This is a genomic window from Sphingomonas sp. PR090111-T3T-6A, from assembly GCF_000383095.1.
GTDB lineage: Bacteria > Pseudomonadota > Alphaproteobacteria > Sphingomonadales > Sphingomonadaceae > Solisphingomonas.
This window is the reverse complement of sequence record NZ_AORL01000021.1, coordinates 339,887-565,085: the sequence shown is the minus strand read 5'-3', so window position 1 is coordinate 565,085 and position 225,199 is coordinate 339,887. Positions and strand designations below refer to the sequence as shown.

Annotated in this window: 213 protein-coding genes, 4 tRNA genes and 3 pseudogenes (2 of these 220 cut by a window edge); 116 read left to right on the top strand and 104 right to left on the bottom strand. The window is 66.6% G+C overall.

The window, feature by feature from the left end:
* The 4 genes from recA to alaS form a co-directional block, all read left to right on the top strand.
* Positions 1–905: the 3' portion of a recombinase RecA gene (gene recA / locus ST3T6A_RS0112785; protein ID WP_019833330.1), read on the top strand. 181 nt of this gene lie to the left of the window's left edge; the window shows 905 of its 1,086 coding nt (coding positions 182–1,086); its start codon lies off the left edge, out of view; the stop codon is at positions 903–905.
* 136 nt (positions 906–1,041) lie between these two features.
* A complete protein-coding gene (locus ST3T6A_RS0112780) occupies positions 1,042–1,665 on the top strand; it encodes a glutathione S-transferase family protein (RefSeq protein WP_019833329.1) in 624 nt (207 codons plus the stop codon).
* Complete coding sequence (locus tag ST3T6A_RS0112775) at positions 1,658–2,920, top strand: M24 family metallopeptidase (RefSeq protein WP_019833328.1); 1,263 nt, start codon at positions 1,658–1,660, stop codon at positions 2,918–2,920. The genes ST3T6A_RS0112780 and ST3T6A_RS0112775 overlap by 8 nt, the downstream gene beginning before the upstream one ends.
* Before the next feature lie 41 nt (positions 2,921–2,961).
* Positions 2,962–5,622: an alanine--tRNA ligase gene (gene alaS, locus ST3T6A_RS0112770; RefSeq protein WP_019833327.1), complete on the top strand. Its 2,661-nt coding sequence runs from the start codon at positions 2,962–2,964 to the stop codon at positions 5,620–5,622.
* Positions 5,623–5,746: 124 nt separating this feature from the next.
* Here the strand turns inward: alaS and ST3T6A_RS0112765 are convergent, their stop codons facing one another.
* On the bottom strand, positions 5,747–7,516 hold the full coding sequence (locus ST3T6A_RS0112765; RefSeq protein WP_019833326.1) for a cation:proton antiporter domain-containing protein: 1,770 nt from the start codon (positions 7,514–7,516) through the stop codon (positions 5,747–5,749).
* A 73-nt stretch (positions 7,517–7,589) separates the two neighbouring features.
* Positions 7,590–8,810, bottom strand: coding sequence for an NADP-dependent isocitrate dehydrogenase (locus tag ST3T6A_RS0112760; RefSeq protein WP_019833325.1), 1,221 nt, complete (start codon positions 8,808–8,810; stop codon positions 7,590–7,592).
* A gap of 116 nt (positions 8,811–8,926) precedes the next feature.
* Here ST3T6A_RS0112760 and ST3T6A_RS0112755 point away from each other — a divergent pair, with 116 nt between their 5' ends.
* Together ST3T6A_RS0112755 and ST3T6A_RS0112750 are read left to right on the top strand one after the other, a co-directional pair.
* On the top strand, positions 8,927–9,661 hold the full coding sequence (locus tag ST3T6A_RS0112755) for a phosphatidylserine decarboxylase (protein ID WP_019833324.1): 735 nt from the start codon (positions 8,927–8,929) through the stop codon (positions 9,659–9,661).
* A 35-nt stretch (positions 9,662–9,696) separates the two neighbouring features.
* Positions 9,697–10,509 (top strand): CDP-alcohol phosphatidyltransferase family protein, encoded by an 813-nt coding sequence (locus tag ST3T6A_RS0112750; protein WP_019833323.1) that lies wholly within the window; start codon positions 9,697–9,699, stop codon positions 10,507–10,509.
* Here ST3T6A_RS0112750 and ST3T6A_RS0112745 read toward each other — a convergent pair.
* Positions 10,448–10,666: a hypothetical protein gene (locus tag ST3T6A_RS0112745; RefSeq protein WP_026359678.1), complete on the bottom strand. Its 219-nt coding sequence runs from the start codon at positions 10,664–10,666 to the stop codon at positions 10,448–10,450. The genes ST3T6A_RS0112750 and ST3T6A_RS0112745 overlap by 62 nt on opposite strands.
* 262 nt (positions 10,667–10,928) lie before the next feature.
* On the opposite strand from ST3T6A_RS0112745, the gene rpsB reads away from it, so the two are divergent.
* From rpsB to fabZ, 11 genes are all read left to right on the top strand, one after another.
* Positions 10,929–11,681, top strand: coding sequence for a 30S ribosomal protein S2 (gene rpsB, locus ST3T6A_RS0112740; protein ID WP_026359677.1), 753 nt, complete (start codon positions 10,929–10,931; stop codon positions 11,679–11,681).
* 110 nt (positions 11,682–11,791) lie between these two features.
* Complete coding sequence (gene tsf, locus ST3T6A_RS0112735; RefSeq protein WP_019833320.1) at positions 11,792–12,721, top strand: translation elongation factor Ts; 930 nt, start codon at positions 11,792–11,794, stop codon at positions 12,719–12,721.
* A gap of 167 nt (positions 12,722–12,888) precedes the next feature.
* A complete protein-coding gene (gene pyrH, locus ST3T6A_RS0112730; RefSeq protein WP_019833319.1) occupies positions 12,889–13,611 on the top strand; it encodes a UMP kinase in 723 nt (240 codons plus the stop codon).
* 2 nt (positions 13,612–13,613) lie between these two features.
* Entirely contained in the window at positions 13,614–14,177 is a 564-nt protein-coding gene (gene frr / locus ST3T6A_RS0112725) for a ribosome recycling factor (protein ID WP_019833318.1), read from the top strand.
* Positions 14,174–14,926, top strand: coding sequence for an isoprenyl transferase (locus ST3T6A_RS0112720; RefSeq protein ID WP_019833317.1), 753 nt, complete (start codon positions 14,174–14,176; stop codon positions 14,924–14,926). The genes frr and ST3T6A_RS0112720 overlap by 4 nt, the downstream gene beginning before the upstream one ends.
* Positions 14,923–15,711, top strand: coding sequence for a phosphatidate cytidylyltransferase (locus ST3T6A_RS0112715; RefSeq protein ID WP_019833316.1), 789 nt, complete (start codon positions 14,923–14,925; stop codon positions 15,709–15,711). The genes ST3T6A_RS0112720 and ST3T6A_RS0112715 overlap by 4 nt, the downstream gene beginning before the upstream one ends.
* A gap of 4 nt (positions 15,712–15,715) precedes the next feature.
* A complete protein-coding gene (locus tag ST3T6A_RS0112710; RefSeq protein ID WP_019833315.1) occupies positions 15,716–16,870 on the top strand; it encodes a 1-deoxy-D-xylulose-5-phosphate reductoisomerase in 1,155 nt (384 codons plus the stop codon).
* On the top strand, positions 16,867–18,000 hold the full coding sequence (locus ST3T6A_RS0112705) for a M50 family metallopeptidase (RefSeq protein ID WP_019833314.1): 1,134 nt from the start codon (positions 16,867–16,869) through the stop codon (positions 17,998–18,000). Before ST3T6A_RS0112710 ends, ST3T6A_RS0112705 begins: the two co-directional genes overlap by 4 nt.
* Positions 18,001–18,141: 141 nt before the next feature.
* A complete protein-coding gene (gene bamA, locus ST3T6A_RS0112700) occupies positions 18,142–20,856 on the top strand; it encodes an outer membrane protein assembly factor BamA (RefSeq protein ID WP_019833313.1) in 2,715 nt (904 codons plus the stop codon).
* Positions 20,856–21,473, top strand: a complete 618-nt coding sequence (locus ST3T6A_RS0112695) for an OmpH family outer membrane protein (protein WP_019833312.1) — start codon at positions 20,856–20,858, stop codon at positions 21,471–21,473. Before bamA ends, ST3T6A_RS0112695 begins: the two co-directional genes overlap by 1 nt.
* Positions 21,470–21,952: a 3-hydroxyacyl-ACP dehydratase FabZ gene (gene fabZ, locus ST3T6A_RS0112690; protein WP_019833311.1), complete on the top strand. Its 483-nt coding sequence runs from the start codon at positions 21,470–21,472 to the stop codon at positions 21,950–21,952. The genes ST3T6A_RS0112695 and fabZ overlap by 4 nt, the downstream gene beginning before the upstream one ends.
* A 36-nt stretch (positions 21,953–21,988) precedes the next feature.
* On the opposite strand, the gene mobA is transcribed toward fabZ, so the two are convergent.
* Positions 21,989–22,513, bottom strand: coding sequence for a molybdenum cofactor guanylyltransferase (mobA, locus tag ST3T6A_RS0112685; protein ID WP_019833310.1), 525 nt, complete (start codon positions 22,511–22,513; stop codon positions 21,989–21,991).
* Between the two features lie 98 nt (positions 22,514–22,611).
* Here mobA and rpmE point away from each other — a divergent pair, with 98 nt between their 5' ends.
* A complete protein-coding gene (rpmE, locus tag ST3T6A_RS0112680; RefSeq protein WP_019833309.1) occupies positions 22,612–22,842 on the top strand; it encodes a 50S ribosomal protein L31 in 231 nt (76 codons plus the stop codon).
* A 14-nt stretch (positions 22,843–22,856) separates the two neighbouring features.
* Here the strand turns inward: rpmE and ST3T6A_RS20155 are convergent, their stop codons facing one another.
* The gene (locus ST3T6A_RS20155; RefSeq protein WP_235785793.1) at positions 22,857–24,041 is read right to left on the bottom strand and encodes a CaiB/BaiF CoA transferase family protein; all 1,185 of its coding nucleotides are present in this window, start codon (positions 24,039–24,041) and stop codon (positions 22,857–22,859) included.
* Between the two features lies 1 nt (position 24,042).
* Positions 24,043–25,233, bottom strand: coding sequence for an acyl-CoA dehydrogenase (locus ST3T6A_RS0112670; protein WP_019833307.1), 1,191 nt, complete (start codon positions 25,231–25,233; stop codon positions 24,043–24,045).
* A gap of 294 nt (positions 25,234–25,527) precedes the next feature.
* Here ST3T6A_RS0112670 and ST3T6A_RS0112665 point away from each other — a divergent pair, with 294 nt between their 5' ends.
* The 3 genes from ST3T6A_RS0112665 to ST3T6A_RS20150 are packed head-to-tail and all read left to right on the top strand — an operon-like array spanning position 25,528 to position 29,520.
* Entirely contained in the window at positions 25,528–27,897 is a 2,370-nt protein-coding gene (locus ST3T6A_RS0112665; RefSeq protein WP_019833306.1) for a TonB-dependent receptor, read from the top strand.
* 53 nt (positions 27,898–27,950) lie between these two features.
* Entirely contained in the window at positions 27,951–28,676 is a 726-nt protein-coding gene (locus ST3T6A_RS0112660) for a tetratricopeptide repeat protein (RefSeq protein ID WP_019833305.1), read from the top strand.
* Positions 28,677–28,692: 16 nt separating this feature from the next.
* Positions 28,693–29,520 (top strand): energy transducer TonB, encoded by an 828-nt coding sequence (locus tag ST3T6A_RS20150; RefSeq protein ID WP_157602821.1) that lies wholly within the window; start codon positions 28,693–28,695, stop codon positions 29,518–29,520.
* 8 nt (positions 29,521–29,528) lie between these two features.
* Here the strand turns inward: ST3T6A_RS20150 and ST3T6A_RS0112650 are convergent, their stop codons facing one another.
* Complete coding sequence (locus ST3T6A_RS0112650; protein ID WP_037538403.1) at positions 29,529–30,509, bottom strand: GlxA family transcriptional regulator; 981 nt, start codon at positions 30,507–30,509, stop codon at positions 29,529–29,531.
* A 111-nt stretch (positions 30,510–30,620) separates the two neighbouring features.
* Between ST3T6A_RS0112650 and ST3T6A_RS0112645 the strand changes: the two genes are divergently transcribed.
* A complete protein-coding gene (locus tag ST3T6A_RS0112645; protein WP_019833302.1) occupies positions 30,621–31,262 on the top strand; it encodes an HD domain-containing protein in 642 nt (213 codons plus the stop codon).
* A 66-nt stretch (positions 31,263–31,328) separates the two neighbouring features.
* Here the strand turns inward: ST3T6A_RS0112645 and ST3T6A_RS20145 are convergent, their stop codons facing one another.
* From ST3T6A_RS20145 to ST3T6A_RS0112620, 5 genes are all read right to left on the bottom strand, one after another.
* A complete protein-coding gene (locus tag ST3T6A_RS20145; protein WP_019833301.1) occupies positions 31,329–32,351 on the bottom strand; it encodes a glycosyltransferase in 1,023 nt (340 codons plus the stop codon).
* A gap of 61 nt (positions 32,352–32,412) precedes the next feature.
* Positions 32,413–33,351, bottom strand: coding sequence for an NAD-dependent epimerase/dehydratase family protein (locus tag ST3T6A_RS20140; protein WP_019833300.1), 939 nt, complete (start codon positions 33,349–33,351; stop codon positions 32,413–32,415).
* Between the two features lie 6 nt (positions 33,352–33,357).
* Complete coding sequence (locus ST3T6A_RS0112630) at positions 33,358–34,614, bottom strand: class I SAM-dependent methyltransferase (protein ID WP_019833299.1); 1,257 nt, start codon at positions 34,612–34,614, stop codon at positions 33,358–33,360.
* Positions 34,615–34,921: 307 nt separating this feature from the next.
* Positions 34,922–35,581 carry a response regulator gene (locus ST3T6A_RS20135; protein WP_019833298.1) on the bottom strand — a complete coding sequence of 220 codons (660 nt, stop codon included), beginning with the start codon at positions 35,579–35,581 and terminating at the stop codon, positions 34,922–34,924.
* Positions 35,578–37,293 (bottom strand): sensor histidine kinase, encoded by a 1,716-nt coding sequence (locus ST3T6A_RS0112620; RefSeq protein ID WP_019833297.1) that lies wholly within the window; start codon positions 37,291–37,293, stop codon positions 35,578–35,580. Before ST3T6A_RS0112620 ends, ST3T6A_RS20135 begins: the two co-directional genes overlap by 4 nt.
* A 350-nt stretch (positions 37,294–37,643) precedes the next feature.
* Here ST3T6A_RS0112620 and ST3T6A_RS21535 point away from each other — a divergent pair, with 350 nt between their 5' ends.
* Genes ST3T6A_RS21535 through ST3T6A_RS0112605 form a run of 3 tightly spaced genes read left to right on the top strand, consistent with a single transcriptional unit; the run spans position 37,644 to position 39,363 of the window.
* Positions 37,644–38,018: a hypothetical protein gene (locus ST3T6A_RS21535; RefSeq protein ID WP_157602819.1), complete on the top strand. Its 375-nt coding sequence runs from the start codon at positions 37,644–37,646 to the stop codon at positions 38,016–38,018.
* 60 nt (positions 38,019–38,078) lie between these two features.
* Positions 38,079–38,879 (top strand): exosortase/archaeosortase family protein, encoded by an 801-nt coding sequence (locus ST3T6A_RS0112610; RefSeq protein WP_019833295.1) that lies wholly within the window; start codon positions 38,079–38,081, stop codon positions 38,877–38,879.
* Positions 38,860–39,363, top strand: coding sequence for a hypothetical protein (locus tag ST3T6A_RS0112605; protein ID WP_019833294.1), 504 nt, complete (start codon positions 38,860–38,862; stop codon positions 39,361–39,363). The genes ST3T6A_RS0112610 and ST3T6A_RS0112605 overlap by 20 nt, the downstream gene beginning before the upstream one ends.
* Before the next feature lie 70 nt (positions 39,364–39,433).
* On the opposite strand, the gene ST3T6A_RS20130 is transcribed toward ST3T6A_RS0112605, so the two are convergent.
* The 3 genes from ST3T6A_RS20130 to ST3T6A_RS0112590 form a co-directional block, all read right to left on the bottom strand.
* On the bottom strand, positions 39,434–39,775 hold the full coding sequence (locus ST3T6A_RS20130; protein ID WP_019833293.1) for a UrcA family protein: 342 nt from the start codon (positions 39,773–39,775) through the stop codon (positions 39,434–39,436).
* A gap of 262 nt (positions 39,776–40,037) precedes the next feature.
* Positions 40,038–41,996 (bottom strand): CocE/NonD family hydrolase, encoded by a 1,959-nt coding sequence (locus ST3T6A_RS20125; protein WP_051103472.1) that lies wholly within the window; start codon positions 41,994–41,996, stop codon positions 40,038–40,040.
* A gap of 44 nt (positions 41,997–42,040) precedes the next feature.
* On the bottom strand, positions 42,041–43,240 hold the full coding sequence (locus tag ST3T6A_RS0112590; protein WP_019833291.1) for a GGDEF domain-containing protein: 1,200 nt from the start codon (positions 43,238–43,240) through the stop codon (positions 42,041–42,043).
* A 354-nt stretch (positions 43,241–43,594) separates the two neighbouring features.
* Between ST3T6A_RS0112590 and ST3T6A_RS20120 the strand changes: the two genes are divergently transcribed.
* The 4 genes from ST3T6A_RS20120 to ST3T6A_RS0112570 all read left to right on the top strand — a co-directional run bounded on the left by ST3T6A_RS20120 (position 43,595) and on the right by ST3T6A_RS0112570 (position 47,034).
* Positions 43,595–43,933, top strand: a complete 339-nt coding sequence (locus ST3T6A_RS20120) for a helix-turn-helix transcriptional regulator (protein ID WP_162140536.1) — start codon at positions 43,595–43,597, stop codon at positions 43,931–43,933.
* A gap of 244 nt (positions 43,934–44,177) precedes the next feature.
* Positions 44,178–45,059: a helix-turn-helix domain-containing protein gene (locus ST3T6A_RS0112580; RefSeq protein WP_019833289.1), complete on the top strand. Its 882-nt coding sequence runs from the start codon at positions 44,178–44,180 to the stop codon at positions 45,057–45,059.
* Positions 45,060–45,068: 9 nt separating this feature from the next.
* On the top strand, positions 45,069–45,986 hold the full coding sequence (locus tag ST3T6A_RS20115; RefSeq protein WP_019833288.1) for a helix-turn-helix domain-containing protein: 918 nt from the start codon (positions 45,069–45,071) through the stop codon (positions 45,984–45,986).
* Positions 45,987–45,990: 4 nt separating this feature from the next.
* Positions 45,991–47,034: an aldo/keto reductase gene (locus ST3T6A_RS0112570; RefSeq protein WP_019833287.1), complete on the top strand. Its 1,044-nt coding sequence runs from the start codon at positions 45,991–45,993 to the stop codon at positions 47,032–47,034.
* 6 nt (positions 47,035–47,040) lie between these two features.
* Here the strand turns inward: ST3T6A_RS0112570 and ST3T6A_RS0112565 are convergent, their stop codons facing one another.
* Together ST3T6A_RS0112565 and ST3T6A_RS0112560 are read right to left on the bottom strand one after the other, a co-directional pair.
* The gene (locus ST3T6A_RS0112565; protein ID WP_162140535.1) at positions 47,041–49,449 is read right to left on the bottom strand and encodes a TonB-dependent receptor; all 2,409 of its coding nucleotides are present in this window, start codon (positions 49,447–49,449) and stop codon (positions 47,041–47,043) included.
* Between the two features lie 159 nt (positions 49,450–49,608).
* Positions 49,609–49,698: transfer RNA gene (locus tag ST3T6A_RS0112560), tRNA-Ser, on the bottom strand.
* A 195-nt stretch (positions 49,699–49,893) separates the two neighbouring features.
* On the opposite strand from ST3T6A_RS0112560, the gene ST3T6A_RS0112555 reads away from it, so the two are divergent.
* From ST3T6A_RS0112555 to gmk, 11 genes are all read left to right on the top strand, one after another.
* Entirely contained in the window at positions 49,894–50,961 is a 1,068-nt protein-coding gene (locus tag ST3T6A_RS0112555) for a lytic murein transglycosylase (protein WP_019833285.1), read from the top strand.
* Positions 50,945–51,817, top strand: a complete 873-nt coding sequence (locus ST3T6A_RS21200) for a septal ring lytic transglycosylase RlpA family protein (protein ID WP_019833284.1) — start codon at positions 50,945–50,947, stop codon at positions 51,815–51,817. The genes ST3T6A_RS0112555 and ST3T6A_RS21200 overlap by 17 nt, the downstream gene beginning before the upstream one ends.
* A complete protein-coding gene (locus ST3T6A_RS0112545) occupies positions 51,814–53,010 on the top strand; it encodes a D-alanyl-D-alanine carboxypeptidase family protein (protein ID WP_019833283.1) in 1,197 nt (398 codons plus the stop codon). Before ST3T6A_RS21200 ends, ST3T6A_RS0112545 begins: the two co-directional genes overlap by 4 nt.
* Positions 53,011–53,032: 22 nt before the next feature.
* Complete coding sequence (gene tmk / locus ST3T6A_RS0112540; RefSeq protein WP_019833282.1) at positions 53,033–53,656, top strand: dTMP kinase; 624 nt, start codon at positions 53,033–53,035, stop codon at positions 53,654–53,656.
* A gap of 6 nt (positions 53,657–53,662) precedes the next feature.
* A complete protein-coding gene (locus ST3T6A_RS0112535; protein WP_019833281.1) occupies positions 53,663–54,652 on the top strand; it encodes a DNA polymerase III subunit delta' in 990 nt (329 codons plus the stop codon).
* On the top strand, positions 54,649–56,163 hold the full coding sequence (gene metG, locus ST3T6A_RS0112530; protein ID WP_019833280.1) for a methionine--tRNA ligase: 1,515 nt from the start codon (positions 54,649–54,651) through the stop codon (positions 56,161–56,163). Before ST3T6A_RS0112535 ends, metG begins: the two co-directional genes overlap by 4 nt.
* Before the next feature lie 101 nt (positions 56,164–56,264).
* On the top strand, positions 56,265–57,041 hold the full coding sequence (locus ST3T6A_RS0112525) for a TatD family hydrolase (protein WP_019833279.1): 777 nt from the start codon (positions 56,265–56,267) through the stop codon (positions 57,039–57,041).
* Positions 57,038–57,805: an MBL fold metallo-hydrolase gene (locus ST3T6A_RS0112520; protein WP_019833278.1), complete on the top strand. Its 768-nt coding sequence runs from the start codon at positions 57,038–57,040 to the stop codon at positions 57,803–57,805. Before ST3T6A_RS0112525 ends, ST3T6A_RS0112520 begins: the two co-directional genes overlap by 4 nt.
* On the top strand, positions 57,802–57,981 hold the full coding sequence (locus tag ST3T6A_RS0112515; RefSeq protein ID WP_019833277.1) for a hypothetical protein: 180 nt from the start codon (positions 57,802–57,804) through the stop codon (positions 57,979–57,981). Before ST3T6A_RS0112520 ends, ST3T6A_RS0112515 begins: the two co-directional genes overlap by 4 nt.
* A 153-nt stretch (positions 57,982–58,134) precedes the next feature.
* On the top strand, positions 58,135–58,866 hold the full coding sequence (mazG, locus tag ST3T6A_RS0112510) for a nucleoside triphosphate pyrophosphohydrolase (RefSeq protein WP_019833276.1): 732 nt from the start codon (positions 58,135–58,137) through the stop codon (positions 58,864–58,866).
* A gap of 74 nt (positions 58,867–58,940) precedes the next feature.
* Positions 58,941–59,600, top strand: coding sequence for a guanylate kinase (gene gmk, locus ST3T6A_RS0112505; RefSeq protein WP_443024277.1), 660 nt, complete (start codon positions 58,941–58,943; stop codon positions 59,598–59,600).
* Between the two features lie 44 nt (positions 59,601–59,644).
* On the opposite strand, the gene hflX is transcribed toward gmk, so the two are convergent.
* From hflX to dusB, 8 genes and pseudogenes are all read right to left on the bottom strand, one after another.
* Positions 59,645–60,940 (bottom strand): GTPase HflX, encoded by a 1,296-nt coding sequence (gene hflX, locus ST3T6A_RS0112500; RefSeq protein WP_019833274.1) that lies wholly within the window; start codon positions 60,938–60,940, stop codon positions 59,645–59,647.
* Positions 60,937–61,425, bottom strand: a complete 489-nt coding sequence (hfq, locus tag ST3T6A_RS0112495; RefSeq protein ID WP_019833273.1) for an RNA chaperone Hfq — start codon at positions 61,423–61,425, stop codon at positions 60,937–60,939. Before hfq ends, hflX begins: the two co-directional genes overlap by 4 nt.
* A 190-nt stretch (positions 61,426–61,615) precedes the next feature.
* Positions 61,616–63,001, bottom strand: a complete 1,386-nt coding sequence (gene ntrX, locus ST3T6A_RS0112490) for a nitrogen assimilation response regulator NtrX (RefSeq protein WP_026359672.1) — start codon at positions 62,999–63,001, stop codon at positions 61,616–61,618.
* 1 nt (position 63,002) lies between these two features.
* Entirely contained in the window at positions 63,003–64,148 is a 1,146-nt protein-coding gene (locus ST3T6A_RS22250; RefSeq protein WP_443024276.1) for a sensor histidine kinase, read from the bottom strand.
* A 39-nt stretch (positions 64,149–64,187) separates the two neighbouring features.
* Positions 64,188–65,182 (bottom strand): annotated as a pseudogene (locus ST3T6A_RS22245) (PAS domain-containing sensor histidine kinase); the annotation flags it as partial.
* Between the two features lie 173 nt (positions 65,183–65,355).
* Positions 65,356–66,804: a nitrogen regulation protein NR(I) gene (gene ntrC / locus ST3T6A_RS0112480; RefSeq protein ID WP_026359671.1), complete on the bottom strand. Its 1,449-nt coding sequence runs from the start codon at positions 66,802–66,804 to the stop codon at positions 65,356–65,358.
* 5 nt (positions 66,805–66,809) lie between these two features.
* Positions 66,810–67,937, bottom strand: a complete 1,128-nt coding sequence (locus ST3T6A_RS0112475; protein WP_019833268.1) for a two-component system sensor histidine kinase NtrB — start codon at positions 67,935–67,937, stop codon at positions 66,810–66,812.
* Positions 67,913–68,920 carry a tRNA dihydrouridine synthase DusB gene (dusB, locus tag ST3T6A_RS0112470; protein ID WP_019833267.1) on the bottom strand — a complete coding sequence of 336 codons (1,008 nt, stop codon included), beginning with the start codon at positions 68,918–68,920 and terminating at the stop codon, positions 67,913–67,915. Before dusB ends, ST3T6A_RS0112475 begins: the two co-directional genes overlap by 25 nt.
* Before the next feature lie 111 nt (positions 68,921–69,031).
* Between dusB and ST3T6A_RS0112465 the strand changes: the two genes are divergently transcribed.
* The 3 genes from ST3T6A_RS0112465 to ST3T6A_RS0112455 are packed head-to-tail and all read left to right on the top strand — an operon-like array spanning position 69,032 to position 71,270.
* Positions 69,032–70,207, top strand: coding sequence for a bifunctional 2-C-methyl-D-erythritol 4-phosphate cytidylyltransferase/2-C-methyl-D-erythritol 2,4-cyclodiphosphate synthase (locus tag ST3T6A_RS0112465; RefSeq protein ID WP_026359670.1), 1,176 nt, complete (start codon positions 69,032–69,034; stop codon positions 70,205–70,207).
* On the top strand, positions 70,204–70,725 hold the full coding sequence (locus ST3T6A_RS20875) for a hypothetical protein (RefSeq protein WP_019833265.1): 522 nt from the start codon (positions 70,204–70,206) through the stop codon (positions 70,723–70,725). Before ST3T6A_RS0112465 ends, ST3T6A_RS20875 begins: the two co-directional genes overlap by 4 nt.
* Entirely contained in the window at positions 70,722–71,270 is a 549-nt protein-coding gene (locus ST3T6A_RS0112455) for a CinA family protein (RefSeq protein WP_019833264.1), read from the top strand. Before ST3T6A_RS20875 ends, ST3T6A_RS0112455 begins: the two co-directional genes overlap by 4 nt.
* Here the strand turns inward: ST3T6A_RS0112455 and ST3T6A_RS0112450 are convergent.
* Both ST3T6A_RS0112450 and lipA read right to left on the bottom strand, forming a co-directional pair.
* Positions 71,186–71,692 carry a type II toxin-antitoxin system RatA family toxin gene (locus ST3T6A_RS0112450; protein ID WP_019833263.1) on the bottom strand — a complete coding sequence of 169 codons (507 nt, stop codon included), beginning with the start codon at positions 71,690–71,692 and terminating at the stop codon, positions 71,186–71,188. The two genes, ST3T6A_RS0112455 and ST3T6A_RS0112450, sit on opposite strands and share 85 nt — an antisense overlap.
* A gap of 19 nt (positions 71,693–71,711) precedes the next feature.
* Complete coding sequence (lipA, locus tag ST3T6A_RS0112445; protein ID WP_026359669.1) at positions 71,712–72,632, bottom strand: lipoyl synthase; 921 nt, start codon at positions 72,630–72,632, stop codon at positions 71,712–71,714.
* 66 nt (positions 72,633–72,698) lie between these two features.
* On the opposite strand from lipA, the gene ST3T6A_RS0112440 reads away from it, so the two are divergent.
* Together ST3T6A_RS0112440 and ST3T6A_RS0112435 are read left to right on the top strand one after the other, a co-directional pair.
* Positions 72,699–73,331, top strand: a complete 633-nt coding sequence (locus tag ST3T6A_RS0112440; protein ID WP_019833261.1) for a carbonic anhydrase — start codon at positions 72,699–72,701, stop codon at positions 73,329–73,331.
* 1 nt (position 73,332) lies between these two features.
* The gene (locus tag ST3T6A_RS0112435; RefSeq protein ID WP_019833260.1) at positions 73,333–74,202 is read left to right on the top strand and encodes a DMT family transporter; all 870 of its coding nucleotides are present in this window, start codon (positions 73,333–73,335) and stop codon (positions 74,200–74,202) included.
* A 7-nt stretch (positions 74,203–74,209) separates the two neighbouring features.
* Here ST3T6A_RS0112435 and mutL read toward each other — a convergent pair whose 3' ends face one another.
* Positions 74,210–75,994 (bottom strand): DNA mismatch repair endonuclease MutL, encoded by a 1,785-nt coding sequence (mutL, locus tag ST3T6A_RS0112430; protein ID WP_019833259.1) that lies wholly within the window; start codon positions 75,992–75,994, stop codon positions 74,210–74,212.
* 148 nt (positions 75,995–76,142) lie between these two features.
* Between mutL and ST3T6A_RS0112425 the strand changes: the two genes are divergently transcribed.
* The 6 genes from ST3T6A_RS0112425 to ST3T6A_RS0112400 all read left to right on the top strand — a co-directional run bounded on the left by ST3T6A_RS0112425 (position 76,143) and on the right by ST3T6A_RS0112400 (position 81,987).
* Positions 76,143–77,183, top strand: coding sequence for a rod shape-determining protein (locus tag ST3T6A_RS0112425; RefSeq protein ID WP_019833258.1), 1,041 nt, complete (start codon positions 76,143–76,145; stop codon positions 77,181–77,183).
* Positions 77,184–77,197: 14 nt separating this feature from the next.
* Positions 77,198–78,082 carry a rod shape-determining protein MreC gene (gene mreC / locus ST3T6A_RS0112420; RefSeq protein WP_019833257.1) on the top strand — a complete coding sequence of 295 codons (885 nt, stop codon included), beginning with the start codon at positions 77,198–77,200 and terminating at the stop codon, positions 78,080–78,082.
* The gene (mreD, locus tag ST3T6A_RS0112415; protein ID WP_019833256.1) at positions 78,082–78,618 is read left to right on the top strand and encodes a rod shape-determining protein MreD; all 537 of its coding nucleotides are present in this window, start codon (positions 78,082–78,084) and stop codon (positions 78,616–78,618) included. Before mreC ends, mreD begins: the two co-directional genes overlap by 1 nt.
* 10 nt (positions 78,619–78,628) lie before the next feature.
* The gene (gene mrdA / locus ST3T6A_RS0112410; protein ID WP_019833255.1) at positions 78,629–80,707 is read left to right on the top strand and encodes a penicillin-binding protein 2; all 2,079 of its coding nucleotides are present in this window, start codon (positions 78,629–78,631) and stop codon (positions 80,705–80,707) included.
* A complete protein-coding gene (gene rodA, locus ST3T6A_RS0112405) occupies positions 80,704–81,819 on the top strand; it encodes a rod shape-determining protein RodA (protein ID WP_019833254.1) in 1,116 nt (371 codons plus the stop codon). Before mrdA ends, rodA begins: the two co-directional genes overlap by 4 nt.
* Positions 81,820–81,911: 92 nt before the next feature.
* A tRNA-Lys gene (locus ST3T6A_RS0112400) sits at positions 81,912–81,987 on the top strand.
* Positions 81,988–82,004: 17 nt separating this feature from the next.
* On the opposite strand, the gene ST3T6A_RS0112395 is transcribed toward ST3T6A_RS0112400, so the two are convergent.
* The gene (locus ST3T6A_RS0112395) at positions 82,005–82,895 is read right to left on the bottom strand and encodes a PAS domain-containing protein (protein WP_083937487.1); all 891 of its coding nucleotides are present in this window, start codon (positions 82,893–82,895) and stop codon (positions 82,005–82,007) included.
* A gap of 122 nt (positions 82,896–83,017) precedes the next feature.
* On the opposite strand from ST3T6A_RS0112395, the gene ST3T6A_RS0112390 reads away from it, so the two are divergent.
* Genes ST3T6A_RS0112390 through ST3T6A_RS0112380 form a run of 3 tightly spaced genes read left to right on the top strand, consistent with a single transcriptional unit; the run spans position 83,018 to position 85,802 of the window.
* Positions 83,018–83,461, top strand: coding sequence for a TadE/TadG family type IV pilus assembly protein (locus ST3T6A_RS0112390; protein ID WP_026359668.1), 444 nt, complete (start codon positions 83,018–83,020; stop codon positions 83,459–83,461).
* Positions 83,458–85,113: a TadG family pilus assembly protein gene (locus tag ST3T6A_RS0112385; RefSeq protein WP_083937485.1), complete on the top strand. Its 1,656-nt coding sequence runs from the start codon at positions 83,458–83,460 to the stop codon at positions 85,111–85,113. Before ST3T6A_RS0112390 ends, ST3T6A_RS0112385 begins: the two co-directional genes overlap by 4 nt.
* Positions 85,113–85,802 (top strand): hypothetical protein, encoded by a 690-nt coding sequence (locus ST3T6A_RS0112380; protein ID WP_019833250.1) that lies wholly within the window; start codon positions 85,113–85,115, stop codon positions 85,800–85,802. Before ST3T6A_RS0112385 ends, ST3T6A_RS0112380 begins: the two co-directional genes overlap by 1 nt.
* 11 nt (positions 85,803–85,813) lie before the next feature.
* Here ST3T6A_RS0112380 and ST3T6A_RS0112375 read toward each other — a convergent pair whose 3' ends face one another.
* Entirely contained in the window at positions 85,814–85,996 is a 183-nt protein-coding gene (locus tag ST3T6A_RS0112375) for a hypothetical protein (protein WP_019833249.1), read from the bottom strand.
* A 242-nt stretch (positions 85,997–86,238) separates the two neighbouring features.
* Between ST3T6A_RS0112375 and ST3T6A_RS0112370 the strand changes: the two genes are divergently transcribed.
* The gene (locus ST3T6A_RS0112370) at positions 86,239–88,617 is read left to right on the top strand and encodes a DUF3772 domain-containing protein (protein ID WP_019833248.1); all 2,379 of its coding nucleotides are present in this window, start codon (positions 86,239–86,241) and stop codon (positions 88,615–88,617) included.
* Here the strand turns inward: ST3T6A_RS0112370 and ST3T6A_RS0112365 are convergent.
* Positions 88,614–89,798: an NAD(P)/FAD-dependent oxidoreductase gene (locus tag ST3T6A_RS0112365; RefSeq protein ID WP_019833247.1), complete on the bottom strand. Its 1,185-nt coding sequence runs from the start codon at positions 89,796–89,798 to the stop codon at positions 88,614–88,616. The genes ST3T6A_RS0112370 and ST3T6A_RS0112365 overlap by 4 nt on opposite strands.
* A gap of 92 nt (positions 89,799–89,890) precedes the next feature.
* Here ST3T6A_RS0112365 and ppk2 point away from each other — a divergent pair, with 92 nt between their 5' ends.
* Positions 89,891–90,796, top strand: coding sequence for a polyphosphate kinase 2 (ppk2, locus tag ST3T6A_RS0112360; RefSeq protein ID WP_019833246.1), 906 nt, complete (start codon positions 89,891–89,893; stop codon positions 90,794–90,796).
* 11 nt (positions 90,797–90,807) lie between these two features.
* Here the strand turns inward: ppk2 and ST3T6A_RS20090 are convergent, their stop codons facing one another.
* The 4 genes from ST3T6A_RS20090 to ST3T6A_RS0112340 all read right to left on the bottom strand — a co-directional run bounded on the left by ST3T6A_RS20090 (position 90,808) and on the right by ST3T6A_RS0112340 (position 97,639).
* The gene (locus ST3T6A_RS20090; RefSeq protein WP_019833245.1) at positions 90,808–91,812 is read right to left on the bottom strand and encodes a CorA family divalent cation transporter; all 1,005 of its coding nucleotides are present in this window, start codon (positions 91,810–91,812) and stop codon (positions 90,808–90,810) included.
* A gap of 77 nt (positions 91,813–91,889) precedes the next feature.
* Complete coding sequence (locus ST3T6A_RS0112350) at positions 91,890–93,302, bottom strand: efflux transporter outer membrane subunit (protein ID WP_019833244.1); 1,413 nt, start codon at positions 93,300–93,302, stop codon at positions 91,890–91,892.
* On the bottom strand, positions 93,289–94,470 hold the full coding sequence (locus tag ST3T6A_RS0112345) for an efflux RND transporter periplasmic adaptor subunit (RefSeq protein WP_019833243.1): 1,182 nt from the start codon (positions 94,468–94,470) through the stop codon (positions 93,289–93,291). Before ST3T6A_RS0112345 ends, ST3T6A_RS0112350 begins: the two co-directional genes overlap by 14 nt.
* On the bottom strand, positions 94,463–97,639 hold the full coding sequence (locus tag ST3T6A_RS0112340; RefSeq protein ID WP_019833242.1) for an efflux RND transporter permease subunit: 3,177 nt from the start codon (positions 97,637–97,639) through the stop codon (positions 94,463–94,465). The genes ST3T6A_RS0112345 and ST3T6A_RS0112340 overlap by 8 nt, the downstream gene beginning before the upstream one ends.
* A 182-nt stretch (positions 97,640–97,821) precedes the next feature.
* On the opposite strand from ST3T6A_RS0112340, the gene ST3T6A_RS0112335 reads away from it, so the two are divergent.
* A complete protein-coding gene (locus ST3T6A_RS0112335) occupies positions 97,822–98,751 on the top strand; it encodes a LysR substrate-binding domain-containing protein (protein WP_019833241.1) in 930 nt (309 codons plus the stop codon).
* Here ST3T6A_RS0112335 and fghA read toward each other — a convergent pair.
* Genes fghA through ST3T6A_RS0112320 form a run of 3 tightly spaced genes read right to left on the bottom strand, consistent with a single transcriptional unit; the run spans position 98,748 to position 101,564 of the window.
* Positions 98,748–99,584, bottom strand: coding sequence for an S-formylglutathione hydrolase (gene fghA, locus ST3T6A_RS0112330; RefSeq protein ID WP_019833240.1), 837 nt, complete (start codon positions 99,582–99,584; stop codon positions 98,748–98,750). The genes ST3T6A_RS0112335 and fghA overlap by 4 nt on opposite strands.
* An 8-nt stretch (positions 99,585–99,592) precedes the next feature.
* The gene (gene purU, locus ST3T6A_RS0112325) at positions 99,593–100,438 is read right to left on the bottom strand and encodes a formyltetrahydrofolate deformylase (RefSeq protein ID WP_026359665.1); all 846 of its coding nucleotides are present in this window, start codon (positions 100,436–100,438) and stop codon (positions 99,593–99,595) included.
* 16 nt (positions 100,439–100,454) lie between these two features.
* Positions 100,455–101,564 carry an S-(hydroxymethyl)glutathione dehydrogenase/class III alcohol dehydrogenase gene (locus tag ST3T6A_RS0112320; protein WP_019833238.1) on the bottom strand — a complete coding sequence of 370 codons (1,110 nt, stop codon included), beginning with the start codon at positions 101,562–101,564 and terminating at the stop codon, positions 100,455–100,457.
* Here ST3T6A_RS0112320 and ST3T6A_RS21530 point away from each other — a divergent pair.
* Positions 101,540–102,769, top strand: coding sequence for a glycosyltransferase (locus ST3T6A_RS21530; RefSeq protein ID WP_157602817.1), 1,230 nt, complete (start codon positions 101,540–101,542; stop codon positions 102,767–102,769). The two genes, ST3T6A_RS0112320 and ST3T6A_RS21530, sit on opposite strands and share 25 nt — an antisense overlap.
* Complete coding sequence (locus ST3T6A_RS0112310; protein ID WP_019833236.1) at positions 102,769–103,839, top strand: glycosyltransferase; 1,071 nt, start codon at positions 102,769–102,771, stop codon at positions 103,837–103,839. Before ST3T6A_RS21530 ends, ST3T6A_RS0112310 begins: the two co-directional genes overlap by 1 nt.
* 4 nt (positions 103,840–103,843) lie before the next feature.
* On the opposite strand, the gene ST3T6A_RS20080 is transcribed toward ST3T6A_RS0112310, so the two are convergent.
* Complete coding sequence (locus ST3T6A_RS20080; protein ID WP_019833235.1) at positions 103,844–105,070, bottom strand: hypothetical protein; 1,227 nt, start codon at positions 105,068–105,070, stop codon at positions 103,844–103,846.
* 235 nt (positions 105,071–105,305) lie between these two features.
* On the opposite strand from ST3T6A_RS20080, the gene ST3T6A_RS0112300 reads away from it, so the two are divergent.
* Complete coding sequence (locus ST3T6A_RS0112300; RefSeq protein ID WP_019833234.1) at positions 105,306–106,592, top strand: lipopolysaccharide biosynthesis protein; 1,287 nt, start codon at positions 105,306–105,308, stop codon at positions 106,590–106,592.
* On the opposite strand, the gene ST3T6A_RS0112295 is transcribed toward ST3T6A_RS0112300, so the two are convergent.
* Positions 106,587–107,615: a LacI family DNA-binding transcriptional regulator gene (locus tag ST3T6A_RS0112295; RefSeq protein WP_019833233.1), complete on the bottom strand. Its 1,029-nt coding sequence runs from the start codon at positions 107,613–107,615 to the stop codon at positions 106,587–106,589. The genes ST3T6A_RS0112300 and ST3T6A_RS0112295 overlap by 6 nt on opposite strands.
* A complete protein-coding gene (locus ST3T6A_RS0112290; RefSeq protein WP_019833232.1) occupies positions 107,612–108,832 on the bottom strand; it encodes an MFS transporter in 1,221 nt (406 codons plus the stop codon). Before ST3T6A_RS0112290 ends, ST3T6A_RS0112295 begins: the two co-directional genes overlap by 4 nt.
* A 154-nt stretch (positions 108,833–108,986) precedes the next feature.
* Here ST3T6A_RS0112290 and ST3T6A_RS0112285 point away from each other — a divergent pair, with 154 nt between their 5' ends.
* The 6 genes from ST3T6A_RS0112285 to ST3T6A_RS0112260 all read left to right on the top strand — a co-directional run bounded on the left by ST3T6A_RS0112285 (position 108,987) and on the right by ST3T6A_RS0112260 (position 118,809).
* A complete protein-coding gene (locus ST3T6A_RS0112285) occupies positions 108,987–111,488 on the top strand; it encodes a TonB-dependent receptor (RefSeq protein ID WP_019833231.1) in 2,502 nt (833 codons plus the stop codon).
* Between the two features lie 121 nt (positions 111,489–111,609).
* Positions 111,610–113,172 carry a tryptophan halogenase family protein gene (locus ST3T6A_RS0112280; protein ID WP_019833230.1) on the top strand — a complete coding sequence of 521 codons (1,563 nt, stop codon included), beginning with the start codon at positions 111,610–111,612 and terminating at the stop codon, positions 113,170–113,172.
* 11 nt (positions 113,173–113,183) lie between these two features.
* Entirely contained in the window at positions 113,184–115,445 is a 2,262-nt protein-coding gene (locus ST3T6A_RS0112275; RefSeq protein ID WP_019833229.1) for a beta-glucosidase family protein, read from the top strand.
* Between the two features lie 123 nt (positions 115,446–115,568).
* Positions 115,569–115,868 carry a hypothetical protein gene (locus ST3T6A_RS0112270; RefSeq protein ID WP_019833228.1) on the top strand — a complete coding sequence of 100 codons (300 nt, stop codon included), beginning with the start codon at positions 115,569–115,571 and terminating at the stop codon, positions 115,866–115,868.
* A 152-nt stretch (positions 115,869–116,020) separates the two neighbouring features.
* The gene (locus tag ST3T6A_RS0112265; protein ID WP_019833227.1) at positions 116,021–117,748 is read left to right on the top strand and encodes a copper resistance system multicopper oxidase; all 1,728 of its coding nucleotides are present in this window, start codon (positions 116,021–116,023) and stop codon (positions 117,746–117,748) included.
* The gene (locus tag ST3T6A_RS0112260; RefSeq protein ID WP_019833226.1) at positions 117,745–118,809 is read left to right on the top strand and encodes a copper resistance protein B; all 1,065 of its coding nucleotides are present in this window, start codon (positions 117,745–117,747) and stop codon (positions 118,807–118,809) included. The genes ST3T6A_RS0112265 and ST3T6A_RS0112260 overlap by 4 nt, the downstream gene beginning before the upstream one ends.
* Here the strand turns inward: ST3T6A_RS0112260 and ST3T6A_RS0112255 are convergent.
* Both ST3T6A_RS0112255 and ST3T6A_RS0112250 read right to left on the bottom strand, forming a co-directional pair.
* Positions 118,740–119,276: a glycosyltransferase gene (locus tag ST3T6A_RS0112255; RefSeq protein ID WP_268869719.1), complete on the bottom strand. Its 537-nt coding sequence runs from the start codon at positions 119,274–119,276 to the stop codon at positions 118,740–118,742. The genes ST3T6A_RS0112260 and ST3T6A_RS0112255 overlap by 70 nt on opposite strands.
* A 105-nt stretch (positions 119,277–119,381) precedes the next feature.
* Positions 119,382–119,458 (bottom strand) — tRNA-Arg (locus ST3T6A_RS0112250).
* Between the two features lie 82 nt (positions 119,459–119,540).
* On the opposite strand from ST3T6A_RS0112250, the gene ST3T6A_RS20075 reads away from it, so the two are divergent.
* Both ST3T6A_RS20075 and ST3T6A_RS0112240 read left to right on the top strand, forming a co-directional pair.
* Positions 119,541–120,059 (top strand): hypothetical protein, encoded by a 519-nt coding sequence (locus tag ST3T6A_RS20075; protein WP_019833225.1) that lies wholly within the window; start codon positions 119,541–119,543, stop codon positions 120,057–120,059.
* Positions 120,060–120,155: 96 nt separating this feature from the next.
* Complete coding sequence (locus ST3T6A_RS0112240) at positions 120,156–121,316, top strand: acyl-CoA desaturase (protein ID WP_026359662.1); 1,161 nt, start codon at positions 120,156–120,158, stop codon at positions 121,314–121,316.
* Positions 121,317–121,354: 38 nt separating this feature from the next.
* On the opposite strand, the gene ST3T6A_RS0112235 is transcribed toward ST3T6A_RS0112240, so the two are convergent.
* Entirely contained in the window at positions 121,355–121,948 is a 594-nt protein-coding gene (locus tag ST3T6A_RS0112235) for a peptidylprolyl isomerase (RefSeq protein WP_019833223.1), read from the bottom strand.
* Positions 121,949–122,039: 91 nt separating this feature from the next.
* On the opposite strand from ST3T6A_RS0112235, the gene ST3T6A_RS0112230 reads away from it, so the two are divergent.
* From ST3T6A_RS0112230 to ST3T6A_RS0112210, 5 genes and pseudogenes are all read left to right on the top strand, one after another.
* Entirely contained in the window at positions 122,040–123,056 is a 1,017-nt protein-coding gene (locus tag ST3T6A_RS0112230) for an adenosine deaminase (RefSeq protein ID WP_019833222.1), read from the top strand.
* Positions 123,057–123,068: 12 nt separating this feature from the next.
* The gene (locus tag ST3T6A_RS0112225) at positions 123,069–123,590 is read left to right on the top strand and encodes a phosphoribosyltransferase (RefSeq protein ID WP_019833221.1); all 522 of its coding nucleotides are present in this window, start codon (positions 123,069–123,071) and stop codon (positions 123,588–123,590) included.
* 58 nt (positions 123,591–123,648) lie between these two features.
* The gene (locus tag ST3T6A_RS0112220) at positions 123,649–124,659 is read left to right on the top strand and encodes a fumarylacetoacetate hydrolase family protein (protein ID WP_019833220.1); all 1,011 of its coding nucleotides are present in this window, start codon (positions 123,649–123,651) and stop codon (positions 124,657–124,659) included.
* A 44-nt stretch (positions 124,660–124,703) separates the two neighbouring features.
* Positions 124,704–125,009 (top strand): annotated as a pseudogene (locus ST3T6A_RS0112215) (4a-hydroxytetrahydrobiopterin dehydratase); the annotation flags it as partial.
* A complete protein-coding gene (locus tag ST3T6A_RS0112210; RefSeq protein ID WP_019833218.1) occupies positions 125,006–125,965 on the top strand; it encodes an NAD(P)H-dependent flavin oxidoreductase in 960 nt (319 codons plus the stop codon). The pseudogene ST3T6A_RS0112215 and the gene ST3T6A_RS0112210, both read left to right, overlap by 4 nt.
* Before the next feature lie 4 nt (positions 125,966–125,969).
* Here ST3T6A_RS0112210 and ST3T6A_RS20070 read toward each other — a convergent pair whose 3' ends face one another.
* Positions 125,970–126,605 carry a DUF1465 family protein gene (locus ST3T6A_RS20070; RefSeq protein ID WP_235785789.1) on the bottom strand — a complete coding sequence of 212 codons (636 nt, stop codon included), beginning with the start codon at positions 126,603–126,605 and terminating at the stop codon, positions 125,970–125,972.
* Between the two features lie 102 nt (positions 126,606–126,707).
* Here ST3T6A_RS20070 and ST3T6A_RS0112200 point away from each other — a divergent pair, with 102 nt between their 5' ends.
* Positions 126,708–127,166, top strand: a complete 459-nt coding sequence (locus ST3T6A_RS0112200; protein ID WP_019833216.1) for an Hsp20 family protein — start codon at positions 126,708–126,710, stop codon at positions 127,164–127,166.
* Between the two features lie 59 nt (positions 127,167–127,225).
* Here ST3T6A_RS0112200 and ST3T6A_RS0112195 read toward each other — a convergent pair whose 3' ends face one another.
* The gene (locus ST3T6A_RS0112195; RefSeq protein WP_019833215.1) at positions 127,226–127,426 is read right to left on the bottom strand and encodes a YdcH family protein; all 201 of its coding nucleotides are present in this window, start codon (positions 127,424–127,426) and stop codon (positions 127,226–127,228) included.
* Positions 127,427–127,654: 228 nt separating this feature from the next.
* Between ST3T6A_RS0112195 and ST3T6A_RS21185 the strand changes: the two genes are divergently transcribed.
* On the top strand, positions 127,655–127,810 hold the full coding sequence (locus ST3T6A_RS21185; protein WP_019833214.1) for a YdcH family protein: 156 nt from the start codon (positions 127,655–127,657) through the stop codon (positions 127,808–127,810).
* A gap of 99 nt (positions 127,811–127,909) precedes the next feature.
* On the opposite strand, the gene ST3T6A_RS20065 is transcribed toward ST3T6A_RS21185, so the two are convergent.
* From ST3T6A_RS20065 to ST3T6A_RS0112165, 5 genes are all read right to left on the bottom strand, one after another.
* Positions 127,910–128,305, bottom strand: coding sequence for a PilZ domain-containing protein (locus ST3T6A_RS20065; protein ID WP_083937481.1), 396 nt, complete (start codon positions 128,303–128,305; stop codon positions 127,910–127,912).
* A 110-nt stretch (positions 128,306–128,415) separates the two neighbouring features.
* Entirely contained in the window at positions 128,416–128,868 is a 453-nt protein-coding gene (dksA, locus tag ST3T6A_RS0112180; protein ID WP_019833212.1) for an RNA polymerase-binding protein DksA, read from the bottom strand.
* A gap of 627 nt (positions 128,869–129,495) precedes the next feature.
* Entirely contained in the window at positions 129,496–129,933 is a 438-nt protein-coding gene (locus ST3T6A_RS21525; RefSeq protein ID WP_157602811.1) for a hypothetical protein, read from the bottom strand.
* A gap of 186 nt (positions 129,934–130,119) precedes the next feature.
* Positions 130,120–130,737, bottom strand: a complete 618-nt coding sequence (locus tag ST3T6A_RS0112170; protein WP_019833210.1) for a hypothetical protein — start codon at positions 130,735–130,737, stop codon at positions 130,120–130,122.
* Positions 130,738–130,852: 115 nt separating this feature from the next.
* Positions 130,853–131,293 carry a host attachment family protein gene (locus tag ST3T6A_RS0112165; RefSeq protein ID WP_019833209.1) on the bottom strand — a complete coding sequence of 147 codons (441 nt, stop codon included), beginning with the start codon at positions 131,291–131,293 and terminating at the stop codon, positions 130,853–130,855.
* A 90-nt stretch (positions 131,294–131,383) separates the two neighbouring features.
* On the opposite strand from ST3T6A_RS0112165, the gene serS reads away from it, so the two are divergent.
* The 9 genes from serS to argC all read left to right on the top strand — a co-directional run bounded on the left by serS (position 131,384) and on the right by argC (position 140,956).
* Entirely contained in the window at positions 131,384–132,664 is a 1,281-nt protein-coding gene (serS, locus tag ST3T6A_RS0112160) for a serine--tRNA ligase (RefSeq protein ID WP_019833208.1), read from the top strand.
* 2 nt (positions 132,665–132,666) lie between these two features.
* Positions 132,667–133,425, top strand: coding sequence for a 5'/3'-nucleotidase SurE (gene surE / locus ST3T6A_RS0112155; RefSeq protein WP_019833207.1), 759 nt, complete (start codon positions 132,667–132,669; stop codon positions 133,423–133,425).
* A gap of 96 nt (positions 133,426–133,521) precedes the next feature.
* Positions 133,522–134,604 carry a peptidoglycan DD-metalloendopeptidase family protein gene (locus tag ST3T6A_RS0112150; protein WP_019833206.1) on the top strand — a complete coding sequence of 361 codons (1,083 nt, stop codon included), beginning with the start codon at positions 133,522–133,524 and terminating at the stop codon, positions 134,602–134,604.
* Between the two features lie 9 nt (positions 134,605–134,613).
* On the top strand, positions 134,614–135,804 hold the full coding sequence (locus ST3T6A_RS20870) for a GGDEF domain-containing protein (protein WP_019833205.1): 1,191 nt from the start codon (positions 134,614–134,616) through the stop codon (positions 135,802–135,804).
* 39 nt (positions 135,805–135,843) lie between these two features.
* Positions 135,844–137,175, top strand: a complete 1,332-nt coding sequence (gene rimO, locus ST3T6A_RS0112140) for a 30S ribosomal protein S12 methylthiotransferase RimO (protein WP_026359660.1) — start codon at positions 135,844–135,846, stop codon at positions 137,173–137,175.
* A gap of 116 nt (positions 137,176–137,291) precedes the next feature.
* A complete protein-coding gene (locus tag ST3T6A_RS0112135; RefSeq protein WP_019833203.1) occupies positions 137,292–138,692 on the top strand; it encodes a leucyl aminopeptidase family protein in 1,401 nt (466 codons plus the stop codon).
* Between the two features lie 137 nt (positions 138,693–138,829).
* The gene (locus ST3T6A_RS0112130; protein ID WP_019833202.1) at positions 138,830–139,162 is read left to right on the top strand and encodes a MarR family winged helix-turn-helix transcriptional regulator; all 333 of its coding nucleotides are present in this window, start codon (positions 138,830–138,832) and stop codon (positions 139,160–139,162) included.
* Between the two features lie 52 nt (positions 139,163–139,214).
* Positions 139,215–140,018: a C40 family peptidase gene (locus ST3T6A_RS0112125; RefSeq protein ID WP_019833201.1), complete on the top strand. Its 804-nt coding sequence runs from the start codon at positions 139,215–139,217 to the stop codon at positions 140,016–140,018.
* Complete coding sequence (gene argC / locus ST3T6A_RS0112120; RefSeq protein ID WP_019833200.1) at positions 140,015–140,956, top strand: N-acetyl-gamma-glutamyl-phosphate reductase; 942 nt, start codon at positions 140,015–140,017, stop codon at positions 140,954–140,956. Before ST3T6A_RS0112125 ends, argC begins: the two co-directional genes overlap by 4 nt.
* 34 nt (positions 140,957–140,990) lie before the next feature.
* Here argC and ST3T6A_RS0112115 read toward each other — a convergent pair whose 3' ends face one another.
* The 9 genes from ST3T6A_RS0112115 to ST3T6A_RS0112075 all read right to left on the bottom strand — a co-directional run bounded on the left by ST3T6A_RS0112115 (position 140,991) and on the right by ST3T6A_RS0112075 (position 150,291).
* Entirely contained in the window at positions 140,991–141,383 is a 393-nt protein-coding gene (locus tag ST3T6A_RS0112115) for a GtrA family protein (RefSeq protein WP_019833199.1), read from the bottom strand.
* The gene (locus ST3T6A_RS0112110; protein ID WP_019833198.1) at positions 141,380–142,372 is read right to left on the bottom strand and encodes a glycosyltransferase family 2 protein; all 993 of its coding nucleotides are present in this window, start codon (positions 142,370–142,372) and stop codon (positions 141,380–141,382) included. The genes ST3T6A_RS0112115 and ST3T6A_RS0112110 overlap by 4 nt, the downstream gene beginning before the upstream one ends.
* Complete coding sequence (locus tag ST3T6A_RS0112105) at positions 142,369–143,343, bottom strand: NAD-dependent epimerase/dehydratase family protein (RefSeq protein ID WP_019833197.1); 975 nt, start codon at positions 143,341–143,343, stop codon at positions 142,369–142,371. The genes ST3T6A_RS0112110 and ST3T6A_RS0112105 overlap by 4 nt, the downstream gene beginning before the upstream one ends.
* Positions 143,324–144,547, bottom strand: a complete 1,224-nt coding sequence (locus ST3T6A_RS0112100) for a DegT/DnrJ/EryC1/StrS family aminotransferase (RefSeq protein ID WP_019833196.1) — start codon at positions 144,545–144,547, stop codon at positions 143,324–143,326. Before ST3T6A_RS0112100 ends, ST3T6A_RS0112105 begins: the two co-directional genes overlap by 20 nt.
* Positions 144,538–145,671, bottom strand: coding sequence for a CDP-glucose 4,6-dehydratase (rfbG, locus tag ST3T6A_RS0112095; protein WP_019833195.1), 1,134 nt, complete (start codon positions 145,669–145,671; stop codon positions 144,538–144,540). The genes ST3T6A_RS0112100 and rfbG overlap by 10 nt, the downstream gene beginning before the upstream one ends.
* On the bottom strand, positions 145,664–146,476 hold the full coding sequence (rfbF, locus tag ST3T6A_RS0112090) for a glucose-1-phosphate cytidylyltransferase (RefSeq protein ID WP_026359658.1): 813 nt from the start codon (positions 146,474–146,476) through the stop codon (positions 145,664–145,666). Before rfbF ends, rfbG begins: the two co-directional genes overlap by 8 nt.
* Positions 146,477–146,618: 142 nt before the next feature.
* Positions 146,619–148,163: a glycosyltransferase family 39 protein gene (locus tag ST3T6A_RS0112085; protein WP_019833193.1), complete on the bottom strand. Its 1,545-nt coding sequence runs from the start codon at positions 148,161–148,163 to the stop codon at positions 146,619–146,621.
* Between the two features lie 56 nt (positions 148,164–148,219).
* Positions 148,220–149,416: a glycosyltransferase family 4 protein gene (locus ST3T6A_RS0112080; RefSeq protein WP_019833192.1), complete on the bottom strand. Its 1,197-nt coding sequence runs from the start codon at positions 149,414–149,416 to the stop codon at positions 148,220–148,222.
* A complete protein-coding gene (locus ST3T6A_RS0112075) occupies positions 149,413–150,291 on the bottom strand; it encodes a hypothetical protein (RefSeq protein ID WP_019833191.1) in 879 nt (292 codons plus the stop codon). Before ST3T6A_RS0112075 ends, ST3T6A_RS0112080 begins: the two co-directional genes overlap by 4 nt.
* 131 nt (positions 150,292–150,422) lie before the next feature.
* Between ST3T6A_RS0112075 and ST3T6A_RS0112070 the strand changes: the two genes are divergently transcribed.
* The gene (locus tag ST3T6A_RS0112070; protein WP_019833190.1) at positions 150,423–151,808 is read left to right on the top strand and encodes a lipopolysaccharide biosynthesis protein; all 1,386 of its coding nucleotides are present in this window, start codon (positions 150,423–150,425) and stop codon (positions 151,806–151,808) included.
* Positions 151,809–151,862: 54 nt separating this feature from the next.
* Here ST3T6A_RS0112070 and ST3T6A_RS0112065 read toward each other — a convergent pair whose 3' ends face one another.
* The 9 genes from ST3T6A_RS0112065 to ST3T6A_RS20045 form a co-directional block, all read right to left on the bottom strand.
* Entirely contained in the window at positions 151,863–154,184 is a 2,322-nt protein-coding gene (locus tag ST3T6A_RS0112065; protein WP_019833189.1) for a GumC family protein, read from the bottom strand.
* A 38-nt stretch (positions 154,185–154,222) separates the two neighbouring features.
* Entirely contained in the window at positions 154,223–154,975 is a 753-nt protein-coding gene (locus ST3T6A_RS0112060; protein ID WP_019833188.1) for a LuxR C-terminal-related transcriptional regulator, read from the bottom strand.
* Between the two features lie 325 nt (positions 154,976–155,300).
* A complete protein-coding gene (locus ST3T6A_RS0112055; protein ID WP_019833187.1) occupies positions 155,301–155,978 on the bottom strand; it encodes an HAD family hydrolase in 678 nt (225 codons plus the stop codon).
* Positions 155,975–156,931 carry an ATP-grasp domain-containing protein gene (locus ST3T6A_RS0112050; protein ID WP_019833186.1) on the bottom strand — a complete coding sequence of 319 codons (957 nt, stop codon included), beginning with the start codon at positions 156,929–156,931 and terminating at the stop codon, positions 155,975–155,977. The genes ST3T6A_RS0112055 and ST3T6A_RS0112050 overlap by 4 nt, the downstream gene beginning before the upstream one ends.
* 67 nt (positions 156,932–156,998) lie before the next feature.
* Positions 156,999–157,682, bottom strand: coding sequence for a PIG-L deacetylase family protein (locus ST3T6A_RS0112045; RefSeq protein ID WP_026359657.1), 684 nt, complete (start codon positions 157,680–157,682; stop codon positions 156,999–157,001).
* Positions 157,679–158,584 carry a methionyl-tRNA formyltransferase gene (locus ST3T6A_RS0112040; protein ID WP_019833184.1) on the bottom strand — a complete coding sequence of 302 codons (906 nt, stop codon included), beginning with the start codon at positions 158,582–158,584 and terminating at the stop codon, positions 157,679–157,681. Before ST3T6A_RS0112040 ends, ST3T6A_RS0112045 begins: the two co-directional genes overlap by 4 nt.
* On the bottom strand, positions 158,556–159,158 hold the full coding sequence (locus ST3T6A_RS20050; RefSeq protein WP_037538383.1) for a sugar transferase: 603 nt from the start codon (positions 159,156–159,158) through the stop codon (positions 158,556–158,558). The genes ST3T6A_RS0112040 and ST3T6A_RS20050 overlap by 29 nt, the downstream gene beginning before the upstream one ends.
* Positions 159,155–160,330 carry a glycosyltransferase family 4 protein gene (locus ST3T6A_RS0112030; protein WP_037538619.1) on the bottom strand — a complete coding sequence of 392 codons (1,176 nt, stop codon included), beginning with the start codon at positions 160,328–160,330 and terminating at the stop codon, positions 159,155–159,157. The genes ST3T6A_RS20050 and ST3T6A_RS0112030 overlap by 4 nt, the downstream gene beginning before the upstream one ends.
* On the bottom strand, positions 160,327–161,505 hold the full coding sequence (locus ST3T6A_RS20045) for a glycosyltransferase (protein WP_019833181.1): 1,179 nt from the start codon (positions 161,503–161,505) through the stop codon (positions 160,327–160,329). Before ST3T6A_RS20045 ends, ST3T6A_RS0112030 begins: the two co-directional genes overlap by 4 nt.
* Before the next feature lie 366 nt (positions 161,506–161,871).
* On the opposite strand from ST3T6A_RS20045, the gene ST3T6A_RS20040 reads away from it, so the two are divergent.
* From ST3T6A_RS20040 to ST3T6A_RS0111995, 6 genes are all read left to right on the top strand, one after another.
* On the top strand, positions 161,872–163,881 hold the full coding sequence (locus ST3T6A_RS20040; protein ID WP_019833180.1) for a polysaccharide biosynthesis protein: 2,010 nt from the start codon (positions 161,872–161,874) through the stop codon (positions 163,879–163,881).
* 7 nt (positions 163,882–163,888) lie between these two features.
* Positions 163,889–165,127, top strand: coding sequence for a DegT/DnrJ/EryC1/StrS family aminotransferase (locus ST3T6A_RS0112015; RefSeq protein ID WP_019833179.1), 1,239 nt, complete (start codon positions 163,889–163,891; stop codon positions 165,125–165,127).
* A gap of 1 nt (position 165,128) precedes the next feature.
* A complete protein-coding gene (locus ST3T6A_RS0112010; protein WP_019833178.1) occupies positions 165,129–165,971 on the top strand; it encodes a sulfotransferase family protein in 843 nt (280 codons plus the stop codon).
* 135 nt (positions 165,972–166,106) lie between these two features.
* Positions 166,107–166,661, top strand: a complete 555-nt coding sequence (locus ST3T6A_RS0112005; RefSeq protein WP_019833177.1) for a polysaccharide biosynthesis/export family protein — start codon at positions 166,107–166,109, stop codon at positions 166,659–166,661.
* A gap of 58 nt (positions 166,662–166,719) precedes the next feature.
* Positions 166,720–167,928: an outer membrane beta-barrel protein gene (locus tag ST3T6A_RS0112000; RefSeq protein WP_019833176.1), complete on the top strand. Its 1,209-nt coding sequence runs from the start codon at positions 166,720–166,722 to the stop codon at positions 167,926–167,928.
* Between the two features lie 11 nt (positions 167,929–167,939).
* On the top strand, positions 167,940–169,262 hold the full coding sequence (locus ST3T6A_RS0111995) for a pectate lyase family protein (RefSeq protein ID WP_019833175.1): 1,323 nt from the start codon (positions 167,940–167,942) through the stop codon (positions 169,260–169,262).
* Here the strand turns inward: ST3T6A_RS0111995 and ST3T6A_RS0111990 are convergent, their stop codons facing one another.
* Positions 169,263–170,411, bottom strand: coding sequence for a glycosyltransferase family 4 protein (locus ST3T6A_RS0111990; RefSeq protein ID WP_019833174.1), 1,149 nt, complete (start codon positions 170,409–170,411; stop codon positions 169,263–169,265).
* Entirely contained in the window at positions 170,411–171,712 is a 1,302-nt protein-coding gene (locus ST3T6A_RS0111985) for an O-antigen ligase family protein (protein WP_157602802.1), read from the bottom strand. The genes ST3T6A_RS0111990 and ST3T6A_RS0111985 overlap by 1 nt, the downstream gene beginning before the upstream one ends.
* A gap of 422 nt (positions 171,713–172,134) precedes the next feature.
* Between ST3T6A_RS0111985 and ST3T6A_RS20865 the strand changes: the two genes are divergently transcribed.
* Positions 172,135–172,497 (top strand): UrcA family protein, encoded by a 363-nt coding sequence (locus tag ST3T6A_RS20865; RefSeq protein WP_019833172.1) that lies wholly within the window; start codon positions 172,135–172,137, stop codon positions 172,495–172,497.
* Between the two features lie 48 nt (positions 172,498–172,545).
* Here ST3T6A_RS20865 and ST3T6A_RS0111975 read toward each other — a convergent pair whose 3' ends face one another.
* Positions 172,546–173,286 carry a LytR/AlgR family response regulator transcription factor gene (locus tag ST3T6A_RS0111975; RefSeq protein ID WP_019833171.1) on the bottom strand — a complete coding sequence of 247 codons (741 nt, stop codon included), beginning with the start codon at positions 173,284–173,286 and terminating at the stop codon, positions 172,546–172,548.
* The gene (locus ST3T6A_RS0111970; protein ID WP_019833170.1) at positions 173,279–174,523 is read right to left on the bottom strand and encodes a sensor histidine kinase; all 1,245 of its coding nucleotides are present in this window, start codon (positions 174,521–174,523) and stop codon (positions 173,279–173,281) included. Before ST3T6A_RS0111970 ends, ST3T6A_RS0111975 begins: the two co-directional genes overlap by 8 nt.
* 207 nt (positions 174,524–174,730) lie before the next feature.
* On the opposite strand from ST3T6A_RS0111970, the gene ST3T6A_RS0111965 reads away from it, so the two are divergent.
* The 5 genes from ST3T6A_RS0111965 (at position 174,731) to ST3T6A_RS0111945 (ending at position 179,647) form a co-directional block, all read left to right on the top strand.
* Positions 174,731–176,137 carry an amidohydrolase gene (locus ST3T6A_RS0111965; protein ID WP_019833169.1) on the top strand — a complete coding sequence of 469 codons (1,407 nt, stop codon included), beginning with the start codon at positions 174,731–174,733 and terminating at the stop codon, positions 176,135–176,137.
* Positions 176,134–177,432, top strand: a complete 1,299-nt coding sequence (locus ST3T6A_RS0111960; RefSeq protein ID WP_019833168.1) for an amidohydrolase family protein — start codon at positions 176,134–176,136, stop codon at positions 177,430–177,432. Before ST3T6A_RS0111965 ends, ST3T6A_RS0111960 begins: the two co-directional genes overlap by 4 nt.
* Before the next feature lie 124 nt (positions 177,433–177,556).
* Positions 177,557–178,243 (top strand): DUF1223 domain-containing protein, encoded by a 687-nt coding sequence (locus tag ST3T6A_RS0111955; protein ID WP_019833167.1) that lies wholly within the window; start codon positions 177,557–177,559, stop codon positions 178,241–178,243.
* 233 nt (positions 178,244–178,476) lie between these two features.
* Positions 178,477–179,016, top strand: coding sequence for a sigma-70 family RNA polymerase sigma factor (locus ST3T6A_RS0111950; protein WP_019833166.1), 540 nt, complete (start codon positions 178,477–178,479; stop codon positions 179,014–179,016).
* Positions 179,006–179,647, top strand: coding sequence for an NrsF family protein (locus ST3T6A_RS0111945; protein WP_019833165.1), 642 nt, complete (start codon positions 179,006–179,008; stop codon positions 179,645–179,647). The genes ST3T6A_RS0111950 and ST3T6A_RS0111945 overlap by 11 nt, the downstream gene beginning before the upstream one ends.
* A 58-nt stretch (positions 179,648–179,705) precedes the next feature.
* On the opposite strand, the gene rclC is transcribed toward ST3T6A_RS0111945, so the two are convergent.
* From rclC to ST3T6A_RS0111905, 7 genes are all read right to left on the bottom strand, one after another.
* A complete protein-coding gene (gene rclC, locus ST3T6A_RS20030) occupies positions 179,706–180,320 on the bottom strand; it encodes a reactive chlorine resistance membrane protein RclC (protein ID WP_019833164.1) in 615 nt (204 codons plus the stop codon).
* A 26-nt stretch (positions 180,321–180,346) separates the two neighbouring features.
* Positions 180,347–180,697, bottom strand: coding sequence for a carboxymuconolactone decarboxylase family protein (locus tag ST3T6A_RS0111935; RefSeq protein ID WP_019833163.1), 351 nt, complete (start codon positions 180,695–180,697; stop codon positions 180,347–180,349).
* Between the two features lie 98 nt (positions 180,698–180,795).
* Positions 180,796–181,074: a hypothetical protein gene (locus ST3T6A_RS21715; RefSeq protein WP_019833162.1), complete on the bottom strand. Its 279-nt coding sequence runs from the start codon at positions 181,072–181,074 to the stop codon at positions 180,796–180,798.
* 123 nt (positions 181,075–181,197) lie between these two features.
* Positions 181,198–183,717: a M1 family metallopeptidase gene (locus ST3T6A_RS0111920; RefSeq protein ID WP_019833160.1), complete on the bottom strand. Its 2,520-nt coding sequence runs from the start codon at positions 183,715–183,717 to the stop codon at positions 181,198–181,200.
* A gap of 173 nt (positions 183,718–183,890) precedes the next feature.
* Positions 183,891–184,850, bottom strand: a complete 960-nt coding sequence (gene mltG, locus ST3T6A_RS0111915) for an endolytic transglycosylase MltG (protein ID WP_019833159.1) — start codon at positions 184,848–184,850, stop codon at positions 183,891–183,893.
* 8 nt (positions 184,851–184,858) lie between these two features.
* Positions 184,859–186,115, bottom strand: coding sequence for a beta-ketoacyl-ACP synthase II (fabF, locus tag ST3T6A_RS0111910; RefSeq protein WP_019833158.1), 1,257 nt, complete (start codon positions 186,113–186,115; stop codon positions 184,859–184,861).
* A gap of 147 nt (positions 186,116–186,262) precedes the next feature.
* Positions 186,263–186,499, bottom strand: coding sequence for an acyl carrier protein (locus tag ST3T6A_RS0111905; protein ID WP_019833157.1), 237 nt, complete (start codon positions 186,497–186,499; stop codon positions 186,263–186,265).
* A 115-nt stretch (positions 186,500–186,614) separates the two neighbouring features.
* Between ST3T6A_RS0111905 and ST3T6A_RS0111900 the strand changes: the two genes are divergently transcribed.
* Entirely contained in the window at positions 186,615–187,850 is a 1,236-nt protein-coding gene (locus tag ST3T6A_RS0111900; protein WP_235785786.1) for a glycosyltransferase family 87 protein, read from the top strand.
* Between the two features lie 3 nt (positions 187,851–187,853).
* Here the strand turns inward: ST3T6A_RS0111900 and fabG are convergent, their stop codons facing one another.
* Positions 187,854–188,594 carry a 3-oxoacyl-[acyl-carrier-protein] reductase gene (fabG, locus tag ST3T6A_RS0111895; protein WP_019833155.1) on the bottom strand — a complete coding sequence of 247 codons (741 nt, stop codon included), beginning with the start codon at positions 188,592–188,594 and terminating at the stop codon, positions 187,854–187,856.
* 20 nt (positions 188,595–188,614) lie between these two features.
* The gene (fabD, locus tag ST3T6A_RS0111890; RefSeq protein ID WP_019833154.1) at positions 188,615–189,550 is read right to left on the bottom strand and encodes an ACP S-malonyltransferase; all 936 of its coding nucleotides are present in this window, start codon (positions 189,548–189,550) and stop codon (positions 188,615–188,617) included.
* Positions 189,551–189,675: 125 nt separating this feature from the next.
* Between fabD and ST3T6A_RS0111885 the strand changes: the two genes are divergently transcribed.
* From ST3T6A_RS0111885 to rplI, 4 genes are all read left to right on the top strand, one after another.
* Complete coding sequence (locus tag ST3T6A_RS0111885) at positions 189,676–190,803, top strand: acyltransferase family protein (protein WP_019833153.1); 1,128 nt, start codon at positions 189,676–189,678, stop codon at positions 190,801–190,803.
* A 152-nt stretch (positions 190,804–190,955) separates the two neighbouring features.
* On the top strand, positions 190,956–191,378 hold the full coding sequence (gene rpsF, locus ST3T6A_RS0111880; protein WP_019833152.1) for a 30S ribosomal protein S6: 423 nt from the start codon (positions 190,956–190,958) through the stop codon (positions 191,376–191,378).
* A 27-nt stretch (positions 191,379–191,405) separates the two neighbouring features.
* On the top strand, positions 191,406–191,630 hold the full coding sequence (gene rpsR / locus ST3T6A_RS0111875) for a 30S ribosomal protein S18 (RefSeq protein WP_019833151.1): 225 nt from the start codon (positions 191,406–191,408) through the stop codon (positions 191,628–191,630).
* A 12-nt stretch (positions 191,631–191,642) separates the two neighbouring features.
* Positions 191,643–192,242, top strand: coding sequence for a 50S ribosomal protein L9 (gene rplI / locus ST3T6A_RS0111870; RefSeq protein WP_019833150.1), 600 nt, complete (start codon positions 191,643–191,645; stop codon positions 192,240–192,242).
* A gap of 115 nt (positions 192,243–192,357) precedes the next feature.
* Here rplI and folE read toward each other — a convergent pair whose 3' ends face one another.
* Together folE and wrbA are read right to left on the bottom strand one after the other, a co-directional pair.
* A complete protein-coding gene (gene folE / locus ST3T6A_RS0111865; protein WP_019833149.1) occupies positions 192,358–192,969 on the bottom strand; it encodes a GTP cyclohydrolase I FolE in 612 nt (203 codons plus the stop codon).
* A 96-nt stretch (positions 192,970–193,065) separates the two neighbouring features.
* Positions 193,066–193,665 (bottom strand): NAD(P)H:quinone oxidoreductase, encoded by a 600-nt coding sequence (gene wrbA, locus ST3T6A_RS0111860; RefSeq protein ID WP_019833148.1) that lies wholly within the window; start codon positions 193,663–193,665, stop codon positions 193,066–193,068.
* 282 nt (positions 193,666–193,947) lie between these two features.
* On the opposite strand from wrbA, the gene ST3T6A_RS0111855 reads away from it, so the two are divergent.
* Complete coding sequence (locus ST3T6A_RS0111855; protein ID WP_019833147.1) at positions 193,948–195,021, top strand: redoxin domain-containing protein; 1,074 nt, start codon at positions 193,948–193,950, stop codon at positions 195,019–195,021.
* Between the two features lie 9 nt (positions 195,022–195,030).
* Here ST3T6A_RS0111855 and ST3T6A_RS20025 read toward each other — a convergent pair whose 3' ends face one another.
* The 8 genes and pseudogenes from ST3T6A_RS20025 to ST3T6A_RS22205 all read right to left on the bottom strand — a co-directional run.
* A complete protein-coding gene (locus ST3T6A_RS20025) occupies positions 195,031–197,541 on the bottom strand; it encodes a sensor domain-containing protein (RefSeq protein ID WP_162140532.1) in 2,511 nt (836 codons plus the stop codon).
* A 430-nt stretch (positions 197,542–197,971) separates the two neighbouring features.
* A complete protein-coding gene (locus ST3T6A_RS0111845; protein WP_019833145.1) occupies positions 197,972–199,972 on the bottom strand; it encodes a TonB-dependent receptor plug domain-containing protein in 2,001 nt (666 codons plus the stop codon).
* Between the two features lie 655 nt (positions 199,973–200,627).
* A tRNA-Arg gene (locus ST3T6A_RS0111840) sits at positions 200,628–200,704 on the bottom strand.
* 35 nt (positions 200,705–200,739) lie between these two features.
* Entirely contained in the window at positions 200,740–201,156 is a 417-nt protein-coding gene (locus ST3T6A_RS0111835; protein WP_019833144.1) for a DUF1178 family protein, read from the bottom strand.
* Complete coding sequence (locus ST3T6A_RS0111830; protein WP_019833143.1) at positions 201,153–201,983, bottom strand: carbon-nitrogen hydrolase family protein; 831 nt, start codon at positions 201,981–201,983, stop codon at positions 201,153–201,155. Before ST3T6A_RS0111830 ends, ST3T6A_RS0111835 begins: the two co-directional genes overlap by 4 nt.
* An 8-nt stretch (positions 201,984–201,991) precedes the next feature.
* Positions 201,992–202,249 carry a glutaredoxin 3 gene (grxC, locus tag ST3T6A_RS0111825; RefSeq protein ID WP_019833142.1) on the bottom strand — a complete coding sequence of 86 codons (258 nt, stop codon included), beginning with the start codon at positions 202,247–202,249 and terminating at the stop codon, positions 201,992–201,994.
* A 53-nt stretch (positions 202,250–202,302) separates the two neighbouring features.
* Entirely contained in the window at positions 202,303–202,800 is a 498-nt protein-coding gene (locus ST3T6A_RS0111820; RefSeq protein WP_328285303.1) for a ComF family protein, read from the bottom strand.
* 99 nt (positions 202,801–202,899) lie between these two features.
* Positions 202,900–203,064: pseudogene (locus ST3T6A_RS22205) on the bottom strand (double zinc ribbon domain-containing protein); the annotation flags it as partial.
* Positions 203,065–203,107: 43 nt separating this feature from the next.
* Between ST3T6A_RS22205 and ST3T6A_RS0111815 the strand changes: the two are divergent.
* A complete protein-coding gene (locus ST3T6A_RS0111815; protein ID WP_019833140.1) occupies positions 203,108–203,980 on the top strand; it encodes a class I SAM-dependent methyltransferase in 873 nt (290 codons plus the stop codon).
* Here ST3T6A_RS0111815 and ST3T6A_RS0111810 read toward each other — a convergent pair.
* Positions 203,977–204,393, bottom strand: a complete 417-nt coding sequence (locus ST3T6A_RS0111810; protein WP_019833139.1) for a (deoxy)nucleoside triphosphate pyrophosphohydrolase — start codon at positions 204,391–204,393, stop codon at positions 203,977–203,979. The genes ST3T6A_RS0111815 and ST3T6A_RS0111810 overlap by 4 nt on opposite strands.
* Positions 204,394–204,426: 33 nt before the next feature.
* Here ST3T6A_RS0111810 and ST3T6A_RS20020 point away from each other — a divergent pair, with 33 nt between their 5' ends.
* Together ST3T6A_RS20020 and ST3T6A_RS0111800 are read left to right on the top strand one after the other, a co-directional pair.
* Positions 204,427–204,633: a Flp family type IVb pilin gene (locus tag ST3T6A_RS20020; protein ID WP_037538377.1), complete on the top strand. Its 207-nt coding sequence runs from the start codon at positions 204,427–204,429 to the stop codon at positions 204,631–204,633.
* Between the two features lie 128 nt (positions 204,634–204,761).
* Positions 204,762–204,935 carry a Flp family type IVb pilin gene (locus tag ST3T6A_RS0111800; protein WP_019833137.1) on the top strand — a complete coding sequence of 58 codons (174 nt, stop codon included), beginning with the start codon at positions 204,762–204,764 and terminating at the stop codon, positions 204,933–204,935.
* Positions 204,936–205,031: 96 nt separating this feature from the next.
* Here the strand turns inward: ST3T6A_RS0111800 and ST3T6A_RS0111795 are convergent, their stop codons facing one another.
* From ST3T6A_RS0111795 to ST3T6A_RS21515, 4 genes are read right to left on the bottom strand one after another with little or no spacing between them, the layout of a single operon-like run.
* Positions 205,032–205,970, bottom strand: a complete 939-nt coding sequence (locus ST3T6A_RS0111795; RefSeq protein WP_019833136.1) for an acetyl-CoA carboxylase carboxyltransferase subunit alpha — start codon at positions 205,968–205,970, stop codon at positions 205,032–205,034.
* Positions 205,971–205,980: 10 nt separating this feature from the next.
* A complete protein-coding gene (locus tag ST3T6A_RS0111790) occupies positions 205,981–206,916 on the bottom strand; it encodes a tyrosine-type recombinase/integrase (protein WP_019833135.1) in 936 nt (311 codons plus the stop codon).
* Positions 206,913–208,769, bottom strand: a complete 1,857-nt coding sequence (locus tag ST3T6A_RS0111785) for a hypothetical protein (protein WP_019833134.1) — start codon at positions 208,767–208,769, stop codon at positions 206,913–206,915. The genes ST3T6A_RS0111790 and ST3T6A_RS0111785 overlap by 4 nt, the downstream gene beginning before the upstream one ends.
* On the bottom strand, positions 208,756–208,899 hold the full coding sequence (locus ST3T6A_RS21515; RefSeq protein WP_019833133.1) for a hypothetical protein: 144 nt from the start codon (positions 208,897–208,899) through the stop codon (positions 208,756–208,758). The genes ST3T6A_RS0111785 and ST3T6A_RS21515 overlap by 14 nt, the downstream gene beginning before the upstream one ends.
* Before the next feature lie 89 nt (positions 208,900–208,988).
* Here ST3T6A_RS21515 and ST3T6A_RS0111775 point away from each other — a divergent pair, with 89 nt between their 5' ends.
* Together ST3T6A_RS0111775 and aroB are read left to right on the top strand one after the other, a co-directional pair.
* Positions 208,989–209,543, top strand: a complete 555-nt coding sequence (locus tag ST3T6A_RS0111775; RefSeq protein ID WP_026359651.1) for a shikimate kinase — start codon at positions 208,989–208,991, stop codon at positions 209,541–209,543.
* Positions 209,540–210,652 carry a 3-dehydroquinate synthase gene (aroB, locus tag ST3T6A_RS0111770; protein ID WP_019833131.1) on the top strand — a complete coding sequence of 371 codons (1,113 nt, stop codon included), beginning with the start codon at positions 209,540–209,542 and terminating at the stop codon, positions 210,650–210,652. Before ST3T6A_RS0111775 ends, aroB begins: the two co-directional genes overlap by 4 nt.
* A 3-nt stretch (positions 210,653–210,655) precedes the next feature.
* Here the strand turns inward: aroB and ST3T6A_RS0111765 are convergent, their stop codons facing one another.
* The 5 genes from ST3T6A_RS0111765 to radA all read right to left on the bottom strand — a co-directional run bounded on the left by ST3T6A_RS0111765 (position 210,656) and on the right by radA (position 215,364).
* A complete protein-coding gene (locus ST3T6A_RS0111765; RefSeq protein ID WP_019833130.1) occupies positions 210,656–211,003 on the bottom strand; it encodes a DUF423 domain-containing protein in 348 nt (115 codons plus the stop codon).
* The gene (locus ST3T6A_RS0111760; RefSeq protein WP_051103470.1) at positions 211,000–212,751 is read right to left on the bottom strand and encodes a cation:proton antiporter domain-containing protein; all 1,752 of its coding nucleotides are present in this window, start codon (positions 212,749–212,751) and stop codon (positions 211,000–211,002) included. The genes ST3T6A_RS0111765 and ST3T6A_RS0111760 overlap by 4 nt, the downstream gene beginning before the upstream one ends.
* 44 nt (positions 212,752–212,795) lie before the next feature.
* Entirely contained in the window at positions 212,796–213,263 is a 468-nt protein-coding gene (locus ST3T6A_RS0111755; protein ID WP_019833128.1) for an iron-sulfur cluster assembly scaffold protein, read from the bottom strand.
* A gap of 175 nt (positions 213,264–213,438) precedes the next feature.
* Entirely contained in the window at positions 213,439–213,981 is a 543-nt protein-coding gene (locus tag ST3T6A_RS0111750; protein WP_019833127.1) for a CvpA family protein, read from the bottom strand.
* 9 nt (positions 213,982–213,990) lie between these two features.
* Positions 213,991–215,364, bottom strand: coding sequence for a DNA repair protein RadA (gene radA, locus ST3T6A_RS0111745; protein ID WP_026359649.1), 1,374 nt, complete (start codon positions 215,362–215,364; stop codon positions 213,991–213,993).
* Positions 215,365–215,474: 110 nt separating this feature from the next.
* Between radA and ST3T6A_RS0111740 the strand changes: the two genes are divergently transcribed.
* From ST3T6A_RS0111740 to ST3T6A_RS0111705, 8 genes are all read left to right on the top strand, one after another.
* Complete coding sequence (locus ST3T6A_RS0111740) at positions 215,475–217,790, top strand: patatin-like protein (RefSeq protein ID WP_019833125.1); 2,316 nt, start codon at positions 215,475–215,477, stop codon at positions 217,788–217,790.
* A gap of 51 nt (positions 217,791–217,841) precedes the next feature.
* The gene (locus ST3T6A_RS20015; protein WP_019833124.1) at positions 217,842–218,168 is read left to right on the top strand and encodes a lipopolysaccharide assembly protein LapA domain-containing protein; all 327 of its coding nucleotides are present in this window, start codon (positions 217,842–217,844) and stop codon (positions 218,166–218,168) included.
* Complete coding sequence (gene pyrF, locus ST3T6A_RS0111730; RefSeq protein WP_019833123.1) at positions 218,165–218,845, top strand: orotidine-5'-phosphate decarboxylase; 681 nt, start codon at positions 218,165–218,167, stop codon at positions 218,843–218,845. Before ST3T6A_RS20015 ends, pyrF begins: the two co-directional genes overlap by 4 nt.
* A 64-nt stretch (positions 218,846–218,909) precedes the next feature.
* Entirely contained in the window at positions 218,910–219,542 is a 633-nt protein-coding gene (locus tag ST3T6A_RS0111725) for a phosphoribosylanthranilate isomerase (RefSeq protein WP_019833122.1), read from the top strand.
* On the top strand, positions 219,539–220,771 hold the full coding sequence (gene trpB / locus ST3T6A_RS0111720) for a tryptophan synthase subunit beta (protein WP_019833121.1): 1,233 nt from the start codon (positions 219,539–219,541) through the stop codon (positions 220,769–220,771). Before ST3T6A_RS0111725 ends, trpB begins: the two co-directional genes overlap by 4 nt.
* Complete coding sequence (trpA, locus tag ST3T6A_RS0111715; RefSeq protein ID WP_019833120.1) at positions 220,768–221,580, top strand: tryptophan synthase subunit alpha; 813 nt, start codon at positions 220,768–220,770, stop codon at positions 221,578–221,580. Before trpB ends, trpA begins: the two co-directional genes overlap by 4 nt.
* On the top strand, positions 221,577–222,431 hold the full coding sequence (gene accD / locus ST3T6A_RS0111710) for an acetyl-CoA carboxylase, carboxyltransferase subunit beta (RefSeq protein WP_019833119.1): 855 nt from the start codon (positions 221,577–221,579) through the stop codon (positions 222,429–222,431). Before trpA ends, accD begins: the two co-directional genes overlap by 4 nt.
* A 7-nt stretch (positions 222,432–222,438) precedes the next feature.
* Positions 222,439–223,767: a bifunctional folylpolyglutamate synthase/dihydrofolate synthase gene (locus tag ST3T6A_RS0111705; RefSeq protein ID WP_019833118.1), complete on the top strand. Its 1,329-nt coding sequence runs from the start codon at positions 222,439–222,441 to the stop codon at positions 223,765–223,767.
* Between the two features lies 1 nt (position 223,768).
* Here the strand turns inward: ST3T6A_RS0111705 and ST3T6A_RS20010 are convergent, their stop codons facing one another.
* A complete protein-coding gene (locus tag ST3T6A_RS20010) occupies positions 223,769–225,088 on the bottom strand; it encodes an AmpG family muropeptide MFS transporter (RefSeq protein WP_235785785.1) in 1,320 nt (439 codons plus the stop codon).
* Positions 225,089–225,135: 47 nt separating this feature from the next.
* Positions 225,136–225,199: the end of a response regulator gene (locus ST3T6A_RS22240; RefSeq protein WP_019833116.1), read on the bottom strand. 368 nt of this gene lie beyond the right edge of the window; only the last 64 of its 432 coding nucleotides appear in the window; its start codon lies off the right edge, out of view; it ends in the stop codon at positions 225,136–225,138.

Genomic DNA, 225,199 nt, shown 5'->3' with positions numbered 1-225,199 from the left:
CTCTCGGGCTGGACATCGCGCTTGGCGTCGGCGGCCTGCCGCGCGGGCGCGTGATCGAGGTCTATGGCCCGGAAAGCTCGGGGAAGACGACGCTCGCGCTCCATGTGATCGCGGAAGCGCAGAAGAATGGCGGCACGGCGGCCTTCGTCGATGCCGAGCATGCGCTCGACCCGGTCTATGCCAAGAAGCTGGGCGTCAACATCGACGAGCTGATCGTCTCGCAGCCGGATACCGGCGAGCAGGCGCTGGAAATCACCGACACGCTGGTCCGCTCGAACGCGATCGACGTGCTGGTGGTCGATTCGGTCGCCGCGCTGGTGCCGAGGGCGGAAATCGAGGGCGAGATGGGCGACAGCCATGTCGGCCTTCAGGCGCGCCTGATGTCGCAGTCGCTGCGCAAGCTCACCGGCTCGATCAGCCGCTCGCGCTGCATGGTGATCTTCATCAACCAGCTCCGCATGAAGATCGGCGTGATGTACGGCAACCCGGAGACGACGACGGGCGGCAACGCGCTGAAATTCTACGCCTCGGTCCGCCTCGACATCCGCCGCACCGGTCAGATCAAGGACAAGGACGACATCATCGGCAGCTCCACCCGCGTGAAGGTGGTGAAGAACAAGGTCGCCCCGCCGTTCAAGCAGGTCGAGTTCGACATCATGTATGGCGAGGGCATCTCGAAGATCGGCGAACTGCTCGACATCGGGGTGAAGGCCGGGCTGGTCGAGAAGTCGGGCGCGTGGTTCTCCTACGATTCGATCCGCATCGGCCAGGGCCGCGAGAACGCCAAGACCTATCTCAAGGAAAATCCCGAGCTGGCGGCCAAGCTGGAAAAGGCGATCCGGTCGAAGACCGACGATGTCGCCGAAACCATGATGACGGGTCCGGAGCCTGACGACGACCTCTGACCACGAACGACCGCGCACCTCTTGGCGGGGTGCGCGGCCGTTGACGATTTCCCGTTCTCAATCCTCTCGCGCTCGTCCATGAAATTTGTCGGCCGGAGGTCTTCCGGCTTCCCCAGCCGGGGTCGGGAGCCGCGCCATGATCTTCGTCCATCATCTCCAGAACAGCCGGTCGCAGAGGGTGCTGTGGCTGCTGGAGGAGTTGGGCCTTCCATTCGAGATCCGGCGTTACGAGCGCGATCCGAAGACGCTGCTGGCGCCTCCCGAGCTTCGCCGCATCCATCCACTCGGCAAGGCGCCAATCGTCGAGGTGGACGGGCTGGCGCTGGTCGAAACCGGCGCGATCGTCGAATATCTGGTGGCGCGGGCGGATGGCCGCCTCGGCCCTCCGGCCGATCCGATCGCGGCGCAGCGCTGGCGGCAATATCTCCATTATGCGGAAGGCTCGATGATGCCGCCGCTGCTCGCGCTTCTGGTGGTGCGCCGTCTGGGGTTGCTCGGCCGGCCGGCGCGCGGGCCGCTCCTCAGGATGTTCGCGACCCATCTGCGTTGGCTCGAAGCCGAATTGGCCGGGCGCGACTGGTTCGCCGGGGACGCCTTCACCGCCGCGGACGTGATGATGAGTTTCCCGCTCGAAGCAGCTACCCAGCGGGCCGGCCTCGACCGGCAATATCCGCGCCTGCTAGCATGGCTGGAGCGGATCCATGCGCGTCCGGCCTATCGCACCGCCCTGAATCGAGGAGGTCCCTATGTCTATGCGTGAACCGGTCGGGCGGAGAAGCGTCCTCGGCGGCATGGTTCTCGTCGGCGCGGCGTTGACGCTGCCTGGCGCCGGATGGGCCGGAAAGGCGACCGGCCTGACCGGGCTGGCCCCGCTTGCCGGCGGTCCCGCCCCGATCTCGAAGGAAGAACGCGAGGCACGGATCGAGAAGGCGCGCCGCCTCATGCGGGCTCAGGGGATCTCGGCGCTGCTCGTGGAGCCTGGGGCGTCCCTGATCTATTTCATGGGCATCGAATGGCATCGAAGCGAGCGTCTGACGGCGGCTGTCATCCCTGTCGACGGGGAGATCGCGATCGTAACGCCTTTCTTCGAGGAGCCTTCGGTTCGCCAGACGCTCGCGGTGCCCGCCGAAGTCCGCGTGTGGGAAGAGGATGAAAATCCGCTCGCTCTGGTCGCGGCCATATTGACCGATCGCAAGCTGGCCGGCGGGGCCATCGCGATCGAGGAGACGGTTCGCTATTTCGCGGTGGACGGGCTGATGAAGGCCTTGCCCCAGGCGCGCATCGTCTCCGGCGCTCCGGTGGTGCGCGGATGCCGCATGATGAAATCGTCCGCCGAGATCGCGCTGATGCAGCGTGCCACGGACGTCACCATCGCCGCCTATCGCTATGTGATTCCGCGTGTGAAGCCCGGCATGACGCCGGCCGACGTCTCCCGGATGATGGACGAGGCGACGGTCGCGCTGGGCGGATCGCCTGAATTTTCGCTGGTGCTGATGGACGCTGCGGCGGCCCTCCCGCACGGGTCGCACGAGCGGCAGATGGCGCGCGATGGCGGTATCGTTCTCATGGACTGCGGTTGCACGGTGCAGGGCTATCAGTCCGACGTGTCGCGCACCTTCGTGCTCGGCAGGCCGAGCGCGCGGCAGCGGCAAGTGTGGGAACAGGTCCATCGCGGCCAGCAAGTCGCCTTCGAGGCAGCGAAGATCGGCACGCCGGCGGGCGAGGTCGACGACGCGGTACGGCGCTATTACGAGAGCCTCGGCTATGGCCCGCGCTACGCCTTGCCGGGGCTCTCGCATCGCACAGGCCATGGCATCGGGCTCGACGGGCATGAGCCGGTCAACCTCGTCCATGGTGAGCAGACGCGATTGGCGGCGGGCATGTGCTTTTCGGACGAACCGGGCCTCTACATCCCCGGCGAATTCGGCGTCCGGCTGGAGGATTGCTTCCATATGACCGAGGCTGGCCCGCGCTGGTTTTCGACGCCGCCGGCCTCGATCGATCAACCCGTGTAAGCTTGCTTGTGCCGCCGCACGCCCTCGCTTAAATCGCGCGCATGACATCGACGAACGACATCCGCCGCTCCTTCCTCGACTTCTTCGGCCGTGAGGGGCACCAGATCGTGCCTTCGGCGCCGCTGGTGCCGCATAACGATCCGACGCTGATGTTCGTCAACGCGGGCATGGTGCCGTTCAAGAACGTCTTCACCGGGCTGGAGACGCGCCCCTATTCGACGGCGACCTCGTCGCAGAAGTGCGTGCGCGCGGGCGGCAAGCATAACGACCTCGACAATGTCGGCTACACCGCGCGGCATCACACCTTCTTCGAGATGCTCGGCAATTTCTCGTTCGGCGATTATTTCAAGGAACAGGCGATCCTGAACGCCTGGACCCTCATCAACAAGGAATGGGGCCTCGACAGGGATCGGCTGACCGTCACCGTCTATCACACGGACGACGAAGCCTTCGATCTGTGGAAGAAGATCGCGGGCCTGCCCGACAGCCGCATCATCCGCATCCCGACCAGCGACAATTTCTGGTCGATGGGCGACACCGGCCCGTGCGGCCCCTGCTCGGAGATATTCTGGGACCATGGCGATCACATCCCCGGCGGCCCTCCCGGCAGCCCGGACGAGGATGGCGACCGATTCGTCGAGATCTGGAACCTCGTGTTCATGCAATATGAGCAGGTCGACGCCGAGACGCGGCTCGCCTTGCCGCGCCCGTCGATCGACACCGGCATGGGGCTGGAGCGCGCCGCCGCCGTGCTCCAGGGCGTCCACGACAATTATGACACCGACACGTTCCGCGCGCTGATCGCTGCCTCGGGCGAGCTGACCAAGACACGTACCGATGGCGCACAGAAGGCGTCGCACCGCGTGATCGCCGACCATCTGCGGGCCTCGGGTTTCCTCGTGGCAGACGGCGTGCTGCCGGCGAACGAAGGCCGCGGCTATGTGCTGCGCCGGATCATGCGCCGCGCGATGCGCCACGCGCATCTGCTGGGCGCAGCCGAGCCGCTGATGCACCGCCTCGTGCCGTCGCTGGTGGCCGAGATGGGCGCCGCCTATCCGGAACTGGTCCGCGCGCAGCCGCTGATCGAGGAGACGCTGAAGCTGGAGGAGACCCGCTTCCGCCAGACGCTCGCCAACGGCCTGCGCCTGCTCGACGAGGCGACCGCCGGCATGGGCGAGGGCGCGACGCTGCCGGGGTCGGTCGCGTTCAAGCTCTACGACACCTATGGCTTCCCCTATGATCTGACCGAGGACGCGCTCCGGGCGCAGGGCCTTGAGGTCGACCGTGCCGGCTTCGACGCTGCGATGGCCGAGCAGAAGGCGGCGGCCCGCGCGGCCTGGAAGGGCTCGGGCGAGAAGGCGTCGGACGAGGTGTGGTTCGACATCGCCGAGGAACTCGGCGGCACCGAGTTCGTCGGTTACTCGACCACCGAGGGCGAGGGCAGCGTCGTCGCCCTCGTGCGCGACGGCGAGCGCGTGAAGGCCGCGCAGACCGGCGACGAGGTGTTCATCCTCACCAACCAGACGCCCTTCTATGGCGAGAGCGGCGGCCAGGTCGGCGACGTTGGCGTCATCACCGGCGATGCGGGCTTCGAAGCCGAAGTGACCGATACGCCGAAGCCGCTCGGCCGCCTCCACGCGCACCGTGCCGTGATCGAGGGCGGCGAGGTGAAGGTGGGCGATGCCGTCCATCTCAAGGTGGATGTCGAGCATCGCAACGAGGTCCGCGCCAATCACTCGGCGACGCACCTGCTGCATGCGGCGCTGCGTAACCATCTCGGCAAGCATGTGTCGCAGAAGGGCAGCCTCGTGGCCGCCGATCGCCTGCGTTTCGACTTCGCGCACCAGAAGGCGATGACCGTGCAGGAGATCGCCGCGGTCGAGGCCGAGGTGAACCGGCAGGTCCGCGAGAACGCGCAGGTCGGCACGCGGCTGATGACGCCCGACGACGCGATCGCGGCGGGTGCCATGGCGTTGTTCGGCGAAAAATATGGCGACGAGGTCCGCGTGCTCTCGATGGGCCATGTCGGCGAGCACGGCACCTATTCGGTCGAGCTGTGCGGCGGCACGCATGTGTCGGCGCTGGGCGACATCGCGCTGTTCAAGATCGTGTCGGAGAGCGCCGTCTCGTCGGGCGTCCGTCGTATCGAGGCGCTGACCGGTGAGGCCGCGCGCCAGTGGCTGACCGGTCGTGAGGATCGTCTGAAGGAAGCCGCCGCGACGCTGAAGGCTTCGCCCGAGGAGGTGCCCGCGCGCATCGCCGCGCTGGTCGAGGAGCGCCGCCGTCTGGAGCGTGAACTGGCCGACGCGAAGAAGGCGCTGGCGCTGGGCGGCGGCGGTTCGGCCAAGGCCGAGCAGGCGGTCGAGCAGGTCGGCGGCCATGGCTTCCTGGGTCAGGTGATCGAGGGGCTCGACCCCAAGAGCCTGCGCGGGCTGGTCGACGAGGCCAAGCAGAAGCTGGGTTCGGGCGTGGCCGTGCTGGTCGCGGTGAACGAAGGGCGCGGCTCGGTCGCGGTCGGCGTCACCGACGATCTGAAGGACAGCCGCAGCGCGGTCGATCTCGTTAAGGCCGCAGTCGCGGCGCTCGGCGGGCAGGGCGGCGGCGGCCGTCCGGACATGGCGCAGGGCGGCGGCCCGGATGGCGACAAGGCGGCCGATGCTGTCGCCGCTGTTCGCGCCGCGCTGGAGACGGTCGCGGCTTGATATAAGGGCCACGGGGCGCAGGCATTCCGCAACCCGTGGCCATCACAATGCAGAGCGGATGATTACGACCGGTTCTCGCAGCGCTCGGGAAGGTCGACGCCTGACCTAAAGCGAACGCCTCCGCTCAGGCCTCCGGCATCCGGCGACCGCGTTCTTTCGGGGCCTCGCTCAGGCCTCCCATCTCCATGATCGACGCGCGCTGCTCGGCGCGCTTCTCGTGGATGGAGGCGATCACCGGGCCGACGGCCACGCCGATCTCGGTCAGCACCGCTTCGGAGAGCTGGAACGAGCTTTCGAGCTGCTCGGGCACCGCGTCGGTCGCGCCGGCGCGGTAGAGCTGGGCGGCGTGGCCCGCATCGCGGGCGCGGACGATGATCGGCAGGTCGCGATGGGCATCGCGGATGCGACGGGTAAGGCGGAGCTGCTGCACCGGATCGTCCATCGTCAGCACCACGGCGGCGGCACGGTTGAGGCCCAGACGGTCGATCATCTCGGCGCGGCTGGCGTCGCCGAACAGCACCGCGAACCCTTCCTTCCGCGCGGCCGAAACGGCGTCGATGTCAGCATCGACCGCCAGATAGGGCCGGTCATGCGCGGTGAGCATCGAGGCGACGAGCCGCCCGACGCGGCCAAAGCCGACGATCAGCACGCGCGCGGCGGGGCCGGGCTCGGGGATGGTCGCGGTCTCGCGGGTCTGGCGGCGCTCGACGCGGCGCGCGACATCGCGGCCGAGACGGGCGAGCAGCGGCGTGATGGTGAGGCCGATGGCGGTCACCGTCTGCCAGAAGGCGGCAGCGTCGGGCTGGACGAGGCCTCCGGCCTGCGCGCCGCCGAGCACGATCAGCGTGGTCTCCGACGGTGAGGCCATCAGCAGCCCGGTCTCGACCGCGACGCCCGGCCGCGTGCCCGAGAGCCGGAGCAGCAGCGCCGTCACCACCGACTTGGCGAGCACCACGCCGGCCACCGCGAGCGCCAGCGTCCCCCATTGCGCGGTGAGCGCGGCGATGTCGATGCTCATGCCGACCGTGATGAGGAACACGCCGAGCGCGAGGCCCCGGAAGGGCGCGGTGATGACCTCGACCTCGGTGTGATACTCGGTCTCGGCGATGAGCAGGCCGGCGAGCAGCGCGCCGACAATGGGCGAAAGCCCCGCGGCGGTCGTCGCGATCGAGGCGAGGATGACGACGAGCAGGCTGATCGCGAGGAACAGTTCGGGGCTCTTGGTTCGCGCGGCCTGCGCGAAGAGCGGGGGCAGGGCGAAGCGCCCGGCCACGAGCAACAGCAGGACGGTGAGGCCGCCGGAGAGCAGCGTCGACGCCAGCTCGCTCCAGCCGCCACCCGTATTCGGCCCCAGAGCCGCGAGCGCGAAGAGGATCGGCACCAGTGCCAGATCCTCGAACAGCAGCATCGCGAACGCCCCGCTGCCGACTTCGCCCGATGTGCCCGTCATCGGCAGCACGAGCGCGGTCGAAGAGAGAGCGAGTGCGAGGCCGAGGCCGAGAGCGCCTGCCGGAGCCTCGCCGAACAGCATCAGCGTGCCCCCGATGACGGCAGCGGAGAGGATCAGCTCGGCCGAGCCAACGCCGAACACCTTGGTCCGCATCGACCAGAGGCGGCGGAAGGACAACTCCAGCCCGATCGCGAACAAGAGCAGCACGATGCCGAATTCCGCGAAGGGCTCGATCGCGTGCGGATCGGTGATGGTGACATGATAGAGCCACGGCCAGCGCGGCTGGAGCGCGCCCAGTCCATGCGGCCCGAGGGCGAGGCCCACGAGGATGAAGCCGATCACCGGGTTCACGCGGAAGCGCGCGAAAGCGGGGATCACGATGCCGGCGGCGCCGAGGATGACGAGCGCGTCGGAGAATCCGGTCGATTGTGTCGGAAAGGCCATGGCCCTTCTATGGCAAGAGCGCGGGCAGACTGGCTAGCCCACCCGCGCTCCCGATGCATTTATCCCGGAAGGATCAGGCCCAGTCGGCCATCGCCGTTTCGAGATTGGTGACGATCGCGTCGAAGAACTGCTCGGTCGTCATCCAGTTCTGGTCCGGGCCGACGAGGATCGCGAGATCCTTGGTCATCTGTCCGCCCTGGACGGTATCGATGCAGACCTTCTCCAGCGTCTCGGCGAAGCGCACGACGTCCGGCGTGTTGTCGAACTTGCCGCGGAACTTCAGGCCGCCCGTCCACGCGAAGATCGATGCGATCGGGTTGGTCGAGGTCTGCTTGCCCTGCTGGTGCATGCGATAATGGCGGGTGACGGTGCCGTGCGCCGCCTCGGCCTCGATCGTGCGGCCGTCCGGTGACATCAGCACCGAGGTCATCAGGCCGAGCGAGCCAAAGCCCTGCGCCACCTGATCCGACTGCACGTCGCCGTCATAATTCTTGCAGGCCCAGACGAACTTGCCGCTCCACTTGAGCGCGGAGGCGACCATGTCGTCGATCAGGCGATGCTCGTAGACGATGCCCGCGGCGGCGAACTTGTCCTTGAACTCGGCCGCGAAAACTTCCGCGAACAGATCCTTGAAGCGGCCGTCATAAGCCTTGAGGATGGTGTTCTTGGTGGAGAGATAGAGCGGCCACTTGCGATCCAGCGCGTAGTTCATGCTGGCGCGAGCGAAGTCACGGATCGAATCGTCGAGGTTGTACATGCCCATCGCCACGCCGGCGGACGGGAACTGGAACACCTCATGCTCGATGACCTGGCCGTCTTCCCCGGTGAAGGTCATCTTGAGGGTGCCGGGGCCGGGCACCTTGAAATCGGTCGCGCGATACTGGTCGCCGAAGGCGTGACGGCCGACGACGATCGGGTCGGTCCAGCCCGGCACGAGGCGGGGCACGTTGCGCATCACGATCGGCTCACGGAAGATCGTGCCGCCCAGGATGTTGCGGATCGTGCCGTTGGGCGACTTCCACATCTTCTTGAGGTTGAATTCCTCGACGCGCGCCTCGTCGGGCGTGATCGTGGCGCACTTCACGCCGACGCCGTGCTTCTGGATCGCCTTGGCACTGTCGATCGTGACCTGGTCGTTGGTCGCGTCGCGGTTCTCGACCGAGAGGTCGTAATATTCGAGGTCGATGTCGAGATAGGGCTTGATCAGCCGCTCGCGAATCCATTCCCAGATGATCCGCGTCATCTCGTCGCCGTCGAGTTCGACGACCGGGGTCTGCACCTTGATCTTGGCCATGGGGGCTCCGCTGATGCACCGGCGAATGCGCCGGCTGAGGTTTGCCCTGCCGCTTAGGCTTGTGCGAGGCACGGATCAACCGTGACAGAGGATGGGAGACGCCTTAGGTAGACGCGATGACATCCCTTGAAAAACCCGACACCGGCACCAGCACTGTCCGCTGGCGCTTTCCCGCCGTCCACCCCGAGGGCTACAAGTTCGCGGCGATCGCCGGCGCGATCACGGTCGGCCTGTTCCTGCTGCTGCCGCAGGCGTTCGGCTGGCTGGGCGTTGGCATCACGATCTGGGTGCTGGCCTTCTTCCGCGATCCGGTCCGCACGACGCCCAAGGCGCCGGGCATGATCGTCGCCCCGGCGGATGGGCTCGTCACCCTCATCACGACCATGCCGCCGCCGCGCGAGCTGGTGGGCGAGGGCGCGCTGTCGCCGGAGCCGGTGGTGCGCGTGTCGATCTTCATGTCGGTGTTCGACGTGCACATCAATCGCTCGCCGATCGGCGGCACGATCAGCCGCGTCGTCTATATCTCGGGCAAGTTCCTCAATGCCGATCTCGACAAGGCGAGCGAGGAGAATGAGCGCCAGCACATCCTCGTCGAGGATCGCGACGGGCTGAAGATCGGCTTCACCCAGATCGCCGGCCTCGTCGCGCGGCGCATCGTGCCGTTCGTGAAGCCGGGCGACATCATCGCCGCCGGCCAGCGCGTCGGCCTGATCCGCTTCGGCAGCCGCGTCGACGTGTATCTCCCGGCCGGCACCGGCTCGCAGGTGCTGCTCGGCCAGCGCACCATCGCGGGCGAGACCGTGCTCGGCGTCGTCGGCCGCGACGATCGGATCGACGGTATCGCGCAGTGAGCGACGCGGACCGCGATCCGAGGATGGGCCCCCGCATGGCGTCGCTCAACGCGCGCTTCCGCGATCGTCCGCGCCGGGGCATCCCGCTGCGCGCGGTTGCCCCCAATGCGGTGACGGCACTGGCGCTGTGCTTCGGCCTGTCAGCCGTGCGCTTCGCAATCGGCAACCAGTGGGAGCAGGCGATCGGCGCCGTGATCGTCGCGGGCGTCCTCGACGGCCTTGACGGTCGCATCGCCCGTCTGCTCAAGGGCGAAAGCCGTTTCGGTGCCGAGCTCGATTCGCTCTCCGACGTGATCGCCTTCGGTGTCTCGCCGGCGGTGGTGCTCTATCTCTGGTCGCTCCAATATATGCCGCAGTTCGGCTGGACGATCGCGCTCGCCCATGCGGTATGCTGCGCGCTGCGCCTCGCCCGCTTCAACGCCCAGATCGACGCGACCGAACAGCCCCGCAAGGCAGCCGGCTTCCTGACCGGCATTCCGGCACCCGGCGGCGCGGGTCTCGCCTTCGTTCCCATCTATCTCTGGCTGGCGACGGGGCAGCTCGATCTGTTCCGGTCGGCCTATTTCGTGGCGCCCTGGACGGCGATGGTCGCCCTCCTGATGGTGTCGAGCGTGCCTACCTATGGCTGGAGTTCGATGCGGCTTCGGCGGGGCATCCGCTTCGGTGCGCTGGTCGTGATCGGATTGCTGGGCGGCGCGCTTGTCAGCGCACCCTGGCCGACCCTGTCGATCGTCGCACTGCTCTATCTGGCGTCCATTCCCCTCGGCATCCGCGCCTATGCCCGTGTCAGGCGGCGCAAATCTGCCGAGCGGGCAGTGCCGCCGGCAGCGGGCGCACCGTTGCCCTGATGCTGACAGGCCGGGCCTCGATCTTCGGAGGCGTGGCCACCGTGATGCGCAGCGCCAGCCGGATCTTGTCGGCACTCTCCGACAGCGTGTGGAGGATCACCGCCAGCGCGCCAAGCGCGATCAGCAGGGAGGCGAGCGAAGCGATAACGTGGACCATGACCTGACCCCTTCATCGTTCTGCCGTCGGTCCGTTCCGACACTCGGCAGCGGCTTGTTCCTGACTTGATCTCTTATGTTCCATGTATGTTCTGTTGTCAAGCGCGGCGGAACATGCGTGTTCGGGTTGATTTCCGGCTCCGAGGGGGTTAAGGGGCCGCCCATTCCACATGCGGGGCGCTCATAACCGGTGCCTGCGGTCGTCTTTGAGGCGGCCTTAGGGTTCCTGCCCCGCAGAGGTTCAACCGGAAGGAGATATCCCCATGGCGGCACCGTCCGTTTCCATGCATCAGTTGCTCGACGTCGGCGCACACTTCGGCCACCAGACCCACCGCTGGAACCCGAAGATGAAGCCCTACATTTTCGGCGATCGCAACGGCGTCCACATCATCGACCTGTCGCAGACCGTTCCGCTCTTCGCGCGCGCTCTGGACTTCATCAACCAGACCGTCGCCCATGGCGGCAAGGTCCTGTTCGTCGGCACCAAGCGCCAGGCGCAGGAGCCGATCGCCGAGGCCGCTCGCGCGTCGGGTCAGCACTTCGTCAACCACCGCTGGCTGGGCGGCATGCTCACCAACTGGAAGACCATCTCGGGCTCGATCAAGCGCTTCAAGGCGCTCGAGGAGCAGCTCGCCGGCGACACCGCGGGCCTCACCAAGAAGGAAGTCCTCCAGCTCACCCGTGAGCGCGACAAGTTCGAGCTCTCGCTCGGCGGCATCCGCGACATGGGCGGCATCCCGGACGTGATGTTCGTGATCGACGCCAACAAGGAAGAGCTGGCGATCAAGGAAGCCAACACGCTCGGCATCCCGGTCGTTGCGATCCTCGACTCGAACGTCTCGCCCGACGGCATCGCCTTCCCGATCCCGGCGAACGACGACGCGAGCCGCGCCATCCGCCTCTACTGCGAGCTGATCGCCGAGGCCGCGACCCGTGGCAACCACGGCGCGCAGGCTGCCCGCGGCGCCGACTTCGGCTCGATGGACGAGCCGCCGGCCGAAGCCGCGCTCGCCTGAACTGATGTCACGCGATCGTAAGATCGCGTCCCTAGCGGCGGGACCATTCCCGCACCCCGTCACCCCGGTTTCGGCCGGGGTGACGATGCACATCTGAAAGGATTACAGACATGGCGGAAATCACCGCTGCCACCGTCAAGGAACTGCGCGATCGCTCGGGCGCCGGCATGATGGACTGCAAGAAGGCGCTGGCCGAGACTGCGGGCGACATGGAAGCCGCCGTTGACTGGCTGCGCTCCAAGGGCCTCGCGGCTGCCGCCAAGAAGTCCAGCCGTACTGCGGCCGAGGGCCTCGTGGGCGTCACTGTCGCCGGCACCAAGGGCGCCGCTGTCGAGGTGAACTCCGAGACCGACTTCGTCGCCAAGAACGACCAGTTCCAGGCGTTCGTCCGCAACGTCGCCGGCATCGCGCTGGAGACGGGCGAGGATATTGAGGCGCTCAAGGCGGCTTCCTATCCGGGCGGCGGCACTGTCGCCGACGCGCTCACCGCCAACGTTGCCACCATCGGCGAGAACCAGACGCTGCGTCGCGCCAAGGTTCTGACCGTTGAGCAGGGCGCGGTCGTTCCCTACGTACACAACCAGGCCGTTCCGGGCATGGGCAAGATCGGCGTGCTCGTCGCGCTCGAGTCCGACGCCGGCGTGGACGTGCTGGAGCCGCTCGGCAAGCAGCTCGCGATGCACATCGCCGCCGCTTTCCCGCAGGCGCTGCACGCCGACCAGCTCGATCAGGACATGATCGAGCGCGAGCGTGGCATCGCCCGTGAAAAGGCGGTCGAGAGCGGCAAGCCGGAGAACATCATCGAGAAGATGGTCGAGGGCGCCGTCCAGAAGTTCAAGAAGGAAGCCGCGCTCCTGTCGCAGCTCTTCGTCATGGACAACAAGACCCCGATCGAAGAGGTCGTGGCGCAGGCGGGCAAGGCCGCCGGCGCCAAGATCGTCCTCAAGGACTATGTCCGCTTCCAGCTCGGCGAAGGCATCGAGAAGGAAGAGAGCGACTTCGCGGCCGAGGTGGCTGCTGCGGCCGGCGTCAAGGCCTAAGCTGCAAACGGATTGCGCCCGTCGGCGCGCGCGTTACCGGAAACGGGCGCGCGGGCCGGCGGGCGTTTTCTTTTCGTGGTGGATGGTGCGTCACGCTGCTTGGCAGGGGCGGGGGGCATCACTAAGGTGCCGCGACTTTCTGTGATCCGATCGGATATATTCCCTGCATGACCCGTCCGCGTTTTCAACGAATCCTGCTCAAGCTCTCGGGCGAGGTGCTGATGGGCTCCGGCCAGTTCGGCATCGACCCGGACACCGTCGCCCGCGTCGCCCGCGAGATCGCCGCCGCCCGTGAAGCCGGGCATGAGCTGTGCGTCGTCGTCGGTGGTGGCAACATCTTCCGCGGCCTCGCCGCCGCCGAGGTCGGCTTCGAGCGCGCGACCGCCGACTATATGGGCATGCTCGCGACCGTGATGAACGCGCTCGCGGTGCAGAACGCGCTGGAGCAGATCGGCGTCGACACCCGCGTGCAGTCGGCCATTCCGATGGCCTCGGTCTGCGAGCCCTTCATCCGCCGCCGCGCCGAGCGTCATCTCGAGAAGGGCCGCGTGGTGATCTTCGCGGCCGGCGTCGGTAGCCCCTTCTTCACCACCGACAGCGGCGCTGCGCTCCGCGCCGCCGAAATGAAGTGTGATGCCATCTTCAAGGGCACCTCGGTCGACGGCGTCTATGATGCCGATCCCAAGAAGGTGCCGGGCGCCAAGCGCTACGATGAAATCGATTTTGGCACCGTGCTGAGCCGCGATCTCAAGATCATGGACGCCAGCGCCATCGCGTTGTGCCGCGACAACAATATCCCGATCGTCGTCTTCAACATCCGCGAGCAGGGCAATCTCGCCCGCGTCCTCGCCGGTGAGGGGACGGCGACGATCGTCCGCAACGGAGAATAAAAATGGCCGGACCCGCATACGACAAGGCTGACCTCGAGCGCCGCATGGCCGGCGCCGTGGAGTCGCTGAAGCATGACCTCCAGGGCCTGCGCACCGGCCGCGCATCGGTTGCGCTGCTCGATCCGGTCACGGTCGAGGTCTATGGCGCGCACATGCCGATCAACCAGGTCGCGACCGTGTCGGCGCCCGAGCCGCGGATGCTCTCGGTGCAGGTGTGGGACAAGTCCAATGTCGGGCCGACCGACAAGGCGATCCGCTCGGCCGGCCTCGGCCTCAACCCGATCGTCGACGGCCAGACGCTGCGCCTGCCGATCCCGGACCTGACCGAGGAGCGCCGCAAGGAACTGGCCAAGCTCTGCGGCCAGTACGCCGAGAAGGCGCGCATCGCGGTCCGCAACGTCCGCCGCGACGGCATGGATAACCTCAAGACCGACGAGAAGAAGAACGGCCTGTCGGAAGACGAGCGCAAGCGCCACGAAGGCGATGTGCAAAAGCTGACCGACAGCACCATCGCCGACATCGACGCGGCGACCGCGGCGAAGGAAAAGGAAATCCTCGGCAAGTGAAGCCGGCCTTTCCCAGCGCCGCCTCCGCCGCGCCGGCGGGGGGCTCGATCGGCCCGGTGCCGCGCCATGTCGCGATCATCATGGACGGCAACGGGCGCTGGGCGAAGGCTCGGCGCCTGCCGCGCGTGGCCGGTCACCGCCAGGGCATCGAGGCGGTGCGCCGGACGATCCGCGCCGCTGGCGATCTCGGCATCGAGGCGCTGACTCTCTACGCCTTCTCTTCCGAGAACTGGCGGCGACCGGCGGCGGAGATCGCGGACCTGATGGGTCTGCTGCGCCACTACATCAAGTCCGAGCTGAACGAGCTGGCGCGCGAAGGCGTGCGGCTGCGCATCATCGGCGACTATCGCAAGCTGGAGCCCGATCTCGTCCAGATGCTGGACGACGCTGTGGAGCGCACGGCGGGCAATACGCGCCTCACGCTCGCCATCGCGCTCAACTATGGCGCGCAGGACGAGCTTCTGCGCGCGACGCGCCGGTTGATGCGCGAGGCGCGGGCAGGGGAGATCGATCCCGACATGCTCGACGACGCGGCCTTCGAGGCGCGTCTCGACACGATCGGCCTGCCGCGGCTGGATCTGCTGATCCGCACGTCGGGCGAGCAGCGTTTGTCCAACTTCCTGCTCTGGCAGGCGGCCTATGCGGAGCTGATCTTCACCGACACGCTCTGGCCGGATTTCGACCGGGATCATCTCGCCGCTGCGATCGAGATGTTCGGCCGGCGCGAGCGGCGGTACGGAGGCCTATGACCGCCGCTGCCGCGTCGGGCCGCCGCTCCGATCTCGCCGTTCGCTCCGTTACCGGCGTCATCCTGATCCTGATTGCCGTCGCCTGCCTGATCTATGGCAGCGATCCGTTCTGGATATTGGCCTCGGCCGCCGGGCTCATCATGGTGGCCGAATGGGCCGGCCTGATCCGTGCGGAGCGCTGGCAGATGTGGCTGACCTTCCTGGGCCTCATGCTGCCGCTCGTTCTCGAACAGCCGCATATCAACGTGCCCGCCCCGGCCAGCTTCTACGGGCTGATCGCTGCGACGGTCGCGGTTGCCGCCACGACGCGGAACCTGCGGCTTGCGGCGGGCATGATCTATGCCGGCCTCCCTGTTCTGTGCCTGTTCTATATCCATGACCAGTATGATGGCGTAGATTTGAGCTTCTGGACGCTGGCCGTGGTGTGGGCGACCGACATCGGTGCCTATTTCGCGGGCCGGTCGATCGGCGGGCCGAAGCTGGCGCCGGTCTGGAGCCCGAACAAGACGTGGGCCGGCCTCATCGGAGGGATGGTGGCGGCAACGGTCGTCGGGCTCGGGCTGGTGGCGGTGCTTCATGTGCAGGTGCGGCTGGCGGCGTTCAGCGGCCTGCTCGCGGTCGCCGCGCAGATGGGCGACCTGTACGAGAGCATGATGAAGCGTCGCGCGGGCGTGAAGGATTCGGGCCGGCTGCTGCCCGGCCATGGCGGCGTGATGGACAGGCTGGACGGCGTGGTGCCGGTGCTCTGCATCGTCGCGCTGATCGTTGCATCAGGGATATTGTGAAACCATGCGGACTGTTACCATCCTCGGGGCAACGGGCTCGGTCGGAGGGTCGACCCTCGATCTCGTCGAGCGCGAGCCCGAGCGTTTCCGGATCGAGGCGCTGACGGCGCACAGCGACGTCGAAGGGCTGGCGGCGATCGCGAAGCGGACCAATGCGAAGATCGCAGTGATCGGCGACGCCAGCCGCTACCAGGCGCTGAAGGATGCGCTCGCGGGTAGCGGTGTCGAGGCGGCGGGCGGGCCGGAGGCGATCGTCGACGCGGCGCGTCGAGGCGCGGACTGGACCATGGCCTCGATCGTCGGTCTCGCGGGTCTGGAGCCGACCATGGCGGCGCTTTCCTGCGGTAAGTCCGTGGCGTTGGCGAACAAGGAGTCGCTGGTTTCGGCGGGTTCGATCATGATTCGGGCGGCCGAATCGGCTGGAGCACGCCTGCTGCCGGTGGATTCCGAGCATAATGCGGTCTTCCAGTGCTACGATCCCGAGCCCGGCCGGGTCAGCCGCATCATCCTGACCGCGAGCGGCGGCCCGTTCCGCACCTGGACGCGCGAGCAGATGCGCGGCGTCACCCCTGCGCAGGCGGTGAAGCATCCCAACTGGTCGATGGGCGCGAAGATCTCGATCGATTCGGCGACGCTTATGAACAAGGGCCTCGAACTCATTGAGGCGCATCATCTTTTCCCGATCGGCGCCGACAAGCTGGATGCGATCATCCATCCGCAGTCGGTGATCCACTCGATGGTGGAATATATCGACGGCTCGGTGCTGGCGCAGCTCGGCGCGCCGGACATGCGCGTGCCCATTGCTCATGCGCTGGCATGGCCGAAGCGCATGGCGACGCCATGCGCGCGCCTTGATCTCGCGGCGGTCGGCAAGCTGGAGTTCGAGGCGCCCGACGAGGAGCGCTTCCCGGCACTCGGGCTCGCCAAGGCGGCGCTGGCCGCCGGCGGCGCGCGCCCGGCCATCCTGAACGCCGCCAACGAGGCGGCGGTCGCCGCATTCCTCAACGGGGCGATCGGTTTTCTGGACATTGCGTCCGTCGTTGCCGAAGTTCTGGCGCAATATGAGCCATCTGCGCCCACGACGCTCGCCGAGGTCGTGGCCATCGACGCCGAGGCCCGCCAAAAGGCGGCAGGCGTGATGCGAAGGATGGCGGCATGACACAGGTCGGTGGGTTCGTCTGGGCGGTGGCATGTTTCCTGCTCGTGATTGGACCCCTGATCTTCATCCATGAGCTTGGCCATTATTTCGTCGGCCGCTGGTTCGGCGTGAAGGCGGACGCCTTCTCGATCGGCTTCGGCAAGGAAATCGTCGGCTGGACCGACAAGCGTGGCACCCGCTGGAAGGTCGCGTGGCTGCCGCTCGGTGGTTATGTCCGCTTCGCGGGCGACATGAACCCGGCGAGCAAGCCGAGCCCGGAGTGGCTCGCTTTGCCGCCGGTCGAGCGAGCCAAGACTTTCCAGGCGAAGCCTGTTTGGCAGCGTTTCCTGATCGTGCTGGCTGGGCCGGCCGTGAACTTCCTGTTCGCCTTCCTCGTGATCGCCGGGATCCTGATGAGCTATGGCGAGCCGGTCACCCAGCCCGTGGTGGCGTTCGTTCAGCCGGGCTCCGGTGCGGCCGCGGCAGGCCTTGTCGCGGGCGATCGCATCGAGCGGGTCGACGGCCAGCATATCCGCCGTTTCGAGGATATCGCGTCCTACACCTTCCTCCATCCCGATGCCGAGCTGCGCATCGATCTCATCCGTAACGGCAGGCCCCTGACAGTGCGGGCGCACACCCATGCGACGATCGAGGAGGACCGCTTCGGCAATCGCGCGCGCAAGGGTGTTCTGGGCATTGCGCCGCATGCCGGGACGGTCCAGCCGGTTCCTCTGCGCGACGTGCCGCAGAGGGCAGCGGGCTATGTCGTGGGCGCCGTCGATACGACGGTGACGGCGATCAAGCAGATCATCCTGGGCACGCGGCCTGCCTCCGAGCTTTCCGGCCCGGTCGGCGTGGCGCGGGCGGCGGGCGAGCAGGCGACGCTCGGCTGGTTTGCGATCGTCCTGCTGATGGCGGGTATTTCGATCAATCTGGGGTTCATCAATCTGCTGCCAATCCCGATGCTCGATGGCGGCCATCTCCTCTTCTATGTGGTCGAGGCAGTGCGCAGGCGGCCTGTCGCGCCGGAGGTTCAGGAGTGGGCGTTTCGATCTGGGCTTGCGCTCCTGCTCGGGCTCATGCTGTTCGTGACGTTCAACGATCTGGGGACGGCGGGGCTGTGGCACAGGTTGGCGAGCCTGATCGGTTGAGGGTGATCGACGGCAAGCAGGATCGAGCCGGGTTGATCGGCCGCGCCTGATCGGGCAGGGGCATAAGACTGGGAGCAGCAGCGGGCATGGCGCATGTGTCATGTCCGTCTTGCAAGCGCGAGGGCGGGTACAAGCGTGAGAATGGAAGGCAAGCACAGCCGGATCGGGTCCGCGCTGCTGATCGGAACGATCCTCGGCACGGGTTATGTGGTTCCGGCTCAGGCCAAGCATGAGGCGCGCCAGCCGCACGGCGTGCCGGTGCCGCTGACGGCAGGCGCTCCGACCGTCGCGGCCCCTGCGCCGGCGACGGCGCAGGAAGTGATCCGCTCGATCAAGGTGACGGGCAACCAGCGCCTCGAATCCGAGACGGTTCTTTCGTACATCAAGCTGCACGTCGGCGACGTCTATACCCGCGAGGACGGCGATACGGCGCTCAAGACGCTGTACGGCACCGAATTGTTCGCGGACGTCACCATTCGCGATGAGAATGCCGGCGATATCGTGATCGCCGTACGCGAGAATCCGGTCGTCAACCGCATCGTGCTGGAAGGCAACAAGCGGCTGAAGTCCGACAAGATCATGCCGGAGATCAAGCTCTCCGCGCGCGAGATCTTCACGCGCTCCAAGGTGCGTGCGGACGTTGGCCGCATCATCGAGCTCTATCGCCGTCAGGGTCGATACGCTGCGACCGTCGAGCCGCAGATGGTGCTGCTCGACCAGAACCGCGTCGACGTGGTGTTCGAGATCCACGAGGGCGACAAGTCCAAGGTCCGCCGGATCAACATCATCGGCAACGAGCATTTCTCGGACAGCCAGATCAAGGCGCAGATGGCGACGAAGGAAGCGACGCTCACGCACTTCCTGTCGTCCGGCACCAGCTATGACCCGGACCGTCTGGCCTATGACCAGCAGAAGCTCCGCCAGTTCTACCTGACGCAGGGCTATGCCGATTTCCGCGTCGTCTCGGCGGTTGCGGAGCTGACGCCCGACAAGAAGGACTTCATCCTCACCTACGTGGTCGAGGAAGGGAAGCGCTACAAATTCGGCAAGCTCGACGTCGAGAGCGACATCCGCGATCTCAATCCGGCGACGCTGCGCTCGCTGATCCGCGTGAAGCCGGGCGACTGGTACAACGCGAAGACGGTGGAAGACACGGTCGATTCGATGACCGAGACGGCCGGCCTGCTCGGCTATGCCTTCGCCAGCATCGAGCCGAACTTCGATCGCGACGGCGACAAGCTGACCATGGGGGTGACCTTCCATGCGAATCAGACGCCGCGCGTCTATGTCGAGCGCATCGACATCAACGGCAACACGCTGACGCAGGACAAGGTCGTCCGCCGCGAGTTCCGTCTGGCGGAGGGCGATGCCTTCAACGGCTTCCAAGTGAAGCGCTCGCGCGATCGCATCCGTTCGCTGGGCTATTTCCAGGAGAAGCTGGAGATCGACCAGAAGCCGGGCTCCGCGCCGGACAAGGTCGTCCTCGAAGCGAACGTGCAGGAGAAGTCGACCGGCCAGCTCCAGGTCTCGGCCGGCTATTCGAGCCTCGAGAAGTTCATCGTCAACCTGTCGATCGAACAGGCCAATTTCCGCGGCAAGGGCCAGACGGTCCGTGCCAGCGCGGACTGGTCGGCCTACTCGAAGTCGGTCAGCCTGGGCTTCACTGAGCCCTATCTGTTCGACAAGAACGTCTCGATCGGCGGCGACGTGTTCCGGCGCGACTATCGCTCGTTCGACTACACGTCCGACAACGACCGCAACACGACCTATAACCAGACGACGACCGGCTTCCAGATTCGCATGGGCATCCCGCTCACGGAATTCTGGTCGATGGCGACGCGCTACGGCCTCAGCCAGGACAAGGTGTCGCTCGACAAGGGCACCTACTACACCGACATCAACGGCGACGGTAAGCTGGAGTGCGATCCCGTGCTGGCGGGCCGCTATCTTTGCGACGCCGTGGGCAACCGGACGACGTCGTCGGTCGGCTACTCGATCGTCTACGACAATCTGAACAACCGCATCCGGCCGACGGCGGGCAACCGCTTCATCTTCAGCCAGGATTTCGCGGGCCTTGGCGGCAGCGTGAAATATGTCCGCACCAACGTGCAGGACGACAAATATCACAACCTCGGCGCGGGCTTCATCCTGAACATCCACGGCGAGGCGGGCTACATCCTGCCTTATGGCTCGAAGCGCTTCGACGACGAGGGCAACGAGGTGGATCGCGTCCGCCTGACGGACCGCTTCTACCTCGGCGAGCCGCAGATTCGGGGCTTTGACATCCGCGGCGTCGGCCCGCGCGTGGTGCGTTATATCTATAATAGCGACGGCACGCTCAACATGACCAAGGACGGCAGGATCCAGGACGACGCGCTCGGTGGGCGCGCTTCCTATCTCGGCCATCTCGAGGTCGAGATCCCGCTCGGCTCGGGCGCGAAGGAAGCCGGGTTCAAGCCCTCGATCTTCGTGGACGCGGGCTCGGTCTTCGGCCTGAAGCATCCGATCACGGAGGACATTCCGGACTCCGCCGATCCGCGCCTCCAGCGTCCGCAGCTCGACGCCAACGGCAACAAGCAGTGCGTCACGCGCGATACCTCGGGCAACGTCACTTCGACTGTTGTCCAACCCGCAGGCGGTTGCGCTGCCGGAAGTTCGCTCTACACTTTCCAGGTGGCCTCGCCGTTCAAGGAAATTTATTACGGCAACAGCTGGAAGCCGCGCGTTTCGGTCGGTTTCGGCGTTTCGTGGAATTCGCCTTTCGGTCCGCTGCGGATTGACATCGCCAAGGCGCTGGTCAAGCAAAAGGGCGACGACACCAAGCTCTTCTCCTTCAACGTGGGAACTCAGTTCTGATGACCAAGATCTTCAAGTCGGCTCTGCTTGTCGCGACCGCGGCTGCTTCGTTCGCCGCCATCCCGGCGCTGGCGGATTCGTCGGTGCTCGTCGTCGATTTCGACCAGGTGTTCCAGAACTCGGCGGCCGCCAAGAGCGGCACGCAGCAGCTTCGCACCAAGTATGACGGCCAGCTCAGCTCGCGCCGCACGGCGTTCCAGTCGGCTGCACAAGCCTACAACACGCAGGTCGAGAGCGCAAAGAAGGTCGCCAAGCCGGGCACGCCGATCCCCGCCGCGACGCAGAGCGCCCTCCAGCAGGCCGGCGAGCGCGCTCAGGCCGCCGAGCAGTCCCTCCAGGAAATCCAGCAGGAAGTGAACCAGGCGGCGGCTTATGTCCGTCAGCAGATCATCGAGCATGCCGGCCCGGTGGCTGAGCAGATCCGCGCCGAGCGCAAGGCCGCGATCGTGATGAGCAAGGACGCGACCCTCGCGTCGGACCCGGCCGCTGACGTGACCACCACGCTGGTGCAGCGTCTTGACGCGTCCTTCCCGACGCCGAGCATCGTCGTGCCGCAGCAGGGCGCTGCCCCGGCCACCACGCCGACCCCGGCCACGAAGGCGACGCAGGGCCGGTGAGCGAAGCCACCGTCTCCGAGGGCGCAGCCATCGGCCCGCTGGATATCCGGCGGGTGATGGCGGCGCTCCCGCACCGTTACCCGATGCTGCTGGTCGACCGGGTCGAGGAGATCATCCCCGGCAAGTCGATCCGCGCGGTCAAGGCCGTGACGTTCAACGAAGGCTTCTTCCAGGGGCACTTCCCGGGGCGTCCGATCATGCCGGGCGTGCTGATCGTCGAGGCTCTGGCTCAGGCGGCGGGCGTACTCGCCGTCGAGAGCCTCGGCCTCGCCGACAGCGGCAAGCTCGTCTATTTCATGGGAATCGAGAACGCCAAGTTCCGCACCCCCGTCGAGCCGGGCGTGCTGCTGACGCTCGAGGTCGAAGTCGTGCAGATGCGCGGCAAGGTCTCGAAGTTCACCGGCAAGGCCTCGATCGAAGGCAAGCTCGCCACCGAGGTGAGCTTCACCGCCATGATCGCGGACCCGCCCGCGGCGTGACGCCACAGCATCCGGCCATCCGGACCTCCTCGTGGGTCAGGATGGCCGGAAAGCGGCCAGATCGGCCGGCGTGTTGATATTGGGAATCGCTTCTTCAATCGCGATCCAGCGGGCATCCATGGACAGCGCCCATGCGCGAACCGACAGGTCCGTCGCGTTTTCCAGATAGCCGGCAAGCCGCGTCGCCAGCCCGCTCTCCCATAGCCCGATAGTCGGCTGTCCGCGCACCAGGGCATTGGGCGTTTTCAGCCGATCCCGGAGATCGACCGGCAGGCCGGGCAGATCGCATCCACTCGTGAGGACGGCGTCGAACCCGTTGCGCTCCGCATAAGCCAGCGCGCCGGCGAGACCTCCCAAGGGCCCGAGCCCCGGAGCCGGCAGATCGGACACCCGTTCCAGCCCCGGCCAGTCGCGCCCCACCACGACCAGCGCGTCACACTGCATGTTCAGCCGCCCCGCGACATGGTCCAGCATCGGACGGCCGTCGATCAACGCCAGGGCCTTGTCCCGCCCGAAGCGACGGGAGGCGCCGCCTGCCAAAATCGCGCCCAATAGCTTCATAGCCGGTATCCCGGCGGGTTGCGTGCAAGGCTCGCTTCGACTATCGGGACCGCCTGCCGGTGCTGGTCGGGAACCAGCGCCTTAATGGAGATTATCCGGTGAAGAAGAACACCCACCCCGATTACCACATGATCAAGGTGCAGATGACCGACGGCACCGTGTTCGAGACCCGCTCCACCTGGGGCGCCGAGGGTGAGACGCTCCTCCTCGACATCGATCCGCTGTCGCACCCGGCCTGGACGGGCGGCCGCGGCCAGCTCCTGGACGCCGGTGGTCAGGTTGCGCGCTTCAACAAGCGCTTCGGCAGCATCAGCCTCACCAAGAAGTAAGCGGGGCGGGGGCCTCACCGGCCCCCTTCCAGTTCGCGTCTTATCGCCGCGCCGTCCGCGTCCAGTCGCGGAGCGGCGCGGTTTGCGTTCTGGCGCTCGCCATCGATCACGATCGGGCTGGCGAGACCGGGAAGCAGGCCATCCGGCCCCGGCGAGGCAATGGCCATGCCACGCGCCACGACCTGCGGGTCAGCGAACACTGCATCCAGAGGGTTGATCGGCCCGCCGGGCACGCCCTCGGCCTCCAGCCGCGCCGCCAGCGTCGCGCGCGTCCAGACCGCCGTTGCGTCCGCCAGCATCGGGATCAGCACGGCCCGGTTGGTCACACGGCCAGCGTTGGTGCGGAAGCGCTCATCCGTTGCCAGGGCGTCGAGCCCGAGGATCGTGCAGAACTTCGCGAACTGGCGGTCGTTGCCCACGGCGACGATGATGTCGCCGTCCGCCGTGCGGAAGCTCTGATAGGGCACGAGGTTCGGATGCGCGTTGCCCATGCGGTTGGGCGCGACACCGCTCGCCATGAAGTTGAGCGCCTGATTGGCCAGCACGCCTACCTGCGAATCCAGCAATGCCATGTCGATGTGCGCGCCCTGTCCGGTGTCGTCGCACCGGCGCAGCGCCGCGAGGATGGCGACGGTCGCATAAAGGCCGGTGAAGATATCGGCATAGGCGACGCCGGCCTTCTGGGGGGCGCCGTCAGGCTCGCCGGTGAGCGACATGGCGCCGCCCATCGCCTGCACGATGAAGTCATAGCCCGCGCGGCTCGCATAGGGGCCGGTCTGGCCGAAGCCGGTGATCGAACAGGTGATGATGCGCGGATTGACCGCCGACAGGCCGGCATGGTCGAGGCCGTATTTCGCCAGTGCGCCGACCTTGAAATTCTCGATCACCACGTCGGCGCGCGCGGCCAGCGCACGGACTTCCGCCTGTCCCTCGGGTGAGGCGATGTCGATCGCGATCGATCGCTTGCCCCGGTTGGTCGCATGGAAATAGGCGGCATCGAGCGAACCGCCCGATGGATCGGTGAGGAAGGGCGGCCCCCAGTGGCGGGTATCGTCCCCCTCCACCGGGCGCTCGACCTTGATGACCTCGGCGCCGAGGTCGGCGAGCAATTGCCCCGACCATGGCCCGGCGAGGATACGCGCCAGTTCGAGGACGCGCACGCCCTCCAATGGCTTGGGGGCGTGCGGTTCGATCGTCACCTCAGAACGCCGCGAGCCCGGTGATCGCACGGCCGAGGATCAGGCCGTGGATGTCGTGCGTGCCCTCGTAGGTGTTCACCGTTTCGAGGTTGGCGGCATGACGGATGACATGGAACTCGGCCGAAATGCCGTTGCCGCCATGCATGTCGCGCGCGACGCGTGCAATGGCGAGCGCCTTGCCGCAATTGTTGCGCTTGGCGAGCGAGATGAGGTCGGGCTGGAGCACGCCCGCTTCCATCCGGCGGCCGATGCGGAGCGAGGCCTGGAGGCCGAGGCCGATCTCGGTCATCATATCGGCAAGCTTGAGCTGCACGAGCTGGCGCCCCGCGAGCGGCGTGCCGAACTGCTTGCGATCGAGCGTGTAGGAGCGGGCGGCCGCATAGCAGGCCTCGGCCGCCCCCATCGCGCCCCAGCCGATGCCGTAGCGCGCGCGGTTGAGACAGCCAAACGGGCCCTTCAGGCCTTCGACGTTCGGGAGCAGCGCATCCTCACCCACCTCGACGCCGTCGAGCACGATCTCGCCGGTGATCGATGCCCGCAGCGACAACTTGCCCTCGATCTTGGGCGTGGAGAAGCCCTTGGCGCCGCGCTCGACGATGAAGCCGCGGATCTTGCCGCCATGCGCGTCGGATTTCGCCCACACCACCGCGAGATCGGCGATCGGCGAATTGGTGATCCACATCTTCGTGCCGTCGAGGCGATAGCCGCCATCGATCCTGGTGGCACGGGTGCGCATTCCGGCAGGGTCGGAGCCGGCATCCGGCTCGGTCAGGCCGAAGCAGCCGATCCACTCGCCGGTCGCGAGTTTCGGCAGATATTTCTTCCGCTGCTCCTCGGAGCCATAGGCATAGATCGGGTGCATCACGAGCGACGACTGCACCGACATCGCAGAGCGGTAGCCGCTGTCCACGCGCTCCACTTCGCGCGCGATCAGACCATAGGCGACATAGCCAAGCTCCGCCCCACCATATTCGTGCGGGATCGTTGCGCCGAGCAGGCCAAGCTCGCCCATCTCGCTCATGATCTCCCGATCGAAGCGCTCGTCGAGGTAGGCCGACGTCACGCGCGGGAGCAGCTTGTCCTGCGCATAGCCATAAGCGGTGTCGCGGACGAGGCGCTCCTCGTCGGTGAGCTGGTCGGAAAGGTCGAAGGGGTCCGCCCAGTCGAGCGGGGTGATGGTGGGTTCGGCCATGGCATCCTCTATTGATTGCCATAGGCCAAAGCGCGTTCCGGGTCGCTTGGCAACCCCCGAGGGTGGTCGTGCAGGGCAAGCCGATGCTGCGGGTCCGCGGGAAGCTGCCCGCTGGGCAACGCCCGCAAAAAATCCGTGCGATCGGAGATGAACGAGAGTTGACTAATGCGAGCCATTTTCAATAAGAGCAGCCCTGCTATTGAAAATTGAATGCAACAAGGGGCTCTCATGTCGTCATCCGCTCTCCGATCCCGCACCTCCGGAGCCAGTTATCTGGCGCTCGGCTGCGTCGGCATGATTTCGTCGGCATTCCCGGCCCATGCGCAATCCGCCCAGGCGGAAGGGGACAAGTCGACCAATCTCGGCGGTGTCACTGTCACCGATACGGCGATCAACGAGGGCAGCTACAAAACTGACCGGCTGGATTCGCCGAAGGCGACGGCGCCGCTGGTCGATACGCCGCGCTCGATCACGGTCATTCCCGCGCAGGTGCTGAAGGACACGGCATCGACCACGTTGACCGAGGCGCTTCGCACCATCCCCGGCATCACCATGGGTGCCGGCGAGGGCGGCAATCCGCTCGGCGATCGCCCCTTCATCCGCGGCTTCGACAGCCAGAACTCGCTCTATCTCGACGGCGTGCGCGATATCGGAGCCTCGACCCGCGAGACTTTCGATGTCGCCTCGATCGAGGTGGTGAAGGGCTCGGACGGCGTCACCAACGGCAGCGGCAATGCCGGCGGTTCGATCAACATCATCAGCAAGCGCCCGACGTCCGAACGCTTCATCCAGGCGGAGGGCAGCTACGGCAGCGATGACTACAAGCGCGCGACCATCGATATCAATCAGCCGCTCAACGACTTCATCGGCGTGCGCCTCAACGCGATGTATCACGATCAGGGTGTCGCGGGACGCGGGCCGATCTATCAGAAGCGCTGGGGCGTGGCGCCGTCGGTGACCTTCGGGTTGAACGGCCCGACGAGCCTCACCTTCGACTATTACCATCTCCACACCAGCGAGCTGCCCGATTCCGGCATCCCCTTCACCTATACGATCGGCAACGAGCCTGCCGGCGTGACGCAGGTCCGTCCCGTGTCGCATTATACCACGATCGACGGACAGACCATCGACGTGCCGCGCAACGCCTTCTACGGCCTCGTCGACCGCGACTTCCGCAAGACCAACGTCAACGAAGCCACGATGCGTTTCCAGCATGAGTTCGGCAACGGCTTCGTCATCCGCAATACCTCGCGTTATTCGCACACCTATCAGGGCTATGTCTGGACACTGCCGGACGATTCCCAGGGCAATGTCGGCAATACCGGCCAGGTCTGGCGCCGTGCCAACACGCGCTATGGCTATTATGAGGGGCTGACCAACCAGACCGATCTCAGCGGCAAGTTCGAGACCGGCGGCATCAAGCACAGCATCACCGGCAGCCTCGAATATAACTGGCAGCAGTCAGCCTATGGCGCGTTCGTGTCGAACGCCGCGACCGGCACGGCCATCGCCACCGGCTCGACGATCAATCCGCGCTGCAATGCCGATACCGTCGCGCGCTATTATTGCACCTCGGTCGGCAATCCCAATCCCTATGATCCGTGGGTCAGCTACACGTCGGACACGTCGACCACCCCGACGCCGATCGTGAAGAGCCTGCCCAAGACCCAGACGCTGTCGCACGCGAGCAACTACTCCGCCTCGCTGTTCGACACGATCACGGTCACCGACTGGCTGCTGTTCAATCTGGGCGGCCGTTACGATCGCTTCTCGACGAGCGCCAGCGCCGGCCTCACCGCGACGGCGACCACGCGGCGGACGTGGATCAACAAGAAAAACAATCTGTGGACCTATCAGGCGGGCGTCGTCGTCAAGCCGATGTCCAACGGCAGCATCTACTTCTCGACGTCGCGTTCGGCGATCCCGCCGGGGTCCTTCCTGTCGCAGGGCTCGGAAGATAATGCCCTCACCACGGCCAACATCGATCCCAACACCTTCAAGGTGCAGAAGACGACGTCTTACGAGGTCGGCACCAAGTGGGATCTGTTCGACAACAACCTCGCGCTGACGCTCGATCTGTTTCAGACCCGGACCGCCAACGCCCGAACCACCAATCCGGACGGCACGCTCTCCTATCTCGGCACCAAGCGCATCCGGGGCGTGGAGCTTTCCTACAACGGCAACATCACGCCGGAATGGAACGTCTTCGGCGGCTACGTCTATATGCCGTCAAAGGTGCTCGATGCCGGCCTGACGGCGACGACCGTGAACGGCGTCACGCTGACGGCGCCGGCCGCGGCCACGGGACATCCGTTCCCGAACACGCCCAAGCATAGCTTCACGACCTTCACCAACTACAACGTGACGCACAAGCTGACCGTCGGCGGTGGCGTGATCTATATGGCAAAGGTCTATGGCAGCTTCACGGATCAGCGCACCATCCAGAACGGTGCGGTGGTCATCACCAAGACGCGCGCCACCTATGTGCCCGACTACTGGCGTTTCGACGCCAACGCCTCCTACCAGCTCACCGATCAGATCGGCCTGCGTCTGAATGCGCTCAATCTCACCAACAAGCGCTATTTCGATCAGACCTATCCGACCCATTATGCCCACCAGGCGGCGGGGCGGACCGTGATCGGCACGCTCAGCGTCCGTTACTGAGGCACATCGAGCGGGGTGGCGCACGCCAGCGTGTCGCCCCGCAGGACCAGACCATGACCGATCTCGAAACGCTCAATCGCATGAACGCGGATGCGCTCCGGACCGCGCTTTCCGGGCCGCCCGAGGAGCTTGCACCTCTGCTGCGCACGGCGGCCGAAGGCGGCGCGGTCGAAGCCCAGCTCCTGCTTGGGCAAATGCTGCTCGACGGCCGAGGGGTGTCCCATCGCCCGGAGGAGGCGCTGCGCTGGTTCGGCGAGGCGGCCAAGGCCGGGCATCCCATGGGCATGAACATGGTGGGCCGTTGCCTGGAGCATGGCTGGGGCACCTCGGTCGATAAGGCGAAGGCGGCTCAATGGTATGAGGCCGCGGCTGATCGCGGTCTCGATTGGGGGCTCTACAATCTCGCGACCCTGCTGTCGTTGGGGGAGGGCGTCGCACAGGATCTGCCGCGCGCGCTGGGGCTTTTCCGGGACGCTGCGGCAAAGGGCCATGCCAAGTCGATGAACATGGTCGGCAGCTTCCATGAAGATGGCTGGGTGGCTCCGGCAGATCGCACGATGGCGGCTCGCCATTATGCGCGAGCGGCGGAAGGGGGCGATTTCCGTGGCCGGTTCAATCATGCCCGGATGCTGATCGAGGATGGCCGGATCGAGGAAGCGCTCGTCTGGCTCCGGCGCGTGCCCGAGACCGCCACGCCTCGCTTCATGGCGCAGATGGATCAGTGGTTGTCCCAACAATCCGATCCGCGTCTTCGCGAACTTGCACTCGACGGAAGGTGATCGACGGAGTATGCGAATGGATCGCATTAGCGTCACGGGTCAAGCTGGGGAGCTGGCCCTGAGTTCAGGGGAAGCGGCTATTCTCGATATCAGGCCAGCATCGCCGCCATTCGACGCGGAAGAGGCTCGAAAGGCCCCGGCCGACGTGCGATCGCTGGCCGACCCGCATGGCTTCACGGCGCCGCAGCCCCGCTCGACCTATCAGCCTTCCGCGCGGGCGTTCGGTCCGGCGGCGATCGGTTCGCTGCTGATGGTGGGCGGGCTGGTTTCGGCTTTGCTCTACATGAATGTCGGTGTGGTACCGAGGAAGGCTGAAAAGCTCCTCATGATCACGCTGCCCACGACGCCACCGCCACCGCCGCACCGGCAGAGCGTTCAGCCGCGCGTCGAGCCGACGCCGGTTCATCCGCAGATCGTCGTGCCACCCCCGATCGTGGCCGTTTCCGCGCCGCCGCCTACGCTTGCGACGGCACCGGTTGCCGCTCCTCCGGTGGTCGTGCCGCCGCCCGCTGCACCGGCAGGGCCTCCGGCACCGATCCCGGCCCCAGCGCCAGCCGTCGCCGATGGGGGCGATCTTTCATCGAGGATGATCTTCGCCAAGCCGCCGAGCTATCCCCTGGAATCCCGGCGGCGGCATGAACAGGGCACCGTGGTGCTCGCCCTGATCCTCTCGACCGACGGCTCGGTGTCGACGATCTCCGTGGCGGAAAGCAGCGGCTCGGACCGGCTCGATCAGGCCGCGCTGGCCGCCGTCCGCAAGTGGCGCTGGGCCCCGATCGTCCGTAATGGCGAGCCGGTCATGGTGCAGGGCAAGGTCCGCATTCCCTTCGTCCTGACGCACTGACGGGCAGGCTAGCTGGCTATCGCCGGCGCTGGATTCGCAGCATGTCCGTTGCGATAGGTGGCCGGAGACACGCCCAGCCGGCGCTGGAACGCCCGTCGGAAGGTTTCCACGTCGCGAAAGCCGGATTGCGATCCTGCGAGCTTCGGCGGATGCCCGGCTTCGAGCAATCGGCGCGCGGCCTCCACTCTCACGCTCTCAACCCAGGCCGAGGGCGTGGCGCCAACCTCGCTGCGGAACAGGCGCGCGAAATGGCGCGGGCTCATGCCGGCCCGTTCCGCCAGTTCAGGAACGCCGTGATCGGCTTCGGGATGGGCGATCACCCAGCGCTGCACGTCTTGCAGCGCCGATCGTCCGGCAGGCGCGGCGTGTCGTTCCCGGCTATATTGAAGCTGCCCGCCCGGACGACGGAAATACATGACGAGCTGGCTCGCCACCTGTCGCGCCAGATCAGGCCCCAGATCCTCTTCGACAAGCGCCAGCGCCAGATCGAGGCCCGCCGTCACGCCGGCGGCCGTTCGGGCGGGTCCGTCGCGGACATGGATGGCGTCTGCTTCCAGCATGACCGCCGGAAAGGCCTGTGCGAATCGATCGGCGATCGCCCAGTGCGTCGTCACCCGCCGGCCATCGAGCAAGCCGGTTTCTGCCAGAAGGAAAGCCCCGGTGCAGACCGAACCGAAACGCCGTGCCGCTATGGCCTCGATGCGCAAGCGATCGAGCAGACGCTCGTCCCGTGCCCGTCGATCGAGATGAGGCGCACCTGCGACAAGCAAGGTGTCGAAGGGAGGATGTCCCTGCCCGAGGACATCGTCCGGCGTCAGACGCATACCCGATGAGGCGCGGATCGTTCCCGGCGTCGCTGCGAGCACCCGCACTTCATATTCCGCCCGCCCGGCCCGGACATTGGCTTCCGCGAACACATCAGCGGGGCCCGCTACATCGAGGAGCTGGACGCCTTCGATCGCCAAAATCCCGATCCGCCGAGCTTTCATCGCTTGAGTCCGTATCTGAAGTGATTTGGCAGAAAATGATGTTGTGCATCATAAAATGCCACATCCGATCCGCGATAGAAAGAGCCTCGCAACATCGTTGGAGGACTAGCCATGTCGAAGATCGATTCAGCCGCCGCCATCCCCGACAGCAAGCTCGCACGGGCGATCACCGAGTTCGTCCGCGACACCGAGACCGAGCTTCTCTTCAACCATTCCAGCCGCGTCTACCATTTCGGTGCACTGGCGGGGCTGCGCCGCGGCCTCACCTTCGATCGGGAACTGCTCTATGCAGGCGCGATGTTCCATGACGTCGGGCTGATGCCGAGCCATTCCAGCGCGCATGAGCGGTTCGAAGTCGACGGTGCCCATGCCGCGCGCGACTTCCTGCGCAGTCAGGGGATTTCGGAAGCGGACGCCTACACCGTCTGGACGGCGATCGCCCTGCACACCACGCCGGGGGTTCCGGTCCACATGCATCCCGTCGTGTCCCTTCTGACGGCCGGCGTGGAGATGGATGTGCTCGGTCTGGCCTATGCCGAATATTCGGATGCGGAACGGGATGCCGTGGTCCACGCCTTCCCGCGTACGCCGGCATTCAAGGAGGACATCATCCAGGCCTTCTACGACGGCATCAAGCATAAGCCGGATACGACGTTCGGCAACGTGAAGGCGGATGTCATCGCCGACAAGGAGCCGCACTTCCATCGCGGCAATTTCTGCCACGTCATCCGCAGTTCGCCCTGGCACGGTTAAGCGCGAGTCCGCACCGGCCCGGCCTCACAGAGGCGGGAGGCGGTGGCCGTCTTGTCTGGCCGAGCGCTATCGGCTCGGCCAGCGGGCGTTGGAGGTCTTTCTCGCTTCCGTCAGGCCGGTCACTTCGATCTGCCCAAGCGGCGTTGGCTCGTCCGCGATATTGATCCGCTCCTGTTCGACGACGGCCGGACCACGGCGGACCTGCGCATGGATCGCGGTCACATATTCGCCGAGCATTCCCGTGAAGGCGATCTGCACCCCCGACAGGAAGAGCACCGCCACGAGCAGGGTGGTGGTTCCGCGCGGCACATGCACCGGCGAGATGAAATAAGCGGCGAAGATCATCAGGGCATAGAGGATGCACAGGCCGGAAAGGGTGAAGCCCACCAGCGTCGCCGCGCGCATCGGGGCGCTGGAGAAGGCGAAGATCCCGTTGAGCGCCTGATCCATCAGCGACAGCAGCCGGAGCTTCGAGCGTCCCCGTTCCCGCTTTGCCCAGCGATAGGGGACGATGATCCGCCGAAAGCCGACAGCGGCGACGATACCGCGAATATAAGGATATTGATCGTGGTGAGCGAGAACCGCGGCCAGAACCCGGCGGTCGACGAGTTGGAACTCACCGACATTTTCGGGAATTTCGAAATCCGCCAGCCGGTTCACGATGCCATAGAACAGCCCGCGGACAGCGCGCATGACCGCGCCTTCCTCGCGATCTCCGCGAGAGCCCGCCACCACCTGATATCCTTGCTCCCACAGGCGGACGAATTCGGGGATCAGTTCCGGCGGGTCCTGGAGATCGACGGGCAGCATCAGCAGGATCGCATCGCCGCTGGCATATTTGAGGGCGTTGAAGGTCGAACGAAAGAGCCCGAAGTTCCGGGCATTGACGATCACCTTGACCGCCGGATCGCGTTCCGCGATGCCGCGCAGGATGGTGACGGTCGCGTCGGTCGATGCATTGTCGGCGAAGATATGCTCGCGCTGATAGCCGGGAAGGGCCTCCTCGAAGAGGCACCTTACGGTTTCGTAGCACCGCTCGACATTATCCTCCTCCTGATAGCAGGGCGAGACGATGGTGATGACGGGCATCGCGCTTCTTCCTCGATCAGCCACGGGTAAACTACGGCAGACGGACGCGATCGACGGCAGGCTATTGCGTATAGCAGGGGACGGCGATGTGGCCGGGTAGCGGACGATGATGCACGTGCATCATCCTCTCGCTCACCGTCCTGTGAACTCCTTCGGCAATGGAATATCGCGGGAGGAAGCCGACTTCCCTCCGAAGGCGGTCGACGGAAGCGCGCAGCTCGTCCGGCTCGCCCTGCCGCATCTCCCGCTCGCCGAAGCTGATCGATTGGGGGGCGCCGAGATATCGGGCGGCCGTCATCGCGACCGTCTGGATCGACGCCACCTCTTCCAGCGCGATGTTCACGGCCCCTTCGACACGCGAAAACAACAGCGCGATCAACGCACGGGCCGCATCCTCGATATAGATGAACGGCCGGACTTGGTGGCCTGCCGTGCAACGGACCGGTCGCCCCTCAGCTAGCGCATCGATGACGTGGCACAGCAACTTGTCCGCCTTGTCGCCGGGGCCGAAGAGCCAGAAGAGCCGTCCCCAACCGATCGACAGACCGGAAAATTCGCCGCCTGAGATAGCAAGGAACAGGTCCCGCTTGGCTTGGCCATAGGCCGTGACGGGCTCCAGAGGGGTGCATTGTTCATCAAGATAAGGTTGTCGCCAGCTATATTCGGCTGCGCTGCCCGCCAGGACGGCGCGCCTTCCGCCGCTTCGCGCGAAAGCCCGGAGCAGGCGCAGCGTCGCATCGATCCAGAGCGTATTCTCCGGGGCGTTCCAGATCGACGCCCGATCGCCATGCCAGGCGGCGTGGAGCAGATGCGTCGGCGCGATCGCCCGGAGATGGTCCATCGGGTCTTCGGTGAGCAGGTCGAGCGGATGGAAAAGGATATCCGGCGCGTCCGGCATGGTGCGGCCGATGCAATGGATTTCGCAGCCCAGTGCGCGGAGAGGGGCGATGGTCGCCGATCCGACGAAGCCGTTTGCTCCGGTGACGAGCACCCGGTTCATGTCGACCTAGAAGATTTCGATGGCCGGGATGGCCGTCACGAACCGACCGCCCCAGCTACGGATGAAGCCGAGTTCGCCGACGATTTCCTGCCGGAGATTCCACGGCAGGATGAGGACGTAATCGGGGCGTGTCCGTTCGATCTCGCTGATCTGCGCGATCCTGATCCCGCTTCCCGGCATGAAATGCCCGATCTTCGACGGGCTTCGGTCGGCGATATAAGCGAGCGTCTCCGGACCCGCGCCGCAATAGTTGAGGAAGGTATTGGCCTTGGCCGCAGCGCCATAGCCGATGATCGTCTTCCCCGACACGCGCAGCGATGCGATGAAGTCCAGAAAGTCCTGCCGGACGCGCTTCAGATTCCTCTCGAAGCCCAGATAGGCTTCTTCCCGATGAAGACCGGCTTCCTGTTCGGCATGGAGGAGTTGCGCCACCCGTTCCGTCTCGGCGTGGGCTGCCCCCCTGTGGCAGGCATAGACACGGAGCGAGCCACCATGCGTGAGAAGCTGCTCCACGTCGAAGATGCGCAGCCCCTGATCCTCGAAGATACGCTTGACCGCGATCAGCGACAGGTAGCTGAAATGCTCGTGATAGATCTGGTCGAACTGAAGCCCCAGCATCGTGCGCAGAAGATGGGGAAATTCGACCGTGAAAACCGCCTGGTCCTTCAGGAGGATGGCGATGCCGCGCACGAAATCGGCAATGTCTGGCACATGAGCGAGCACATTCTTGGCGGAGATGTGATCGGCCCTGATCCCGCGGCGCGTCAGGTCGGCGGCGGTCTCCGCGCCGAAGAAGGCGACCTCGGTGGGGATGCCGGCGGCAATGGCGACACGGGCGATGTTCTCGGCCGGATCGATCCCCAGCACAGGAATGCCCGCCCGCGCGAAATATTGGAGAAGATATCCATCGTTGCTGGCGATCTCGACGACAAGGCTGGACGGTCCCAGCCCGAAGCGCGCGATCATCGCTTCCGCATAACGGGCGCAATGCTCCAGCCAGCTCGCGGAATAGGAGGAAAAATAGGCATAATCGGAGAATATTGCCTCCTTCGGCACCGCCGAACCTACCTGCACGAGGTAGCAGGACGTGCAGAAGCGTGCGTGGAGCGGGAACACCGGCTCGCGCCGGGCAGCGGTGGCATCCGGGCGATAATCGTTGGCGAGCGGCTGGAGCCCGAGGTCCGCCCAGGTGACATGGAGCGTGTCGCCGCAATACTGGCATGTCTGCTGCTGATGCGACTGAACCGCCAAGTCGGCCGACATGGTTCCCCACGCAGGGGGTGTTACCGGAGCCTCGATCGACAGGTTATGCGTCACGGCGTGCCCCCCATCCGGGTCGTTCGCGGAACGTCGCTGATCTCTCTTCGGAGCGGCGCGCAGCTTCCCATGCGGATGCCCCCGCCTTGCCAATCGCGCCGCTCCGATCCTGCCGGCCCCCCGTCTGCCCGCCCGCCCAGCGCGGACTGCGCTATCGCGTGACCATGCGCGAACCCTAGATCGGAACCGCACCCCGGAAATCTATCCCGCGATATAACCCTAAGGAGGCATCCGGAATGGTAGGGACGGCGGATCATAGCGCGATCCGTTCGACGATCGCTTTCCTCGGCTCCCGCCGCATGAGCATGACGGCGACTGCCGTGCGATTGTCGACGCCGAGCTTCGAATAGATCGCGTGGAGGTGGATCTTCACCGTGCCTTCGGAAATGCCCAAGGCTGAGGCGATGTCGCGATTGGAACGACCCTCGACGATATGCCGGGCGACATCGGCTTCCCGTCGGGTGAGCTGGTCGTAGGGCGATGCGTCCCGGCCGACCGAACGGCTCCGTGCGATGGCCGGCTGCACAAGGTCCGGCGGCAGCCAGCGCCGCCCCCTGGCCACCGTGTCGAGGCAGTGGATCAGCGTCTCGAACGCGCTCTCCTTGAGCAGGATGCCGGCAACGTTGGCGGCGATGACATCGATGATCTCCGCATCCGAGATGCTCGCCGTCAACAGGACGACCTTCACGGGCAAGCGCTCGCGATTAATCCATTTCAGCAGGTCGATGCCTGTGATCTCCGGCATCAATATGTCGAGAAGGGCGATGTCGGGCGGCTGTCGGGCGAGGAGACGCCGGGCCTCCTCGCCCGAGCAGGTGGTGCCCACGATCTCATAGTTCGGATGACCTCCGATCAGCGCGCGCAGCCCGCCGACGATCAGCGGATGATCGTCGCAGAGGAGCAGCGAGGTCATCGCCGTGGCCTGTCCATGGGAATCGTCATCTTCAGCGAGAAACCGCTGCTCCGATCGGCGATGGCGATGACACCGCCCATCTCCTCAACCCGCCGGCCGAGCGAGGTCGATTTCGGATAGGAGGCGCAAGGCGCGCCGTCGTTGGAAATCTCGACGAGCAATTCCTGCCCTTGCTGCATCACCGTGATGATCACCGTGTCGGCTGCGCCATGCTTGGCCGCGTTGGCCGTCGCCTCCGATAGCGCGAGGCACAACTCGGTCGCGATGTCGTCGGCGACATCGAGATCGGGAGGGCTCACGTCGATGCGCATGTTGCAGTTCCACTGGCTGCCAAGGGGTTCGACGAAGGCCTGAAGCTGCTCGGCCAGACCGTGGCTCGGCGGACGCTGACGGCGGCTGTCGTTCACGAAATGCCGCAGGCGCCGCTGCTGCGCCTGAAGCAGCCCCTGTATCCTCATGAGCGTGCCGCTCGCTTCCGCCGGTGGGATCTTCACCGCCGCCTCTAGCTGGAGGACCGCCGCCGTCAGATCCTGAAGCACGCTGTCGTGCAGATCGCGCGCCAGACGCATCCGTTCGCGCAGACCCGCCGCGGAAGCCAGTTCGCCAATCAGCGAAAACTGCTCCAGCATCAGCGCGATGCGCGACGCGATGATCTTGGTCAGGGCGCCGATATTCTCGTCCCGGAACGCCGGATTGATGACGATCACGCTGCCGCAGTAACGGATGCTGCGGAACGTCGCGAAGTGGATGGTCTGATCGCCGTCGACATGCAGCAGGTCCCGCAGATCGTCCGATATCCGGGGAAGCGCCGCGTTGAGCAGCTCCAGCCGATCGCGATATTCGCGATCCTTGATGTCGGTGGGCAGCGCGTCCTCGGACGGACGGAGGATGCCCGGGGGAAGCGTGATCCCCTCCGCGAAGCGGCACTCCGTTCCCGTCCACCACGCCAGTTCAGCGGTCTGCTGGTCATGATCCTGCCAAATGACGACGATCCGGTGCGTGCCGAGCACATTGGAAGCATGTTGCAGGGAGGCGGACAGCCAGGGCCGATTGTCTTCGGTGATGATGTCGTGCGGCCAGGCGGCGAGCTTGCTCAGTCGATATTCGCTGCGGGCGCGATAGCTCCCGAAATAGCCGAGCATCAGCATCGTGACCCAGCAGAACACCGAGCGCATGATGAGGACGTTGAGCGCCGAAGGGCCGCCATCCTGAAGATCGGGAATGCCGACGATGAGCAGCAGGCATTGCAGGGCGCAGGCCGTGGCCAGCACGCCGCGCCATCCCCATCGGATCGCGGCCGTCACCAGCGTGAAGGTGAAGAAAGCGAAATAGGGGCTTTCCAGCTCTTCGGAATAATGTGCCAGCAGTCCCAGTATGATGACGTCCACCGAGGTGGTGGCAATATGGAGCAGATGCTGCCCTGGCCGCCGGTTCAGGAAGAGAGCGGCTCCGATCGAGAAGAGCACATAGGCGATCAGGATCGTGTAGCTTTCCTCGACATCCATCGTCGGGGTGGTTGGATCGAGATACACCGCGATCAGCGCGAAGGATGACGTGAGAAGGCGAGAGACGTTGATCAGGTCTTCCGGCTGGGCATCGTAGAAGATGTCCGCGAGGGCTGCCCTGAGCCGCTGGACCGGGCGCCAGATCGCGATGCGCGAAGCCCGGCCCATCGGGTTGCGCCGCGCACGGAAGGAGGGCGTTGCGCGCATGTCGCCCGTGGATGGGAGCGTGCGTTCCGTGGTGACCCCGCCTCGATATGTCGGATGCCGATCTTAAGGGCGGCACATCCGCGCGTAATCGCTCCGTCGGGGCTAATACCAACGCGTTATCTGGTCGGAGCATGGTCGGGTTCCGATCGTTCCGGAGCCGAAAAGTGCGGATTCGCAAGCATCGCGAGAGTGGGAAGATCGTCGGCGGGGGGCGGGAAAGCCGGTTATCCCTCCGGCGTATATCGCCCGATAGATCACCGGCACGTCCCTCTATCCTACAGTCCTGAATGAGAGGTCTCATCGGCGGGAGCACCTCCCCTGTCCGCACTCCGCCAATGGGTGAGGTCGCCATGAACAGAGGTTTTAGCCGTGCACTTGCGCTGTCGTTCCTGACGGTGGTGCTGACTGCCACTCCCGCGCTGGCCGACAAGGATACTGGCCGCGACGGCGGAGGTGACTATTTCGGCGGGCGAGATCGCGGCGCCGAACATGCAGGCAAGGAAGACCGCGATCGCGGGGGTGATCGTGGCCATGAAAGTGGCGGGGGTTACGAAGGCGGTGGCCATCACGAAGGCGGGGGAGGCCGCGACGGGGGCGGCGGCGGCCATGAAGGAGGGGGGCATGGTGGCGGAGGCGGCTCCCGCGGCACGCCCGCGCCGATCGCCGGACTTGGGCTGCTGGCGTTTGGAGCAATCGGATACGGCTTGCGCAAGCTCCGCAAGTAAGCGGAAATGAGCCCGCCGTCTGCGATCGGCCAGGCGCGAACTCCTTTGCGATGGATGAGGGTGCCGGCTCTATCGAGGCCGGCACTCTTCGCGATCAGCGCCGGCGTGGCCGCGATCAACGGCTTTGCCGGCAAGATCGCGACCGCTTTCAGCACCAAGCCAGTAATTGAGGCTCTTCTCGATCTCGGCGGCGTCAGCGCGATCGTGTGGTTCGCCGTCTACGGCCTGTTCGTCATCGCACAGGAAGGCGAGCCGGCGGAACCGAGGCGCATGGATCGGACGGTCTGCACGCTCGTGCTGGCTCTGAGCTTCATTCCCTTCAACTTCGCTGCCGCCATCGGGCTGCTGCTCAATGGCGTCTATCTGGCTTTCACGTCGCCCGACCGAAGTGCAGCGCGCCGCATGGCGATCGTGATGCTGGCCCTGACAGGTCCCCTCATCTGGGGCCGTTTCCTGCTGGCGTTGATGGGGCCGGAACTGCTCGGGCTGGATGCGCGGCTGGCGGGGCTGGTCGCCGGGACGCCGGTGCAGGGCAATGTTGTGGAGTTGCACGGCGGAGGCCGCCTCTATGTCGCGCTCGGCTGCTCTTCGGTGCACAACATGTCGCTGGCGGTGTTGCTGTTCATCACCCTGACGCAGATGCTGCGCCTCCGCTACACGCGCCGAATGGTGATGACTGGCGTGATGGCCGCGCTCGCCATGGCGATGGTGAACGTGTTGCGCCTGGCAGCACTGGCCCGCTTTCCCCAATATTTCGACCTGCTCCATACGGGCTGGGGAGGGGCCTTGTTCGGCGTATTGAGCTTCGTGGCCGCCGGCGCGATCATCTTCGGAGGAATCCGTGCCGAACTGGCTCGGTAACGCGCTGCTGGCGACCGCGCTGGTGGTGATGTCCGTCTCGCCCAAGATCTGGTTGCAGCGTCATTCCGCACAGGTGGATGGCGAGCGGCTGAACGGTGACATCGCCGACCGGCTGACGGCGATAGGATTTCGCGTCACGCTGGATCGCGATCTGTCGGTGCCCGCGGTACGAGCCGAGCGCGCCGACTGCCGCCTCGTCGCGCGAAACGGGGATCGGGGGCGCGAGTTGCACGATCTCTTCAACCTCGAACAAGGCGGCCATAGCCCGGTCTATTTCGGCTATCGAGGCAAATGGGCTCCGCATCCCGCCGGTGCGCGCGCCGTGCTGGAGCGCTTCGGTCAGAACGGGCTGGCGCGGGTCGGCATCGACATGGCGCGCCCCGCTGTGATCGCCCTTGCCGCTGCCGGTCCTTGCGCGGGAACGCGGGAGGCACTGGCGACACTCCACGCCCATGCCTACCGCAAGGCCTCCGGCGCTGACTGATCGGAAGGCTTCGGAAAGGATTCCGTTGCAGACCCACAGGCCACCGGAGCAGTCCGATCGCCTCTGCCTCTCAGCGGACGAATGCTATCTGGTTTTCCACAGCCATCACGGCCTGCAACTGTTCATTCAGCCGAGTCTTGGTCGCCGCGCGGCATTGCGTGATCTCATCATTCTCATCCGCCATGGCGTCACTTTCCGTACCGGCATAAGAGCCGCACACGGCTTCCACTGCGGCGGCGATCCGGTGATGTAGCGTCCTGAGGCCCGCGGCGGTCGAGAGATCAAGGTCTGCATAGCGCACGGAGCGCAAGTTGCTCTCCGGGGTCGTCGCACGCGTGGGTGCGCTCGCGAGAGCAACGGCGGCGAAAGCGATGGCGACAAACATGGTGACCTTATGGATAAGCATGTCCATGTCTCCTGTCCCGGCGGCACGATCGACGTGCCGGCCACCTTTTGCGCCGTTGCCGGCTCTGTCCGGGAGGATGAAGACCTGATGGTTAGCTGATGATCGGCCGATTTGAGGCCGATCGAATACGATCGACGATTACCCATCGTCGGCAGCGTGGCTTTGGCGGCTGGCCTCAAGTGACGTTATGAGCGCCGGGCCCGGCCCACCACCGTGCGCCAGGCTATGGCGCGTGGGATGATCTCTATCGAGCCGCTCTGCTGCCGCATCAGCGTGCGGCGGCGGCCGTCGCCTTGCTCTCCTCGTCGCTCACGATCGGGAGAAGGATAGAGCTGGCCCGCGCGCCGCCATGATAGATACTCTGCGTGGCGGCCCGATAATCCTGCGGTTTCGCGTTGAAGATATTGTCCACATAAGTCTGCGGATTGCGATCATAGAGCGGGAAGAGGCTCGACTGAACCTGCACCATGATGCGGTGGCCTGGCAGGAACACATGGTCCACATTGGGCAGGCTGAAGCGATAATTCTCCGCTTGCCCCGGTGTCAGCGCGGCCGGCTGGGACAGGCTGTGAACATAGCGGCCACGGAAGATCTCGATGCCGACCGGCAGCTCGTAGCCCGGACGGGCCGGCTTCGATCCCTGATCCTCGCCTTCGGGCGTGGTGTTCGGCGCGACGTCGATCAGCTTCACCACCCAGTCGCTGTCCGTGCCCGAGGTAGCCGCGAACAGATTGACCTGCGGCGCGCCCATGATGTGCACCGGCCTCGCGAGCGGTTCGGTCTGATAGGAAAGCACGTCCGGTCGGCCGTCCACGAAGCGCTGATCGTGCACTAGCCAGGTCTTCCACTGATCGCCCGCCGCCATGTTCACCGGGCGGGGTAGGAAGGGGACCGGCTTGGACGGGTCGGATACATAATCGTCATGCCCCTCCGCACCCGGCGCCCCGAAGCCGGCGCGGAAATCCGCGTCCAGATAGAGCGGCGTCGCGGCGCCCATCGGCCATTTGGGCGACACGTCCCAATGATTCTCGCCGGTGGCATAGGTGAGCACCGGCGGGGTATGCGGGTCGGGCGCACCCTTCAGATAATGATCGAAGAAGGGCTTGAGATATTTGACGCGGAACTCGCGTGCGGTGTCGCCGGTGAAGGTCAGCGCGCCCAAGTCATAGCCATAATGGTTCACGCCCGAATGGCGCCACGGCCCGATGACCAGCGACACCATATCGTTGTTCTTGTCCTTGGGCTCCAGCGCGCGATAGACGGCGGGCGCGCCATAGCTGTCCTCCTGATCCCACTGCCCGACGACCAGCATGGTCGGCACCGTGAGCGGACGCGCGGCCATCCACTTGTCCACCGCCTGGAGCGACCAGAAGTCGGTATAGGCCGGGTTCTCCATCACTTTGCGGACGGAGGGGTAATTCTCGATCCCCCATTTGCGGGCGAAGTCGCCGACCGAGCCTGCCTCCAGATAGGCGCTGTAATCGTCGCCCGCGCCGCGCGGGATGCTGGCGCCGCTTTCCGCCTTGCCGGTGCTCTGCTCGACGAAATAGTCGAGGCTGCCGACGCGGAAGGCGCCGTTGTGGAAATCGTCGTCGCCGATCCAGGTGTCGACCATCGGGCTCTGCGGCACGGCGGCCTTGAGCGCGGGATGCGGGTTGATCTCCGCCATCAACGTCGTGAAACCGAGATAGGAGCTGCCGATCACGCCCACCTTGCCGTTGCTTTCCGGCACGTGCTTCACCAGCCAGTCGATCGTGTCATAGGCGTCGGTGGATTCGTCGACCTTGGTGTGGTTGAGCGGGCCGATGATCGGCCGGGTCATGACGAACTCACCCTCGGAATGGTGCAGGCCACGGATGTCCTGATAGACGCGGATATAATTGTCGTTGACGAACTCGGCGTCCATCGCCGGCAGTATCTCGGTGATCTTCTGGCTGGCGGTGCGCGCGGTGGAGCCCTTGGCGTCGTATGGCGTGCGCGAGAGGAGGATGGGGGCGTTCGACGTACCCTTCTTCATGACGATGACGGTGTAGAGCTTCACCCCATCCCGCATCGGGACCATGATGACGCGTTTGATATAGTTCGCGTCCGGGCGGACCTCGTCATAGCTCGCTACCACGTCCGGCGTCATCGGCGTGACGGCCGCGGAGGACGGAGCCTTCGCCGTCGCGGACGCTGCGAGCAGGATGGACAGGGCGAGGGCGGTGAAGTGGAGGCTCTTCGTCATGCCGAATGCGTAACGGGTGCTGCCGTCCGGGACAATCGGATCGGTCACGCCCCCCGAGCGGAGCGGCGAGAGTCATCCGGGACGACAAGATTGGCCGGCCTTGCTACCTCGATACGGTTCCGGCCGAGCGTCTTGGCCCGATAGAGGGCTCGATCGGCGGCGGACAGAAGCTCGGTCAGATCCTGAGCGTCGCGGTCTCGCTGGACGACGCCGATGCTGACGGTGGCCCGGACATCGGGCTCGCTGCCATCCACTGCCGCCTCCGAGAAATATTGCGCGACCTTCTCGCCGAGATGCTTGGCGGCGTGGATCGGGCGCCCCGGCAAGAGCGCCGCGAACTCTTCGCCACCAAGTCGGGCAAGGATGGCGTCCGGGCCCAATATCTCACGCGCCACCCGGGCAAAGGCCTTCAGTACCATATCGCCCGTTGCGTGGCCGAAGCGGTCGTTGATCGCCTTGAAATGGTCGAGGTCGAAGGCAAGGAGCGAAAGGGGGGTATCGGGGCCATGTCTCGCAAGCAACCGGGCGCCATCCTCGAAGAATTGATGGCGATTGCCGAGCCCCGTCAGGTGATCCGTGCGCGACACGGCGATCAATCGCTCCTGCGCTTCCTCGCGGATCAGCGCCAGCAAACCCATCGGCATGGCGACCGAATAGAGCACGCCGTCGAACATCGTGATCTTCCCGAAGATGGGAAGCACGTCCGGCCCGTAGATCGCCGCGACCACCGGCATCACGAACGCCCGCACGGCATAGAAAAGACAATGCCCGCCGGCGATGGCCGCGACCACGGGACGCGAACGCAGCCGTACGAGCGTCCGATTGCGCACCAGTTCCCACGCCGTGGCGCCGCTCACCAGCGCGATCGGAACAGCGGCGACATGATCCCAGAAGATCTGGCGAAGCCGCATTCCTCCGATCCACCACGACAAAGCGAGCACAATGAGCACCAGGATCGAGCTTGTCCGATAGGTCTGGCCGTTCAGCCTGGCGACGCCGTCAAGGATCAGCAGATAGCCGGCGACGATGATGAGATTGGCCAGCACCCAGCCGGACTCGGCGGGCATAGCGGATCGGAATATCGCGACCACACAGCCAAGAGCCAGCGCCAGATAGCCCGTCGCCCAACTGTTCAGCACGCGGCGGCGCCGAGGATGAGCGTGACGTTCCCACAAGGTCATCCCGAAGCCGACCAGTAGCGTTCCGATGGCCAGATCATAGAGGGTGGCGAGGTCGATCTGCATTTGCTGTCATCAATTTCGAGTGGTGGCGGTCTGGCTGCTGCCGGTGGCTACCTAGGCTTGTCGGGCGAAGACTCTCTTAACAACGGCTATGCGGCGGCACGGATAGGCTGCGTCTTCGATGAGCCGTTTCGTGTCAGCGATCACCTGCCTGTTACAAATCGACACCCGCTTAAATTCGGCGTTTTTCGGCAACAGGCCTCGCTAACGAGCAATCGTGACGTCGCGAGGCCGTGATACGCCATTCCACAGAATGATCGCGAAGGGCGGGAGTTTGGGGCGGTCCCACGACCGACTGCCGTTTGCGATGTGTGGCGTTTCGCCTGGGTGGAGAGGCGGATGGGCAGGGAGGGACGTGTGACACGCCGTCTGTCGCCCGAGCAGCTTGCACATGCTCTTCAGAAAATGGCGAGCCGACTGGCGGATGGCAGCGTCGTGGAAGAGGTGGCGAGGGAATATGCCATGTCGATGGCCGAGTTCAGCAAGGCCTTTGCGCAGACGGTCGGCGCATCGCCATTGCAATGGATCCTCGAACGGCGAATCGAACAGGCAAAGGATCTCCTGCGTGAGGGTTCGCTGACGTTCGCGGATATCGCCATCGCCTGTGGTTTTGTCGACGAACTCCATTTCCAGAGGGTGTTCCTGCGCGCCACCGGCCTTTCCCCGGCTGACTGGCAAAGGATCAGGTTCCAGTAGAAGCGCTCGTCCGTCGGTGGATTAAAAGGGTCGGCTTTTGACGAATCCGAACAGAAACGGCTCCGTTCCGGAATGGGGCGAATTGCTGCGTTCGGGCTCGTCCAATAGGCATGTTTCGACTTTCGTGGAGTAAGCGGCGTAGACTTAGGCGGAGCCGGTGAGATTCGGCCTTCGGGGCCGATTTCTGGACGTGAGGAGGGCCTTCATGGATCGAGGCGCTTATGGCCCTGCGTTTGAGGAGCGAATGCGGCTTGAGACCGCACCCTACCAGCTCACTCGAATATTCCATCGCGCGGATGTCGCGATCACGGAGGTGCGCTCCGAACGGCCGGACTATAATCTGTCAGGCTCCTTCGCAAAGGAGGATGCCTATCTCGTGGCCCTGCAAGTCGTCGAATATGCGGACCAGCATTATTGGGAAAATGATCGCAAGACTCCCGTTCAGACGCTGCGGGCAGGGGAGACCTGCCTCTATGATCTGAAGCGCGATCCTCGTTTCCTGATCGACAAGCCCTTCCACTCCCTGCATTTCTACATTCCCCGGCGCGCGCTGGATGCGATCGCGGAGGAAGCGCACGCTCCCAAGGTCGATGAACTCAGCTACACGCCCGGAGGCGGCGTGGATGACGGCGTTGTGCGCAATCTCGGCATGTCGATGCTCTCGGCGTTCAGTTGCCCGGCGCAGGTCAACAAGCTGTTCCTGGACCATGTGACGCTCGCGCTGACGGCCCATGTCGCGCAGACCTATGGCGGGCTTCGCCGGGTCTCTGCCCACAAGAAGGGCGGGCTTGCCGCCTGGCAGGAGAAGCGCGCGCAGGAGATGCTGGCGGCCAATCTCAACGGCGGCGTCTCGCTTGACGAGGTGGCCCGGCAATGTGGCCTTTCCCCGGGGCATTTCGGCCGGGCTTTCCGGAAATCGACGGGGCTCGCTCCGCACCAGTGGCTGCTCCATCGTCGCATCCAGGTATCCAAGATGCTGATGGAGGATCGCCGGCTGACGTTGACCGAGATCGCGCTTTCGTCCGGCTTCGCCGACCAGAGCCATTTCACCCGCGTATTCACCAAGACCGTCGGTGTGACGCCCGGTGCATGGCGGCGAAGCTGCGGCGTCGAGGCTGGGAGTTAAGGGGTGTCCATGGAAAAGCCCATCGCCGGCAGCCCTTACGGCGATCATCTGGGCGAATGCTTCCGTTTGCGCCGCGCGCCCTCCTTCGCGGTTCATCCCGAGGGGGCTTCGCCTATCGCCGTGACGCAGATCCGTTGCGACGAAGCCAATAATGGCCTCACCGCACCGATCCCGCTGGAGGATGCCTTTCTCGTCACGCTTCAGTTGCGGGATTGCCCGACCCACGATCTCTGGCTTGCTGGCCGCCCGCACCGAACGACCGCGCTGACGGCCGGCACGACCTGCATCTACGATCTTCGGCAGGAGCCGATGGTCAACAGCGTCAGCCCCTTTCATAATCTGCACTTCTATCTGCCCCGCAAGACGATGAACGTGTTGCGCGAAACGGAGGAGGAGAAGCCGCTCGACACTCTGCTCGGCGATCCCGGCAGCGGCGTGAGCGATGGAGTTCTGAGCGGTCTCGGTTTCGCGTTGCTGCCCGCGTTCGAGCGGCCCGACGAGGTGACTCAGATCTTCGTCGACCACATCATCATCAGCTTCGTCGCCTATCTCTCGAACGCCTACGGCACGACCCGTCCCATCCGTCCGCGCCGCGCAAAGGTCACCTTCACGCCGGCGCAGGAGCGGCGGGCCAAGGAGATGCTGAGCGCGGATCTGGATGGCAAGGTGCCGATGATCGAGATCGCCGACGCGCTCGATATGTCTGTGCCGACATTCCAGCGCGGCTTCCAGGCGGCAACCGGCCGGCTGCCCCATCAATGGCTGCTCGAACGGCGGCTCGATCGAGCGACCGATCTGCTGCGCGGTTCGCGCCGGTCTGTGGCGGAGGTGGCGCTTGCCGCCGGCTTCGCGGATGAACGCCATCTGCGTCGGGTGATGGGCCATCATTTCGGACAGGCGCCCGAAGACGTCCGTCGGGCCGATTGAACAGATGCGCTATCGATCCTTCGGCCGGGGCACGGGCCTGCGATGCTCCGAGATCGCGCTGGGCGGCGCATTGTTCGGCACCGCATGGGGCTATGGCGCCCCTCGCGATGAGGTCTTCCGGATGCTGGACGCCTATGGCGCGGCGGGCGGGAATTTCATCGATACGTCGGATTCCTACCAGTTCGGCGAATCCGAGACGATCCTCGGCGAATATCTGGCGCGGGATCGCGATGCGTTCGTGGTGGCCAGCAAATATACGCTGGGCGCGCGGATGGCCGGCACGCCTCTCTCCACCGGGAACAGCCGCCGCGCCATGGTCTTGTCCGTCGAGGAGAGCCTGCGCCGGCTGCGGACCGACAGGATCGACCTCTATTGGGTCCATATGCCCGATGGCGAGACCGCGAGTGAAGAGATCATGCGCGGGCTCGACGATCTCGCAGGGGCAGGGAAGATTCTCTACGCGGGCTTCTCGGACTTTCCCGCATGGCGCGTGGCCCGCGCGGCGACGATGGCGGAGCTGCGCGGCTGGACTCCGCTGATCGGCATCCAGATCGAATACAGCCTCGTCGAACGCAGCGCCGACCGGGAACTTCTGCCGATGGCCGATGCGCTGGGCCTTGGCGTCGCGAGTTGGTCGCCGCTTGGCGGCGGCCTGCTCACCGGGAAATATCGGCGCGGCGAGGAGGGGCGGGCGACGGGCTTCGGCCGTGTCGTCCATCGCGAGAGCGACGCTATCAAAACGGCCACGATGGATGCGCTGATCGATGTCGCCACGGAATTGGGCGTGTCGCCCTCACAGGTGGCTCTGGCGTGGCAGATAGGGCGTGGCATCACCCCGATCGTCGGGCCGCGCACGACGGAGCAGCTTCACGACAATCTGGGCGCAGCCGGCGTCTCGCTCTCGGATGCCCAATTGCGTCGACTGGACGCCGCGAGCGCGATCCCTCTCGGCTTCCCGCATGATTTCCTTGCGGACGATGCCCAGCGTCTCAGCGTGAAGAGCGGCGATGACGAGTGGATCGTACCGCCGGACCGGCCGGTCGCCTGATCCTTCTCAGCGCCAATGATAGGCGAGAGTCAGGCCATATTCGGCGGGACGTCCGGTATATCGGATGATGGTGTCATAAGCCCGGACCGCATTGGTCACATAGAAACGGTTGGTGACATTCTTGCCCCACAATCCCAACCGCCAGCGCCCGTTCACTGTCTCGATAGAGGCGCGCAGATCCAGGATGGTGCGCCCCGGAAGCGTGGCGTCGGCGAGGTTCTGAGGGGCCTTTTCGAGTGAAGCATAACTCTTGCTCTGTAGCGCGAGGGTGACGCCGATGCTGCCGCGATATGCCTGGCCGAGCGCGGTGGCGTAGTCCACGCTCACGCTACCCTGCCAATGCGGTGCGAAGGGTAGCTGCGCCCCGCGAAAGGGCGCGCGCACGGGCTCCAGCAGGCCATTGACGAGCACGTCGCTGACGATTCCGTCATAGCGCCGGACCTTGGTGTCGAGCCATGTTCCGGCCAGCGCGGCAGAAAGGCCCCGCGCCGGGGTCAGGGTCATCGATGTATCGACGCCGAGGATGTGGGATCGGGGCACATTCACGAGCTGGTCGAGGATGCCGAAGATAGGGTTCACCGTCTTCGCGCGAACCTGCTTATCGCGATAGTCGTAATAGAAGGCGGAGGCGTCGAACGTCGCTACCCCGCCTGCCAGCTTTCCCTTCAGACCCGCCTCATAGGCGAGCAGCGATTCCTGTGTCACCGGCTGGTACTGGTCGTAAACCGGGGCTGAGATCGTCGGAAAGCTGCCGTTTTTCCATCCCTTCGCGACGTTGGCATAGAGCAGCAGGTCATGTGACAGATGATAGTCCGCGCCCGCCCGCCAAGAGGCATTGTGCTCGTTGAGCGACGCGCGAAACAGGCCCGCCCGGCAAGTCGCCGGATCGACCGAGACGGAACCGCCCTGAGCGATGGGCGTGAAAACCTGCCCCGGGCAGAAGAGTGGGGTCAGCATCGTGCCCCAGAGAGTGTTGATGAGGTTCGTGATCCCCGGCGATCCGGGGAAGGGCTCGACATAACCGGGCGCCTGATAGCTGCCGTTCACGGTCCGCCGATCAGCCCAAGTGTAGCGCGCGCCGCCTTTCAGCGTCAGTCGTGGGGTCAGCCTATATTCGAGATTGCCGAACAGCGCCTCGCTGCGGACGCGCTGGTTGGAATCGTAACGATCCGCCGAGAAGCCTTGGATCGATCCGGTCGAGGCATCGGGGAAGCGCAGATCAATCCGCTCATAAACATGGGTGCGATCGAGACTGACGCCTGTCACCCAGTGGAGACGGTCGGCCTCCGCCAGATTGGCGAGGCGCAATTCCTGAAAGATGCTGTGGGCATGAGCCCGGTCGCCGATGATGTCTAGGTCGACCAGCGCCGTGCCGTCACCCTCGGTCGCGTTGAACATGCGATAGGCGACATAGTTGGTGATCGAGGTGAGTTGGACGTCGGTTGCCAGCGTCCAGGCGGAGGTGAGCGCGATCTGGCCGAGCTTGTTGTTGGCGAAAGGGCGGTATTGAGGGTCCCAGTCCGCCGCGCGGGGATCTTTGGGCGCGGCCGGGGCGGTGAGTAGCGGGAAATCGGGCGTCACCGTGCCGGTCGGACCCGTGGCGCCGATGGCGGCTTGAAGGTCCGACGGCGTCACCGGCCGGGCGAGTTGCGGCGCCTCGGGATCGGAGCGGTCGATCCAGCCATTGATATCGAGCGAGAAGCGCAGCCGGTCATCGGGGCGCCAGTCCAGCAGCAGCCGTCCGGCCCAGTTGTTGATCTGGCCGAGCCTGTCGTCCCGGGAGATGCTCTTCTGCCAGTCGTCGGCGGAGCTATGCCGGAAGGCGAAACGGGCATCGAGATCGGGTGCGATCGGCCCGGTGACATAGCCTTGCGCGTTGATCCGGTTGAACCGGCCATAGCCCAACTCGATCGAGGCCTCGGGATGGCCCTGCGGCTTGGCGGCGACGAAGTTGATCGCTCCGCCGGTGGCATTGTTGCCGAACAATGTGCCCTGCGGCCCCTTGAGCACCTCCACCCGTTCCAGATCGAATGCGGTCAGCGTGGTGAAGGCGGGGAGCGCCAGTGGCGCCTGATCGAGATAGGTGGTGACATCGGGGTAGGCGGCGACCGATGTCTCGTAGAAGCCGACGCCGCGCAGGGTGTAGACCGGCGTGGCGTTGGGGCTGGGGGTATAGCTCAGTCCCGGCACGATGCGGGCCAGATCGGCCATTCCCTCCACCCGCTGTGTCAGGAGCTTGCTCGCGGGAAGCACCGTCATCGCGAGGCCGACGTCACCCAGCCGCTGATCGCGCCGCTGAGCGGTGACGATGACGCTGGATGGGGTTTGATCGGCCGGAGGTGAGGGGGCTGCCTGCCCGGCGGTAGCTGTCAGGATAACGGGAAAGACGGTCGTACTCAGCAATCGACGGATCATGGAGGGCCCCCTCGCCATGATCTTTCCGGAACGCTTGCAGATCGGACTTGCTTAAAACGAACCTGTTTTGAAGGACGCCTCGAGAAAACGACGCGTTGCATCGTCAGCCCCCGCCCCGATGAGCCTAGAGAACATAAGTCGGGAAACCTGTCGGATAGGTGGCGGAAGCGGTGAGATTCGAACTCACGGACGGGTTGCCCCGTCGCTGGTTTTCAAGACCAGTGCCTTAAACCACTCGGCCACGCTTCCGTGCCGCCGCTCAGGGAATGCCTGGCGGCGCTTCCGCTGCCCATCATGCGGCGGGCTGGCGTCCGCTTATCCCGGTCACCCGCTCGAACGCAACCCGTGCAAGATGTGCATGAGAAGCGACGAGATGGGCTGACCTCTCCGCGCGGCTATGCCAGAAGCGGATGGCGGAGGTGGGCATTGCGTACAACAGGTTTGATGGTCGGCATGGTCCTGGCGCTCGCGATGGTGGCCGGCCATGCGGGTGTGGCGTCCGCGCAGATGGTAGGGGGCGGTCAGGGGATCGTGGCGACCGCCGATCCTTATGCAGCACCGTTCCAGGCCTATCTTCAGGCGTTCAGAGGTCGCGCACTGGCCAGCGGCGTAAGCGCCCGGACTCTCGATTTCGTCCTGCCTACGCTTGTTTATAACCCTCGGGTAGTCGAGCTGGACCAGGCACAGCCGGGCGGCTCGCCGGCGGGGCCGGTGGGCGCCTCGCCGAATTTCGCTCCCTATCGTGCCAAGCATGTCGGCGCGGACCTGATCGCGCGCGGGCGGACGGCCTATGCGGCACAGCGCTATACCCTCCAGCGGGTCGTGCAGGAGACGGGCGTGCCCGAATCGGTGATGGTCGCCATCTGGGGGCAGGAGACGAGCTATGGCGGCTACACGGGCAATTTCGACCTCGCCAACTCGCTGGCGACGCTCGCCTATGAGGGCCGCCGACGCCCGTTGTTCGAAGGCGAGCTGATCGCGACGCTGAAGCTGATGGACCGGGGCATTCCCCGCTCGCAGCTCAAGGGAAGCTGGGCGGGGGCGACGGGTTATCCGCAGTTCCTGCCGTCGGTCTATCTTCGCGTGGCGCGCGACGGGGACGGAGACGGCAAGGCCGATATCTGGACGAGCCCGGCCGATGCGCTGGCCTCGATCGGCAATTATCTCGTCAACGCCGGCTGGAAGGCGAACGAGCCCTGGGGGGTGCCGGCCTATGTGCCCGCCACGCTGGACCGGACGGCGATCGCCAGCCGCATGACCGGGCCGCGTTGTCCCCGTGTCCATGCCCGGCACAGCAGATGGCTGACGGTGCGCGAATGGCGTGCGCTGGGCGTCGTCCAGACCGGCGGGCCGCAGGCGGCGGACGATGAGCAGGCAACCCTGCTGGAGCCGGACGGCCCCGGCGCGACCGCCTATCTGACATTTGGCAATTATCGCGCGATCCTCGATTATAATTGCTCGAACTTCTACGCGCTGTCCGTGGGCCTGCTCGCCGATGCTGTGGCGAACTGAGCGGCGCGGCCGCGAAGCGGCGGCGCTGGCGGCCGCGCTGTTGCTCGCTGGCTGCGGGGGCGGCGTGCATGGGCTGGTGCAGGACACGCCCGTGAAGCTCGGCCGGCCCTACGCGATCGGCGGGCGTACCTATGTCCCGACCGATCAGTCCGACTACGACCAGATCGGCGAAGCGAGCTGGTACGGCAACGCCGAGCAGGGCCGCCATACCGCCAATGGCGAGACCTTCTACCGCCAGCGACCGAGCGCCGCGCACACGACCTTGCCCTTGCCCTCCTATGTCGAGGTGACGCGGCTCGATACCGGGCGGCGCATCCTTGTGCGTGTCAACGACCGCGGCCCTTACGCCCGCGACCGGATTCTCGATCTGTCCCAGGAAGCGGCGAAGGAGCTGGGAATCGACCGCGTGGGCCGGGCCATGGTGCGCGTGCGCCGGGTGACGCCCAGCCGGCATGATCGCGAGCGGCTCCAGCGCGGCTATCCCGTGGTGCTGGCGTCGGTCGAGCCGACTGCCACGCCGCCGCGCGTCGGCCGGGTCGCGCCCTCGATGGTGGCCAGCGTACAGCGTCCCGCCCCGATCACGCCGCGCCGCCCGGTCGGCCTGCCGCCGAGCCATAATATCCTCATCGCTTCGCCCGCCGATCCCGACGCCGCCGACGCGCTGGCCTCCTCGCTCTCCGATCTGGGGGCGCGGGTGATGGCGACGGGCGCCGGCTATCGCGTGATGGCGGGCCCATATTCCGATGACGCTTCTCTTTCTGCGGCGCTGGCGCGGTTGCGTGCACGCGGCTATCAGGGGGCTGCCGTCGTCGACGCGCCACTTTCACAAGAGCCGAACGGAACCACGTCGCCATGAAGCCCGTCCAGTTTGCCGTCCTGTCCCTCAGCCTCGCGAGCCTCTCCACGGCTTCGTTCGCCGCCATCCCGCCGTTCGACACGACGGCGCAGGTGGCCTTCCTCCAGGACATGAATTCGGGCGCCATCCTCTACCAGAAGCAGCCCGACTTCCGCATGCCGCCCGCCTCGCTGGCGAAGATGATGACGGTCTATGTCGCCTTCAGCCTCATCAAGAGCGGTGAGCTGAAGCTAGACCAGAAGTTCACCATGTCGCCCGAGACGTGGAAGAAGTGGCACGCGCAGGGCTCCACCATGTTCATCGCCGCGGGCGAGCAGGTCTCGGTCGCGGATCTGCTGTCGGGCATCATCACGCTCTCCGGCAATGATGCCTGCATCGTGCTGGCCGAGGGCATTGCGGGCACCGAGCCGGCCTTCGTCAACCTGATGAACCAGCAGGCCCAGCGCCTCGGGCTCAAGAATTCGCACTTCGGAACGGCCAACGGCTGGCCGGACGGCGGCGTCACCTATGTGACCGCCCGCGATCTCGCGACGCTCGCCGAGGCGACGATCCGTGACTATCCGGATCTCTACAAGCAGTTCTATGCCAAGCCCAATTTCGCCTGGGGCAAGACGATGGGCGGCGCGAACATCAGCCAGGAGAATCGCGATCCGATCCTTGGCAAGGTGCCGGGCGCGGATGGGCTCAAGACCGGTCATACCGAGGAAGCCGGCTATGGGTTCACCGGCTCGGCCGAGCAGGGCGGCCGCCGCCTCGTCATGGTGCTCGCCGGGATGCAGAGCTGGAACGAGCGCGTGAACCAGTCGATCGCGCTGATGAACTGGGGCTTCCAGGCGTGGCGCTTGAAGCCGCTCTTCGCCAAGGGCAAGCGCGTGGACATGGCCGAGGTGCAGGGCGGATCGTCCTCCAAGGTTGGTCTCGTCGCTCCGCGTGATCTCGCGGTGACCGTCCCGCTCGGCGTCGGCGGCATCCTCGGCCAGCGTGCGGGGGGCGACGCGCCGCCGATGAAGGTGGTGTATGAAGGCCCGATCAAGGCGCCGATCACCGCCGGCCAGCACATCGCCGATCTCGTCGTCTCTCCTCCGGGGCAGGACCAGCAGGTGCTGCCGCTCGTGGCCGAGAACGATGTCGGCGAGGCGGGCTTCTTCGGCCGCATCTGGGCGTCGATCAAGGCGCTGTTCGGTTTCGCCTGATCCATATCCGGGGGCCAGGCCAATGACGCGGGGGCGCTTCATCGCGCTGGAAGGCGGGGAAGGCGTCGGCAAATCGACGCAGGTCCGCGCGCTGGCGGCCGCGCTTCGCACGCGCGGGCTCGACGTCGTGGAGACGCGCGAGCCCGGCGGCAGCGAGGGGGCGGAGGCAATCCGCCGCCTGCTGCTCGAAGGACCGGCCGATCGCTGGACCGGCGGCGCGGAAGCGCTGCTATTCGCGGCCGCGCGCGCCGATCATGTGGCGAAGACCATCCTGCCCGCGCTCGAAGCGGGGAAGTGGGTCATCACCGACCGTTTCCTCGACAGCTCGCTTGCCTATCAGGGCGGGGCCGACGGGGTGTCGATCGAACGACTGAAGTTGCTGCATGAGGTTGGTTCGGCGGGCCTCCTGCCGGATCGGACATTGCTGCTCACGCTTCCGGCCGAGGAGGCCGCGCGCCGCGCCGAAGCGCGGGATCGCGGTGATTCCGATCGCATCGGCGGGCGTGATGCTGGCTATCATGCCCGCGTTGCCGACAGCTTCGCCGCGTTGGCGAAGGCCGAGCCCGCACGGTTCCGGCTCGTCGACGCCCAGGGTGAGGCGGAGCAGGTGACAGCACGCCTCATCGCTGCGCTGGCAGGGCTATAAGGCGGCATGGCGCTCTACGGCCAATCGCGGCAGATCGCCGCCTTGCTGGAAGCCTATCGCTCCGGGCGGATGCACCACGCCTGGCTGTTGAGCGGCCCGCAAGGCGTTGGGAAGGGGAGTTTCGCCCGCGCGGCGGCGCTGCGCCTGCTGGCGGATGCGGCCGGCCCGGCGGTCGACGCGCCCGGCCTCGACGTGCCCGCGGATCACCGCATCGCGCGGCTATGGGAGGCGGGCAGCCATCCCGACGTGATGGTGCTGGAGCGCCTCTATCGCGAGAAGACCAAGGACACCGCGCGCTCGATCACCGTGGATCAGGTGCGCGGCCTCTCGCGCCTGTTCGCCACCTCGCCGAGCTTCTCGCCCTGGCGGGTCGTCATCATCGACGCGGCGGATGATATGGAGCGTTCGGGCGCCAATGCTCTTCTCAAATTGCTGGAAGAGCCGCCAGCCAACTCGCTGTTTTTCCTCGTCAGCCATGCGCCGGCGCGGTTGCTTCCGACGATCCGCTCCCGCTGTCGGGTGCTTCGTTTCGCGCCGCTCGAACAGGGCGACATGCACGTCGCGCTGCGCAACCTGATGCCGGATGCTGACGACCGCGAGATCGCGGACCTGACGGCGGCGGGTGAGGGCTCTCCCGGCCGGGCGCTGCGTTTTGCAGGGCTCGATGTCGCCGGCCTCGACAGCGCCATGGAATCCATCATCCGTTCGGGCGATCCCGACAATGGCGAGCGGGTCGCGCTGGCCAAGGCGCTGGCGCTGAAAGCTGCGCAGCCTCGCTACGAGATTTTTCTGGAGCGGCTCCCCACCCGCATCGCCGCCGAAGCGCGTGGAAGACACGGACAGGCGCTTGCCGATGCCGTGGCGCTGTGGGAGAAGGCGCGCGCCCTGGCCGGGAGTGCGGTTCGCCTCTCGCTCGATCCCCAGGCGACGGTGTTCGAGCTGGCCGGGCTGCTCGCGTCGCTCAACATGGAAAGAGCGTCCAGCGCCCGCCGATGACCAAGCCTTTCTACATCACCACCGCGATCAGCTACCCGAACGGCCGCCCGCATGTCGGCCATGCCTATGAGGCGATCGCGACCGACGCTATCGCCCGCTGGAAGCGCGCCGAGGGATGCGAGGTCCGTTTCCTCACCGGCACCGACGAGCATGGCCTGAAGATGGCCCAGACAGCGCGCAACCGCGGCATCACACCGCGCGCGCTGGCGGACGAAATGTCGTCTGCTTTCCGTGAGATGACAGCCGCTCTGAATATCTCGCATGATCGTTTCATCCGCACCACGGACGCCGATCATTATGAGGCGAGCGCCGCGATCTGGCGCGCGATGCGCGACAACAGCGACATCTATCTCGATCGCTACGAGGGCTGGTACTCGGTTCGCGACGAGGCTTTCTACGACGAGAAGGAACTGGTCGAAGGGGAAGGGGGCAGCAAGCTCTCGCCGCAGGGCACGCCCGTCGAATGGACGGTCGAGGAAAGCTGGTTCTTCCGCCTGTCCGCCTATCAGGACCGGCTGCTCGCCCATTATGAGGCGAACCCGGATTTCATCCGGCCCGAAGGGCGCCGCAACGAGATACTGTCCTTCGTGAAGGGCGGCCTGTCGGACCTCTCCATCTCGCGCACCAGTTTCGACTGGGGCGTGCCGGTGCCGGATTCGCCTGGCCATGTGATGTATGTCTGGGTCGATGCGCTCACCAACTATCTGACGGGTGCGGGCTATCCGGGCGATATGTCGAAATGGTGGCCGGCCGATGTCCATGTCATCGGCAAGGATATCGTGCGGTTTCACGCGGTTTACTGGCCGGCCTTCCTGATGTCGGCGGGCATCGAGCTGCCCAAGCAGGTGTTCGGCCACGGCTTCCTGCTCAACCGCGGCGAGAAGATGTCGAAGTCCACCGGCAATGTGGTCGATCCGCTGGAAATGGCGGAGCGCTACGGCGTCGACGGTTTGCGCTACTTCCTGCTGCGTGAGGTCAGCTTCGGCCAGGACGGCAGCTATAGTCCCGAAGGCATCGTCACCCGCGTGAACGCGGACCTCGCCAACGGGCTCGGCAATCTCGCCCAGCGCAGCCTGTCGATGATCGCCAAGCAATGCGGCGGCGTGCTTCCGGGCCCGGGCGAGGAGCCTGCGCCGGCACTACCGCTGTCGCTTCTGCCGCGCATGATGGAGGCGATGGACGAGCTGGCGCTGCATCGCGTGCTCGAAATCCTCTGGGAAGGCGTCGGCGAGGCCAATCGCTATTTCGCGGACATGGCCCCCTGGGCGCTCCGCAAGACCGATCCGGCAAAGGCCGACGCGGTGCTCTACTGGACGGCGGAAGCGGTGCGTCAGCTCGCGATCCTCGTACAGTGGGCGATCCCCGCATCGGCGGGCAAGCTGCTCGATCAGCTGGCCGTCGGGGAGGGGGCTCGCGATTTCACGGCGCTGGCCACGCCGATCGCCACCGGCACCACGCTTCCCGCGCCGCAGGGCGTGTTCCCGCGTCTGGAGCTGGAAGCGGAAGCCTGATCTGCAATTCCCTGCCATTCCGGTGTCTTTCCGGGGTGGCAGGGCGGGAAGGCAACGGCGCCACCTTCCCATGACGCGCACTTGGCCCTATCTGCCGGGCCATGCTCGTCGACAGTCATTGCCACCTGAATTATCCGAAGCTGGTCGAACGCCAGGCCGAGGTGCTCGCCTCTGCGCGTGCCGCCGGCGTCACCACCATGCTCAACATCTCGACGCGGGAGCGCGAGTGGGGCGACATCATCGCCACGGCCGAGCGTGAGCCCGATGTCTGGGCCACGGTCGGCATCCATCCGCATGAAGCCGATCAGCATCCGGATATCGATACCGGGAAGCTGGTCGCGGCCGCTGCCCACCCGCGCGTGATCGGCATCGGCGAAACCGGGCTCGATTATTATTACGACCATAGCGACCGCATCCGCCAGCAGGCGAGCTTCCGCGCGCATATCGCAGCCTCTCGCGAGACGGGTCTTCCGCTGATCATCCATACGCGTGACGCCGAGGACGATACTTATGCGATCCTCCATGAGGAGATGGGGAAGGGGTGCTTCCCGGCCCTGATCCACTGTTTCACGGCTTCCGAGGCATTTGGCGACAAGGTGCTCGAACTGGGGCTCAGCATCTCGATATCGGGTATCGTTACCTTCAAGAATGCCAGGGAGTTGCAGGCCACGGCTGCCAAAATTCCTGCGGATCGATTGCTGGTCGAGACGGACTCGCCGTTCCTCGCGCCCGTGCCGCATCGGGGCAAACCGTGCGAACCGGCCTTCGTCGCGGATACGGCCCGCTTTCTGGCGGATCTGCGTGGTGAACCCATCGAAGAGCTGATGGCCAATACCACCACCAACTTCTTCAATCTCTTCACGAAAGCGCGCGCATGAGAATCCGCCTGCTGGGTTCGGGCACGTCGTCGGGCGTTCCGCGTATCGGCAATGACTGGGGCCAGTGCGATCCCAATGAACCCAAGAATCGTCGTCGCCGGGCCTCGATCATCGTCGAGACGGATCAGGCTCGCATCCTCGTGGATACGTCGCCCGATCTGCGCGAGCAGCTTCTCGATGCGCGCGCCAGCCGCTTCGACGCGGTGATCTGGACGCACGACCATGCGGATCACACCCATGGCATCGACGATCTTCGCCAGATCGTGATCCTGAACCGCGCGGCGGTGGAGGGCTATGCGCGCCCACACACGCTGAAGTCGATGCAGGAGCGCTTCTACTACGCGTTCGAGGGCAAGGACGGTTATCCGCCGACGGTGCGGCCGCACCATCTGCCGGACGAGATGATGATCGGCGACATCCGAGTTCGTGTGGTGGACCAGCCGCATGGCGCGATCGAGTCCGCCGGGCTGCGCTTTGACTGGAATGGCTATTCGGCTGCTTATGCCACAGATTTCAATGGGTTGACGGACGACATGGCTGCGCTTTATAAGGGCGTAGACGTGTGGATACTCGATGCGCTGCGCCGCAAGCCGCATCCTACGCATCCGAATCTCGATCAGGCGCTTGGCTGGATTCAGCGTTTGAAGCCCGAACTCGCCGTTCTGATGCACATGGACAACAGCATGGACTATCAGAGGCTCAAGGCCGAGCTGCCCGATCATGTCGAGCCGGGCTATGACGGCATGGAGCTGGATTTCGCATGACGCTCGATCGCGCCGGTGATTTCATCTGGATCGCCGGCGCGATGCTGTTGGTCGGGAGCGCCCTGATCGCGCGGCGCCATTTGCCACATGGCCCGCGGCTTCCGATGGCCATTGTCTGGGTCGCGATTTTTATCGCCCTGTTCGGCATAGCGCATTGGATCGACGGTCGAAGCTAGGGGGCTCTCGATGCAATCGGATATCAGTATTATTTTACATAATGTATATTATCGGACTTTGATATGAGGAACGATATGGCATCATCTCCGGCCCCTGCCACTTCGACGGAGGCGCCTTCATCGGGTGCCGCACTCGAGCGGCTCGCGCAGATCATGGCGAAACTGCGCGATCCTCGGTCCGGTTGCCCGTGGGATGTCGAGCAGGACTTCTCCACGATCGCCCCCTATACGATCGAGGAAGCGCATGAGGTGGCCGACGCGATCGCGCGCGGCGACATGGCTGACCTCCGGGGCGAGCTTGGCGATCTTCAGTTGCAGGTCGTGTTCCATGCGCGGATGGCCGAGGAGGCCGGTCATTTCACCCTCGCCGACGTGATTGCGGGCATTTCAGACAAGATGGTCCGTCGCCATCCCCATGTCTTCGGTGATACCGCGCACAGCGACGGTGTGGCTGCCCAGCGCGGCTGGGAAGCGATCAAGGCCGAGGAGCGTGCGAGCCGCCGCGAAACGGGCGCTCTTGCGGGCGTGGCTCTGGGATTGCCGGCGCTGATGCGAGCGGAGAAACTCCAGAAGCGTGCTGCACGCACCGGGTTCGATTGGCCGGATGCCACCGGTTCGCGAGCGAAGGTCATAGAGGAACTCGCGGAAATCGATGCCGCAGCCGATGACGCCGCCCGTGCAGAGGAATTTGGTGATCTGCTCTTCGCGGTCGTCAACTGGGCACGCCACTGCGGCGTGGATGCGGAAGCCGCGCTCCGGGCGGGCAATGCGAAGTTCGAGCGTCGCTTCGCTGCGATGGAGGTTGAGGCCGGCGATGCGTTCGCGGGTTTATCGCTCGAGGCGAAGGAAGAACTGTGGATCAAGGCGAAAGCCCGCGGACTTTAAACGCAGTTGGGATTGACGGCCCACGCTGCATCGCGGCAGAAGCGGCCATGGTCGAACAGCTCGATTCCACCTCCATCCCGTCCGCCCCGCGCCGCCGCCCGCATGAAACGGAGCTGCATCGCCGCGGTTTGTTGTTTGTCATTTCCTCACCATCAGGTGCGGGAAAGTCGACGATCGCGCGCAAGCTGATCGAGGTGGATGAGCAGATCAGACTGTCCGTCTCCGCCACGACGCGCCCGATGCGGCCCGGAGAAGTGGACGGCCGCGATTATCACTTTGTCGATACCGCCAAGTTCAAGGAGATGGTCGCCGACGACGATTTCCTCGAATGGGCGCACGTCTTCGATCATCGCTACGGCACGCCACGGGCTCCCGTCGAGGCGATGCTGCACGAAGGCCGCGACGTGCTCTTCGACATCGACTGGCAGGGCGCACAGCAGCTTTATCAGCAGGCGGCTGGCGACGTCGTCCGCATCTTCATCCTGCCGCCGTCGATGGAGGAACTGGAGCGCCGCCTGCGGGGTCGCGGAACGGATAGCGCCGAGGTGATCGACCGCCGTATGGAACGCGCCGTTTCCGAGATCGGGCACTGGGACGGCTACGACTATGTGCTCGTCAACGATGATGTGGAGCGTTGCTTCGCGCAGGTCCGTCTGATCCTGCGTTCGGAGCGGCTGCGGCGGCATCGCCAGCTCGGCCTGATCGGCTTCACCCGCAAGCTCATGCGGGGGTGAGGACGGCCCCCTCTCCCACGATCGGGAAAGGGGCGCCTCCTGGCTTACTCGCGGGCCTCGAAGCGGGCCCAGTCCACGTCGCTGATCCGGACATCGAGACGGATCGCTTCTCCGCTGCTTTCGCTGCGCAGAACCTCGCCATTCTGGTGAAGCCATGCGATGGCCGCGCCGTCGCTCGCCGGCAGCCGTACCGTGCGGACGCGCGCTCCCTGGCTCAACCGTTCGGACAGAGCCCGCCGCAGATCGTCGACGCCCTCCCCGGTCAGCGCGGAGAGCACTATGGCATCGTCCCGACGGGAGGCTTCTGCGCGCAAGGTGGCAGCGGCTTCGGCGTCGAGCGCGTCGACCTTGTTCCAGGCTTCGATCATCGGAGCCCCTTCCCCGCCGGTCGCGCCGATCTCGGAAAGCACGCGCACAACATCCTCGGCCTGTGCATCGCTGTCAGGATGCGACATGTCGCGGACGTGGACGATGATGTCGGCGGTCGTCACCTCCTCCAGCGTGGCGCGGAAGGCGGCGACGAGCTGCGTCGGAAGATCCGAGACGAAGCCCACCGTATCGGAGAGGATCGCCTTGTCGATACCCGGCAGGCGGATGTTCCGCATCGTCGGATCGAGGGTGGCGAAAAGGAGATCCTTCGCCATTACCTCTGCGCCAGTCATCCGATTGAAAAGCGTCGACTTTCCGGCGTTGGTATAACCCACCAGAGCCACCACCGGCCACGGCGCGCGCCGACGTCGATCGCGGTGCAGTCCGCGCGTGCGGCTGACCTGCTCCAGCTCGCGCCGGAGCTTGGCCATCCGATCGCGGATCATGCGACGGTCAGCTTCGATCTGCGTTTCGCCGGGACCGCCGAGGAAGCCGAAACCGCCACGCTGACGCTCAAGGTGGGTCCAGCTCCGCACCAGCCGGCCCGCCTGATAATCGAGATGGGCGAGTTCGACCTGCAAGCGACCCTCGGCCGTCGCGGCGCGCTCGCCGAAAATCTCCAGGATCAGGCCGGTGCGGTCGATCACCTTGGCCTCGACCGCCTTTTCCAGATTGCGCTGCTGGATCGGCGTCACCGCCGCATCAACCACGACCAGCTCAGCTTCAGCCATCCGCACGGCGTCGGCCAGCGCCTCGACCTGACCGGACCCAAGCAGCGTCGCCGCCTTCGGCGAGCGCAGCCGGAAGGCCATGCGTTCGACCACATCCAGACCGATCGCGCCGGCGAGGCCAGCAGCCTCCTCCAGACGCGCTTCGGCGGAGCGGTTGTGAGGTCCAATTTCCGGGAGGGCGACGATCGCCCGCGCCCCGCGGACGATGCCGTCCTTATCTTCCCGACCGAATCCACTCAATCTGCGTCCGCCTCACCATCGACATCGGCGAGATTGACCGGGTGAAGCGGCTGAACCGTCGAAATCGCATGCTTGTAAACGAGCTGGCTCTGCCCATCGCGGCGAAGCAGCAGGCAGAAGAGATCATAGGCCGCCACTTCGCCCTGAAGCATGACGCCGTTCACGAGGAACATCGTCACCGGCTCGGCCGACTGCTTGACCGCGTTGAGGAAGATTTCCTGCAACAGCGTGCCGCGCTTGCTCTCGGCGAAGGCCTTTTCGATCGGTGCGAGGTCGATCGGGTGGGCCGGCATCACCGTCGAGATGGCGTGCTTGTAGATGAGCTGGCTCTGCCCGTCGCGACGGAGCAGCACCGAGAAATTGTCGAACCAGGTGATGATGCCCTGGAGCTTGACGCCCTTGACGAGAAACATCGTCACCGGGGTCTTGGACTTGCGCAGGGCGTTGAGGAACATGTCCTGGAGATTGTTGGGCTTTTCGGCCATATGACCTGTCTCCGGTCAGATTGGCGGGGCGTGGCCCGCGTGCGCGCCGTTCGTTGGCGTTGCGTCCTCCCGCCGGCTGCGGAAGTGGCTGGAATGTATGCGAGATGACGCGCCGCGGCAATGGCCCGCGGCGATCGCACGAGCCATCTCGATCTTTTGCCGGGCCGGATATCGAAACGGATGCGGGGGCCTATTCCTCCGCATCCTTCAGATCGACGAGGCCGAGCGACTTGAGCTTCCGGTGGAGCGCCGAGCGCTCCATCCCGATAAACGTCGCCGTGCGCGAGATATTGCCCGAAAAGCGCCGGATCTGGACGCGCAGATATTCGCGCTCGAATGTTTCGCGGGCTTCGCGGAGCGGCGTGCCCATGATCGCCTTGGCCGCGTTGCCGGGCGCCAGTCGCTCCTGATCGAACAGCACTTCCGGCGGAAGCATGTCGGCGTCGATCCGGCCGATCCGATCGCCCGGCGCCATGATGATCGTGCGCTCCACGACATTGCGGAGCTGGCGGACATTGCCCGGCCATTCATAAGCCTGAAGCGCCGCCAGCGCCTCAGCGGCGATCTCCGGCGTCGCCACGCGCCGCTCCGTCGCATAACGGGCCGCGAAATGATGGACAAGCGCCGGAATATCCTCCCTCCGCTCGGATAGCGCGGGAAGATTCACGGGCACCACATTGAGTCGATAATATAAATCCTCGCGGAAGCGCCCGGCGGAAATCTCCTCCTGAAGCGAACGCGCGGTTGCCGAGACGACCCGGACATCCACCTTCACCATCTGCGTCCCGCCGACGCGGGTGAAGCTCTGGTCGGTCAGCACCCGGAGAATGCGCGCCTGCGTGGTGAGCGGCATATCCGCGATCTCATCGAGGAAAAGCGTACCGCCATGCGCCTGCTCCAGAAGACCGGGCCGATGGAGTTCGCCCCCCTCTTCCGTACCGAACAGCTCTTCTTCCATGCGCTCGGGCGTCATTCGCGCGGCCGACACGACCACGAACGGCGCCTGCGAGCGGTTGGACCAGGTATGAAGCAGCCGGGCGGCCACTTCCTTGCCGACCCCGGCGGGGCCGGTCACGAGCACGCGGCTGCCGGTCGCCGCCACGCGCTTGAGCGTCGCGCGGACGTGGTTGATCGCGGCGGACTGCCCGTTCAGTTCCTCATCCTGCCCGATCTGGGCGCGCAGCGTGGCATTCTCGCGCTTCAGCCGTTCCGTTTCGGTCGCACGGGCGACGAGGAGGAGCAGGCGTTCCGCCTCGAAGGGCTTTTCGATGAAATCAGCAGCCCCGCGCCGAATGGCGGCAACTGCCGTGTCCAGATTGCCGTGCCCCGAGATGACGAGCACGGGGATCGAAGCATCCCGCCGCTTGATCTCGTCCAGCAGATCGAGCCCATCGAGCTTCGATCCCTGCAACCACACATCGAGGAGGACGAGACTGGGCCGGCGTTCGCGGATCGCCGCCAGCGCCGCATCGCTGTCCGCCGCGGTCCGGGCACCATAGCCCTCATCCTCGAGGACGCCCGCGACCAGTTCGCGAATGTCCTGCTCATCATCGACGATCAAAACGTCCAATGCCATGTCATCCGGCCTTCATGCGGGTCAGTTCGGTGGGGCGAGCCTCCTCTCCGGAGGCATCGTGTTCGGACGCGCCGACGAGAGGCGCGAGTTTCGCGGCGTCGAGCTGGATCCGCACCACCGTGCCGCCGCCTGGGCGGTCGGCAAAGGCTATGGTGCCGAAATGCTCTTCCACGATCTTCTTGACGATGGCGAGGCCGAGGCCCGTGCCGCGCGAGCGCGTCGTCATATAGGGTTCGGTCAGGCGCTCGCGCTCCGCGGGCAAGCCGATGCCGGTGTCGGCGAGTTCGATGACGACCCGCCCCTCCTCCGCACCGATCTTCATCGCCACGCTGCCCGTCGGGGTTTCCCCTTCTTCGCCTTTTTCCTGAATGGCTTCGACCGCGTTCTTGACGATGTTCGTCAAGGCCTGGCCGAGCAGGCGACGGTCGCACACCAGGATCGGCGGCGGCTCCGGCGCATCGAGCGAGAAATGGATCGCGGGATGCGCGACCTCGTGCAGGAACAATGCCTGCCGCGCGATCTCGACCAGCGGCTCGGCGCGGAAAACCGGCTTGGGCACGCGCGCGAAGGAGGAAAATTCATCCACCATCCGTCGCAGATCGCCGACCTGGCGGATGATGGTCTGCGTCAGGCGCTCGAACACAGCCGGATCGCTCGTCACTTCCTTGCCATAGCGACGCTGGAGGCGTTCGGCGGCGAGCTGGATCGGGGTCAGCGGGTTCTTGATCTCGTGCGCGATCCGTCGTGCGACGTCCGACCAGGCGGCGCGGCGCTGATCGAGCAACTGTTGGGTGATGTCGTCGAAGGTCAGCACATGGCCGCCGTCGGAATCGACGCGCGTCACGGCAAGAGTGCGGATTTCGCCCCCGCTGGTGAGCTGGACGACGGACTCTCGCTCCGCCTGCCCGATCAGCTGATCGAGTTCGGGCGCGACGTCATGCAGCGGCCGATCGATCGGGCTCTCGCCCTCGGTATGCAGCAGCTGCTCGGCCGACTGGTTGATCAGCCGGATGCGCCGCTCACCGTCCACGGACACCACGCCGGCGCTGACGCCCGAGAGCACCGCCTCGATGAAAGCCCGCCGCTCCTCGCCCTGCCGGTTGGCGGAGACCAGCGCACTGGTCTGCTCCTCGATCCGGCGGGTCATGCGGTTGAAGGCGGTCGCGAGCGCGCCGATCTCGTCCCGGCGGACGGCGGGCGCGACCCGGACGGAGAGGTCGCCCAGCGTAATCCGCCGCGCGGCGCCGACCAGCCCGGAAATCGGCCGCGTCAGACGGTCTGCGACCGTGAAGGCGATCCAGATGGAGGCCGCCACGATCAGCAGCGACACGACCAGCAAGGCTGCATTGAATCGCAGTTGGAGCGACCGCGAGCGTTCGAGCAGGCTGCTATAATCACCGGCGGCCGACCGCGCCCGCGTCGCCTGCGCCACCACCAGCGGATCGAGCTGCTGCGAGGCATAGATATAGAGCTTGGCCTTGGGGTCCACCGCGATGCGGGACTCGATCCGGTCCGTCGCGACGCTGCTGTCTACCTCGCCATGGTTGAGCTTCGGATATTTGCTCAGTGGAATGAGCTGGCTGGCGGATTGATTGGTTGGGTTGGTGAGCGCCAGCAGGTGCGGAACGCCGTCCGTGCCGACGCCGATGAGGATCAGCTCATAGAGATGGCGTCGCGTATATTGCTCGACGAGAAAGCTCGGAATACGGGGATCATCCAGCGAGGTCACCTGGGACAGCGCGTTGCGGAAGTCGCCGGCCATCGGCTCCATCTCGCGTTCGAGCGCCGATTGCTTTTCCCGGACATAAGCCTGTGCGACCCGATCCGAATTTTCGAGCACGGTGCGCGCATTGTTCGAGAACCAGAACGCCGCGTTGTACTGGAACAGCAACGAGGCGAAGACGACCACCAGCAGCGTCGGCACGGCCGCGACCCCGGAGAAGAGCGCAACGAGCCGGACATGCAGCCGCCCCCGCCCGTCCCCGCGACGCGGCGGCGGGCAATCCGCCGGGCGGCCAGAACCAGCAGCCCGATCAGCGGCACAAGGTTTGCGACCAGCAGCAGAGCCACGACCGGCGGCGTCAGCAATTGCTCCGGCGAGCTGCTCCGGGAGACGAAGGACCAGCTCGCGGCGAAGATGGCGAGCCACGCCACGATGGTCGCGATCTCGAGCAGCGCCATGAGCGAGCCGCGGCGCTGGACGACCGTCAGCCTCCGCCTCCATCGCGGCTGCTGGGCCTGACGCCCTCCCCGTGGACGAGTTGCTTCCGCCTCCATCGTGGCTGTTCTACCACAGGGCGTTGCCGACACAACACGATTGCGACGGGGATGTTACAACCAATCCGTCGTATTGCTCAGCCGTTCCGTCGCGAAGCCGATGGGTCGATCCCGCGTTCGGTCAATTTCTTCCGCAGCGTATTGCGGTTGATCCCAAGCAGGCGCGCCGCGCGGATCTGGTTGCCCTTGGATGCCGCCAGAGCGATTCGCAGCAAGGGCGGCTCGATCTCCGCGAGCAATCGTTCGTAGAGCCCGTCTGGCGGCAGATCGCGGCCGAAGCTGGCGAAATAGCGGGTCAGATGCAGTTCCACCGAGCCGCTCAGTCCGCCGTCGTTCTCGATGGCCGGCCCGGCCTCGATCGCGATGCTCGTGCCGAGTTGCATCCCGATGGCGGCGGCACCGATCCGCTCCTCACGAACCAGCGCGGCCAGACGCCGCATGAGATTTTCCAGCTCGCGGACATTGCCGGGCCAGCCGTGCTGGAGCAGCCGCTCCACACCCGCATCGTCCAGCGTCTTGCGCGGAAGTCCGTCGGCGGCGGCGCGGTCGAGAAAATGGCGGGCAAGCTCGCCGACATCCTCCATTCGCTGACGAAGCGCCGGCAGACGGACCGGCACCACGTTCAGCCGGTAATAAAGGTCCTCGCGAAAGCCGCCTTCGGCCACCAGCCGCTCGATATCCTTATTAGTCGCGGCGATCACGCGCACGTCGGCCTTGATATGACGCGCGCCGCCGACGGTCGTGAACTCGCCCTCCTGGAGCACGCGCAAAAGCCGCGTCTGCGCTTCCAGCGGCATGTCGCCGATCTCGTCGAGGAAAAGCGTTCCGCCCGCAGCCTGCTCGAAACGACCGGCCGTCCGCTGGGCAGCGCCCGTGAAGGCACCACGCTCATGCCCGAACAGCTCGCTTTCGATCAATTCGCGAGGGATCGCCGCCATGTTGACGGGCACGAAAGGATGTCGCGAACGCGGGCCGAGATCATGGATCGCCCGCGCCACCAATTCCTTGCCGGTTCCCGATTCCCCGAGGATCAGCACGGTGAGATCGTTGGAGACGACGCGGGCGATCGTCCGGTAGACCTGCTGCATGGCGGGCGATCGCCCGATCAGCGGGAGGTCATGAGCCTGTCCGTCGCCGTCTTCGCTGTTTCCGCGGTTGGCCCGGCCTGAAAGGGCTCCCACCACCGCACGGCCCAGCTCGTCGAGATCGAAGGGCTTGGGCAGATATTCGAAGGCCCCCTGCTCCGTCGCGCGCACCGCCGTCGCAAGCGTGTTGCGCGCCGAAAGCACGATGACCGGCAGATCCGGATAGCGGGCGGCAAGGTCAGGCACCATGTCCAGCCCGTCGCCGTCAGGCAGCATCACGTCCGTGACCAGCACGTCCGGTGCGAAGCTCCCGATGGCGCGGCGCATCTCCGCGATGGAGCCGGCGGTCTCGACGACATGCCCCCCTCGCCGCAGCGCCTCACGCACGACGGTGCGGATCGCAGCGTCGTCGTCCACGATCAGAATACGGCCCGACAACATCGCGTTCATGATGGCGATCCCCGTCCCGATACGACTGGTGCGCGCGGAAGCAACAGGCGGAACACCGTCCGCGCCGGTGTGCCCTCGCGCGCATATTCGACGATGCCGCCCATCTCGTTCACCAGCTTGTCGACCAGGGCGAGGCCGAGGCCGCTTCCCGAAACCTTCGAGGTGACGAACGGGTCGAACAGATGCGGCACCATCTCCTCCGGCGCGCCGGGGCCATCGTCGATCACACACAGCTCGATCGGCAGGGCGAGACGCTGCCCGCCGCCGAGCGGCGCGACCGAGAGGCCATGACGATAGGCCGTGGTGAGCGTGATGACGCCGTTGCCTTCCGTCGCTTCGGCCGCATTCTTCAGAAGATTGAGCACGACCTGCACCAGGCCGTCCCGGTTGCCGAGCACGTCCGGCAATGAGGGGTCGTACAGCTCGCGGACCATGTTGTCCGCGGCAAACCCCGCGCAGGCGACGGTCCGGGCATGGTTGAGCACGGAATGGATATTGATCGGCTCGCAAACGCGCGGACGCGTATCCGACAACCCTTCCATACGATCGATCAGGCCGACGATCCGATCGACCTCGCGACGGATGAGCTGGGTCAGTTCGGTCTGCTCGGGGCTGGCTCCGGCTTCGAGGAGCTGGGCGGCGCCCCGGATGCCGGACAGCGGGTTCTTCACCTCGTGCGCCAGGAGCGATGCCGCGGCTGCGGCCGGCAAGGTGCGCGTCACGCGGTCGCCGCGCCGGGCCGAGATGTCATGGCTTGCGCGGCCATGGATGGAAACGATCCGCCACCCCGCACGCTCCGGCAACGGCGCAACCGTCATGTCTCCCCGATAATGGCGGCCAACAGGCAGCACCATGTCGAGATCATAGGCGGCGAAAGGCTGATCCGCCGCCATGCTGGTGAGCGGATGTCCAGTCATTTCCTCGATGGGGCGGCCGATCACGGCCGAACGCGCGAGATTGAGCAGGGCTTCGCTGGCGGCGTTGCAGTCGCGCACTACCCGCTCTCCGTCGATCACCAGCAGGGCCGCCGGAACCGCCGCGAGCAATTCCGCCGCGCCGGGGAACTCCGTTTCGCCGCTCGCACGGCGGCCGAGACGGATCAGGCGGCCGCCCGGGATAGCCACGGCCGGTAAAACTCTTCGAGCATTGCCAGCACGCGGTCGGCATCGGGCACCTGGTTGACGGTGTTCCGGAACTCTGCCGAACCGGGCAGCCCCTTGGTGTACCAGCCGAGATGCTTGCGGGCCATGTTGACGCCCGTTTCCCGGCCATAGTGACTGAGCATCATCTCGTAATGCTCGACGATCACCGCATATTGCTCGTCCACGGACGGATCGGGCCTGCGCTCGCCGGTGGTCAGGAAGCGCATCGTCTGGCCGAGCAGCCAGGGCCGACCATAAGCGCCGCGGCCGATCATCACGCCGTCCGCACCGGATTGCTTCAGCGCCTCTTCCGCATCGTCGACCGAGCAGATGTCGCCGTTCGCGATCACCGGGATGGACACGGCTTCCTTCACGCGGCGGATGAACGCCCAGTCCGCCGTGCCCTTGTACATCTGGTTGCGCGTGCGGCCGTGGACCGTGACCATCTTGCAGCCGAGATCCTCGGCGATGCGGGCCAGTTCGGGTGCGTTGAGGCTGTCATGATCCCAGCCCATCCGCATCTTGAGCGTCACCGGCACCGAGACGGCATCGACGGTCGCCTTGACGAGCGAGGCGGCCAGATCGAGGTCGCGCATCAGCGCCGAGCCCGCGTCGCCATTCACCACCTTGCGGACCGGGCAGCCCATGTTGATGTCGATGATGGCGGCGCCGCGATCCTCGTTGAGTTTTGCGGCCTCGCCCATCTCCTTGGGCGAGCAGCCGACAAGCTGCATCGAGACCGGCTCCTCGATCGGGTCCCACGCGGCCTTCTGGAGCGACTGGCGCGTCTCGCGGATCGCCGCCTGCGAGGCGATCATCTCGGTGACGTTCAGCCCCGAGCCGTAGCGGCGGACCATCTTGCGGAACGGCAAATCGCTGACACCCGTCATCGGCGCCAGGATCACCGGCGTGTCGATGGTCAGGGGGCCGACCTGAATCGGCTTCACGAGCGCTTCGCTCCGCATGGGTCTAATCTGCCTGAAAAAGAGGCAGTCCCTCTACCCGTTTTGCGGCGATGCGGCAAGCGTGGGGTGTGACCTTCCCATGGGCCTCGGGAAGGTCTAGGTCGCGGCGCGATGACTTCGACAGCACAGAAGAGCGCGGTGGCGCTGATCGTCGCTGCCGGCAGCGGGACGCGCGCCGGTGGAGGGCTCCCCAAGCAATATCGTCGGATCGGCGGCGAGGCCGTGATCGCCCGGGCCTTCGACGCGCTGGCGGGTCATCCCGGCATAGCCAGCGTCCACATCGTCATCGGCGCGGGTCAGGAGGAGTTACTCGTAGCCGCGCTCGATGGCCGCCAGCCTGCGAGTGTCTCGCCGGGCGGAGCGACGCGGCGCGATTCCGTCGTCGCGGGGCTCAAAGCGATCGCCGCGAACGGCGCGCCGGATGCCGTGCTGATCCACGATGCCGCTCGCCCCTTCCTGCCGGCCGCGGTGATCGACCGGCTGCTCGGCGCGCTGGAGACGCAGCCCGGCGCTGTGCCGACGCTCGCGGTGGTCGATACGCTCGTTCGCAACGAGGATGGTGCGCTCGGCGACACCGTCCCGCGCGAAGGGCTGGCGCGCGTGCAGACGCCGCAGGCCTTCCGTTTCGATGCCATTCTCGCGGCTCATCAGGGCTGGCCCGAGGCGCATGAGGCAACCGACGACGCGCAGGTCGCGCGCAAGGCAGGCCTCGTCGTGGCCGCCGTTCCCGGAGATCCGATGTTGGAAAAGCTGACCCACGAAGCCGATTTCGCGGCCGCCGAGCGACGTCTCGCCGCTGGCCTGATCCCGCGCACCGCCATGGGTTTCGATGTCCACGCCTTCACAGAGGGCGACCATGTCATGCTCTGTGGCCTGAAGATCCCGCACACGCAGGCGCTGGCCGGGCATAGCGACGCGGACGTCGGCCTCCACGCGCTGACCGATGCCCTGCTCGGCACGATTGCGGATGGCGATATCGGCAGCCATTTCCCGCCCTCCGATGCCCGCTGGAAGGGCGCGGACTCCGGCAAGTTCCTCGAACACGCCGCCAGCCTCGTCGCGGCGAAGGGCGGCGTGATCGATCATGTCGACATCACGATCATGTGCGAGGCGCCCAAGGTCGGGCCGCATCGCGACGCCATGCGCCAGCGGGTCGCGGAGTTGCTCAGGCTCCCGCTCCATCGTGTAAGCGTGAAGGCGACGACCACCGAAAAGCTCGGCTTCACCGGCCGTGGCGAGGGCATGGCCGCGCAGGCCATCGCCTCGGTGCGGATGCCGGACGCATGAGGAAGGCCGCTCTCGCCGCGCTGCTGGCGCTGGGCATGGGGCAGGCCGCCGAGGCTGTCCGCCCCTCCTGCATCGAGCGCGACGATATGCGGACGCTGATTGCCGTAGCATTGCCCGACGCGGTCGAGGGGCTGACCGAGCGCTGCTCCCCCGCCCTCCCGGCCGATGCCTTCCTGCCCAACGAGGGCAAAGGTGTCGCTGCCCGCTACCGGCACGAGATGCCAGCGGACCCGGCTCGCGCCCGCCGCGCCATCGAGGCGGCGACCGGGCAGGATCTTTCCAGCTTCGCGTCCGACGACACCGTCATCAATCTGGCGCGGACGATCGTCGGGCAGCAGATCAACGAGCATGTCTCGATTCGGGATTGCGGGACGATCGACAACATCGTCGCGCTGGCCGCGCCGTTGAAGGCGCACGCCATGGTGGAAGCGATCCTGCTGGCGCTTCAGGTGGCCGGGCCGGAGCAGACGAAGGGGCTTGCGATCTGCCGGCCGAACGACGAAGGGGCGAGCCGATGACCGACTCCAACCTCCCTCCGGAACTGATCGAGGCGGCCCGCAGGGTCGTCGAGGAAAACCGTGCGGCGGGCCTCCGCATCGCGGTGGCCGAAAGCTGCACGGGCGGGCTCGTCTCGGCGGCGCTGACGGAAATTCCGGGCTCGTCCGAAGTGTTCGAGGCGGGCTTCATCACCTACGCCAACGAGGCGAAGATGGGGATGCTGGGCGTCCCTTCCGACGTGCTCGAGACGTTCGGCGCAGTATCGGTCGCGACCGCGTGGGCGATGGCGCAGGGTGCGATCCAGCATAGCTCCGCCGACATCGGTGTGGCGATCACCGGCATTGCCGGTCCCGGCGGCGGCTCCGAGAAGAAGCCCGTGGGGACGGTGGTTTTCGCGCGGGCGAGCCGATCCGGCGATCCTGACGACGTGGTGGCCGACAAGCGCGAGTTCGGTGATCTTGGGCGCGGCGCGATCCGCCTTCAGGCGGCGCTGTGCGCGCTCGAGCTGCTGCTGCCCACACCCTCGCCGGCCGCGTTCGGGGAACCGACGCCGCCCGTCGCGTAAAGCTCGGCGGCCCGCGCTTCGAAGGCGCCGATCATCTTGCGGAGGGCACGGTCGAACACCTGCCCCGCCAGCATCTCGAACAGCTTCGACTTGAACGCGAAGTCCACCGCGAAATCGACCAGCGTGCCGCCCTGCCCGTCCGGCCGGAAGCCCCACTCGTTGGTGAGGTGCGCGAGCGGCCCCTCCAGATAATCGACGCGGATGCTCGACGGGCGCTGCTTGTGCACCTGCGAAGTGAAGCGCTCCGAGATGCCCTTGAAGCCGACCACGAGGTCCGCGATCATCTCGGTCGGGCTGTCCTCGCGGACGCGCACCGCCGCGACCCAGGGCAGGAACTCGCCATAGTGGGCGACGTCCGCCACCAGATCGAACATCTGCTCGGGCGTATAGGGAAGCTGGCGGGTTTCAGCGTGACGGGGCATCCGTTTTCTTCTCCGCCGCTCAGCCGCGTGCCAGCTTGGCTTCGCGCGCCGCGCGTAGCTTCGCGAAGTCATCGCCGGCATGATAGCTGGAGCGCGTCAGCGGCGAGGCCGCGACGAGCAGGAAGCCCTTGGCCCGCGCGATCGCTCCATAGGCACCGAACGCCTGCGGCGTGGTGAACTCCTCCACCTTCGCATGGCGCGGCGTCGGCTGGAGATACTGGCCCATCGTCAGGAAATCGATGTCGGCGGAGCGCATGTCGTCCATCACCTGGTGCACCTCCAGCCGCTGCTCGCCGAGGCCGGTCATCAGGCCGGACTTGGTGAAGATCGACGGATCATGCTTCTTCACGCTCTCCAGCAGGCGCAGCGAGGCGTAATAGCGCGCGCCCGGACGGATCGTCGGATAGAGCCTCGGCACCGTCTCGAGATTGTGGTTGTAGACGTCCGGCCGCGCGGCGACGATCGCCTCGACGGCGGCGTCGGCCTTGTTGCGGAAATCGGGCGTCAGGATCTCGATCGTGGTGTTGGGCGTCGTGCGGCGCAGCGCCTCGATCACCTTCACGAACTGCGAGGCGCCGCCGTCGGGCAGATCGTCGCGGTCGACCGAGGTGATGACGATATGCTCGAGGCCCAGCTCGGCGGCCGCGTCGGCGACATGCTGCGGCTCGGTCTTGTCGACGGCGCGCGGCATGCCCGTCTTCACGTTGCAGAAGGCGCAGGCCCGCGTGCAGGTGTCGCCCAGAATCATCACGGTCGCGTGCTTCTTGGTCCAGCACTCGCCGATGTTCGGACAGGCAGCCTCCTCGCACACGGTGGCGAGGTTGAGGCGACGCATCAGCGCCTTGGTTTCGGAGAAGCCCACGGACGTCGGGGCTTTCACCCGGATCCAGTCGGGCTTGCGGATGCGGGGCGGACGGGATTCTGCGGCGGCATCGGTCATGGCGGGCGAGATAGCGATTGCGACGCGGACTTGCCAGCCCTGCCGCGCATCCTTAGGCAGCATGTCATGTCAGACTTCGAAAATCTCATTGCCGGCTACCGCCGCTTCCGCGCGCAGGGCTGGGCGAAGCAGCGCGCCCGCTGGACCGAGCTGGCGGACGGCCAGAATCCGAAGACGCTCGTCATCGCCTGTTCGGATAGCCGCGTCGATCCGGCACAGATTTTCGATGTTTCGCCCGGAGAGATTTTCGTCGTCCGGAACGTGGCCAATCTGGTGCCGCCTTACGAGAACGACACGAGCCGCCATGGCGTTTCCGCCGCGGTGGAATTCGCGGTGACGCAGATTCCCGTGGAGGAGATCGTCGTCCTCGGCCACGAGTTCTGTGGCGGCTGCAAGGCATCGATGACCCAGGCGTTCGAAGGCGCAGCGCCCGGAGCCGGCGGCTTCATCGCTCACTGGGTCGACATGCTCGATACCGCGCGGGATACGGTTGTGGCCGAGTGTGGCCATGGCGATGCCGCCCAGCGCCGACTCGAGCATGAGGCGGTGAAGATCAGCCTCACCAACCTGCGCTCCTTCCCCTTCGTGGCGGAAGCGGAGCGGGCCGGACGGCTGCTGCTGCGCGGCGCCTGGTTCGGCATCCGCGAGGGCGAGCTGAAGCTGCTCGACGAGGCGACCGGCGACTTCCGCGCCGCCTGACATGAAGTCCCGTCTGCCGGATCTCGCGCTCTGGGCGGTGGCGTTCGTCTGGGGTGGGACCTTTCTCGCGACGCGCATCGCGCTGGGCGCGGGATCGGGGCCGTTCTTCTTCGTCGGCCTCCGTTTCGGCACGGCCGCGCTGGCGACGGTCCTGCTGCTGCGCGGACGGCTTCGGGGGACGACGCGACAGGATATCGTGGCCGCGATTGCCATCGGCATCCCGATGGCAGCGGGCTATCTGCTCCAGACGGGAGGGCTCCAGTCCGTCTCGTCCAGCATGTCGGCCTTTCTGACCGCGCTCTATGTGCCGCTCGTTCCGCTGATCCAATGGGCGGTGCTGCGCCGCGCGCCGCAGGTCATGAGCTGGATCGGCATCCTGCTCGCCTTCATCGGACTGGTGCTGATCGCCAACCCTACGGGCGGCTCCTTTGGGTTCGGCAAGGGCGAGTGGATGACGCTGGCGAGCGCCATCGCCTTCTCGGGCGAGATCATCCTGATCGGTCGCTATGCGGAGAGCATCGACGCCGGACGCGTGGCGGTGCTCGATCTCGTCATCGTGGCGGTGGCGGGCTTCGTTGCCATGCCCTTCGCCGGCGAGAGCTTCCACATGCCGGGCACGGCCGTGTGGATCAGCGGCATCGGACTGGGCATTGCCAGCGCCTTCATCCAGCTCGCGATGAACTGGGCGCAGCGGACGGTCTCCCCCACCCGCGCCACGCTCATCTATTCGTCGGAGCCGGTGTTCGCCGGCATCCTCGGCCGCTTTGCCGGCGAACGCCTCGGCATGATGGGCTGGGCCGGCGCCGCGCTGATCCTCTGCGGCGTCGTGGTGGGCGAACTCAAGCCGCGGCGCTGGCACGCGCGCGACTGAGCGCCTTTCACTTCCGTCCGAACAGCTTTTCGATGTCGTTGTGGCCGAGCTTCACCCAGGTGGGACGGCCATGGTTGCACTGGCCGGAATGCGGCGTGACCTCCATCTCGCGCAGCAGCGCGTTCATCTCCGCGACCGAGAGAAGCCGCCCGGCGCGCACCGAGCCATGACAGGCCATGGTGGCGGCGACATGGTCCAGCTTCTCCTTGAGGCTGAGCGCCTCGTCGTAAGCGGCGATCTCGTCCGCGAGATCGCTCACGAGCCCGCGCACGTCGGTACGCCCCAGCATCGCAGGAACGGCGCGGACAAGCATGGCGCGCGGTCCGAAACGGTCTAGCTCAAGGCCCATTGCCGCCAGTTCTTCGGCACGAGGCTCCAGTCGGTCGCAGGCGGCCTCGTCCAGCTCCACCACCTCGGGAAGCAGCAGCGCCTGCGACGCCACGCCGCCGTCCGCCATGGCGCGGCGCATCCGCTCCAGCACCAGCCGCTCGTGCGCCGCGTGCTGGTCGACGATGACGAGCCCATCCTCGGCCTCCGCGACGATATAGGTCGCGGCCACCTGCCCGCGGGCTACGCCGAGCGGATGCTCGACCGCGGCAGGCGGCGGCGCGACGGCGATCTCGGCGCGGCCCTGCGGCGCCGGTGCGGCGAGGCTCGGCGCGCCGTAGGACGGCCGGGCGTCCCACACGCCATATTGCCGCTCGGCGACCGGCAGCGGGAGCGTTCCGGGTTGCGGATAAGCCGGAGGCGCGACCGGTTCCGCCTGCCAATTGCCCAGTGCCGCAGCCGAGGGACGCTGGGCGCTGCGATGGCCGGCACTATCGAGCGCCGCCCGCAGCCCCCCGACGATCAGCCCGCGCACCAGCGCCGGCTCGCGGAAGCGGACCTCGGTCTTGGCCGGGTGGACGTTCACGTCGACCTCGCTGCCCGGCAAGGTCACGAACAGGGCGACGACCGGATGCCGGTCCCGTGCCAGCAAGTCCTGATAGGCGGCACGCACCGATCCCGCGAGCAGGCGGTCCCGCACAGGGCGATTGTTGACGAACAGATATTGGTGATCCGCCACGCCGCGATTGAAGGTCGGCAAGCCAATCACGCCTTCGAGCCGGACCTCGCCCCGCACATGGTCGACAACGACACTGTTGGGAGCCAATTCGCGATCCGTCAGAGCCGCCACGCGCGCGGGCTGGGTATCGCCCGGTGGCACCGAGAAGACGCGCCGCCCGTCATGCTCCAGCGTGAAGCCGATCTCCGGCCGCGACATGGCGAGGCGGCGCACGACATCGACGCTCGCCGCATATTCGGATCGGGCCGAACGCAGGAACTTGCGCCGCGCTGGCACGCGCTCGAACAGCGCCTCCATCTTCACCCGCGTCCCCGACGGAAGTGCGGCCGGCCCCTCGCCCACCAGCGCGCCATTGTCGACGACTCGCCGCCATCCGTCCGCGCCCCGCACGCGGCTCTCGATCGAAAGCCGCGCCACGCTGGCGATGGACGGCAGCGCCTCGCCGCGAAAACCGAGCGTTTCAACGGCATCGATCGCGTCGTCCGGCAGCTTGGATGTCGCGTGACGCTCCAGCGCGAGGGCCATTTCTTCCGGCGCCATGCCGCATCCGTCGTCGACCACCTCGACCATCGAAAGGCCGCCTTCCGCCAGAGAAACGGCAATTCGGGAAGCTCCGGCGTCGATGGCGTTCTCGACCAGTTCCTTGAGAGCGCTGGCGGGACGTTCGACGACCTCGCCGGCTGCGATGCGATTGACCAGATGTTCGGGGAGGCGCCGTATTGACATGGCGCAACTCCTAGCCCAAGCGGCGGCATCCCGCGACTACAACAATCATCCGATTTTCCGGGCGATCGAGAGCAGTAGGCGTGGCATATCCGGAGGCAAACGCCGGCCGTGGGCGACGGTCGGCGCGGTGGGCGAGAGCGGGCACAGAATGTTCTTCAATCGTTTCTTCAAGTTCATGTCGCACGACATGGCGATCGACCTCGGGACCGCGAACACGCTGGTCTATCTGAGGGGGCGCGGCATCGTCCTGAACGAGCCGTCGGTGGTGGCGATCGAAACGATCAACGGCGTGAAGAAGGTTCGCGCCGTGGGCGAAGACGCCAAGCTGATGATGGGCAAGACGCCGGGCACGATCGAGGCGATCCGCCCGCTGCGTGACGGCGTCATCGCGGACATCGACGTCGCCGAGCAGATGATCAAGCACTTCATCCACAAGGTGCATGGGCAGCGCCGTTTCCCGCGCTGGCCGGAGATCGTGATCTGCGTGCCGTCGGGCTCGACCTCGGTGGAACGTCGCGCGATTCGTGACGCCGCGTCGAACGCCGGCGCGAGCCAAGTCTTCCTGATCGAGGAGCCGATGGCGGCCGCGATCGGCGCCGACATGCCCGTCACCGAGCCGGTCGGCTCGATGGTGGTCGATATCGGCGGCGGCACGACGGAAGTCGCGGTGCTCTCGCTGCGCGGCCTCGCCTACACCACCTCGGTGCGCGTCGGTGGCGACAAGATGGACGAGGCGATCGCCTCCTATGTCCGCCGCAACCACAACCTGCTGATCGGCGAAGCGACCGCGGAGCGGATCAAGAAGGAAGTGGGCTGCGCCAAGATGCCGCCGGACGGCATCGGCGAGACGATCCACATCAAGGGCCGCGACCTCGTGAACGGCGTGCCCAAGGAAATCACGATCAACCAGGGCCAGATCGCCGACGCGCTCAGCGAGCCGGTGGGCACGATCATCGAGGGTGTCCGCATCGCGCTCGAGAACACCGCCCCCGAACTGGCCGCCGACATCGTCGATCAGGGCATCGTGCTGACCGGCGGCGGCGCTCTCCTCCAGGGCATCGACGAGGTGCTGCGCGACGAGACCGGCCTGCCGGTGACGATCGCGGATGACCCCCTCACCTGCGTGGCGCTCGGCACCGGGCGCGCGCTGGAAGAGCCGGTCTACCGCGGCGTGCTCCTTACCGCCTGACGGGAGGGGCTGCCATGAAGGCGCCGACCCGGAACCGGCGCCCCGGCTTCTCCCGTCGCGCACAATATGGGCTGTTCCTGTCCTATGTTGTCGCAGTCACGGGAATTTTCGTCGGCCTGGGGCTGGTCGTCGTGTCACATGTCGATCCGGAAGGGTTCGGCGCCGTTCGCGGCGCCGCGCTCGACCTGACGACGCCGGTCTCGGCCTTTGGACGCGGCATGGTCCGCGGGGCCGGGTCCGTCGTGGACGGTGTGGCCAACTACATCGACGCGGGCTCCAAGAACGCGGCGATGGAGCGCGAACTCGAAGCCAACCGGCGCGCATTGGTGCGCGCCCGCATCCTGGCGCTGGAGAACGAGCGGCTGCGGCGGATGCTGCATCTGGTCGAGAACCGGCCGGCTTCGGTCGCGGTGGCGCGGATCGTGGGATCGACGGGTGTCAGCAGCCGTCGCCTCGCCACCCTCACCGCCGGGGTGGCGCAGGGCGTGCGCCCCGGTCAGCCGGTCCGTTCGCCCGAGGGGCTGGTCGGCCGCATCGTCGAAGCGGGGATGCTGGCGTCTCGCGTGCTTCTCATCACGGATAATGCGAGCGTCGTGCCCGTGCGTATGGCGCGCGGCGGGATGCCCGCGCTCGCGGCCGGACGTGGGGACGGCTCGATCGAGATCCGGCCCCTTGGCACCGGTAATAATCCGTTCAACCGGGGCGATATCGTTCTGACTTCGGGCACCGGCGGGCTCTATCCTCCGGACGTGCCGGTTGCGGTGATTCTCCGCAAGGAAGGCGATATCGCCGTGGCCTGGCCGCTCGCCGATCCGAGCCAGCTCGATTATGCGGTCGTGGAGCAGCCCTTTGCCGGCCTGCCGCCGTCGTCGAAGGGCGCTCCGGGCGAGACGCACTGATGCGCTCGCCGCGCAGCTCTGCTCCACCGACCCGGGCCATCGAGGTTCGCGCGCGGCTGGTGCCGATCGTCTCGACGCTGATCGGCTCGGCCTGCGCGCTCGTGCCGACCGTGACATTATCACCGGCCTGGCCGCCTTTTGGCTTGCTGATGCTGCTCGGTTGGCGCCTATTGCGCCCCGAGATGTGGCCGGCCTGGATCGGCTTGCCGCTGGGCCTTGCCGACGATCTTCTGACGGGGCAGACGCTCGGCACGGGCATGGTCACATGGACCTTGTGTCTGTTGCTCATCGATTTGGTGGAAGTGAGGCTTCTCTGGCGCGACTATTGGCAGGAATGGCTGCTGGCGGCGGTCGCGATCGCGATCGGCATCCTCGGCGCATGGGCGATCGCCAGCTGGACAGGCGGCGCGACCCCCGTGACGCTGGTGGAGCCGCAGATTCTCACCAGTATCCTCTGCTTCCCCTTCGTCGGGAGGCTGTGCGCGCTGCTCGATCGCTGGCGTCTGGCGACCGGCAAGATCCGCGCATCCGACTGAGAGGCCGTCCGTGAAACCCCGCCGGCCCGGACGCCTCGTCACCGAGGCGCAGCAGAGCTTTTCCTTCACCCGCCGCACCTTCGCGCTGGGTGCGATCCAAGGCGGCATCGGCGTGATGCTGGCCAGCCGCATGGCGTGGCTGACGGTCGCGCAGAAGGACAAATATTCGGCGCTCGCCGAGAGCAACCGCGCGCGCTCCACGCTCGTGCCGCCGCGTCGGGGATGGATCGTCGACCGCTCCGGTCAGCCGATCGCGATCAACCGCTCGGATTTTCGCGTCGACCTGATCCCCGATCTGCTGCACGACAAGGATGCGGAGATCCAGCTTCTCCAGAATATCCTCGGCCTCGCGCCGGAGGATATCGAGCGACTGCACGACAGCCTCGACAAGGCAGCGGGCTTCCAGCCGGTGCAGGTGGTCGAGGATCTCGACTATGAGCGCTTTGCCGCCGTGAACCTGCGGCTGCCCGATCTGCCCGGCGTGGTGCCGGCGCGCGGCTTCTCGCGCTTCTATCCGGCGGGTGCGGCGGTGGCCCATCTGATCGGCTATGTCGGCTCCGCCTCGGCCAAGGATTATGAGAAGGACCATGATCCGTTGCTACTCACGCCGGGCTTCAAGATCGGCAAGGAAGGTGTTGAAAAAACGTTCGAATCTTATCTGCGAGGCAAGCCAGGAGCAAAGCGGGCCGAGGTGACGGCTCGCGGCAAGCTGGTCCGCGAGCTGACTACCCAGCCTGAAACTCCCGGCCATACATTGCAGCTCACCATCAACGTCGGTCTTCAGGACTATGTGGCCGAGCGCATGGGCGATCAGTCAGGCTCAGGCGTCGTGATCGACTGCGAGAGCGGTGACATCCTGGCGATGGTGTCGATGCCAGCCTATGATCCCAACAGCTTCTCGCGCGGCATCACGCATGACGAGTGGAACAGGCTGTCGGCGAACGATCACCTGCCGCTCATGAACAAGGCGTTGCAGGGTCTTTATCCGGCGGGTTCGACCGTCAAGCCGATGAACGCGCTGGCACTGCTGGAGGCGGGCGTTTCACCCGACGAGCGTGTGCTGTGCACCGGCACATACAAGGTTGGGAACAGCTTCTTCCATTGCTACCAGCATCGCGGTCACGGCATGGTTGACATGCACATGGCGGTGCAGAAAAGCTGCGACATCTATTTCTATGTGATGGCCCGCCGGATTGGCACGACGCGGATCGCCGCCATGGCGAAGCGGCTCGGATTGGGGCAGAAATTCCCCCTGCCCGTGCCTTCCCAGCGTTTCGGCACCGTGCCCGATCCCGAGTGGAAGCAGAAGAAATATCACAAGGAATGGACGGTCAGCGATACGCTCAATTCGGCGATCGGTCAGGGCTACACGCTGGTCAATCCACTCCAGATCGCGACAATGGCGGCGCGCATTGCCAGCGGCAAGGCGTTGGTGCCGAGGATGGTCCATCGCCTAAACGATCAGCCGGCCGAATCTCTCGGTATTGATCCCGAGCACCTGCGTTTCATTCATGAAGCCATGGGCGCGGTGGTCGGGCCCGGCGGCACGGCGGGCAGCGCGCGGATACAGGTTCCGGGCATCGACATGGGCGGCAAGACCGGATCGGCGCAGGTCCGCCATATCAGCATGGCAGATCGAAAAGCGGGACGCGCAGGCGCACTCGGCACCAGCGGCGAATGGAAGCTGCGCGACCACGGCTTGTTCATCGCCTTCGCTCCGGTCGAGCAACCGCGCTACGCGGCGGGTTTCATCATGGAACATGCCGGCCACGGCACTTTCGCGGCCGGCGTCGCCCGCGACGCTTTCACCTTCCTCTACGACAAGCAGCGCGCGCTCGACACGCTAGCGAAAATGCAGCCGAGTTGGGGCGGCGACATTGCCACACGCACGGCGCGGGACAAGGCGAACTGGGCGGCCGTGCAGGCGAATGCCGCCGCTCAGCACCCTATTTCCCCGGACGAGGGCGATACCAGTGCCGTGGAGAAGGCCGCGATCCCGCCGTCCACCGCCGCCGCTACCGCCGTCGCTCCGCCATCGGAGGCAAGCGAGAATAGCCCGAGACCATCTCACGGGACCATGGACGAATGATCCGCAACTCGCTCGTGCCCGCGCAACTGACGCAGCTTCCGTGGATGGTGATCCTGGCCGTGATGGGGATCACGGGCTTCGGGCTGCTCGTGCTCTATTCCGCAGCCGGCGGCAGCCTGGAACCATGGGCGCTCGGCCAGGGCACGCGCTTCTGCCTCTTCCTCGGGGGGGCTGTGCTGCTGTCCCGCCTGCGTGAGGAGCAAATCAAGAAGGCGGTCATTCCGGCCTACGTCATCCTGCTCGTGGCACTCGTGTTCACCGAGTTGCTCGGTGCGGTGGCCGGCGGCGGGCAGCGATGGCTCAACCTGGGCATCATCCGTCTCCAGCCGTCGGAACTGATGAAGCCGGTCATCGTGCTGACGCTCGCCCGCTTCTACGACATGCTGCCGGCCGGCGAGATCCGGCGCTGGAACGCCATCTGGCCGGCGCTGGGCCTGATTGGCGTCCCTGCCGCATTGATCCTGGTCCAGCCCGATCTCGGCACTGCCACCATGGTGCTGGCGGGCGGAGCGGTCACGATGTTCCTCGCGGGGCTTCCGCTGCGGCTGTTCATCGGCGGTGCGCTGTCGGTCATTCCTGTCGGCATCGGCGCATGGAGCATGATGCACGAATATCAGCGCAATCGCGTGCTGATCTTCCTCGATCCCGAGAGCGATCCGCTCGGCAAGGGATATCATATCAGCCAGTCCAAGATCGCCATCGGTTCAGGCGGGCTGTTCGGCAAGGGCTTCCTGAACGGCACGCAGAGCCACCTCGATTATCTGCCCGAAGGCCACACGGACTTCGTCTTCGCGACCATGGCGGAGGAATGGGGGCTTGCGGGCGGCGTGATCCTGATCGCCGCGTTCCTCTTCGTGGTCTGGTGGGGGCTCGGTGTGGCGCTGCGGGCGGAGACACGGTTCGCACGCCTGACCGCCGCGGGCCTTTCGACCACCATCTTCTTCTATGTCGCGGTCAACCTGATGATGGTGATGGGCCTGGCCCCCGTGGTCGGCATTCCGTTGCCGCTGGTTTCCTACGGCGGATCGGCGGTGATGACCGTGCTCATCATCCTCGGCCTGCTGATGGCCATCGATCGCGGACAGCGTGGATCACGCTCGCATTTCGGCTAATTTCGCAGCGGCGAAATAAGCGGTTTACAGCATGTGATTCGATTGCTAATCGGCCGCTCCCGACGGCGACCGACGTGTTGCCGGTCCAGCGTGGACGCATAGCTCAGTTGGTAGAGCAGCTGACTCTTAATCAGCGGGTCCTAGGTTCGAGCCCTAGTGCGTCCACCACTTCCCTTTGGCGATCTTCAGGCAGGTCCGTGCAGGACCATCATCGCGCCGCCGATGCCGTAGCCCTCTTTCCACGAAGCCAGCGCGATGCGCCGCGGACGGTCGCCGCCGTCGACGAGGAGACAGGCGTCCAGCGCCTCCACCTTGCCGCCACCCATGACCTTCTCGAGCGCGGCACTCACGGGATCGCGGGAGGCCATGGCGAACAGATCGGTCACGCGCGCGCCCACCAATCTGTCGGGAGCAATGCCGACGATGCTGGCGAAACTCTCGTCCACTTCGGCGATGGACGCGCGGACAGTCAGTTGCGCCGTGCCGATATTCCCATGCGTCTCCAGAGCCGCGAAGAGCGCGCGGGCTCGGGCGAGCTCGTTTTCGGCCTCATCTTCCGACGACACGGATTGCAGCGTCAGCGCCATTCCCGTCGGCCAGGGGAAAGCATGGACATGTATGGAGCGCTCGTCCTGCCCCAGCAGCGAGAAGCGCGCCGGCGCGGCACTGCGCAGCACCCGCCGGATCTGCGTATGATAAGGATCTTCGGCCAGCCTCGGGAGAAGATCGAGGATCGATGTGCCGATCAGCCTGTCGCGGCTCCGCCCCAGCATCACCGAAGCCAGCGTGTTCAGCTCCTGCATCCGAAGCGACTTGTCGAGCACGACGAAACCGACATCGATCCGCTCCGACAGGAGAGCATGATCGACAGCACTCTCGCTCTCCTGCACGTCGCTGCGTGAAAATTGCGCGTAAGCATCCGCTGCGAGAAGAACGCAGCGCGGCCGGCCATGATGCGTGACCACTAAAGGACCACGCGCCGCGCGATCCTGCCACGCGCCGAAATTTCGCGTAAGTTCTGCGGATGACACGCATTGCATGGGCTGAACCTGTGTCATACGCCCCTCCTTGTCCATTTAAGTGACGGAAATCCGGGCGATCATCAACTAGACTTAGATCGAACTTTCCGCGTTATTCGAGCATTTTACGCAAAGTCCGCAGAAACTGGATCTGCATGACGAAGCCATAGGCTGGCGGCATGGTTCGACAGCTCGCTGCTCGCCTTCCATGGCCCAAGGCCGACACACTGCGTGCCGATGCGCGGGGAGTGGCGGCCATCGAGATGGCGTTTGCCCTCCCCATCCTGCTGACGCTCATCATGGGCATCATCTCTTACGGGGACTGGTTCCTCACCGCGCATACCGTTCAGCAGGCGGCCAACGACGCCGCACGCGCTTCCATCGCCGGGCTGACCTCCGATGAGCGCAGCGATCTGGCCGTCAGCAACGTGAAGACCATGCTGGCGCGTGGCGGCGCGCTCGATCCGGACAAGGCCACGACCAGCGTCAGTGACGATCAGACGACGCTCACCGTGAACGTCTTCTACGATGCTTCGCAGGACCCTCTCCTCCACATGAGCTTCGTGGTTCCGCCGCCCACCAACATCCACCGGAGCGCAGCGATCAGCCTTGGAGGCCTATGATGCATGTGTTCCGGCGGCATTTCCGAGGCATTGCCCGCGACCGGCGAGGGTCGGTCACGATCCTTACCGTCGCTGCGATGATGGCGCTGCTGGCGTCGACCGCCTTCGCCGTGGACATGGGTTCGGTCTACCTCGCCAATCGCAAGTTGCAGGGCGTGGCCGATGCGGCGGCGCTGGCGGCGGTTGGCACATCCGGGTCCGCAACCACGGCAGCCCAGCAGGTCGTCACCGACAACAGGCTGGCTGACGCGCAGGTCGCTGCGCTGGTGCCCGGAACCTATACGCCTGACGGATCGATCAAGCCGGCGCAGCGCTTCGTGCCCGGCACGCCGACCACCAACGCCGTACAGGTGACGTTGGTGCAATCGGTGCCGTTGTTCTTCGGCAGCGTGGTTACCGGCCGCCGGTCCACGCAAGTCCGCGCGACGGCGCTGGCAGCTCGTATCGACTATGCGGCCTTCTCCATTGGCACCCGGCTGGCATCCGTGCAGGGCGGCCTACCCGGAGCATTACTGAACGCGCTTGCGGGGACGGACCTGAATCTGTCGGTCGCGGATTATAACGCGCTGGTCGGAACGCAGATCGACCTGCTGAGCTTCTCCAGGCAGCTCGCCACCAAGCTCGATCTGACGGGCGCAAGCTTCAACGACACGCTCGACGCCAAGGCGACCTTGCCGCAGATATTGTCGGCGCTGGCCTCCGCGTCCACAAACTCCGCAGCGACCTCTGCATTGAACGCGCTGGCCCTCCGCGTGCCGTCGACAACGGTCCAGCTCTCCAACCTGATCGATCTCGGCCCCTATGGCTCGCAGGATCATGCCGACCCGTCCACGGCTATCACAGCCGACGGCTATTCGATCCTGCGGGAAATGCTTCAGCTCGCCAATGGATCGCGTCAGGTGAAGGTATCGCTCGGCGCAACACTGCCGGGTGTCGCCAACACGGACATATGGCTCGCCATGGGCCAGCGGCCGGCGAACTCGCCATGGCTGACGGTCGCCCAGGATGGCAATGTCACGGTCCGCACGGCTCAGGCTCGCCTCTATGTGGACTCCACGCTGCTGGGAAATGCTCTGCTGAACCTGCTCGGCGTGAATGTCGATCTTCCACTTTATGTGGAACTCGCGGAGGCGCAGGCAAGGCTCAACAGCATCAGCTGTCAGGGGCGAAACAACACGACCGTCGGGCTCACCGTTCTGCCCTCCGTCGGCAGTATTTCGGTGGCCAGCATCGACAGGTCGAACCTTTCGAATTTCAATGGCACTACGCAATTAAGCCAGGCGACGATCGCGCAGATCGGCGGACTTCCGCTGATTCAGGCGAAAGCGACCGTCAACCTGGGAGGGGCGAGCCAGAACTGGCAGATGGTCAGCTTCAATTCCGATGACATCACCAACCATACTCCAAAGACGGTATCGACCGGCGATCTCGTGCAGGGCGTCACGTCATCCCTCATCAAGAATACGCAGTTACACTTCATCGGGCTCGATCTTTCCGGCGTCACGGGCGCGGTCGGATCTCTGCTGACGCCGGTTGCGCCGGGGCTGGACGGACTCGTCGATCAGGTCACGGGTCTGCTCGGCGTGCATGTCGGCCAAGCCGATCTTCGGATAGACGGGGTACGCTGCGGCACGCCCTCGCTGGTCGCCTGATGACATCGAAGGTGGAGCGCCAGTCTCCCGTCACACTCGGCGGCGTGGCGGCAATGGGTGGAGCGATCGCGCTCTGCCTTGTCGGGCTCGGCCAGACCACGCGCGCCACGCCGACGCCGGCCTCTCTACTGTTCCTCGGCTGGGTTGGCGCGGCCGGGCTCATCATCGTGCTGTGCCGCGTGCGATTGCCGCAAGCGGTGCGCCTCGGGTGCATCGTCGCGACGCTGGGAGTGATGTTCCTCCTCGCCGCTCAAAGCGACATGTTCGTGATGAAGAAGGTGTCGAAGAAGATCGCCGATCCCATGGCGGCGATGGCCGGGGAAAGTGCCGATATCACCGCCGGCAACTCCTCCCGTTCGTCCGGCTCGGCTGGAGCCGTGATCCATCTTCGCGCCTCCGCGCGAGGCGATCTGGGATGGGCGAGGCGGCTGGAGGACATGCTGGCGGGCAGCGTCGGGAACGCATCGGCGTCTTGGCTGACGATCGATGGCAGTGTCGCTGCGCAAGGACAGGGTGGACGAACGGCCGTCATGGTCGACTGGCGGATCAGCGGCTCTGGAAAAGCCGCAAGCTGTGGCATCACCTCCGTCGTCAGCGGCAGGGAGAAGGCGATCGGCATCGCCTTTCGCGATGCTTTTGAGACCGCCGCCCTCCGTTCGACCCAACGCGCACAACCCGTGTGCTTCTGAGGGCCGGCGTCCTATTCGGCGATAGCCATCACCAGCAGCACAGCCGTCGCCGCCAGCGTAGCGAACACCAGCCCGACCTTCGCGAACGGCGGCACGCCCCGTGACGAGCTATATTCGCTGGGATCGTCCTCGGAGCCGATGTTTCGCGAATGGATCGGATCGTCCGGCGGCAGGTTGTCGTTCTCCGTAGCCATGGTTCCGGTCTCCTCTCGCCTGTCGACCAAGGGCAAAACGCCCCGATACCCAGAAGGAGCCCCGATAAACGACAAGCTGCCGAGGCCGCCTGAGCCCTGCCATCATACCTCCGCACGGGCAGGAATGTCACCGAAGATCGCCCTCCTGACGCGCCGGATGGAGCGATCGCGTCCGTCGACGTGCCCGAAAAGACGCGCCATCGGGCTGGGCGCGGCGTTTCGGAGGCGATAGGAAGGGCCGCATGATTGCCCGCCTCCTCGTGCTGTTCTCCCTCTTCATCGTCGCACCGGTCTTTGCGCAGGCGCCCGATCCGATTTCGGGCGCCACCCAGGCGCTCGATCAGGCGTCAGCCGAGTTCAACGCGATCGACAGCGCGTTCAACGAACGGACCAGTCCGGCCGAGCGGCAAGCGCTGCTCGATCGAGCGACTGCCGTGAAGAAGGCGTCCGACGCCCAGATAACAGTTCTCGGCGATCAGCTCGGGATGATCGACGCACGCATCGCCCAGCTCGGCCCCGTGCCGACGGGTATCACCGAGGCGTCGGACATCCGTGCCCAGCGCAGGCTGCTCGCCAACCAGCGATCGACCGTGGACTCGGCCATCAAGCGCGGCAAGCTGCTCGGCGTCGAGGCGGACCAGCTCGTGGGCGAAATCACCGAAAGCCAGAGCGACGCCTTCAGCGAACGCATGTCCGAACGAGTCGCCTCGCCATTGACCCCGAGCTTCTGGGAACCGCTGATCCACTCCCTGCCTCGTGACGGAAGGCGCGTATCGCTCTTCCTGAAGGTGGAAGCCAATGCACTCCGGAGCGGCATCGCGAACGGCGGGCTACCCTCGGCGTTCGTCGGCTTCATCGTGGCCGTGCTGCTGATCGGCCCGGCGCGGAGCCTTCTGAAGCGCGTCGGGCGGCGCTACGTCATCGCGCATGTTCCGGGTAGCCGCATCCGCCGCTCGGGGCTTGCGCTGTGGCTGGTGGCGGTCGGCGTGCTGTTGCCGGGGCTCGCTTCCGTGGCATTGGTCGAAGGCCTTCGCTCGGCCGGAATGATTGCGCCGGCGTGGGAAAGCGTGGCCCGCTCCTTCCAACGGGTGACATTCGTGGCGGCGCTGATTTCCGCGCTCGGCGGAGCCTTGCTTCAGCGAGGGCAAAGCTCGTGGCGCCTGCTGCCGATCTCCGACGAGTCGGCGGCCGGCCTGCGGCCATGGACCTTCGCCGCAACGGGCGTCGTGATCGCGAGCGTACTGCTCACCGCCATCCGCGAAGCGGCCGGGGCGAGCGGCCCGGCCACGGCGGCGACGGACTCCGCTTCCGCCGTCCTCGATATCGGTCTGATCCTGGGCGTGCTCGTCACGATCGGTCGCCTGCGCACCCGCGCCATGCGCGTCCACGGCGAGGATCGGACGGATCAGGCAGGAGTGGCCTTCTTCGCGCTGGCGGCCTGGGCCGTTCTGGTCATCGCCGTGGTGGCGCTGCTGGCGGGCTATATCAGCCTCGCCTACCTCCTCTCGCGCTCGCTCGTGTGGGTGACCGTGGTGGCCGGCGCGCTCTATCTCAGCCTGATCGCGACGGACGATATCTGTTCCAGCCTCTTCGCCCGCGAAGGTCGGCTCGCGACGGTCATGCACGATGGCTTCGGCCTGCGCCGCAGCCTGGTCGACCAGCTTGGGGTCGCCCTTTCCGCCGGGTTGCGGCTGGCGATGATCGTGGTCGCGGCGGGGTTCGTCTTCCGCCCCTTCGGTTCGAACGTCACCACGCTATTCGGTGAAATCGGCCGTATCGCGCAGGGCGTCACCATCGGCGAGATCACCATCTCTCCCGGTGCGATCCTGCGTTCCGGCGCGGTGTTGCTCGTCGGGCTGTTCATCGTCCGCAGCAGCCAGCGCTGGCTGACCAGCCGCTACCTTCCCGCGACCGAGCTGGATGCCGGCGCTCGCAATTCGATCAGCATGGTGGCGCGCTATACCGGCCTCATCCTCGCGGTGCTCTGGTCGCTGGCGTCGCTCGGTATCGGTGTCGAGCGGATCGCCTTGCTGCTTTCGGCACTGTCCGTCGGCATCGGCTTCGGCCTTCAGGCGATCACGCAGAATTTCGTCTCGGGCCTGATCCTGCTGGCGGAGCGGCCGGTGAAGATCGGCGATCTCGTCCGCATCGGCGATCAGGAAGGCGATGTGAAGCGCATCAGCGTGCGCGCGACCGAGATTCAGATCGCGGATCGCTCCACCCTGATCGTCCCCAACTCGGAACTGATCACCAAGACCATCCGCAACATGACGCTGGCGGACCCGATCGGCCGCGTTCAGCTCAAATTCTCAGTGCCGATGGGGAGCGATATCCGACAGGTGCGCGAGATGGCGCTGGCGATCTTTCACGAAGCGCCGGCGGTGCTCGATACGCCCGCGCCGAGCATCTTCATCGATTCCATCGTCGATGGGCGGATCAACATCAACGGCTTCGCCTATGTGCGCAGCCCGCGCGACGTGTACGGGACGAAGAGCGAGATCCTCTTCCACCTGCTCGATCGATTGCCTGCCGCGGGCATCGAGCTGGGCACGACGCCGCAGCAGTTCCAGTTCATCGGCCACATCCCCCCGGCCGCCGAGGGCGAACCCGTCGGAAGCTAGAGCGCCTGCCCCGCGGCATGGCCGCTCGCCCACGCCCATTGGAAGTTATAACCGCCGAGCCAGCCGGTGACGTCCACGGCCTCGCCGATGGCATAGAGGCCGGGGACCGTCCGCGCCTCCATGGTCTGGGAGGACAGGCTGGCAGTGGAGATGCCGCCGACCGTTACCTCCGCCTTGGCAAAGCCTTCCGTTCCGTTGGGCATGAAGCGCCAGTCGCTCAGCCGGCGTTCTGCCGTTTCGAGCATGCGGTCCGGCAGGTTGGCCAGATCGCCCGCAAGGCCGAGACGCTCGGCCAGTGCCTCCGCGAGCCTGTCCGGGAGCATTGTTGCCATTAGGGAACGGACCGACGCCCTTGGCCTTGCCCGCTTGGCCTCGCGCAGCCAGCCGCTCGCCTGATCCGGAAGGAAATCGAGCCCGATGCTCTCGCCATGTCGCCAATAGGACGAGATCTGGAGGATCGCGGGGCCTGACAGCCCACGATGGGTCAGTAGCGCGGCCTCGCGGAAGGAGGTTTTCCCGCTCTTTGCCACGACCTCCGTCGCCACGCCCGAGAGCGAGCGGAACAGGGCCTCCTCGCCGCCGAGGGTGAGCGGCACGAGCGCCGGCCGAGGCTCCACGACCTTCATTCCGAACCGGCGGGCGATGTCATAGGCGAAACCCGTCGCGCCCATTTTGGGGATCGACGGGCCGCCCGTCGCGATCACGAGCGCAGGCGCCGAGGCTCGCCGCCCGTCACAGGAGACCGTGAACCGGCCATCCGCATGATCGATCGCCCGAACCTCCTGTCCGCAGTGGATCGTGACGTCACCCTGCGCACATTCGTCGAGCAGCATCGCCACGATCTGCCGCGCCGATCCGTCGCAGAAGAGCTGGCCGAGCGTCTTCTCGTGCCAAGCGATGCCGTGTCGCTCCACCATCGCGATGAACTGTTCCGGCCGATAGCGCCCCAGCGCGGACTTGGCGAAGTGCGGGTTCGCGGACAGGTACCGGTCCGGCGCCGTGTGAGTATTGGTGAAGTTGCAGCGGCCGCCGCCGGAGATCAGGATCTTCCGCCCCGGCTCGTCCGCATGATCGATCACCAGCACGCGCCGCCCGCGCTGCCCGGCGACGGCGGCACACATCAGCCCCGCCCCACCGGCGCCGAGGATGATGGCGTCGAAGGGTTCGGCCGGGCTCGTCATGGGGAGCGCCCATTCCATATCTGGCGCCGAAGGGGAAGCGCGATGAGCCTGCTGTCATCGGGGGGACATCATCCCGCGCTAGCGATCGCCACATGACCAACTATCCGTCCGACCTCGACCGCATCCGCGAAGAGCTGGCCGACAGCTTCGACGAAGAGCTGGAGATGGAGCTTGATGAGAGCAGGCTCGAAAGCCTGCTGATCGACGCGCCGGACAGGGAGCAGACGCTCGATCGCGGCATCTATTTCCGCTCGCTCTTCAAGCTCCAGCACGAGCTGGTCCGCCTTCAGGACTGGGTGCAGAACAAGGGCCTGAAGGTCGTCATCCTGTTCGAGGGGCGAGACTCGGCCGGCAAGGGCGGCGTCATCAAGCGCATCACCCAGCGGCTCAACCCGCGCGTCTGCCGCGTGGCCGCCCTCCCCGCGCCGAACGAGCGCGAGCGGACCCAGTGGTATTTCCAGCGCTATGCCGCGCACCTGCCGGCCGCGGGCGAGATCGTCCTGTTCGACCGGAGCTGGTACAACCGCGCCGGCGTCGAGCGCGTCATGGGCTTCTGCACGGACGACGAGGTGGAGGAGTTCTTCCGCTCCGTGCCCGAGTTCGAGCGGATGCTGATCCGCTCGGGGATCATCCTGCTCAAATACTGGTTCTCGATCACCGACGACGAGCAGCAGTTCCGCTTCTCCATGCGCATTCACGATCCGCTGAAGCAGTGGAAGCTGTCGCCGATGGATGTGGAATCCCGCCGCCGCTGGGAAGATTATACCCGCGCCAAGGAAGAGATGCTGGAACGCTCGCACATCGCGGAAGCGCCGTGGTGGGTCGTCGAAGCGGTGGACAAGAAGCGCGCCCGGCTCAACTGCATCAGCCATATCCTCACGCAGATCCCTTACGACGAGATCGAGCGTGCGCCCGTCGTGCTGCCCGATCGCGTGCGGCATGAGGATTATGAGCGCCACCCCGTTCCGCGTGAGATGTACGTCCCCGAACTCTACTGAGTACCAGCGGCCTATTGTCGTCTGACGAGGCCCATCAGCTTCAGAAGCCAGTAGGACCCACCCGCCGAGACGAGCGCCACGACCGTGGCCATCAGCGTGCCATGCTGGCCCTGCGCGAACGGCAGGTCGCTGGTGTTCATGCCGAAGAAACCCGTCACCAGCGTGGCGGGCATCATCAATGCGGTCAGGATCGAGAGCAGGTAGATGTTCGAATTGATCCGCTGCGCCGCCTGAAGATCGAGTTCATCACGGAGCAGCTTGAGCTGGTTCTGCGCGGCGACGATGTCCGTATCGAGCGCCGAGAGGCGCGGCTGGAAACGCTGCGCGACCGGCACCAATTCGGGTGGGAGACCGGGCTGGCGCTCAAGCCGTTGAAGCGTCGCACGCATCCCGCCGATCATTCGATGTAGCTGTGCACCCCGCCGGCGAGCCGCGATCAGGCGCCGCGTATCGGGCGCGAGATCATCCACGAGGAGGTTTTCTTCCGCGTCCAGCAGTTCGGTCGTGAGATCGAGAACGAGTGAGCCCATGCTGTCGGTGAGCGTTCCGAGCAGGACGCCGAGCGCGGTTTCGGCATCCTCCGCAGCCTCCCCCTCCTCCAGCCGCGCGCGGAAGAGATCGGCGCTATGGAGAGGACGATAGCGTCCGGTCACGAGAAGCCCGCCGCTTAGCGCGACATGCAGGCTCCCGATCCGGCCGACGCTCGATGGATCGAAGCCTCGCTCGAAATCATGCAGCAGCAGCCCCACCACATCGCCTTCGACCACGCAACGCTGATGGCTGTCGCGCGTCAGCATCAGCGCATGGATCGAAGGCCCGAATTCCTGGCGCTCCTCCAGCCAGCGCAGGCTACGCTGGTCGGAGAGGTTGAGGTGTATCCAGCGGAAAGACATATCCGGAGGCGGGAGAGCGGCGTCGAGCACGCTCTCCCCCTTCTCGTCGCATCGATAGCACCATACCAGACCGGGCTCGCGCGCGGTCTTCTGAAGGCCGGTGCCGCGATCATCTCCGTCCAAAACGGCACCTTTTCCGAAATCCGTGGGCAGGGCCGAGGAATATCATGCCAAACCGGCTCGGGAAACCGGAACGTCGTTCAGCCGGTGATCGAACCTCCCAAGGCCCGCACGCTGTCGACCGACGTCGTCAACTGGCGGGTATGGAGATCAAGCAGCGCTCGCTCGGCGTCCAGCGCCGCCGTCTGCGCCGTCACGACTTCCAGATAATCCGATGCGCCGTCCCGATAGCGGGTGAGCGCCAGATCACGGGTCCGCTCGGCAGCAGCGACGGCTTCGGCCTGCTCGCGTTCCTCCAGACGGAGATCGCGGTCACGGGCGATATCGTCCTCCACCTCGCGGAAGGCGTTGAGTACCGTCTGCTTGTAGTTCGCGGACGCCTCCCGGAATTCCGCCCTCGAGATCCGCACGCGGGCGGCACGGGCGCCGCCGTCGAACACCGTCAGCGCGGCCGAGGCGGGCCCCAGCGCCCAGAAGCTGCTGGCGGTGCTGAGCAGATTGGGGCCGGTGGTTTCCCAGCCGCCGCCGCCGCCCAGCGTCAGGGTCGGGAAGAACGCAGCGCGGGCCACGCCGATGCGGGAATTGGCGGCCGCCACGCGACGCTCAGCCGCATCGATATCCGGCCGACGCTGGAGCAGCGTGGACGGCGTGCCCGTCGGGAAGGTCGGCGCCGTGCCCAGCGCCGGATCGGGCGCGACCGTGAAGCTGGACGCGGGCTCGCCGACGAGCACCGCGATGGCATGCTCAAACGCCGCCCGCTGTGCGTGGACCTCGAACAGCTCGGCCTTTGCCGACGCGAGCTGGGTACGGGCCCTGTTGGTGTCGAGCCCGGAGGCAGCACCGCCCTCATGGCGGGCATTCGTCAGGTCATAGGCCCGCTGATAGGCCTCGACCGTCTGCCGGAGCAGACCTTCGCGCGCATCGAGCCCGCGCATCTGGAAATAGGCGGTGGCGAGGCTGGTCTGCAAACCCAGCCGCACGCCGGCCACATCCGCGGCGCTCGCCTGCGCTTCGGCGTGGCTGGCCTTGATCGAGTTCCGGATGCGTCCGAACAGGTCGATCTCCCAGATCATGGAAGCGCCGGCCTTATAGTCGTTATAGGTTCCGGCCTGCCCGTTCGGGGACAAAGGACGATTGGCGGAAACGCGATCCCGCGCTGCACTACCGCCCACGCCGATTTCCGGGAAGAGATCGGCTCGTGCTTCATGCAGAGCCCCCCTCGCCTCGTCGTAACGCGCGACGGCCGCCGCGAGCGACGGGCTGCCAGCCTCGATGCGGTTCTCCAGTCCCGTCAAGACGGGATCGCCGAAGACATCCCACCAGGCCGCGCGAGGGGCGTCCGCTGCGGGAGCGGCGACCGACCAGCCCTCGGGCACCTCCTTGTAGGCGGCCGGCGTCGCGACGGCCGGCCGATGATAATCGGGCGCCAGCGAGCAACCCGACAGCAGCGCGGCCAGCGCGAAGGCGGAAACCGCCCGCTCAGTGCTTCGCATCGGCGGATGTATCCTTCGCGATCTGAACCTGGTCGCCGTTCTGGATCGCGTCCGGCGGGCTGTCGATCACCTGATCGGCAGCCGACAGACCCGAGACGATTTCCAGCTTGTCACCCGAATCCCGCCCGATCCGGACCGGATGCAGTTTCACGCGGCCCTGCGCATCCACCACCGCCGCAAGCGTGCCGTCACTGCGATAGATCACTGCGCTGGCCGGAAGCGTAACCGCATTCGCGGTCCCCGAAATGGGGAAGCGGACCTGCGCATAGGCGCCCGGCTTCAACGCGCCGTCCGGGTTCGCGGCCTGAAGCTCGACAAGCTCCGTGCCGGACTGCTGGTCCACGGCTTCTGCCGTGCGCGTCAGCACCGCGTCGAAGTTGCGGCCGGGAAATTCCGGCAGCGTCAACGTGACATGGAGACCCGGCCTGATCTGGCCGGAGGATGATTGCGGCACGCGCACATAGATCCGCACGCGGCTCACGTCCGAGACGGTGAAAAGCGGCTGCGACGCAGCCGTGCCCGCCGTCACGAGCTGACCGATCTGGGTGGAGCGGCTGGTGATGACGCCGGCGAACGGCGCCTCGATCCGCGTGAAGCCCTGCAACGCCACCAGCCGGCGAACATTCGCCATCTGCGCGTTGGAGAGTGCGGCCTTCGCCGCGAGATCGCCTTCCTTCTCGTCGGCTTCCTGCTTGGAGACAGCATCCTTGCCCAGCAGCGTCGACCAGCGGGTGGCCGTTGTCCGCGCGAGCGCCTCGTTGGCGTGGGCCGTCTGGAGATCGGCACGCGCCTGGGCGAGCTGCTGATCCACTTCCGGCGCGTCGATCAAGGCCAGAAGCTGGCCGGGCTTCACCGCCGTGCCGATATCCACGAACCACTTACGGACATAGCCGTTGGTCCGCGCATAGATCGGCGCGCTGTTCAGCGCCTGCACATTACCCGGCAGCACGAGCGCGCCCGTTCCATCCTCGGACTGAGGCTTCACCACCGCGACGGTCGGCACCGACTGGGCCTTGGTCCAGTCCGCCAGCTCCGCGTCGGAATGATGGCGGGCGTGGATGCCCCACGCGACCGCGGCGATCGCCACGACGGCGACCGCGACGCCCACGCGCTTCAGCGAACGCGAATCCTCCGGCGGCGCGCTCCGCACGGACGAGGTGTCATGCATGGATTTCCTCCAGTCGGGCGGCGGACGATACAGGCCGGCCCTTGCGATGGGCGACGCTGAAGATGACGGGCACGAACATCAGCGTGGCGAAAGTGGCAACGAGGAGACCGCCGATCACGGCGCGGCCCAGCGGCGCATTCTGCTCACCGCCCTCGCCGAGGCCGAGCGCCATGGGCAGCATGCCGATCACCATGGCGAGCGCGGTCATCAGCACGGGGCGGAAGCGCGTCATGCCGGCCTCGAACGCCGCCTTGGTGGCGTCGCCCAGCTCCTCCAGCTTCTCGCGGGCGAAGCTGACCACGAGGATCGAGTTGGCGGTCGCCACGCCCATGCACATGATCGCGCCGATGAGCGCCGGCACCGACAGTGTCGTGCCCGTCAGGAACAGCATCCAGATGATGCCCGCGATGGCGCCGGGCAGCGCGGTGATGATGACGAACGGATCGAGCCAACTCTGGAAGTTCACGACGATCAGCAGGTAGATCAGCACGATCGCGCCGAGCAGGCCGAAGAACAGGCCCGAGAAGGCGATGTTCATCGTCTGATACTGGCCGCGCAGCGTGACGGTGGTGCCCTTCGGCGCCTCCTTCTTCAGATCCTTCAGCACCTTGTTGATGTCACCCGCGACGGCGCCGAGATCGCGCCCGGCGGGCGTGGCATAGATGTCGATCACCGGCACGATGTTATAGTGGTTGATCACCGCGTTGGTGTTGTCGCGACTGAAGCTGGCCACGCCGCCAATGATCTGCGGCTGGGTGGCGCTGCCGCCCGTCACCGGGATATTGCTCAGTTCTTCCAACGAGCGGACGCGATATTCGGGCGCCTGCGCCGTGACCGTGTAGGACACCCCGTTCTCGGGGTTCACGAAATAGACCGGCGCCGTCTGCGACGTGCCCGCCAGTGCGTTGGCGAGGCTGGTGGTGACGTCCTTCTCGGTCAGGCCGAACTGACCGATGCGGGTCCGGTCGACATTGACGCGCAGCTCCGGATAAGCGGACGACTGCTGGATGCGGCCGTCGGCGGCACCGGGAATTGCCTTCACGCGGCGCAGGATCTTCTGCGCATAGGCCATGTTGGCCTTGGCGTCCTTGCCGACGATCTGGATGTCGATCGGGGCCGGCGCGCCGAAGTTCAGGATCTGGCTGGTGATGTCCGCCGGCAGGAAGCCGAAGGTGACGCCCGGGAAAGCGCGCGGCAGCTCCTCGCGCAGCCGCGTGACATAACCGGCGGTCGGCTTGTGATCCTCGCTCAGCGTGATGAGGATGTCGCCGTCCTGCGGGCCGATGGTGCCCGAATTATTGTAGGTCGTGTTGATCGACGACACCGGCAGGCCGATATTGTCCACCATCGTCACCAGCTCGTCCTTGGGGATGATCTGGCGGATGCGGCGCTCGATCTCGTCGAACTTGGCCGACGTATCCTCGATGCGCGAGCCGATGGGCGCGCGGACATGCAGCGTGATCTGCCCAGCGTCGACCGACGGGAAGAAGTTGCGTCCCAGGAACGGCACCAGCAGGAAGGACACTGCGACGATCGCGAGGAAGCCGATGGCGAACGGCTTGCGCGCGCCGAGCGCCCGGCCGAGCAGACCGCCATAGCCGTCACGCAGCCGTTCGAACCGCGCCTCGAAGCCGCGCTGGAAGCGGACGAGCGGGTTGCGCGTCTCCTCGCGATGCTCGGCGTGGATGTGCGGCTTCAGCAGATACATCGCCATCGTCGGCACGAGCGTGCGCGACAGGATGAACGAACCGATCATCGCGAACACCACCGCCAGCGCCAGCGGCACGAACAGGAAGCCGGCGACGCCCGGCAGGAAGAACATCGGCACGAACACGATGCAGATGCAGAGCAGCGAGACGAAGGCCGGCGTCACGATCTGCGCCGCACCGTCGAGGATGGCCCGGATGACGCTCTTCCCCTGCTCCAGATGGTAGGTGATGCTCTCGATGGTGACGGTCGCGTCGTCGACGAGGATGCCAACCGCGAGGCTCAGGCCGCCCAGCGTCATGATGTTGAGCGTGTTGCCCGTCGCACCGAGGAAGATCACCGCGAACAGGATCGCGAGCGGGATCGAGATCGCGATGATGACGGTCGAGCGCCACGACCCCAGAAACAGCAGGATCATCAGCGACGTCAGCGCCGCGGCGATGGCGCCTTCCTTGATGACGCCCTGGATGGCGGCGCGCACGAATACAGACTGGTCGCCGATCGGGGAAACCTTGAGCGTCGAGGGCAGCGTCTCGGTGATGGAAGGCAGCTTGTCCTTCACGCCCTGCACGATCGACAGCGTCGAGGTGGCGCCGTTCTTGAGGATCGTCATCAGCACCGAACGCGTGCCATCGACGTGCACGACATTCTGCTGCGGGGCCGAACCGTCGCGGACGTGGGCGACGTCACGCAGATAGATGGTCGCACCGTTGACCGTCTTCACCGGCAGGTCGTTGAGACCCTCGATCGAGTTCGGCGCATTGTTGAGCGCGACGTTGTACTGGAAGGTGCCGATCTTGGCGAAGCCGGCCGGGTTGATCTGGTTCTGGTTGGCGATCGCATTGCCGACATCCTGCGCCGACAGTCCCTTGGACTGGAGCGCCTCCGGATCAATATCCACCTGCACCTGACGCTGCTTGCCGCCCGAGGGATAAGGCAGCGCCGCGCCCGGCACCGTCACCAGGCCCGGGCGGATCTGGTTCTGCGACAGGTCGAACAGCTTCTGCTCCGACAGCCCCTTGCCCGACACGGCGAGCTGGAGGATCGGCACCGTCGAGGCATTATAGTTCAGGATCAGCGGCGGCGTGACGCCCGGCGGAAGCTGTTTCAGGATGGTCTGCGAAACCGACGTCACCTGCGCTGTCGCCGTCTGGATGTTCGCGCCCGGCTGGAAATAGATCTTCACCACGCCGATGCCCTGCATCGACTGGCTCTCGATATGATCGATGTCGTTGACCGTGGTGGTCAGCACGCGCTCGAACGGGGTGATGATGCGGCCCGACATGTCGTCCGGCGACAGGCCGGTATATTGCCAGGCCGTCGCGATCACGGGCACGCCGATGTTCGGGAAGATGTCGACCGGGGTCCGTGCCGCCTGAAGAACGCCGACGATGGCGATGAGAATCGACATCACGATGAAGGTCAGCGGGCGGGCCAGGGCTATCCGGACGATGCCGTTCATCGCGCTCTCTCAACTCGAAGTCGCCCACAGGACGGGGCGCAAAGGACGCGTCGAACCCTGCGCACACGCCGTGGAGGGGGGAGCTACGGGGGCGCAGGGTCCGAACGCGACTGATGTGCGCGCGCTGTCAGCCGAGGTCCAGTATGGATTTAACCCCGATTGATATGTAACTCATATCAATCATGGAATTGCGCCATCTCCGCTACTTCGTCCGCGTCGCGAGCGAGCTTCACTTCGGTCGCGCGGCCGAACAGCTCGGTATCTCCCAGCCCCCGCTCAGCCAGCAGATCCGGCAACTGGAGGGCGAACTGGGCGTCCAGCTTTTCGAACGCTCCAGCCGCCGGGTCAGGCTCACGCTCGCGGGCCGATTGTTCCTCGAAGAAGCCAAGGCGACGCTCGAACGCGCCGAACATGCCATCAACGTCACGCGCCGGGCGGCCAGCGGGGAGATTGGCGAGCTGAGCATCGGCCTCTCCGCGTCGGCGCTGTTCATGCCGATCTTTTCGGAATCGGTCGCCGATTTCCGCCGCCTTCATCCCGAGGTGCATCTCGATCTTTCCGAAAAATCATTGGCCGCCCAACGCGAGGGCGTGGCCGGCGGGGCACTCGACATCGGCCTGATCCGCAGCGGCCGGCGACCGACCTTGCCCTCCGATCTCACCGCCGTGGCGATCGCCGTGGATCGCATGTATGTCGCCATGCCGACAGGGCACCATCTGGCCGACACGTCCGATCCGATCGATGTCGCCGATCTCGGCGATGAACCGATGGTCCATTATCCTTATGATCGTGAGGGATTCCAGGAGGATCTGTGGCGCCTGTTCGGCAGCGCAGGCCTTCACCCGCGTCTGGTGCAGGAGACCCATGAGATGTCCACGCTGCTGGGGCTCGTCTCGGCAGGGCTCGGCATCACCGTACTGCCGGCGTCGTTGCGGCGCCTGCACGTCGCCAATCTTCACTATCGGGAGATCAGCGGCGACCGGGCGCTCAGCCGCATGTGGGTGATCCACAATGTCGAGCGCACACGGCCGACCACCCTCGCCTTCCTCGACGTCCTGCTGCCGCGGGTGGATAGCCTTCCTTGCCAGGAGAAGTTCGACGAGGTGGCCTAGCCCAGCCGGGCCGCGTGCCAGCGCAGATGCTCGGCCATGAAGGTCGAGATGAAGTAATAGCTGTGATCGTAGCCCGGCTGAATTCTGAGCGTCAGGGGAATGCCCGCCTGAGCGCATGCCGCTTCCAGCAACTCGGGGCGGAGTTGCTCTTTCAGGAAGCCATCCGCTTCGCCCTGATCGACCAGCAGAGCCGGCACGCGCGCACCGTCCTCGATGAGGGATACGGCGTCATGCCGGCGCCACGCGCCCGGATCCGTGCCAAGATAGCCGGACAGGGCCTTCTCCCCCCAAGGCACCTGCGAGGGCGCGACGATAGGCGCGAACGCCGAGACGGCCTTGAAGCGATCCGCGAAGCTCAGCCCGATGGTCAGCGCGCCGTGGCCGCCCATCGAGTGCCCCATGATGGACTGGCGCGCCATATCCGCCGGAAACCGGGCCGCGATCAGCGCCGGCAGTTCCTCGGTGACGTAGCTCCACATGCGGTAATGCGGCGCAAAGGGCTCCTCGGTCGCGTCGACATAGAAGCCCGCACCCAGACCGAAATCATAGGCGCTCGCCGGATCGTCCGCCACGCCCTCGCCGCGCGGCGAGGTGTCGGGCGCGACGAAGATCAGGCCAAGCTCGGCGCAGGCGGCGCGGAACTCGCCCTTCTCGGTGACATTGGCATGGGTGCAGGTGAGCCCCGAGAGATACCAGACGACCGGCAGCTTCGTGCCTTCCTCGTGCGGCGGGACATAGACCGAGAAGGTCATCTCCGTGCCCGTTTCACGCGAGGCATGGCGATAGACGCCCTGAACGCCGCCATGAGCCCGGTTGGTCGAGACGGTCTCCATGCCCACTCCTATCGGAAAACCACAGTGCGCTGGCCGTTGAGGAAAACGCGCCGCTCCGCCACCCAGCCGACGGCACGGGCTAGCACCTGAGCCTCGATATCGCGCCCGATCCGCGCGAGGTCGGCAGCGGTGGAGCGGTGGTCGACGCGCTCGACGGCCTGTTCGATGATCGGCCCCTCGTCGAGGTCGCCGGTGACGAAATGGGCCGTCGCACCAATCAGCTTCACACCGCGCGCGTGCGCCCGCTCATAGGGTCGGGCGCCCTTGAAGCTCGGCAGGAAGCTATGGTGGATGTTGACGCAACGCCCCTTCAGTTCGGCCACCAGCGCGGGTGAGAGCACCTGCATGTAGCGGGCAAGCACCATCAGTTCCGCCCGCTCGGCGCGGAACAGGTCGACGATGGCGTGTTCCTGCTGGTGGCGAGTCTCTCCGGTCACCGGGAGGTGATGATAGGGCACGCCATGCCAGCGGGTGATCGGTTCCAGATCCATATGGTTGGAGACGACGCCCACGATATCGATCGGCAACACGCCCGTCCGCCAGCGATGGAGCAGATCGACGAGGCAGTGCGAGCCCTTGGACACGGCGATCAGCACGCGCGGCCTCTCATCCGCCCGGTGGAGCTGCCACTCCAGCGCGAAGCGATCCGCGACGGGCGTCAGTGCCTCCCGGAGGCCTTCCTCGTGAGCAGGGAAACGCTCGCCGCCGCCCATGAAGGCGAGCCGCATGAAGAAGCGCCCCGTCTCCAGATCGGCATATTGCTGGCTGTCGAGGATGAACCCGTCCACCCCGGCCAGCGCACCCGATACCCCCGCGACGATCCCCACGCTGTCAGCGCAGGTGAGCGTCAGGATCCACCCTTGGCTCACCTCAGAAGACCACCACCGAACGGATGCTCTCGCCGGCGTGCATCAGGTCGAAGCCCTTGTTGATCTCGTCCAGCGTGAGGACGTGGGTGATCATCGGCTCGATCTCGATCTTGCCGTTCATGTACCAGTCGACGATCTTAGGCACGTCGGTGCGGCCCTTGGCACCGCCGAAGGCAGAGCCCTTCCACACGCGGCCCGTCACGAGCTGGAACGGACGGGTGCTGATCTCCTTGCCCGCTTCCGCCACGCCGATGATGATGCTCTCGCCCCAGCCGCGATGGCAGGCCTCGAGCGCGGTGCGCATCACCTGCGTGTTGCCCGTGCAGTCGAACGTGTAGTCCGCGCCGCCATCGGTCAGAGCGACGAGGTGGGCGACGAGATCGCCCTCCACCTTCGTGGGATTCACGAAGTCGGTCATGCCGAACTTGCGGCCCCATTCTTCCTTGGAGTCATTGACGTCGACGCCGATGATCTTGTCTGCGCCGACCATCTTGGCGCCCTGGATCACGTTGAGGCCGATGCCGCCGAGGCCGAAGACGATCACGTTGGAGCCCGGCGTCACCTTCGCGGTCTTCACCACCGCGCCGACGCCCGTCGTCACGCCGCAGCCGATGTAGCAGCTCGACTGGAAGGGCGCGTCCTCGCGAATCTTGGCGACCGCGATCTCGGGCAGCACGGTGAAGTTCGAGAAGGTCGAGCAGCCCATATAGTGGAAGATCGGCTGTCCCTTGTAGCTGAAGCGGGTGGTGCCGTCAGGCATCAGGCCCTTGCCCTGCGTGGCACGGATCGCCGTGCAGAGGTTGGTCTTGCCCGAGAGGCAGCTTTTGCACTGGCGGCATTCGGGCGTGTAGAGCGGAATGACATGATCGCCAGGCTTCACCGAGGTGACGCCAGCGCCCACCTCGCGCACGATGCCCGCGCCCTCATGGCCGAGGACGCTCGGGAACAGGCCCTCGCTGTCGAGGCCATCCAGCGTGTAGGCGTCGGTGTGGCAAATGCCCGTCGCCATGATCTCGACCAGCACCTCGCCGGGCTTCGGGCCTTCGAGATCCAGCTCGACGATCTCCAGCGGCTTCTTTGCCTCGAATGCCACAGCCGCCCGTGTCTTCATCGTCTCGATCCTTCCAGTTCCGGCAGGCTGACATACACGATTTGGCCGTCCGGCAAATCCTTCCGCTGGAGCGTTTTGATGCGCTGTTCCGAGCGCTGTTCGGATGCTACCGCGCGGGGATGAAGCACCCTGCGTCCATCGGCATCGTGATGCACGACTTCCCGCTCGGCGGAACGGAGCGGATCGCGCTGCGCCTCGCGCGCGAGTGGATCAGCCGCGGGGTGGCCGTCACCATCTTCTGCGGCGATGCACGCGGACCGCTGCGGGCCATGGTGCCCGAAGGCGCCCGGCTCGTCGCCGCCGAACCTCCCGTTCCGCGGGCCCCACGGTCACGCCAGCGACTGGGAAGGGTTGCTGCGCGTCACTTCGCGGCGCATCCGGTCGATGCGCTCTTCGTGACCGGAAACTTCCATTGGGAGGTGGTGCCGGCGCTCAGTCGTGTCAGGCCGCGCCCGACGATCCTCGTCCAGATCAGCTCGCCTCTGGAGATGCCGCGGCGCCGCCGGCTGCGTCAGGTGCTGTTCCGCCGCCGGATGCGTCGCCTGCTCGCCCGCGCGGATGGGCTCATCGCCATGGACGAAGCCGCTCGACGCAGCGCTGACGCCATGATGAAGCGCCCGATGGCCACGACCATTCCCCTGCCGGCCCTGGATGACGACCGCCCGCCGGCCGGCCCGGCGTCGGGGCGCCTGATCTTCGCGGCCGGGCGCCTCATCCACCAGAAGGGCTTTGATCTTCTGATCGAGGCCTTCCGGCAACTCGGCGATCGCGATGCCCGCCTTGTGATCGCCGGAAGCGGCCCGGAGGAAGAGGCGCTTCGCCGGCAGATTTCAGCGGCGGGCCTCGCCGATCGGGTCCGGCTGGCAGGCTATACGCCAGACATCCGTCCTCTTCTCGATCAGGCGCGGCTGTTCGTCCTGCCTTCGCGGTTCGAAGGTTATGGCGCCGTCATCATCGAGGCGCTGGGCGCCGGGCGGCCCGTTATCGCCACAGCGTCGACGCCCGCTGTGGAGGACGTCCTGACCGACCCCGCGCGCGGTCTCGTCGTGCCGATCGAGGATGTCACGGCCCTCACCCATGCCCTCCGCGAACTGCTCGACCGGCCTGCGCCGGCCCCGGCAGCGCTGGCGGAGGCCGTCGCTTCCTATCGGATAGGTGCGGGTGCGACGGCCTATCTCGATCTCTTTGCCCGGGCAAAATCCTGATGCGCATCGCCTATGTCATCAATTCGGTCGAGGGCGGTGGCGCGGCGCTTCCGGTGCCGGCCGTCACGGATGTCCTGCGCCGTGGCGGCGCGGAAGTGCGCATCCTTGCCCTCACCCGCCGCGACGGCCGGGCGATCCCTCCGATGGAAGCGGCCGGGCTCGAAGTTCTCGTCAGGGACGGCGGCGAGAAGGATCATGTCGCGGCACTGAGATGGCTCGACCGCCAGATCGCCGCAATGCAGCCGACGCATCTGTGGACCTCGCTGAGCCGCGCGACATTGCTGGGGCAACTCGCCGGTGCGCGACGGCGCATACCTGTCGTGAGCTGGCAGCACGCAGCCTATCTCAAACCCGCCAATCGCAGGCTTCTCCGCGCCATGCAGGGAATGTCGCGTCTCTGGGTGGGTGATTCCGACGCGGTGACGCGGCTGACCGCCGAACGCCTCAAGGTGCCGCCGGAGCGCCTTGTCCAATGGTCGATCTTCCGCGCGGACCCGAGCGCGCCTCAGGCAAAGCCGTGGCAAGCAAGCGAAGCCCTGCGGATCGGGACGCTTGGCCGGCTACATCCTGTAAAGGGATATGACGTCCTGATCGACGCGCTCGCACAGCTTCCGGATACCGGCGTACCGATCGAAGTTTCGATCGCGGGAGAAGGCGCCGAGCGGGAGGCGCTGGCGGCGCGCGCGCAGGCGCTGGGCGTCACCTCGCTTCGACTTGCGGGATATACGGAGAACCCCCGCGCCTATCTCGCTGGGCTGCATCTCTATCTTCAGCCCTCGCGTTCCGAGGGGCTATGCGTCGCGGTGCACGAGGCCATGCAGGCCGGCCTCCCGGTGATCGCAAGCGCCGTGGGCCAGCTTCCCTATTCGATCGACCCGGCCAAGACGGGAGCGCTCGTGCCCCCCGGTGACGCCGGCGCACTCGCCGACGCGCTTGCGACGATGCTTGCGAGGCCTGAGCAGCTTGAATCCATGGGCGTCCTCGCCCGCACGACCGTGCTGGATCGCTTCAGCGCTGCCCGGTTCGAGGCCGCTGGCTTGGCGATCCTCGATCGGATGCGGCACTTCTGACCGATCAGGCCGCCGCGGCGGTGGGGCGCTTCGTGTGGCGGCTGGCGCCGCTGCTGATCGCCGGCACAATCTGCTGCACCGGCCGCGCGAGGCTGCCCAGGATGGCCCGCGCCGCGCGATCGGCCGAACTCTCCTCGGTCAGATCGAAGCTGCGACGGAACAGCTCCTGCTGCATGGGCAGGTAATGCGGATGTTCGGCGACGGCGCGATCCAGCGCCGCGCCGAGATCGGTCGGGTCGGCGATGACTTCGCCGGTCTGCCAATGGGCGTAGTTCGGATTGCCCCGCCATTCGGCGTTTTGGCTGTTGAGGAACAGGCACGGGCGCGGCCGGTGCAGGAACTCGTAGACCTGGCTGCTCACGTCGCCGAGATAGATGTCGGCGGCGGAGGTATAGGTCATGTCCGTCGAAGCTTGGCTGCCCAGGTCGACATGGATGTTCGGCGCATCCTTCACCCGGCGGTCGATCAGGCCGGGACGATCGATGCGCAGCTTGTCGATCGTCAGCACGAAACGCCGGTGGAACAGCATCACATGCGGCGCGAAGATCAGGTTGTAGCGATCGTCGTTCAGGAAATAGTCGAGCACCGCCCGGCCGTGCCGATACCAGGACGACAGATGCGGCGACGGATGCGGATTATAGAGCACCGTTGGCTTGCCATTGTCCTGAAACGGCAGGCGCACGGGCACCTTCGGCAACAGATCGAACTTCGGATAGCCGACCGTCGACAAACGATCCGGAGAAAGCCCCGCTTCCTCGATCAGCCGTTCGCGGATCTTCGGCCCCGACACCAGCACATGATCGAATTTGGCGCTCGCCTTGTCGAACCCGATCGCCCGATCGCCCGCACCATGACGCGTGTGGATGATGCGCAGGTTGTCGAGATGATAATGGCTCTTCAGCAGCAGCGAGGTCTTCTCCGCCACCACCAGAATGTCCAGCGACGCGAAGAAATCGAGATTGTCGCGATAGATGCCCAGCTTGGTGATCGGCAGGATCGATTCCAGACGCCGCGCAAAACGGGTGAGCGGCCGCCGCAGCGTCAACTCGACCGATGGCAGCGCCACCCCATGCGCCGGGCTGATCCGCCGGACTTCGGCCGAAAGGCGCTCGTTGGTGGTCGCCACGACGATATCGACATGGGGCGCCATGCGGGCCAACGCCATCGCGATGGGCAGCGAGTGAGCGACCTGATGGATCTGGTCGTGGTTGAACAAAAATCCGATTTTCATAAATGCTCGAAACCGATGCTCGCCTATCGGAAGAGACGTAGCCGATTGGCCATTCCCGCAGCTGTTCCCGTTATTAAATAGCGTTCATGGAAAGATTCGTGACTCCCGCCACCGTGCATTTGGCACGGCATAAGGGTAGAGCGCCCGCATGACCGCCCCAGTTGCACCGGGCCGAACGCCAGTTGCGTCCTCGCCCGTCCAAGAGACCAGACAAGCTGAATCGGGCCTGAAGAGGGTGGTCGCCAATCTGGCGCACCTGCTTGGCGGCAAGGCGGCAGCCGGCCTGATGAGCCTGGTCTATCTGATCATCGTCGCGCGGACGCTCGGCGTGCGCGATTATGGGATGCTGGTGCTGGTCAACAGCTATGCCTTGTTCGTCGGCAGCCTGCTGGCTTTTTCCGGTTTCCACGGGGTGGTCCGCTACGGGTCGCTGGCAGCGGCGGAGAACGACCCGGCCCGGCTGGCGCGGATCGTGCGCTTCATGGCGGTGGTGGAATTGGGCTTCGGGCTGCTGGCCGTACTCGTTGCCGCCGCAGCCGTGCCTCTGGTCGGGCCGCGGCTCGGCTGGTCGCCGGATGCGATGCGGATCGCCGTACCTTACAGCCTCGCGGTGCTCGCGACAGTCCGCGCGACCCCTCAGGGGTTGCTTCAGGTCGCGGGCCGCTTCGACCTGATCGGCATCCATCAGGCCGTGTCACCGACCGTAAGACTGATCGGCACGCTCCTCATATGGGGGATCGGGGGCGGATTGGACGGCTTCCTGTTCGTCTGGCTCCTGTCCAGCGTCGCTGAGGGGGTTGCGATGTGGGTGCTCGGCCTGATCGCATGGCGTAAGCTGATGGCATCCGAGCCGCTTCGCGGGCCCTGGCGTGGGCTGCTTCGAGAGCCGACCGACTTCGGTCGCTTCATCCTCGTGACCAATCTCGATATCACCTTGCGCGAGCTGGCGCCCAATCTCGCGCCGCTGACGATCGGCTGGGTGCTGGGGCCTGTCGCCGCAGGCCTGCTGTCGCTGGCTCAGAGAGCAACGACGCTGCTGGATCAGCCCTCCAAGCTGCTCAGCCAAGCCAGTTATGCCGTACTGGCCGATCAGGTCGCGCATGGCCGATTCGACCAGCTCCGCCACACCGTCTGGCGGAGCGCGACCATCGCCGGCGCACTCGCCGCGCCGATCGTCGTCGCGTTCTGGGCGGCGGGCAATCACCTCCTGCCCTTCCTCGGCGGCCATACCTTCCAGGGCGGCGCCGTCATCGTCACCCTGATCGCTGGCGCGCGGCTGGCAGCCCTCATCGCCTCGCCTATCGCGGCAGGACTGACGGCGCTCGGCAAACCACAGCGGTCGATGGCGGTGACGCTGGTGACCAATCTTGCGCTCTATCCGCTGCTGCCGTTGCTGGTGCTGTGGCTGGGGCTCCACGGCGCAGGGCTGCACGCCTTGTTCCAGAACGTGATCGCGACGGGAATGCTGATCGTCTTCTTCGCGCGCGATGCCCGCGATCCGCCCCCGCGTCCGGCCTCATGAGGCAGCGGCGGGCGGTGCGGTGCTATCGCGCGTGATGATGGCATAAGCCAGCTCACGCCGGAAACGCGGATCATCGGGTGCGCTGCGGTAGCCGGGATCGATGAGGATATCGACGGCGGCGGCGGCCATTTCCTCCATCGGCTGACGAACCGTAGTGATGGGCGGCCATGCGATCCGCGCCGTCGCGGTGTCGTCGAAGCCCGCGATGGAAAGATCCATCGGCACCGTGAGGCCCAGCTTGGCAGCCGCCGCCGACACGCCCAACGCCATGTCGTCATTGCTGGCGAAGATCGCGGTGGGCCGGGAGGGACTGCGGAGCATCGCCTCGCCAGCCTCGATCCCGCTACGGAAGGTGAAATCCCCCGGCGCGACGCGCTCCGGCATCACGCTCAGCCCGGCCTGACGCATGGCCTCCAGATACCCCTTCAGTCGCTTCGGGGTGGCCGCGTGGCTGGGAATGCCCTTGATGAACCCAATCTCCCGATGGCCAAGATCGATCAGACTCTGCGTCATGTCATAAGCCGCCCGCTCCTCGTCGATATCGACCACGCCGGAGCGCTCGGGGTCTTCGCCTGGCGAAATACGGACGTAAGGCAGCTTCAACGCCTCCAGCCGATCCAGCAGCGGGCCGTGGCGACAGACCGGCGGCGTCAGGATCGCACCGTCCAGCCTCAGTGCGTCGATGCTCGCCATCATCTGCTGCTCCCACCCCTCCGACGAGATATCGAGCGGCTCGACGACGAGATGATAATTCCGCTTCCGACATTGCATCAGCGCACCGCGCTGCATCGCCACGGCGTAGCTCGACCAGGCGGGATCGTGAAGGAACAGGCCGAGCAGATAGGAGCGCGCGCTCGAAAGGCTGCGCGCGAAGGCGTTGGGCCGATAACCGAGCGCTTCGACCACCTTCATCACCGCGTCGCGCAGTTCGGGGCGGACATGCGCCTCCTGGTTCATGACGCGGGAGACGGTCTTCGCAGAGACGCCGGCCTGCGCGGCAACGTCCTTGATAGTAATGGTCACGGCAACTCCCGGTTGCGGGGCGAGCGATAGAGCGCAAACGCAACGAGCACGATATAACAGGCCCCCGGAACCAGGAGCGAAAGCACAAGTCCCCGAGCATCGGCAACATAGCCGGTCAACATCGGTATCACCGCGCCACCTACGACGGCCATGCACAGCAACATCGAGGCGAGCGGCATGTCCGCTTCGTCATCCGGCATGGCGAGCGTATAGCCGAGCGGGAACATCACGGAGTTGCACAGCCCGATCGCCAGGATCGTGATGGCTCCGGCGACTCCGCCGACACCGATCACCACCGCCAGCAGCAGCAGCGCCCCGCAGGCCGCGAGCATGAGCATCCGGGCGGCCGCGATCCGCCGAAGCAGCCAGGAACCGGCGAAGCGACCGATCATCGCCCCGCCCCAATACAGGCTGACCAGCCGCCCGGCGAAAACCGCTCCTGCACCGATCGTATCGGGCAGCATGAGATAGCTGACCGCCAGCGTACCGACAGTCACCTCCGCGCCGACGTAAGCGAAGATCGCGATGATGCCGGCCTGTATCGGCCGGTCGGCCAGCAAGCGGCGAATGCGCGCGAAGCTCGGTGTGACCGCACCGGCCCCGGCGGCACGCGGCAGAAGGTTTCGGCCGAGGAAAAAGCCCAGAGCCAGGAGCAGAAGGCCCACGCCCATCGCCAGAAACGGCAATTCCGGCATCAGCCGGCTCCGCCATGTGCCGAGCAGGAACCAGGCGCCGATCAACGGCCCCAGAACAGTGCCCAGCGAATTAAATCCCTGCAGCAACGTGAAACGCGACGCCATCTCCGGACCGGAATCCGCGGCCGTCACCACGGCATTCCCCGCGATCTGGAGCACCGTCGCCCCCAACGACAACAACAGCAACGAGGCCAGCATGGAGGGATAGTCCCGCGCGCCGTTGGCGATCGAGAGGAGAAGACACCCCGCCCCCACTATTGCCAAACCAGCCGCGATGGCCCTCAGATAGCCGATGCGCACGATGCCCAACGCGATCGGCAGCGCAAACACCAGATAGCTGGAATAATAGGCTAGCTGCACCGTCAGCGCCTGATGATAATTCAACCCCAGCGTCAACCGGAGGCGCGGCACAAGCAGATTCACCATAGAGTTGAGCAGGCCGCCGCCGAGATAAACCCCGACAAGCAGCCGAAACAGCCGGTCTGCCCGACCGCCTTGCAGCGTCCCCCTCTCCCCCATCATGCGGTAACGCTATCATCCGGCTCCGTAAGCACAAGTCCGCTAATTCGGCCCCTCATTCACCAGACAACGATGTCAAAATCTCTTTGACATCGTTGTCTGGTTCTGTTTGAAGGCGACCAAGCCCCATCAACTGGGCGATTTCTGGGAGGGATGCATGACCCGGCATATTCTTGCCGCAAGCACTGCGCTTGCGGCCACGCTCTTTGTTACCTCGACCGCTTTCGCGCAGGACAGCGCCCCCGCCACGCCCGCTCCGGCGGCCGACACCGGCCAGATCCAGGAAATCACCGTCACCGCGACCAAGCGTGAGACGAGCCTCCAGCGCACCCCGATCGCGATCTCGGTCTTTGGTCAGGACCAGCTCAACAAGCAGCAGGTCAAGGACGTGACCGGCCTGGCCGACTTCGTCCCCAGCCTCCACTTCTCGCAGCAGGGCGACCAGGCCGCGATCACGCTGACGATGCGCGGCATCGGCAATGACAGCGCTTACACCGAAGTCGCCGACCCGGAAGTCGCGATCTATGTTGACGGCATCTACTCGCCGCGCGCGCAGGGCGCCTCGGTGCTGATGTACGACATGGAGCGTGTCGAAGTGCTGCGCGGCCCGCAGGGCACGCTGTTCGGCCGCAATGCGACCGTCGGTGCGATCAGCCTCGTGTCGGCCAAGCCGCAGCTTGACGACTTCCATGCGAGCGTCGAGGCCGTGGGCGGCAGCTATAACCGCTTCGGCGTCCGCGGGATGATCAACGTCCCCGTCACCGACACCTTCGCCGTGCGCGCCGCGTTCGTCACCGATCGCCACGACGGCTACATCGACTATCAGACCCCGCCGGCCGGCGTGGGCATCAACCAGTCGGCCTTCGTCACGGGCGGCAAGAAATATTATGCGGGCGACCAGAAGTCGGCGCGCATCAGCGCGCTGTGGAAGCCGAACGATCGCTTCACCTGGAACCTGAGCGGCGAATATTACAAGGACACGGGCTCGCCCATCCTCTCGCTGATGCAGAACCCGCGCCCCGGCCAGAAGTTCTGGTCCGCGCTGGTCGACACCGCGCCGCAGCAGAACCGCTATTCGGTCGGCATCCGCTCGAACGCCAGCTATGATCTTACCGATCATATCCAGGTGGCGTACATCGCCGGCTGGTCGCGCGTGGGCGGCAGCGGCGATTCCGATGCGGACGCCGGCGCCTATCCGCCGTCGCTCAACACGGACGGCTCGATCAATCTCCCGAACGACCAGTTCGGCGAGAACCGCACCGTCTATTCGCGCTACGACTTCCAGAGCCATGAAATCCAACTGAAGTCGACCGGCAAGAACACCATCGACTGGATCCTCGGCGGCTATTACAGCCACGAGAAGAACCAGATCCGCTTCGACGTCGACCAGCGCAACGGCTATCGCGACGGCACCTTCAACTGGGCCGGCAGCTTCATCCAGGCGGACCGCGAGATCGACTCCCGCGCGGCGTTCGGCCAGGCCATCTGGCATGTGAACAACTGGATCAACCTGACCGGCGGCATCCGCTATACGTCCGACAAGAAGCAGGACGTCGGTGGCCGCAACGTGACCTTCGCCGGTTGCCCGACCGGCAACGACGCCTGCGCCGCTGCGATCAAGAACCTGCCGGGCATCTTCGGCCTCGGTGGTCATGAGAGCGCCCAGCAGCTCGTCGATCAGCTGAACGCGCAGACCGCCCAGTTCGGCAATCTCTGGGGCATCTCGAACAACGACGTGAAGGGCACGTGGGACAAGGTGACGTGGCTGGCTCGCGCCGACGCCAACATCACCGACACCACGCTGGTCTATGCGTCGGTCAGCACCGGCTTCAAGTCGGGCAACATCGAGGACGGCGGCCGCACCGCCAACCCCGAGACGCTGACGAACTATGAGGTCGGCTCGAAGATCCGCCTGTTCGGTAACCACGCCACGCTGAACCTCGCGGCCTATTACGAGGACTTCAAGGGCTATCAGGTCAACCAGGCGATCACGACCCGCGATGCCGATGGCAACATCACCGGCAGCCAGATCGTGACCACCAACGCGAAGGGTGCCAAGGCCTACGGCTTCGAAGCCGAGTTCAACGCCAACATCACCCGCGCCGATCGCGTCCAGCTCTCGGCGACCGTGCAGAAGACCAAGCTCGACGACCTGATCACGGTGGACAACCGTCTGTATCTGGCGCCAACCGGGGATCTTCCGCTCCAGGGTCTGGAGAACCTGAAGGGCAACGAGCTGGCGCACGCTCCGCGCTTCTCGATGACCGGCAGCTACGAGCATGACATCGATCTCGGCGACCATGGCACGCTGACCCCGCGCGCTACCGTGCATTACGAGACCCGCAGCTGGCTGAGCTACTTCAACGGCGACGATCCCTCGCGTTATGGCGGCCCGAACACCGATCCGAACCATGTCAGCGGGAACTTCGGCACCAGCTTCGACAAGCAGAAGGCCTATGCGAAGATCGATCTGAGCATGACCTATACGCCGGCGAGCAAGGCCTTCTCGGTCGAGGCGTTCGGCCAGAACGTCACGAACAAGAAGATCCGCACCAGCGCGGGCGTTGGTGGCGGCCCCAATGTCGGCCTCGCTCCGGTTTTCCTGTCGAACTACGAAGCGCCGGCGACCTGGGGGGTCCGGGTCAAGGCCAACTTCTGATCTAGCTTCCCCCACCCGGCTTGTATTTTGCCGGGTACTGCGGCCATCGTTCGTGATCGGACGATGGCCGCCATTTCTTTCCATGGATCCTCCGGCTCCTTTCAGCAGAGGCTGAAGACGCATGACGCAGAAGCGTATCGTGATCGTGGGAGGCGGAACGGCGGGCTGGCTCACCGCCGCCTATCTGTCCCGCAATCTGCCGGGGGCGGGCCAGCCGCACGGCTGGGCCATCACGCTCGTGGAATCTCCCGACATCGGTACGATCGGCGTCGGTGAGGGCAGCTTCCCGACATTGCGTTCGACGCTGGCCACGCTCGGCCGCAGCGAAGCCGAGTTCCTCCGTGCCAGCCACGCGACTTTCAAGCAGGGCGTGCGTTTCGTCGACTGGGCTGGCGGCCCCACACCGGGCTTAGGCGCCGACGATTATTTCCACCCCTTCAACCTGCCCTTTGGCGGCGATGCGCCGGGGCTTCTGCCCTTCTGGCTCGACAGCGCGTCCGACCCGGCTCGCCCGGCCTATGCCGATGCCGTCACCGCGCAGGAGCGCGTGATCCGCGCCGGCCGCGGCCCGAAGCGCGCGCAGGACCCCGATTTCGGCGGTCCGATGAATTATGCCTATCATTTCGATGCGGCGAAGCTGGCGGGTTTCCTCCGCGACGTCGCGATCTCGAACGGCGTCGAGCGGATCGAGGCCACGATCGCGACCGTCGATCGCACCCAGCAAGGCGACATCGCAGCCGTTCATCCTTCCGATGGGCGCCCCGCGATCGCCGGCGATTTCTTCGTCGACTGCTCGGGCTTCCGGGCGCTGCTGATCGGCGATACGCTCGGTGCTCGCTTCAAAAGCGTCGAGGACGTCCTGTTCAACGATCGCGCCATTGCGCTCCAGATCCCGCACGAGCGGCCGGACACGCCCGTCGCGCCCTATACGCTGGCGACGGCGCATGAGGGCGGATGGATCTGGGATATCGGCCTGATCGACCGCCGCGGCACCGGCTGCGTCTATTCGAGCCGCCATATGTCCGACGACGAGGCCGAGGCGGTGATCCGCCGTTATGCCGGCCCGGCCGGGAAAGGCCTCCAGACCCGACGGCTCCAGTTCCGCACCGGTTATCGCGAGCAGCAGTGGATCGGCAACTGCATGGCGATCGGGCTCTCCGCCGGCTTCTTCGAGCCGCTGGAGTCGACCGGTATCATGCTGATCGAGGTCGCCGCCCGCATGCTTGCCGAGATGCTGAGCGGCCCGGTCGAGCGCGCCGCGCTCGAAGGGGCTGCGCGCAACTTCAACCGCCAGATGCCCGCGCGCTTCGAGGCGATCGTGGAGTTCCTGAAGCTGCACTACGCCGTCAGCCGCCGGACCGACACCGCCTATTGGCGCGACAACGTCGACCCCGCCTCCTGGCCGGAAGGATTGCGCGACAAGATCGCCCAGTGGCGCCGCCGTCTGCCGTCGCGCTTCGACTTCGTGGTGGATCACGAGACCTTCCTGCCGCCGAGCTGGGCCTTCATCCTGCATGGTCTCGGCTTCGAGACGCAGGCGGGGGCTGGCGCCTTCGCCGCCTCCCCGCAAAACGGCGCGGATGCGCGCGCCGCCTTCGACCGGGTTCGGCAGGCGGGCATTCAGGCAGTCGATGCCCTGCCCGATCACCGCGCCCTGCTCGACCATTATCAACGACAGAACTGAGAGAGGCCTTCATGAGCGAGACCCGTTCCCCGACCCTGCGACGCATCCTGCTGGCGGGCGCCGCGCTCTCGCTGGCGGCGCCGGCTCTGGCGGCAGCACCTCAGACGTCTGCCAAGCCGTGGCTCAACCGCAAGCTCGGGGCCGAGGCGCGCGCCTCCGCGCTGGTCGCCGCGATGACCGAGGACGAGAAGCTCCAGCTCGTCCGCACCTGGTTTCCGCCGTTCGCGCAGGGCAAGCAGGGCGCGCCGACCGACATGATCCCGTCTGCCGGCCAGATGGTCGGCGTCCCGCGCCTCGGCATCCCGACGCTGCGTGAGAGCGACGCGAGCCTCGGCGTCGCCAACCAGGTCGAGCAGCGCAAGGGCGACGTCGCGACAGCGCTTCCGGCCGGTCTCGCAACGGCGGCGAGCTTCGATCCCGATGTCGCCTATGCGGGCGGCGCGATGATCGGCTCCGAGGCGCGGGCCAAGCGCTTCAACGTGTTGCTGGCGGGCGGCGTCAACCTGACGCGCGATCCGTGGGGCGGCCGCGATTTCGAATATCTCGGCGAAGACCCGCTGCTCGCCGGTGTGATCGACGGCGCGCACATCAAGGGCGTGCAGAGCAACCACATCATCTCCACGATCAAGCATTACGCTTTGAACTCGCAGGAGACCGGCCGCATGGTGGCCGATGCGAAGCTCGACTGGACGGCACTCCACGAAAGCGACCTGCTCGCCTTCAAGATCGCCATCGATCAGGGTCGTCCGAGTTCGGTGATGTGCGCCTATAATCTCGTCAACGGCGACTATGCCTGTGAGAACAAGGAGCTGCTGACCACCATCCTGCGCGGCGACTGGGGCTATAAGGGCTTCGTCATGTCCGATTGGGGCGCGGTGCACTCCACGGCGAAGGCAGCCAATGCCGGCCTCGATCAGGATAGCGGCGCCGAACTCGACAAGATGATCTATTTCGGCGCGCCGCTGAAGGAGGCGCTGGCGAAGGGCGAGGTCTCCAAGGCCCGTCTCGACGAGATGGCCAAGCGCGTGCTGACCGGGATCATCGAGACCGGCCTCTATGACGATCCGGCGCCCGCGACGAACCAGCCGATCGACTATGCCGCCCACGCGCTCGTCGCGCAGAAGGCGGCCGAGGAGGGCATCGTCCTGCTCCGCAACGAGGGCGAGATGCTCCCGCTCGCGGCGCAGGCGAAGCGGATCGTCGTGATCGGCGGCCATGCGGACGTCGGTGTACTCTCGGGCGGCGGCTCGTCGCAGGTGCGTTCGGTCGGCGGCGTGCCGGTCGAGATCCCGCTGAAGAGCGGCCCGGCGGCCTCCTTCGCGCGTACGACCTGGCATAGCTCGTCGCCGATGAAGGCGATCCAGGCGCTCGTGCCGGGTGCGGAGGTCACCTATGTCGACGGCTCCGATCCCGCGGCGGCCGCCGCCGCCAAGTCAGCGGACATCGCCCTCGTCTTCGCGACGCAGTGGCGCACCGAGGCGGAGGACATCCACAACCTCACGCTCCCGAACAATCAGGACGCACTGATCGACGCGGTCGCTGCGGCCAACCCGAAGACGGCCGTGGTGCTCGAGACCGGCGGGCCGGTGCTGATGCCGTGGCTCGCCAAGGTGCCGGCGGTGCTCGCCGCCTGGTATCCGGGCCAGCGTGGCGGCGAGGCGATTGCCAATATCCTGTTCGGCAAGGTCAATCCCTCTGGTCGCCTGCCGATCACCTTCCCCACGGCCGAGAAGCAGGCTCCCCGCTCTGCGCCCGTCAACCTCGCCGCGATCGAGGCGAACGACGCGGCTTCCAACGCCGGCAGTGCGGGTGCGCAGGCAGCGGTCTTCCCGATCGACTATCCGGAAGGCGCGAATGTCGGCTATCGCTGGTTCGAGGCGCAGAAGGAGAAGCCGCTCTTCCCGTTCGGCTATGGCCTGTCCTACACCCGCTTCGCCTACAAGAACCTCAAGGTGACCGGCGGCATGACGCTGACCGTCAGCTTCGACGTGGCCAACAGCGGTGCGCGCGCCGGTGCGGACGTGCCGCAGGTCTATGTCGCGGCCGACGGCCAGACCGCGCGCCTCGCGGCCTTCCAGCGCGTCGAACTGAAGCCGGGCGAGACACGCCATGTGACACTGGCCGCTGAGCGCCGCATCCTGTCGCGCTGGGACGACAAGGCGCGCGGCTGGCACCTCGTGGGTGGCCGCTACCACGTCGCCCTCGCTCGCGCGGCCGGCGATGCGGCGCTCACGGCCGATGCGACCATGACCGATCAGCGCTTCCGTCCCTGATCCCGGAGGCGGCGCGAGGACCATCACTCCTCGCGCCGCCAATCTCGGCCCGGCGGGCCTCCCGGTTGACTTCGCGCCCGATCCCTATAGGGCGGCGCGCCCGCCGAGGAACACCCCGCGAACATGACCGAGAACGCCGACCTGTCGAATATCCAGCTCAGCCTCGATCTCGGCGATCTCGACCCTCTGCTGGAGCGGATCGCCGGCGGGGAATCCCTGCTACGCGTCTGCCGGGACTTTCGGATGAGCTTCAAGGGCTTCCTGCGGCTGGCGGACGACGATCCGGCCTTCGCAGCCCGCCTTGAACAGGCGCGCGAACGCGGCATGGACGTCCTGCGCGAACGCCGCGAGGAGATAGACGGGGATGTCCTCAAGACGCTTAGCTGGATCGTGCGGCGACGGCTGGGCGCCTCAGCCGGCTAGCCCATGCTTGGCGGCAACGAATGCCCACCCTATCCGAGATATGATGCGGGGCGGAGGATCAAGAAACGAAAATCTCGATCGGCAACCCTTGACCTTCCCAACGTGGCAAGCCCCATCGGGTTCGCGGTGAAGGACGACAGGACCGGTTTTTGATGACTTCCAGCACGACACGCGCCCTCAATCCCCGGTGGATCATCGACCGGCGACGGCTGCTGCTCGGCGCCACCCTGGCTGGCGGCGCGGCGGCCTGGATGCCGGCATGGGCCGCGCGAATTTCTCCCGGCATCACGGGCGAACCGACCGTGCTTTCCGGCGAGGAGATCACCCTGCGCATCGCCCGCCAGACGATGCGGATCGATGGCCGTCCTTCGCGCGCCGTCGGCATCAACGGCTCTGCGCCCGCGCCGCTCATCCGCCTGCGCGAAGGGCAGAAAGTCCGCCTGCGCGTCATCAACGATCTCGACGAAGACAGCTCGATCCACTGGCATGGCTTGCTGGTGCCGGCGCAGTTCGATGGGGTGCCCGGCATCTCCTTCCCCGGCATCCGCGCACGATCCACTTTCGTGTACGAGTTCCCGATCCGGCAGGCCGGCACCTACTGGTATCACAGCCATTCTGGCTTTCAGGAGCAGCTCGGCCTTTACGGCCCGCTGGTGATCGATCCGGCCGGCGCCGAGCGAGCTCCCTTCGACCGCGAGCATGTCATCCTGCTCTCCGACCATAGCCATGAAGCGCCGGAGGCGATCTTCCGTCACCTCAAGCTGATGCCCGAATATTATAACCGGGAGCAGCAGACGCTCTCCGGCCTGCTGACGGGCAAGGACCAGCCCCTTGCCGAACGCCTGAAATGGGGCGGGATGCGGATGGAACCCACCGACATCGCCGATGTCACGGGGGCGGCCTACACTTATCTCGTCAACGGCCATGGCCCGCAGGATAACTGGACCGGGCTCTTCGAGCCCGGTGAGCGCGTCCGCCTGCGCATCATCAACGCTTCGTCGATGACGACCTTCAACCTGCGCATCCCCGGCCTGCCGATGACGGTGGTTCAGGCGGACGGGCAGGACGTTCATCCGGTCGAGGTCGACGAGTTCCAGATCGGCATCGCCGAAACCTATGACGCGATCGTCACGCCGCCGGACGATCGCGCCTACACGCTGATCGCCGAGAGCATCGACCGATCCGGCATGGCGCGGGCGACGCTCGCCCCGCGCGCGGGCATGACGGCGGAGGTGCCGCCGCTGCGGAAGCGCCCGCTGCTTTCCATGGCCGACATGGGCATGGGCTCTATGGACGGCGACATGAGCGATATGGGCGGCATGGACATGAGCATGCGCAATTTCGCCCATGCCCCACAGGTGAAGCGCGGCCCCGGCGTGCAGACGCTCGCCCCCATGCCCGTCGATCGGACGGGGGACCCCGGCGTGGGGCTCGCCGATGCCGGGCATCGCGTGCTCACCTATCGCGATCTGATGGCGTTCGATCGCAATCCCGATACCCGCGCCCCCTCCCGCTCGATCGAGATTCACCTGACCGGCAACATGGAACGCTTCATGTGGTCGTTCGACGGCAAGGCCATGTCGGACACGATGGAGCCTATCCCCTTCACGCAGGGCGAACGGGTGCGGGTGACGCTCATCAACGACACGATGATGGGCCACCCCATCCACCTCCACGGCCATTTCTTCGAGCTGGTGACGGGCCATGGCGATCATGCCCCGCGCAAGCATACGGTGCTGGTCCAGCCGGGCGGGACGCTGAGCTTCGATCTCACTGCCGATGCCCCCGGCGACTGGGCGTTCCATTGCCATCTGCTCTATCACATGACCGCCGGCATGATGCGCGTCGTGAGCGTCCGCTCCTCGGGAGACGCGGCATGAGCCGCCTCCGTCTGCTGCTCGGCGCGATCATGTCGGGCCTCGCCGCGCCCTGTATTGCGCAATCCATGCCGGGGATGCCTGGCATGGCCATGCCGAAGCCGGCGCCATCCAAGGCGCCGGTGCATGGTCGAAAGGCTCCACCCGCGAAGCCGGCGGCCAAGGCCGCGCCTCATCATGCGATGTCCCACGATCATGGCGGCATGAGCATGCCACCGCCACACGACATGTCGTCGATGCCGGGTATGGACATGTCCGAGCCCTCGGCACCCCGTGATATGACCGTGATGGACGGCATGACGATGACGGGCACCGCACTCCCCGCAGGCAACGCGCCGGCACCATCAGCACCGATGGATCATTATGCGGACCGTTTCTATGCTCCGGCCGACATGGAGCGCTCGCGCCATCAGATGATGCGGGAGGATGGCGGCGGGCTTCAGCATCAACTGCTCTTCAATATCGCGGAGATCCAGGCCCAGCAGGGACATGAAGGCTATCGCTGGGATGCAGAGGGCTTCGTCGGAGGCGACATCAACCGCCTCTGGATCAAGAGCGAAGGCGAAGGCCGGTTCCACAACGGCGTCGATCATGCCGAGGTGCAGGCGCTCTATGGGCGCGCCATCGGCCCCTATTACAACCTTCAACTCGGTGTGCGGCAGGATATCCGCCCCTCCCCCTCGCGAACCTATGCAGCGCTGGGTATCGAGGGCCTCTCCCCCTACAGGTTCGAGACGGAAGCCGCGCTGTTCGTCTCGACACGCGGCGACGTGCTGGGCCGGATCGAAGCGTTGTACGACCAGCGGATCACGCAGCGGCTCCTCCTCCAGCCTCGCGTCGAACTCAACCTCTCCGCTCAGGATGTGCCACAGGATCGCTATGGCGCGGGGCTGGTCGACGCCGAACTCGGTTTGAGGCTGCGTTATGAGGTCCGTCGGGAGTTTGCCCCCTATGTCGGCGTGAGTTGGGAGCGCAAGACGGGCAAAAGCGCCGACTATGCCCGTGCCGACGGCGACAAGATATCCTCGACGAGTTTCGTGGCAGGCGTGAGGGGCTGGTTTTGAGCCACGTCCGCGTCGCTTAGCCCAAGCGCGGCGAGGAACTCTCCGGCAATCCTGTCGGGGTCGAAGCGCCGCGCCGCCGCTCGCTGACCGTCGGGGTCGGGAGGGCAGATCAGTTGCCTCTCAATGGCAGCGGCGAGCGCGGCGGCGTCTCCGGTCGGCACGATCGTTCCGTGGCGACCGTTCATCAGGATTTCCCGCACCCCGTCCCCGCAATCGGTGCTGACGACCGCAAGCCCGGCATGAAGCGCCTCGATGAGAACGGTCGGCAATCCCTCCCGATCGGATGAGAGCGCCAGCAGGTCGGCCTGTTCCATGTGGTCGTATGGTGACGGCTGGAATCCGAGGAAGCGAATCTGTCGGCTCATGCCCAGCGCCTGCACATGCTCTTCGAGACATTTTCGTAGCGGGCCGTCGCCCAGAATATCGAGGTGCAAGTCCTTCCCGCGCATCCGGGTGAAGGCATCGATGATGAGGCAGTTCCGGGGGGCGATGGAGAGTGCGACCGCTTTAGCGCGCAGGCCGCCGTCCGATGAAGCTCATCGGGCGATAGGTACGCAGCGTATGTCGGAATTTGGCGCGCCCGGAACGATTCGAACGTCCGACCCTCAGATTCGTAGTCTGATGCTCTATCCAGCTGAGCTACGGGCGCGCTGCGAGGCGGGTCTCTATAAGGGGTTTCGCGAACGCGCAACCCCATTGCGACAAGAAATCCACGCCCCTAGACCGAAACCATGTCCAGCCCTTCCAAGCTCCGCGCGCGCGGCATCGCGATTCTGCCTCTCCTTCTGGCATCGGCCGCGTGTACCGGCCCGGAATCCGGCTATCCGTCGCTTGCGCCCCGGCCGATCGAATCCCTGTCGCTCGCCGAACCCGCGCGCCCCGCGGCTGCCCCGGCCATCGCCGATCCCAACGCATTGGCCAGCTATGCTCCGATCATCGCGCAGGCGCGCACCGACGACGCGACCTTCCAGGAAACCCTGAAGCGGGAGCGCGAGACACTCGAACGCGGCCGAGACGCGTCACGAGGCAGCGACGCGTGGACCGCCGCGCAGACATCCCTCTCCCGGATCGAGGCGGCACGGGCCCCCGTCGCGCGGGCGCTTTCCGATCTCGACGCGGCACGCAGCAGCGCTCCGACCGAAGAGAATACCGGTCAAGCCGTAGCCGCGAACCAGGCGTTCGAGCAGGTGCAGGCGCTCGATGAGGCGGAAACGACGGCGCTCTCGGGCCTCATGCCGCCCGGACGTTAAGCCGCTGCGGCCGTCTGCGGACGTGGTGGGCTTCCAGGCCCCCTGCACAAAAGGCATGAGGCTTGTTCATCGCGGATGCGCTATGGGGCCACCGCGATGAATCAATATCCCCTCCACAAAGCCCGCCATGACCACGACATCATCTACCCCTCAGCCATCCCTTTCCTCCTGATCCACCTCGCCTGCTTCGCCGCCTTCTGGACCGGCGTCAGCGTGCCCGCGCTGTGGCTGTGCTTCGGGCTCTACTGGCTGCGGATGTTCGGGGTGACGGCGGGCTATCACCGCTATTTCTCGCATCGCGCCTATACGACGAGCCGGGTCTTCCAGTTCGTGCTGGCCCTGATCGCGCAGAGCACCTTCCAGAAGAGCGTCCTCTGGTGGGCCGCGAAGCATCGCCACCACCACCAGCATTCCGACACAGACGCGGACGTGCACTCCCCGCGCCTGACCGGCTTCATCTACAGCCATCTCGGCTGGATCTTCGCGCGCCAGCACGACACCGCCGATCTCGATGTCGTGCCGGACCTCACCAAATATCCCGAGCTGCGCTGGCTCCATCGCCACGAATGGGTGCCCGGCATCGCGCTCGGTACGCTGTGCTGGCTGGTGGCGGGCTGGTCGGGCCTGGTGGTCGGCTTCGTGTGGAGCACGGTGCTCGTCTACCACGCGACCTTCTGCATCAACTCGCTCGCGCACGTCCGCGGCACGCAGCGCTATGTGACCGGCGACGATTCCCGCAACAACCCGATCCTCGCCATCCTCACCATGGGCGAAGGCTGGCACAACAACCATCACGCCTTCCAGAGCAGCGCCCGGCAGGGCTTCCGCTGGTGGGAGGTGGACCTCACCTTCTACATCCTGCGCGGACTGAGCATCGCGCGGATCGTCGACGGGTTGAAGCCGCCGCCCATCGCCGTGATCCGCAATGAGCAGCGGCTCGGCACCAAGATCATCGGCCGCTCCGCGACGCGGCTGGCCGAGCGCTACAACCCCGAACGGATCGCGCATTCGCTGCGCTCCGTGCTGCCGGACTATGAGCTGGCGGCGCTGCTCGAAGCGCTCGACCATGCGCATGAGCGGGTCGCCGCGCGCTGGGCGGAGGTGGCCTCGCATATGCCGAGCCGGGAGGACATGCTGGTCGAGGCGCGCAAGCTCTTCGCCAAGACGCCGTCGATGGAGGAGATTGTCGACCGCGCGCATCGCCTTGTGTTGCACGCCGTCGGCAAGCAGCTCGGCGCCAGCACGGCGGCCGCCTGACGCGATGCAGGAGGGGGCAGCGCTTCGCCCCCTCCGCCTCAGGGGAGGCGGCGTGCGGTCAATATCTTGATCGGGTGGGTCATCGACTGGCCCACCGTCTGCTTCGACCAGCCGCCCTTGTAGGTCGGCTGCGCCAGCATCTTTTTGACGAGCGGCATTCCGCTCACCACATGGCCAAAGGCCGCGTAGCCGGGGTCTTTCTTGCTGGCATCGAGATAGGTGCCGTCGCCCACCACGATGAAGAAATCCCCCATCGCCGTCCCCGGCGCGTCCCGTGCCATCGAGACGACACCGTCGAGATGGTGGATGCCGGTCTTGCTGGTCGGCTCATGGGCGATGGGCTTCAGCGATTTGCCCATGGAATTGTTGATGCCACCTTCGACGAAGCCTTCCTTCGTGTTCGGGGTGCCGCGCGCCGCCCGGTAGAAGCTGGTGTTGTCGAACAGCTTCCGGTCCACATAAGCGAGGAAATTATTGGAGGTGATCGGCGCGCGCTTCATCTCCAGCGCGATCACGATCGGCCCCTCCGTCGTGTCGATCTTCACCCGGACGGGCGGCGTCGGACGGGGTGTGGCGGCGGCCGGGAACGCCACCGCGAGCGCGAGGAGCGGGAGGAGAGATCGACGAATCATGGCACCGGAATGTCGCGACGCCATCGCCCGCCGCAAGGGAAAATGAGGCAGGACGGCTCGCGTGCGACGCTGCGGTGCGATAACAAGGCGCATGACCACCGCGCTCGCCGATTTCGCCGCCAGCCTGCCCAAGGCCGAACTCCACCTCCACATCGAAGGATCGCTCGAACCCGAGCTGATGTTCGCGCTGGCCGAGCGCAACAAGGTCGCGATCCCCTTCGCTTCGGTGGAGGAGGTGCGCGCCGCCTATCAGTTCAGCCGGCTCCAGGACTTTCTCGACATCTATTATCAGGGCGCGCAGGTGCTCCGCGAGGAAGATGACTTCCGCGATCTCGCGACCGCCTATTTCGATCGCGCGGCGGCCGATAATGTCGTCCATGCCGAGATCTTCTTCGATCCGCAGACGCACACCGATCGCGGCATCCCCTTCGCGACCGTGCTCAATGGCCTCAATGCCGGCATGATCGAGGCGGAGAAGAAGCACGGCCTCACCTCGAAGCTCATCCTCTGCTTCCTGCGCCATCTCGACGAGGAAGCCGCCTTCCAGACGCTGAAAGCCGCCGAGCCCTTCCTCGATCGCATCGCGGGCGTCGGCCTCGATTCGTCGGAGTTGGGCCATCCGCCCGAGAAGTTCGCCCGCGTCTTCGCGGCCGCCGGCACGATGGGCCTGAAGCGCGTCGCCCATGCCGGCGAGGAAGGCCCGCCCGATTATGTCCATCAGGCGCTCGACATCCTGGAGATCGACCGGCTGGATCATGGCAATCGCGCGTTGGAAGATAGCCAGCTCACCACCCGCCTCGCCCGCGAAGCGATGACGCTGACGGTCTGCCCACTCTCCAACCTCAAGCTCTGTGTCGTCGACCATATCGACGCGCACCCGATGAAGCGGATGCTCGACGCGGGCCTCCGTGCAACGGTCAATTCCGACGATCCCGCCTATTTCGGCGGCTATGTGAACGACAATTATCGCGCGCTGGCCGGCACCGGGCAGCTCAGCCGCGAGGATTTCGTGACGCTGGCGCGCAACAGCTTCCTCGGCTCCTTCCTGCCCGACGAAGCCATCGCCCGCCATCTCGCGGCACTCGCCGCCCATGTCGCCGCCGCCTGAGGGACAGAGCCGATGTCGCAACCGACCCTGACCTTCATTCCCCACGAAGATTTCGTGACGTCGATCCGCACGCTGGCGGCGCAGGTGGAAAAGAGCGGCTGGCGGCCGAGCTTCATCATCGGCGTCGGGCGCGGTGGGCTGGTGCCGAGCACCTTCCTCAGCCACGCGACCGACTGGCCGATGCTCTCGGTCGATTATTCGGCGCAGGTGCCCGGCTTCTCGGACGAGCCTCTCGCCCGCCTCAGCCAGATGGCGGCGAACGGCGAGCGGCTGCTTTTCGTCGACGACATCAACGACACCGGCCGCACCATCCGGCATCTGCGCGAGCAGCTCGCTGTGGCGTCCCCACCCAGGGGCAGCATCCGCTTCGCCGTGATGATCGACAATATCCGTTCGATGGAGAAGGTCGACTATCAGGCGGAGATCATCGACCGAACCGTGACCAAGGACTGGTTCGTCTTCCCGTGGGAAGCGATCGCCAGCCGCGACACGATCCTGACCGACGCCGCCGCCGTGCCAGAGCGAACCGCCTAATCCGGTTGCCGGCGGCCTTCCCCGCAGGCAGAAGGGCCATAATGGATAAGGAGAGGGCATGAAGCTCGCATCGCTCAAAGCCGGCCGGGATGGCCGCCTCGTCGTCGTCTCGGACAACCTTGCCTGGTATGCCGACGCCACCCACATCGCGCCGACGCTGCAGGCCGCGCTGGACGACTGGGACCATGCCGGCCCCGCGCTCGCCAATCTCGCGACCGACCTCGCGCATGAAGTGATCCCGATGGAGCGCTTCCACGAGCATGAGGCCGCAGCCCCCCTGCCCCGCGCCTATCAGTGGGCGGATGGCTCTGCCTATGTGAACCATGTCGAGCTGGTCCGCCGCGCGCGCGGCGCCGAGATGCCCGAGAGCTTCTGGACCGATCCGCTGATGTATCAGGGTGGCTCGGACGGCTTCCTCGGTGCACGCGACGCGATCCCGCTCGCCGATCCCGCATGGGGCTGCGATCTGGAGGCCGAGATCGCCGTGATCGTCGGCGATGTGCCGCAGGGCGCCAGCCGTGAGCAGGCGCTGGAGGCGATCCGCCTCGTCTGCCTCGTCAACGACGTATCGCTACGCAACCTCATCCCGAACGAGCTGGCCAAGGGCTTCGGCTTCTTCCAGTCCAAGCCGGCCTCGGCCCTGTCGCCTGCCGCGGTGACGCCGGATGCGCTCGGCGACGCCTGGCGCGACGGCAAGCTCCATCTGCCGCTGCTCGTGTCGCTGAACGGGGCCGCGTTCGGCAAGGCGGATGCCGGCGTCGACATGACCTTCGACTTCGGCCAGCTCGTCGCCCACGCCGCCAAGACGCGCGCTCTGAGCGCCGGCACCGTGATCGGCTCGGGCACCGTCTCCAATCGTGGCGAGGGCAATTCGCCCGGCAAGCCGATCGCGGAAGGCGGCCTCGGCTATAGCTGCATCGCGGAGATCCGCACGGTCGAGACGATCCTGCGCGGCCAGGCGGAAACGCCCTTCCTCCAGCATGGCGATACCATTCGCATCGAGATGAAGGACGCGCACGGCCACAGCATTTTCGGCGCGATCGAGCAGACGGTATCTCCTGTCGACTGACCACCTCTTCCCGGCTAGGTTGACGCAAACGTCAAGGAGTCGACGATATGGTCAAAAAGCTGGGAGAGGCCGAGCGGGCGGAGCTGCTGCCGACGCTCGCGGGATGGGCGCATGAGCCGAAGCGCGACGGCATCGCCAAGCGCTTCGTCTTCGCCGACTTCGTGGCCGCATTCGGGTTCATGGCCCGCGTCGCCCTGCTCGCCGAGAAGGCGGACCATCATCCCGAATGGTCGAACGTCTGGAACCGGGTCGATATCCTGCTGACCACGCATGATGCGGACGGCCTCTCGATGCGCGACGTCGAGCTGGCCCGCGCGATCGATAAGGTGGCGGAAGGAGCGCGCGCATGAGCCTGCCCGCCATCTTCGACCGCCTTCGCCTGCCGGTGATCGCCTCTCCGATGTTCATCGTCTCCGGGCCGGAGCTGGTGATCGCCCAGTGCAAGGCGGGCATCGTCGGCTCCTTCCCGGCGCTGAACGCCCGGCCGCAGAGCCAGCTCGACGAATGGCTGCACCAGATCGAGGAGGAACTGGCCGCCTGGGATCGGGCCCATCCTGACACGCCGTCAGCGCCCTATGCGGTCAACCAGATCGTCCACCGCAGCAATCCGCGGCTGGAGGAAGATCTCGCCGCCTGCGCCAAGCGCAAGGTGCCGATCATCATCACCTCGCTCGGTGCGCGGGAAGACCTCAACACGGCCGTCCATGGCTGGGGCGGCGTGACGCTTCACGACATCATCGACGACCGCTTCGCCCGCAAGGCGATCGAGAAGGGCGCGACCGGCCTGATCGCGGTCGCGACGGGTGCCGGCGGCCATGCGGGACGCCTCTCCCCCTTCGCGCTCGTGCAGGAAATCCGCGAGTGGTTCGACGGCCCGCTGGCGCTCTCCGGCGCGATCGCGAACGGTCGCGCGGTGCTGGCGGCGCAGGCGATGGGAGCGGACCTCGCCTATATCGGCTCGCCCTTCATCGCGACCACCGAGGCCCATGCGCCCGACAGCTATAAGCAGGGCATCGTCGAGGGCCGGGCGGCAGACATCGTCTACACCGACCTCTTCACCGGCGTGCATGGCAATTATCTGCGCGCCTCGATCGTCGTGGCGGGACTGGACCCCGATCATCTGCCGGCGAGCGATCCGAGCAAGATGGATTTCGGCGGCGGCGCGGCCAAGGCATGGCGCGACATCTGGGGCTCGGGTCAGGGCATCGGCGCAGTGCATGCGGTCGAGCCCGTGGCCGAGCGCGTCTCGCGGCTGGCCGTGGAGTATCGCGCCGCTCAGGCCGAGCTGGCTGCGAAGAGCCGCTGAAGGATCAGGCGGCGGGCGCCGCGTGGTGGATCATCTGCCCACCACCCAGCGCGCCCGCCAGCCGTGACGACCCGAACGCCCGCTCCAGTTGCCCCATCAGACTGAGCACGGGGCTTTCCGGCACCGCAGTGCGGCGGATACCGCTATCAAGCCGAAGCACGCGAGCGTACAAATCCTCGGTCGCGGCGATGATCTGCTGCGCGGGCCTCGGCAGCGCCTCTACGGCGGCGGGGTCGCTTTCGGGGACATGACCGAGCTTGCGCTCGGGGGCCGAAGCCTGATCCTCGCTGATCTCCCCGCTCGCAAGTGCGCGGCGGACCAGCAGCCAGGCGATCACATGCATCAGCCTCGTCGTCACGCGCAGCGACTCGCAAGAAAAGCCGACGCGCAACACGGGCGGAAGAACATCCCGGTCAGCCCGGCCGGCGGCGTCGAAATAGCCGCGCGCCTCGTCTGCCAGAAGCATCGCCTCGACATAGAGCGAATCGACCAGCCGGCGGCTGATCCCTTCTTGAAGAGCAATGATCATGGCGTGGGTGTGCCATAGCATTTGTCCGTAAAATACGCTCGTGACGGAAACGAAACCGCAGGATCGTCCCACACCAGAACACCCACTTGAAAGAGTGATGCCGCTATCCATCTTGAGTAGGTCGGGGCGTCGCCATTCGGGACGCCGAGACGGGTCCGGCGGATGGTCCGCGGACTTGCCTGTTGTTCATTCGCCCAAGGAGGGTCTGAACCTATGCGTACCGTTGATTTCGCACCCCTGCTGCGCTCGTCCATCGGCTTCGAGAATCTCAACCGCCTCGTCGATTTCGCCACCCGGGGCGAAGGCGATGCCTATCCCCCTTACAATATCGAGAAGCTCGCCGAGGACAGCTACCGCATCTCCATGGCCGTCGCCGGCTTCTCGCGCGATGAGCTGGAACTGACGGTGCAGGACAATGTGCTCATCGTGGTCGGCAAGGCCGAGCCGAAGGTGGGCGAGGCCGAGCGTGAGTTCCTCCATCGCGGCATCGCGAAGCGCGCCTTCGAACGCCGCTTCCAGCTCGCCGATACCATCAAGGTGACGGGCGCCGGCTATGTCGACGGCCTGCTCAACATCGAGCTGAAGCGCGAAGTGCCCGAGCACAAGAAGCCGCGCCGGATCGCGATCGATGGCCAGGCGACCGACAGCACGGAAAGCCTGATCACGGCCTGATTGCCGCGCACAGACAGACAAGGAGGCCGGTCCGATCCGTCGGGCCGGCCTTTTTCGTGTCAGGCGATGATGTCAGGGATCAGCGTATCCCCCAGCAGCGAAATCTCATCCTTGATGCGGAGCTTGCGCTTCTTGAGCCGCGCGATCTGGAGCTGGTCGGGCTGCGGCAGATCGCCGAGCGCCGATATGGCGGCATCGAGATCGCGATGCTCCGTGCGCAGCAGGGCGAGCCTGCGGCTGATCTCCTCCTCGGCGTCCATCCCGAATGTCCCCGTACCGGTCGACTCCCGTCGACACGGGTGGTCTCGTCCCAGCGATGCTCCCTTGGGTGGCTCGCTGCAAGCTCGGAATCCGTCCGCGCCGTGACCGCCCACGGATCGTCGCATTTGTGAAACCCGTTTGCCGCTTTCGCCCTTTGTTCACGCGACAGGCCGGTGATTTGGTGATTTACTGAAGAGTGCTGACACTAGCTAGCGAGGAGGTATCGAATGGCCGATCCACATGCCAGCGCTTTGCTGTCCCGTCACGCGGGATTGGACGCTCGGATAGCTGACGAGGAGCGTCGTCCCGCTCCTGATCAGGGCATGATTGCCAGCCTCAAAAAACAGAAACTGAAGATCAAGGAAGCCCTCGCGGGGCTTTGAACCGCAAGCGGTCCGCCGGTGTCGAAAGGGGCACCGCGGGCCGCCCGAAATCCTACTCTATCAACCTATTGATCGCAGGCACGGCATAATGCCGCCGCTTCAGCGAGCCTTCAGGCCGGGACGGCGATAATCCAGCGTTGTCGGCCGGAACAAATCCTCATCCGCCTTCGATGCAGCACGAGGCTTGCGCGCCAGCGTCTTGTCGATCGGATGATCGAACGCCACGCCAATGCGGCCGGACTCGGCCCAGGCCACTGCCCCTCGCACGAGCCCCACGCCTTCGAGCACGATCTCGACTCGCATCGCCTGCCGGAAGTCTTCCGGCGCATCCGCCATCAGACCGCCGGACGAGACGTTGCGGACCCGGACATTGTGGCCCTCGCCGGCCTGACCTTCATGCTTGAGCCGGGCGAAGACGAACAGGCTGTCCCGTTCGTCGCGACGCTGCGAGTCCGTGCCACCTTGCGGTGTGTCGTTACCCAAAGCTTCTTTCACCTCTGCTCAACCCTGCAAACACTCTAACAATCTGGCCATACTAGCAAAATTGAGCCGCTGCGACCAAAGCCTAATTCGACCGGCGGTCCATCGGGAGCGTCGATCCGACATCAATCGTCGCGCGAGATCTTCTCGTTGCGCTCGTGCCGCTCCTGCGCTTCCACCGTCATCGTGGCGATCGGACGGGCTTCGAGGCGCGCCAGCGAGATCGGTTCGCCCGACACCTCGCAATAGCCATATTCGCCCTCTTCGATACGCCGAAGCGCCGCATCGATCTTGGAGATCAGCTTGCGCTGCCGGTCACGGGTGCGCAGTTCGATCGACCAGTCCGTCTCGCTCGACGCGCGATCGGTGATGTCGGGTTCGCGCAGCGAATCAGTCTGAAGCTGTGCGAGCGTCTCCTTCGCCTCGCGAAGGATCGAGTCCTTCCAGGCGAGCAGCTTGCGCCGAAAATAGATCGTCTGCCGAGGCCCCATGAAGGGCTCGTCGGGAGCAGGACGATAGTCCTCCGGAAGCGTGTCGGCTTCCTGCTCTGCCCCCACGGTATCAACCGCCGTCGCCATGCAACTCTCCGCTCCTCTGCGGAGCCTGCGATCAGGCTTTGGACGCCCTCACGCGAGATGCTCCTGTCCCCGGGCCGCCCTATAGCCAGCCACGAAACCGCATACAAGCGTCGCTTTGCGGGGCCCAAGGCGATGCAAGATCGGAAAAACCACGGCGCTGCAACGCCGTCACAGTCCCTTCAGATCCAAATGCGTGTCTTTCCTGACGCAAAACGGGACATTAACCAGGCGACGCCTAATCACCTCCCTTCCCATTCCTCGTTGAACGGGCGAGGAAGGACGAGAAGCATGCGCTCACAGGGTTTTGTAGCGCTTCGGCAGACGAGTGGATGGCGCACCCGGCCCTAACGGCCCTGGTTTCAGCGACATCCGCCAAGCAGGGGGCGAGAGGGAAGCGATGTCTGTTAGAATGGCGGTCGCGAAATTGTGCGCCTGCGCCTGTGGCGGCGCGGCCATCGGCGGTGGCGCCGTTCACTATGCGGAACATCCGCGACCTGTCGTCCATCGCGTGGCGCCCAAGCCCGTGCATCGCGTCGCGGCCGCTCCGCCTCGCAAGGTGGTGACCACCACCACGACGTGCACACCCGGCACGATCACACTGGCCCGCGCTCCGGAAGCGGCTCCAGCCTATGCCGGCGGTGCCGTCGCGCCCGCGGCCACCACGACCAGTGGCAGCTCTGGTGGATTCATCGGCGGCCCTGGCTTTTTCGGCGGCGGCTTCTTCGGCGGAAGCACCGGCAGCGGCGGCTTCCTGATCTCCACGACCTCGTCGAGCAGCGGCGGTTCAACATCCACCTCGACCGGTGGGTCGTCGACGTCGTCCTCGTCTTCGTCTTCGTCCAGTTCGAGCACTTCCACTTCGAGCAGCACCAGCTCATCGACCGGTGGCACGCCGACATCGACCACGACGACGACCAGCACAACTGGCGGCCCTCCCACATCGACCACCACTACAACCACGACCACAACGGGCGGACCTCCGACTTCCACCACCACAACGACGACCGGTGGTCCACCAACCTCCACCACCACGACCGGTGGACCTCCTAGCACCACGACCACCACTGGCGGCCCGCCGACCGACGTCCCGGCTCCGCCGATGCTCGTGCTCTTCGGCGGCGCTGCGGCGGCGCTGGTCGCCCGGCGCGCCGTCGCTCGGCGCAAGAACCGCGAATAACCCTAACCATCAGCCATAAGAAAAGGGTCGCGATGCATCAGCATCGCGGCCCTTTTACGTTCTGAGGGGCGCGCTTAGTGCGAGCCGCCTGTGCCGGCCCCGCTGGCGCCGGCCGCAGCACTGAGCTGCTGCGCGGTCATCGCGATGCGGAGGCCGCCATTCGTGCCCGCGCCGAAAGCCGTGATCGGAAGGCGAACCTTGCCGCCGCTCGCGAGTTCCAACGTGGCGAACTGGGCATCGACGGCCGCGATCGTGCCGACCGCACCGCCCTGCATGTCGGCGACCGCTGCGCCCTGCGAGACGTCCGGCTTGCCCGCCGACGCCTGAGGCGCAGGCGCCGCCTGGGCCACCGCCGCGTCGATCTGGGCGGCCGTCATCGCGATCACAGGACCGTTAGGGCCCATGGCGAAGCTGGTTTTGGGCAGGCGCACCTTGCTCTTGCTGGTCGCGAGCACGACGAAATCGCCGTCGACACTTTCGATCGAGCCGACCGTGCCGCCCGACGTGTCGAGCACCTTGGCACCCGCCGTGAGCGTGGCCGACGAGGTCGGCGCCGTCGCCGGAGCAGTAGCCGCAGGAGGCGTCGAGCCGGCAGCCGCGCCGGTGGACGGAGCCGTCGTCTGGGCGAACGCCAGAGCCGGCACCATCGCCGTGGCAGCCCCCAGCATCAGCCCCGTCTTCATGAACTTCATCGTCTAATCCTCCGTGGATTTCATCCAAACTGAAGCATCAACACATTCAAACGCCCAATGAGGGAACCACTGAGAGACGAACCGAGACGAAGAAACGACGAGACGTAAAATCACCTCAATCCAGCGCCGTCAGGACCTTCTCAATCTCGCCCACGGGGCTCCCGGTCATATCCTTGCTCACTTCCCGGAGAATCCTGTTCTCCACATCGCGATGATAATGCTTACGGAGCTGTCCCAGCGTCTTCGGCGGCGCTATCACGATCAAATCCGAAAAGTCGCCGGATTGCACACCTTGGGACAACATCTCCGCCGTATCCGCCGCAAAGCGCAGCCCCTCGATCTCGTGCGCGTCGGCCGATGGAAAGGCTCCGCCGCCGGCGTTGGGCGCGAAGGATCGGCCGGGCGAATCGGTCACCATCTCGCGGGTCTTGCTCGCAGGCTCTTCGACGGCGCTCATGACGGTAAGGTTCGGCGCCGCGGCATCTCCCTCGTTGCGCAGGAGGAGCCGTTTGCGGCCATCGGCCACGAGAATGACGCTGTTGCGGGGTACGCGCATAGCATTTCTCCGATGTCTGCGTGCATCGGATAAACGCGACCGCCGGGTGAGGGTTGCGAAGGCCGCGCCCGCCCGCCATAGCCCCAAGCCATGCATGACATTCGCCTGCTCCGCGACGATCCCGCCGCCTTCGCTGCCGAGATGCAGCGTCGCGGCACCGCCTTTGACGCCGACGCCTTCGCCGCGCTCGATGCCGACCGCCGGCACGCCGCGCTGTCGGTCGAGACCGCTCAGGCGGAGCGCAATCGCCTGTCGAAGGAGATCGGCAAGGCCTTCTCCACCGGCGACCGCGCCGGCGGCGAGGCGATGCAGGCCGAGGTCGCGCGCCTGAAGCAGGTGATCGCCGACGGCGAGACGCAGGAAGCCGCCATCGCCGAGCAGCTCAACGCCCGCCTCGCCGAAATCCCGAACCGCGCCGCCGCCAATGTGCCGCAGGGTGCCGACGAGAATGACAATGTCCTCGTCTCTCACTGGGGCGAGCCGGAGGCGCCGGCCTTCAGCCCCCGCGAGCATGACGATCTCGGCCGCGCGCTGGGCATGGACTTCGACGCCGCCGGCACCGTGTCGGGCGCGCGCTTCGTCTATCTCAAGGGGCAGATCGCCCGCCTCAATCGCGCGCTCGGCCAGTTCATGCTGGATCATCAGACGGAGCAGCACGGCTATATCGAGGTGGCGCCGCCGCTGCTCGTGCGCACCGAGGCGATGTTCGGCACCGGCCAGCTCCCGAAGTTCGCCGAGGATCTGTTCCAGACGACCGACGGCCGCTGGCTGATCCCGACGGCCGAGGTGAGCCTCACCAACTATGTCCGCGACCAGATCCTCTCCGAGCAGGAGCTGCCGCTGCGCATGACGGCGCTCACCAACTGCTTCCGCGCCGAGGCTGGGGCCGCGGGTCGCGACACGCGTGGCATCATCCGCCAGCACCAGTTCGAGAAGGTCGAGCTGGTCTCGATCGTCACGCCGGACCAGTCCGAGGACGAGCATGAGCGCATGACCCGCGCGGCCGAAACCGTGCTGGAGGCGCTGGGCCTCCCCTATCGCCGGATGCTGCTCTGCACGGGCGACATGGGCTTCTCGGCGGCGCGCACCTACGATCTCGAAGTGTGGTTGCCCGGCCAGCAGCGCTATCGCGAAATCTCGTCCTGCTCGAACTGCACGGATTTCCAGGCGCGCCGCATGAACACGCGCTTCCGTCCGGCAGGCGAGACCAAGGGCACGCGCTTCGTTCACACGCTGAACGGCTCAGGGCTGGCGGTTGGCCGCACGCTGGTGGCGGTGATGGAGAACTACCAGACCGCCGACGGCGCCGTGCGTATCCCGGAGGTGCTGCGGCCCTATCTGGGCGGGCTCGAGGCGATCGAGCCGGCCTGACCATGCGCATCCTCGTCACCAACGACGACGGCATCCATGCCCGTGGGCTCGGCATCGCGGAGACGATCGCGCGCCGGTTCAGCGACGATGTCTGGGTGGTGGCGCCATCGGAGGAGCAGTCGGGCACGGGGCATTCGTTGACCCTCACCCGGCCGCTCCGCCTGCGCCAGCATGGCGAGCGGCGCTTCTCCGTGACGGGCACGCCCACCGACGCGGTGATGATGGCCCTGCTGGAGGTGCTGGACGGACCGCCCGACCTGATCCTCTCGGGCGTCAATCGCGGCGCCAACCTGGGCGAGGACGTGACCTATTCGGGCACCGTCTCCGCCGCGATGGAAGGCGCGCTGGCCGGCATCCGCTCGGTCGCGCTGAGTCAGGTCCATGCCCGCGAGGCGGCAGGCGAGAATGTCTCCTTTGCCGTCGCCGAGGCATGGGGCGAGCGGGCGATCCGTCCGCTGCTCGATACGCCCTTCGCGCCGGGGATGCTGGTCAACATCAACTTCCCGGCGCTGTCGCCAGAGGAAGTGAAGGGCATTCGCGTCGTCGGCCAAGGCATCCGCGACTATGGGCGGGCCAGCATGGTCCGGCATACCGACCCGCGCGGATTTCCCTATTACTGGCTGCACTTCGGCGGGATTGTTCACACCACGGGCGAGAATACCGATCTGGAAGCGATCGCGGGCGGCCATGTCACCGTGACGCCGCTCCATCTCGATCTCACCTATCGTGAGGCGCTGTCATCCCTCGCCGCAAGCTATTGATCACGCGTCTCTTGGCAGCGCCCCCTTCCGCCAGTAAGGCACCGCGAGGGTAGCTGCGGGGTTTGGGGCATGACGGCGCGTTCCGGTCGTTGGGTAATGGCGATCGCGCTTCTAGCGACCAGCGGCTGCATCCCGCGTGGCGCTCCACCCGAATCCTATGGCGACAAGGGCAGCACGCCCTCGCCCTCCTCGCGCCCCCTGTCGTCCGAGCTTACGGCCTCCAGTCGCGGGCATATCCGCACTGCCGACATCCCGAATTCGGTCAAGCAGCCGACGCCCTCCTGGCTGACGCGGCAGGTGACCGCGGACGCCAAGACCATCTCCGATTCGACCTATATCGTGAAATCCGGCGACACGATCCGCTCGATCGGCAACCAGACCGGTGCCGGATCGGAAGCCATCGCCCGTGCCAACAACATTCCCGCCCCCTTCGTGGTGCGCACCGGGCAGCATCTGAAGATTCCCGGCGGCCGCTATCATCTCGTCCGCGAGGGCCAGAGCGGCATTGCCATCGCGCGCGCCTATGGCATCGAATGGTCCCGGATCGCGGACCTGAACGACCTCCAGCCGCCTTACGTCCTCCGCAATGGCCAGCGGCTGCTGCTGCCGAGCGCGCCGGAAACCGCGCAAATGACAGTCGAGCAGCGGGCCCATGCCTTCAGCCTCGACATCGACGATCTGGCAACCGGCTCCGAGCCCGCCATCGCGACCGACGCCGCACCGAAGGCGCCGACCGCTACGCCCAAAAAGCCACTCCACACCGACGTCGCCATCGCGGAACCGCGTGCCTTCTCGGGCAAGTTCGACTGGCCGCTCTCGGGCCAGATCATCGGCCGCTTCGGTCCCTCGGGTGACGGCCGTCGCAATGACGGCATCAATATCGCCGCCAACCGGGGCGATCCGATCCGGGCGGCGGCGGACGGCGTGGTCGCCTATGCCGGCTCTGCCATCGCGGTCTATGGCGGCCTGATCCTCATCAAGCACGGCGATGGCTGGATCACCGCTTATGGCCATGCCGAGCAGATCCTCGTGACGCGCGGCCAATCCGTCCATCGCGGCGACGTGATCGCCCGCGCCGGCGCGACCGGCTCGGTGAACAAGCCGCAACTCCATTTCGAGATCCGCGACAAGCGGACACCGGTCGATCCGCTACGCTACCTGCCCGCGGCCCGCGAATAGGGCCGGACCATGGGGGCAGAAGACATCCAGGCGAGCGTCGTCATCTCGGTGGCGATGCTGGTCATCAGCCTCGTGCTGGGAACGGCGATGGCGATCGGCTGGGCCTGCTTCGGACGCCCGCGTCACGCGCTAAGCTGGTCGATCGCCTACTTCCTCTACGGCATCGAGATCATCGCCGTGGCAGTCGGCACCGCCCGGCCGAACCTCCATCCCATTCTGGAAATGGTGGAATTTGCCTGCATTCTGGCGGCGGCGTCGTTGGTGGCGATCGGCGCACGGCAGCGGGCCAAGCTCGAGAGCTGGGCACGGGGCATCGGCATCGCCTTCGTCACCGTGTTCCTCGTCAACGAAGCATTGCGGCACAGCGTGCATCCCTGGTGGCTGTCGGCGACCGACGGGCTCTTCACCTCGGTGATGCTGAGCATCGCGATCGCAGCCATCCGTCCACGCGATCGCGAGCCAGAGGCCGCGGAATGGGCCACCATGGCCACGCTCGTGGTGTTCGTGCTGTTCGAACTGCTGCTTGTCTTCCTGGACATGAAGGGCCGCCTCCATCCGGAAGACCATCGGCTGGCGAGCTTCTTCATGGACTTCTATCTCGCCGGCCTGACGCCGGTGTTCGTGGCCAACGGCGTGTCGGCCAATCTGCTGATCGCGTCCGATCTGGCGGCAAAGCTCCGCGCTCTGGCCGCGAGCGATCCGCTGACCGGCGTGTTCAACCGGCGCGGGTTTCATGAGGCCGCAGTCCGAGCGGTCTCGAACGGGCGGCGACATCGTCAGCCGATCGCGATCACCTTGGTCGACATCGATCACTTCAAGAGCATCAACGATCGCTTCGGTCATACCGCCGGCGACCGGACGCTGCGCTTCATCGCGCGGAGCCTGTCCCGCGCTCTGCGCAAGGGCGATCTGGTGGGCCGGATCGGCGGCGAGGAATTTGCCCTGCTGCTGGTGAACAGCAGCGCGGAAGAGGCTGTCGAGGTGATGGATCGCGTCCGCGCCGGTATCGCGGCGGGGTTCCTCAACGAGGATATGCCCGTGCCCGTCACGGCCAGCTTCGGCGTGACTGCGGTCGAACTCGGCGGCGGCCCGGCGGAGGAGACGCTGGCCGAAGCGCTCGATCAGGCCGACCGGGCGCTTTATCGCTCCAAGATCGAAGGCCGCAACCGCACGACGCTCGCGGTTTTGACCGAGGCCTAGTAAAATGCGCCGCGTTGCACTATGTGCGCGCCCGCTCCCATGACCATAGAACTCCCCTCCCCGCCGAAGATCGGCATGGTATCGCTTGGCTGTCCGAAGAACCTCGTCGACAGCGAGCGCATCCTCACCAAGCTCCGCTCGGACGGCTATGCCATGTCCGGCGACTATGCCGGCGCGGACGTGGTGCTCGTCAACACCTGCGGCTTCCTCGATTCCGCGAAGGAAGAGAGCCTCGAAGCCATTGGCGAGGCGATCGCGGAGAATGGCCGCGTCATCGTCACCGGCTGCATGGGCAAGGAAGCCGAGCTGATCCGCGAGCGCTTCCCCGATGTGCTCGCCGTCACCGGCGCGCATCAATATGAGCAGGTGGTGGGCGCGGTGCATGAGGCGGCGCCGGTCACGCCGTCCGCCTATCTCGATCTGGTGCCCGAGCGCGATCTCAAGCTCACGCCCAAGCACTACAGCTATCTGAAGATTTCCGAAGGCTGCAACCACCGCTGCTCCTTCTGCATCATCCCGAGCCTGCGCGGTGATCTCGTCAGCCGCCGCCCGGATGCGATCCTGCGCGAAGCCGAGAAGCTCGTCGCGGCGGGCACGAAAGAGCTGCTGGTCATCAGCCAGGACACCTCGGCCTATGGCGTCGACCTGCGCCACGCTTCCTATCCGCTGAAGTCCGGCGGCGAGGTGCGCGCGCACATGACCGACCTCGCGCGCGAGCTGGGCAAGCTCGATGCCTGGGTGCGGCTCCATTATGTCTATCCCTATCCGCATGTGGATCATGTGATCCCGCTGATGGCAGAGGGGCTGGTGCTCCCCTATCTCGACATCCCCTTCCAGCACGCCTCGCCCAAGGTGCTACGAGCGATGAAGCGCCCCGGCAACGACGCCAAGGTGCTGGAGCGGATCAAGAACTGGCGCACGATCGCGCCCGACATCGCGATCCGCTCGACCTTCGTGGTCGGCTTCCCAGGCGAGACCGAGGAGGATTTCCAATATCTTCTCGACTGGCTGGACGAAGCCCAGCTCGATCGCGTCGGCGCCTTCCGCTTCGAGCCGGTCGAGGGTGCGGCGGCGAACGACCTGCCCGATCCGGTGCCCGAAGAGGTGAAGGAAGAGCGTTACCAGCGCATCATGGAGAAGACGGCCGCGATCTCGGCCGCCAAGCTCCAGGCCAAGATCGGCCGCACGCTCGACGTCATCATCGACGCGGTGGACGAGGATGGCGGCGCGACCGGCCGCTCCAAGGCCGACGCGCCCGAGATCGACGGCGAAGTCTTCCTCCGCGACGCAGGCCACCTCAAGGCGGGCGACATCGTCCGCGTCGAGGTGGAGGATGCCGACGAGCACGACCTCTACGGCGTGCCCGCCTGAAATCGGCGCCCCGCCCTTTCGAGGTCATGCGAAAGGGCGGGCGTCAGCCACCGGGCAACCGCCGAAATCCGCCACCTCCGGGTGACGCGCGCGCCGTCCCGTTGTAGGTTGGCGTCATGACTGACTTTGCCTCGCTGCTCCAGGCCGATCGCGGCCAACCCGCCCATGTCCTCCATCTCGTGCATGCGGGCGGCTATGAGGAGTGGCTCAACGCCCAGCCGGAGCGCGTCCGCGCCGCCGCTGCCGCCGCCGGTTTCCAGGGCAAGCCCGGCGAGTTCGCCTTCGTACCCGGCAACAAGGCCGACGAATGGGCCGGCGCGGTCGGCATGCCGGAGAAGGTTGGCCCCTGGGATCTCGCGGCCGCCGTCGCCAAGCTGCCGGACGGCACGTTCCGCCTGTCCGAGGGCGCGCCGGGTGTGGCTGCGCTCGGCTGGCTGCTCGCCCAGCATCGCTTCGATCGCTATCACAAGGATGCCGAGCCGGCGAAGCGGCGCGTGCTTCTGACCCCGGAGGCGGCACGGATCGACGAGACGGTGGCACTGGCCGCCGCCGTCGCGCTCGTGCGCGATCTGGTGGACACGCCGCCCAACGATATGGGGCCGGCCAATCTTCAGGCCGCCGCAGAGGACATCGCCAACCGCCACGGCGCCAGCACCCGCGTGATCCGGGGCGATGCACTGGAGCATGATTATCCGATGGTCGCCGCCGTCGGCCGCGCCGCCGCGACAGCGCGGGGGCCGCGCCTGATCGAGCTGGAATGGGGCGATCCGGGCCATCCGCGCGTCGCTATCGTCGGCAAGGGCGTCTGCTTCGATTCCGGCGGGCTCGACATCAAGCCCGCGTCGGGCATGCGGATCATGAAGAAGGACATGGGCGGCGCGGCGCACGCGCTGGCGCTGGCCGATCTCATCATGGGCGCGAAGCTGCCGGTGCGGCTGCATTTGCTCATCCCGGCGGTCGAGAACGCCATTGCCGGCGATGCGATGCGGCCGGGCGACATCCTCACCTCGCGCAAGGGGCTGAGCGTCGAGATCGCCAATACCGACGCCGAGGGTCGCCTGATCCTCGCGGACGCGCTCACCCGCGCAGCCGAGGGCGAAGGCACCGTCCGTCCCGACCTGATCCTCGATTTCGCGACGCTCACCGGCGCCGCCCGCGTCGCGCTGGGGCCGGACCTTCCCGCGATGTTCGCCAACGACGAGGCGATCGCGACCGCGCTCCTCGCCGCCGGGGACGAAAGCGCCGACCCGCTGTGGCGCCTGCCGCTCTGGGCCGGCTATCGCGACATGCTGAAATCCGACGTGGCGGACCTCAACAACGCCCCCGAAGGCGGCTTCGCGGGCAGCATCACGGCGGCGCTCTTCCTCGAGAAGTTCGTGCCGGCCGACATCCCCTGGGCGCATTTCGATACCTTCGCCTGGATGCCATCGGCCAAGCCGGGCCGCCCGAAAGGCGGGGAAGCGCTGGGCCTTCGCGCGGCGTGGAGCATGTTGCGCCGCCGTTATGGGGGCGGCTGACCGGGCCGCCTCAAATCCTTTTCGAACGGCAAGGAAACGATCGGCGCTTTCGCGTGTTTCTGATATGATCCGGCGGCAGGGGTCGCGGGACTATACGGGACATCCGAAGCGTGAAGAACGAACCGCTCAGCACATGGATGGAGGCGCTGGTCGCCTACGTCCGGTCGGGCCAGCCGGATCTCACCAACCGACAAATGGCGCTCCTGCTGCTCGTCTATCGAACCAGTGGCCCCCATACGGTGCGAGGTCTGGCCGGAACGCTCGGCGTATCGAAACCGGTCGTGACACGCGCCTTGAATACGCTGGGCCGCCTCGGCTATCTGCGCCGCGAACGTGACGAACGCGATCGTCGCAACATCTTCGTGACACGCACCAGCCTGGGAGCGGAATTCCTTGAAGGCTTCAAAGCCCTCATCGCCGGCAAGGAGCGCCGCCGGCCTCAGCCCGTCTCCCACGCCACGCACGCCTGAGCGCTTCTGCCTGGCGGGGCCGTCGCTGCGCCTTGATGCGCGCGTCCATGCGGTGCGCAAGGATATCGCGGACGTCGCGCTGGCGGACCGGGTGTTCGCGCCCCATTATGCCCGCCCGCTCGTCCATGGCTGCACCGCTGCCGCGACACCGATGCGGGCCGGACCCAACCATGGCGCGACCGCCGTATCGGAGCTGCTGAAGGGCGAAGGCTTCGCCGTCGTCGACAGCAGTGGTGAGTGGGCGTGGGGCTACAGCCTGCACGACGGCTATGTGGGCTATGTCGCGATCGATGCGCTCGGCCTCGCGCTGAAGCCGACACACATCATCTCGCAGCCCGCCGCGCTCATCTTCGCAGCACCGGACATCAAGTCTCCGGTGGTGGAGTGGCTGCCCATGGGCGCCCGGATCGCTGCGACCGGGGAGGATGGCCGCTTCCTCGCCGTCGCCAACGGCTTCGTCCACCAGCGCCACGTCGCCCCGCTCGGCGAGACGGTGGCCGACTATGTCGAGGTTGCCGCCCGCTTGACCGGCACGCCCTATCGCTGGGGCGGGCGCTCGGGCGATGGCATCGACTGCTCCGGCCTCGTGCAGCTCGCGCTCGCTTTCGCCGGCATCGCGGCACCGCGTGATTCCGACCAGCAAGCCGCCACGCTCGGCGAGGCCTTGGCCGAGGGGAGCGCGCTGCGACGAGGGGATTTCGTCTTTCTGCCCGGCCATGTTGGCATGATGGCGGACGATACCCATCTGCTCCACGCCAACGCCCACTGGATGCGGGTGGTGACGGAGCCTCTTCAGGACGTATTAGCGCGCCAGCCCGAAGGAAAGGGCATCACGGCGCTTCGGAGACTGGGATGACTGTACGCGTGTTCGTCGACGGCGGGGCTGGCACCACCGGCATTGAGATCGTCGACCGCCTCTCCGGCCGCAGCGACGTGACGCTGAGCCTGCTCCCCGACGACCGGCGCAAGGACGCGGGCGCGCGTGCCGAGGCGCTGGCGGGCGCGGACATCGCCATCCTCTGCCTGCCCGACGATGCCGCCCGCGAGGCGGTCGCGCTGGCGGAGGGCCTCACCACCCGCTTCATCGACGCCTCCACGGCACACCGGACGGCCGAGGGCTGGACCTACGGCTTCGCCGAGATCGAGCCCGAGCGTCGGGACGAGCTGCGCTCCGCGCGCTATGTCTCCAATCCGGGCTGCTATCCGACCGGCTTTCTGGCGCTCGTTCGGCCTCTGGTCCGTGAAGGGCTGCTCAGTTCGGAGACGCCGCTCAGCGTCAATGCCGCGTCGGGCTATTCGGGCGGAGGCAAGGCGATGATAGCCGAGTTCGAGGCCGGCACCACGCCGACCGCCTTCCGCCCCTACGGCCTTTCCCTCGCGCACAAGCATGTGCCCGAGATGCAGCGCCATTCGGGCCTCGCCATCCCGCCGATCTTCGCGCCGTCGGTGGTGAGCACCTATCGCGGCATGATCGTGGAAGTGCCGCTCCATCTGTCGCGGCTCGCAAGCGACACGACCGTGGAGCAGGTCCACGCCGCGATCGCGGACAGCTATGCGGGTTCGCCGCTCGTCAGCGTCGCCTCGCTGGAGGAGAGTGCCTCGATGGGCACGCTCTCGATCGAACATGTCGGCGATACGGATCGCCTCGCCCTATTCGTCTTCGCCAATCCGAAGACGGGACATATCCGCCTCGCCGCCGCGCTCGACAATCTCGGCAAGGGCGCGAGCGGGGCTGCCGTGCAGAACCTCAACCTGATGGCTGGCCTGCCCGAGGCGGAAGGCCTCCGCATCTGATCCGTCGGGAGGGGGCTCCCTGCGAGGTTCCCTCTCAGCTCATCGCGGTCGCGCTTCTCCGGAACACCAGCCAGCGCGAAAGCGAGAAGTTCAACACCACCGTTCCGCAGATGGCGATCGCCTTGGCCGGCAACGGCCCTAGCTGCGGTGCCAGTGCCCACACCACCGACGTCGACAGCGTCAGCCCCGCGCAACACATCAGGGTGAAACGAAGCGCCTGACCGCCCGCCGGCTCTGCGCGCGCGGCGAAGGTCCAATGCCGATGCAGCAGGAATGCCAGCACCGCCGACAGCGGGAAGGAGATCATGTTCGCCAGCCGGGGATCGAGCCCGCCCGTCACCAGCAGCGTGAAGAGCAGCGCGTCGGTCAGGGTCGCGAGGCCACCCACGATGAGGAAGCGCAGCACTTGCCCGATGGCGACATTCACGACGACGCCTCTTCTCCGATCCGAGTCTCCAGCGGCGGCGTGGCGTTCAGCGCCACCTCCACGAGCGGCGACGGGCGATGCTTTGCCTGCATGAAGACGCGGCCGAGATATTCGCCGATGATGCCGAGAAAGAGCGCGTTGAGCGTGATCGACATCAGGAGCAGCAGTGTCGTGGTGGCGAAGCCCGCCGGCCATCCCGCCCCCAAAGTCAGCCGCAGCAGCAGATAGACGAAGATCAGCAGGAAGGTGACGCTGCCCACGAACAGCCCCACTGCGGACGCGATCCTGAGCGGCAGCAGCGAATGGTTCAGCAGCCCGTCCACCGCCAGCGCGACCATCTGCCGGAGAGGGAATTTGCTCTGCCCGGCCGTGCGGATACCCCGATCATAGGGAATGCCGACCTGCGAGAAACCCATCGAGCTGATGAGCCCCCGCAGATAGGGCGACGTGTCGTGGACATGGCGCAATTCGTCGAGGATGCATCGATCGACCAGCCGGAACTCGCCGGCATCGACCGGCAGGTCGTCCTCGCTCAGCGCGGCGATCAGGCGGTAGAAGGCACGCCGCGCGAAGGCCGTGCCTGCCCCGTCACGAAGCGAGCGGCGGACGCCGTAGACCACCTGATGCCCTTCCCGCCAGCGCGCCAGCATCCGGGGGATCAGCTCGGGCGGGTCCTGAAGATCGCAATCGAGCTGGACCGCGCAGGCCCCGCTCGCATTCTTGTAACCCACCAGCAGAGAGCGCTGATACCCATAGTTCCGCGCAAGGCGGATCACCCGCACCTTGCCGTCCCGTGCGGCGATCCCGGCCAGTATGGCGAATGTCCGGTCGGTCGAATGATTGTCGGTGAAGATGATCTCATAGTCATAGCCGGGCAGGCCGGCGAAGACATCCACGATGGCCTGATAGCAGCGCTCGACCGTCTCCTCCTCCTGAAAGGCGGGGACGAGCACCGATACGCGTGTCGGGATCGGCTCGATGGCGTTCATGCGGCCTCCGCCACGCGCCCACGACGCATGTCCGCGATGAGTGCGGCAAGCCCCTCGTCGAGGCCAATCCGGGGGCTCCAGCCGGTGAGCGCCTGCATGCGGCCGATGGCGAGGTGCAGCGCTACGGGATCGGTCTGGGGCATCCGGAGAATATGGTCGGTGCCCGCCCCCACCAGTCCGGCGATGCGCTCGGCCAGTTCGCCCACGCCGATGGTCCCGCCCGAACCGATGTTGACGATCGTGCCGCCCTCCGGCGGAGCATCCGCGAGCCGACAGAGCGCGTCGACGGCATCCTCGACATGGATCGGATCACGCCGATCCAGCGGTCGCCGGATCGTGAAGGGCTGACGCGAAAGATAGGCCGATACCAGCCCCGGCACGAGGAAGTCCGCCGCCTGCCCTGCCCCGTAGACCAGCGCCAGCCTGGCGGTCACGAGCGGGAACGGCAACGAGGGCGCCACCGCCCCCGCATAGTGCGTGCCGGCGACGATGGCGGCCGCATAGGCGGTGTTGGGCTGCTCGCGCTGTTCCTCGCGGAAAGGTGTCGGAGCCTCGCCATATTCCGCGATGGAGCCTGTGCGCAGGAAGAAGCGTGGAGGCGGCGTGCTGTCGGCTGCCTGCTCCACCAGCACCAGCAGATCCGCAAGATCGCTGATCAGGGGCGCCGCGCCGGAGAGGCTCCGGTCGTGTCGCCGCGCGGTGCCGAAGGCGAGGTGATAGATATGGGTCGGCCGAGCCCCGTCGAGGCAGGCACGAAGGGCAGCCCGGTCTCCGATCAGCAGCCGATGCACCCGGATCGCAGGCAGGATGTCCTTCAGCCGCTCCGCATCCGTTTCGGGCCGGAGCAGGACGTGGACCTCCCGCCCCTCCGCCACACAGCGCCGCGTCAGATGCGAGCCGACGAACCCCGCCGCCCCGGTGATGAGGACACGTCCGCCCCTCGAAGCCGGATCAGGCGGCGCAAGCGGCATGGCTCGGCCGGGACGCGGCGTGGCAGTCCGCGAAGGAGCGGAAGCTCCGGTGCATATGATCGATCTGCGCCTCGTCCAGTCCATGATGGCAGGCAAGCAGGATTCCACCCCGCATCACGACGTCCGCCATCGGATAGCCTTCCGGCGCGGCCCGATGGCAGACGTTCGCCATAGCCGGCTGACGCAACACGTTGCCGGTGAAGACAGGTCGCGTCTGGATGTCGCGCTCCTCCATCCACCTCTGCATCTCCCGCCGCGAGAAGGGCGCGTCGCCCCGGATGGTGAGCGGGAAGGCCAGCCATCCGCTCCTTGCCGCCTCCATCTGCCGGGGAAGGACGAACCAATCCTCATATTCGGCGAAGAAGGCCCGCTGGCGTTCGAAATGATCGATGCGGCGGCGAATATTATCCTCCAGCCGATCGAGCTGAACGAGGCCGAAGGCCGCGCCCATCTCCGACGGTTCGAGATTGTAACCCAGCGCCTCGAACACGAACTTCGCATCATAGGGAATGCCGTCCACCTCGATGTCGAACCGCGCCTCGGCCGCTTCCGAGTCCACGAACAGCGAGGAGGTCCGTCCCCAGGAGCGCAGCAGCCGGGCTCGCCGCGCCAGCTCGTCGTCACGCACGCAGACCATGCCGCCATTGCCCGCCGCATTGATGACGTGAGAGCCGTAGAAGCTGGTCGTGCTGATCTCGGACCGAGCGCCCGTGCTTCGGCCGCCGAGCGTCGCGCCCAGCGTATCGGCGCTGTCCTCCACCACCATCAGGCCGTGATGGTCCGCAATGGCGCGGATGCGATCCCAATCGGGTAGATTGCCGATCAGCGAGGGGATCATCATCGCCCGCGTGTTCGGGCCGATCATCGCCTCGATCCGCCCGGCGTCGATATTGTAGGTGCCCTCCTCCACATCGACGAAGGCCGGCACCAGCCGATGCCGCACGATCGGCGCGACGGTGGTGGCGAAGGTGAGCGCCGGAGTGATGATCTCGCTGCCCTCCGGCAGCCCGAGCAGCTCGATCGCCAGATAATTGGCGGAGGAGCCCGAATTGACCATGATGCCATGGCGCTTGCCGAACAGGGCGGATACCCGCGCCTCCATGGCGCGCACCCGCTCGCCCATCTGCGTCGAGCTGCGCAGCACGCTCACCACGGCGTCGATCTCCGCTTCGGAATGGACGCTCTGTCCGTAGTTCACGCGCATCGGCGAAGCCCTTCCCTGCCAGTCGAAGACCGGAGGCCTCGATAGCCCGCGAGCTGTGCGCGGCTGATCTCCCGCATGTCCGGCTCGCCACGCAGATAGGCGGCGTACCATTCGGCGGTGAGGCTGAGCGTCTGCTCCACCGTCAGCCGGGGCGACCAGCCGAGTTCCGCATGGGCCTTGCTGCTGTCGAGCTTGAGCACGCTCGCCTCATGCGGCGCGTCGATCTCGGCCCCGAAGCGGATCGGCAGGTCGAGTTCGCGCGAGCAGGCCATGATCGCCCGTGCCAACGTCTCGACATCGACCGTCTGCTCACTCGACGGCCCGAAATTCCAGGCACCGGAAAAGGAGGCTCTGCCGTTCGACAACAGCCGGGCGGCCAGCAGCAGATAGCCGGAGAGCGGCTCCAGCACATGCTGCCAAGGACGGATGCTGCGCGGATTGCGGATGAAGAGCGGCAGGTGATTGCTGGCCGCGCGCACGATGTCGGGCACCAGCCGGTCCTCCGCCCAATCCCCTCCACCGATGACGTTGCCCGCGCGGGCCGTTGCCAGTTGCGGACCTTCGGGGTCGGCGAACCACAGCCGGCGATAGCATTCCGCCACCAGCTCGGTGCAGGCCTTGGACGCGCTGTAGGGATCGGTACCGCCCAGCCGATCCGTCTCGCGATAGGGCCAGCTCCAGCCGCGATTGTCGTAGCATTTGTCGCTGGTGACGACGACGACGGCCCGGAGCGACGGCATTGCCCGCGCCAGATCGAGGACGTTCGCCGTGCCCGTGACGTTGGTGGCGAAGGTCTCGGCCGGAAGGCGATGGGAACGCCGGACGATCGGCTGCGCGGCGAGATGGAAGACCAGCTCCGCATCGACGCCGTTCGCCACCCGCCCCAGCGCCTCCGGATCGCGGATGTCGGCGAAGCGGCTGTCGATCAGCCTGTCGAGGCCGACGGCTTCGTAGAAGGAAGGCGTTGTCGGCGGCGGCAGCGAGATGCCCACCACCCGCGCGCCCATCCGCTCCAGCCAGAGGCACAGCCAGCCGCCCTTGAAGCCGCTATGCCCCGTGACGAGCACCTTGCGTCCGGCGAGCGCCTCCGCCAGCCCGTCATCCTCGCCCGGCAACTCAGGCATAGATCATCGGGCGCATGGCAGGATCGGAACGCTCTTCGAACCGGAGCCAGGGCGGTGTGCCCTCCGCGCAGAGCCGCTCCAGCTGCTCGCGGTCGCGCACCGTGTCCATGGGATGCCAGAAGCCCTTGTGCTTGAAGGCGAAGAGCTGCCCGTCGGCGGCCAGCCGGGCGAGTGGCGACTGTTCCAGCGGCTCATGATCCCCTTCGAGATAATCGAACACGCCGGGCTCGAAGACGAAGAAGCCGCCGTTGATCCACGTCTCGTAGTTCTGGACCTTCTCGGTGAAGGCGGCGACGCGATCGCCTTTCGCCAGCTCGAGATTGCCGAAGCGCGCGGGCGGCTGCACCGCCGTCACCGTGGCGAGCCCGCCATGCGCGCGATGGAAGGCCAGCAACGCGTCGATGTCGATATTCCCCACGCCGTCGGAGTAGGTGACCATGAAGGTCTCGTCGCCGATCCAGTCCCGCAGGCGAAGCAAGCGGCCGCCCGTCATCGTCGCTTCGCCGGTGTCGACCACCGACACGTTCCACTCCATCTTGCGACAGGGGCGCAGGTTCATCCGCCCGGTGCCGAGCGTGACCGTGAAATCGTTGTTCATGAGATGAAGATTGTTGAAAAACGCCTTCATCATCATGCACTTGTAGCCGCAGGCGATGATGAAATCATGCTGGCCCCAATGATCGTAGATGTCCATGACATGGAGCATGATCGGCCGCCCGCCGACCTCCACCATGGGCTTGGGGATACGCACCGTCTCTTCGGAAAGCCGGGACCCCAGTCCCCCTGCCAGAAGCACCGTTTGCATGGTGTCCCCCCGACCAATGGGCCGGCGGCGTGCCGGCTGGAGGAAAGATAGCGCGTTCGCCAGTCCCGCCGCCCTGCGCAGGGGAATTAGTGGCCGGCCCCGTAGGCAACTATACCATCGACGCCAGGCTCACCCGAAAGGTCTACAGCGTCGGAGCAATAGGGGCGAGCCTGGTGACGGGGCGGATGAAGAGCTGCATCCGCGGATTACCCGTCATCACCTCGGCATAGCCACGGGAGCGCGCGTAGGCGACGAAGGCGGGGTCCAGCGCGGCCTCGCGCCCCGTCACGATCGCGGCCGGGGGATCGGCATCGAGAAAGGCGGACAAGGCTCCCGGCGATGTCGTCGTGAAGAACCGGCGATCGGCGGGCGCAATATAGTCCGCGACCCGATAGATGAAGGGGCCGGCCCCGAACTCCCGATAGAGGGGGAGCCGCCCTTCCAGCGGCAGGATGGGCTGCAAGGTCAACACCTTCCCGCGCTCGCCTCTGGCTGCGAGTTCGGCGCGGATACGCTCTCCCTCCGCGTGGATCCTGGTCCCCGTCCAGCGCGACGGATGCGCGATCGCGGTCATATGAGGCAGGAACCTCGGCGCGATGAGGCCGAGCGCCAGCACCGACACCCCCGCCATCAATGGCCATAAACGACGACGAGTGGGCTCCTCCACCTCGCCGTACAGCATGATGGCGAGCAGCAGCACGAAGGGCACCGGGGGTTCATAATATTGGGGAAAGGCGGGCGTCGGCACGAAGGAGAGCAGCGCCGCGATGCCGATGATCGCGATCAGGAAAAGGATCGGCCAACGGCGCAACCGGGCCGGATCGCGTCGGCCGACAAGCCAGGCGAAACCCAGCGCCAGCACGCTGGAAAGCAAGCCGGAACTCAGCAGCCACACGCTTCCCGCCAGAGCCAGCTTGTCCCGGAAGCTCATGATCTTGGGCTCGGTGGAATGCTCCCAATAAGCGAGATGCCCGCCGGTGAAGTAGCGCACGGTATGCGCAAGCAGCATCTGCGGGTCGCTCGCCCCGACGACGAGGATCGGAAGCCCTCCCAACATCCCGCCGGCGAGCAGCGGCAGCAGCACCAGCCGGATACGGTCGACCAGCGGCAGGCCGCGCGGCTCGATCATCGCCGCGATCACCACGGGCGGAAGGAGCATCACATAGCTGATCTTCAGCAGGATCGCCGCGCCCACCGCGCATCCTGCGAAAAAGATAAGCCATGGCCGCACCCGCCCGCCGTCCAGCCCGACGATGATGCAATGCGCGCCCAGCAACGCGAAAGGAACGGGCAGGAAATTGTTGGTGGTCACCATCCCCGCCGGCCCGAGCAGCGTCCCTGCCCCCAGCACGAGCATCGCGACCAGCAGCATGGCCGGCCCGCCCCGATAATGGCGGACGATCAGCCACAACACGCTTGCCGTCGCCAGCCAGCAGCCGAAGATCAGCAGACGCCCCGCCAGCAGGAGGGACGTCGTGCCTGTCATCGCATAGATTCCGCCGAGAAGCAGCGGCAGGCCCGGCAGATGGTTGTAGCCGACCACTCCGTAGAGCGGTTCGTGGAAGATCAGTCGCGCGGCGGAGACATGGATCTGCTCGTCGTGCGAGAGGGGGTAGGTCATGATGCGGCCGAACAGGCCGACAAGCAGCAGCGCGACCAGACCCCAGGCCGCGATCCGCAGAAGCATGGCCCGGCCAGCGTTCGCCGTTCCCGATGTCCGGGCCACGACACCTACGGACGCCATCAGCGCCCTTCCCCGCTCAATGCCCCTGCCCATGTTCGATCTCCGGTTCGGAGACCGGTCAGCAGATCCGAATATTGCGCCATGATCGCATCGGCATGTTTCGCCTCGCCGAAGCGCTCGGCGGCGTCCGCGCGCGCCGTATCCGCGATGGCGGCCCGGCGGGCGGGATCGGACAGCAGGCCCAGACACGCCGCCGCCAGCGCTTCCGGGTCTTCCGGCGGCACCAGCAGGCCGGTCGCTTCGTCGCGGATCGCTTCGACATTGCCGCCCGACGCCGTCGCCACCACCGGCGTGCCGACCAGCATGGCCTCGACAAGCGTTCGTCCGAAAGGTTCATCGATCGCCGGCACCATCAGCAGGTCGCACCCGGCCAGCCATTGCGCGCCCGGCGTCCGAAAGCCGAGGAAGTGGAGGCGGTCGTCCATTCCCCGTTCCGCGGCCAGCGCGTGGACACGCTCCAGCATGTCATCGAGCGCCTCGCCGAGCATGACGCCTCGTATGTCCCTATCCGGAGCCTGACGCCGGAGCGCGGCCATCGCCCTCACGAAGAGCAGCGGACGCTTGCGATCGATCAGCGCGCCGGAAAAGGCCACCACACGCGTCTCCGGCCCGGCACCCGGCAGCAGCGCGAGCACGGCCCGCCGCGCGGCATCGCGATCATAGCGGGTCTGCGTGTCGAACGGACTGGGGATGATCCGGGTGCGGGAGGCGGCCGAATACCAGCCGGGTTCCGGCGCGGCGAAGCGGGAGACGGTCGCCACCCGGTCCGCCAGCACCGGCGCGACGAACCTCAGCCCTGCCGCGTTGGGCGATCCGCGATGGTGCCAGAACAGCCGCGCCCCCGCGAGTTTCGTCGGCAAGGCCCAGGTCGCCAGCGTGCGGCCATCGTTGCAATGGACAATCCCGATGCCGCGTTGCCGGAGGAAACGCGCGAGACGCGGCGTCGACGACAGCAGACGGAACGCGGTCGCCGGACCGATCGGCCGGCCATGCTCGAGAGGGGGTGTGGACGGCCCCACCTCGCAGGAAAGCCCCGCCCCCGCGAACAGGTCGGCGATCGCCCCTTCTCCATGCTGCAGCAGGATGAGCGGGCGGAAACGCTGCGGGTCGAGCTTGCGGATCAGCCCCAGCGCGGAGATATGGCTCCCCCCGACCAGCTTGCCGACGAACGGAAAGCAGACCGTCGCCGGCATCATGACGCCTCCATCCGCCGGAAAGGCAGTGGCGCCCAGAGCGCCAGCCGCTCGACCTCCGATCCGCCGCCAATCCTGTCCACCACCAGCAACCGCCGCCCGTCGGGCGACACGCGGAACAGCGTCGCGGCGTTGGCGGCGCCGTTTGTCCGCGCCACCAGCAGCCATGCGCCGGGACCGGAAAGATAGCTCACCACATTGGCGAAGCCGCGCCGGAGCGTCGTTTCATCGAAATAACCGTGGTTCAGGATGTTGGCGGCGCGGATGAAGTCGAACCGCTCGACGAAATGGCCGGTACGGCTGAAGATGTCGTTCTTCTCGATGCGGATGTCCGCCCGGTTCCTCAGCCTGGGGCTCAGGAGCTGGAGCGGGCGGAGCGATCCGTCATGCTCGTGCAGCCGGCGATGCACCCGATCCTCGCACAGGAAATGGAGCAATCCGCGCACGAAGATCATGCCGGTGACATAGTCCGCGCGTCGGCCCCATGCCCGGATCGCCTTGCCGAACACCTCATATTGCAGCGGATGCCCGTTCTCGTCGACGAGCACGCGCAACCCCGGCATCACCGGCATGAGATAGCCGGTCAGCGACAGGTCCGTCCCCACGATCCGGGCTGACTGTCCGGCAGCGTGCAGCCGGTCGCACAAATCCAGCGTGGTGCTGCCCGACGAAACGCCGATATCGAGCACTTCCGCCAGCCTGACGCCCATCTCGTCGAAATGGCGCACGCAGCAATCGTCAAGATCGCGGAAGCGATGGCTCGCCGTCCGCTTGAAGGTGTTGTTGTACGTCTTGAGGTCCGTGAAGAAGCTGTCCTCCACGTCCGGCGTCAGGCGCGCGGGATCGAGCGAAAAGAATTTGGTTGCCGTGATCGCCATGACCACCCTCCCGCGATTTTGTAACCGCGTGAGGCCCGCGCGGGCGCGAGGAATTTCGGATTACGACGGCTGACAGGCTGCACCCGGCGCGCGCGACGGCCCATCGATTTCATACGGGCCAGAGGGGGCGAATGATGACCGATGGGGATGTCGGCGCCGGACAGGCTCGTTCCAGCCATCTGTTCGCGCGGGCGTTCGCTGCCCTTCGTCACCATCGAGTCCGCTCGGTCGGCCACCTGCTGACCGGCACCTCCGCCACCGTATGCCTCAGCCTGCTGTCGATCGCGCTCGCCGCCCGCTCGCTGGGGCCGAAGGATTATGGCGTGCTGGCCCTGATCCTGACGCTGGGGCAGGCCTGCGAGCGGCTGCTGAGCTTCCAGTCCTGGCAGCCCCTGATCCGCTATGGCGCGACGCTGGACCCGCAATCCCAGCGCGATGATCTGCGCTCGCTCTACAAGTTCGGGCTGCTGCTCGATGGCCTGGGAAGCGCCGGCGCGTGGGCCACAGCGAGCCTTCTTTCCGTCGCCGCGCATTTCGTGTTCGGCATCGGCTGGGCGGCGGTAGGGACGGCGCTGATCTACATGATCTCGCTCCTCTTCAACATGAACGGAACCGCGACCGCCATCTTCCGGCTGACCGGCCGCTTCCGCATCATCGCGCAACTTCAGATCATCACGGCTCTGGCGCGCCTCGCCGCGAGCGCCCTGGCATTCGTTCTGGGTGCCGGCCTGCCCGGCTTCGTGATCGTGTGGGCCGCGACGCAGATCTTCGGCACGCTCCTCAACATTCTCGTCGGTATGCGGGCACTGCACCGCGAGGGGACGACCCGCATCCTCCGCGCGAGCCTGACCGGGATTTCCAGCCGCTTTCCGGACCTCTGGCGCTTCACCTGGGGCGCCAATTTCTCGCTGACCATCTGGGCCAGCGCGCAACAGCTCGACACGCTGATCGTCGGCTGGCTGGCGGACCCCGCCTCGGCCGGCATGTTCCACATCGCCAAGCGGGTGAGCCGCGTCGTGCAGCAGGTTGGGAGCCAGGTCGAAGCGGTGGTCTATCCCGACCTTAGCCGCATGTGGGCAGCCGGGCAACGCAAGAGCTTCCTCCACCTCATCCTCCAGACCGAACTGGTGCTGGCGAGCTTCGGTGCGGCCTGCTTCGTCGGCGCGCTTCTGTTGGGCGGCTGGGCGATCGAGATGGCCGCCGGCGCGCGCTTCGCCGCCGCCGGACCGCTACTGACCATCCAGATCTTCGCGGTGGCGCTCACGATCAGCGGGGCGGCGAGCCGGGCGGCGCTGCTGGCGATGGGGCGGCAACCGGCCGTCCTGCGCACCGTGCTGGCGGCGGCGGGGACCTTCTACGGTCTGGTGGCGCCACTCATCTATCTGATGGGAGCCATGGGTGCGAACATGGCCCATGTGCTGTTCGGCACGGTGTGGCTCGCCGGCCTGACGCTTTCGCTGCGTCGAGGCCTGAAGGAGGAGCGTGGCGGCGCCACGGATACGGTCCTTCAATCCTGACGAGGATCGGGGCGCGGCCTTTCGACCACGCCCCTCTCCCTCCTCCAACCGTTCTCAGGCGAGGTGCAGCGCCTCGGCCGTCCGGCTGATGCCGCGGCGGAAGCGACGCCGCGTGCGACGGAGCCAGCCCCAGCGGCCCTGATCGGGCTCCGGATCATAATAAGCCATCGACTGCGCGACATGATGGATCGCATCGCCATAACGGCGGTTGGCGTGAACCTCATAGTCGACCCTGTTGAGCACCGCGCCCGTGACCGGCCGATCGAAGATATCCATCGCGGCTGCGGCGGCCTCCGGGCTCGTCCGCCCCCAGCGCAGCACCAGCAGCGTCGCGTCCGCGTGATCCGCCAGCGTCTTGGCGTCGCGCACCGGCAGGATCGGCGGCGCGTTGAGGATCACCAGCTCGAAGCGCTGGCGGAGTTGGTCCAGCAGCTCCGGCAGGCGTGGCGAGGCGATGAGCGCCCCCGGATCGGCCGCCGACTCGCCCACGCCGATCACCGCGAAATGCTGCTCATCCTCCGCGATCGCCAGCTCGTCGACATGCGCCCGATCCGCGAGATAGGCGACGACACCCGCGCCGTTCGGCACAGGCAGCGTGTTCGAACCCGCCGACTCCGGCCGGCGCAGGTCGAAATCGACCACAACGGCATGGCGGCCGATCACCGCCGCCGCCGCGCCCAGGCTGGCGGCGATGGTGTTCTTGCCCTCGTCCTCCAGTGGCGATGTCACGACGACGATCTTCGGCCCTTCCTTCTCGATGCGGGTTTCCAGCTCGATCAGCAGGTTGCGCATCGCCTCGGCGAAACGGGAACGCGGCCGGCCGGCGACGATCGAATGCACCGGCCCCTCGTCGTCCTCCATCTCCGGGATCATGGCGAGGGTCGGGATGCCGAGCAGGCGCTGCACCTGCTCGGACGTCCGCAGCTTGGTGTCCATCGCCTCGATCACGAAAGCCAGCAGCGTGCCGAGCGCGAGCGCGCCCACGAAAGCCACCGCCAGCACGCGCTTGGGCAGCGGATAGCTTGGCTCGTCCGGCACCGGCGCGCGAGAGATGCGGGTGATGTCCGGGTCGAGATCGGGCGTCTGGCCGATCTTGGCGTTCAACTGGTTGAGCAGCGTGGTGTAGAGCGTGTTGACCGCATCCGAATTGCGTTCGAGCGCGCGGAGCGGCACGGCCGTGGTATCGTCGTTGAACGAGCGGCTCCGCAAGCCCGCGATCGCCGCGCTGAGCGAGCCGGATCGTGCCTGGCTGGCCGAGGCCTGGCTGTTCAGGTCCGCCGTGAGACGCGCCGTTTCCTGATCGATGCGGGCACGCAGTGCCGTCAGCTCGGCCTGCGTCTTGGCGACATCCGGATAGCCGGGGCCATAGAAGCTGGTGAGTTCGCCCAGCTTGCGGGTGAGGAGGGCTTCCTGTCCGCGCAGATCGGTCAACAGCGCCGACGAGGCCGAGACGCCGCCCTCGGGCATCACGGTGGGCGCGGCCTTGCGGGCGTCCGATGCCGTGTCCGCCTGCGCCTGTGCCAGCAGGCCGGCGATCTGCGTCGCCTGGAGCGAGCCGCTGTCCTCCGGGCGGGAGTTCATGAGGCCGTGCTGCTTGCGATAGGATGCCGCCGCCATGTCCGCATTCTGGAGATAGCCGCGCACTTCCTTCACGCGTTCGGAGAGCGCCTTGATCTCCTGCGAGCGGGTTTCGTTCGCGTCGTCGATCTGGCCGCGGATGTAGGTATCGACCAGCCGGTTCGCGATCCGCGCCGCCTTGACCGGATCGGCCGAAGACGCCGTGATGCTGATGACGTTGGAACGCCCGTCCCGCGCCACATTGAGGTGCCCCATCAGGTGATCGGTCACCGCCTCGGAGCGCGCCCGCTCAGCCGCCAGCGCTTTCTGGCTGGGTGACAGGGCGACGTTCACGCCGGGTTGCAGAAAGCTCAGGAAGCTGTCGAGGAAGCCCGGCCCGCCGGGGCCCGGCGCAAATTCGGGATCGTGGGACAGTTGCAGGCTCTCGGCCGTCTGCCGCGCCAGCGAGCGCGACTGGAGAAGCTCCACCCGCGTCTGGATCGCCGTTTCCTCGTTCGGGCTTGGCGCCAGCGTCGGCGCGCCGGGGGCGGACTGCACATTCTGGTCGGGCGGCGGAACCATCACGGTGGTGGTGCTGCTGTAGATCGGCTGGGTCTGCGACAGATAGAGCATGGTCAGCAGCACGACCGCCGCCACCACCAGCAGGATCAGCCACCGCCTGCGCCTGATGATCCTGAGCGAATCCGCAATCCCCAGATAGCCTGTTCGCGTGCCCGGCTGCTGGTGCGCCGCCCGCATCGTATATGCCTGACCGTCAAGGCCTTGCCCCGGCATGATGAGGGCATTGGCATTCTGCATCCCGTCCCCCTCGATAAGTCGTCCGAGCCGAGCCCTCGTCAGCTGAGGTAGGCGCCTCCGCCTCCGAAAGCTCCGCCGCCGGCACCGTTCATCATTCCGCCCGCCGACGCGGCGACGGGAGCGGCCTGGAGGCCGCCCGTCAGCCCGTGGCTCATTCCCCAGATCGCCGCCTGCGTCCGGTTCATCACGCCGAGCTTGCGAAGGATCGACTTGACGTGGACCTTGACGGTAGCCTCGGTGATCAGCAGCCGGCGCGAGATCACCTTGTTCGGCTCGCCCCGGATCAGCCCCTTGAGAATCTCGATCTCGCGATCGGAAAGGTTGGCATCCCCCGTCGAGACCTTGATCTCGTCGAGCCCGCCATCGGCCTTGAGCGAGGCGAGATCGAAGATCACCTGCGACGGGATCATCTTCTCGCCCAGCGCCACCAGCTTCAGCATCTCGGCAAGGCTCGCGCAGGAGATATGCTTGCCGACATAGCCGTCTATCCCCGCGTGGAAAGCCTCGGCCACGGCGCGGCTCTGGCAGTCGGTGGCGATGATGACGATCTTGCACTGAGGCCAGCGGTCATGGACGTAGCGGCACGTCTCAAGCCCCTCCTCCTCGCTGTTGGCATCGACGATGACCAGGGGAACGCTGCCCGGCGCATCGTCCCAGTGCTCCAGATCGAGGTCGAGATAGTCGCGATGGACACCGAGAACGTCGAAGGACTGCTCCGTCAATATCCGACGGAGACCCTCGCCCTCGATCTCGTTCTGGCTGACGATCGCGATATTGAGATGTGCGTGCAAGGCTGCCCCCTTTGCACCGTAAAGGAATGGGGGCCAGCAAATCCGTGAAGGAATCCCCAGATCACGGACAGAGCGCAACGCACGCACAACTTGATGCGCTCAAATAATAGATGGACCCACACTCCCCCCGGCGCCACTCTGTTGGGTTCATCGCATGACCCACGCGAGAACTCGTCATCCGAGGTTGTCACTCGATGTCGTCTATGCATCACGCCGTAGCGTAAAGCGACCTCCCAGTAAGTCTGCGCAAGGTGCATGTGGATATCGGTCCGGCATCCGAAATGGGTACGCCTCTTCCGGCGGGAACTTTTCCCGCGCGGGCCCTTCAGGCCAGCAGTCCGTCGAAACTGTCGATCTCCCGTTCGGCAGGGTCCGCCGGGGTCGCGACGCCCTCGCGCAGGCGGCCGGGGCGATTGATCTGCACCGTCCGCCAGCCCATGCGGCGGGGCGCGACGAAATCCTTTTCGGGATTGTCCGCGACATAGGCGAAGGCACTGGCCGGCAAGGCGAAGAAGGACTGGACACGCTCGAAGGCGCGGCGCGCCGGCTTCCAGTCCTGCCGTCCCCAGCGATCGGTGCAGACGGCAATCTCCACGCCGAGCCGATGGAGCCCGAGCGCACGGATCTTGCGCCGCTGCGCGTCCAGATAGCCGTCGGTGATGATGGCGAACCCGGTCCGCCCCGGTCGATGCGAGAGGAAGCGCATTGCATCTTCCGCCAGCGTGATGGCAGGCCGATGCTGCCGATAGACCTGCACCATTCGAGGTATCAGCCCCTCGGCATCCGGCACTCCTGCCGAAGCAAGCGCCGCATCGAAGAGATGGCCCCGCGCACCCGCCCGGAATTGCTCGACCATCGCACCGCCGGCATGGGCGATGCCGAGCTGCCGCTCCATCCACCGGCCCACAGCATGGAGCCCGCTCTCCACATAGTCGCGCTCCAGATAGAGGGTGTCGTCGAGGTCGAACACGATCACGGCATCGATCGTGGGACGGCAGGTCACACGAACACCGCGTCGTCGTAGCGCAGCATCACCACGCCGGCCTTCCATGCGTCGTGGACCGAGCGCGGCAAGTCCAGCGCCTGTTCGAGCAGCCAGCGGGTGAAGGTCGCTCCCGCCTGATGGGCGAGCGGATAGCCTCCGCCGAAGCGGGCGTTGATCTCGAACAACGAGGCGCGGCCCTCGCCATCCATGATCGCCTGGAAACACATCGCGCCGAATGCCCCATCCAGCGCCGCTCCGAGATCGCGTGCCATGGCGCACAGCACCGGATCGCGCACCGTCACCGCCTTCTCGACCTCACCGGCACGCACCTTCAGCCGCTCGTGCGGAATGGCGCTGTGCAGCGCGCCGTGCTCGTCGAAAAAGATGTTCACGGTGAACTCGCGCCCGCGCAGCATCTCCTGCACCACATAGGGCTCCATAGTCGTCAGGGGCCGCAATTCGTCGCGATCATAGACGATCTGGATGCCCCGGCTCGAGCTTCCATGGCGCGGCTTGGCGAGCAGCGGCCAGGGCCATTCCGCATCGTCGTCGAGCAGTTCCTCCGCGCTGGCCGTCCGGGGCGAGGCAATGCCCGCAGCCGCAAGGAAACGCGCCGTCGCCAGCTTGTCCCGCGCCATCTCGACGATCGCGGGGCTTCCGATGGAGACCGTCGTACCGATTGCCGCGAAGCGCTCGCGGGCGTGGCTGTATTGCACAAGCTCGGTGTCGATCGTCGGCACTACCAGCGCGATGCCATGGCGTTCACAGATGCCCAGCACCGCATCGATATAATCGGGCGATGGCGCGGGAGGGACAGCCAAGGCATGATCCGCTTCGCGGCAGGCCGAACTCCATTCCGGCTCCAGATCGCAAGCGAAGATCTCAAGCGCAACGCCCAATTCCTCGGCAGCGGAGCGGAACGCGCGCAGCAGCCCGACGCGTCGGCCAGCCGAACTGAGCAGCATCCGCATATGACGGCTTCCGCGGCGCGCGCCGGACTGTCCGGGAAAACGATCGGAGGCAGAGACGTCCATCACCTCACCCTACCTCCCGGATCAGCATGAAGGCCTCCGCCGCCGCTCGCGTCACCGTCGAGCCGCGCACCGTCGCCAGCGCCCGCAGAGTGTTCAGGGAACGTTCGTCAGGCGGCGCCCTGCACTGGGACTCGAAGCAGGCGAAGGCGGTGAGCTTCGCCTCCAGATAATCGCCGATGTCGACGAAGATGTTGGGATGAAAGGCCGGCGCGAGCGTCGGAGCGGACCAGTTCGTCTCGGACACCGTCTCATAGGCCAGGATGCGTCGGGGATAATGCTCGCCCCTCGGCCGCGCGGCAACCAGTGCCGCCTCGAACACCAGCCGATGATCGATGTGCAGATCGCCTACGAAAGGCACGAACAGCGTATCGGGCTGCACCGCCTCCACGACGCGGGCGACGGCGTGGTTGAGATCCGCCTGCGCCATGCGATCGAGTTCGGCAGCCGGCAGGTCGAGGAAATGCGTGCGCGCGACGCCCAGCCTTCGATGCGCCCGTTCCGCCTCGGCGCGCACCCGATCGGCCTGCGCCTCGTCGAACCGGGGCGGACGCCCGCGCGTGACGATCGCGACCTCCACAGTCCCGCCTTCCGCGACGATCCGCGCCATCGTACCGCCACAGCCCAACACCTCGTCGTCCGGGTGTGGGGCCAGCACCAGCGCGCGGGCGATGCGGGAAACCAGAGTCATCCTTTCCCCCGCAGCCGGACATGGAGCGGCGGCCGGGAACCGCGCCACTCCGTCACCCGCACCCCGCGCCCGTCGCCGCAACGGACGGTGAAGCCCTGTTCCGACCGTTCCACCACCTGCCCGACCAGCGCTGCACGGTGATGGGAGAGATCGACCGGCTCGGCCTTGAGGATCACCAGCCTCTCCTCGCCCAGCATCGTCCAGGCGCCCGGATAGGGATCGCCACACGCCCGCACCATCCGCCAGATCGCCACCGCATCGTCATGCCAGTCGATCGCTCCGTCCTCGGGCCGTCGCCGCGCCGCCCATGTGGCGTAGCGCTCGTCCTGCGGGCGAGGCGTCACCGTCCCGGCGGCGAGGCCGGAGAGCAAGCCTGGCAGCATCGCCTCCAGCACCGCCATATGCTTGGCGTAGAGCGTCGACGCGGTCTCGTCGGGGGCGACGTGGAAGAAATGCTGGGCAAGGATGGCGCCGCTGTCGGTGCCCTCGTCGATCAGGAAGAGCGTACCGGCGGTGATCGGCTCGTCCAGCAGGATGGTCCATGGGATGACCCCGCGCCCGCGCAATCGCGGCAACGGGGCCGGATGATAGCCAACCACCCGTCCCAACGCGAGCGCCCGCATCGCCTCCCCGCAAAGCTGGGACCAGCCAATCACGAAGAGATAGTCGGGCGCGAGCGCGGCCATGGCCGTTCGCGCCTCTTCGGTATTGGCATTGGCGCCACGCAGCACGGGACAGCCGATGGCGCGGGCCTCGGGCTCCAGATCGACGAAATCCGAATGCCGCCCAGCGAGATCGAGGGGGAGCGTCACCACCCCCGCCAGCGTCCAGTCCGGCGCGTCTGCCAGCGCGCGGAGCGCCACGCGCGTGCTCTCAACCGCGCCGATGAGAAGCGCCCGCATGCGCCCTCCCGATCGCCGCTGCATTGCGCCGTTCGCCCAGCAGACCGACAAGCAGCGTCCGCCCGATGATCCGCAGGTCCAGCGCGGCCGTGCGGTTACGGATATACCAGAGGTCGAGCGCGATCTTGTCGGCATCGCTCAGCAGCGTGTTGCCGTTGACCTGCGCCCAGCCCGTCATGCCGGGAAGGACCTGCCCGCGCTCCCGCCCCGCGTCTCCCGCGGCGGCGATGGTGATGGGCAGCAGTGGCCGGGGACCGATCAGGCTCATGTCCCCGAGGAGCACATTCCAGAACTGAGGCAGCTCATCGATCCGCGTCCCGCGGAGCAGGCGGCCGATGGGTGTCGTCCGCTCGGCATCGGACAGGAGCGTGCCACAGGCACCCCGAGCCTCGTTCATGGTGCGGAATTTCACCAGCCGGAATGGACGCCCCCCGAGCCCGCTGCGGGTCTGCACGAAGAGCACCGGACTTCCATCCACCAGCAGAAGGACGAGCCCGAACAAAAGCAGCAACGGCGCAAGCAGGCCCAGTGCCGTCACGGAGATCAATATATCGATACAGCGCCGAACCGTCATGACGTGACGCCCGCCAGCGCGGCGGCGGCTCCCCTCTCGGGTGGCCGCGAGGTCGTGCCGGCCCGGAGCCACATAGTGGACAGGAGGATGTCGTTCACCCGCTCGACCGAGAAGCGCTCGACCGCCGTTGCGCGGGCGCGGGCGCCCATCTGCGCGACCAGTTCGGGCCGCAGGAGGAAGCGCTCCATCGCCATCGCCAGCGCATCCGCGTCGCGGGGCGGGATGATATAGCCATTGATGTCCGGCTCGATCGGCTCGCGGCATCCGGGCATATCCGTCGTGATGACCGCACGGCCCGTGGCCATCGCCTCCAGGATCGTGCGGGGAAGTCCCTCGCGATACCAGCTCGGCAGCACGAACACGCTGGCCGCGGCGAGATAGGGGCGGACATCCCGCGCCTCGCCCAGATAGCGGATCGCGCCCTCGCGGCGCCATTCCTCCACCTGTACAGGGTCGATACCGGCAGGGCTGGGATCGGGCGGCCCCAACAAGGCGAATCGTGCCTCGGGATAACGGCGGCGCAGACGGCGCGCTGCCTCGGCATATTCGGACAGGCCCTTGCTGTGCAGCAGCCGCGCAATCATCAGGAAGCGGACGGGGCCGGCGGATATCGGCGCTGCGCTGTAATGGTCGAGGTCCACCCCCGAGCCCGGCACGCGCACGACATTCGCGTCCGCCCGGATCATGTGATGGCGGAGCATCTCCTCCCGATCATCCGCATTGAAGACGAAGACGCCCTCCGCCCGCTTCAGCGCGATGCGATAGAGAAGCGCCACCACGGCGCGCAGCCAGCGCCCGCCCTCCTCTCCGAAAGCGAGGCCGAGCCCGCTCACCATCGCGAAATAGCGCGGCACGCGCGCGATGCGGCTGGCTATCCCGGCATAGACGATCGGCTTCTGCGTATAGGCGAGCACCAGCCCCGGTCGCTGAACGCGGAACAGGCGGATGAGCCAGCCCAATGTCCGCAAATCCGCGAACAGATTGAGCCCCGACCGCACCATCGGCATTACGCGATAGGCGACACCCATCGCCGCCAGCTCGCGTGCGACCTCCCGATCGTCCTCGGGCGCGCAGGCCAGCACCTCATGGCCGCACGCCACCATGTCGGCCAGCAGCCGCTTGCGGAAGTTGACGAGGGAGAAAGCCAGACTGGCCACCACGACGATCCTCATCGCGCGCCCTCCGCCCATGCCGCGGCCGGAAGGAGCGGAGACGCCTTCCCGCCATGCTCGCGGAACAAGGCGGCATAGCGCTGCATCACGCGGGACAATGAGAAATGCTCCTCAACCCGTCCGCGGGCAGCGTGGCCCAACGCGGCGCGTCCCTCCGGTCCCAGTTCGGCGAGATCGAGCAGCGCCTTTGCCAGCGCGCCTGCGTCACGCGGAGGGACGGCGCGGCCGGTTTCGCCGACCACCCACGCCGCATCGCCCACGTCGGTCGCGACGCAGGGGACACCCGCCGCCATGGCTTCCCCGACGATGTTCGGGAAACCTTCGCCCCAGGCCGAAGGCAGCGCCACCACGTCGAGCCCGGCCAGCCACGTCGGAACGTCGGCACGATGCCCCGTCAACGTCCAGCTTCCCGGCGGGAGGCGATCGAGCCAGGCGGCTGCGTCGCCAGAGGGCGCATCTATCCCCTCGCCTGCAATCAAGAGATGCGTATCCGGGCGGCCCTCCTGCACTTTCGCGAAGGCTGCGAGCAGGTTGGGGACATCCTTCATCGGATGGTTGCGGGCGATCATTCCGATCAGCACCGCCCTTTCAGGCAGAGCGAAGAGCGCATGGAGCGCCCGCCGGGCCGGTTCGCGCGACGTGAAACCCTGGGCGTCGAAGCCGTTGGGAATGACGAGATCCCGTCGCGCGCGATAGCCGAACGCCCGATATTGCGCCCTCGCGGTGCGGGAATTGTAGACGATGGCGGAAGGCATACCCGACAGCCATGCCCCCATGCGCAGCACCATCCGGCTGAGGCGCTTTTCCTGCCGGTAACCACTGAGCGAGTGGCGGACGTTCCAGATCACGGGCACCGGGCCGGGCACCGCCAGCGCGCCCAGGCTGGCCGCGAGCTGGCCATGATGCATCCATCCCATGATGAGATCGGGGCGGACTCTGCGCGTCGTTGCCACCAGACGCGCCATCGCTCCCGGCGAGGGCAGCCCGCTGGGCATCCCGAGGCTCCACACCGGCGTACCCGTCGCGGCGATACGGTCGCCTGCCACGCCCGGCGTCATCAACGATAACACCTCCGGGCAGATATCCGGCGCGAGATTGCGGCTTTCCAGCAGACGGGCGAGCATTGTCTCCGCCCCTCCGACGTTCAGGCCCGTGATGACGTGAAGCAGCTTCACGCCTCCGCCTCCTCCGCCAAGATGCCGGCTCTCCTGCCCATAGCCCCCTGCGCGCAGACGATTTTCCGAAGCCTAGGCGAAAGCCGTCCGCGAGGGCCTGGCAATTTCGGGCATCATCCCTTCGCTTCCAAAGGAGGGAGGCCGAACCGGCCAACACCTCCTTTGGCGAGGACGCGACCGACCGGCCGGATATCCCTCTCCCAAAATGGCGTGGGCCGCCCCCTAGGCGGTTGCACCCCGATGCGCCTTTCCGCGTGGCGATGCCGCCCATCTATGTTCCTCGGCGGGGCCGAACGGCGCCAACGGAAACCGCACGAACTGCGCATCAACATGGGTCGGCTTCGGGCCGAAGGGGGACGTGGTCGTATGAAAGCCATCCCGACCATCGGACACTGCGCCTCGCGGAGGATCGCCTATATCCTCTATGATGCCGGTGCGATCGCCCTCGCGCTGACGCTGGCGCTGGCGCTGCGCATGAACGGCTCGATCCCTCCGAAGATGTGGGAGGGGCTCGTCGCCAACCTGCCGGTCTTCATCGTGAGCGGCCTCATCACCTTTCATTTCTTCGGCCTTTACAGGCGCGTCTGGCGGGTGCCTTCGCTGTCGGATCTGAGTTCGCTGCTCGAAGCCGCGTCCATATCGATCGCGGTGCCGGTGCTGATGCTGGTGGCGGCCTCGCGCGCGCGCTGGCTTCCGACCTCCGTACCGATCATCCAGTGGCTGGTGCTGGTGGCGATCCTCGTTGGAGGACGGATCGGGCGCCGCATCCTGAGCGACCGGCTGCGCGAGATCCGTCGCCAGCACCACGTCGCTCCCGCTTCCCCCGAGCCGCCCCATATACCGCCGAGGCGCGCGCTGATCGTCGGCCTGCCTGAGCAGGTGGCGCTGCTATTGCGCCAGATCGAGGCGACGCCCAATCCCGGCTATGTCCCCGTCGGCATCATCGACACGGGCGAGCGCGACGTCGAGCTGCGGCTGCGCGACGTGCCGATCCTCGGAGGGATCGACGCGCTGGAGCACGTCGTCGGCAAGCTCGCCGCCCGCGACGAGCGGCCGAGCTGCCTGATCCTCGCGGGAGGTGCCGCCGTGCCGGGCAACAGCCGCCTCCGTCTCGTGGCGGCGGCCGAGACGCTGGGCCTGTCGGTGCTGCGCGCGCCGTCGCCGACCGAGATCGGCCAGCCGCTCGATCTGGAGGTGATCGACCTCGCCGACCTGCTCGGCCGCCCGCAGGCGAAGCTGGACGAGGACGTCGTGCTCCGCGCCCTCAAGGGTCAGCGCGTGATGGTGACGGGCGCCGGCGGCACGATCGGCCGCGAGCTGGTCCGCCAGATCGCCACCATGGACCCGGCCGAGATCATCCTGCTCGAATGCGGAGAGTTCAATCTCTACTCGGTCGAGCTGGAGCTACGGGAGAATTATCCGCATATCGCCTGCACGCCGCTGCTCTGCTCGATCCGCCAGCGCCGCAGCGTGATGGCCGCGTTCGAGCGGCACCGGCCGGACTTCGTGTTCCACACTGCCGCGCTCAAGCATGTGCCGCTGGTCGAGACGAACATCTGCGCGGGGGTGCAGACCAACGTGCTCGGCACCCGCAATGTCGCGGATGCGGCCCAGCGCTATGGCGTGCGTGCGATGGTGCAGGTCTCCACCGACAAGGCGGTGAACCCGGTCGGCATCATGGGCGCCAGCAAGCGGCTCGGCGAACTCTATTGCCAGGCGCTCGATCTCGACGGCGTGGGCGATCCGGGCGCGGCGCGGTTCATGACGGTCCGGTTCGGCAATGTGCTGGGATCGAGCGGATCGCTGATCCCGCTCTTCCAGCGGCAATTGAAGCGCCGCGCGCCGCTCACCGTCACCCATCCCGAGATCACGCGCTATTTCATGACGGTGCATGAGGCCGTGCAGCTCGTGCTCCACAGCATGGCGCGCGCGATGGAGTGCGACGTGCGGCGCGGCCGGATCGTCGTGCTCGACATGGGCGAGCCGGTGAAGATCATCGACATCGCTCGCCGCATGATCCGCCTCGCCGGCCTGGAGCCGGACAAGGATGTGCCGATCCAAATCGTCGGCCTGCGCCCCGGCGAGAAGCTCTACGAGGAACTGTTCGACGAACGCGAGCAGCGTCTGCCCTCCGCGCTTCCCGGCGTGTTCGAGGCCGAACCTTCGCCCGTGCCGATCGAGGTGCTGCGCGAGGGACTGGAGGCGCTCTCCCGCGCGATCATGGCTCATCAGGAGGAAAGCGTGAAGCACATCCTCTTCTCGATGATCGAACCGGGCGGCAGCGACATGCTTCAGGTCGCGCCCAAGCAGCCCGCCGCGGCGGGTCGCGCCAGCGCCGTCTGGCCGCCCGAAGCGCTTGTCCCGCAGTCCTTGTAGCGCCGCCATGGCCAGCATCCTGCCCGACATCGGAGACACGGACGACGCGCCACCCTACGACGTGGTGAAGCTCGCGCGCATCCGCTCGCGCTGGCCGGTCTATGCCGAGGACGAGATCGAGGCGGTGGCCGAGGTGCTGCGCTCCGGCCGGGTGAACTCGCTCCATCATGGCGAGAAATGCGCCGCCTTCGAGACTGCCTTCGCCCGGATGTGCGACCAGCCCCATGCCATAGCGCTCGCCAACGGCACGCTGGCGCTGGAGGTGGCACTCAGGGCCTTCGAGATCGGGCCGGGCGACGAGGTGATCGTGCCCGCGCGCAGCTTCGTCGCCTCGGCGAGCTGTGTCGTGGCGTGTGGGGCCACCCCGGTCTTCAGCGACATCGATCCCGAGACGCAGGGGCTCACCGCCGATCTCGTCGCCCGCGCGCTGACCGAGCGGACACGCGCGATCATTCTCGTCCACCTCGGCGGCTATCCGGCCGCGGCGAATGACATCGCGCTGCTGGCCGAACGGCATGGCGTGAAGCTCATCGAGGATTGCGCGCAGGCCCATGGCGCGACGCTGGGCGGCAGGCCGGTCGGCAGCTTCGGCGACGCGGCGGCCTTCTCCTTCTGCACGGACAAGATCATCTCGACAGGCGGCGAAGGCGGAATGCTGCTGCTGCGCGACGCGGCGACGGCGCGGCGCGCCTGGTCGCTGAAGGACCATGGCAAGGACCCGCAGGATGCCCACGCCGTCGTCGCGGGACATGGCTTCCGCTGGCTCCATCGCGAGTTCGGCAGCAATTATCGCCTGACCGAGATGCAGGCCGCCATCGGCCTGGCCCAGCTTCAGAAACTCCCGCTCTGGACCGACATCCGGCGTCGCAACGCGTCGATCCTGATCGAGGAGCTGTCCGACAGTGCCGTCCTCCGTCAGGTCCGTCCGCCGGAGAATGTCGGCCACGCCTATTACAAATTCTACGCCTTCGTGCGGCCCGACACGCTCCACCCCCGTTGGAGCCGCGACCGCATCGTGGAGGAGGCCTGGCACCTCGGCATCCCCTGCCAGACGGGGATATGCCCGGAAATCTATCGCGAACGTGCCTTCGTCGATGCCGGTATCGGCCCGGAACGCCGCCTGCCCGTCGCCCACATGCTGGGGGAAACGAGCCTGATGCTCCCGGTCGACCCGACACTGGACGAGGAAAGCTGCCGCACCATGGGACGCATCCTGCGCTCCGTGCTGGACGAGGCGGGGCGCTGACATGGCCGAGGGACGCCTCCCCTCCTTCATGGTGATCGGTGCCGTAAAGGCAGCGACCACCTGGATCGGCCACCAGCTTCGCCATCATCCGATGCTGTGGCTGCCCGATGCCGAGCCGCATTTCTTCAGCTCCGAATATGCGCGCGGGGTGGACTGGTATCGGTCCCTCTTCGCCGGGGCGCCGGCAGACCGGATCGTCGGGGAGAAGTCCGCCGACTATCTCGCGCACCCCGAAGCCGCCGGGCGCATCTCCGCGCTGTTGCCCGGCATCCCGCTGATCGTGCAGCTCCGCGATCCGGTCGAGCGGGCCTATTCGGACTATTGCATGCTCTATCGGCGAGGGCAGGTCGGCGGCGACCCCCGCCACTACCTGGACGGCCGCGTCGCCGCCGGCGGACGCTTCCTGGAAGGCGGGCGCTACGCCCATCACATTCGCCGGCTCTACGAACATATCCCCGGCCAGCAGCTCCAGATCATCCTCTACGACGATATCCGCCGCGAGCCGGAGGCCGTGATCGCCCGGGTATGCGAGCATATCGGCGTGCCCGTGCATATCGCGCCCGAGGCCGTGGACGACCGCCGCAACGACAGTCGCGCACCGACGCTCCCCTTGCCGCTGCGCCGCATTCTCCGTCCGGCGCGGCCGCTGCTCGATCCGATGCGATCCAACCCGTGGCTGGCGCGGGTGTGGACCTCGCTCGCCCGCCCGGTGCGCTACCCGCCGCTCACCGAGGAGCTTCGGGCCATGCTACGCGATTATTATCGCGACGATATCCGGGATCTCGCCACGCTTCTGAAGCGAGACTTGTCCGGCTGGTTGTGCAATGATCGCGCCGTCGCATGAGCGGGGGTTGCGCCGTGCGATGAGTCGATACCGCCGTTTTCCTGTCCGCAGGGCAGGGAGGAAATCTTCGGATCGCGGGCCGACCGATGGGAGCAATGGGCCGCACCGCGATCTTCCGCCGAAGAGGAGGGGGCAGTGACGAAACATCGGTTCATCGCAATCTCGGCGTCCATCCTGATGCTGGCCAGCGCCGGCGGCGCCACCGGCGCGCGCCTGCCCGAAATGTCGATGACGGCGCCGGGCACCTACCAGCTCGGACCGGGCGACCAGCTCCGCATCACGGTCTTCGGCCTCGACGCCATCACCAACACTTATCTGATCGACGATACCGGCGAGGTGGCGTTGCCCATGCTCGATCCGGTCAAGATCGCAGGCAAGACGCTCCGGCAGGCGGAAGCCTCGATCGCCGCGCAGATCCGCACCAAACAGCTCGTCAACGATCCCAAGGTCAGCGCCCAGATCATCGCCTATCGCCCCTTCTACATCGCCGGCGAGGTGCAGAAGCCGGGGCAATATCCCTATGTGCCGGGCATGTCGCTGATGACGGCCGTGTCGATCGCGGGGGGCTATACCTTCCGCGCCAACACCCGCTCCGCGACGATCACCCGCGCCTCGCAGAAAGGGAGCGCGACGGCGGACACCCCCGTGCTGCCCGGCGACATGATCGTGGTCCGGGAAAGCTGGTTCTAAGCCTGTGAACCGCAGGATCAGGCTCTTCGGAGCGGCGCTTACGCCGGGGGCCGGCCCGATGCTGGCCCTCTCCATCCTTTGTCTGGGCGCCACCCCGCTGATGGGGCAGGACGAGCAGCGCGACACATCGATCATGAGCCTGCCCCGCCCCGGCTACGAGCCGCGCACGCTGACGGCGGGCGGCTTCCTCCTCGTGCCGAGCCTTGAGGCGGACGCGACCTACAACGACAATATCTTCGCCACGCCCGATCGGCGGAAGGGCGACACCATCTTCGACATCCAGCCGCGCCTGACCGGCGAACTCAAGCGCTCCACCTTCGATCTCAAGACGGACCTCCACGCCGACCTCATCCGCTACGCCGACACGCCGCGGGAGAACGTCAACACCTTCGGCGCCAAGGCCGACGCCACCAAGACGTTCGGCGACAGCCAGACGCTCAACGCAACCGTCACCTTCGATCGCACCTATGAGCGCCGGAGCGATCCCGAAGCCGACTTCGATCGATCCCTGCCGCCCGCGCTCATCAACCTCGCGACGGGCGACTTCAGCTATGCCTACAAGGGCGGGCGAGCCGGCGTGATCGCGCGCGTCACCGTCAGCCATCTGGACTATCTGCCGACAGTCGACGCGGATCGGGACATGACAACCTATCGCGCCTCCGTGCGAGGCCTGCTCAACGTCACGAAGCGCGTGGCCGTCTATATCGAGCCCTTCGTCAACCGCCGCGATGCGCGCCTGCGCGTCGATCGCAACGGCGTCAACCGTGACGCGACCACAAGCGGTGCGCTGGCCGGCCTGTCCTTCGACATCACCAACCGGCTTCAGGGCAATATCGGCGCGGGTGTCTTTTCATCCGATCCTGACGACCGCCGACTGAAATCCTTCACCGGGCTCGCGGCCAGCGGGCGGCTCGTCTGGCATCCGGGCGTGAGGACCAGTGTGACTGCTGACGTGTTCCGGGGCGATGTCGCCACGATCCGCAACGGCGCTATCGGCCGTATCGATACGCGTGCCGGCGTCTCCATCGATCAGGAGGCGCGGCACAACCTGATCCTCCACGCAGGCGTCGCGATCGATAACATCCACTATCGCGGCTCGATCGACCATGATCAGCGCTACGTCAGCGGCACGGCCGAGGCGCGCTATCTGATGAACCGATTTCTCACGCTGATCCTCAACACCACCTACACGCATCGCGGCGCGGACCAGCAGGTGGATCGCTTCCACCGCTGGCAGACACAGCTCGGTATACGCTTCGCTTATTAGAGGACAGGCACATGGACCGGAAACGGTTGCTGCTCTGGGTCATGGCCACGCTGCTGATGCTGCTCGGCGAAGCGGCCGCCGCCGCTCCCATCGCGCAGAAGGAGGCGTTTCCGGGTGCCGAGGGCTATGGCCGCACCTCCATCGGCGGGCGCGGCGGGCGGATCATTCCGGTCACCACGCTAGCGGATTCGGGCTCCGGATCGCTCCGCGCCTGCATCGACGCGCGTGGCCCGCGGGTGTGCATCTTCCGGGTGGGCGGCGTGATCCGCTACACGACCAAAAGGCCGATCATCGTCAATCCCTACATCACCATCGCGGGGCAGACCGCGCCGGGCGGCGGCATCCTCCTCACGCACAATGGCGGGCCGGACGGCTTCACCCCGCTCGTCATCAAGAACACGCATGACGTCATCATCCGCTACATCCGGGTGCGGCCCGACCGGCGTGGCGAGCAGCGCGAGTCCAACAGCGGCATCACCATCGAGAACAGCCGCCGCGTGATGATCGATCATGTCAGCACGTCCTGGTCGCTGGACGAGAATATCGGCGGCTATGCCCAGAACGACGAGATCACCATCTCCAACTCGATCTTCGCCGAGGGCATCCCCAAGCACGACAAATGCGCTCTGCTCGCCAGCGACCCGACTGGGCCGCAGCATGTCAGCTTCATCCGCAATCTCTGCGCCCATAATGGCGACCGGAACCCGGACATCAACTTCCCGCGCGGTTCCTGCGTCGAGATCGTGAACAACGTGCTCTACAACGGGGTCGTCGAGTTCGCGGAGATATGGGAGAGCTACGGCGGCACGCCGGTGAGCATCGTCGGCAACTATTTCCGCGCAGGCCCGAACAGCAAGCCCGGCTACGCCCATGCGCTGGTCTATCATGCGCTGGGAAGCACCGGCCATGCGCGGCTGTACGACAAGGGCAATATCTTCGACGGATTGCTGGCGGAGAATGAGGGCGTGGCGGCGGTCCGTGTGCCGTCGCCGCCCTGCCCGATCACCGTTCCGGTCACCAGCGCGCAGGCGGCTTATGAGGAGGTGCTCGCCCATTCCGGCGCGCTGCCCCGCGACGCGGTGGACCGTCGGATCGTCGGCGAGGTCCGCAGCCGGTCCGGCCATATCGTCTCGGGCTTCGGCGACCTGCCCGCGATCGCCTCCGGCAAGCCCTATACCGACCGCGACAATGACGGCATGGCCGACGACTGGGAGGTGGCCCACGGGCTCAATCCGGACAAGTTCGATGCCTGGGGCCACCATGACGCCAGCGGCTGGACCAATCTGGACGAGTTCCTCGACGATCTCAGCAAGGAGCGGATCGCGCATCCCTGATCAGCGGACACCCATCCCGGCGAGCAGATCGTCCCAGCGCTGCTGGATAGCCTCCGGGCGATAGCGTCGGGCGGATCGTTCGGCAGCCTCGCCGAGCCGGGCGCGCAGCGCCTCATCGCCCATCAACCGCCCAAGTGCTCCCGCCAGCCCCGGCACGTCAGCTTCGGGGACAAGCAGGCCGTCCTCTTCCGGCCGGATCATCTCGGCGGGCCCGAAGTCGCAGTTGAAGGCCGCCACCGGAAGGCCCGCCGCCATCGCTTCGCCCAACGCATTGCAGAAGCCCTCATAGCGGGAGGAAAGCACGAAGGCGTCCGCCTGCCCCACCCATTCGTCGGGCGAGCGGCTGTTCCCGCGCAGGCTGATCCGGTCCGCCATTCGATGCTGCTCGATCCGGTCCTCCAGCAGCGAACGGTCCTCGCCTTCGCCCCATATCTCCAGCCTCCAGTCGGGATGAAGCGGTGCGACGAGGGTGAAGGCATCGATCAGCATGTCGAAACCCTTTTGCCGCGTCAGCCGCCCCGTCGCCGCCAGCACATGACCGTCATGCGGCGGCCTCTCGATCGGGCGGACGGAGATCGGATTGGGAATGACGGACGCCCGCCGCCGCGCCGCAGAACCGAGGCAGCCGAGGCTCGCCTGCGTCTGCATGACGATCCCGTCCGCGCGCCAGTGCAGCCGCGCGAGAAGCATCGTCCAAACGCGGTTGGCCTGCTGCATCCGGGGGTTGTTGCGTTCCGAGACGATCACCCGCCGACCAGTGCCGAGGTTCGCCAGCAGCGTCAGCACGTTGATCTTGGTGAGGAAGGATATGGTGACGTCAGGCGCCAGTTCCGCCAGCGTCCCCCGCAGCGCGGCAATCCGCCGGAGCATCGAGCCCGCGCCCGCCAGCCGGCCGCCTCCGCCGGGCTTGATACCGAGCCGCACGAGGCGAATGCGCGGATCGATCGCGTGGAAGACGGGCGCGTCGCCACGATCGAAGGCTACGATGGTGATACGGTGCCCCTCTTCCGCCCAGCGGCCGGAGATCAGGCTCACGACCCGCTCCGCCCCGCCGGCACCCAGCCCGGCCAGCACCATTGCGATATGCAGCCTCCTCGCGCCCGGCTGGACGTTGTCCGCTGCGGGGTCCTGGCGCGGCCGCCACTCCATCAGAGCGCCTGCTCGGCCCGCCTCAGCACGCTGCGACGCCGCTGCGCGGGCCCGACGTCCAACGCCACCTCGATCGACACCGCCAGCGCGATCAGCACCGGCACGGACCAGAGCCGCGCATACATATGCGGGCTCGCCGTGGTTGCGATCAGGAAGGTGGTGGTGGTGGAGAGCGTCAGCGCGGTCGCCAGCCGATCTCGCGGATAGGCCCGGATGGCCGCGGCAAGCAGCACCGCCATCATCAGCACCCAGCCGAACATTGCGATCAGCCCGCCCTCGGCCCAAAGCAGCAGGTACATGTTGTGGACAGGCGCCTTGTAGATGCTGATCTCGCGATACTGGTCAGCGCCGACGCCCACCAGCATATGGCTTTCCACCATCCCCCAGGCCTCGCGGATGAGCGCCATCCGCCCCTCGAACGTGCCCGCTTCGGAAATGTCGCCACGATCGATGGCATTGCCCACGCGATTGACGAATATCCTGGGCAACTCGCCCCCATTCTCGAAATAGAGAAAGGCGAGCAGCGCGCCTCCGGCCAGCAGGAGCAGCATCGTGCGGAAGCTCGGCCGGATGCCGCCCACCGCCATGAAGGTGAGCACCGCCGCCGAGCACCCTGTGAAGGCCGTGACCGAGGCTGTCAGGATGACGCCCAGCACCAGCACCGCAAGCCACAACAGCAGCAGGAAATTTCCGATCTCCTTCTTGGCGCGCAGATAGAAGGCGGCGGGCACGGCCATGGCGAGAACGGCCCCGTTCCAGTTCGCATCCGCCGTGAAGGCGCCCAGCCGGCGTCCGCCCGACAGGAAATCGATACCGAGCAGGCTACGGGCCTCCTCGAACGAGCCGGTGTAGTTGAACCAGATATAGGCCCCGAACAGGTTCATCGCGAACACGCCCCAGGTGAAGGCCTTGAGCATCTGCACCGTCTGCTCCGGCCCGCGCCGCATCACGATCAGAGGCAGGACGACCCAGGCGAAGAGATACTGCCCAGCCACGATCAGCCACCGCCACGGCATCGGGCAGCCGATCGATCCGATCAGCAGGCCGATCGCCAGCATCGCGAACCCCGCGAGCCAGAAGGGGGTGAGAAAGCGCAGCGGCTCCAGCGGAATGCGGTGCTGGATGACGAGGACGAGCAATCCCAGCAGGAACAGCGCGTCGCTCAGCGTGAACATGACGTCCTGTATGGGGCGCCAGGTCAGATAGCAGGAGAAGAATATCCCGCCGAGGATGATCCAGGGCGTGTCCGTTCCCTGCGGACGCCCTGCCCGCGCCACCGCCTGCCTGACGAGAGTCGTCACGATATCGCCGCCCCCGAGCCTGTCGTCGGGTCAAGGGTGTAGTCCGCTCCCTGGGGGTGGGACATCGCCCTTTCGGGGCTACACACCTTCGCAGGAACGCACCGCGGTCACGCTAATCCCTTCGGATTAGCCATCTCCACGAAGTGAAGGAGAGTCACTCCCGCTGCGGGGCAGGAGGCTCGATCCCTTGCCCGCGACGGCCCTCAAACGCCTCATTCCAGGTCATTCGTCGATGGGAGCCTGTCGTTCGTCAGGTCCGGCCGTTGTCGGCAGAGCGGCGGGCACCTCCGGTCGAACCTCATGGGTCAGTCGCGGAGGGGCTCCTTATGGTGCGGTCCTGCGAGGTCGGGAGGGGAAAGCCCGCGAAGACATCGCAAACGCGCCGGGCCAGGCCCCGGCCAAGTTTTTGAGGAGCATGGATCATGGTCACCCGGTTCGTCCATACCAGCGTTTCCGTCGCATTGTCCGCCGCCTCCGCCCTCGCCGCGCCGGCTCTTGCGGCTCCCGTCGCCGACGGCCAGAGCGCGATCGTCCACATCGCGGACCTTAACCTCGCAACCGATGCGGGCATCCAGACGCTGCACACCCGCGTCGCCCATGCCGCGAAGAAGGTCTGCGGCGCCCCGGATGCCCGCGATCTTTCGGCCGTGCGGCAGAGCGATGCCTGCCGTCAGGTCGCCTTGGAAAGCGCCGCGCCGCAGGTGCAGCTCGCCATCGCTGATGCGCGACAGGGCAAGGCCCTCGCGATGGCGGACAGAATCCCGGCCCGCGTCGGCCTCCACTGACACCATGAGCGCCTCCGGTAATCGCCGGAGGCGCTTTTTACTTGTCCGTCAGCGCCCTGCGAGCGCTTTTACAGACGCGAGATAAGTCCGTCCGATCCGCATCTCAGACCCGTCCGCCAGACAGGCGAACCAGGTGCCGAGCCGATCATGCTGGAGCTTCGCGATGAAGTCCTTGCGCACGATCGTCGAGCGATGGAGACGGATGAAGCGCGTCGGGTCCAGCCTCCGCTCCAGCTCGCTGATCGTCTGGTGCAGCAGGAAGCTGCGCTGACCGATGCGCAGGCGCATATAGTCCCGCTCCGCCTCGATCAGATCGATGTCCTGCGCGGCAATGCGGATCATCTCCGATCGGTGCGGCACCCAGAATTCCTCCGTCCACTCCGATCCAGGAACAGTCTCGCCGCTCCCCCCTGCGTGCAGCTTCTCCGCGACGCGCGCCACCGCCTTGGTGAGCCGTTCCTGCGTCACCGGCTTCAGCAGATAGTCGACCGCCGCGACATCGAAAGCCGCGACCGCGAACTGATCGAAGGCGGTGCAGAAGATCACCGCAGGGCGCGCCGCCTTGCCTTCCAGCACGCGAGCGACGCTCATCCCATCCATGCCCGGCATGCTGATGTCGAGCAGCAGCAGGTCCGGCGACAGCGCCTCGACCAGCCGTAGAGCGGCCTCCCCATCCGACGCCGTGCCGATCAGTGAGACTCCGTCCGTCCCCGCGCACAGAATCTGGAGCCGCTCGACGGCCAGCGGCTCGTCGTCGACGATCAGGGCACGGAGCGGCGCCTCAGGCACAGTTCCAGACCATCGGCATGGCGACGCGCACGGCGAAGCCGCCACCCGGCAAAGGCCCCCAACGGCAGCTCCCCGCCTCGCCGAAGCGGGCGACCAGCCGATCCCGGACATTCTGAAGCCCCACGCCGGTGCCGTTGACGTGATCGACCGGCGTCGGCAACGGATCGCCGTCATCCTCGACGCAGAGCAGCAGGCCGAGTTCGCTCTCGCTGGCGCGAATGCGGATCGTCACCGGCTTCTTCGATCGCGACACGCCGTATTTCACCGCATTCTCCACCAGCGGCTGGAGGATGAGTCCGGGTACGCACGCGCTCTGGAGCCTCTCGGGTATATCGATATCGATCACAAGGCGCTCGGGAAAACGCACCGCCTCGATGTCGAGATAGAGGCGTTGGAGGAGGATCTCCTCGGAGAGCGGAACGTCCACCGTCGGATCGTCGCACAGGCTGGTGCGGAAGAAGGTCGATAGGTTGAGGATCATCCGCTCGGCCTGCTCCTGCCTTCCGGTGAGCACGAGGGACGACAATGAATTCAACGTATTGAAAAGGAAATGTGGGTTCACCTGATAACGCAGGGCCCGCAGTTCGGCGGCCTGCGCGGCGGCACGCAGGGCGCCTGTCCGGCGCTCAAGCGCCACCACCTCCGCCGCGTAGCAAAGCGCGATGTAGAGCGACGCCCAGGCGACGAAGAAGAAATAGCCGTTCCACGAATTTTCGGCGATCGACTGGAGGATCGTCATCTCGTCGTCTTCGTGCGTCATGTTCTTGGCGGCGACGGGAGGGCCGGGCGGAACGGGCGTCGTGATCTGGAAGCTGTTGTCGGGCGGCCCCGGCGGCATCGCCATCGGGAACCCACGAGGCGGCGGAAGCGCCCCCTTCTGATGCTGAGCCTGATATTTGGCCTCCATCTTCTTGTCCGTCTCATGGAAGAAGAAGAGGTTGACGCTCGAATAGATGATCGCCGCCGGGATCGCGATGACCGCCGCGAGCACCATCGTGCGCTTGAGCGAGGCGGTCGGGTTCCCGCGCAGCAGCAGATAGAAGATGTAGGACAGCCCCATGCTGACGAGCGCGACCGCCGCGCGACGGAACAGCAGCTCGAACTGGTTGTCATAGCCGAAGGCCACCGCGCGGGCCGTCGTGATCGCGAAGTAGAAAGCCCAGAAGCCGGCGATCGACATCAGCGCGACGCGCGGGCTGAGCTGGACGGGTGAAGGCTCTTCAGAACCGATCTGCATGATCGATCATAACCCAACTGGGATCGGGATAAAGTGAACAGGTTGCCCCGTCCGTCGAAACCGATGGCATGTTCGTCGAAATGGGCAGGGAAAAGAGTTCGTTCCCATCCGCCTCGCCTCTTGAACTTGCGGGCCAAGGCCCTCTACCCATGCTGCACCTAGGGTCAGGGGGCCATCAAGCATGTCATACTTCCAGGTTGCGCGCTCATGAAGCGGATCGCGTTCGCCGCTGCGTCCTTGCTGGCGCTGTCCGCCTGCACCGGCTCTCCACCGCCGAAGACCGCTTCATCGACGCCTGCCCCCGGAAAGGGCAAGGGTTATTCGCACGATCCCTATCCCTCCACCTACAAGCCCTATCCCGGCGTGCCGACGCTGGTCCGCAACGTCACGGTGTTTGACGGTGAAGGCGGGCGGATCGATCATGGCGCCGTGCTGTTCGCGGACGGCAAGGTCGTGCAGGTGGCGCAGGACATCACCCCGCCGGCCGGCGCGACGGTGATCGACGGCGAGGGCAAGTGGCTGACCCCTGGCGTGATCGACATCCACAGCCACCTGGGCGACTATCCCTCGCCCGGCATCAAGGCGTTGTCGGACGGCAACGAGGCCACCTCGCCCGTCACCGCCGACGTCTGGGCCGAGCACAGCGTCTGGCCGCAGGACCCCGGCTTCGGCCGCGCGCTCGCCAATGGCGGCGTCACCACGCTCCAGATCCTGCCCGGCTCGGCCAATCTGTTCGGCGGCCGCTCGGTGGTGCTGAAGAACGTCTACGCCCGCACCGTGCAGGGGATGAAGTTCCCCGGCGCGCCTTATGGCCTCAAGATGGCGTGCGGCGAGAATCCCAAGCGCGTCTACGGTTCCAAGGGCCGCGAGCCCTCCACCCGCATGGGCAACATCGCCGTCGACCGCGCCACCTGGGCCAAGGCGGCCGAGTATAAGCGCAAGTGGGACAAATATGAGAAGGACGGCGGCGATCCCCCCGCCCGCGACATCGCCATGGACACGCTGCGCGGCGTTCTGGACGGCGAGATCCGTGTCCAGAACCACTGCTACCGCGCCGACGAGATGGCCAATGTCATCGATATGTCGAGGGAGTTCGGCTACCACGTCTCGGCCTTCCACCACGCGGTCGAGGCCTACAAGATCGCGGACCTGCTGAAGGAAAACGACATCTGCGCCGCCGTCTGGGCCGACTGGTTCGGCTTCAAGATGGAGAGCTATGACGGCATCCCCGAGAACCTCGCCCTGCTCCAGAAGGCGGGCGCCTGCGTGATGATCCATTCCGACGACCAGAACGGCATCCAGCGGCTCAACCAGGAGGTCGCCAAGGGCCTCGCCGCCGGCCGCCGTGCGGGCATCGCGATCCCGGACGAGGTGGCGTGGGAATGGCTCTCCTACAATCCCGCCAAGGCGCTCGGCATCGCCGACAGGACGGGCAGCCTCAAGCCCGGCAAGATGGCGGACGTCGTGCTGTGGAACGGCAATCCGTTCAGCGTCTACACCCGGCCCGAACGCGTCTGGGTGGACGGGGCGCTGCTCTATGATGCCAATGATCCGAAACTCCGGCCAATGTCCGATTTCGAGCTGGGCCAGCCCGGTGCGGGAGACGTGAAATGAAGGCGGCCCTCCTTTCGCTCGCGGCGCTGATCGCGGCTCCTGCCGCTGCCGAGACCGTCGCCATCGTCGGCGGCACCGTCGCCATCGGGGACGGCTCCGCGCCCATCCAGAACGGCACGGTGCTGTTCCGTGACGGCCGGATCGTTGGAGCCGGCGCGAATGTCGCGGTGCCGGCCGGCGCCACGGTGGTAGACGCGCACGGCAAATGGGTGGCGGCCGGCATGGTGGCCGGCCTGTCCGATCTCGGGCTGGTGGATGCTGACGGCATTGGCGAGAGCAACGACCAGAACGCCGGCCACTCGCCTTTCGCAGCGGCGATCGACATCGCTCCCGCGATCAACCCGAACGGCGTCATCATGGGCGTCGAACGGGCGGGCGGGATCACGCGCTCGCTCGTCTCGGCGGGCACCTCCGGGTCGATCTTCGGCGGTCAGGGCGCGGCGATCGGCCTTGGCGTGGACGCTCCGCCCGTCACCCGCGCACGCGCCTTCCAATATGTCGAGCTGGGCGAGGATGGCGGGCGCGAGGCTGGCGGCAGCCGGCCCGCCGCTTATGCCATGCTCCACGAAGCGCTGGCGGAAGCAGCCGATTATCGCCGCGATCCCAAGGGCTTCGGCGGGCGCGAGAAGGGTTCGCTGGTCAAGCGGCCCGATGCGGCGGCGCTGCTGCCTGTGCTGGGCGGCAAGATGCCCCTCCTCGTCCATGTCGAGCGGGCGAGCGACATCCGCTCCGTGCTGGCGCTGCGCACCGACTATCCGAAGCTCCGCCTCGTATTGGTCGGCGCGAGCGAGGGATGGATGGTTGCCCGTGAGATCGCCGACGCGCATGTGCCGGTGATCGCCGCCGCGCTGGCCGACCTGCCCGAGGAGTTCGAGCGTGTCGCCGCGACCGAATCCAACGTCGGCCGCCTCCAGCGCGCGGGCGTGACGGTCGCGATCTCGACGGTCGACGCGAGCGCTCCGGCGCAGCAGCGCAACCTCACCCAATATGCCGGCAATCTCGTCGCCATTTCGCGCATACCGGGTGCGACCGGGCTCGACTGGGGTCATGCCTTCGAGACGATCACCTCGGCGCCAGCCGCCGCGATCGGCATGGACGGCGAGATCGGTTCGCTCCGTGCCGGCCGTCGTGCGGACGTCGTGGTGTGGGACGGCGATCCGCTGGAACTCTCCTCCGCGCCGGTCGCGATCTATATCGACGGGCGGCCGCAGCCGACCACCTCGCGCCAGACGGAGCTTCTGCGCCGTTATCTGACGCCCTCGGAAGGAGCGCTCCCCAAGGCCTATCAGCACTGACTGTAACCGGCCGCCGACAGCCGGCGAATGTCCGCGCAAAACGGGGCGTCCTGCCGTGGACGCCCCGATCGACATCGGAGTATTCGTGATGCGGACGCGCTTGCTGTTGGGATCTGCTTTGGGAATGGCCGTCATCGGCGGCGTGGCATGGGCGTCGATCCCCGCCCCCGAGGCCGCACGCCCTTATGCCGCCCACCCGACCGTGGTGGAGCTGTACCAGAGCCAGGGCTGCTCGAGCTGCCCGCCCGCGCAGGACAATATCAACGCCATTGCCGATCGCGGCGACGTGGTCGCCCTCTCCTTCTCGGTCACCTACTGGGATTATCTCGGCTGGAAGGACAGTTTCGGCTCGCCCCGCTATACCCAGCGCCAGTGGGACTATGCGCACCATAACAACCGCGATCAGGTCGGGACGCCGCAGGTCTGGGTGAACGGGCGGACGACGATCCTCGGCAGCGACAAGGCCGAGCTGAACGCAGCCATCGCGCGCGCCGGCGCTTTCCGAGCCCGGCCGCTGTCGCTCCGCGACGGCCGCCTGTCGATCGCCGCGGGCACGGCGCCCAAGGGCGGAGCGGACCTGTGGCTGGTCCGTTACGATCCGCGCACCGTGCAGGTGGCGATCCGGGCCGGCGAGAATGGCGGCCGTACGCTCCCGCACCGCGACATCGTGCGCGATCTCGTGAAGGTCGGCCACTGGACGGGAGCGGCCCAGACCATAGCGCTCCCGAAGGCCGCATCCGCCCCCCTCAAGAGCGTCGTTCTGCTGCAAGGCGGCACGGGAGGACCGATCCTCGACGCGCTCCGCATCTGACGGAAAAATCGAGATAAGGCGAGAATTGGACTGGCTTTCCTGGCCAGCTTCGTCAGTCTGCGCGACGGAGCTGCCATGAGCCTTGCCTTGCCAATCCTTCAGCCGGTCGGGCCGGCGCGTGATGCCGTAACCGGGGGCCCGTTTCCGACGAATGGCATTCCATGCCCTCCCTCGCCCGCTCCAGCCTCAGATCCGACGCTCCGGCGGCTCCACTGCGCTTCCGTCCACCTTCGATGAAAGAGGTCGAACCGGATGAGTGGGGTTCGCTGATGGCGGCGGCCCAGGCCGGCAATGGCGGCGCCTATCGCCGCCTGCTGGCCGAGCTGCGGGGATGGCTGACCCGCTATTACGCCTCGCGCCTGCCCCCTGCCCATGTCGACGATGCGGTGCAGGAAGCGCTGATCGCCATTCACGAGAAACGCCATAGCTATGATCCCGCCCGCCCTTTCCGGCCGTGGCTCGCCGCCATCGCCCGCTACAAGTGGGTCGACCGCCTGCGCGCCATGTCGCGCCAGAAGACCGAGGAATTGCCCGACGACACCGCAGTGGGCGATCACGAAAGCGCCGTCACCAGCGCCGCGCTGCTGGGCCAGTTGATGACCACGCTCAAACCCGCGCAGGCCGAAGCGATCCGGCTGGTAAAGCTCGAAGGCTATAGCGTCGAGGAGGCCTCCGCGCGCACGGGCCAGTCCGGTTCGCTCATCAAGGTCAACATCCATCGGGGCCTCGCCCGCCTCGCCGCCCTGATCCAGAGGCAGTCCGATGGCGAGTGAGCAGCTTCTGGACGATCTGGTTGCCTCGCTGGCACCGGTGCGCCGCCGCAATCCCCGGCGCGAGGGGTTGGTGCTGGCGCTCATCGGTGCGGTGGAGCTGGGCCTCTATCTGATGCTCGGGCATCACCGGCCCGATCTCATGATGGCGATGCGCATGCCCTCCTTCTGGTGGAAGGCGGGATGCCTCGGCGGCCTCACCGTCATTGGCATGATCACCGCGCTCCGTTCCTTCGACCCGACCGCCTCGCCGCGGCCCGGCCTGCGCTGGATGGCACTGCTGTTTGGCGCCGCGCTGGTGAGCGGCTGGGCGATCGACGTCGCGAATGCCGGCGGCGGGATGCTCCGGGCGCGGCTGATGTGGCGGCATGGCGTCGACTGCGCGATCGCCATCGTCATCCTGTCGATCCCTGTCGCCGTGGCGCTAGGGGTGATGATGCGACGCGGCGCGCCCACCGACCGGAAGGGCAGCGCGCTCGCCATCGGCTTTGCCGGAGCGGCCTGGGGCGCCTTCGTCTTCATCTTCCAATGCCCGCATGACGACCCCTTCTATGTCGCCGTCTGGTACAGTGTGGGGGCCGTCGCGGTGGCGCTCATCTGGCGGCTGATCCTGCCCCGCGTCACACGCTGGTGAACGGCCGGCGGCGGGCGGAGCATCCTCCACCCGCCGCACGCTGCTTCATCGACAGTCGTCAGGCGATTTCCAGCTCCCTCCGCTTCTCGATCTGTACCGGCCGATCGCGCAGAAGCGCTCGGGCGGTGTCGACGAGGATCAGCCACGCCCCGGCGAGGATCGCGACATCCTTGATGACCAGCCGCCCGGCTCCCGAGAGATAGGGGAAGCCGTGCTGGGCATCTCCCAGTGCAGGCACCCACGCCTCGGGCGTCGTGACCAGGAAGGACAGGGTGACGAACGGCGTCGCGAAGGCCAGCGCCGCGCCCACCAGTCCCAGCCGCCGTGACACCAGCCCCGCCAGCGTCAGTCCACCGATCACCAGTTCCACCGTGCCGAGGCCGTCGGAGAAGCCATAGGTGTTGTTGGCGGTCTGCCAGCTCCGCTGCCTGGGCTTCAGCTCGCCCTCTTTGGTGAGGTGCGGCTTATAATCCTTGGGGTGCTCGTAGAAGAAGGACATCACCGGGCTGTTCGCCACGAACGGCGTGATGCTGTCCGCCTCATAGGGTTGGAACTTCAGGAAGCCGATCCAGAGGAAGATGATTGCGATGGCGATCTTCATCGCGCCGATGCCAACGCGGTTCGAGGCGGGGTTGGCGATGATGCCGAGCCCCTGGTTGATGAGACGGAGCATGATGTTCCTCCCTGCCCTTCGGGGGCTCAGGCTTCCTGGGCGACCGCGAAGGCATCCAGCGTGCGGGTGGAATAGACGAGCGCGGCGCCGGCGTTGATGCTCACCGCGACGCCCAGCGCCTCGGCGACCTCTTCCTTCGTGGCACCCAGCTTGTTGGCGGCATCGGCGTGCACCGTGATACAGCCATCGCAGCGCAGCGAGATGGCGACCGCCAGCGCGATCAGTTCGCGGGTCTTTGCGTCGAGATGGCCGGTCTTCGCACCGGCGCCGCCGAGCGTCATGTAGCCGCGCACGGTATCCGGACTGAGCTTGCCCATCTCACCGACACCGGCGCCGATCTGGGCGCGGTAAGCATTCCAATCCATCATGTGGGTCATGGGAACCTCCTTCGTTGATGAGGAGGATTTAACCCCGGCCCCGGCCGCGCTGGATGCTCGCGCGGCGCATCGGAATGACCGATCGGATCAAAGCGCGTTCATTCGGGCTCACAATGAAGCTGGCTGCTGCTGCCCGCCCCGAGCCCGGCCTCCATCCCGGCGGCGTAGGTGTGGAGCGTGCGCAGGCAGCGCGCCTGATTGAAGAAAAGCCTGGGTCCGGTCGGCAATCCCACCAGCCGGTATCGGCCCTTTCGATGTGGCGCCGCGGTGGTGGCAGGGGGCGCAATCGACGCACGATCGGGCGACGTCTCCTGCGTCTGCCCCGGCGACCCGCAACCGATTGCCAGCAGACCGATCAGAATCGTCGCGCCTTTCATCAGCTTATGGCTCCTTCTGCCCAAAAAGCTGGAGCCGGATCATGGCGGCGTCAATATCCTGTCGAACGCGCTCGTCATCGATGCCGAGCGCGGGCCACGCCATCGCGGCCCGCGCCCCGGCACCTACCGGCCGTGAACGGCGTCGGAGATCTGGGTGCCCAGCTTCTGCTGGAGCACGCCACAATCGTGCACCTGCTCCACCGTCCGATCCAGCGACAGCCCGCCGCGCTTGTATTGCTCGACCTTCGGGCGCAGCACCGCTTCGATCGCGTTCGCCTTCTCGACCGAGCAATAATAGCCGCCATAGTTCGGCAGGGTCGACGCGGCGAAGATGCCGTTGTCCTTCACGAACACGTCATAGTGCTGGACGAGATAGTCGAAGCCCAGATCGCGGGTCGCGGGCTGGAACACCATGCCTCGCAGAAGGGAAAGGCGGTCGCTCGGACGCAGGCGCTTGTCGTCCATATGGGCGATCAGCCAACGGCCATTCGCGATCGAGCCGGTGCTGCCCAGCGCATCGATGGCGGCATCGCGGAACAACGTATCGTCGCTCGATGCCGCCTTGTCGAACAGCGCGGAGAGCGCGGCATCGCCGCCGGCCGACAGATAGGCGCCGAAACCGTCATCGAAGAGCGACTGGTCCAGCGCGTCCTTGTCGCCGCCCAGATAAGCGGTGGCTGCCGTCGAGAGCTTGGCGAGGACAGCCTTGTCCTCCGCCTCGTTCGCCAGCAGCGAGACGATGCTGGAGCGGAGCTTCTGCCGGTCGGGGTCTTCCGACGCATAGATGCGGGCCTTGGGATCGAAACCGAGCCGGGCCAGCAGCGGCGCATAAATACCATCGACCAGAGCATGATAGGCCGGCATGTCGGCATTGGATATGAGCCCGCGCGTGCGCCATGCCGACAGGCGCTGGCCGCCGTCCGTCACCGCGCCCGAATAGGGATTGGCCGACATCTCCCGCGCCGCCGCCACGAGCAGCGACGGGGAAACCTCGCCCGCGCGATAGGCCGCCCACAGGCTGTCCGTCATCGCGAGCGCCTCGCCGGGGGGCAGGCTGGCCGCTTCGGCGATCAGCTTCTTCCACTCCGCCTCGGGGAGCGAGAAGCGATAATAGCCGGTGCCGCCGGCATTGGGCATGATCGCGCCCGTCCCGGTGACCGGCACGACACCCGAAGCCTTGTCGAGCAGGCTGCACTGGCGCGTATCGCCGACACGGACGCACAGCGGGATCGTCCAGGTCTGCGGCGCGATGTCGGTGCCGAGCATGGCGTAGCGCTTCTGGCTGACCGTCAGCCCGTTCGCCGTGCGCTCGACGCGGACCACCGGCACGCCCTGCTGATCGACGAAGCTCTTGAGCGATGCCAGAACGCGTGGATCATGCGCCGCCTCGGCCAGCGCGGCGAAAAATTCGTCCGTGCTTGCATTGCCATAGGCGTGACGGTTGAGATGCAGCCTCACCCCGTCGCGGAACTTCTCGTCGCCCAGATAGGCAGCGATCATCGCCACGACCTGCCCGCCCTTGCCGTAGGTGACGGCATCGAAGGCGCTGTCGATATCGCCGTTGGTCTTGATTGGCTGGTGGATCGGGCGGCCCGCCTTCAGCGCGTCGGTGTTCATCGCACGGAACGCCTCGTCGATCGCGCCGACGCCGATCTTGAGATCGGGGCGCCACTCATTGCCGATGCGATAGCCCATCCAGTTGGCGAAGCTCTCGTTCAGCCAGATATCGTCCCACCACTTCGGCGTGACGAGATCGCCGAACCACTGGTGGGCCAGCTCATGCGCCACCACCATGCCGAATTCCTGCTTCTGCGCGGTGGAGGCGCCCTTGTCGAGGAACAGGATGCTGTCGCCATAGGTGTCGGCGCCGGCATTCTCCATCGCGCCCGGCATCACCGGCGAGCCGATCTGATCGAGCTTCGGGAAGGGGAACGGGCGGCCGAAATATCTCTCCAGCAGGCCGACGATCTGGCCGGTGTTCTGGAGCGCGAAGTCCATCTGGTCCTTGTTCGGCTGCGTGCCGACCACGCGGACAGGGAGCGGCTGCGCGCGCTCCGGCGTCGGCGCGGCCGAGCCGTTGACGGTCGCGAAGGGGCCGACCATCATCGCCACCAGATAGGTCGGCAGCGGCTTGGTGGGCGCGAACTGGTGCTTCTCCAGCTTACCGACCTTCACCACGCCCGTCTCCGGCGCGTTGCTGACGGCGGTGCTGCCCGGCGCAGTGGTGAGCGAGACGGTGAAGGGCGTCTTGTAGCCCGGCTGGTCGAAGCCCGGATAGGCGGCGCGCGCGTCGATCGATTCGAACTGCGTCCAAGCGTACCACTTGTCCGCGATCTTCAGGTGATACATGCCCGACGGGCTGCTGCCGAACGGCGCGTCATAATCGAACACCAGCGTCACGCGGCCCGCCGGAAGCGGCTTGGCGAAATCGACGCGCGCCACGCCCTGCGGATCGACCTGCGTATATTTCGCGGCGGTCTTCACGGCGCCGACACGGGCAAGCGCGGTCGTCACCTTGAGGTCACGGCCATGGAGATAGAGCGAACTGGTCCGCGCCTTCAGCGTGACGTCGATTTCGACGTGGCCGGAGAAACGCGGCTGGTCGGGCAGCACGGTCAGGTCCAGCCGGTAGGCTGTCGGCACGGCCGTATCGGGAAGGATGCCTTGCGGAACAGGCGATGGCGCGGCCGCCAACGCCGCCGGAGTGAACATCAACGCCGCTACAGTCAGACCGGTTCGCATGGAGGCCCCTCTTATCTTGATGGGGCAGTCATATAGTCGAGTAATACACCTCGCAAGCCGGTTGTAGGAAGCGCTTACATCTCCCCGCGCGCGTGGCGGATCGCGTACCACTTCTTCACGTTCGCATTATGCTCCGCCAGCGTGTCGGCGAAGACATGGCCGCCCTGCCCGTTCGCCACGAAATAGAGCGCCTTGCTCGCCGCCGGATGCAGCACCGCATGGAGCGAGGCACGGCCGGGGTTGCAGATCGGCCCCGCGGGCAGCCCCCGCATCGTGTAGGTGTTGTAGGCGTTCTTCGCATGCAGCTCGGACTCGAGAATGCGCCGGCCGAGCGGCCGTCCCTGCGTCACCGGATAGATGATGGTCGGGTCGGCCTGGAGCGGCATCCCCATCTTGATGCGATTGCCGTAGACCGCTGCCACCGTCTCGCGCTCGGAGGCGATGCCCGTCTCCTTCTCGACGATCGAGGCGAGCGTCAGCGCCTCCTGCGGGGTCGAGACGGCAAGATCAGGCCCGCGCGCGGCCCATTCGGCGGCGAGCGCCTTGTCCATCGCCTTCTGCATCCGCTCGACGACGGCGAGGCGCGTCTCGCCCTTCTGATAGGCATAGCTGTCGGGCAGTACAGTGCCTTCCGGCGGCACCGGCACGGGGCCGGTCAGCGCCGCGGTCGCCATGAGCTTGTCGTGGACGAGGACGGAGGGCATGCCCTCCGGCACGGTCAGCAGCGTCAGTGCCGGACGGCCATGCTGGAGAAGGTCCAGAATAGCGGCCGAGCTGGCGTGGGCCGGGATTGCGAAGCCGCCGGCGCGGATCGGATCATGCGGCCCGAGCCGCCCCGCCAGGCCGCGAAACCATGTCGCGCTGCGGATCGCGCCGGCCTCCGCGAGCACGCGGGAGGCCGACGCGATCGTCGCGCCATCGGGGATCTGCACGATGGTCCGCTTCGGGAGCGGGCCGGGCCCGTTCCACATCCACAGCGGAACACCGATCGCCAGCGCGCCGAGCGCCAGCACCAGGATGAGGAGCCGGCGCATCGTCGCCCTTAGATCTTGCGCATCACCAGGCTGGCGTTGGTACCGCCGAAGCCGAACGAATTGTTGAGCACGGCCCGCACCTCACGCTTCTTCGCGACGTGCGGCACAAGGTCGACGCCCTCGGCGCCCTCGTCCGGGTTGTCGAGGTTGAGCGTCGGAGGCACGATCTGGTCGCGCAGCGCGAGGATGCAGAAGATGCTCTCCACCGCGCCCGCGCCGCCGAGCAGGTGCCCGATCGCCGACTTGGTCGAGCTCATCGAAGCGCCGCCCAGATCCTTGCCGAACAGCCGCTGCGTCGCGCCCAGCTCGATCATGTCCGCCATGGTCGAGGTGCCGTGCGCGTTGATATAGTCGATGTCCTCCGGCTTCAGGCCGGACTTGCGGATCGCCATCTCCATCGAGCGATAGGCGCCGTCGCCGTCCGGGTGCGGGGCGGTGACGTGATAGGCGTCGCCCGACAGGCCATAGCCGATCACCTCGGCATAGATCTTCGCGCCGCGCGCCTTGGCGTGCTCATATTCCTCCAGAACGAGGACGCCCGCGCCCTCGCCCATCACGAAGCCGTCGCGATCCTTGTCGTAGGGGCGCGAGGCCTTTTCGGGCGCGTCATTGAAGGTGGTGCAGAGCGCACGGGCCTGCGCGAAGCCGGCGATGCCGATCGGGCACACCGTGCTCTCCGAGCCGCCGGCGAGCATGACGTCGGCGTCGTCCATCGCGATCATGCGCGCGGCGTCGCCGATCGAATGCGCGCCGGTCGAGCAGGCGGTGACGACCGCGTGGTTCGGCCCGCGCAGACCGTATTTGATCGAGACCTGACCCGAGATCAGGTTGATGAGGCGACCGTGGACGAAGTGCGGCGAGACGCGGCGCGGGCCCTTCTCGTGCAGCACGATCGATTCGCTCTCGATGCCCGGCAGGCCGCCGATGCCCGAGCCGATCGACACGCCTGCGCGATAGCTCTCTTCCAGCGTCATCTCGGTGAGGCCGGCGTCTTCGAGCGCCTGACCGGCGGCATCGATGCCATAGACGATGAAGGGATCGACCTGACGCTGGACCTTATGGTCGACGCGCTTGCCCGGATCGAAGCCCCAGGGATGATCGGCCGGCTTCACCTCGCACGCGACCGTGCAGGCCTGGTTGGATGCATCGAAGCGGGTGATGGTGCCCGCGCCCGACTTGCCGGCGATCAGGTTCGCCCAGCTCGTCTCCACGTCAGCGCCCAGCGGCGTGACAAGACCCAGACCCGTGACAACTACGCGGCGCATCGGCGCCTCCTCTCTTCATTCATTCGCTGGCGTTCGTTGCGCAAAACGCCCCAAAAACGAAACGGCCCCCGGCCCCGATGATCCGGGTCGGAGAGCCGTCTTGAATCCTCCGGCCCCCGAAGGCGGCCGATGGCAGGATCGCTTGCCTCAGCCCTTGTGGCTGTCGATGTAGGCGATCGCGTCCTTCACCGTGGTGATCTTCTCGGCGGCATCGTCCGGGATTTCCACGCCGAACTCTTCCTCGAACGCCATGACCAGCTCGACGATGTCGAGGCTGTCGGCACCGAGATCGTCGATGAAGCTCGCGTCCTCGGTCACCTTCTCGGCCTCGACGCCGAGATGCTCGACGACGATCTTCTTCACGCGCTCGGCGGTCTCGCTCATGTCTCTCTTCCCATTCCGTTTGGGGGATTGTTGTTGGTCGATTGCCCTAGACGGGGCGACCGATGCTGGCAAGGGGGGCCGCAACGCTTCCGTTAGGACTTTGATAGCGGCGGCAATGTTACGCGCCGTGCCGATGTGGAACGGTCTGGTCAATGGACAATGGGTTGACGCGCGGCGCGTGCGGGGCGTCTGCACGCTGTTACTGGCAACCAATGTCCTGACATGGATCGCCCTTCTGGCTACGGCCCACGGCACGCTGGACTGGATGGGCCGCCCGATCGGGACGGATTTTTCCGACGTCTATGCTGCCGGCTGGATGGCCGATCATGGGCGCGCAGCGGCGGCGTGGATCTGGCCAGAGCATTATCGCGTGCAGCAGATGCTGCATCACGACCGCGCCGTGCCCTTCTACGGCTGGCACTATCCGCCGCCTTTCCTGCTGATCGCGAGCATCCTCGCCACGCTGCCTTATCTCGCGGCGCTGGCAATCTGGCAGGGGACGACCTTTGCGGCAGCCGTGACGACGGCCCGCGCGATCGTGCCGGGCAGTCGGACCATTTTGGTGGCGCTTGCCGCGCCGGCGGCATTCGTCTGCCTCGGCCATGGCCAGAACGCCTTCCTGACGGCGAGCCTGCTCGGCGGTGGCCTGCTCCTCCTCGACCGGAAGCCATGGACGGCGGGGCTGCTGCTCGGTTGCCTCATCTACAAGCCGCAATTCGCGGTCTTGTTGCCCGTGCTGCTCATCGCCGCAGGGAACTGGCGTGCCTTTTTCGGCGCGGCCGTGTCGTCATTGGCGTTGGTAGCAATCACGCTCGCCATCTGGGGCTGGCCGGTGTGGCAGGCCTTCCTCGATTCGCTTCCGATCACGCGGCACATCGTCATCGAGACCGGTCAGACCGGCTGGGAAAAGATCATCAGCGCCTTCGCCGCGGTGCGTGCACTCGGCGCCAGCATTCCCGTTGCCTATGCGGTGCAGGGAGCTATCTCCACACTCTCGATCGCGGGCGCAGCAGTGGCGGCGCGCTGGGCCAGCCCTGCCGTGCGCGGAGCCGCTGCCTGCTGCGCCGCGCTACTCTCGACGCCCTATGCGCTCGATTATGATCTGGTGATCCTGGGAAGCGCTATCACTTTTCTCGTCGCCGATGGCCGCGCCCGTGGCTGGCTGTCGTGGGAAAAAAGCTTGCTGGCGCTCGCCTATGCCGCGCCGCTGTTCGGGCGGACGTTCGCGGCCCTGACGCTCGTCCCGCTCAACTGGATCGCCGTCGTGGCGACCTTCGCGCTGGCGCTTCGCCGTGCGATTGTTCTGGACGGGGTGGGAGCTGCAGCACGCCGCAGCCCCTCCGCGTCCTGAACCTCAGATCATCGCCATGCCGCCGTTGACGTGCAGCGTCTGGCCGGTGATGTAGCCAGCCTCACGGCTCGCGAGATAAGCGACGGCCGCGCCGATATCCTCGCCGTTGCCGAGATCGCCGGCCGGGATCTTCGTCAGGATCGAGGCCTTCTGCTGCTCGTTCAGCGCATCCGTCATGGCGGAGCGGATGAAACCCGGCGCCACGCAGTTCACGGTGATGTTGCGGCTCGCCAGTTCCTGCCCGAGGCTCTTGGACATGCCGATCAGGCCTGCCTTGGACGCCGCATAGTTGGCCTGCCCCGGATTGCCCGTGACGCCCACTACCGAGGTGATCGAGATGATGCGGCCGAAGCGCTGCTTCATCATCGGCTTGGCCGCCGCGCGGATCAGGCGGAAGGCGGCCTCGAGGTTCACCGAGATCACCTGATCCCACTCATCATCCTTCATGCGCAGGATGAGATTGTCGCGGGTGATGCCGGCGTTGTTGACGAGGATGTCGATGCGGCCGCCGAGCGCATCCACGGCGCGCGGGATGAGGCCGTCGACCTCGGCCGCGTCCGACAGATTGCAGGTGAGCGTCACCGGATCGTTGGGAAGCTCGGCCGCCACTTCGGCCAGCACCGCCTCGCGCGTGCCGGAGAGCGCCACCTTGGCACCCTGCGCCGCCAGCGCCTTCGCGGTCGCCGAACCGAGGCCGCCCGAGGCGCCCGTCACCAGCGCCGTCATTCCAGTCAGATCGAACATGCCGATTATCCCTTTATTCCTCAGAGCGCCTTCGAGAGCGCTTCGATATCGTCCATCGTCACGATGCTGGTGGGCGTCGCGTCCGGCGCAATCCGCTTCACCATCGGGCCGAGCACCTTGCCGCCGAACTCGATGAACTCGGCGACGCCCGCCGCAGCCATCGCCTCGACGCTCTCGCGCCAGCGCACCGTGCCCGTCACCTGCTCGACCAGCAGCGTGCGGATCGTCGCCGCGTCGGCAACCGGAGCGGCGGTCACGTTCGCATAGACCGGCACCAGCGGCGCGCGAAGATCGGCGCCGGCAAGCGCCTTCTCCATCGCGCGGGCGGCCGGCTCCATCAGCGAGCAATGAAAGGGCGCGGACACCGGAAGCAGCATCGCGCGCTTACCGCCACGCACCTTGGCCAATTCCACGGCGCGCTCGACAGCCGCCTTGGAACCCGAGACCACCACCTGTCCCGGTGCATTATCGTTGGCCGCTTCGCAGACTTCACCTTCGGCGGCGTCGGCCGCGATCTGGCGTGCTGCTTCGAAGTCGAGGCCGAGCAGCGCCGCCATGGCGCCCTCACCTACCGGCACCGCCGCCTGCATCGCCTGCCCGCGGATGCGGAGCAGCCTGGCCGTCTCGGCGAGGCCCAGCGCGCCAGCAGCGCACAGAGCGGTATATTCGCCAAGGCTGTGCCCGGCGACGAACTCGGCCTTGTCGGCGAGGCGGATGCCGCCCTCGCGCTCCAGCACGCGCAGCGTCGCGATCGCATTGGCCATGATCGCCGGCTGGGCATTTTCGGTGAGCATCAGCTCCTCGGCCGGCCCTTCCGCCATCAGGCGCGAGAGATGCTGGCCGAGCGCCTCGTCCACTTCCTGGAACACCTCGCGCGCGACGGCACTGGCGGCGGAGAGCGCCTGCCCCATGCCGACGGTCTGGCTGCCCTGGCCCGGAAAGATGAAGGCTCGCATGATCCACTCCCATTGTCAGGCCGGTCGCGATAGAAACCCCCGGAGCCGAGCGCAACCCGTATGGATTCATCCGCAGGCGGGCTCCTTACGCGTTGGTAACGTCCTGCCGGCATAGTAGCGTCATCATGACAGCTCGCCTCGTCTCCATCCAATGGCTGCGCGCAATCGCAGCGCTGATGGTGGTCGCACATCATGCGGTTTTCCTTGCCAACGATCTGCGCGCGCCGGACGCGGCGCCTATCGCCGGTTCCGTCCCGTCACTTCCGAGCTTTGGCGCCGCCGGTGTCGATCTGTTCTTCGTCATAAGCGGTTTCGTGATGGCACACAGCATCGCAGACGGCCGGTCGGCCGGGGCGGTCACCTTCCTGCTCCGCCGCGCAGTGCGCATCCTGCCCTTCTTCTGGCTGGCGAGCGCCGCGTTCATGCTGGAGAAGCTGCCCTCCGAGGCGCCTTACTCTCTGGCCCAGATCCTCAACAGCATCACCCTGTTTCCGATTTTCGATCCGACCGATTACGCAGCCCCACCGCTCTACCTCGGCTGGACGCTCAGTTTCGAATGGATCTTTTATATGCTGGTCGCAGCCGTGATCGCGACAGGCCTGAAATCACGCGCGACGATCCTCCTCGGCCTGACCGCCACACTCGCCATCGCCGGCTTGTTCACCGGACACGACCACGCCTGGAGCAACGTCCTCTTCAATCCGATCATCGGCGAGTTCACCCTGGGCATTCTCAGCTGGGTTGTCTGGCGGAAAGGTATCTCCCAAGGCTTGGCCGCCGGCCTGACGGTCGTGGCGGTCCTGCTTTTCGCCTCCGGCCTCGTGATCGACATCGGCCAGGGCTTCCAGGCCACCCTCGCCGCCGTCATTCATGGAGAATCGAGTCTGCGTCGGCTACTCGACTGGGGTCTCCCTTCGGCCCTGCTTGTCATAGGGGTCGTGACCACACCTGCGCAGGAAAGCCGCAGGACGCGCTGGTTCACGGTATTGGGCGGCGCATCCTATATGCTCTATCTGGTCCACCTGATCGTGCTGAAGGCCGTGATCCACGCAAAGCACATCCTGCCGCTCGGAAATCCGTTGATCTCCGCTGCGATGATGGTGCTGGTTTCAACCGGCCTCGCGCTGCTGCTGCATCGTTTCGTCGAGAAGCCGCTGCTGCGCAGGATGCAGGCGGGCGTGGATTGGATAACGGCTCGCCTCTCCCGTCCACACCGCGTCTCCGTGCAGACTATGGTGCGGGAAGTCACCTGAACCCTTGCCTTCGGGCAGGATTTGCGCCATAGCGCCGCGCACTCGGGGTGACAGGCCTGTCCTGCCGCCCCTTGAGCATTTGAAAGACAGCCGGAGGGGCGGCCGCCATGGGGGTGGGCGTCAGCGATCGGCCAACATGGAAGGACGGCCACATGGCTCTGTACGAGCATGTGTTTCTCGCGCGTCAGGACCTCGCCCAGGCGCAGGTCGACGCGCTGGCGGAAAACGCCACCAAGATCATCGAAGAGCTGGGCGGCAAGATCGTCAAGACCGAGACCTGGGGTCTGCGTGGTCTCGCCTATCGCATCGCGAAGAACCGCAAGGCGCACTATGTGATGCTCGAAGTCGACGGTCCGTCGGCGGCGATCGTCGAGTTGGAGCGCCAGATCGCGATCAACGAGGACATCATCCGCTACATGACCGTCCGCGTGGACGAGCATGAGGCCGGCCCGTCGGCGATGATGCGCCGCAACGAGCGCGACCGTGGCGGCCGCGGTGAGCGTGGCGAGCGCGGTGAGCGTGGCCCCCGCCGTGAGCGTGACGATCGTCCCCGCGACGACCGCGACGCCGCCTGAGCCCCTTCGAGTTAGGATAAGACAGAAATGGCCCGCCCATTCTTCCGCCGCCGCAAGAGCTGCCCCTTCTCCGCGAAGGATGCTCCCCGGATCGATTACAAGGACGTCCGTCTGCTCCAGGGCTTCGTGTCCGAGCGTGGCAAGATCGTCCCGAGCCGCATCACCGCGGTTTCCGCCAAGAAGCAGCGTGAGCTGGCCCGCGAGATCAAGCGCGCGCGTCACCTCGGCCTTCTGCCCTACGTCGTGAAGTAAGGAGACGCCCCCATGGAAGTGATTCTGCTGGAGCGCGTCGAAAAGCTCGGCGCCATCGGCGACATCGTCACCGTGAAGAACGGCTATGCCCGTAACTTCCTGCTGCCGAACAAGAAGGCGCTGCGCGCCAACGAAGCCAACAAGAAGGTCTTCGAAGCGAACCGCGCCCACCTCGAGGCCGAGAACGCCAAGAAGCGCGAGATCGCCGTCACCGAGTCGAAGGACATCGACGGCAAGACCGTGACGCTCATCCGTCAGGCGTCGAACACCGGCCAGCTTTATGGTTCGGTTTCGGCCCGCGACCTCGCCGAACTGCTGCACGCCGACGGCGCGCACGTCACCAAGGCGCAGATCGTCCTCGACAAGCCGATCAAGGCGATCGGCCTGCACGAAGTGCGCGTGACGCTGCACCCGGAAGTGTCGGTGACCGTCAAGGTGAACGTCGCCCGTTCGCCGGAAGAGGCCGACCTCCAGGCGCAGGGCGTCAACGTCATGGCCGAGATGTTCGAGCGTGACGAAGCCGGCTTCACCGAGGATTACGATCCCAACGCCGAGCCGGGCGCCACCGCCGAAGTTCCGGCGCAGGAAGAGGGCGAGCAGGCCGAGGCCTGATCGCTTCTTTCAAGCTGATAAAGAAAGGGCCGTCCGCAAGCGATTGCGGGCGGCCTTTTCTTTTGTCCGTGGTCCGGGGAAGCGGCGGCCCTCCCGCAGGAAGGCCGCGCCGGGCTCAGTAGCCCATCAGGCTCAACACTTCCTTGCGGCTGCGATCGTCGTCACGGAACACGCCCATCATGCGGCTGGTCGTCATCGCCACGCCGGGCGTGCGGACGCCGCGTGCGCTCATGCAGGCATGGCTGGCCTCGATCACCACCGCGACACCATGCGGCTGGAGATGCTCCCAGATGCAGTCCGCCACCTCGGCGGTCAGGCGCTCCTGCACCTGAAGGCGCCGTGCGAAGCCCTGAAGCACGCGGGCCAGCTTGGAGATGCCGACCACCCGGTCGCGCGGCAGATAGGCGATCGCCGCCTTGCCAATGATCGGGGCCATGTGGTGCTCGCAATGCGACTGGAAGGGGATGTCCTTCAGCAGCACCACTTCGTCATAACCGCCCACTTCCCTGAAGGTGCGGCTGAGATGCTGGGCCGGGTCCTCAAGATAGCCGGCGCAATATTCCTTCCACGCCCGCGCCACGCGCTTGGGCGTATCGAGCAGGCCTTCCCGCTCGGGATCGTCCCCCGCCCAGCGGATGAGCGTGCGGATGGCTTCTTCGACATCCTGGGGAACGGGCAGCTTGGCCGGCTCGGCGACCAGATCGCCGTCTTCAGGTTCCTGATTCATGCCCCTCTGTTGGGGATGCCAGCCGATCGTTTCAAGCACGAAAAAGGCGGCAGCCCGACTGGGCCGCCGCCTTCCATACGCAAAGCTACGGTATACTTAGCCGAAGAGCTTGGCCGCCGTCTCCGCCACCAGCTTGCCCTGGTGACGGGCGCCGTCGAGTTCGTTGGCGCTCGGCTGACGCGAGCCGTCGCCGGCCGCGATGGTGGTCGCGCCATAGGGCGAGCCGCCGGTGACTTCGTCGAGCTTGAGCTGGCCCTGGAAGCTGTAGGGCAGGCCGACGATGGTCAGGCCGAGGTGCAGCAGGTTGGTGATGACGGAGAAGAGCGTCGTCTCCTGGCCGCCATGCTGGCTGGCGGTCGAGGCGAAGGCGGCGCCGACCTTGCCATTCAGCGCGCCGCGCATCCACAGCCCGCCGGTCTGGTCGAGGAAGGCCGCCATCTGCGAGGGCATACGGCCATAGCGCGTGCCAACGCCGATGATGATCGCATCATAATTCTCCAGCTCGGCGACGGTGGCGATCTCCGCCTTCTGGTCGAGCTTGAAATAGGAGGCCTTGGCGACCTCTTCCGGCACTGTCTCGGGAACGCGACGGATCGTCACCTCGGCGCCGGCGCCGCGGGCGCCCTCCGCCACGGCTTCCGCCATCTGCTCGATATGACCATAAGCCGAATGATAAAGAACCAGCACCTTCGCCATGACCCGTGCTCCTTATTTGTCGCCCACCCTGATTGGCGGCGGAAACTTGCGGGACGATCTAGCGGACCGGATGATTTCTAAGAAGATGGATAAGTCAGAACCAAATGTTCGGATTTTTCGAAATGATGCCTGTCTTCGTATGAACCGGCCCCCTGCCCATCGTCGCCGGAAACGGCATATCGCATGTCGATCATCCTTTTGTGGACAGCCCGTTCAGCGAGACCGAGATCGGCTATATCGGCCTCTGGAATCGGGCGCGGATCGGTGGACAAAAGGCAGGGCATGACGAACACGGCATCCAAAGGCATGTTGATCCTGGCGCTGTCACTGATCGCGTCCCTGCCCCTCGCCTCCTGCCGGCGCGCGGAGAAGCCGCCCCCCCAGGCCGCCGAGGCGCAATCTGCCGGAACGCCGGACGGCGAGGCCCGCGCACAGGAAGCCGGCACGCCGCTGCTGGGAAAACCGGCCCCCACGCTCGTTCTGAAAACGATCGACGGGCAGACGATCGATCTCTCCCGCTTTTACGGCAAGCGGCCGGTCTATCTGAAGTTCTGGGCGACATGGTGCATCCCCTGCCGTCAGCAGATGCCCAAGTTCGAGCATATCTTCGAGACGCAGGGCGACAGGATCGAGGTCATCGCCGTCAATACGGGTTTCGGCGACGACGAGGCCCATGTCAGGGCTTTCCGCAAGGCCTACGGGCTGAAGATGCCGATCGTGATCGATGACGGTCGCCTCGCCGCGGCGCTCAATCTGCGCGTCACGCCGCAGCATGTCGTCATCGGCCGCGACGGGCGCATCGCCTATATGGGCAATCTTGACGGCGATGCCCTCGATACTGCCCTGCGACGTGCCCAGGAAAGCTCCACAAGCCCCGTGGTCGAGACACAGACGGCGCAGATGGCGCCGGTTCTTCAAACGGGCGACGGGGTGGGAAGCCTCTCCGCGACGGGCACCACCGGCGCGGCAGTCCCGCTTGTCAGCCCCCGCCATCGTCCGCGCGCGCTTCTCTTCTTCTCGAGCTGGTGCGAATCCTATCTCGCGACGAGCCGCCCCGAGGTGGCGAAGGCATGCCGGAGCGCGCGCGAAACCGCCGATCGCCTGTCCGCGAACGACGCGGTCGAGTGGCTCGGCATCGCCGGCGGCCCCTGGTCGACGAAGCTGCGGGATTTGGTGGATTACCAGACGGAGACGCATCCGAAGATTCCACTGGCGCTCGATCCAAGCGGTTCGCTCTTCCGCTCCTTCGGCGTGCGTCAAATCCCGACCGTGATCCTGATCGATGCGGAAGGACACGTCCGCGGAACCGTGCCGCCGGGTGGCGATATCGAGAAGGCGGTTGCCAGCCTCGAATAGAGACGACTGCTAGAGACAGCCTCGTGAGGCCCGATCCCGGCGGTTCGCCCGAAGAAGCTCGGCCACCTCGTCGCGCGGCATGGCCGGCCCGAACCAGAAACCCTGCCCGAACGTGCAGCCTTGCTGCCGCAGATGATCCGCCTGCTGCCGCGTCTCGATGCCCTCCGCCACCACGTCCATGCTCAAGTCGCGCGCGAGCCCGATCACGGCTTTCACGATGGCGGCGTTGCCCGGCCGCGCGGCGACGTCCGACACGAAACTCCGGTCGATCTTGATGACGTCGACGGGAAAGGATTGCAGATGCGTCAGCGACGCAAATCCGGTCCCGAAATCGTCGAGCGCAATGCGGACGCCCTCGCGATGGAAGGCCTGCAAGGTTCTGGCGACCGCGCTCGCATCATGGCCGAGGAAGACCGATTCCGTGATCTCCAGTTCCAGAAGCGATGTCGGGATGCGATCCTGATGCAGCCTGCTCATGATGCGGTCGAAAAGGTCATCGCGTCGGAATTCCGCAGGGGAGAGGTTGAACGCCACGCTCCCGACATCGAGCCCCTCCGCCCGCCAGCGGGCGATATCGCGGCAGACCTGATCCAGCATCCGCTCGCCAATGGCGGTCGCGAGGTTCAGATCCTCGAACGCCGCGGCGATCGAGCCCGGAGGCTCGATATCGCCGCCCGTCTCCGTCCATCGCAGCAGCGCCTCGAAGCCGACGACCCTCTCGTCGAGCAAGCACACCTTGGGTTGATAGAAAGGCATGATGCGATCGTCGCGAAGAGCGGCCCGCGCGAGCCGCAGCATGGAGGTGCGCCGGTCCAGGATCGTCCGCATCGCGGGATCGAAGATGGAAAGCGAGCCGCGGCAATCGGCTTTGCCGGCATAGAGCGCGATATCCGCGCACTTCAGAAGGTTCGCGGCGTTGTCGGCATCCCTCGGCAGGATGGAGCAGCCGGCCGTGGACTGACAGTCGACGGCCCCTCCATCATATTCGAAAGGCTGATGCAGGCGTTGCAGGATATCGCGTGCCACGGCCAGCATCTGCGCCTCGTCGCGATGTTCGAGGAAGATCGCGAATTCATCGCCGCCCAGGCGGCCGATCCCGCCTGCTTCGCCGGAAAAGGCCTTCAGACGCTCGGCAAAGATGGTGAGCAGGCGATCTCCTGCATCATGGCCGATCGTGTCGTTCGTCTGCTTCAGATTGTCGACGTCGAAAAGGATGAGCGCGATCTGGGTATCCGCCTCCCTGGCGCGGGCAATGGCGCCTTCGAGTTTCTCCGAGAAGTGGCTGCGATTGGGGACGCCGGTCAGCGCGTCATGTGTCGCTGCCCAGCGGATACGCTGTTCGGCGGTATGCTCCTCGGTGATGTCGCGGATCGTAACGAGAACCCGCTCGAGGCGACCGGTCGCGGCCTGCACGCTCCAGCCGCTCGTCTGCATGTATCGTTTCTCGCCCGTATCGGCGCGATGCATCGTAATGGTCACATCGAAGCGCGGATCGGTTTCGCCGCTCTGCACGCGTTGCGCGAGGTTCCGCAGCTTGGGCCGGTCTTCCGGCACGATGAGGGCAAGCGCGGTGGCGAGATCGGGCTTTGCCGACCGGGGCAGGCCAAGCATGATCTTCAACTCGTCCGACCATTCGCGGCGCCCGGTCAGCCGGTCATAATCCCAGATGCCAAGGCCGGCGGCTTCCGCCGCGAGCCTGAAGCGCTCCTCGCTCTCCCGCAGGCCCCGTTCGGCCAGCACCCGATCGTTGACATCTTCCAGCGTCCCGTACCAGCGAACGATCTGGCCCTGCTCGTCCCGCCGCGCGGCCGCGCGGGCGCGAAACCAGCGATAACCTGCGTCCGGCGTCCACAGCCGGTACTCGACGTCCACCGGCGTGCCCATCCGGAGAGCATGTGTCCAAGCCTCGAGCGTGGGCTCGATATCGTCGTCGTGCAACGCCTTCTGCCAGCCCGAACCCAACGCCTCCAAGGGCTTCATGCCGGTTATCACGGCCCAGCGCGGGCTGACTTCCTCGATCTGGCCGCTCGGGCTTGCCGTCCACGCGATCTGCGGAGCGAGTTCGACGGTGTTGCGATAATGCTCTTCGCTTTCGCGCAGCTCTTCTTCCGCCTCACGCCTCTTCGTCACGTCGAGGGCGACCGTGACGGTGGACGTTGGCCGGCCCGCAGCATCGCAGACGAAGGAGACGTTGACGATGCACCAGCTCACCGATCCGTCAGGCCGCTGATAGCGCTTCTCGATCTGGAAGGGCTCTCCCTTCGCGAACTGCCGCTCGTGCAGCGCAAGGCTGCGGGCGGCGTCGTCCGGATGGGTGAAGATGTGCATGGGCAATCCGGCGAGTTCGTCCGGGGTTCGGCCGACAAGCCGGCAATAATGATCGTTGACCGCCAGCACGTTGAGCGCGAGATCGCGGTGCAGGATGCCGACCTCGGCACGGCTGAGGACCTCGTTCAGATCGAGGATGCCGGCGCCGCAATCGCCGGCTTCCATATCGGCGCCGCCACGCGATGCAGGCATGAGCGGAAGGCTCAGTTCAGCGGCGAGGTCGGTAACGCCCCTCGGTCGCGTCGCCATGGGCCCGGCGGGCACGAACCAGCGCGATCCGCGTGCTTCAGAGGCCCGGTCATGCTTTCCGTGACTCATAGTCTCGCGCCTCGCGACTACTGAAGACGCTTTCCCTCCGTCCTCAACGCGGCCGCGACTGACTTCCTTCCCAGTTCCCTGCGCGGCACATTCTCCCGTAGTCGGGAAACGCTTAACCAGAAGTAAGCGCCCGATCATCTTATTGAATAAGCAGAAATTTTCACCTCATAGGTTCGTCCATGGCTTTCTTTCCGGGAAATCCCGTATCATAGCCCCGGAGAAGGCGCGTCCTCCCTCCCGATGAAGCGCGCGGGCGCGACGAACGAACGTGGCGGCCGCCTGATCCGGCCGCCACGCATCATGTTTACAGGGCGACCTTCAGGACCAGCCTGACGTTGCGGCCCGGAAGCAGAACCTCGTCCTTGTTGAGCGCGGCGGCATTCCGCTGCGTGTCGTTGGTCAGGTTGCGGCCGACAAGCGCCAGCTCCACGCCCCGATGCTCCCGGAAGGGGCGGAACGCGACCTGCGCGTTCAGCTCATTATAGCCCGACGTCGGGGTATCGAAGGCGCCGAACCTGTTCTGTCGGCCGACATGGATGAGCATGAAGCCCGCATCCAGAGGATCGCTCTGCCACGACAGGCCGCCCCCGGCGCGATAGGGCGGGATGCGCGGCACGTTGCCGCCATCGTCGAGCGTCGCGCGCGTGTAGTCGCCCAGCGCCTTCACATCGAGCGTGGCGCCCGAACCGGTCTTGAGAAGCTGATAGGAGGCCTGCGCTTCCGCTCCCCGGAAATGAGCGTCCTGCTGGCGGTAGTTGAGTTCCCGCAGCTCTTCGCCGCCCCCTTCGACACACTCGCCATCATCGTCGCAGGTGCGCCCGGTCAGGTCGCCGTAGATATAATTGTGGAACCAGGTGCTGTAGAGGCTGCCCTCGAAGCGGAAGCCGCCCTCGTTGATGCGCAACGTCGCCTCCAGCGAATTGGCCCGCTCGATCCTCAGATTGGGGTCGCCCGTTTCGAACGTATCGGGGCCATCATGCCCGCCGCGTGCGAACAGCTCGGTCTGGGCAGGCGCGCGGCCGGTGCTCGAAAAGGTGAGGCCCAGCTTCACGACCTTGCCGACATCCAGCAACGCCCCGATGGCGCCGCTGACCGGCGTATAATCCGTCTTGGTGCGGATATCCGACGCAGGCGTGCCCTTGACGCTCACATGCTCGACACGGCCGCTCGCCTGCACCCGCAGCGTCGAGGTGACGGGCGTTTCGGTGAAGATATAGCCCGCCTCGCTCTCGGTCACGGTGGGGAAGAGATAGCTGCTGTCTTCGCCGATCGCGGAGAAGTTGCGGTGCTGGACCTCCACGCCCAGCGCCGAATTGCGGATGAAGCCGATCGGCCCCATCAGCAGCTCCGCATGGCCGTCATATTCCTTGTTGCGGAAGGTCGTGTCGACGGTGCCGTCGGGCTCCACCTCGCTGTGATGATATTTCGCATAGCTGCCGTCGACGTTCAGGGTGCGGAACAGGCCCGTCCCGAGGTCGAACGAATTGCGGGTCAGCACCTTCATCTGATGCATGTCGATGTGGGTGGTGTCGCTGGGGATGCCGTATTGCGCGTCATATTGCATGATCGCCGCGCCGACATGGCTGCCCTTGCCGGGGCCGAAGAAATAGGAACCGCCGGCGGTTTCGCCATAGCCATGAAACCAGCTGTTCTGCTGCGTACCATCCGGCGTGTCATAGTCTCCGGCATGGCGGTAGAAGCCGTCGACATGGACGGCGATCGCATCGCCCACCTTGCCGTCGGCGAGGAGCGAGCCCTGCCCCGTGTCGGAGACGCTGTCGTAGCTCCCCGTCATCTCGGCGGAGATCGGCTTGTCGGGTAGGCTCGTCGGCACGCGATTGTTCAGCACGTTGACGACACCGCCGATGGCCTGACTGCCGTAGCGCAACGTGCCGGCGCCGCGCACCACCTCGATGCTCTGGGCCGAAAGCGGATCGATCGGGATGCCATGATCGGGGCCGATGTCCGATACGTCGGAGCTGCTGGTGCCATCTTCGAGGATGCGCACGCGGGTCGCATCCATGCCGCGAATGATCGGGCGGCTCGCCCCCGACGCGAAGCTGGTCGCCGAAATGCCGGGAACGTCGGCCAGCGAATCCGCAATGCTCGCGCCGCCATTGGCCAGAATCTGGGCGCGATCGATCTTGGCGACGATCGAGGGGGTTTCATCCTGTGCCGACGTGATCGGCGACGCTGTCACGATGATCTGGCGCGGATCGGCACTGTCGGCCGCGATATCCTCGGCCTGCACGACAGCGGGCATCAGCGCGACAGACGCCGCACCGAACAGAAAAACGGATCGCATTTCAAATAACTCCATGACCTTGGCAGCGGGCGTGCGGGCGCAACCCCGAAAGCGGGGCAGCGGCGCGAGGGCCGCCTCTTCTTCTCGTTGTCAGTCGTGGAGCGGGATGGGCGGAGCACGGCTGCGCCACCCGAAACCGTAAAGCCGGCAGATGATCCGCCTGAGCGACGAAACGCCGGATGGCGGGAAGGCCCTTGCCACAGGAGCGAGCTGAAACGTGGCTGGACCGAGATAATGCCCGGCCTGCGCGCTTTCCCTGCAAATGGGACAATCAGCAGGCGCGGGCGCCGGCAACCTGCTTGTGGAAATGCGCGGCCCCTGCCGGGCGGCCGGGCTGCTCATATCCCGGCGGTGGACATGGGACTGGGTAGCGATGCTCTGACCCAGCAGAGCCAGCAAAAGCGCGCACAGGAACGTGAACCGGCACCGTGTGCCGGACCCAGTTTTCCTGCTCCGCGCCTGTTGCCCCTTCATTCCCGCCCACTTGCTTGCCCGCCTGGATGGAGGGTCACCGTGTCGATCAATGTTATGATGTAACATATGATTCGACCACCCCTCATCGAAGGGCGCGCGAAACCTCGTCACGAAGTGGTTGGAGATGCTTGGCAGGCAGCCGGCGAGCTGGATTTTCGCAATCCGCCCCATGGCGAAATCTTGGTGGCCCCAGAGGGATTCGAACCCCCGACCTGCGGTTTAGGAAACCGTCGCTCTATCCTGCTGAGCTATGGAGCCACGGCGCGGAGGGTTAGATGCGGGAGGGCTCCGGGTCAATTGTCCCGCACGGGATCGCGTACCGGAAATGGCAGCGGTGCGACCGGCACGCCTTCCTCCACCAGCATCCGTGCCTCGGCTGGCGTGGCGCGGCCGTGGATCAGCCGCTCCTCCGCATCGCCGAGATGGATCGCCCGTGCTTCCTCCGCGAATCGACCGCCGACATCTTCGGAACCGGACAGCAGCTTCGCCTGCGCCGCCATCAGCGCCCGCATCATCGCCTTAGGATCGGCCGGTGGCTTCGCTTCGCCCGTAGAGATGCGGGGCGCCATCGGGGCCTTGGAGACATCTCCGTCACCGCATACCGGGCAGGACACGAGCCCGCGCTCGCGCTGGCCGTCATAATCGTCCTGGCTGCCGAACCACGCCTCGAACACATGGCCGCCGCCGCAGTTGAGATCGAACACGATCATCCGACACGCTCCACGGCCGGGATCGGACGCCGGTGGCGCAACGCCGGAATGCGCGCCCGCACATCCTCAAGCCGTATCAGATCGATCTCGGCGAAGCCGACGCCGGGCTCCTCGCCCATATCGAGCAACACCTCGCCCCACGGATCGACGACCAGCGAATGACCGTAGGTGGAGCGGCCGTCCTCATGCGTCCCCGCCTGTGCGGCGGCAACCACGAAGCACCCCGCCTCGATCGCGCGGGCGCGGAGCAGGATGTGCCAATGCGCCCGCCCGGTCGGCACCGTGAAGGCCGCGGGGACCGATAATATCTCGGCGCCCGCATCGCTCAGCGCGCGATAGAGGTCCGGGAAACGCATGTCGTAACAGATGCTGAGCCCCAGCTGCCCGACCGGCGTCTCGGCCACCACCGCGCCCGAGCCCGGCGCATAGGCGGCGGATTCGCGCCAGCTTTCGCCGGTCGGCAGGTCCACGTCGAAGAGATGGAGCTTGTCGTAGCGGGCACGGATCACGCCCATCGGGTCGATCAGGAACCCGCGATTGACGTAGCGCCTCTCCTCACCCCCCGGCCGCAAGGCCAGCGAGCCGAGCTGCACCCACAATCCGAGCCTCAGGGCAGCCTCACACGCGGCGGCGAGCACGACATCCGACGCCTCCCCGGCGATCGACGAAGCCGCGCGCTGGCGATCGCGGTCGAGCAGCCCCGTCATCTCGGGCGTGAAGGCGATCGCAGCACCACCCGCGGCCGCCTCCTCCAGCCCCGCGACCAGCGCGCGGGCATTGGCGGCGGGATCGATCCCGCTCCGCATCTGGAGGACGGCGACACGCATGGTTCGGATCAGGCTGCGAGAAGCTCGTCGAGCGCACCGCGCGCTTCCAGCGCCGCGAGATCGTCCGAACCGCCGATATGGCGGCCATTGATGAAGATCGACGGCACCGTGGTGTGATGCGGCGCGCGCTCCAGCATTTCCTTGCGCTTCGGGCCGCCCATGGTGATGTCGATATCCTCGAATGCCGCGCCCTTGGCCTGGAGCAGCTGGCGCGCGCGCGTGCAGTAGGGGCAACCCATCTTCGTATAGACTTCGATCTTCGCCATAAGAATGGACCTTTCCAGTTTGACCGCGGAACTGTGGATGAAGCGCCCGAATGTCAACGGGCCGCACCATCCTCGCGCAGCACCCGCGCCCAGCAGAGCAGGCGCACCTCCCCTGCCCCCGCCTCCTTCAGGGTGCGCGCGCAGGCTTCCGCCGTGGCGCCGCTCGTGAACACATCGTCCACCAGCAGAACCATCCTGCCAGCGAGGGACTGACGATAGCGCGCAGGCACGCGGAATGCGTCCCGCACCGCCTGCCGCCGCTCCCGCGTGCCCAGCCCGCGCAGGGTCGGTGTCGCACGGGTCCGCTCGATCAGGTCCGGCACGCACTCGAGCCCGGCCTCTTCCGCCACGCCTCGCGCGATCAGCAACGCCTGATTGTAGCCGCGCTTCCACAACCGCCAGCGATGGAGCGGCACCGCCGCCACATATGCGCCCGGCGGGAGATCGCCGAGCAGCCGGGTCATCTGCCCCGCCATCGTCCGCGCGACGCCGGGCCGCCGTCCATATTTCAAGCGCAGCGCGACCGTGCGCGCCACCTCTCCATAGGCCACGGCGGCGGCGGCCCGATCGAAGACCGGCGGATCACAATCGCACGCCGCACAGGTCGCATCCGGACCGATGTCGTGCGGCAGGGGGACAGCGCAGCGGATGCAGCTCGGGGAACCGAGGAACTCCAGCGACTGCCAGCACGTCACGCAAAACCGATGATCACCGTCGACGATCGCCCCGCACCCCGGACAGCGCGGCGGCAAGGCAAAGTTCAAACCCGCCGAGCGGAGCGAGCGAAGCACATGAAGCGCGACGGCGACGGCCATAGGCCTCTTGTTCCCCGACGCGCATGACGGCACAAGCCCCGCCATGAATCCGAGCCAGCCCGCGCCCGAACCCTTCGACCGCCGCCGCCGCCGCATCCGGCGGGATCGGGCCATGGCGCACTTTGAGCAGCACGGCTTTCTCACGACGCATATCGCCGACGAATTGCTCGGGCGACTGGAACTGGTGGAGCGCCGCTTCACGCGCGCGCTGGTGCTCGGCGCGGCGGACGGCCAGCTCGCAGCGGCGCTGAGGGCGCAGGGCATGTGGGTGGTCTGTGCCGATGCGAGCTTCTCGGCCGCACGGGCGATGGGCGGCGTCCAGTGCGACGAGGATCGCCTGCCCTTCGCCGATGGTGCGTTCGATCTGGTGATGTCCGCGGGCGTTCTGGACAGCGTGAACGATCTGCCCGGCGCGCTGGTGCTCGCGCGGCGCGCGCTGAAGCCGGACGGCCTGTTCATGGCGGGCTTCGCGGGAGCGGGCAGCCTCCCCCGCCTGCGGGCGGCGATGCTTCAGGCCGATCTTGCCGGTGACGTGGGCGTCGCGCCGCGTATCCATCCGCAGGTGGACGTGCGTTCGGCAGGTGATCTCCTTGCCCGTGCGGGCTTCGCTCTCCCCGTCGCCGATGGCGAGGCACTGGAGGCCCGCTATCGCAGTCTGGATGGCCTGCTGGCCGATCTCCGCTTCGGTGCGCAGGGGGCCATCCTGTCCGGCGAGCGGCCCCGGCTGGGCCGGATGCAGGCGGCGGCGGCCCATGGTGCCTTCCTCGGTCAGGCGGATGTCGATGGCCGCGTCTCCGAGACGTTCGAGATCGTCTATTTGATCGGCTGGGCGCCCGACGAATCGCAGCCCCGCCCGGCACGCCGCGGCAGCGCCGTCGCCTCCCTCGCCGCGGCCCTCAAGAGCAAGCCCGACTAGACGAGCGCCTCCAGCAGGCCGATCAGCGGCTTGTCCGGCTCCGGCATCGGCAAGGCATGAAGCTCTACCGGACGCATCCAGCGCAGGTCCGCCGCCTCGATCGGCTGCGGAGTGCCCTTCCACTTGCGGCAGACATGCAGCAGCAGGAGCAGGTGACGCTCTCCCAGCGGCTCGCTGGCGAAGGCGGCGGGCGCGAGGCAGGCCGCCTCGACATCGATGCCCAGTTCCTCGTGCAATTCGCGGATCAGGGCAGCAGCCGGCGTCTCGCCGGGCTCGATCTTCCCGCCGGGGAACTCCCACAGCCCCTTGAGTGCGCCGGAGCTGCGCTGCTGGACGAGCACGCGCCCGTCGCTGTCCACCAAGGCTGCCGCAGCGACAAGCAGGATGCCGTTACCGTTCGAACTCACGTTCATCCGCGTAAATCTTCCTTAATATCCGAAGAATAGGTGAAGCTTGACCAAACACAGCGGCAGGGGACGAGCGTGCGCATAATCGGGAAGCTCACGTCTGACCAGCGCGGTGGCACAGCGATCGAATACGGCCTCATCTGCGCCCTGATCGTGCTGGCCATCATGGGCAGCGTGCAGCTCTTCGCTTCCAAGGCGGTCGGTATGCTCAACCATGTGGCCAATGAGGCCAGCAACGTCGAGTGATCCGGAGCGGAAGACGATTTCCCGCCCCCGGATTAAACATTTGGCAACTCCACCACCTTTAAAAGCGGCCCTGCAACCCCTCCAAAGGGGAAGCCGGGAAGTGTTTCGGACTGGACGGAGGAAAACCCATGCGCAAGTTCCTGAAGAACAACAAGGGCGCGACGGCGATTGAATATGGCCTGATCGCCGCCCTGATCGCCGTCGCCGCGATCGCCGCGATGAGCTCGGTCGGCAGTGGCCTGAAGAACACGTTCAACAACGTGTCGAACAACCTCGGTGGCACCGCGGCTCCTGCCACCTAATCTTCACTCGGTTGTGGGAGGGCCGACAGGATATCCTGTCGGCCCTTTTTCTTTGCCCGCAATTCAGGAGGCGACAGCCCGCTGTCGCCAACGCCATCAGCCAATCGCCAGGAACTTATCCCGACGGCGACGGCGCAGTTCCCCACTTTCCAGCGGCGTGAGCTGATCCAGTTCCTCGCCCAGCGCTTGCTTAAGCGACCCGATCGCCTCGCTGCGACCGCGATGCGCGCCGCCCACCGGTTCCGGCACGATCCGGTCCACCACGCCGAGCTTCTGGAGATCCTGCGCGGTAACCTTCATCGCATCGGCCGCATCCGGCGCCTTCTCGGCGGTGCGCCACAGGATCGAGGCGCAGCCCTCGGGCGAAATCACCGAATAGACGGCGTGCTCGAACATCAGCACCCGATTGGCCGCAGCCAGAGCCACCGCGCCGCCCGAGCCGCCCTCGCCCACGATCGCGGCGACCAGCGGCACGCCCAGCTCCAGGCACGTCTCGGTCGAGCGCGCGATGGCTTCCGCCTGCCCGCGCTCCTCCGCCTGCACACCGGGGAAGGCGCCGGACGTATCGACCAGCGTCACCACGGGCAGGCCGAAGCGGTCGGCCATCTCCATCAGGCGGATCGCCTTGCGATAGCCCTCGGGCTTGGCCATGCCGAAATTGTGGCGGAGACGGCTGGCGGTATCGTCGCCCTTCTCATGGCCGATGACCATCACCCGGCGCCCATCGATCCGGCCGAGCCCACCGATGATCGCCTGATCGTCGGCAAAGGCGCGGTCGCCGGCGAGCGGCATGAAATCGTCGACGATGCCGGCGATATAATCCTTGAGATGCGGCCGCTGCGGGTGGCGGGCGACCTGCGTCTTCTGCCACGGCGTCAGCTTCGCATAGGTCTCCCGGAGCATCCGGTCGGCCTTGGCCTCCAGCTTCGAGATTTCCTGCTCGATATCGAGCGAACCGGCGTCGGCCGTCTCCCGCAGCTCGGAGACACGGGCGCGCAGTTCGGCGATCGGCTTTTCGAAGTCGAGAAACATCATGCCCCGGCGGTTAAGGCGCTGTGTTCGCGCCGTCAACTTGGACGCGCTCGGCAAGCGGATGCCGCGCGTTGACCAGTTCGACCAGCCGGCGGCTATCGACATGCGTGTAGATCTGCGTGGTGGCGATGTCGGCATGGCCCAGCATCGCCTGCAACGCGCGCAGATCGGCTCCGCCTTCCAGCAGGTGCGTGGCGAAGGCGTGGCGCAGGACATGCGGGCTGATCCGCTCGGGCGAGATTCCTGCCTCGCCACCCAGCGCGCGCACCAGTTGGTAGAGCCGCATCCGGCTGAGATGCGATTTCCCCGACGGGAAGAGCCAGGGCTGCCCCGACGGGACCTCCGCCCGCCAGCGCTCGACCGCCGCCAGCGCCCGGTCCGAGATCGGCGCCAGCCGCTCGCGCCCGCCCTTGCCCTTGAGGATGAGGAAAGGCTGCCCCGCCCGAATCGCCGCGCGCGGCAGCGAAACCAGCTCGGTCGCGCGCAGACCGGAGCCGTAGAGAAGCTCGACCAGCGCGGCGAGGCGGAGATCGGCGCGGCTCGCGCCCTCGCCGGTGCGCGCGGCGAGCACCTCGAACAGGCGATCGACCTCCGCATGGTCGAGGATCTTCGGCAGCGGCCGCCGCACCTGCCCGCGCGGGAGCGCTGCGGAGGGATCGTCTGCCCGCGTCCCATCCTCCACCAGAAAGGCGAAGAAGCGTCGCAGCGCCGCCGCCTTGCGCGCGATGGTGGCGTGGGCGAGCGCCTGCCACGCCTCACCCAGCTTCACGAGCGCATCCCCGTCCGCCGCCGCGAGCCGCCCCTCCAGCAGCGCCGAGGCGCCGCGCAGGTCTGTCCCATAGGCGAGCAGCGTGTTGCGGGACGCCCCGGCCTCCGCCGCCATCGCCTCCAAGAAGCGTTCGATGGCGTGCGCATCCTCGCCGGTGGCGAAGGCGGCGCCGGGCCTCATGTCCGGCTCAGCGCCTCGGCCGCGATCATCCGCGCCTCGGGCTCATACCCCACCGCCCGGAGGCTCGCGATGATGTGGTAGAGGAAGACCGGCGAAACCTGCGTCCAGTCGGTCGTCTGCATCCCCACGGCCGCCAGCAGCGCCGTCAATGCCGGCTCGCGCTTGGCAGCCGCCGTGTCGATCGCGCGGGTCCACTCGTTCTGAACCCCGAGCGGCACGTCGAGGCGCTGCGCCAGCTTGTCGACGTCGCGCGGCGCGATGCGGCCCAGCCCCGCGAGGCTCACGAACAGGAACTGCGCGCGCAACTTCGCCGAGCCGCGTCCGCCGTCACCGAACTTCGCGATGCGATCGGTGTCGATCTCCACCTGCAAACGCGGCGCGCCGACCGCGAGCAGCGCCCAGGCCTCGTCGCCCGAGGTGCCGGACAGGCTCCGCACCACGCCCGTCCACCGCGCCGCCTGCGTGTCGAGCCCCGCCGACAGCATCGACGCGAGCAGCGCCGACGCGTCCGAGGCATAGTCCGACGAAGGCGTGATCCGCGCCGAGGCCCGCGCCGTCAGGATGCGCGAGGCATATTGATCGCGCTCGCCCTCCGGATCGGTCCAGAGCGCGCGAAGCGCCGCCACCCGATCCGATTCGTCCTGCGCGGCATAGGCCGAACGCAAGCGGCCGGCCGGAGTCTGATCCATGGCATAGGGATCGCCGCTCTCTGCCTGCGCGGAGAGGAAATCGACCAGGTCGGCCGACGACATCACGCCCAGCGTCGCCGCAATCCGTTCCGCGCCAAGGCGGCTCTGCGCCGGCAGCATCGGCGCACGCGCGCGCCACGCCTGCATGGCAAGATTGCCGTTGTCAAACAGCGTATCCGGGATGGCGAGGCCTGCCGCACTCGCGAGGCCGAAGCGCCAGCTCGTCAGCTCGTTGACGCCCGACCACTGGATATCGGTCGCGCGCTTGCCGTTGGGGCCGGCGCCGACGATGCGCTCGGCGAGCAACAGGTCGATGCCCTGCGCCGCGTGCGGCAGCGAGCGGGCGCGATCGACCAGTGCGCTGGCCGTGCCTGCCTCGCCCGACAAGCCGGCGCACATCGCGCGCGCCAGCGGCCAGGTGGAGGTCTTGCTCTTCGTATCCGCGACATCCGCCACCGGGCAGAGCGCGGCCGGATCGGCCGAGGCCATCCCCGCTTCGAGGATCGCGTCATAGAGGCGCGGCGTCGCCTTGTCGGGATCGACGCGCTGGACGAGCAGCCGCGCCGCGTCCGCCTCGCCCATGCGGGTGAGCAGCAGCACGCGCTCGGCCACCCAGTCGGACGGATCGACGCCGCCCGGCGTCTGGATGTCGGTGGTCAGCACGCGCCTGAGCAGCATCGACACCCAGCGCGAGGCGACCGGCGCATCCAGCCGTGCCATCAGCGTGGTGAGGTAGCGACCCGCCGTGTTGCCGAAGCCGTCCGCCGGAACGCCCGTCACCTCGGGGCGCAGGAAGCCGACATGCTCGGTCGAGCGGCGTGCGAATTCGGGGATGTCCTGCTTGCGCAGCTCGGCGGCGGCTTCCGCCGCGGCGTTGGCGGCCTGATCCTCGATCGCGGCGTTGGCCGCTTCGTCGAGACCGGTGTCCGGCAGGGACGACGCCACCGCATTGCCGGGCTCGGCCGAAGCAGGCGGCGGCGGGGGTGCCACGACCGGGGGCTGCGCCGGAGCGGGCGTGGCCGGCGGAGGCGGCGGCGCCTTCGCAGGTGTGCCGAAGCCGGGCGGCAGGATCGACTGGGGCGACTGCTGCCCGAAAGCCGGGATCGCGACGGCCAGCATCGCGACGCCGGCCAGAAGGTCGATCGCCGCCTTAGTGCGAGGCATCGGCGCCGTTCAGCGTCACCACCTTCTCGATATGGTGGGGCGTCACGGCCACCGATCGATGCGACAGCCAGACGAGGCCCGCCACCAGGGCGAGGAGGATGACAATCAGGATGATGCTGCCACGCGACATGCTGCTTCCCGGGGAAAAAGAAAAACAAGGACCAAACGAAGGAGCGCGCTTTTGCCCGATCCCTCACCCCTGTGTATAGCCCCAGCCCCATGCCGCAAAGCCCGCCCTCACAACGATCCACCGCCCGGCACGTCGCGACGCGCAAGCCGATCGTCCTCATCGGGCTGATGGGCGTGGGCAAGTCGACCGTCGGACGACGGCTCGCGGCGCGGCTGCACCTGCCTTTCGTCGATGCGGACCGCGAGATCGAGGCCGCCGCCGGCCTCAAGATTTCCGACATCTTCGCCCGATTCGGCGAGGACGGCTTCCGCGACGGCGAGCGCCGCGTGATCGCCCGCCTGATCGACGGCCGCCCCAAGGTGGTGGCGACCGGCGGCGGCGCCTTCATGAACGAGAAGACCCGCAAGCTGATCCTGGAGCGCTCGACCGCGATCTGGCTCGACGCCGATATCGACGTGCTGGTCGAGCGTGTCGGCCGGCGCGACGACCGCCCGCTGCTCCAGGGCCGCGATCCGCGCGAGATCCTGACGGAGCTGGCCGCGGTGCGGAACCCGGTCTACGCGCTCGCCCCCATCCATGTCCGTTCCGAGCCGCTGCCGCACGAGGCCACGGTCGAGGCGATCCTGAAGGTGCTCTCCGAATGACGACGATCGTTCCCGTCTCGCTGGCCGACCGCAGCTACGAGGTGGCGATCGCGCCGGGCGCGCTCGAGGATGCGGGCGCACGCCTCGCCCGCTATGCGCCGCGCGGGCGCTTCGTGGTGGTGACGGACGCGCATGTCGCGGCGCTCCACCTGCCGAGGCTGACCGCTTCGCTGGAGGCCGCCGGCATCGCGGTGGAGCCGATCACGCTTCCGGCGGGCGAATCGACGAAAAGCTGGGCGCACCTGGAACAGCTCACCGACCGTCTGCTGGAGCTGGGCGTCGAGCGATCGGACAAGGTGATCGCGCTCGGCGGCGGCGTGATCGGCGATCTGGTCGGCTTCGCCTGTTCGATCCTGAAGCGCGGCTGCGGCTTCGTGCAGGTGCCCACGACACTCCTCGCGCAGGTCGATTCGTCGGTCGGCGGCAAGACCGCGATCAACACGAAGGCCGGCAAGAACCTGATCGGCGCCTTCCACCAGCCCGCGCATGTGCTGATCGATCCCGACACGCTCGACACCCTCCCGCCCCGCGAGCGCGCCGCCGGCTATGCCGAGGTGGTGAAATACGGCCTGATCGACGATCCGGCCTTCTTCGATTGGTGCGAGGCGAATGGTTCTGCGCTGCTGGCCGGGGACGGCGCGGCGCGGGTCCATGCCATCGCCACCTCGATCGCCGCCAAGGCCCGCATCGTCGAGGCCGACGAGCGCGAGACGGCGGGCGTGCGCGCGCTGCTTAACCTCGGCCACACCTTCGGCCATGCGCTGGAGGCCGAGACGGGCTTCTCCGAGCGCCTGCTCCATGGTGAGGGCGTGGCCTGCGGCATGGCGCTCGCCTTCCGCTTCTCCGCCGCGCAGGGCTTATGTCCTGAGGCGGACGCCGAGCGCGTCTCGCGCCATCTCGCGGCGGCCGGCCTGCCGACGACGCTCAAAGCCGCCGGCGTGGATGCGTCGGGCGAAACGCTGGTCGCCCACATGCTCCATGACAAGAAGATGGAGGGCAACCGCCTCCCCTTCCTGCTCGCGCGCGGCATCGGACAGACTTTCCTCGACAAGAATGTAAGTCTGGCGGAGGTCGCCGCCTTCCTCGACGCGGAGCGCGCGCGAGGCTGAGCCTCAGCCCCGGCGCCACGCCCCAAAGGCGAGCATCCCCCAGCCGACGATCATCGCGAGCCCGCCCAGCGGCGTGATCGCCCCGAGCCAGAGCGGCCCGCCGAACGCCATGGCGTAGAGCGTCGCCGCGAACAGCCCGCCTCCGCCAACGAAGCACCAGCCCGCAGCCCGTCCCAGCGGTCGCGCCAACGCCACCAGCGCGGCGACGGCGTGGATCAGCTCATAATGCGATCCGGTCTTCAGCCACTCCGCCGCGGCCCCGTGCGCCCCGTGCGCGCCATAGGCCCCGGCAGCGACCGCCACCGCGCCGGACAACGCCGCCAGCAGCGCAAGCGGATCGCGGGCCCTCACAGCGGCGTTCCCTCATCCTCGTCGAGGCTCACGCCGAGCTGCCCCGGCCGGTGCATCAGCGCCATCGCCCGCGCGGAGCGGATATCCCCCTCCTCGTGCTGGGCATCGAGCCGCCGCCGGTCGCGCTCGCGATAATCCTCCTCGATGCGGTCCATCTCGGCCTCGTCGACGCCCAGCGTTTCGAGCACCTGCCGCCCCATGCAGACCGCGCTCTCGAACACCTCGCGCACGGTGCCGGCCACCTCGATCCCGCGCAACGCCAGATCGTGCCGCCGATCGAACAGGCGTACGAACAGCCGCGCCTTGGGGAAAGCAGTCTGGATCGTCCGCAGCGTCTCCGCGTCCGGCTGCTCGCCATCGAGGCAGAAGCAGATCAGCTTGGCCTCCTCCGCGCCCGCCTGCCGCAGCAGGTCGATCCGGGTGCCGTCGCCATAATAGATCTTGATGTTGAGCCGGTCGCCGATGTCGATGATCTCGGTGTCGAGATCGACGATGGTGAGCGACAGGCCGTGCGCCAGCAGCATCTGCGCCACCGTCTGCCCGAAGCGGCCGTGGCCGACGACGATGGCGGCGGCCTGATCCGCCTCCTCGGGCCCCGCGAGGCCGCGCAGCTTGGCGCCCGCCTCCTCGCCCCCGAAGCGCCGCGCCAGCGACATCAGGAAGGGCGTCGTCGCCATCGACAGCGTGACGACGGCGGAGAACAGGCTCGCCGCCTCAGGCTTGATGAGCAGCGCCGCCTGTGCCTGCCCGAACAGCACGAAGCCGAACTCGCCCCCTTGGCTGAGCAACAGCCCCAGCGCGAAGGCCGATCGCCGCTCCATCTTCGCGATCCGCGCGATGCCGTAGAGCACCAGCGTCTTGACGACGATCAGCGCCGCCGCGAGCCCGATCACGAACAGCGGCCGCGTCGCGATCGCCGACAGATCGAGCAACATGCCCACCGTCAGGAAGAACAGGCCGAGCAGGATCGAGCGGAACGGCTCGACGTCCGCCTCCAGCTCGTGGCGATAGGGCGAATCGGCAAGCATCACGCCCGCCACAAAAGCCCCGAGCGCGGTGGAAAGATGCAGCGCCTCCATCAGCGCCGAGGCCGCCAGAACCGTGAAGAGCCCCGAGGCGACGAACATCTCGCGCTCGCCGAGATTGCCGATCAGGCGCAGCGCCGGGCTCAGGATAAAGCGCCCGGCCAGCACCAGCAGGATGATCGCGCCCACCGTGTAGAGCCCGAGCAGCCATCCCGGCGGAGCGTTGGCGTCCGCCGGCGCGCGGGACAGCGCCGCGATCACGGTAATGAGGGGTACAATCGACAGATCCTGGAACAACAGGATCGAGAAGGCGCGCTCGCCGAACTTGGTATGAAGTCGCCCGGCGGAGCGCAGCAGCGGCAGCACCTGCGCCGTCGACGACAGCGCCAGCGGCAGGCCCAGCGCCAGCGCAGCGGCGGGCGTGAAGCCGGTGAAGGCGAACACCACGGCCGAAATGGCCAGCCCCGCGATCACCACCTGCGCGAGGCCCATGCCGAAAATCTCGCGGCGCAGCTCCCATAGCCGGCGGGGATTGAGTTCCAGCCCCACGAGGAAGAGCAGCAGCGTGATGCCGATCTCGGCGATGCCCATCTTGCCATTGGCATCGCCCACGACGTTCAGCACCTGCGGCCCGATCAGCACGCCCGCGAGCAGATAGCCCAGCACGGCGCCGAGGCCGAAGCGACGGAACAGCAGCACGGCGGGCAAGGCGGCGCCCAGCATGATGACGCCGTCACGGAGCAGATTGTCTGCCGGAACGCCCGTCGTCACGCGGCGGCGTCCCGGCGCTTGGCGGCAGCGAGGGCGGCGGCTTCGGCCACCGCCTCGAAAGCGAGGCGGATCGAGGGATGGCGGGCGTGATGGTCGCGCGCCGGGCCGAATATCTCCAGCCCCGGCCAGTCGCCCGGATCGTCCCGCTCACCTGCCAGATAGGCCGTGAGCGCGTCGCGCGCCGCCTCCAGTTCCCCGATCGAGCGGCCGAGGGCATGCGCCCCCATCAGCGAGGCCGAAGCCTGCCCCAGCGCGCAGGCGCGCACCTCCTGCCCTATCGCCTCTATGCGTTCCTCGGCATCGAGCCGCACGTCCACCGTCACGCGGCTGCCGCAGATGGGCGAGCGGCGGCTGGAGGAGCCTTCAGCCCCGGCCAGCCGCTCGTCATGCGGGATCGACGCGGCAAGCCGCAGGATGGTGGAATTGTAGAGCGCGGCCGACATGCCCCCGAGATAGGGCAGCATTCCGGCCGCGTCGAGGAGGCGAAGCGGCCATGCCTATCGGCGGAGATGCGGAGCGTCCGACGAGCTTCGGCGACTTCACCATCCGCGCGATTGATCACCCGCCCCAGATCGCATCGCCCCTGGCACAGGCGACCGGCCCTCAAGGCCGGTCACCCGTTCGCCGGTGTCGGATCGTTCAGCGATCGATCGATTCGGCCATATTGTCGGCCGGGCGATCCCCGCGCCGTTTGGCAACGAGATCGTCGATGGCATGGCGGCTCGCCTGGAGCAGCGAGATGCTCCGCGCCTCGCGCACCCACTGCGGCCGCTGGGCCGCGCCACCATAGCCGAGATCGTAGACGAGATTGCCCAGCATGAAGAGCAACGTCACGCCGATCAGCCCCTTCACCGCGCCGAAACCGAGGCCCAGCGTCCGGTCGATCGGCCCCAGCACCGAGGTGCGCGTGCTCCGCCCGATCCGCGCGGCCAGCATCCGGCCCGCGAAGAAGACGATCGCGAACAGCAGCACGAAGGCGAGCAGCGAGGCCCCCGCCTTCGTATGCAGATGCGCGCCGAGGAACAGCGAGGCGGGCGTGTAGAACAGCTTGAGCGCGATCACCGCCGCCACCCAGGCGAACAGCGACAGCACCTCCATCACGAAGCCGCGCATCACGCCGAGCAGCGCGCCGCCGCCGACGAACAGGAGGACGATGATATCGAGCAGGGTCAGCGAGTGCATGAAGCGCGCCTAGCCACGCCCCAGCAGATGGTCAACGAGCCTGCCCAGCGACGGGAAGTGGCTGGCCTGAATCCCGGCCACCTCGCCCGCGCCTGCGGATGGCATCAGCGCGCGCTCGAAACCGAGCTTCGCGGCTTCCTTGAGCCGGATCGCGCCATGCGCCACCGGCCGGATCTCGCCTGACAGCGACACCTCCCCGAACGCCACCGCATCAGGCGGCACCGGCCGCTCCGCCAACGCCGAGACGAGCGCCGCCGCCACCGCCACGTCCGCCGCCGGATCGGTGACGCGATAGCCGCCCGCCACGTTCAGATAGACTTCGGCCGAGGAGAAGCTCAGCCCACACCGCGCCTCCAGCACGGCGAGGATCATCGCCAGCCGCCCCGAATCCCAGCCCACTACCGCCCGCCGCGGCGTCGCACCGGATGCCAGCCGCACCGTCAGCGCCTGTATCTCGATCAGCAGAGGCCGCGTGCCCTCCAGCGCCGGGAACACCACCGCACCGGCCACCCCTTCGTCGCGCTGCGTCAGGAACAGCGAAGATGGGTTCAGCACCTCGCCTAGCCCCGTCTCCGCCATCGCGAACACGCCGATCTCATCCGTGCCGCCGAAGCGGTTCTTGATCGGGCGGAGGATGCGGTACTGATGGCTGCGCTCGCCCTCGAAGCTCAGCACCGTATCGACCATATGCTCCAGCACGCGCGGGCCGGCGATCGCGCCGTCCTTGGTGACATGGCCGACGAGGATCAGCGCCGCGCCCGTCTCCTTGGCATAGCGGATCAGCTCCTGCGACGAGGCGCGGACCTGGCTCACCGTGCCCGGCGCGCCCTCGATCATGTCCGAATGCATCGTCTGGATCGAATCGATCACCAGCAGCGCGGGCGGGCGCCCGGCGTCCAGCGTCGCAAGGATGTCGCGCACCGATGTCGCCGCGCCCAGCTTCACCGGCGCGTTGCCGAGACCGAGCCGGCGCGCGCGCAGCCGCACCTGATCAGCAGCCTCCTCGCCCGAGATATAGGCCACCGACAGCCCCTCGTCGGCCAGCTTCGCCGCCGCCTGAATGAGCAGCGTGGACTTGCCGATGCCCGGATCACCACCGATCAACGTCGCCGAGCCCGCGACAAGCCCGCCACCCAGCGCCCGGTCCAGCTCGCCGATCCCCGTCTTCGTCCGCTCCGGCAGCACGATGTCCGCGTCGAGCCCGACCAGCTCCAGCATCCGCCCGCCACGCCGGAGGTCATGCTTCGCCGCGAAAGCGGTGGGTGCGGCCTGCACCTCCTCGACCAGCGTGTTCCACTCCGCGCAATCGACGCACTGGCCCTGCCAACGATGGGAAACGCCCCCACAGGCCTGACAGACATAACGCTTGGCTGGCTTGGCCATGATGCTCCCGCCCTTGAACGAAGCGAGAACATAGCCTGCACTTCCCAACATCGCAACAGAGGCAGGGTCGCTCTTGCGGGGGCACGGCTGCCATGCAACCATTTGCCGCAATGAGGGAGAAGGAACTCAGGCTGGCCCTGGTCTGCTACGGCGGCATCAGCCTTGCCGTGTACATGCACGGCATCACCAAGGAGATCTGGCATCTCGCCCGCGCCAGCCGCGCTTTCTCGGCCGGGGAGCCGGCCGAGGGCGCCAGCGAGGATGTCTATCGCCGCCTGCTCGCGCTGATCGAGGACGAGGCGGAAATCTGGCTCCGTATCCTTGTCGACATCATCGCGGGTGCCAGCGCAGGCGGGCTCAACGGCATCTTCCTCGCGCAGGCGATCAGCAGCGGCCAGTCGCTGGAGCCGCTCACCAGCCTGTGGCTGGAGAAAGCCGATGTGGACCAGCTCGTCGATCCCGAGGCCCGGCCCGGATCGCGGCTCTCCAAGATGTGGGCGACGCCGATCGCCTGGGCGCTGGCCGGCCGCGAGACGGGGCTGGAGGAGACGGTCGAGCCCGCCGCGCGCGCCGAGGTGAAGGCCAAGCTCGCCAGCTTCGTGCGCGGGCGCTGGTTCGAGCCGCCATTCGGAGGTGCCGGCTTCACGGGCGTGATCCTCGACGCGCTCGATGCCATGGAGGCGCGCCCGGCCGGCCCGCCGCTGCTGCCCGAGGGCCAGCCGCTTGACCTCTTCGTCACCGTCACCGATTTCCACGGCCACCCGGAGCGGCTGCACCTTCACTCGCCGGACGAGGTGGTGGAGACCGAGCATCGCCTGACGCTCGCCTTCTGCGATCGCGGGCGTTCCGGGCCGGACGGCGGGCCAGGATTGGGCGACGCGGCCGAACTCGCCTTCGCGGCACGGGCGACCGCGAGCTTTCCGGGCGCCTTCCCGCCCTTCACGGTCGCCGAACTGGACGGCGTGCTCGCGACACGCGGGCGCGACTGGCCGACGCGCGAGGCCTTCCTTACCCGCTCACTCCCCCGGCAGGCGGCGGCGGGGCAGATCGATTCCGCCGCCCTGATAGACGGCTCGGTACTCGCCAACGCGCCCTTCCGCCCCGCCGTCGACGCGCTGCGCAACCGTCCGGCCCGGCGCGAGATCGACCGGCGCTTCGTCTATGTCGATCCACATCCCGGCAACCGGATCATGCGGCTCAACACGCCCGGCGCCATCAGCCAGCCCGGCTTCTTCCAGACCATCTTCGGCGCGATGTCCGACATCCCGCGCGAACAGCCGATCCGGGACAATCTGGAGGCGATCGAGGGCCGCTCCGCCCGCATCAACCGGATGCGCGAGATCACCGACGCGATCCGCCCCGAGGTGGAGGCCACGATCGAGGACGCGCTGGGCTCCACCTTCTTCCTCGATTCGCCAACGCCGTCCCGCCTGCTCGCCTGGCGCGCCAAGGCGCATGACCGGGCCGGCAAGGGAGCGGGCTATGCCTATGCCTCCTACGGCCACCTGAAGCTGACGACGGTGAACGAGGAACTGGCGATCCTCCTCCACTCGCTCGCCGGGCCGACCGCCGCCTCGCTCGACGCCTATCGCGACGCCATCGCGGATCATATCGTCGCCAAGGGCCTCCGCGCACCGCATTCGCTGATCGGGGGCCGCGTCGCCGAATCGGTGGTGCTGTTCTTCCGGCAGCACGACATCCGCTTCCGGGTGCGGCGGCTCCGCTTCCTCGCGCGGCGGATCGAGGCGATGGAGCAGCATGGCGAACTCCTCCGCCAGGCCGCCCAGACGATGCGCGAAGGCCTGTTCGACGCCCTCGCCCCCTATCTCGCCCGGCAGAGCGACGATTTCTACGACGAGGCCGCCCGCGCCGCCGCCCGCATCGCCGTCGACCAACCCGAGGCCGCGCTGGACTGGCTCGCCCAGACGCGCGATCTCGCCGCGCTCGACCAAGGCGCCGACGAACGGCTGGCGGAGGCCTTCACCGCTCTGCCGAGGGCGGAGCGGCGGGTGATGCTCTATGCCTATCTCGGCTTCCCCTTCTACGACATCGCCATGCTGCCGCTGCTCCAGGACGAAGGGCTCGACGAGTTCGACCCGATCAAGGTGGACCGCATCTCGCCCGAGGACGCCCGCGCCATCCGGGAGGGCGGCGCGGAAGCGAGCCTCAAGGGCATACAGTTCAACAGCTTCGGGGCGTTCTTCAGCCGGGTCTATCGCGAGAACGATTATCTCTGGGGCCGCCTCCACGGAGCGGACCGGATGATCGATATCGTCGCCTCCACACTCCCGGCCGGCCGCTCGCTGCCCCCCGGCGCGATCGCTGGCCTGAAACGAGACATATTCCGTGCCATATTGGGCGAGGAGCGCGATCGGCTCACCCATATCCCCGATCTGTTCGAGAAGCTGGCGGCCGAGATCGGATAACCCGGCCGGGGAGGCTGGCGTCTCATTACGCTTCCGCATAAGCTCGGGCCCATGCAATTTCTGAAAACGCTCTTCTGGGTCGTGCTGGCCGTTGCCGCGGTGATCTTCGCGATGCGCAACTGGACGCCTGTGACGGTGAACCTGTGGGGCGGATTGCTGGTGGACGCCAAGCTGCCGGTTCTGGTGTTCGGCGCCTTTCTGGCGGGCTTCCTGCCGACCTTCGCCTATCATCGCGCCACGCGCTGGCGGCTGAAGCGCCGGCTCGACAGCCACGAACGCGCCCTTGCGGACATGCGCGGCATCGGCGACATGGCGGCCACTCACCCGGTCGCTCCGCCGACCGCGCCCCTCACCACGGAACCCCCGGCTCAATCGTGACCCATCGCTCCCCCATCTACGTCGCCCTCGACACGCCGGACATCGAGCACGCCAAGGCGCTCGCCCAGAAGGTTCGCCACCATGTCGGCGGCATCAAGCTCGGGCTCGAGTTCTTTGCCGCCAACGGCCGTCCCGGCGTGCGCGAGATGGCAACGCTCGGCCTGCCGATCTTCCTCGATCTGAAGCTCCACGACATTCCCAACACCGTCGGCAAGGCGATGCAGGCGCTGGCAGTGCTGGAGCCCGCGATCGTGACCGTCCACACCGCCGGCGGCCGCGCGATGATGGAGGACGCCAAGGCGGCCGCCCCGCTCGGCACCAAGGTGGTGGGCGTGACGATGCTGACCTCGCTCGACGGCGACGACCTCCGCTCGATCGGCTTGCAGGACGACGTCCACGGGCAGGTCGAGCGCCTGACCGGCCTCGCCCGCGAGGCGGGGTTGGACGGCGTGGTCTGCTCGGGCGCCGAGGTGGCGATCGCGAAGAAGATCTGGTCGGACGGCTTCTTCGTCGTCCCCGGCGTGCGCCCGTCGGACGGTGTGATCGGCGACCAGAAGCGCGTGGTAACGCCGCGTCAGGCTCGCGACCGGGGCGCTTCGGTGCTGGTGATCGGCCGCCCGATCACCAAGGCCGAAGACCCGGACGCCGCCGCCCGCGCGATCGAAGCGACGCTCTGAGCTTCGCCCTCGCCAAGAAGGAATGAGTGGGCCTAACCGTAAGGCGGGCCTATATCCGCCCATCATGCCAGTCAGCGCCAAGATTTGCGGGCTCTCCACCGCCGAGACCGTCGATGCCGCCGTCCGGGGCGGGGCGAGTCATGTCGGCTTCGTCTTCTTCCCGAAGAGCCCGCGCGACATCGAGCCCGGCCGTGCCGGCCAGTTCGCGACGCCGGGCCATGTCGAGCGGATCGGCGTGTTCGTCGATCCCGACGACGCGCTGCTCGCCCATGCCGTGGCGGGTGCGCGGCTAACCGGCGTGCAGCTTCATGGCGAGGAAACGCCCGAGCGTGTCGCGGCGGTGAAGGCGCGGCTCGGTGTGTCGGTGTGGAAGGCGATCCCGGTGCGCACCCGTGCCGATCTCGACGCCGCCGCTCGCTATCGTGGTGCTGCCAACCGCATCCTCTACGACGCGAAGACGCCGAAGGGCGCACTTCCCGGCGGCATGGGGCTGCGCTTCGATTGGGCGCTGCTCGACGGCTTTTCGCACCCCCTGCCCTGGGCGCTTTCGGGCGGCCTCGATGTCGGCAATGTCGCCGACGCGGTGGGGATCACCAGCACACGATTGGTCGACATCTCCTCCGGCGTGGAATCCGCGCCCGGCATCAAGGATGTGGACAAGATCGCCGCCTTCCTTCAAGCGACGAGCCATCTATGACCCTGCCCAACTCGCTTCGCGCCCAGCCCGACGCTGACGGCCATTTCGGAGAATTCGGCGGACGTTATGTCGCCGAGACGCTGATGCCGCTGATCCTCGACCTGGAGCGCGAATATCGCAGTTCCAAGGCGGACCCGGCCTTCAAGGCCGAGTTCGAGGGTCTGCTCAAGCATTATGTCGGCCGCCCGAGCCCGCTTTATTATGCGGAAGGCCTGACCGAGGCGCTCCGCAAGGACGCCCCCGCCGGCAAGGGGCCGAAAATCTACTTCAAGCGCGAAGACCTGAACCACACCGGCGCGCACAAGATCAACAATTGCATCGGCCAGATCCTGCTCGCCATCCGCATGGGCAAGAAGCGGATCATCGCCGAGACGGGCGCCGGCCAGCACGGCGTCGCCACCGCCACGGTCGCGGCGCGCTTCGGGCTGCCCTGCACGATCTTCATGGGCGCGGTGGACGTCGCGCGCCAGCAGCCCAACGTGTTCCGCATGAAGCTGCTCGGCGCGGAGGTCCGCCCCGTCACGTCCGGCGCGCAGACGCTCAAGGATGCGATGAACGAGGCGCTGCGCGACTGGGTCGCGAACGTCCACGACACCTTCTACATCATCGGCACCGCCGCCGGCCCGCACCCCTATCCGGAGCTGGTCCGCGACTATCAGTCGGTGATCGGCACCGAGGCGCGCGAGCAGATCCTCGAAGCCGAAGGCCGCCTGCCCGACCTGCTGGTCGCGGCGGTGGGCGGCGGATCGAACGCCATCGGCCTGTTCCACCCCTTCCTCGACGATGCGGACGTGGCGATGCTCGGCATCGAGGCGGCGGGCCACGGGCTCGACACCGACAAGCACGCCGCCAGCCTCACCGGCGGCCGCCCGGGCGTCCTCCACGGCAACCGCACCTACCTGCTTCAGGACGAGGACGGCCAGATCACCGAGGCGCACTCTATCTCCGCCGGCCTCGACTATCCGGGCATCGGGCCGGAGCATAGCTGGCTCCACGAGATCAAGCGGGTCACCTACGAGGGCGTGACCGATCAGGAAGCGATGGACGCCTTCCAGCTCTGCTGCCGGGTCGAGGGCATCATCCCGGCGCTCGAGAGCGCACACGCCATCGCAGGTATCGTCCGCAAGGCACGGGAAATGAACGAAGATCAGATCGTCATCCTCAACCTCTCCGGTCGCGGCGACAAGGACATCTTCACCGTCGCCGACAGCATGGGTGTGAAGCTGTGAGCCGCATCGCCGACACCTTCGCGCGCCTGAAGGCCGAGAACCGCGCCGCGCTGGTCGCCTTCGTGACCGCCGGCGATCCCTCGCCTGCGCACACGCCCGCCATTCTCGACGCCATCGTCGAGGGTGGCGCCGACCTGATCGAGCTCGGCATGCCCTTCACCGATCCGATGGCCGACGGCCCCGCGATCCAGGAAGCGAACATCCGCGCGCTCGCCGCTGGCACCAAGACGGCCGACGTGCTCGCCATCGCCAGGGGCTTCCGCGAGCGCCATCCGCAAGTGCCGCTGGTGCTGATGGGCTATGCCAACCCGATGCTCTCGCGCGGCGCGAGCTGGTTCGCGCAAGCCCTTGAAGAGGCTGGCATAGACGGCGTGATCTGCGTCGACATCCCCGCCGAGGAGGACGCTGCCCTCGGCCCGCCGCTCCGCGCGAAGGGCATCGACCTCGTCCGCCTCGCCACGCCCACCACCGACAAGGCGCGCCTGCCGGCGGTGCTGGAGGGCGCGTCGGGTTTCCTCTATTACGTCTCGGTGGCGGGCATCACCGGCCTCCAGCAGGCGGCGACCGACACGATCGAGGCGGCCGTCGCGTCGCTCAAGGCCGGCACCGACCTGCCCATCGCGGTGGGCTTCGGCGTCCGCACCCCCGGGCAGGCCGCCGCCATCGCGCGCGTGGCGGACGGGGTGGTCGTGGGCTCGGCGATCGTCGACGCGCTGGCGAAGGCCGGCGGCAATCCTCAGGCGGGCCGCGTGCTCGTCGCACAATTGGCAGGGGCGGTGCGTGAAGCCCGCGTAGGAGTTACGGCATGAGCTGGATCGACAAGGTCCGCAATTCGATCCCCTTCATCACGAAGCGGGAGACCCCGGACAATCTCTGGCACAAGTGCCCGAAGTGCGGGACGATGGTCTTCCTCAAGGAATATGAGGAAAATCAGAGCGTTTGCCCCAAGTGTGACCATCATGGCCGCATCGGCGCGGCCAAGCGCTTCGACTTCTTGTTCGACGGCGGCGTCCACACGCCCCTGCCGGCGCCGGTGGTTCGCGAAGACCCGCTGAAGTTCCGCGACACCAAGAAGTACGCTGATCGCCTGAAGGCGGCACGCACCTCAACGGGCGAGCCGGATGCCTTCCTCAACGCCAAGGGTGAGATCGAGGGCCGCAAGGCGGTCGTCGGCGTGCAGGATTTCGCCTTCATGGGCGGCTCGATGGGCCTCGCGGTGGGTGCCGCCTTCGTGGCGGGCGTGGAAGCGGCGATCGCCGAGAAGGCGCCGTACATCGTCTTCACCGCCGCCGGCGGCGCGCGGATGCAGGAGGGCATTCTCTCCCTCATGCAGATGCCGAAGACGACTGTCGCCATCGCCAAGCTGCACGAGGCGGGCCTGCCCTACATCGTCGTGATGACCGATCCGACGACCGGTGGCGTCACCGCCAGCTACGCGATGCTGGGCGATGTCCAGCTTGCCGAGCCGGGCGCGCTGATCGGCTTCGCGGGCCAGCGCGTGATCGAGCAGACCATCCGCGAGAAGCTGCCCGAGGGCTTCCAGCGCTCCGAATATCTGCTGGACCACGGGATGCTCGACATGGTCACGCATCGCCACCAGCTCCGCGAGACGCTGGCGAAGCTGATCGCCTATCTGGTGCCGGAGAAGGCCTCGGCCTGACGCTTCCATGGCGGATCATGCCCGTTCCGACGATGCCGCGGTCCAGCAGCAACTGGACCGGCTGGCCGCGCTCTCGCCCGGTCGGGATATCCTCGGACTGGAGCGGGTGCGTGCGCTGCTCGACCGGCTGGGCAACCCGGAGACGAAGCTCCCGCCCGTCTTCCACGTCGCGGGCACCAACGGCAAGGGATCGACCTGCGCCTTCCTGCGCGCGGCGCTGGAGGCGGCGGGGCACAAGGTCCATGTCTACACCAGCCCGCATCTGGTCCGCTTCAACGAGCGCATCCGGCTCGCGGGGCGGCTGATCGAGGATGCCCAGCTCGCGGATTATCTCGGCCGCGTGCTCGATATTGCGGGCGACATCTCGCCGAGCTTCTTCGAGGTGACGACGGCGGCTGCCTTCCTCGCTTTCTCCGAGGTGTCGGCGGATGCCTGCGTGATCGAGGTCGGCCTCGGCGGGCGGCTGGACGCCACCAACATACTCACCGCGCCCGCCGTCACCGGCATCGCGCAGCTCGGCATGGACCATCAGGCCTTCCTCGGCGACAAGCCCGAGCAGATCGCCGCCGAGAAGGCCGGCATCGCCAAGGCCGGCGTGCCGCTCGTCATCCAGCGCTATCCGCCCTCCATGGCCGAACGCGTTGCCGCCGTCGCGGCCGAGGCCGGAGCGCCGCTCCTGCCGCGCGGCGAGGCCTGGGATGCCGCGCCCTATCGCGGCGAGCTGCATTATCGCGACGCCGAAGGCCGGCTCGACCTGCCGCTGCCCAGGCTCGCGGGGACGCATCAGGTGGAGAATGCCGGGCTCGCCATCGCGATGCTCCGACACCAGGCGGCGGTCCCCGTGCCGCCGGCCGCGATCCGCGCCGCGATGGGCTGGGCGGAATGGCCGGCCCGGATGCAACCGCTCGGCCCCGGCCCCTTGCGCGATCTCCTCCCCAAGGAAGCCGAATTGTGGCTCGACGGCGGACATAATCCGGCGGCGGCCCGCGTGGTTGCAGACCATCTGCGCGCGGCGGTGCCGACGGGGAAGCCGCTCCATCTCGTCATGGGGCTGCTCGCGAACAAGGATGCGACGGGCGTGCTGCGCGCCTTTGCCGGACGCCATGCGACGCTCCATGCGGTGCCGGTGCCGGATCATGAACATCACGCACCCGCCGAGCTGGCTACGATGGCCAAGCAGGTCGGCCTGACCGCACTCCCCGCCGCCGACGTGGCGGACGCACTCGGCTGGATCGGCCGCCATGCCGACCGCGCCGAGCCACCCTATGTGCTGGTGCTGGGCTCGCTCTATCTCGCGGGCGAGGTGCTGCGCGAGAACCAGCAGTTGCCGGACTAAATCAGCCTTCAGGTTCTTCCACGCCCGTCTGCCGGACGCTTTCCACCACGAAGCCGGCGCGGTGCATCAGCCACAGGAAGAACAGCCCCGGTATCGCGAGACAGGCCGCGAAGATGTAGAAGCCGACCCAGCCGAACGCCGCCGCCGCATAGCCGGACGGCGTGGTCGCAAAGGTCCGCCCCACCGCCGCTACGCTGGACAGCAGGGCATATTGGGTGGCCGTGAAGGCGGTGCTTGACAGGCCGGAGAGATAGGTCGCGAACACGGTCAGGCTGATCGCCGCGAACAGGTTTTCCGTGCCGACCGCCAGCGTCAGCATCGCCACGGAATGGCCCGTCGCGGCGACGGTCGCGAACATCAGGTTCGCGCCCGCCATGATGATCCCTGCGCCGAACAGCAGCCGCCCCATGCCGAAGCGCGCGATCAGCGCGCCCGCTACCAGCGATCCAATCACCAGACACCAGAAGCCGACCAGCTTGTTGATCGCGATATAGTCCGTGTCGGTGAAGCCCTGATGCACCACCATCGGCGAGAGCATGTTCTGCCCCACGGCATCGCCGAGCTTGTAGGTCAGCACGAACAACAAGATCAGCCACGCGCCCGGCCGCTTGAAGAAGTCCACGAAGGGATCGGCGACATTATGCTTCAGGAAATGGCGGAACGCCGCGAGGCTGAACGCCTCGCGCACCGCCGTGCGCCGGCCCGGCCCCAGCCACAGCGCCGCGATCGCGCCCGGCAGCACCAGCCCCGCGCTGATCGCATAGGCCATCGGCCAGCCGAGCGCTGCGCCCTCGGTCGAGGCCAGCCAGATCGTCCCTGCCCCCGCCAGCAAGTTGCCGGTGCGATAGCCGACCTGATTGGTCGCCGTGCCCTGCGCCAGTTCCTCGTCCGACAGGATCTCGATGCGATAGGCGTCGATGACGATATCCTGCGTCGCCGACAGGAAGGCCACGATCACGCCCCACAGCGCGAAGCGCGCGATATGATGGTTGGGGTCGCTCGCCCCGAGCTGGATCAGCGCCACCGCCAGCAGCGCCTGCACCACGAACAGCCACGCGCGGCGCTGCCCGAACAGCCGCGACAGGCCGGGCAGCGCGATGCCGTCGATCAGCGGAGCCCAGAGGAATTTCAGCGTATAGGGCGTGCCCAGCGCAAAGGCGAAGCCGATCGTCTTCTTGTCGATGCCGACCTTCGACAGCCAATAGGACATCGTCGCCAGCAGCAGCGTCAGCGGAAATCCGCTCGATATCCCGAGCAGGAACGCGCCGAGCGGAGCGGGCTTCAGATAATGGCGGAGCGTGGTGGAAGTCGGACCGGACATCGCCATTACCTTAGCGGCCCGACGCAACTGGGAAAGATGTTTCGGCCTCAATCCCCAAACAACGTCAACGTCCGGGGAAGGGAAACCGGCGCCCGTCCCGCCTGTCTCGCG

Bases quoted from the DNA above. Each gene is read 5' to 3' on its own strand.
- ST3T6A_RS0112665 (WP_019833306.1), top strand. From the start codon at position 25,528: ATGATTTCGTCGGCATTCCCGGCCCATGCGCAATCCGCCCAGGCGGAA.
- ST3T6A_RS0112565 (WP_162140535.1), bottom strand. From the start codon at position 49,449: ATGATCCGTCGATTGCTGAGTACGACCGTCTTTCCCGTTATCCTGACA.
- mreD (WP_019833256.1), top strand. From the start codon at position 78,082: ATGCGCTCGCCGCGCAGCTCTGCTCCACCGACCCGGGCCATCGAGGTT.
- ST3T6A_RS0112440 (WP_019833261.1), top strand. From the start codon at position 72,699: ATGTCAGACTTCGAAAATCTCATTGCCGGCTACCGCCGCTTCCGCGCG.
- ST3T6A_RS0112695 (WP_019833312.1), top strand. From the start codon at position 20,856: ATGACCAAGATCTTCAAGTCGGCTCTGCTTGTCGCGACCGCGGCTGCT.
- mutL (WP_019833259.1), bottom strand. From the start codon at position 75,994: ATGTCAATACGGCGCCTCCCCGAACATCTGGTCAATCGCATCGCAGCC.
- ST3T6A_RS21530 (WP_157602817.1), top strand. From the start codon at position 101,540: ATGCCACAGCCGCCCGTGTCTTCATCGTCTCGATCCTTCCAGTTCCGG.
- ntrC (WP_026359671.1), bottom strand. From the start codon at position 66,804: ATGTTGTCGGGCCGTATTCTGATCGTGGACGACGACGCTGCGATCCGC.
- ppk2 (WP_019833246.1), top strand. From the start codon at position 89,891: ATGACCAACTATCCGTCCGACCTCGACCGCATCCGCGAAGAGCTGGCC.
- ST3T6A_RS0112425 (WP_019833258.1), top strand. From the start codon at position 76,143: ATGTTCTTCAATCGTTTCTTCAAGTTCATGTCGCACGACATGGCGATC.
- ST3T6A_RS0112375 (WP_019833249.1), bottom strand. From the start codon at position 85,996: ATGGCTACGGAGAACGACAACCTGCCGCCGGACGATCCGATCCATTCG.
- ST3T6A_RS0112070 (WP_019833190.1), top strand. From the start codon at position 150,423: ATGATGACCGATGGGGATGTCGGCGCCGGACAGGCTCGTTCCAGCCAT.
- ST3T6A_RS0112000 (WP_019833176.1), top strand. From the start codon at position 166,720: ATGCTGGCCCTCTCCATCCTTTGTCTGGGCGCCACCCCGCTGATGGGG.
- rodA (WP_019833254.1), top strand. From the start codon at position 80,704: ATGATCCGCAACTCGCTCGTGCCCGCGCAACTGACGCAGCTTCCGTGG.
- ST3T6A_RS0112235 (WP_019833223.1), bottom strand. From the start codon at position 121,948: ATGATTCGTCGATCTCTCCTCCCGCTCCTCGCGCTCGCGGTGGCGTTC.
- hfq (WP_019833273.1), bottom strand. From the start codon at position 61,425: ATGGCCGAAAAGCCCAACAATCTCCAGGACATGTTCCTCAACGCCCTG.
- ST3T6A_RS0112765 (WP_019833326.1), bottom strand. From the start codon at position 7,516: ATGGCCTTTCCGACACAATCGACCGGATTCTCCGACGCGCTCGTCATC.
- dksA (WP_019833212.1), bottom strand. From the start codon at position 128,868: ATGGCGACGGCGGTTGATACCGTGGGGGCAGAGCAGGAAGCCGACACG.
- ST3T6A_RS0112045 (WP_026359657.1), bottom strand. From the start codon at position 157,682: ATGACTCTGGTTTCCCGCATCGCCCGCGCGCTGGTGCTGGCCCCACAC.
- rplI (WP_019833150.1), top strand. From the start codon at position 191,643: ATGGAAGTGATTCTGCTGGAGCGCGTCGAAAAGCTCGGCGCCATCGGC.
- ST3T6A_RS0112465 (WP_026359670.1), top strand. From the start codon at position 69,032: ATGACTTCGACAGCACAGAAGAGCGCGGTGGCGCTGATCGTCGCTGCC.
- ST3T6A_RS0112135 (WP_019833203.1), top strand. From the start codon at position 137,292: ATGACTGACTTTGCCTCGCTGCTCCAGGCCGATCGCGGCCAACCCGCC.
- ST3T6A_RS0112520 (WP_019833278.1), top strand. From the start codon at position 57,038: ATGAGAATCCGCCTGCTGGGTTCGGGCACGTCGTCGGGCGTTCCGCGT.
- ST3T6A_RS0112195 (WP_019833215.1), bottom strand. From the start codon at position 127,426: ATGGACGCCGAGGAGGAGATCAGCCGCAGGCTCGCCCTGCTGCGCACG.
- fghA (WP_019833240.1), bottom strand. From the start codon at position 99,584: ATGGAGACCGTCTCGACCAACCGGGCTCATGGCGGCGTTCAGGGCGTC.
- rimO (WP_026359660.1), top strand. From the start codon at position 135,844: ATGACCATAGAACTCCCCTCCCCGCCGAAGATCGGCATGGTATCGCTT.
- ST3T6A_RS0112395 (WP_083937487.1), bottom strand. From the start codon at position 82,895: ATGGACAAGGAGGGGCGTATGACACAGGTTCAGCCCATGCAATGCGTG.
- ST3T6A_RS0111755 (WP_019833128.1), bottom strand. From the start codon at position 213,263: ATGCTGCCCTATCTCGGGGGCATGTCGGCCGCGCTCTACAATTCCACC.
- ST3T6A_RS20150 (WP_157602821.1), top strand. From the start codon at position 28,693: ATGGATCGCATTAGCGTCACGGGTCAAGCTGGGGAGCTGGCCCTGAGT.
- ST3T6A_RS21535 (WP_157602819.1), top strand. From the start codon at position 37,644: ATGAACAGAGGTTTTAGCCGTGCACTTGCGCTGTCGTTCCTGACGGTG.
- ST3T6A_RS0112645 (WP_019833302.1), top strand. From the start codon at position 30,621: ATGTCGAAGATCGATTCAGCCGCCGCCATCCCCGACAGCAAGCTCGCA.
- rpsB (WP_026359677.1), top strand. From the start codon at position 10,929: ATGGCGGCACCGTCCGTTTCCATGCATCAGTTGCTCGACGTCGGCGCA.
- ST3T6A_RS0112320 (WP_019833238.1), bottom strand. From the start codon at position 101,564: ATGAAGACACGGGCGGCTGTGGCATTCGAGGCAAAGAAGCCGCTGGAG.
- ntrX (WP_026359672.1), bottom strand. From the start codon at position 63,001: ATGGCATTGGACGTTTTGATCGTCGATGATGAGCAGGACATTCGCGAA.
- rpsF (WP_019833152.1), top strand. From the start codon at position 190,956: ATGGCTCTGTACGAGCATGTGTTTCTCGCGCGTCAGGACCTCGCCCAG.
- ST3T6A_RS0112780 (WP_019833329.1), top strand. From the start codon at position 1,042: ATGATCTTCGTCCATCATCTCCAGAACAGCCGGTCGCAGAGGGTGCTG.
- ST3T6A_RS0112075 (WP_019833191.1), bottom strand. From the start codon at position 150,291: ATGGCGATCACGGCAACCAAATTCTTTTCGCTCGATCCCGCGCGCCTG.
- ST3T6A_RS20135 (WP_019833298.1), bottom strand. From the start codon at position 35,581: ATGACCTCGCTGCTCCTCTGCGACGATCATCCGCTGATCGTCGGCGGG.
- ST3T6A_RS0112100 (WP_019833196.1), bottom strand. From the start codon at position 144,547: ATGCGCGTGAACTACGGACAGAGCGTCCATTCCGAAGCGGAGATCGAC.
- ST3T6A_RS0112085 (WP_019833193.1), bottom strand. From the start codon at position 148,163: ATGCTTCTGCGGATCGCGGCCTGGGGTCTGGTCGCGCTGCTGCTTGTC.
- ST3T6A_RS0112435 (WP_019833260.1), top strand. From the start codon at position 73,333: ATGAAGTCCCGTCTGCCGGATCTCGCGCTCTGGGCGGTGGCGTTCGTC.
- ST3T6A_RS0112455 (WP_019833264.1), top strand. From the start codon at position 70,722: ATGACCGACTCCAACCTCCCTCCGGAACTGATCGAGGCGGCCCGCAGG.
- ST3T6A_RS0112040 (WP_019833184.1), bottom strand. From the start codon at position 158,584: ATGCGGGCGCTTCTCATCGGCGCGGTTGAGAGCACGCGCGTGGCGCTC.
- accD (WP_019833119.1), top strand. From the start codon at position 221,577: ATGAGCTGGATCGACAAGGTCCGCAATTCGATCCCCTTCATCACGAAG.
- ST3T6A_RS21185 (WP_019833214.1), top strand. From the start codon at position 127,655: ATGGCCGATCCACATGCCAGCGCTTTGCTGTCCCGTCACGCGGGATTG.
- ST3T6A_RS0112220 (WP_019833220.1), top strand. From the start codon at position 123,649: ATGAAGCTCGCATCGCTCAAAGCCGGCCGGGATGGCCGCCTCGTCGTC.
- rclC (WP_019833164.1), bottom strand. From the start codon at position 180,320: ATGCTCCGTCTCATCAACCAGGGGCTCGGCATCATCGCCAACCCCGCC.
- ST3T6A_RS0112230 (WP_019833222.1), top strand. From the start codon at position 122,040: ATGACCACCGCGCTCGCCGATTTCGCCGCCAGCCTGCCCAAGGCCGAA.
- folE (WP_019833149.1), bottom strand. From the start codon at position 192,969: ATGAATCAGGAACCTGAAGACGGCGATCTGGTCGCCGAGCCGGCCAAG.
- ST3T6A_RS0112710 (WP_019833315.1), top strand. From the start codon at position 15,716: ATGCGGACTGTTACCATCCTCGGGGCAACGGGCTCGGTCGGAGGGTCG.
- mazG (WP_019833276.1), top strand. From the start codon at position 58,135: ATGGCGAAACTGCGCGATCCTCGGTCCGGTTGCCCGTGGGATGTCGAG.
- ST3T6A_RS0111785 (WP_019833134.1), bottom strand. From the start codon at position 208,769: ATGCCTCGCACTAAGGCGGCGATCGACCTTCTGGCCGGCGTCGCGATG.
- ST3T6A_RS0111815 (WP_019833140.1), top strand. From the start codon at position 203,108: ATGAATCCGAGCCAGCCCGCGCCCGAACCCTTCGACCGCCGCCGCCGC.
- ST3T6A_RS20115 (WP_019833288.1), top strand. From the start codon at position 45,069: ATGGAAAAGCCCATCGCCGGCAGCCCTTACGGCGATCATCTGGGCGAA.
- ST3T6A_RS0112365 (WP_019833247.1), bottom strand. From the start codon at position 89,798: ATGACGAGCCCGGCCGAACCCTTCGACGCCATCATCCTCGGCGCCGGT.
- ST3T6A_RS0112080 (WP_019833192.1), bottom strand. From the start codon at position 149,416: ATGATGCCGGCGACGGTCTGCTTTCCGTTCGTCGGCAAGCTGGTCGGG.
- ST3T6A_RS20125 (WP_051103472.1), bottom strand. From the start codon at position 41,996: ATGACGAAGAGCCTCCACTTCACCGCCCTCGCCCTGTCCATCCTGCTC.
- aroB (WP_019833131.1), top strand. From the start codon at position 209,540: ATGACGACGATCGTTCCCGTCTCGCTGGCCGACCGCAGCTACGAGGTG.
- ST3T6A_RS0112525 (WP_019833279.1), top strand. From the start codon at position 56,265: ATGCTCGTCGACAGTCATTGCCACCTGAATTATCCGAAGCTGGTCGAA.
- ST3T6A_RS20865 (WP_019833172.1), top strand. From the start codon at position 172,135: ATGGTCACCCGGTTCGTCCATACCAGCGTTTCCGTCGCATTGTCCGCC.
- ST3T6A_RS0112130 (WP_019833202.1), top strand. From the start codon at position 138,830: ATGGAGGCGCTGGTCGCCTACGTCCGGTCGGGCCAGCCGGATCTCACC.
- ST3T6A_RS0112750 (WP_019833323.1), top strand. From the start codon at position 9,697: ATGGCGTCGCTCAACGCGCGCTTCCGCGATCGTCCGCGCCGGGGCATC.
- ST3T6A_RS0111750 (WP_019833127.1), bottom strand. From the start codon at position 213,981: ATGCACTCGCTGACCCTGCTCGATATCATCGTCCTCCTGTTCGTCGGC.
- ST3T6A_RS0112630 (WP_019833299.1), bottom strand. From the start codon at position 34,614: ATGTCGGCCGACTTGGCGGTTCAGTCGCATCAGCAGCAGACATGCCAG.
- ST3T6A_RS0112590 (WP_019833291.1), bottom strand. From the start codon at position 43,240: ATGCAGATCGACCTCGCCACCCTCTATGATCTGGCCATCGGAACGCTA.
- ST3T6A_RS22250 (WP_443024276.1), bottom strand. From the start codon at position 64,148: ATGACCCGCCGGATCGAGGAGCAGACCAGTGCGCTGGTCTCCGCCAAC.
- rpsR (WP_019833151.1), top strand. From the start codon at position 191,406: ATGGCCCGCCCATTCTTCCGCCGCCGCAAGAGCTGCCCCTTCTCCGCG.
- ST3T6A_RS0111800 (WP_019833137.1), top strand. From the start codon at position 204,762: ATGCGCAAGTTCCTGAAGAACAACAAGGGCGCGACGGCGATTGAATAT.
- fabD (WP_019833154.1), bottom strand. From the start codon at position 189,550: ATGCGAGCCTTCATCTTTCCGGGCCAGGGCAGCCAGACCGTCGGCATG.
- mreC (WP_019833257.1), top strand. From the start codon at position 77,198: ATGAAGGCGCCGACCCGGAACCGGCGCCCCGGCTTCTCCCGTCGCGCA.
- ST3T6A_RS0111810 (WP_019833139.1), bottom strand. From the start codon at position 204,393: ATGAACGTGAGTTCGAACGGTAACGGCATCCTGCTTGTCGCTGCGGCA.
- ST3T6A_RS0112760 (WP_019833325.1), bottom strand. From the start codon at position 8,810: ATGGCCAAGATCAAGGTGCAGACCCCGGTCGTCGAACTCGACGGCGAC.
- ST3T6A_RS0112110 (WP_019833198.1), bottom strand. From the start codon at position 142,372: ATGAACGCCATCGAGCCGATCCCGACACGCGTATCGGTGCTCGTCCCC.
- ST3T6A_RS0112535 (WP_019833281.1), top strand. From the start codon at position 53,663: ATGGCGCTCTACGGCCAATCGCGGCAGATCGCCGCCTTGCTGGAAGCC.
- rfbG (WP_019833195.1), bottom strand. From the start codon at position 145,671: ATGCCTGAGTTGCCGGGCGAGGATGACGGGCTGGCGGAGGCGCTCGCC.
- ST3T6A_RS0112715 (WP_019833316.1), top strand. From the start codon at position 14,923: ATGACCGCCGCTGCCGCGTCGGGCCGCCGCTCCGATCTCGCCGTTCGC.
- ST3T6A_RS20080 (WP_019833235.1), bottom strand. From the start codon at position 105,070: ATGAAAATCGGATTTTTGTTCAACCACGACCAGATCCATCAGGTCGCT.
- ST3T6A_RS0112650 (WP_037538403.1), bottom strand. From the start codon at position 30,509: ATGAAAGCTCGGCGGATCGGGATTTTGGCGATCGAAGGCGTCCAGCTC.
- ST3T6A_RS20140 (WP_019833300.1), bottom strand. From the start codon at position 33,351: ATGAACCGGGTGCTCGTCACCGGAGCAAACGGCTTCGTCGGATCGGCG.
- ST3T6A_RS20025 (WP_162140532.1), bottom strand. From the start codon at position 197,541: ATGCCTGCATCGCGTGGCGGCGCCGATATGGAAGCCGGCGATTGCGGC.
- ST3T6A_RS0111835 (WP_019833144.1), bottom strand. From the start codon at position 201,156: ATGATCGTGTTCGATCTCAACTGCGGCGGCGGCCATGTGTTCGAGGCG.
- ST3T6A_RS0111775 (WP_026359651.1), top strand. From the start codon at position 208,989: ATGCCGCAAAGCCCGCCCTCACAACGATCCACCGCCCGGCACGTCGCG.
- ST3T6A_RS0112335 (WP_019833241.1), top strand. From the start codon at position 97,822: ATGGAATTGCGCCATCTCCGCTACTTCGTCCGCGTCGCGAGCGAGCTT.
- ST3T6A_RS0112350 (WP_019833244.1), bottom strand. From the start codon at position 93,302: ATGCGAAGCACTGAGCGGGCGGTTTCCGCCTTCGCGCTGGCCGCGCTG.
- ST3T6A_RS21515 (WP_019833133.1), bottom strand. From the start codon at position 208,899: ATGTCGCGTGGCAGCATCATCCTGATTGTCATCCTCCTCGCCCTGGTG.
- tsf (WP_019833320.1), top strand. From the start codon at position 11,792: ATGGCGGAAATCACCGCTGCCACCGTCAAGGAACTGCGCGATCGCTCG.
- ST3T6A_RS0112290 (WP_019833232.1), bottom strand. From the start codon at position 108,832: ATGATGGGGGAGAGGGGGACGCTGCAAGGCGGTCGGGCAGACCGGCTG.
- ST3T6A_RS20070 (WP_235785789.1), bottom strand. From the start codon at position 126,605: ATGGATAGCGGCATCACTCTTTCAAGTGGGTGTTCTGGTGTGGGACGA.
- fabF (WP_019833158.1), bottom strand. From the start codon at position 186,115: ATGCGCCGCGTAGTTGTCACGGGTCTGGGTCTTGTCACGCCGCTGGGC.
- mltG (WP_019833159.1), bottom strand. From the start codon at position 184,850: ATGCGCCGGCTCCTCATCCTGGTGCTGGCGCTCGGCGCGCTGGCGATC.
- ST3T6A_RS0111990 (WP_019833174.1), bottom strand. From the start codon at position 170,411: ATGGAGTGGCGGCCGCGCCAGGACCCCGCAGCGGACAACGTCCAGCCG.
- wrbA (WP_019833148.1), bottom strand. From the start codon at position 193,665: ATGGCGAAGGTGCTGGTTCTTTATCATTCGGCTTATGGTCATATCGAG.
- ST3T6A_RS0111760 (WP_051103470.1), bottom strand. From the start codon at position 212,751: ATGCTGGGCGCCGCCTTGCCCGCCGTGCTGCTGTTCCGTCGCTTCGGC.
- ST3T6A_RS0112010 (WP_019833178.1), top strand. From the start codon at position 165,129: ATGGCCGAGGGACGCCTCCCCTCCTTCATGGTGATCGGTGCCGTAAAG.
- alaS (WP_019833327.1), top strand. From the start codon at position 2,962: ATGACATCGACGAACGACATCCGCCGCTCCTTCCTCGACTTCTTCGGC.
- ST3T6A_RS0112065 (WP_019833189.1), bottom strand. From the start codon at position 154,184: ATGCAGAATGCCAATGCCCTCATCATGCCGGGGCAAGGCCTTGACGGT.
- ST3T6A_RS0112450 (WP_019833263.1), bottom strand. From the start codon at position 71,692: ATGCCCCGTCACGCTGAAACCCGCCAGCTTCCCTATACGCCCGAGCAG.
- trpB (WP_019833121.1), top strand. From the start codon at position 219,539: ATGACCCTGCCCAACTCGCTTCGCGCCCAGCCCGACGCTGACGGCCAT.
- ST3T6A_RS0111795 (WP_019833136.1), bottom strand. From the start codon at position 205,970: ATGATGTTTCTCGACTTCGAAAAGCCGATCGCCGAACTGCGCGCCCGT.
- lipA (WP_026359669.1), bottom strand. From the start codon at position 72,632: ATGACCGATGCCGCCGCAGAATCCCGTCCGCCCCGCATCCGCAAGCCC.
- ST3T6A_RS0111855 (WP_019833147.1), top strand. From the start codon at position 193,948: ATGACGAACACGGCATCCAAAGGCATGTTGATCCTGGCGCTGTCACTG.
- ST3T6A_RS0112705 (WP_019833314.1), top strand. From the start codon at position 16,867: ATGACACAGGTCGGTGGGTTCGTCTGGGCGGTGGCATGTTTCCTGCTC.
- ST3T6A_RS0111955 (WP_019833167.1), top strand. From the start codon at position 177,557: ATGGCCGTCATCGGCGGCGTGGCATGGGCGTCGATCCCCGCCCCCGAG.
- ST3T6A_RS0112310 (WP_019833236.1), top strand. From the start codon at position 102,769: ATGCGCATCGCCTATGTCATCAATTCGGTCGAGGGCGGTGGCGCGGCG.
- ST3T6A_RS0112150 (WP_019833206.1), top strand. From the start codon at position 133,522: ATGGCGATCGCGCTTCTAGCGACCAGCGGCTGCATCCCGCGTGGCGCT.
- ST3T6A_RS0112280 (WP_019833230.1), top strand. From the start codon at position 111,610: ATGACGCAGAAGCGTATCGTGATCGTGGGAGGCGGAACGGCGGGCTGG.
- ST3T6A_RS0112285 (WP_019833231.1), top strand. From the start codon at position 108,987: ATGACCCGGCATATTCTTGCCGCAAGCACTGCGCTTGCGGCCACGCTC.
- ST3T6A_RS0112390 (WP_026359668.1), top strand. From the start codon at position 83,018: ATGGTTCGACAGCTCGCTGCTCGCCTTCCATGGCCCAAGGCCGACACA.
- ST3T6A_RS0111950 (WP_019833166.1), top strand. From the start codon at position 178,477: ATGAAAGAGGTCGAACCGGATGAGTGGGGTTCGCTGATGGCGGCGGCC.
- ST3T6A_RS0112620 (WP_019833297.1), bottom strand. From the start codon at position 37,293: ATGCGCGCAACGCCCTCCTTCCGTGCGCGGCGCAACCCGATGGGCCGG.
- ST3T6A_RS0111965 (WP_019833169.1), top strand. From the start codon at position 174,731: ATGAAGCGGATCGCGTTCGCCGCTGCGTCCTTGCTGGCGCTGTCCGCC.
- ST3T6A_RS20050 (WP_037538383.1), bottom strand. From the start codon at position 159,158: ATGACGGTTCGGCGCTGTATCGATATATTGATCTCCGTGACGGCACTG.
- ST3T6A_RS0112745 (WP_026359678.1), bottom strand. From the start codon at position 10,666: ATGGTCCACGTTATCGCTTCGCTCGCCTCCCTGCTGATCGCGCTTGGC.
- ST3T6A_RS0112170 (WP_019833210.1), bottom strand. From the start codon at position 130,737: ATGAAGTTCATGAAGACGGGGCTGATGCTGGGGGCTGCCACGGCGATG.
- fabG (WP_019833155.1), bottom strand. From the start codon at position 188,594: ATGTTCGATCTGACTGGAATGACGGCGCTGGTGACGGGCGCCTCGGGC.
- ST3T6A_RS21200 (WP_019833284.1), top strand. From the start codon at position 50,945: ATGCTGTGGCGAACTGAGCGGCGCGGCCGCGAAGCGGCGGCGCTGGCG.
- ST3T6A_RS0111705 (WP_019833118.1), top strand. From the start codon at position 222,439: ATGGCGGATCATGCCCGTTCCGACGATGCCGCGGTCCAGCAGCAACTG.
- ST3T6A_RS0112555 (WP_019833285.1), top strand. From the start codon at position 49,894: ATGGTCGGCATGGTCCTGGCGCTCGCGATGGTGGCCGGCCATGCGGGT.
- ST3T6A_RS0111900 (WP_235785786.1), top strand. From the start codon at position 186,615: ATGTTACGCGCCGTGCCGATGTGGAACGGTCTGGTCAATGGACAATGG.
- ST3T6A_RS0112105 (WP_019833197.1), bottom strand. From the start codon at position 143,343: ATGCCGCTTGCGCCGCCTGATCCGGCTTCGAGGGGCGGACGTGTCCTC.
- ST3T6A_RS0111905 (WP_019833157.1), bottom strand. From the start codon at position 186,499: ATGAGCGAGACCGCCGAGCGCGTGAAGAAGATCGTCGTCGAGCATCTC.
- ST3T6A_RS0112545 (WP_019833283.1), top strand. From the start codon at position 51,814: ATGAAGCCCGTCCAGTTTGCCGTCCTGTCCCTCAGCCTCGCGAGCCTC.
- ST3T6A_RS0112670 (WP_019833307.1), bottom strand. From the start codon at position 25,233: ATGGCCGAACCCACCATCACCCCGCTCGACTGGGCGGACCCCTTCGAC.
- ST3T6A_RS20040 (WP_019833180.1), top strand. From the start codon at position 161,872: ATGAAAGCCATCCCGACCATCGGACACTGCGCCTCGCGGAGGATCGCC.
- ST3T6A_RS0112775 (WP_019833328.1), top strand. From the start codon at position 1,658: ATGCGTGAACCGGTCGGGCGGAGAAGCGTCCTCGGCGGCATGGTTCTC.
- ST3T6A_RS0112050 (WP_019833186.1), bottom strand. From the start codon at position 156,931: ATGCGGATGCTGCTCAGTTCGGCTGGCCGACGCGTCGGGCTGCTGCGC.
- ST3T6A_RS0112580 (WP_019833289.1), top strand. From the start codon at position 44,178: ATGCGGCTTGAGACCGCACCCTACCAGCTCACTCGAATATTCCATCGC.
- ST3T6A_RS20875 (WP_019833265.1), top strand. From the start codon at position 70,204: ATGAGGAAGGCCGCTCTCGCCGCGCTGCTGGCGCTGGGCATGGGGCAG.
- rfbF (WP_026359658.1), bottom strand. From the start codon at position 146,476: ATGCAAACGGTGCTTCTGGCAGGGGGACTGGGGTCCCGGCTTTCCGAA.
- ST3T6A_RS0112755 (WP_019833324.1), top strand. From the start codon at position 8,927: ATGACATCCCTTGAAAAACCCGACACCGGCACCAGCACTGTCCGCTGG.
- ST3T6A_RS0111935 (WP_019833163.1), bottom strand. From the start codon at position 180,697: ATGACCCACATGATGGATTGGAATGCTTACCGCGCCCAGATCGGCGCC.
- ST3T6A_RS0111740 (WP_019833125.1), top strand. From the start codon at position 215,475: ATGAGGGAGAAGGAACTCAGGCTGGCCCTGGTCTGCTACGGCGGCATC.
- ST3T6A_RS0111970 (WP_019833170.1), bottom strand. From the start codon at position 174,523: ATGCAGATCGGTTCTGAAGAGCCTTCACCCGTCCAGCTCAGCCCGCGC.
- radA (WP_026359649.1), bottom strand. From the start codon at position 215,364: ATGGCCAAGCCAGCCAAGCGTTATGTCTGTCAGGCCTGTGGGGGCGTT.
- ST3T6A_RS0111885 (WP_019833153.1), top strand. From the start codon at position 189,676: ATGACAGCTCGCCTCGTCTCCATCCAATGGCTGCGCGCAATCGCAGCG.
- ST3T6A_RS20130 (WP_019833293.1), bottom strand. From the start codon at position 39,775: ATGGACATGCTTATCCATAAGGTCACCATGTTTGTCGCCATCGCTTTC.
- ST3T6A_RS0111845 (WP_019833145.1), bottom strand. From the start codon at position 199,972: ATGCGATCCGTTTTTCTGTTCGGTGCGGCGTCTGTCGCGCTGATGCCC.
- ST3T6A_RS0112345 (WP_019833243.1), bottom strand. From the start codon at position 94,470: ATGCATGACACCTCGTCCGTGCGGAGCGCGCCGCCGGAGGATTCGCGT.
- ST3T6A_RS0112210 (WP_019833218.1), top strand. From the start codon at position 125,006: ATGAGCCTGCCCGCCATCTTCGACCGCCTTCGCCTGCCGGTGATCGCC.
- ST3T6A_RS20010 (WP_235785785.1), bottom strand. From the start codon at position 225,088: ATGTCCGGTCCGACTTCCACCACGCTCCGCCATTATCTGAAGCCCGCT.
- ST3T6A_RS0111725 (WP_019833122.1), top strand. From the start codon at position 218,910: ATGCCAGTCAGCGCCAAGATTTGCGGGCTCTCCACCGCCGAGACCGTC.
- dusB (WP_019833267.1), bottom strand. From the start codon at position 68,920: ATGCGGAGCGAAGCGCTCGTGAAGCCGATTCAGGTCGGCCCCCTGACC.
- ST3T6A_RS0112515 (WP_019833277.1), top strand. From the start codon at position 57,802: ATGACGCTCGATCGCGCCGGTGATTTCATCTGGATCGCCGGCGCGATG.
- pyrH (WP_019833319.1), top strand. From the start codon at position 12,889: ATGACCCGTCCGCGTTTTCAACGAATCCTGCTCAAGCTCTCGGGCGAG.
- ST3T6A_RS0111960 (WP_019833168.1), top strand. From the start codon at position 176,134: ATGAAGGCGGCCCTCCTTTCGCTCGCGGCGCTGATCGCGGCTCCTGCC.
- mobA (WP_019833310.1), bottom strand. From the start codon at position 22,513: ATGAAGCTATTGGGCGCGATTTTGGCAGGCGGCGCCTCCCGTCGCTTC.
- ST3T6A_RS0112225 (WP_019833221.1), top strand. From the start codon at position 123,069: ATGTCGCAACCGACCCTGACCTTCATTCCCCACGAAGATTTCGTGACG.
- ST3T6A_RS20870 (WP_019833205.1), top strand. From the start codon at position 134,614: ATGGGGGCAGAAGACATCCAGGCGAGCGTCGTCATCTCGGTGGCGATG.
- ST3T6A_RS20015 (WP_019833124.1), top strand. From the start codon at position 217,842: ATGCAATTTCTGAAAACGCTCTTCTGGGTCGTGCTGGCCGTTGCCGCG.
- ST3T6A_RS0112165 (WP_019833209.1), bottom strand. From the start codon at position 131,293: ATGCGCGTACCCCGCAACAGCGTCATTCTCGTGGCCGATGGCCGCAAA.
- ST3T6A_RS0112265 (WP_019833227.1), top strand. From the start codon at position 116,021: ATGACTTCCAGCACGACACGCGCCCTCAATCCCCGGTGGATCATCGAC.
- ST3T6A_RS0111790 (WP_019833135.1), bottom strand. From the start codon at position 206,916: ATGAGGCCCGGCGCCGCCTTCGCCACCGGCGAGGATGCGCACGCCATC.
- ST3T6A_RS20145 (WP_019833301.1), bottom strand. From the start codon at position 32,351: ATGCCCGTCATCACCATCGTCTCGCCCTGCTATCAGGAGGAGGATAAT.
- tmk (WP_019833282.1), top strand. From the start codon at position 53,033: ATGACGCGGGGGCGCTTCATCGCGCTGGAAGGCGGGGAAGGCGTCGGC.
- serS (WP_019833208.1), top strand. From the start codon at position 131,384: ATGCATGACATTCGCCTGCTCCGCGACGATCCCGCCGCCTTCGCTGCC.
- ST3T6A_RS0112240 (WP_026359662.1), top strand. From the start codon at position 120,156: ATGAATCAATATCCCCTCCACAAAGCCCGCCATGACCACGACATCATC.
- bamA (WP_019833313.1), top strand. From the start codon at position 18,142: ATGGAAGGCAAGCACAGCCGGATCGGGTCCGCGCTGCTGATCGGAACG.
- ST3T6A_RS0112340 (WP_019833242.1), bottom strand. From the start codon at position 97,639: ATGAACGGCATCGTCCGGATAGCCCTGGCCCGCCCGCTGACCTTCATC.
- argC (WP_019833200.1), top strand. From the start codon at position 140,015: ATGACTGTACGCGTGTTCGTCGACGGCGGGGCTGGCACCACCGGCATT.
- ST3T6A_RS0112570 (WP_019833287.1), top strand. From the start codon at position 45,991: ATGCGCTATCGATCCTTCGGCCGGGGCACGGGCCTGCGATGCTCCGAG.
- metG (WP_019833280.1), top strand. From the start codon at position 54,649: ATGACCAAGCCTTTCTACATCACCACCGCGATCAGCTACCCGAACGGC.
- frr (WP_019833318.1), top strand. From the start codon at position 13,614: ATGGCCGGACCCGCATACGACAAGGCTGACCTCGAGCGCCGCATGGCC.
- ST3T6A_RS0112275 (WP_019833229.1), top strand. From the start codon at position 113,184: ATGAGCGAGACCCGTTCCCCGACCCTGCGACGCATCCTGCTGGCGGGC.
- ST3T6A_RS0112385 (WP_083937485.1), top strand. From the start codon at position 83,458: ATGATGCATGTGTTCCGGCGGCATTTCCGAGGCATTGCCCGCGACCGG.
- ST3T6A_RS0112030 (WP_037538619.1), bottom strand. From the start codon at position 160,330: ATGAGGATCGTCGTGGTGGCCAGTCTGGCTTTCTCCCTCGTCAACTTC.
- ST3T6A_RS0112270 (WP_019833228.1), top strand. From the start codon at position 115,569: ATGACCGAGAACGCCGACCTGTCGAATATCCAGCTCAGCCTCGATCTC.
- ST3T6A_RS0111945 (WP_019833165.1), top strand. From the start codon at position 179,006: ATGGCGAGTGAGCAGCTTCTGGACGATCTGGTTGCCTCGCTGGCACCG.
- ST3T6A_RS0112200 (WP_019833216.1), top strand. From the start codon at position 126,708: ATGCGTACCGTTGATTTCGCACCCCTGCTGCGCTCGTCCATCGGCTTC.
- ST3T6A_RS0111995 (WP_019833175.1), top strand. From the start codon at position 167,940: ATGGACCGGAAACGGTTGCTGCTCTGGGTCATGGCCACGCTGCTGATG.
- surE (WP_019833207.1), top strand. From the start codon at position 132,667: ATGCGCATCCTCGTCACCAACGACGACGGCATCCATGCCCGTGGGCTC.
- ST3T6A_RS0112380 (WP_019833250.1), top strand. From the start codon at position 85,113: ATGACATCGAAGGTGGAGCGCCAGTCTCCCGTCACACTCGGCGGCGTG.
- ST3T6A_RS0112370 (WP_019833248.1), top strand. From the start codon at position 86,239: ATGATTGCCCGCCTCCTCGTGCTGTTCTCCCTCTTCATCGTCGCACCG.
- ST3T6A_RS0112260 (WP_019833226.1), top strand. From the start codon at position 117,745: ATGAGCCGCCTCCGTCTGCTGCTCGGCGCGATCATGTCGGGCCTCGCC.
- ST3T6A_RS0111830 (WP_019833143.1), bottom strand. From the start codon at position 201,983: ATGCGTGTCGCCGTCCTCCAGATGCGGAGCGGGATCGATCCCGCCGCC.
- ST3T6A_RS21715 (WP_019833162.1), bottom strand. From the start codon at position 181,074: ATGAAAGGCGCGACGATTCTGATCGGTCTGCTGGCAATCGGTTGCGGG.
- ST3T6A_RS20075 (WP_019833225.1), top strand. From the start codon at position 119,541: ATGTCCAGCCCTTCCAAGCTCCGCGCGCGCGGCATCGCGATTCTGCCT.
- ST3T6A_RS0112015 (WP_019833179.1), top strand. From the start codon at position 163,889: ATGGCCAGCATCCTGCCCGACATCGGAGACACGGACGACGCGCCACCC.
- ST3T6A_RS0112660 (WP_019833305.1), top strand. From the start codon at position 27,951: ATGACCGATCTCGAAACGCTCAATCGCATGAACGCGGATGCGCTCCGG.
- grxC (WP_019833142.1), bottom strand. From the start codon at position 202,249: ATGGCGAAGATCGAAGTCTATACGAAGATGGGTTGCCCCTACTGCACG.